Origin of the sequence: Candidatus Pseudothioglobus sp. Uisw_050_01, from assembly GCF_048085775.1 — a bacterium.
In the GTDB taxonomy this organism is placed as follows: Bacteria; Pseudomonadota; Gammaproteobacteria; order PS1; family Pseudothioglobaceae; genus Pseudothioglobus.
In genome coordinates this window covers 1,151,361-1,382,046 of the sequence record NZ_CP159804.1, presented here as the reverse complement: position 1 = coordinate 1,382,046, position 230,686 = coordinate 1,151,361, and the positions used below count along the sequence as shown (strand labels likewise).

Genomic DNA, 230,686 nt, shown 5'->3' with positions numbered 1-230,686 from the left:
TTGGGACTCCAGAAGAGGTGTCCAAGAATCCAAGATCATATACTGGGCAGTTCCTTAAGAAACATCTCTAGATTTAAGTTTCAAAGCCTATAAGTACCATTGTAAATGCAGTTTTTCCATTAATTTTGTGAATTTTAATTGGCTGAAAATTTTTATTAATAGATAAATTGAGTGTTAACTGGAGGTCTTCACAAACTACCTTGATAGTTTCAAATTCAATATCATTAATAGAAATATTTTCAGCACCAAGCGATTTGAACTTTAAATACTTAACGCCAGTCTGATCAACAACTTGGTAAATAAACTCTTCTTCATTAGGCTTATTATTCATATCATTAGATAGCGCTAGATAAACACTTAAAGGATCAACAAGAAGGCCAGGTTTAATTTCAAATTCTTCACCACTACTAGATACGGCATAATTTTTATCAGTTGCAATAGATATTTCATAGTCTTTTTTAACTTCACCTTTATTTTTTTCAATGACGCTAAAGTAAGTATTAATGATCTGTCCATCAACTTCATTGCCTAAACTTTTTTCCTCTCTTGTGAAGTCATAAAGCGCCTTCCATACGGCCTCAGTTTGAGCGTTAGTCGTATATATAAACTGATTATTATTGACCTCTAAATTTAATATTGCAGTTCCAACTTTTAAGTTACCCATTACTGTCTGTGCATAAAGATCATAGCTACCCTTGTAGGGGTTTAGTGCAAGAGATTGGACTGAAAATAGAAGTGCAATAAATAAGAATACTATTTTTTTCATATCATTTTTCCATCAAGTGTTGCGGTAAAATTATCAATAAGTTTTAATCTTCCTTGAGTATACCAATGAATCACTTTAGGGTAGATGACATGTTCTTTTTTTAAAACTTTCATTGAGAGTGTTTCCTCAGTATCTAAATTGTCAATGATAACTGACTCTTGATTAATTATAGGGCCACCATCCAATTCCTCAGTAACAAAGTGAACACTCACTCCATGAGCTGTCTCAGAGGCATCAATAGCTCTCTGATGTGTGTTGAGTCCTGGAAATTTTGGAAGTAAAGAGGGATGAATATTAAGAATTTTCCCAAAATAATGTGACACAAATAATGGAGTAAGAACTCTCATATAACCAGCTAACACAATTAATTCTACCCCTTGCTGTTGAATAATTGAAATGAGTTCTCTATCAAAAGCATCATTAGAATTATAGAATCCAGGATCAATAACGGCAGTCTGAAGTTTTGCAGATTCCGCTCGTTTCAAGCCAAAAGCATTTTTGTTATTACTAATGACGCAGCTAATTTGCAAGTCAATTTTATCTGCATTATCAATTATTGATTGTAAATTAGAGCCATTACCTGAAATTAAAATAACAGCTTTCATAGTATCAAATTATTACTTGCTCACCTTTAGAGTCAACAACTTCTCCAATTAACCAGGCTTTTTCACCTTCAGAATTTAATAGCTTAATAGCATCATTTGAGGATTCTTTTGGAACAATAACGACCATGCCAACGCCGCAGTTAAGAACTCTATGCATTTCACTTGTATCTATATTTCCTTCAGCCTGCAGCCACTGAAATATTTCTGGAAGCTCCCAAGAGTTTGCATCCAATTTTGCAGCTAAATGCTCTGGCATTACTCTGGGAATATTTTCAAGAAGACCACCACCCGTAATATGCGATATTGCATGTACGGGTAAATTTTGAACTAATGACAAAATTGATTTAACATAGATTTTAGTTGGCTCAATAAGTTCCTTGAGCTGGCTTGATGTTGGCTTTGTTTTTTCCAAAACTTTTCTGATGAGTGAGTATCCATTTGAGTGAGGACCGGATGAACCAAGCGCTATTATGTGATTACCTGATGAAACTTTAGAGCCATCTATAATATTATCTTTTTCAACAATGCCTACGCAAAACCCAGCAAGATCATACTCTTCACCTTTATACATTCCGGGCATTTCAGCAGTTTCCCCTCCAATTAGCGAGCATCCAGATTGACGACAGCCTTCACCAATTCCAGAAATAACAGAAATCGCAACATCTGGATTAAGAGAGCCCGTTGCGTAATAATCTAAAAAAAATAAAGGCTCAGCGCCCTGAACTATAAGATCATTGACGCACATTGCAACTAAATCAATACCAATAGTATCATGCTTATTAAGCATCTCAGCAACCATCAATTTTGTTCCAACACCATCAGTTCCTGAAATTAAAACTGGTTTTTTATACTTATCTAAAGGAATTTCAAACATTGCACCAAAGCCGCCAAGACCAGCAAGAACACCAGGTCTTAACGTTGATTTGGCAATTGGTTTAATTTCTTCAATAAGCTGATTACCTTTAGTAATATCAACTCCAGAGTCCTTATAAGTCAATGATGACATCTTGTTTTCCGTATAATTAAGGTCTAAAAAATGAATTTAATTAAGCAAAATAATGAGCTACTCAATGCTACCCAATGCGCTTTCAATAATACGCATTATTTTAACAGTTCCAATAGTTATAGCGCTACTAAAAGAGCAGTATCTTTTGACGCTTCTATTATTTCTATTGGCTGGAATTACCGACGCATTAGATGGTTGGATAGCTAAACAGTTTTCATTACAGTCCCGTCTTGGTTCTATTCTTGATCCAATGGCAGACAAGATATTATTGACCTGCTCTTTTATTGCTTTATATTGGGTTGGGATTATGCCCTTATGGCTACTCATGATAATTTTTGTTCGTGATGTTATTATTGTAGCGGGCGCATTAGGATATTTTCTAGGTGAAATATCTAGGGATAGTGATTTGCTAGAGCCTTCTTTAATTAGTAAATTTAATACAGTATTACAAATTGCCTTGGTTTTATTTTTGCTGTTAATTCAAATATATACTGAATTAAATAGCCTTAGAGATATGGTCTTCATAGTGGTTGCCACTTCGACCGGTTTAAGTGGTGCGGACTATGTGTTACTTTGGGTTAAAAAGTTTATCTTGCAAGAGACTAAAAAATGAATCAACTAGGCCTTCCAATCTCACTGAACTCCAAAATGCTTTTAGATAACTTTATTGCTAATAGTGAGCTTGTTAATTTAATTCACCAACTTTTTCAGAAAAAAAAAGCTTCTGAAATTTACGTATATGGATTAACAGGCCAAGGCAAAACGCATGTCCTTCAAGGGGTAGTATTAAAGGCCCTAGAAATGGATAAGAACGCAATTTATATCGATTGTATTGATTCTTTTCCAGAGCATTTATTTGACTTTATAGACCAATTAAATTTTATTAGCTTTGATAATGTTGATCTTATTAGTAGTGATAACCAAGAGACATTTTTCGATTTATATAATCGAGTAAGACAGGCTGGAGTTGTTGTTTTAGTCAGTGGTTCTAGTTTGCCAGCTGATTTAACCGTTATGAAGGATCTTAAGACGCGCCTAAGTTTAGCTGCTGTTTATAAATTAGAAGAACTTAATGATGAGTTAACAATGGACGTACTTAATAAACAAATGAGTGATAGAAATTTAACTATCGACTCAAAAATTTACGAATATTTATTTAAGAATTATTCTCGAGATTTAAATACTTTAGTATCTGCGATGAATGAGCTAGATAAAGCATCACTCCAATCAAAAAAAGCAATTTCAATTCCTTTTGTTAAAATAGTACTTCAACTTTAGTAGCTACTAAATATCAATTTACTAGGAAATATAAAATATTTTTCTAAATTTTTGTTTTTTTAAGAAAAATTCATATCTTTGAACTCAATAATAATAAAAATATAGAATTTTTTACTATACTTCGTAAAATATTTTAAACAATGCTCTAAACTAAAAGCTTAATATATTTTTATGGATCATCTTCCTATTTTTATAAATTTAAGACAAAAGCCAGCCCTAGTTGTTGGAGGTGGAGATATCGGATTAAGAAAAATAAACTTATTATTAAAAGCTCAGGCTAAGGTTACATGCGTTTCTCCCCATTTTTGTGAAGGCATAAAAACCTTATCTTTAGATAGCAATGTAACTTTAGTTAATAAGCGCTTTGAGGCATCTGATATTTCAAATTATTCAGTAATTATTTCTGCTACAGATGACTCAAAAGTAAATGAATCTGTCTCTAAGATAGCTCAAGAAAGTCGTATACCGGTAAATGTGGTTGACTCGCCTGAGCTATCAAGCTTTATCATGCCCTCAATAGTTGATAGGTCTCCGGTGGTAATTGCTATCTCTTCATCCGGTAAGGCACCAGTTCTAGCTCGTTTAATTCGTGCAAAGCTTGAAACAGTTATTCCAAGCTCTTATGGCATACTTGCTGAAATTGCTGGTGAGTATAGGCAGAAAGTTAAAGACAGGTTTTCAAAAATTAAAGATAGAAGAGCATTTTGGGAGGCTACTTTTTCTGGCGTTATAGCTGAAAAAGTTTTTTCAGGACGTATTCAAGAAGCTAAGGCTGATATTGAAATGCAGCTGATTGACGCAGTTGAGATGAACTTGGGAGAGGTTTATTTAGTTGGAGCTGGTCCTGGCGATCCTGACCTATTAACGTTTAAAGCCTTAAGGCTTGTCCAGCAAGCTGATGTTGTGCTTTATGATAGGTTGGTATCTAAAGGTGTTATGGAGCTTGTTAGGAGAGACTCAGAACTCATATATGTCGGTAAAAAAGGTGGCAGTGATAAATCTACTAGGCAAATAGATATTAATACTCTTTTGGTTGATCTGGCAAAATCAGGCAAGAGAGTATGCAGGTTAAAGGGCGGTGATCCTTTTATTTTTGGCCGAGGGGGTGAAGAAATCGAATCTCTTTCTGAGCATGGCATCCCTTTTCAGGTTGTCCCTGGAATAACTGCTGCATCAGGGTGCTCTTCTTATGCAGGCATTCCGTTAACCCATAGAGACTTTTCTCAATCCTGCCGTTTTGTGACTGCCCATTTAAAAGATGGCACGACTAACCTTCCATGGGAAGAGTTTATTGTTGAGCAGCAGACGATTGTTTTTTATATGGCATTGAGTGGGGCAAGTTACATTTGTGAACAGTTAATTGCTCACGGCATGAGAGAGGAGATGCCAATTGCGATTATTGAAAAAGGCACAATGCCTGAGCAAAAAGTTTATATTACCTCTCTAAAAGACTTGCCTGATTTGTTAATTAAAGAAGATATTAATGCACCTACTTTGATGATTGTAGGAGAGGTCGTCAGTCTAAATGAAAAGTTAAGCTGGTACGGCAATTAAATAAGAAAATCTATTTCTTAAATAAGAAATGTTTGATTTAATTCGGTATAATTTCAAAATCTTCGCGGGGGTGGTGGAATTGGTAGACACGCTGGATTTAGGTTCCAGTGTCGCAAGACGTGAGAGTTCGAGTCTCTCTCTCCGCACCATATATTTTTAAAAAAGAGCTCTTAGGAGCTCTTTTTCATAATATCCCAGATTACATTCAGTTCACTCTCACTTGGCTTGGAAAGATTTCTTAATTTTAAGTTTTTAATAATCGTTTCAGTTGCTGACCAACTTATTTGAAAGAGTAGGTCAAAATCAATATCTCTAAAATAACCTTCTTTAAAAAATAGTTTCATATCAGTCATTGATTTTTCAAAATTTTTGAAGCCTATTGCCCTTGCTTCTTCAGATACCATAGGATCGATATCAACTAAACCTAAAAAGATAAATTCATTGTAGTTAGTTAAAAAATACTCAATAATTTTTCGGGAAGCTTCTTTGAACTGAAGTTCAACACTTGAATTATCAGGCATATTTTCATTCAAGTCAGAAAAAGCATTTTTTTTAATGCTTATGTATATTGTGTCAATAAGCTCTTGCTTTGATTTAAAGTGTACAAAAAGCGTTCCAGAGGCAACCCCTGCTTTTTTGCTAATTTGAGCAGTTGAAGTTGACTGAATACCCTGACTGGCAAATAGCTCTAGAGCGCTTTGATAGATTTTATCTTTAGTTGAGAGCATTATTTTTAGTCAATGGAGTAACTCACTCCAGTTAGTTCTTCAGATAGCTTCCAAAGTTTTTTTGCATTATCTACATTATACGATAAATCATTTGATTTAACTAATGCAGGGTGACCTTTCATACCGCCCATTGATGGAGAGCCAAAATAATTATCTGACTGGGCAGTTGGATCAGTAGCCGCTCTAAGACCTCCAAGAGCACCTACCTTAACTTTCTGTCCAAGAAAAATATTCATAAAATTTGCCATACTAGAATGCTTCTGAAGATCTGTAGCAGTCCACCCTGGATGTGAAGCTAATACCATTGGACTTCCTTTATCCTGACCAAGTTTACGAGATAATTCATAGGTGAAATATAAATTTGCTAGCTTAGTGTCACTGTAGGCGCTCCAAGTTTTATATTTTCTTTTTTCCCAATTAAGATCATCAAAATCAATATTTCCAGAGGTGTGAGCAATACTAGCTACATTTACAACTCTTGAATTTGGCGTCTTTTTGAGTAGAGATATTAGTTGACCTGTTAAAGCAAAATGACCTAAATGATTCGTGCCCATCTGTATCTCAAAGCCATCTTTTGTTTTTGAATAAGGGCAGGCCATTATGCCAGCGTTATTGATAAGGCAGTCTAGTGCTTTGTATTTTTTGTTTATAGATGTTGAGAAATTATTGACTGATTCGAGGCTTGATAAATCTAACTCTTGAATATCTATCTTCGCACTGTTATTTTCAGCAAGAATTTCTTTTTTTACAGAATCAGCTTTTTTAATATTTCTAGCAGCCATAATAACGGTTGCGTTTTTTCGAACAAGAACTTTAACCGATTCTTTACCAAGACCACTCGTTGGTCCAGTTACTATAAAAATTTTCCCTGATTGATCAGGGATATTTGATTCGTTCCAATTTTCTTTTTTCATTTTTTTCCTTAAATAATATTAGTTTAATTTCTAAGCTTTTCCCACCAAGGATTTTTTGGTAAGTTGGTTAGCTCAAATACTTCACCAATCATTGGGGTTGCAATGTTGACATTCCTTTTTGCAGCTTCCTTAGTAATTCGAATGATTGGCTCATCCCATGGATGAATCGATAAATCAAACTTAGACCAATGAATCGGGAATAGCACTTCTGCTTTTAAGTCGATACTGGCTTGAACAGATTCATCAGGAAACATATGAACATTTGACCAGTCTATGTTGTAAGCACCATTCTCGATAAAGGCAATGTCAAAAGGACCATATTCATTACCTAATTTTTTAAATGTCTCTGAGTATCCTCCATCACCACTAAAATAGGCGCTTAATGATTTTGATTTAACAATCCAAGAGCCCCATAATGTCGAGTTACCATTGGTTATGCCTCTTCCACTAAAGTGAAGAGCTGGCGCAAAGATAAACTCAACATCTTTATAGCTCTTGCTTTCATACCAGTCAAGCTCAGTAATTTTATTTTTATCTACTCCCCATCTTTCTAAATGTGCTCCAACCCCTAAAGGCACAATAAAATGATCTACTAGATTTGATAAGTCTTTAATTGCTTTAGAGTCAAGGTGATCATAGTGATCATGTGAAATGATAACAACGTTGACCTTTGGAAGATCCTCTATCAATATTGGGTTTTCAAATACAAATGGTTTCCCATTAAAAAAACTACTTTTACTTTTTGAGCTGAACGACGGTAATGGTGATGCTCTATTAAAGACTGGATCAGTCATAACAACCAAATCTTCAGTTTTCATAAGAAGCGTGGAGTGACCAAACCAAACAAATTTACCCTCTGTTAAATCTTGACCTTGAAATTTTATTGTTGGAAGAGGGCCCAAAGGGTTTTTATCTTTTGGCGGAAAGAACCATTCCTTTAGGGTCGACTTTCTTTCTAAAGTTCGAAAGTTTGTGTATGTTGTTTTAATGTTGCGAAATTTACCCTCAAAAAAGTTTTCTGAATTAACAATTATTTCCTTGGTATTTTTGTCAGGAGAGGCGCCAAAGACAGGGGAGACATTAAGAAAAATAAAAATAACAAAAGCAATGATAAGTAGCGCATAGATTAAATATTTGATTACATTTAATATATTAAAAAGAATTTCCATAATTAAGTGCCTGTATTTTTCTAAAAAATAAATTATATGCTACTTAATGAGTGACCAGTCAGTCATTATGTAATCTTATTTCTTAGTTACTTTAATTTAAGTGATGTCTATTAAGAATAAACATAAGAAATACTGTAAAATATTAGCTCTTAAAAACATAATAAAAACTTGGACTTATGTTGATTGAAATTGGACACTTTTCCCTCGTTCTTGCATTGATATTTTCTGTGCTATTGATGGTATTGCCATCAATAGGTCTTTATCAGAATAAATCTAGTCTTGCTCAACTTGCAAAGCCATTAGTTTGGGCGCAAGGTTTTTGGATTGTTATAGCTTTTATTATTCTAATGAGTGCATTCCTGACGAATGACTTTTCAGTGAAGTATGTAGCTGATAATTCAAATACTCAGCTACCATTATTGTTTAAGGCATCTGCAGTCTGGGGAGCTCATGAAGGCTCATTACTTTTATGGGTCTTTGTGCTTTCAATATGGACTATCTCGGTTAGTATTTTTTCTAAGCGTATTCCGTCGGATTTATTAAATCAAATTCTCGTAATACTGGGTGCTATAAGTTTTGGATTTTTGCTTTTTCTACTTTTTACATCGAATCCATTTGAGCGTTTACTGATTCCTCCATTAGAAGGGAGAGAGCTAAACCCACTCCTCCAAGATTTTGGTTTGGCAGTTCATCCACCTATGCTTTATATGGGGTATGTTGGATTAGCAGTTCCGTTTGCCTTTGTATTGGCTGCATTAATCAGAGGCCAGTTAGATAGCACTTGGCTAAGATGGACAAGGCCATGGGCGTTAATTTCTTGGGCTTTTTTAACGGTTGGAATAACTCTTGGAAGTTGGTGGGCTTATTACGAACTTGGCTGGGGAGGATGGTGGTTCTGGGATCCTGTAGAGAATGCATCATTTATGCCTTGGCTTGTTGCGACAGCGCTTATCCATTCATTAAGCGTTAGTGAAAAGAGAGGCGCATTTAGGCAGTGGACTGTGCTGCTAGCCATTGGCGGTTTCTCATTAAGTTTGTTAGGAACCTTTTTAGTTCGCTCTGGAGTTTTAACTTCTGTCCATGCTTTTGCAACAGACCCAACAAGAGGGTTATTTATTCTGCTATTTTTATTTATTGTTATTGGTGGCTCTTTGGTTCTATTCACATGGCGCTCTCACTTATTGCAAAAAAGTAATCAATTTGCTTTATTGTCAAGAGAAACTGGACTATTAATAAATAATATATTGCTTATTACGGCAATGTTTACAGTCCTTTTGGGGACACTTTATCCATTAATTCTTGATACATTAAATCTTGGGAAAATATCAGTAGGTGCGCCTTATTTCAATGCAGTTTTTGTGCCAATTATGCTCCCAGGAGTCTTAGCATTAGCTATCTTCCCTTTTGTACGCTGGAAGAAAGATAGCGTATCTAGATTAACTTTATTACTGCGCTTTAACTGGATTGGTATTGCTTTATTACTCTTGCTTGCAAGAGTTGTAATTACCAACAATATTTATGTACTAATTGCAATTGGCCTTTTTATTTGGGTTACCTTTCATGTCATTATTTTATTAACGAAAAGAATAAGGACAAAATCAAAATTTTCATTTGCCTTTATAGGAATGATAATTGCCCATCTTGGAATTGCAGTATTTGTTCTTGGGGCTACAGTAACAACTCAACTTGGAATTGAAAAAGATATAAAAATGAATGTTGGAGAGTCTCAAAATATTGCAGGATATGACTTTGTCTTTAATGGAGTAAGTCCCCACATGAAAGATAATTATTCAGGCTTTATTGGTGACATTAGTGTATTTAAAGAAGGAGAAAAAATTGCACAGCTTGCTCCTGAGAAAAGATATTACCAAAGTGGCATGCCGATGACTGAAGCATCAATTGATCCATCAATAACTAGAGATCTTTATGTAGCTTTAGGTGAAGGTTTGGAGGGTGGCGCGTGGAGCGTAAGAATTTATTATAAGCCACTGGTGAGATGGATATGGTTAGGCGGATTAATGATTGCCCTTGGAGCTCTTTTTGCAGCAACTGACCGGCGTTATTTTGTGAGAGCTAAATCATGATCCTAAGCTGGCAATTTATTGTGATGATTGTTTTATCTAGCTTATTTTTAGCATGGTTTCTGTATAGACCAGTGAAGTCAAACCTTAGTGATGATGATTCAAATATAGCAATTAATAAACAGAGGCAGGCTGAGCTTGAAATAGATTTTAACCAAGGATACATTGAGAGCGCTCAATATCAAGAAGCTGAGTCAGAAATTATTAGCACTTTAGCTTCAGAGCTAAAAAGCAGTCCAGCAAAAAATGTAACTATTGAGCCATTAAAATGGATAACTCTAGTAGCTTTATCTATTGGAATTTTATCTTTACTAGTTTATTCTCAGCTGGCTCCAAAAATAATTCCAAATACTGATACTACTTTAACCGAGCCTATGACTATGAGTGAAAGTATTGAAAAATTACAGGATTATTTAATTGAAGATCCAAATGATTTTCAAGCATTAAAAATGCTAGGTCTGGCGCAAGTTGGTGTTGGAAATGTTGATGATGCAATTGGGACTTTTGAGATTGCGTATGAATTAAATTCAAATGATATTGACTTACTTCTTCAGTTTGCAAGCGCTATAGCTGCGAATCAAGATGGCATGTTTTATGGTAAGTCTAAAACTTTAATTGAAAAGGCTCTAAGTCTTGATGCTCAATCAATTCAGGTGTTGTATTTTGCTGGCATAGTTTCAGCTCATCAATCTGACCTAGATGGGGCAATAGGTTACTGGCAAAAAGCTTTATATCTTATGCCAGACACTCACCCTGACAGAAATATTATCGAAGAGGCTCTTAATACGGTATTAAATTTACAAGTAAAATAGCCATCATGAGTCAAACATTAGAATTAGCAAAATCACTTATAAGTAGGCCTTCTGTAACTCCTTTTGATAAGGGCTGTCAAGCCATCATGATTGATCGTCTTGAAAAAATTGGATTTAAGATTCACCCTCTTAAATTTGGAGATGTTGATAATTTTTGGGCTACTCATGGAAATGCTAGTCCAATCTTTTCTTTTGCGGGCCATACTGATGTCGTTCCTGCTGGAGATGATGAAGCATGGAAAACACCTCCTTTCGAGCCAACAGTAAAAGATGGACTCTTATTTGGTAGGGGTGCAGCTGATATGAAAGGGGGTTTGGCTTCGATGCTTGTGGCAACAGAAAACTTTATTGAAAAAAACCCTAATCACAAAGGGACTCTTGCATTTTTAATTACCTCTGATGAGGAGGGAATTGCACTTAATGGAACGGTTAAAGTGATGGATTATCTTAAAAGCCTTGATCAGAAGATAGATTATTGTTTGCTTGGTGAGCCATCATCCACTTCAGTGCTTGGAGATGTTATAAAGAATGGAAGAAGGGGCTCACTAAATGGCATTTTAACTATAAAAGGAAAGCAAGGGCATATTGCATATCCACATCTTGCAGAGAATCCTAATCATCTTATGACTTCAGCGCTGAATGATTTATGTCAGCAGCAATGGGACAATGGTAATGATTACTTCCCAGCCACTTCATTTCAAATTTCAAATATCCATTCTGGCTCGAGAGTTACAAATGTAATACCTGGTGAAGTAGAAATAATGTTTAACTTTAGGTATTCAACAGAAACTACAAAAGAAGAGCTTCAGAAAAAAGTAAATGATATTTTAGATAGTCATAAACTTAATTATTCTATTGATTGGTCTCATTCAGGCTATCCATTTTTAACTCCACAAGGAATCTTAGTCTCTGCATGTATTGATGCAATTGAAAAAATAAAATCAATTAAGCCTGAACTTTCGACTTCTGGAGGTACTTCTGATGGTCGATTTATTGCACAAAAAGGAACCCAGGTGGTTGAACTTGGTCCTATTAACGCAACAATTCATCAGATTAATGAATCAGTTTTGGTTCAAGACTTAGAAGATCTGACCAAAATTTACTCACAAATTTTAACTAATCTATTGGTCTAGCCTTGTTATTAATACTGCTGCAGGTTAATAAATGAAATTTGATATTATTACTATTTTTCCTGAAATGTTTTCTGCAATTAAAGAAGAAGGCGTTATTGCAAGAGCAATTAAGAAGTCGATTATCTCAATTAGCGAATGGCAACTTAGGGATTTCAGCGCCAATAAATACAAAAATATTGATGATAAGCCTTATGGTGGTGGTGGTGGAATGGTGATGCAAGTTAAGCCAATTAGAGCTTGTATTGCCAAGATTAAAAAACAAAATCCAGAAACCAAAGTCATTTACTTGTCACCTCAAGGTCAAAAATTAAACCAAAGTTTAGTTGAAAAATTGTCATCCTTTGATTCACTTACTCTTCTTTGTGGGCGATATGAGGGAGTGGATGAGAGAATTATAGAAAATGATATTGACTATGAAGTTTCAATTGGAGACTACGTTATTAGTGGTGGTGAACTAGCAGCTATGGTATTAATTGATTCTGTAAGTCGTCGTTTGCCTAATGTTTTAGGAAATGAGGATTCATTAAAGGACTCATTTACTGATAATTTTCTTGATTATCCTCACTATACAAGGCCAGAAACTATTGATGGCCAAACTGTTCCAGGTGTTTTATTAAGTGGAAACCAAGCTAAAATAGATGTATGGCGCAATGAACAGTCAAATGAAAAAACTAAGACAAAAAGACCGGATCTTTTAAAAAAGTAAATCTATTGTTTTAAAGTCTTCAGTAGAATTGTTATTACAAGGTCAATCGTATATAATTTCAGCTATATTTTGAATCATCTTTTTTATGAACAATAATCACTCTTTTTTAGGCTCAAATGTAGCATTAATTACTCCAATGTTCGCTGATGGCGCTGTTGATTATGAGGCTCTTAATCATTTAATTGATTTTCATATTGATTCAGGAACAAGTTCAATTGTTTCAGTTGGAACTACTGGTGAGTCTGCAACAGTGGGCGTAAAGGAGCACCTAAAGATAATTGATCATACAGTTAAATATGCTGCCAAAAGAATTCCAATTATTGCAGGAACCGGAGCTAATTCAACATCAGAGGCTATTGAGCTTACTCAAGAAGCACTAAATTTAGGCGCCGATGCTTGTTTGTTGGTGACGCCATATTATAATAAGCCAACACAAGAGGGGTTATTTCAGCACTTTAAACTAATAGCAGAAAGGGTTAATATTGATCAAATTCTTTACAATGTTCCTGGAAGAACTGCAGTTGATATGTCTGTTGATATAACCACAAGACTTGCTGAAATTCCTAATATTATTGGAATTAAAGATGCAACTGGTGACCTTTCAGTCATTGAGCAATTAGTTGCCAAGTGCCCAGAGAATTTTTTATTATTAACTGGAGATGATGCTTCAGCAGTTGATTTTCTTATTGCAGGTGGACATGGCGGAATTTCAGTAACTGCTAATGTTGTTCCAAAAGAGTTACAGAAGGTTTATTTATCAGCTATTGCTGGAAATATTGAACTTGCTAAAAATTTAAACTCTAAGTTAGAAAGCTTTCATAAAAACTTATTTTTAGAAGCTAACCCAATCCCAGTTAAGTGGGCACTTCATAAGATGGGAAAATGTGAAAAAGGTATTAGATTGCCTTTATTAGAGCTTTCAAATGAATTCAAATCAATTATTGAGAACAATTTAAAGGAAATTAATTTACTATGAAAATTATCAATTACTTAGCTATTATTTTAGTAAGCTTGCTGGCTATAAGTTGTTCAAAAATTACTGATCCAGTAAATAAAATAGGTTTAGGAAAGCGAGCTATAAACTATCAGGCTGATGAGAAGGTTGGTTCATTAGTAATACCTCCAGATTTAACTGCACCAAGTTCTGATGGTGAATTCACTGCAGTTATTGGAGTTAGTGATGATGAAACTGGTATTAAAAACATCCAAAATGTTGAAGTTATGCGCGATAATTATCGTCGTTGGCTTTTAGTAGACTTGCCTCCAAATGAAGTATGGAATCTTTCTAAGGAGTTTTTTAGATCTTATAACTTTAAAATAGAAAAAGAAAATCAAAAAATTGGTATTTTAGAAACTAATTATCTTGAGATTGAGACAAGAGTTCCTGACAAATCACTTGGTGCGATTCGTGCTGGTTTAGCAAAAGTTTTACAAACCCAATATGGACTCCCAATTGCTGATAGATATCGAGTTCGAATAGAGTCAATTGAGGGTCAAAATCAATCTGAAGTTTACTTGACACTGTCATCAATTGGTGAGGTTATAAATGGAACATCAAGGGTTTGGCAGCCCAGAAAAAAAGATGTAGAGCTTGAAACTGAAATGTTGTTAAAGCTTATGGTTTTTCTAGGAAGTGATAGAGATGAAGCGATTAACAAGATTCAATCTAATATGGCCTCGAGCCAAACAACTGTTTCGGTTATTACTTCTGAAGCTGGTTATGCAACCCTGGTTTTTCCTTATGATAAAAAACAATCCTGGCGCTATCTTGGCTGGGCACTTGATGAATTAGACGTTGATGTCCAAGATAGAGATTCTCTTGAAGGAAGTTACTTGATTAAAGCTAATCCCAGTAAAGGTTTCTTTTCTAAAATATTAGGCTCAATAGATAAACAAGATAATTATCAATTAATTATTAAAGAAATTGGAGAGCTTCAAACTCGCGTGATTTTTGTTGACTTAACTGAAGAGAATGATCAAGATATTGTTAACTATAGTGTTGAACTTTTCAATTCAATTGCCTCAAAATTTTAATTTTTTAACTCTAGCTAGATTTTAATAAATCATGCTTTCAAATCAAACAATCGAAAATATCACCAATCAAAGCCTTTTGATTGGTGATTTGTCAGATGATGAGTTAATTGAATTTTGCATTATTGCAAATCAAAGTTATCGTAATGGTATCCCCATTATTAGTGATGAAAATTATGACTTTATTTTTATAAGGGAGTTAACTAAAAGGCTTCCAAATCATCCATTTTTAAAAAAAGTGGAAAATGAGGCTGAAGGCTTTTCTGAAGAAAAAGTTAAACTTCCTGAAAAAATGTTGTCAACTGATAAGGCTTATAGCTGGAAAGAAGTAAATAAATGGCTTGAAAGAATTACTAAATATTCAAGTGAAATTAATTATTTGCTCGAAGATATTCAAATAAAAGGAACAGCTAAGTTGGATGGTTTTGCAGGCTATGATGATGGTAATAAGCTTTATACAAGGGGAGATGGCAATAAAGGAAGTGATATAAGTAGAGTTTTTGAAAGAGGGCTTGGAGTTTTTAATAATAGTGAAAGAGGACAAGGGCCTGGAGAAATAGTTGTTAAGCGTAGCTATTTTGAAAAATACCTTAGTAATCATTTTGAATACCCAAGAAATTTTCAGGCTAGCTTGATTAAAGAAAAAGAGTTAGAAAAACTTGCCATAGATGCAATTAGTGCGAAAGCTGCATTATTTGTTCCATTTAATCAATTACCTCATTGGCTAGGAGGTATTGATGAATTCAGGAAGCAATTTCTTGATGTTGTGAACCAGCTTGAAGGCGGAGTGGATTTTGATATAGATGGAGTAGTATTTGAAATAGTAAACCCAGATCTTAAAAAGCATATGGGTTCAAACCGTAAATTTCACCGCTGGCAAATTGCCTTTAAAGAAAATAAAGAAAAAGCCCAGGTTAAGGTTCTATCAATAACTGCTCAAGTTGGGAGAACGGGTAAGATAACGCCTGTTGCTGAATTAGAGCCTACTCAACTAAGTGGGGCAACAATTTATCGAGCTACTGGCCATCACTATGGCCTTGTTAAAGAGCAAGGTTTGGGTGCTGGAAGTATCATTGAATTGACTCGAAGTGGATTGGTAATTCCTAAAATTAATAAAGTTTTGAAAACTGCTGAAGTTGATATTCCAATTAATTGTCCTAGTTGTGGAGATTTATTAAGCTGGGACTCTGATTTTTTAATGTGCTTTAATCATGTTTCATGCCCAGAACAAATTATGGGAAAAATCATATATTTTTTTCGAATTCTTGCAAACAATGATGGATTTGGGCAAGCTACAATTCAAAAACTATACGCTGAAGGCATTCGTCAAGTAAGCGATATTTATCTTCTAAATGAAGATAAATTAATATCTATGGGATTTGGTGAAAAAACCTCTCATAATCTAATTAATCAGCTCATTAGATCAAGAAAAGAAAGTATTGAAGACTGGAGGTTTTTGGCCTCTTTTGGAGTCCAAAGACTTGGAATGGGAAACTGTGAAAATTTACTAAAAAATTATTCATTCGACCAAATTTTTGATTTGTCCATAAAGGATATTTCAAATATTGATGGCTTTGCTGAAATAACTGCAGAGTTAATTTTTGATGGCTTAGCCTTAATTAAGCCTCAATATGAGGTTTTGATTTCAGGCGGTTTTAAATTAGAGCAAACACTTCTAAAGACTGAAATTAATCAAAGTATTAGTCCTTTTAATAGTAAAAAAATTGTTTTTACTGGAACAATGAGTGAATCTAGGGCTGAGCTTCAAAAACAAGCTAAAGCTTTTGGTGTAAATGTTGGGAAGAGTGTTAGTTCAAAAACTGATTTTTTAATTATTGGGAAAAATGTTGGCCAATCAAAAATTAAAGATGCCAAAACTCATCAGGTTGAAATTCTTACGGAAGCAGAATATTTAAAACTACTAAACTCTAATTAAATATGAAAGACGTGTTCAATGAGGTATATTACCAGCCATTCAAAATAAATTTAAAATTTTAATGAAACAAACAGCGTTAAAAATTATATTAGTTGATGAGAATATGGGGCGATCTGCGATTCTTAGACGCGCACTTCAAGACAAAGGTCATGAAGTGATCTCTCGTTTAGAGGGGAGTGTTAATCTTGCAACGAGTAATGAAATTACCCATGCTGATGTTGTCATTGTCAATGCAGATATTCCAGATGAGGCTGTTTTTGCTAACTTGAGGGATGTTAATAAGACTAAACCTAAGCCTATTGTAATGTTTACAGAAAGCTCAGAGGATCATATGGCTGGTACTGCTATTAAGGCAGGAGTTAATGCATATATTGTTGATGGTCTTGAGGAAAAACGAGTGCAGCCAATTATTGATGTTGCAATTGCGCGTTTTAGAGAGTTTCAAGCACTCAAAGATGAGTTAGATGCTACTAGAAATCAGTTAGCTGAGAGAAAGGCAGTTGAAAAAGCTAAAGGCTTACTGATGAAGCATAAAAAAATAACTGAAGATGAAGCCTATCAATCTATTCGGAAGATGGCTATGGATAAAAATAAAAGAATTACTGATGTAGCTGATGGAATTATAAGTGCTTTTGAGTTAATACAATAATCTATTTATTTCTAGAAGCCTTTTCTTGATGACCAGATATGCCAAAACGAGAGGCTAATTCTAATTCAACCTCTTCAAGCGAAATATTTTCATGACGCAGTAAAACTAACAAGTGAAACCAAAGGTCTGCTACCTCATGAATAACTTCTTCTCTTCCTTCTTCTTTGGTAGCTTTAATAACTTCATCTGATTCTTCGCTAATCTTTTCCAGGATTTTATTTGTTCCTTGACGATATAAAGAGCAAACGTAAGATTTATCTTCTGAGGATGATTTTCGTTCTTCAAGTATTTTTTCTAAAGCTAAAAGCATGTTATCCATAGATTTCCTTTGGATCTTTGATGACCTCTGAGATACTTTGCCATTCATTATTTTCAAATTTATTAAAAAAACAATTAGCACGGCCTGTATGACAAGCAATACCACCTTGTTGACTTACCTTAAGCAAAATAACATCTTGATCACAGTCTGTATAAATCTCAACTATATCTTGACTATGCCCAGACTCTTCGCCTTTAAACCAAAGTTTTTTTCTAGACCTTGAAAAATAGACTGCTTTTTTCGTTTTTACGGTTAAAGATAGCGCTTCTTTATTCATCCACGCCATCATTAAAATTTCAGAAGACGAAAAGTCCTGAGTAATTACGGGAACTAGTCCGTTTTCATTAAACTGAATTTGATCTAGAGCTTTCATTGTTTAGCATTAATTTTTAAATAACAATTTTACCAATGCAATGTAAATCGATGAAGGTTTATTTTTATAGGCCTGCTTTTAGGCTTGCTACTATAAATTGATCTAAATTACCATCAAGTACATCCTGAGTATTACTACTTTCAACGCCTGTTCTTAAATCTTTAATACGTGACTGGTCAAGTACGTATGAGCGTATTTGATGTCCCCAGCCAATATCTGATTTTAAGTCTTCAACATCCTGCTTGTCACTATTTCTTTTTTGCATTTCAAGCTCGTATAGTTTAGATTTTAATTGTTTCATTGCCTGATCTTTATTAGCATGTTGAGATCTCCCATCTTGACATTGAACAACTGTTGAAGTTGGTAAATGTGTAATTCTAACGGCAGATTCAGTTTTATTAACATGCTGACCGCCCGCACCAGAGGCACGGTAAGTATCAATTCGAAGGTCAGAGGGGTTTATATCTATTTCAATATTGTCATCAATTTCTGGTGACACAAAAACTGAAGAAAATGAGGTATGCCTTTTTCCATTTGCATTATATGGAGATTTTCTAACTAGCCTATGAATGCCTATTTCACTTCTTAGCCAGCCAAATGCATAGTCACCATCAAAGTGAATAGTTGCAGATTTAATTCCAGCAACTTCTCCAGCTGAAACCTCCATTAACTTAACTTTAAAATTATGTTTATCACCCCATCTTAAATACATTCTTAAAATCATTTCAGCCCAGTCTTGGGCCTCTGTCCCTCCAGATCCAGATTGAATATCTAGGTATGCAGAATTTCGATCCATATTGCCACTAAACATTCTTCTAAATTCATATGATGCTATTGATTCTTCTATTTCATTTAAATCTGAAACGATTCCATTAACTGTTTTTGAATCATTTTCAGCTTCAGCCATCTCAAGGAGTTCTTTAGCATCATTTAAAATACTTGATGAGTGAGAAAAAACTTCACAAAGGTTTTCAAGATCGACTTTTTCTTTGCCCAGTGCTTGTGCCTTTTCAGGTTCTGACCATATTTCAGGATTTTCTAGCTCTAGCTTAACCTCTTCAAGGCGATCATTTTTTTCATCAATAGCCAAATGTTCTGCTAGAACACTTGAGCGTTCAATCAGTTCAGATATTTTTTGATAATTTGCAGAAAGTTCCATAACGTTATTTTACTGCTACAAATAATAAAAAAGCCCCAAAATAGGGGCTTGAATTTATTACACGTTAATATTTATTTTCTAAGACCTAGTCGCGAAATTAAATTTGAATACGTAGCAACATCATTAGTTCTAGCATAAGCGAGTAGTTTTTTACGCTGAGAAACTAAGCGCAAAAGCCCTCTTCTTGAGTGGTGATCTTTTGCATGTGTTTTAAAATGTTCAGTTAAGTGCCTTATTCTTGCGGTTAGAAGGGCAACTTGAACATTAACAGACCCTGTATCAGTTGAGTCGTTTTGGTATTCTTTAATAATAGCTTGTGTATCGATTGACATAATTAACGTTGTATGTGACAAAATTTAAGAACGGAATTATACTCTATTTTTTTTAATTGTTGTATTTCTAATGAAATATTATTAATTACTTTTATAGAAGTTTTTTGCACCCTCTGGCCTTGTTTTAAATCGGCGATGAATCCATAAGTATTGCTCAGGTGTTTTTTTTATTTGTTTTTCAAGAATCATATTTGTAGTTGTCGCATCATCAACTGGATTATTAGATGGAAAGTTTTGTAGCGGCTCTTCAAATGACATTTCATATCCCTTTTTGGTTCTTATAAAACTGTATGGGATGACCCTAGTATTATTATTTTTAGCCAGCCTAGCCGTTGCAGAAGCAGTTGCAGTTTGAATACCAAAAAAAGGAGCAAATACACTATTTTTTTCGCCAAGATCTTGATCAGGCGCATACCAAATTGGAAGACTATTATTTATGGCTTTTACGACTGACCTTGTATCCGTACTTTTAATCATTACAGCGCCATGGTTTTTATATCCTTTGACCATAGCCTGATCAAACAGTTTATTGTTTTGAGGCCTATAAATATTGGCAATTGTGTGATTAATAAGAAGGGCACGGCTGCCTAACATAAGGGGCATAAAATGAGCACAAAGTAGGATAATCCCCCCTTCTTGTTTAAGTGCATCTTTAAAAAAGTGCTCATTTTTAGTTGTTAATAGTTTAATAATTTTTTTATCACTAGCATAATATGCATTTGCAGTTTCAAATAGACTTATGCCTATTGCTTCAAAGTGGCTTTTAACTAAAGCATTAACTTGTGATTGTTTTTTTTCAGGAAAGCAATGAGATATGTTGGAATAAGCTGTTGAGCGTAATTTTGACATAAATGGGTACATTACTTTACCAATTGTACTGCCAATAATTACTTGGGTGCTAAAAGGAATAAACACTCCAACTCGCATTAGCAAAATTAAAATCCAAGTTGGAAAAAATTTAGGGTGAATAAATTTGATGTTTAACATTAAAATAAAAATAAAATGAAACTAAAGATTAACATATAAATTATGCCTTTTATTGACAGAGATTTTATCAATGATTTGCCCAATAGGGTAGATATTGTCGGCCTAATTAATAAGAGAGTCGCTTTAAAAAAGGCTGGAAAGGATTTTAAAGCTTGCTGCCCCTTCCATGAAGAAAAAACTCCATCATTCACGGTCGTTCCTAATAAGCAAATATACCACTGTTTTGGCTGTGGAGAAAGTGGTGGTGTAATTGATTTTATAATGAAATACGATCATTTAGCCTTTGTTGAGGCCATTGAAACGGTTGCAGGAGAGTCAGGAGTTTCAGTTGTATATGACCAGACTGCTAAACCTGTTGATAAGAGGTTTGAACGATACAATAAATTGATGTCAGAGCTTAGCGAATTTTATCAAAATCAATTAAAACAATCTGCAGCGAAAAAGAAGGTAGTCGATTATGCAAAAAATAGAGGTATTAGTGGGACTATAGCCAAAAGATTTGAACTTGGCTTTGCACCTCCTGGCTGGACTAATCTTTATGATGCGTTTAAAGATAATGATGAAGCAATTCAGGATCTCCTGACAATGGGGGTGTTAGTTCCAAAAAAAGATAAGAAAGACGACTTCTATGATCGGTTTCGCGATCGATTAATGTTTCCAATACATAACACCAAAGGCAATGTTATAGGTTTTGGAGGAAGAGTCCTATCAAGCAAGGATAACCCAAAGTATCTTAATTCACCTGAAACGCCTTTATTCTCAAAATCAAAAGAACTCTATGGCCTCTATCACTGCAGAAAGTATAGTAGGCGTATTGATTATATTATAGTTGTAGAGGGTTACATGGATGTGATTGCTCTTCATCAGCAAGGCATAACGAACGTTGTTGCTACTCTTGGAACTGCTACTACTCCAGCTCATTTGCAAGTTTTATCTCGCTCAGCGGAGACAATTATTTTTTGTTTTGATGGCGATAAAGCTGGAAGAGATGCAGCTTGGAAAGCATTAAAAACCTCTTTGCCAGTAATAACCTCAGGACTCCTCATTAAGTTCTTATTGTTGCCTGATGGAGAGGACCCAGATACACTAATAAAAAGTGAGTCAGTAAAATCTTTTACCAAAAGGGTAGAGGAATCTCAGACTTTATCTAGTTTTTTATTTGACCATATAAAATCAGAAGTTCCCTTTAATACAATTGAAGGCAAAACCTTGTTTTTAGAAAAATCTGCAGCTTTAATTAACTTAGTTACTTATCCAATATACCGCCAACAATTAATTGAAGGTGTTGCCCAAACCATTGGGCAGAATATTGTTCAGGTTGAAAAGGCTATAGAGCAAAGTGTTGTTGATGAGATGCCATCGTTTAATGCAGATGATTATGGTGAAATTGAACCACCATATAGGCCAATACAAAAAAATATAGTTGCTACACGCTCTTCGAGCATGAAAAGTCTTATGTCAAGAATGATTTCATGCGTCATTAATTATCCAACAATTGTAAATGACCCTGAATCCTCAAGTGTTATTGAAGAAAGGGCAAGAAATCTTCCTAAGTCAGAAGTATTGGTTGAATTGATAAGATATGCTCAGGTTGAGTCTGACCTTTCAAAGGACGGTTTATTGGCGCCCTTTAAGTCTAAAGAAAGAGTGTATTCTCGCCTTCAAGAGCTAAGTGTAATGGAGCCATTTTTAAGTGAATATGAAGCCAAGGAAGAATTTGGCTACACTTTGACGGCAGCAGAAAAATACTACGAAAGAAAATCAACAAAAGCCTCTATTTTGTCAGCTAAAACTCATGACGATGAAAAGCTTGTTATGGAAAATATTATGAAAGGTAAGACTAACCCAGTATCTAAAAAGTAAACTTAGCCTTCAAACTTTGATTTAATATCTGGATCATTAATCAGTATTCTTTTCATTGCTTTTTGAAATGCCATAGAAGCTGAATTAGAGCCCTCACATCGATTTCTCATCGTTGGATCCCAAGATACAAAGCATTTTTTAGGGTAATCAAGCCTAACTGCCATAATATATTTTGGATTTTCAGCAGGAGAAAACCCAATGAAATAAGTTCTTTTAGCACCATCTTTACTATACTCTCCATCAATAACCATTTCTGCTGTGCCTGTTTTTCCGGCAACTGAGTAACCATCAATTACCGCTCGATAACCTGATCCATTATCTGAAGCAACAGAGTCGAGTATTTCAGCTATTCTTTTAGTCGATTCTGGAGAAAAGACTTGCTCTAAATTATCAGGAGTACTGTTGTCTTTAAAAAGTTTTAATGAAGGTATTGCGCCTTCATTGGCAAACACAAGATAAGCTCTTGCTAATTGTGCAAGATTTGTATTCATAGGGCCATGTCCAAATGAAAGGGAGCGTTTGTCAGCTGAGCCCCAATTACTATAATGTCTTAAAACTCCAGGATTTTCAGTTCCAGGCATTAATCCAAGTGAACTTCCAAAACCTAGCATTTTCCATGTGTTGTAGAACTCTTCATTTTCAATATTTTCTGCAACCATTACTGTGCCTAAATTATGTGATTTTTCAAGAATTCTTTGAATCGTCATCTCTGTATATTTTTTGTCAGGCAGTATGTTTCCAACACGAGTTGTGACATCAATTAATTCATCTTCTGTTGCAGTTATTACACCTTTATCTAAAGCAAGAAGCATTGTAAAGGGCTTCATGGTAGATCCTGGCTCAGTTTTATCAGAGAAAACGCGATTACGATAATCATCAGCACTATAGTTTTGATGATTGTTTGGATCTGTTGATGGGTAGTTTGTAAGGGCTAATATTTCACCATTAGGTGATAACACAATCGCAGCAGCAGAGTCTGCCTCATGGAATTCAGCCTGTTCTTTGATTGCATTGTAGACGTGAAATTGGATATCTGAGTCAATAGTTAAATTTAAATCAGCACCTTCTTTAAATTTTTTAATTAACTCTGGGTCATAGTAGATATTAGAACCATTTTTATTATCTGCTAATCGCTTATTACCATCAAATCCAGCTAAGTATTGATCATATTCTGATTCAATACCAAATACACCAATATTATTAATATTAGTTTTTCCAATTAATGCCGCTACAGAGTCTTTTTTAGGATAGTAGCGAAAACCACTAGATTCGATTGCTACCCCAGCTATTGATTGCCTAGTGCAATTTTCATCTTCTATTTTTTCTTTTGCTTCTAGCTTTAAGCCAACAAGTAATTTAACTTTATCCGCCAAGTTATTGGATGGTAATTTAAATTCTTTCAAGCAAATGTCAACGCGTTTACTTTTGAGTTCGGCAATATTGCTGAGAATAGGGTCATTTACTCTTAATTTTTCTTTCACAATATAGTACTTTCTTTTATTTTCTCTCTTTTGCCTTATTTTTTCCCTAAATTCATCCGTTGGAATATTTAAGGCTTCAGCCAAAAGATCAATATATTCGTCTTGAAGAATCATTGGGTCAAGATTAATTTTTTTATGTATGAGGTTTATAGCAAGAAGATTATTATTCCTGTCCAGAATATTGCCCCTTATAGATTTTTCAATAATTGTAAACTCAGAATTATTTGAGGCTTTAAGTTTTAATGACAAGTCATTTGCAATAATATCGGTAATACTAAAAGCCCTATAAATAAAAAAGAACACAATGATAATGAAACTAATTTTAATTAATGCTTGTCTATTCCTGTAACCCTGTACCCTTGCTATCTTCATATAGAGATCTCTTCAGTTTCAACTGGGACAAACATCAATAATTCTTCTTTTGATTTTTGATATATCGTTATGCCGCTTTCAAGCTCTGAATATTCCATCATTAGCTGTCTATTTAAAGCATTTATGCGTTCATAATTAGACTTAACAATCATTTCGTTTTTATGTAGCAAATACATTTGATGATGCCAATGAATGCTTAATATTGAAATTGAAACAATTGAAATTATTAATAAAATATTAATAATGAATTTTTTTTTAATTATCGCTAGCATTTTTCAACCAAACGAAGGATTGCACTTCGTGATCTTCTATTCACTTTTATTTCTTCATCAGAAGGCTTAATTTTTCCTAAATCTTTCAGTAAGCATTCAGACTCATCATTGGCAATGACTGGTAATCCTTTTGGGAGTTGCTTAGGTCGAGAATGTTTACGAATGAATTGTTTAACTATTCTGTCTTCAATTGAGTGAAAAGTAATAATTACAAGTCTTCCTTTGGGAGATAATGCGTCAATAGTCTGCTCAAGAGCTTCTGAAAGTTTTTTTAATTCATCATTAATTGCAATTCTAATGGCTTGAAATGAGCGGGTCGCTGGATGTTTTTTTTTGCCAGGTCTTACAACACTAGAGATAATATTTGCAAGCTCAAGCGTTGAGTTCAGATCGTTATTTTTTTGATATTCTTTAATGCTTGAGGCAATAATTCTACTTCTTTTTTCTTCGCCATACTGAAAAAGAGCATTAGCAATTTCAGTTTCGCTACTATCCCTTAACCAGCTTGCTGCAGTAATAGTTTGGGTTTGATCCATCCTCATATCAAGAGCGCCATCTTTCATAAAGCTAAACCCCCTTTCAGCGTTATCAATTTGAGGTGAAGAGATGCCAAGATCCATTAATATTCCGTCTACTTTTCCTAATAAATTTAATTGGCTAAGAATATCTTGAAGGTTTGAAAAATTACAATGGATTGGTGTTAGGCGTGAATCTGGAAAATTTACTTGTGCATAGTTGATTGCGTCCATATCTTGATCAAGGCCAATAACCTTTCCAGAATTTCCAAGATTATTTAGTATTCCCTTGGTATGTCCACATCTGCCGAGAGTGGCATCAACATAGACACCATTAGGCTTAATATTAAGGCCTTTAATAGACTCATTAAAAAGGACTGATTCATGATGATTTGATTCTATCATTGAGTTATTACACTTAATTGATTCATCACTTTAAAGTGAAAGTTTTGAAATCTCTTCAGGAACATCATCTTGAGAACTCAATCTTTCAAGCTTTTCAATTTGCTTATGCCATGCCTTTTCATCCCAAATTTCAAAACTTGTGCCTTGGCCACTTAGAATCGCTTTATCTGTTAAATTTGCATAACTCTTGTGAGAGCTTGGTAATAAAATTCTGCCAATTTTATCCAAATCACAATCACAAGCATGACCTATAAGTTTTCTGGATATTTTCTTAGAATGAACATTCAGAGAAGGGAGTTCAGCAATCTTCCGTTCAAGTTGTTGCCAATTAGGAAGTGGATATAAAACTAAACAAGGATCATCAGGATGAATACTAAGGACCATTTCCCCAGAGCAGATTTTGGCAACTTGATCTTGATGGCGAACAGGTATCTTTACCCTTCCTTTCGAATCAATTGATAATAGGTGAATTCCACGAAACATAAAACCATTTTATACCATTAAATACCATTTATTACCACAAATATTTAAGATTAAATTGATATTTATGTGTGTAACATAATGAATAATATTTAAAATTTTTTTTACAAAAAATTAACTAATTTAGGCAAAAATAATGAATAAAAAAGTAGCAATTATTGGTGCTGGTCCATCTGGTCTGGCCCAGCTTAGAGCCTTTAAATCAGCGGAAGAAAATGGTGAAATCGTCCCGGAGATTGTTTGTTTCGAGAAGCAAGATAACTGGGGAGGACTATGGAATTACAGCTGGAGGACAGGACTTGATCAATATGGCGAAATTGCACACAGCAGTATGTACCGTTATCTTTGGTCAAATGGTCCTAAAGAGTGCTTAGAATTTGCAGACTATTACTTTGAAGAGCACTTTGGTCATCCTATAGCCTCCTTTCCGCCAAGAGAAGTTTTATTTGATTATATTCAAGGCAGGGTTAAAAAAGCTAATGTTCGAGATAAGATAAGATTTAATACCGCCATAAGAAATGTTGAATATAGTGAGCAAAGTGGGCTATTTACTTTATCTATAAGTAACCTAGTTGATGATGAGACGTATTCTGAAGAATTTGATTACGTTATTGTTGCTTCTGGACATTTTTCCACCCCTAATGTCCCTAGTTATGAAGGATTTAGTCATTTTAATGGCAGAATTCTTCATGCCCATGACTTTAGAGATGCTTTAGAGTTTGAAGGCCAAGATATCTTAATAATTGGAAGTAGTTACTCTGCTGAAGATATTGGCTCTCAATGCTACAAATATGGAGCCAAGTCAATTATAAGTAGTTATCGAACGGCTCCAATGGGATATGGCTGGCCTGATAATTGGGAAGAGAAGCCTGCATTAATTAAAGTCTCAGGAAATACTGCTCATTTTACCGATGGCAGCTCTAAAGATGTTGATTCAATTATTCTATGTACAGGCTATATTCACCATTTCCCATTCTTGCCAGACTCACTTCGCTTAAAAACGAATAATATTCTTTATCCATTAGGTTTATTTAAAGGCGTTGTCTGGGAAAAAAATCCAAAGCTGATGTATTTAGGTATGCAAGATCAATGGTATACCTTTAATATGTTTGATGCCCAAGCTTGGTATGCAAGAGACGTTATTCTTGAAAAAATAAAGCTGCCTTTATTTGATGATATGCAGTCGCATACACTTGAATGGCATAAGCGAGAAACAGCACAAGAGGATGTTGCTTATGCAATTGACTTTCAAGGTGCCTACACTCAAATGTTAATTGATGAAACTGATTATCCCAATTTTGATATCAAAGGAGTGAATAAGACATTTATGGATTGGAAGCATGATAAAAAAGATGGAATTATGACTTTTAGAGATAAATCTCATGCATCTTTGATGACAGGAACCCAGTCACCACCTCACCATACGCCATGGCTGAAGGCGTTAGATGATTCTCTAGAGACTTATTTAGACATTTGATTTAAATGAGCTAGTAAATATTACTTTTGTATAATGACAAGTAGTTAACTAAAAAAATCGAATTAACCATATAAAAAACACCTTTATACAGATTAATTAAGACTAAAATTCCATCTTTTTTAAAATATAATAAATAGCTGTTGATTAGCTAAATTGCTGTTAAATGAATTCTACTAAAAATAACACTGTACGACAGAAAAAATTGATGGCATTAGCTGGATTATTCTGGTTTTTTTTCCTAATATTTTATCTTTTAGGAGCTTTGACTTTTCATGCGGGTGAGCAAGCCTTTACAGCACTTTATGTTTGGTTCAATAGCTCAATCTTCTCTCCAATATTAATCACCTTATTGAGCATAACAATTGTCTTTCATGTTGTGACTGCAGTTACTAGGCAATTATCAAATAATGTTAGTTATGGTGATAGATATAAGAAGCCTTATCCTAAGGCTATACCACGATTAGTTGCATGGTCTGGTGCATCTATTATTCTTATTTTTATAGTTACCCATAGTGTTCAAATGTTTTCAATCGACTCTACTGATTTATATTCAGAAATCCAGTTAATTTTTCAAAGACCAATGATGTGGGCTATTTATGGTCTTGGAATGATTGCAATATCAACACACTTGTATCATGGGTTGATAAACGTACTTCAAACATTCGGTATTTCCAGTAAACAACCCAAGGGTTTAGCATTTGGGATTGTCTTTGTAATCATGGCAGGCTATGCTTCAATTCCACTAGGTATTTTATATGCAAAAATTTAATCCAAACGTGCCGACTGGGCCCTTAGAAGGTAGATGGGAGAAACATAAATTTGATTTAGCTCTTATCGCGCCGCAAAATAGAAAAAAATATAATATTATTGTTATTGGAACTGGTCTTGCAGGCGCATCTTTATGCGCAACACTAGGAGAGGCGGGCTACAATGTCCAGTCTTTTTGTTACAACGACAGTCCAAGAAGAGCGCATTCAATTGCTGCTCAGGGTGGCGTCAATGCTAGTAAAAATTATCAAAATGATGGTGATAGTACCTGGAGGCTCTTCTATGACACAATCAAGGGTGGTGATTTCCGTGCAAGGGAGTCCAATATATATCGCTTAGCTCAGTTGAGTTGCAATATTATTGATCAGGCAGTTTCCCAAGGTGTTCCTTTTGCAAGAGAATATAGTGGTTATTTGGCAAATAGGTCATTTGGTGGAACTCAAGTCTCTCGAACTTTTTATGCTCGTGGACAAACTGGTCAGCAACTCTTGTTAGGGGCATATAGCTCAATGAGTAAAGAAATAGCATCTGGAAAAGTAAAACATACCTCTAGATCTGAAATGCTAGAAATAATAATAATTGATGGAAAAGCCCGAGGAGTTGTAGTGCGAGATTTAATCACGGGCGAAATTTCTTCACACGTTTCTGACTGTGTTGTAATGTGTACTGGTGGTTATAGTAATGCCTACTTTCTGTCAACCAATGCTAAGGGTTGCAATACTTCTGCAACATGGAGAGCACATAAAAATGGTGCTTATTTTGCAAATCCAAGTTTCACTCAGATTCACCCAACTTGTGTTCCACCAACTGGTGATAGTCAGTCCAAATTAACACTAATGAGTGAATCTTTAAGAAATGATGGTCGAATCTGGGCGCCAAAAAATATTGAAGATTGTGATAAAAATCCAAATGAGATTCTAGATGAAAATAGAGATTATTTTCTGGAGCGAATGTACCCTGCATTTGCAAACTTAGTGCCAAGAGATATTGCATCAAGAGCCCTTAAAGGTATATGTGATGAAGGGCGAGGTATTGGTTCAATCATTAATGATCAAAGACTTGGCGTTTACCTTGATTTTTCTTCGGTCATTGAAAAAATGGGCATTGATAAAGTTAAAGAGAAATACGGCAACTTGTTTGATATGTATAAAAGTATTACAGGTGAAAATCCTTATGAAGTGCCAATGAAGATTTATCCTGCGCCGCATTACACAATGGGTGGCTTATGGGTTGATTACAACCTAATGACTACGATTGATGGGTTGTTTGCTTGTGGTGAAGCTAATTTTTCTGATCATGGGGCAAATCGATTAGGCGCCTCTGCATTGATGCAAGGATTAGCTGATGGCTATTTCATTGCGCCACAAACTGTTGCTAATTATCTAGCGCGCGGAACATTTGAAAAGGTAAGTAATGATCACCCTGAGGTCATAGCCTCTATCGATGTAGTTAAAAGCCGAATAGATAAGCTAATGAATGCGCCTATGCCAGAACATTCTCCCGACTATTTTCATAGAAAAGTAGGTGGTATTTTATGGGCTGCATGCGGAATGGCAAGAGATAAGAAAGCGCTTGAAGAAGCTGTGAAATCAATTGAAAAACTAAAGTCTGATTTCTGGAAAAGTATTAAAGTAACTGGCTCAGATACTGACTTTAATCAAACCCTAGAAAAGGCTGGTAGGGTTGCAGATTTTATTGAGCTTGGCCATCTAATGTGTGTTGATGCCCTTGATCGTGAAGAGTCTTGTGGCGCACATGCGCGCCTTGAGTATCTTGCTGAAAGTGGTGATGCTATGAGAGATGATGAGAACTATGGTTATGTAGCCGCATGGGAGTTTAACGAAAATGGCCCTAAACTTCATAAAGAAGAACTTAATTATGAATTTATTAAGCCAACATATAGGGACTATAAATGAATTTCACGCTGCATATTTGGCGACAAAAAAATACGAGTAGTGTTGGAAGCTTTGTAACTTACTATGTTGAAAATATTGATAGTGACACCTCATTTTTAGAGATGCTTGATCACTTAAATGAGAAACTTATTGACAAAGGAGAAGATTGCGTAGTATTCGATTATGATTGTAGAGAAGGCATTTGCGGTACCTGCTCACTAGTAATTAATGGCCACCCTCATGGCGAAAAGAAAGCAACGACCACTTGCCAGCTTTATATGAGAGATTATGCTAATCAGAGAGAGCTCTGGATCGAGCCATGGCGTGCTCAGAGTTTCCCAATTATGAAAGATTTGGCTGTTAAGCGAGAAGCATTTGACCGAATTATCCAGTCTGGAGGGTTTATCTCTGTTTCTGTTGGTTCTGCCCCTGAAGCTAACTCTCAGCTGATTAATAAAGATGATGCAGATTGTGCATTTGATTCAGCAACGTGTATTGGATGCGGCGCATGTGTTGCAGTCTGTCCAAATGCTTCAGCAAGTCTATTTGTGGCTGCAAAGATTAATCATTTTGAGCAGCTACCCCAGGGCAAAATTGAAAGTAAGAAGCGTGCAGAGAGAATGATAAATCAAATGGAAGAAGAAGGGTTTGGAAGTTGTTCAAATCATCGGCATTGTGAAACTGTTTGTCCAAAAGAAATTTCAGTTAGCAACATTGCTACAATGAATAATTTGCTATTAACATAATTGTATAGGTATTTTTTATATTTTTAGGGAGATGTTATGAAAGTTGTTGTTTTAGGAGCTGCTGGTGGAATTGGCCAGGCTTTAGGATTATTATTGAAAACACAGTTACCAAATGGAACTGAATTATCATTGTATGACATTGCACCTGTGACACCAGGTGTTGCGGCAGATTTAAGTCATATACCAACAGCAGTTAAAGTTTCTGGTTTTGCAGGCGAAGATCCTTCACCTGCTCTAGTAAATGCAGATATTGTATTAATTTCAGCTGGCGTTGCTCGAAAGCCAGGAATGGATCGATCCGATCTTTTTAATATTAATGCAGGTATAGTTAAAAATCTCGTTTCAGTATGTGCAGATACTTGTCCAAAGGCTTTAATTGGAATTATTACAAATCCTGTAAACACAACGGTTGCAATTGCAGCAGATGTTTTAAAGAAAAAAGGAGTTTATGATCCAGCTCGCCTATTTGGCATAACAACTTTAGATATTATCCGATCTAGTACATTTGTCGCTGAAGTTAATGGCGTAAATCCTGAAGATGTCAGTGTTCCTGTCATTGGTGGTCACTCAGGAATTACTATCCTTCCAATACTTTCTCAATCAGGCTTTGACTTTGACGAAGCTAGTGCATCTGAAATGACTTCACGTATTCAGAATGCAGGTACTGAGGTTGTTGAGGCAAAAGCTGGTGGTGGCTCAGCTACTTTATCAATGGGTCAGGCAGCAGCAAAATTTGGTTTATCTCTAGTTCGTGCTCTCAATGGTGAAGAAGGCGTAATAGAGTGTACTTACGTTGAAGGCTCAGGAGACATGGCTCGCTTTTTTGCACAACCAGTCCTGTTAGGTAAAAATGGTGTTGAGAAAATATTAGGTTTTGGTGATCTCTCTGCATTTGAAGAAAAAACACTTAATGCATCACTTGAGACTCTCAGATCTGATATTAAAATTGGTGAAGAGTTTGTTGCTCAAAATTAAAAAATAAATAAATAAGGCAAAAATGTCACAAACTTTTCATGATAAGGCTTTAGCCTATCACCAGGAAGGAAGGCCTGGAAAGATTAATGTTACTTCTCATAAAAAATTAGATAATGATCAAGATCTTAGTTTGGCATATAGTCCGGGCGTTGCAGCCCCTGTAAGAGAAATTGTAAAAGATCCTGATGCGGTTAATAAATATACTATAAAAGGGAATTTGGTGGCAGTAATTACTGATGGTTCAGCTGTCCTAGGTTTAGGAAATGTTGGGCCTTTGGCGGCAAAACCAGTTATGGAAGGTAAGGCTGTATTATTCAAGCGTTTTGCAGGTATCGATGTTTTTAATATAGAGCTTGATACTCAAGATGTTGAAGAAATTATCAGTACGATTAAAAACATTGCGCCAACATTTGGTGGGATTAATTTAGAAGATATCTCTGCGCCACGCTGCTTTGAGATTGAAAAGAGATTAATTGATGAGTTAGACATACCTGTTTTTCATGATGACCAACATGGAACTGCAATTATTGTCGCAGCAGGACTTTTAAATGCACTCGAAATCCAAGAAAAAAACTTTAAGGAAGCCAAAATTGTATGCGCAGGTGCTGGATCTGCTGGAATTGCAACATTAAATTTATTACTTGAACTTGGTTTTAGTAAAGACAATATTTTGCTGGTTGATCGAAATGGAGTAGTTTCAACAAAAAGTGAGAACTTAAGTAAGGAAAAACTAGCTTTTGCAGTAGATACTGATAAAAAAACTTTAAGTGATGCTATTGATGGCTCTGACGTTTTTATAGGTGTTGCTAGAGGAAATCTTGTAACTCAAGAGATGGTGAAATCGATGGCTAAAAGACCAATAATTTTTGCATTATCTAATCCTGATCCAGAAATCTTACCAGTAGATGTTTATGCCTGCAGAGATGATGTGTTAATGGCTACAGGAAGAAGTGATTACCCAAATCAGGTAAATAATGTTCTTGGCTTTCCTTATATTTTTAGAGGAGCACTTGATGCTAACTCTAAAATTATTAATACTGAAATGAAGGTTGCAGCAGTTCATGCACTTAAAGAATTGGTTAAGCTTCCGGCTCCTAAAGAATTATTAGAGATTTATAAAGATACTAGTTTGACTTTTGGAAAAGACTATTTTATTCCTAAACCATTTGATCCTAGGCTAATCGAAGTTGTTCCAAAAGCAATATTTGAAGCAGCAGTTGCTAGTGGCGCTTCAAGGCAAAAATAATCAACGAATAACCCTTTAATTACTCCATTTAAACCTTGCTAAGCTAAATTAGTTATGGGATAATGTCGGATTGTTTTTTTGGAGGGGTGGCCGAGTGGTTAAAGGCGACGGACTGTAAATCCGTTCTCTCTGAGTACGTTGGTTCGAATCCAACTCCCTCCACCAGAAGAACATGAGAATAAGAAATTGCGGGTGTCGTATATTGGTATTACCTTAGCCTTCCAAGCTAATGAGGTGGGTTCGATTCCCATCACCCGCTCCATGTGGTTAGGGCTGTGCTCACCTAGCTCAGTTGGTAGAGCACTTCCTTGGTAAGGAAGAGGTCGCCGGTTCAAATCCGGTGGTGAGCTCCATGTAAATTAAATACTTAATAGGGGATTAGAAATGGCAAAAGAGAAATTTGAAAGAACCAAACCACACGTAAATGTGGGAACAATTGGTCACGTTGACCATGGAAAAACTACCTTAACTGCAGCCCTTACTAAGGTTATGGCTGAAATGAATGGTGGTGAATTTAAGGATTATGCAAATATTGATAATGCTCCTGAAGAAAGAGAGCGTGGTATCACGATTTCAACAGCGCACGTAGAGTATGAGTCAGCGGCTCGTCACTACGCTCACGTTGATTGTCCGGGACACGCCGACTACGTTAAGAACATGATTACAGGTGCTGCTCAAATGGACGGCGCAATTATTGTAATCGCTGCAACTGATGGACCAATGGCTCAAACGCGTGAGCACATTCTATTGTCTCGTCAAGTTGGTGTTCCTTACATCGTTGTTTACATGAACAAAGCCGATATGGTTGATGATGAAGAATTAGTAGAGCTTGTTGAAATGGAAATCCGTGAACTGTTGACAGAATACGAATTCCCAGGTGATGACACTCCAGTAATCTTTGGTTCGGCTTTGAAAGCATTAGAAGGTGACACATCAGATATTGGTGTCCCTTCAATTATGAAATTAGTTGAAGCATTAGATACATACATCCCAACTCCAGAGCGTGATACAGATAAGACATTCCTAATGCCAATTGAGGACGTGTTCTCAATCTCAGGTCGTGGAACAGTTGTAACTGGTCGTATCGAGCGTGGTGTTGTTAATGTTGGTGATGAAATTGAAATCGTTGGTATTAAAGACACGCAGTTGACTACTTGTACGGGTGTTGAAATGTTTAGAAAATTGCTTGATTCAGGTGAAGCAGGTGATAACGTTGGTGTTCTTCTTCGCGGAACGAAGCGTGAAGACGTTGAGCGTGGCCAAGTACTTGCTAAAAAAGGTACGATTAACCCGCACACTAAGTTTGAAGCAGAGATTTATGTTTTAAGTAAAGAAGAAGGTGGACGTCATACTCCATTCTTTAACAATTATCGTCCACAGTTCTACTTCAGAACAACAGACGTTACTGGTGCATGCGAACTGCCAAAAGGCGTTGAAATGGTTATGCCAGGTGACAATGTGAAGATGTCAATTGAGTTACTAGCTCCGATTGCAATGGAAGAAGGATTAAGATTTGCAATTAGAGAAGGTGGACGCACAGTAGGTGCTGGAGTCGTCTCGAAAATTACGAGTTAAAAGATAGATTAGTAAGTGGTTGCTTTTTATGAGTAGCCACTTTTATAGGGTTTGATATTTAGGCAAGTGGCTCAATTGGTAGAGTAGTGGTCTCCAAAACCATTGGTTGGGGGTTCGAGTCCCTCCTTGCCTGCCAAATTAAAGGATATGTGTGGCAAAACAAATAGAAAATTTAAAGAGTGGTTCTGATCAGTGGAAAACTATCTTAGCAATTTTAATTGTAGTTGCTGGACTTGCTTTATATTATGTGAACCCTTTAGGATTTAATGCGCTTACAAAAGTTTTAGTAACGCTTGTAGTTTTTGCTATAGCGGTAACTGTTTTTGTGAAATCTAGTCAAGGTGAACGATTTGTTCATTTTTTGAAAGAGACTCGAATTGAATTACGAAAGGTTGTTTGGCCAACTCGTGAAGAAACAATAAAAACAACTGGAATTATTATGGTTGCAGTAGTTATAGTTGCAATTTTTCTATGGATTATTGATGCATTCTTTACTTGGGGTGTTCAATCAATTTCGTTAATTAACATTTTTTAAGTAAAGGATTATCATGTCTAAGAATTGGTTTGTAATCCATGCTAGAAGCGGCTATGAAGCGAAAGTTAAAATAGCTATTGAAGAAGCTGTGACTAGAGAAGGAATTGAAGATTTAGTAGAAGAGATTCTTATTCCAACTGAGCAAGTAGTTGAGCTAAAAGGTGGTAAGAAAAAAGAAACTGAGCGTAAATTCTTTCCAGGCTATATGTTGATAAAGATGGAGCTTACTGAACCTAGTTGGTTGTTAGTTAAAAATACTAATAACGTTATTGGTTTTATAGGTGGTTCATCTGGGAAGCCCTCTCCAATTACTCAAAGAGAAGTAGATAGAATTTTTACACGCGTTCAAGAAGGTGCTGATAAACCTAAACCTAAGGTTGCATTTCAACCAGGTGAAGAAGTTTTGGTCGTTGACGGCCCGTTTAATGAGTTTAATGGAACTGTTGAAAGTGTTAATTATGAAAAGAGTTTGCTGACAGTGGAGGTCTTAATTTTTGGCCGAACAACTGCAGTTGAATTAGAGTTTTCTCAAGTAGAGAAGACATAAATCAGTCGCTAGCGACTAAGTTTGTTAACGGGGAGCTTAAAAGCGTTTGAACCCATAGGAGATAAAAATGGCAAAAAAAATTGAGTCATATATTAAGTTGCAGGTTCCTGCAGCAGAGGCAAATCCCTCGCCGCCAGTTGGACCAGCACTTGGTCAGCATGGTGTAAACATAATGGATTTTTGTAAGGCATTTAATGCTCAAACACAGGAGCTTGATAAAGGTATGCCGGTTCCAGTAATTATTACTGTCTACAGTGACCGTAGTTTTACATTTATAACTAAAACACCGCCAGCGGCAGTTTTACTTCTAAAAGTAACAGGTATCGAAAAAGGAAGTGGTGAGCCACATCTTAATAAGGTTGGTAAGGTTACTCGCGCTCAATTAGAAGAAGTTGCTAATATAAAAATGAAAGACTTAAATGCAAATGATTTAGATGCAGCAGTTCAAATTGTTGCGGGTACTGCTCGCTCAATGGGTATTGTGGTGGAGGGTTAAAGATGGCTAATTTATCAAAAAATCAAAAAGCAAGCGCTTTAAAAATTAAAGAGGGTTCTAAATACCTAATTACTGAGGCTTTAGCATTAGTTAAAGATTGTGCGTCAGCTAAGTTTGATGAGTCAGTAGATGTAAGTATTAATCTAGGTATTGATACAAAAAAATCAGATCAAAATGTTCGTGGAGCAGTTGTCCTTCCGAATGGAACTGGAAAAGTTGTTCGTGTTGCGGTTTTTACTCAAGGTGATAATGTCCAAAAAGCAACTGATGCAGGTGCAGATATTGTTGGTATGGATGATCTAATGAAAAGTATGCAAGATGGAGATTTGAATTATGATGTTGTTATTGCATCTCCAGATGCAATGGGTGTTGTTGGAAGATTAGGCCAAGTTCTTGGGCCTCGTGGTTTGATGCCAAACCCTAAAGTTGGAACTGTAACACCTGATGTTGCTACTGCAGTAAAAAATGCAAAAGCGGGCCAAGTTCGTTACCGTGCTGATAAAGCTGGAATTGTTCATGCAGGTATTGGAAAGACTTCTTTTGACGTAAAAGCATTAGAAGAAAATATTATTGCGCTCATTGATGCAATTAAAAAAGCTAAACCAAGTTCAACAAAAGGTATTTATATCAAAAAAGTAAGTGTTTCATCAACCATGGGCCCAGGCCTTAGTATTGATGGTGCAAGTGTAGATATTTAAATAGATTTAAAAGCTGTTAATTTAATAATTATCAGTTAAGGAATTCTTTGGGCGACAAGGCGACTTGTTCTGCCTCAAAGACCATAGGTGCGATAGATTGATTATAATTTGTTGCTTAATAAATTGATCCTTCAATTTGCCTATGTAGAGGGTATGGAAAATACCTTGTGGCGAAAGTTATAATTTTATAGCTTTTATTTTTTAATTGTTCAGGAGAGATTATGGCTCTAAATCTTGAAGCAAAAAAAGCAGTTGTCGAACAGGTAAATGCAGTAGCTAATGGTGCTGTGTCTGTTGGTGTTGCTGAGTATCGTGGATTGAATGTTGGACAAATGACTAATTTGCGGAATGCTGCTATGGACGCAGATGTTTCTTTGCGTGTTGTAAAAAATACGCTTGCAAAGAGAGCATTAGCTGAGACAGGATGTGAATGTATTACTCCAGTCTTAAGTGGACCGGTTATCTTGGGTTTCTCCCAAGAAGATCCGGGAGCTGTAGCTCGTGTTTTTCGTGACTTCATTAAAGATAATGAAGCATTAGTTGTTAAAGGTTTGGGAGTTTCCGGTGAATTTATTGATGCAGATCAACTAAAAAGAATCGCGAGCTTACCAACTAAAGATCAGGCAATCAGTATGTTGATGGCGTTGATGCTTGCACCAACTGAGAAGTTAGTTAGAACTTTAAACGAAGTTCCAACTAAGTTGACTCGTGTTGTAGCAGCTATTCGTGATCAAAAACAATAATAATTATATAGAGGAGTAAATATCATGGCGAAATTAAGCAATGAAGATATTTTAGGTTCAATTGCAGATATGTCTGTAATGGATGTTGTTGAACTAGTATCAGCAATGGAAGAGAAGTTTGGGGTTTCTGCAGCAGCAGTTGCAGCGGCACCAGTAGCAGTAGCAGCGGATGCTGGCGCAGCAGCCGAAGAAAAGACTGAGTTTAATGTAATGTTAACAAGCTTTGGCGATAAGAAAGTTGCAGTTATTAAGGCTGTTCGTACTATTACAGGATTAGGTCTGAAAGAGGCTAAAGATCTTGTTGAAAGTGCGCCTGCAGCAGTTAAAGAAGGCGCATCAAAAGCGGAAGCTGATGACATTCAAAAACAGCTTGAAGAAGCTGGCGCTAGCGTAGAACTTAAGTAATTTGTTCAAAGCTATAAACCAAAATCCCCAAAAGGGGGTTTTGGTGTTTCTTTAGAAGTAATTTTGAAAACTATTTATCGATTATTACGGGGCATCCATGACTTATTCATTTACAGAAAAAAAACGTATCAGAAATAATTTTGGAACAAGAGAGTCTATTCTTAAAGAACCAGATTTATTATCCATTCAGATTAATTCATTTAATAGCTTTATTCAAAAAGGGGCTATTGAAAAGGAAAATATTGGGCTTCACTCTGTTTTTCAATCAGTATTTCCAATTACAGCCCTTAATGGTTATGCCGAAATTGAATATTTAGATTATGAGCTTCAAGAACCTAAATATAATGTTAAAGAATGTAAGCTACGTGGAGTAACATACGCTGCAACATTGCAAGTTAAACTTAACTTGGTTCTTTTTGACAAAAATGGTTCTAATTTAAAAAAGAAGCGTCGTGTTAAGCAAATTATCGAAGAAAGTGTCTATTTAGGTCAGCTTCCATTGATGACTGATACTGGAACCTTTGTAATTAATGGAACTGAGCGTGTTGTGGTTTCTCAGCTTCATCGTTCTCCAGGAGTTATTTTTGAGCATGATAAGGGCAAAACGCACTCTTCTGGAAAAATATTATTTTCATCACGTATTATTCCTTATCGTGGTTCATGGTTAGACTTTGAGTTTGATCATCACGAACACTTGTTTGTTCGAATAGATAGAAGAAGAAAGTTACCTGTGACTACATTGCTTCGAGCTATGGGACAATCAACAAATGATATTATTGATACTTTCTTTGATCATATTGTTGTTAAATTAAAATCAAAATCGTGTGATCTAGTCATCAAGCCTGAGCGCTTGAAGGGAATTATTGCAGAGTTTGACATTAAGGTTGGAAAGGACGTTATTGTTGAGCAAGGGCGTCGTATTACTGCTAAGCACGCAAAAATGCTTCAAGATGCAAAAGTAGAGTCAATTAATGCTCCACTTGCGTACCTTATTGAAAAAGTCATTTCTGCAGATATAGTTGATACTGATACTGGTGAAATTTTATTAGCTGCAAATTCCTTAATAACTGAAGAATCTATTGAAATATTAATTGCGACTAAGATTAAGAAGGTTAATATTATCTATCTAAATGATGCTGAAAATGGTATCTATATTTCTGACACGCTTCGTCTTGATGAGCTGCAAACAGAGATTGAAGCTCGCATGTCAATCTATCATGTAATGAGACCGGGTGAACCTGCAACTGAAGATGCTGTTAATACACTTTTTTCTAATCTATTTTTTAATAATGATCGTTATGATCTTTCTCGTGTTGGTCGAATGAAGTTGAATAGAAGGCTCGGTGTTGCTAGTGAAACTGGGGAGCATGTTCTAACTCATGATGATATTATTAATGTAATAAAACAGTTAATTGATATTAAAAATGGACATGATGTTGTAGATGATGTCGATACTTTAGCTAATAGAAGAGTAAGAGCTATTGGTGAAATGATTGAAAACCAATTTAGAATAGGCCTTATTCGTGTTGAAAAAGCAGTCAAAGAAGGTTTGAATCTTGCTGAAACAGATGAATTAACTCCACAAGATCTTATTAATTCTAAGCCAGTTTCAGCAGCCGTTAGAGAGTTTTTTGGATCCTCACAATTGTCTCAATTTATGGATCAAGTGAACCCATTATCAGGTGTAACACATAAACGCCGAATATCAGCCTTAGGGCCTGGTGGGCTAACAAGAGAGCGTGCTGGTTTTGAAGTTCGTGATGTTCATCCGTCTCATTATGGCCGATTGTGTCCAATTGAAACGCCAGAAGGCCCAAATATTGGTTTAATTAACACTTTGGCAGTATATGCAAGAACAAATGACTATGGTTTTTTAGAAACGCCATATCAAGTAGTTAAGAAGGGCCTTGTTACTAAAGAAATTGTTTATATTTCTGCAATTGATGAAATTGATCACACCATCGCCCAAGCCAACTCTAAGGTAGATGGTAAAGGTTATTTGGTAGACGATCTAGTTTCAGGTAGGCATAAAAATGAGTTTGTATTGGTAGATAAGTCTGAAGTAACACTTATTGATATTGATTCAAAACAAATATCATCTGTAGCAGCTTCACTCATACCATTTTTAGAGCATGACGATGCTAACCGTGCACTAATGGGTTCAAATATGCAGCGACAAGCAGTCCCTGTTCTTCGAGCTGAAAAACCGCTGGTTGGAACAGGTATCGAGCGTGTTGTTGCGACTGATTCACGAGTTTGTGTGGTTGCGAATCATGATGGTATTGTTGAAACAGTAGATGCATCAAGAATTGTAATTCGAGTTGATTCTAAGCAAGCAAAGGCTGGAGAGCTTGGTGTTGATATTTATAGTTTAGTTAAATATTCTCGTTCTAATCAAAATACTTGTATTAATCAAAAGCCACTTGTTCAGCCAGGTGATAAGATTGTTGCAGGAGATGTTTTGGCAGATGGACCATCTACCGATTTAGGTGAGCTTGCACTAGGGCAAAATATGATGATTGCCTTTATGCCTTGGAATGGATATAACTTTGAAGATTCAATACTAATATCTGAAAAAGTAGTTCAGGAAGATCGTTATACTTCAATTCATATTGAAGAGCTTACTGCATATGCAAGAGATACAAAGCTTGGTACTGAAGAAGTTACTGCAGACATACCCAATGTGAGTGAATCTGCACTATCAAAACTTGATGATGTTGGGATTGTATATGTTGGTGCTAGAGTTAAAGGTGGTGATATTCTTGTAGGAAAGGTGACCCCTAAAAGTGAAACAGTTCTTTCTCCTGAAGAGAAATTATTGCGTGCTATTTTTGGAGAAAAAGCTAATAATGTGAAGGATACTTCTCTAAGAATGGGTGCATCAAAGTCTGGTGTTGTAATTGATGTTCAGATATTTACTAAAGATCGAGTTGCAAAAGATTCGCGTGCATTGGTTATTGATGAAGAGCGATTAGAGGGTATTAAAAAAGATATTGATGATGAGTTCGGTATTATTGATGGAGATATCTTTCGCCGTATTCGTTTAAAACTCTCTGGGAATGTTTCTACTACTAATATGGGTAATATTAAAAGTGGTGACAAACTTACTTCTAAAGATTTAAAGCCACTAGAAAATAGTGAATTAGCAAAATTGAAAGTTAATGATGCAGCTATAAATAAAGAAGTTGCTTTATTAGTTAAGCAGTCAAAAGCAAAACAAACAGAGTTTGAACTTTTTTATGAGCAAGAGAGTGCAAAAATTAAAGAAGGTGCTGAATTACCACCAGGAGTACAAAAAATGGTGAAGGTTTATGTGGCTACACGTAAAACACTCCAGGTTGGTGACAAGATGGCTGGACGACATGGTAATAAAGGTGTTATTTCTCGTGTATCTCCAGTTGAAGATATGCCACACCTTGCAGATGGTACGCCAGTAGATGTTGTACTTAATCCGCTTGGTGTTCCTTCTCGTATGAATGTTGGGCAGGTACTTGAAGTTCACTTAGGGTGGGCTGCTAAAGGTTTGGGATATAAGATTGGTAACTTACTAGATCAGCATCGTAAAGATACAATTAAACAAATCCGATCAATGCTTGATTCTATTTACAATAGCTACGGAAAAGCAGAAGATTTAAAATCATTTAGTGATGATGAAATACTTGAGTTAGCTAATAATCTTCGCTCTGGTGTTCCAATGGCAACGCCAGTTTTTGATGGAATTAAAGAAGAAGATATTAAATCGCTACTTAAGTTGGCAGGTTTGCCAGAAAGTGGCCAAATTCAACTTTTTGATGGCAGAACTGGTGATTCATTTGATCGTGATATAACTGTTGGTTATATGCACATGTTGAAGCTTAATCATTTAGTAGATGATAAGATGCATGCTCGTTCGACAGGTCCATACTCATTAGTAACCCAGCAGCCACTTAGTGGTAAGGCTCAATTTGGTGGTCAAAGGTTTGGTGAAATGGAAGTTTGGGCGCTAGAGGCATATGGTGCAGCTTACACGCTTCGAGAAATGTTAACGGTTAAGTCTGATGATGTTACTGGAAGAGCAAAAATGTATAAAAATATAGTTGATGGTGAGAATCGCACTGAGTCAGTAATGCCAGAGTCATTCAATGTACTAGTGAAAGAGATTCGATCTCTAGGTATTGATACTGAACTCGAACAACATTAAATTAGGAGAATCCCTTGAAAGATTTATTACAAATTTTAAAACAGCAAAATAAAGAACAAGATTTTGATGCAATAAGAGTTGGTTTAGCTTCTCCTGAAAAGATTCGATCGTGGTCGTTTGGTGAAGTAAAAAAACCTGAAACCATTAACTACAGAACTTTCAAACCTGAAAGAGAAGGGTTGTTCTGTGCCAAAATTTTTGGTCCAATGAAAGACTTTGAGTGCTTATGTGGGAAATACAAACGCATGAAGTTTAGAAATGTAGTGTGTGAAAAATGTGGTGTTGAAGTTACTCTTTCTAAAGTAAGACGTGAAAGGATGGGGCATATAGAGCTTGCAGCACCAGTAGCACATATTTGGTATTTGAAGTCACTACCTTCTAGATTAGGGTTGCTCATGGATATGACTTTAAAAGATATTGAAAGGGTTCTTTATTTTGAAGCTTTTTTGGTAACTGATCCAGGCAGCACTCCGTTGATTAAAAAACAACTTCTTACAGAAGAGATGTATTTTGATGCTTTAGATCAATTTGGTGATGATGAGTTTGTTGCAAAAATGGGTGCAGAAGCTATGCAAGATGTTCTTTCAGAAATGCAGCTTGAAAAAGAAGCGGCAAATTTACGAGAAGATGCTCTTAGTACTAAATCACAAACTAAACTGAAGAAAATTAATAAACGTCTTAAGTTAGTTGACTCATTAATAAAGTCTGGAAATAAGCCTGAATGGATGGTTTTAAATGTGCTTCCTATTCTTCCACCAGATCTAAGGCCTTTGGTTCCTTTAGATGGAGGCCGTTTTGCAACATCTGATTTAAATGACTTATACCGCCGAGTAATTAACAGAAACAACCGTCTTGGTAGATTATTAGAGCTTGATGCGCCAGAAATTATTGTTAGAAATGAAAAACGTATGCTTCAAGAAGCTGTAGATTCGTTAATCGATAATGGTCGACGTGGTCGTGCTGTAATGGGAAATAATAGACGTCCTCTTAAGTCAATTGCTGATATGATTAAAGGTAAGCAAGGGCGTTTCCGTCAAAATTTACTTGGGAAAAGGGTTGATTATTCTGGCCGTTCTGTCATTGTTTGTGGTCCATATTTAAAGCTTCACCAGTGTGGATTGCCTAAGAAGATGGCTTTAGAGCTTTTTAAGCCTTTCATTTATAATCGTCTTCAGGCAAATGGATTGGCATCAACTATTAAAGCAGCAAAAAAAATGGTTGAAAGCGAAATTCCTGAGGTTTGGGATATTCTTGAAAGAGTTGTGCATCAACACCCAGTTCTATTAAATCGTGCACCAACACTTCATAGACTTGGTATTCAAGCATTTGAACCTCTTCTAATTGAAGGTAAAGCAATCCAGCTTCATCCTCTTGTATGTACTGCATTTAATGCAGACTTTGATGGTGATCAGATGGCTGTTCACGTCCCACTTTCTGAGGAAGCTCAATTAGAGGCAAGAACTCTAATGTTGGCATCAAATAATATTCTTCATTTGGCTAGTGGTGACCCAATTATTATTCCATCTCAGGATGTAATCTTAGGTCTTTACTACATGACAAGAGAAATGGTTAACCAGCAGGGTGAGGGCATGATTTTTGCCAATACTAATGAAGCACTTGCAGCTTATGATGCTAAATTAGTTAGCCTTCATGCAAAGATTAAATTAAGAGTTCAAGATTATATAAAAGTAGAGTCTAACTTCATTGCTTCAAGCAAACGTATAGTTGATACAACAATTGGCAGAGCAATATTTTCTAGAATTTTGCCAAAAGGATTGTCATTTGATTTAATTAATGAGGCTTTAACTAAAAAAGTAGTTTCAAATCTAATCCACGTATGCTATAGATCTCAGGAGCTTAAGGAAACTGTAATTTTTGCTGATCAGATGATGTATATGGGCTTTGAGTACTCTACTAAATCAGGCATATCATTTTGTTCAAATGACATGATTATTCCAAGTGAGAAAGCTGAAATGATAGACAAAGCTTCTGCTCAGGTTAAAGATGTCCAACAACAATTTGCTTCTGGTGTTGTTACAAATGGAGAGCGTTATAATAAAGTTATTGATATTTGGTCAAGAACCTCAGAAGAAGTTGCTAAAGCAATGATGGATAAAGTAGGTTATGAAGATATTACTGATGCTGAAGGAAATACAGAAAAGAAGCCATCTTTCAATTCAATCTATATGATGGCAGATTCAGGTGCTCGAGGTTCTCCTGCACAGATACGTCAGTTAGCAGGAATGCGTGGCTTAATGGCAAAGCCAGATGGATCAATTATTGAAACTCCAATTACAAGTAATTTCCGAGAAGGTCTTAATAACATGCAGTACTTTATTTCAACGCATGGAGCTCGAAAAGGATTGGCTGATACAGCATTAAAAACTGCTAACTCAGGTTATTTAACTCGAAGACTTGTTGATGTAGGCCAAGATTTAGTTGTAACTGAGGAAGATTGTGGGACTAAAAATGGTTTGATAATGAAATCAGTTATTGATGGAGGAAATGTTGTTCAAACATTAGGAACTGCAGTCCTCGGACGGGTTGTTTCTGAAGATATATTAGTGCCAAATACAAAGGATGTATTTTTAGAAAAAGATCATTTAATTACTTTGGATGATTCAGATAAGATTAATGAGTTAGGTATTGAGTTTATTAAAGTTCGTTCGGCAATTACATGTGAATTATCATATGGTGTTTGTGCATCTTGTTATGGAAATGATATGGCAAGAGGGCATAAGATTGGAGTGGGCGAAGCTGTTGGTGTAATTGCTGCTCAATCAATTGGTGAACCAGGAACTCAGCTAACTATGCGTACTTTCCATATTGGTGGAGCTGCAAGCTCGTCTACTGCTGTTAATAGTATTAATATTAATACTGATGGTATTGTTCATTTTGAAAATATGAAGTCTATTAAAAACGCTAGTGGTGATTTTGTTGTTGTATCAAGATCATCTGAAGCCTCAATTAGAAATGAATTAGGCCAGGTAAAAGAGCGCTATAAGTTGCCTTATGGAGCTATAGTTCATTTTAAAGATGGTGGTAAGGTAAAAGCTAAAGATAAGATTGCTGATTGGGATCCGCATACACATCCAATCATAGCTGAAAATTCTGGAAGAGTTTCATTTATCGATTTTAAAGAAGGCTTAACGGTTACAAAAAATTCAGATCCATTGACTGGCTTAATCTTCTTTGAAATAATTGAAGAGGCAGAAAGAACTTCGGCAGCAAAAGATATGAAGCCTATGCTTCAATTGATTGATAAAAAGGATAAAAAATCTATATTATCTACACATTATTTGCCATCAGGAGTTAAAATAAATTTAGAGGATGGTCAGCTTATTACGGCAGGTGATATTCTCGCTAAGATTCCTAAAGCTGTCTCAAAGACTAGTGATATTACAGGTGGTCTGCCAAGAGTTGCTGATTTATTTGAAGCTCGTAAAGCTAAAGATCATGCTATTCTAGCTGAAACTATGGGTGTAATAAGTTTTGGAAGCCCCACAAAATCAAAAGTTCGAATGCTTATTACGAATCCTGAAGGTGACATAACTGAAATGATGATTCATCATTGGAGGTCAATAAATGTGTTCGATGGAGAAACTGTTGAAAAAGGTGATGTAATATCAGATGGACCTTATAACCCTCATGATATTCTTCGCTTGTTAGGTGTTGAAGCTTTGGCTAACTACATGGTGAGAGAAGTTCAAAACGTTTATAGGCTTCAAGGAGTTAAGATTTCAGATAAGCATATTGAAGTTGTTGTTAAGCAAATGCTTAGAAAAGTTGAAATTATTGACAATGGAGACTCTCATTATGTAAATGGAGAGACTGCCGAGTATGTTCACGTTGTAGAGAAAAATAAGCAGTTAAAGGCACAAAAGAAAGATGAAATTGTATTCCAAAGGTTGTTAATGGGTATTACAAAGGCATCATTGTCAACAGAGTCATTTATCTCTGCTGCCTCTTTTCAAGAGACTACAAGAGTTCTTACTGAAGCTTCAATAACAGGAAGAGTAGATGATCTTAGAGGTCTTAAAGAGAACGTAATTGTGGGAAGACTTATTCCTGCTGGCACTGGCTTTAAACACCATCAGGAAAAGAGAAGAAAACGCATAGATGCCTCATTTATGCAAACGAATGAAGCTGAGCAAGAGCTGTCTGCTCAGTTGAGTGAAGTTGAGGTTGAAGTGGAAGAATAATAAGGTTTAATTTTAAATTAAAGGCATTTCAATTTAGTTCCTAAATTGGAGTGCCTTTTTTGTATACTGAAGTTGAATCTCAATTTAATCATTTAAAAAAGCCTTTCACTGAGTATTTAATCTAAAGATTTCGTAATCTGGGTAATGCTAAAATATACCCATGCAAAAGTCAAAATTCAACAGCCTTATTAATGAAGGCTTTAACCATATCCCTCTTTCTAAAGAGATTGTTATTGATACGGAAACGCCTCTGGCTTTATATCTTAAGCTTGCTAATAATCCTTATAGTTACTTTTTAGAATCTGTTCAAGGTGGTGAAAAATGGGGGCGATATTCATTTATTGGATTAGCTGCTGAAACAGTAATTAAAGTTTATAACTATGAAGTTCAAGTTGAAAAAAATGGAAAATTAATTCACGAGAATTTAGTAGAGGATCCGCTTGAGTGGATTGAAAAATACCAGAATCAATTTAAAGTTCCACAGTTAGATAGTCTGCCAGATTTTAATGGTGGATTAGTTGGATACTTTGGATATGAAATAGTTCGATATATAGAGCCAAAACTATCACATATAAATAAAACTGATGAGCTGAATGTTCCAGATATTTTATTAATGGTTTCAAATGATCTTTTGGTAGTTGATAATTTAACTAGTAAAGTGCACATAATTACGCATGTTAATACTAGTGAAGAGTCATTTGAAGAGGGCCTTGAAAAGCTTAGTTTAATTGAAGCTAACATTAAGAAATCATTTGAATATTCTTCTACTCCTTCTGAAAATATAAAGTCAGAAGATTTTGTATCAAGCTTTGGAAGAAAAAATTATATAAGTGCAGTTGAAAAAGTTCAAAAATACATTAAAGCTGGGGATGTTATGCAGGTTGTTCCATCTCAACGATTAAGCTGTGCTTTTAAGTCAAATCCTGTTGAGCTTTACCGGCAATTAAGAATACTTAATCCTTCTCCATATATGTATTTTCTTAATTTAAATGACTTTGCAATAGTTGGCTCCTCTCCTGAAATATTAACACGTGTGGATAACAATAATATCGCAACTATAAGGCCTATAGCGGGAACTCGTTCAAGAGGAAAAACACTTGAAGAAGACCTAAAGTTAGAAAAAGATCTTTTATCAGATGAAAAAGAAATTGCTGAACATTTAATGTTAATTGATCTTGGCAGAAATGATTTAGGCAGAATTGCTAAAACTGGAAGTGTTACTCTTACAGATAAAATGTTCATAGAGCGATACTCGCATGTTATGCATATTGTTTCAAATGTGGAATGTGAGTTAAAAGAAAATATGAGTTCTATTGATGTTCTTAGAGCTACCTTTCCAGCAGGTACATTAAGCGGTGCACCAAAAGTAAGGGCAATGGAAATTATTGATGAAGTTGAAGATTTAAAGCGTAATATTTATTCTGGAGCTATTGGTAATTTATCGTGGCATGGTGGAATGGATCTTGCAATAGCTATTAGAACCGCTATTATTAAAGATCAGAGGCTATATGTCCAAGCTGGAGCAGGAATTGTTTATGATTCTTTGCCTGAAATGGAGTGGCAAGAAACTATGGATAAAGCTCAAGCATTGATTAAGGCTGCGCAAAATATCTAACCAATTCATTGGTTTATTTTTTATAGTTGAATTTCAGATATATAATTGTTAAAAGCTAAAAGTCAGTATTGAAATTGTTTGTAAAATAGGGCAGTAAATTTCATATTTTTTTTCGGATAAATGAGTTCTGTGGATTTTGTTCATCTTCAATGTCAAAGTGAGTATTCTGTAAAGAATAGCTTAGTTCGTGTTTCAAAACTTATAGATAGCGTTAAAGAAGCAGGTATGAAAAGCGTTGCTCTAACTGATGATATGAGCCTTTTTTCTGCGATTAAATTTTATCAAAAAGCAACTAATGCTGGCATTAAACCTATTATTGGCGCAAAAATATCCGTAGATTTTGATTTAGGTCATTATCAAGTGCTCTTACTTTGTCAAAACCACGAGGGCTATTTAAATCTTTCAGAGCTTATTTCCAAGGCCTACCTAAATGAGCAAGGAATTTCAATTGTTAGTGTTACAGAAGAACAATTAATTTCCCACCAAAAGGGCTTATTTATGATTGCAACTCCAATCAGCTCAGACATATCTCAATTACTTTTGACAAATGAGTTAGAACTTGCTCATACTAAAGCTAAACACTGGCAATCTATTTTTAAAGATCGATATTATATTTCGGTACAAAGAACTAATAGACATTCAGATGAAAATCTTCTTAACCTTACTATTGAATTAGGATTGAAGTTAGATATCCCGGTTGTTGCTACTAATGATGTGCAGTTTCTAAGTAAAAGTGATTTTGATGCTCATGAAGCTAGGATCTGCATAGCTGAGGGAGAGCTTTTAGATGATTCCAGGCGTTTAAAATTTTTTAGCAATAGCCAATATCTAAAGACTGCCGATGAAATGTCTGAACTATTTAAAGACTATCCTCAGCTGATAGTAAATGCTTCTGAAGTAGCCAAAAGATGTAACTTACACTTTAAATTATTCGAGAAGAATTATCTTCCAGCCTTTCCAATACCAAAAGGAAAGTCTATAGCTGAATTTTTTAGTGAGGAGTCAATTAAAGGCCTTCAAGTTAGACTTAAAGACCTTAATGTAAATGAAAAGAGTTATTTTGAAAGACTTAATTTTGAATTATCCGTAATCCTTGAAATGGATTTCCCAGGTTACTTTTTAATTGTTTCTGATTTTATAAGATGGGCTAAAGAAAATGGAATTCCAGTTGGTCCAGGTAGGGGCTCAGGAGCTGGCTCTCTTGTGGCATGGGCACTTTCTATAACTAATGTAGATCCTATTCAGCATGATCTTTTATTTGAGCGTTTTTTAAATCCAGAGCGAATCTCAATGCCTGATTTTGATATTGATTTTTGCACAGATCGTCGAGATGAAGTTATTGCTTATGTTTCGAATAAATATGGCTCAGAAAAAGTATCACAGATTATTACTTATGGAACCATGGCAGCTAAAGGCGTAGTGAGAGATGTAGGAAGGGTATTAGGACATCCTTATGGTTTTAGCGACCAGATATCTAAGATGATACCAAATGAACTAAAAATGACTTTAGGTAAGGCACTAGAAGACTCCAATGAATTGAAAGCAAGATATGATTCAGAGGAAAGTGTTTCAACACTGATTGATTTATCTCAAGATTTAGAAGGCCTCATTAGGAACGTTGGCACCCACGCTGGCGGCGTTGTTATTGCACCAAGTAAAATTAGTGATTTTTGCCCAATTTACAAAGGATCCGATGAGTCAGATGTTGTTGTTTCTCAATTCGATAAAGATGATGTTGAAGCTGTAGGGCTTGTAAAATTTGACTTTTTGGGATTATCAAACTTAACTGTAATAGATAAAGCGGTAAAAATTATAGCTAAAAAAAGCTTAAGTGAGAGTGAGGGTTTGATTGATATTGATAAACTTAAGCTTGATGATCCAAAGGTATTTAAGTTACTCCAAGATTGTAATACTACTGGAGTTTTTCAGCTTGAATCAGATGGAATGCGAGGCTATTTAAAGAAACTTAAACCGGACTCTTTTGAAGATATTGTTGCTATGCTGGCGCTTTATAGACCAGGCCCACTAGACGCCGGCATGGTAGATGATTACATACAAGTAAAACATGGAGCACAAGTAAGGTATCCACATAAGATGTTAGAGGAAATTTTAAAGCCCACAAATGGGGTATTTCTATATCAAGAGCAAGTAATGAAATCTGCTCAAGTTATGGCTGGTTACTCTTTAGGTGGTGCAGATATTTTACGCCGCGCGATGGGCAAGAAAAAAGTTGAAGAAATGGCAGAGCAGCGTGAAGTATTTGTAAAAGGAGCGGCTGAAAAAAATATTGAAGAGAGTAAGGCAAATGAAATTTTTGATCTTATTGATAAGTTTTCAGGTTATGGGTTTAACAAATCTCACTCAGTTGCTTACGCCTATATTTCATATCAAACAGCATGGCTTAAAGCTCATTTTCCGGCTCCATTTATGGCTGCTGTTCTATCAGGAGTTATGGATGATACTGACCGTATAGCATTTACAGTTGGAGAGACTAAGAAAAATGGTGTTGTAGTTATTGCGCCAGATATAAATCAATCTGAGTATGAGTTTAGCATTACTGATAATAAAACAATAGTATATGGACTAGGGGCTATTAAAGGTGTTGGAGAAGCACTTGTCAAAGAGATAGTTTTAGAGAGAGAAAAAAATGGAAAATATTCTGATATTTTTGATTTGTGTTTTCGAATAGAAAAAAAATTTTTAAATCGTAGGGCTATCGAAGCTTTAATATATAGTGGAGCATTTGATTTATTTGATATTAAGAGGGCAACATTAATTGCGACGTATCCAAGAGCAGTTAGACAGGCAGAACAAAGACAAAACGATTTATCAAGAGGCCAAGATAGCCTTTTCGGAGAAGTGGATAGTCATACTGAGTATGAAAAAAATTATATAAAAGGAGAGTTTCTCTCATTTAAAAATGTAATGAAGTTTGAAAAAAATGTAATGGGTTACTATCTAGAACGCCACCCTACAGATTGGTATAAATCAGATTTAAAATCAATAGTTTGCGCGTTACCAAAAGATTTGATATTTAGAAATAATCGTGAAGTGAGGGTTCTTTCGCTCATATCTGACATTGTCTATAGAAATACAAGACGAGGCCAAATGGCAAGCCTAACTATTGAAGATGGAGAGAAAAGAATTAATGCTGCAGTCTTTTCACAAAAACTTGCAGAAAATAGCGAACATATATTATTAGATGAAGTGGTTGTAGTTTCTGGAAAGGTAAATAAAGATTTCAGAGAGCAATGGCAGATTGTCGTCGACCGAATAGATCCAGTTGACAGAGTTCAAATAAAATATGCTAAATATCTCAAAATTAAACTAACAGAAGAGAACAAAAATAAGTTCGTAAAGCTGTGTGCACTATTGAAAGAATATCCAGGAAAGTGTCCAGTAATTATTGAGTATCAGTCGCCTAATTCATCTGGAAAGATCCCTCTTTCTAAAGAATTTGATATTTCATTAAATCGAGAGTTTTTAGATTCAATTGAGAGAAAATTTGGTCATGGAAAATATCAAATCCAATATTAGATAAATCACAAATTTGCCTTTAATTAGTCGCTTAAAGAGCTATATTAAGGCCTTTAACTGTGTTCAATTTATTGGAAGTTTAATAGGTATTAATTAGTTTAATTTAACTCAAAAATAAAGCTTTTATTATTGAATATGAATGGAGATTTAAATTCACTAATTTAGCCTCTGAAGCCCAGTCTATAAGGGCAAAACTTAAAAAGTTATCCGCGAATTGTTAATTAAGTAGATTGACGTCTAAAGTAGAAATAAATTTATAAATTTTTAAAAATATAAGTCATTGATTTATAACAAAAAAATTCATATGATTATTTATTAACCAAAACCATAGAAATTGTTAGTCTGAAGCTTAATTTGTATCTTAATTTTCAGATATCAACAGAGTTATCCACAGTATTGTGGGTAAGTCGACTAACCCTTGATTTATAAGCATTTACAGCATTTAGAAAAAATATTTTGTAACTTTTGTTATTATCTTTTCTGCAATAATTTGTTTACTACTTTTATCTATTTTCTCAGTTTTTTCTTGTGATATAAAGTGAACTTCATTCTCATCTGAGTTTAGCCCAATATCACTTCTTGAAATGTCATTTAAAATAATTGCATCACACTTCTTAATCTTTAATTTTGCTGTTGCATTGGCAAGAAAATTTTCAGTTTCAGCTGAAAATCCAATGCAGATAGGTTTGTTTTTAAGTTTACAAACACTTTCTAAAATATCTTTATTTTTTATAAGCTCAATTGGAGCTAAATTCCCATTTTTTTTAATTTTATTTGGATTTATTTTCTTTGGCCTAAAATCTGCAACTGCAGCACAGCTAATAAATAAATCTTGATTTTTTATTTGTTTCATTACTTCGTCGTACATTTCATTAGCACTAGTGATGTAAGTTACTTTTGCTCTTTTTTCTACTTCTACTGATATTGATCCAATTATTAATGTTGTTTCTGCTCCAGCTTGAATACAGCTATGCGCAAGAGCCATTCCCATTTTCCCACTACTATGATTTGATATATACCTAACTGGATCAATTGCTTCAATAGTTCCCCCTATTGTTATTAGAACTTTTTTTCCACTAAGAGCGTTATTTGAAAATAGAGTTGCTACTTGTTTTGCAATTTCTACTGGTTCAGCTAACCTACCTTCACCTACATCGCCGCAAGCTTGCTCACCAAATCCTGGATTTATTGTTACTACTCCTCTATTATTAAGTATCTTTAGATTTTCCTTAATTGCTTTAGATGCAAACATTTGTTGATTCATTGATGGTGCAATTAATATAGAGGCATTTGTTGCAAGAATTACAGTTGATAGAAGATCATCTGCCTTGCCATGACAAAGTCTGGCTATGGTATTTGCTGATGCTGGAGCTATGATTACTGCATCAGCCCATTTTGCGAGTTCAATGTGCCCCATTGCTAGCTCTGCTTCTTTATCCCAGAGGTTGTAATAAACTTTATTTTTTGAAACCGTTTGAAGTGATAGTTCACTAACAAACTCTCTGCCTCCACTAGTAATAATGACTTTAACTTCTGCACCTAAATCTTGCAACCTTCTAACAATGTCAGGTGATTTATAGGCAGCAATAGAACCGCTAACTCCTAATAGAATTCTTTTATTTGTTAAGTTATTCATTTGATAGTCGCTCTAATTTTAATATCACAATCTATTTGACTAACTTCAATAATATGAAGTTTAATTTTTTCAGACATTTTTTTTAAAGGTATTTCTATCATTGGATTAGCATCACTTCCAAGTATTAATGGAGCAGTGTAGATAATAAACTCATCAATTAGCCCAGCCTCAGTCATTGCACCATTAAGGCCGCTACCAGCTTCTAAAAGTAAATTATTAATACCCATTTCTCCTAGTTTTATAAGCGCAGATTTTAGATTTAATTTTCCATTAGCAAGAAGTTCTGAATTATCGTTATTTAAAATGAGGGTTTGAGCATCAGATGAAAAAATGTTAAGAGATTTATCAGTAATATTATTTTTACTATCTATTACAACACGAAGTGGGTTTAAATCTGCATTTTCGTTTCTAACAGTCATCTTCGGATTATCGCTTTTGATTGTTCCTGAGCCTGTCAAGATAGCCTGATTTAAGCTTCGCAGAATTTGTACATCCTCTCGAGAAGCTTCAGAGGTAATCCATTTACTCTCCCCATTCCTCATTGCCGTTCTTCCGTCAAGGCTCATTGCAATTTTTGATGTTACAAAGGGGAGGCCACTGGTCATTCTTTTAATAAAACCACGATTAATTTTATTAGCTTCCTCTTCAAGCAACCCAACTTTAACTTCAATGCCACTATCTTGAAGTGCCCTCACTCCTCTTCCAGAAACTAGTGGATTAGGATCAAGCATTGCAATAAAAACTTTTTTAACTCTAGCTCTAATAAGTGCCTCAGCACATGGCGGCGTCTTGCCAAAATGAGAGCATGGCTCAAGTGTAATATATACTTTAGTATTCTCACCTTTGTAATTAATTTTATCCAAGGCATTTGCCTCTGCATGGGACTCTCCATAATGACGATGGTAGTCTTGGGCAATAATTTTATCATTACGAGAAATCACACATCCTACCATTGGATTTGCGCCAACAGCTTTACGACCAAACTGAGAAAGTTTGAGTGCAAGAGCCATACATTCTGTATCTTGATGAGTGAAAGCCATTATAATAATTGCATATAAATTTATTATCATTTTACGCGGGAGAACGGAGTGGATGAAAAGAAAAAACAAGCACTACAAGTAGCACTTGGACAAATTGAAAAGCAGTATGGAAAAGGGTCTGTTATGTTTTTGGGTGATGAAGAGGCGAGAAGTGATATTGAAGCTGTTTCAACGGGCAGTTTAAGCCTTGATATAGCTTTAGGAATTGGTGGCTTACCTCGAGGTAGAGTTGTTGAAATTTATGGTCCTGAGTCTTCAGGAAAAACAACTATGACTCTTCATGTTATTGCCGAAATGCAAAAATTGGGTGGTACAGCGGCATTTATTGATGCAGAACATGCTCTAGACCCTTCTTACGCAAGAAAACTAGGCGTAAATACAGATGATCTTCTAATTTCTCAGCCTGATACTGGTGAGCAAGCTCTAGAAATTACAGATATGCTAGTTCGCTCTGGAGGTGTTGATATTGTTGTCATTGACTCAGTTGCCGCGTTAACTCCTAAAGCTGAAATTGAAGGCGAAATGGGCGCCTCTCATATGGGCTTACAAGCCAGGTTGATGTCTCAAGCGCTAAGAAAGCTTACATCCAATATTAAGCGAACTAATACTATGGTAATTTTTATTAATCAACTTAGAATGAAGATTGGTGTGATGTTTGGTAATCCTGAAACTACAACTGGTGGAAATGCACTTAAATTTTATGCATCCGTAAGACTTGATATTCGAAGAATTGGTGCTATTAAAAAAGGCGATGAAATTCTTGGAAACGAAACTCGCGTTAAGGTTCTCAAGAACAAGGTTGCTCCACCATTTAAAAAAGCTGAGTTTCAAATTTTATATAATCAAGGTATCTCTAGGGAGAGTGAGATAATTGATTTAGGAGTTGAGCATGGTTTTGTTGAAAAGGCAGGAGCTTGGTATAGTGTTGAAGGGGAAAGAATTGGCCAAGGTAAGGATAATTCTCGTGACTTCTTAAAAGAGAATACTAAAATGAGCAAAATGCTTGAGGCAAAAATTCGTGAGAAATTAATGAGTAAAGATATTGACGAAATACAGCCTGTAAAGAGTGATAATGACGAAACAGAGTCAGCAGAGTAAATGCTATGCAGCCGCATTAAAGATGTTAATGAGGCGAGAGCACTCCAAATTAGAATTAAGGCAAAAATTAAATCTTAAAGATTTTGACGATGCTGTCATTAATGGCAGCATCTCTTTATTAGTTGAACAAAAATACCAGAGTGATGAAAGGTTTTCTGAGGCTTTTATACTTATGCGCTTCAACCAAGGCAAAGGGCCTATAAAAATCTCTATGGAGCTTAAATCAAGAGGTGTTAGTAAGTTTGATTTAACTTTATTTAATTGGTTTGAGCTTGCAAAAGACGTTAAGAGTAAAAAATTTGGAGACAGCAAGTTTTTAGACTATAAAGAAAAGTCTAAACAAAAACGTTTTTTAGAATCAAGAGGCTTTGGGTTTGATGAAATAAATCAAGCATTCCAATAAAGCTAAAAAAACAGATATTTTTTATAACCTTATTATGAAATTTGAACTTAAAAATACAGATAAAAAAGCTCGATTAGGTAAGCTTACTTTTGAGCGTGGTGAAGTTAATACCCCAGCTTTTATGCCCGTAGGAACTTACGGAACAGTTAAGGCAATGACTGTTGATGAGGTGAGAGATTTAGGCGCTGAAATTATCCTAGGAAATACATTTCACTTATCAATAACGCCAACTACGGAAGTGATTGAGGCTCATGGCGACCTCCATGACTTTATGAATTGGCCGGGCCCAATTCTAACTGATTCTGGTGGGTTCCAAGTCTTTAGCTTGGGCAAGATGCGGAAAATAACTGAGCAGGGTGTTAAATTCAGATCACCAAAGGATGGGTCAGCAATTTTTATGGGCCCTGAGGAGTCTATGCAAATTCAGTATAAACTGGGCTCAGATATTGTTATGATATTTGATGATTGCACGGCTTATCCTGCTGAAAAAAATGTTGTTGATCAATCTATGCAGCTTTCACTTCGATGGGCAAAAAGATCTTTAGAGGAGCACAAAAGGCTCAACAATAAAAATGCTCTTTTTGGAATTATTCAGGGCGGAATGCATAAAGAGTTTCGCCTTCATTCAGCTGAGTCATTAGTTGAGATGAATTTTGATGGTTATGCTATTGGTGGTTTGTCGGTTGGAGAGCCAAAAGAAGAAATGATGAATGTTCTCAGTTACTTACCTGATCTTATGCCTTTAAATAAGCCAAGGTATCTAATGGGTGTCGGAACTCCTGCAGACTTAGTTGAGGGTGTTGCAGCTGGGGTTGATATGTTCGACTGTGTAATGCCATCTCGTAACGCAAGAAATGGGTACTTATTTACTTCAGAGGGCGTTGTAAAAATTCGAAATGCAAAATATAAGAAAGATACTAGCCCTCTAGATCCTAATTGTAATTGCTCAACTTGTCAAAATTATTCAAGGGCATATCTTCACCATTTACAAAAATCAAATGAAATTCTAGGGTCCCGCCTAAACACCCTTCATAATCTTTTCTATTATCAGTATTTGATGAAGTCAATTAGAGAGGCAATAAAGAGTAATACATTTTCTGACTTTAGAAAAAAATTCTATGCTGAAAAGCTATAAAGAGATTTAATCTAATTAAGTGTATTTAGCTCAACTGGATTTTTAATAAAGTATTCGTCTAATAGTTCTCTTGCCAAAGGTGCCGCTTTTGAGCTACCACTGCCTGCATTTTCAACAATAATAGCAATTGCCACTTGGGGGTCTTCAATAGGTGCAAACCCAGTAAATAGAGCATGATCCCTTAATTTCTCTTCAATATTTTCAGCAATGTACTCTTCTTCTGGGTCAAGACCAAAAACCTGTGCGGTTCCAGTTTTACCCGCTAGGCTATATTTAAGCTTATTGTTAAGTCTTTTGGCTGTCCCAAATTTGCCATATACCGTTTGCTTCATTGCTTCAATAATTAGCTCCCAATTATTGATATCCTTTATAGGTATTTGATTTGATTTTAGGTTTTGTTCTTCAAATAAATCGCCATTTTTTGATTGAGAATGCATCATTACTTGGGGCATTAATAGCTGGCCTTTATTTGCTATAGCTGCTGTTGCTAAAGCAAGTTGAAGAGGGCTTGCAGTCATAAAACCTTGGCCAATTCCTGTTATAAGAGTTTCTCCTCTATACCAAGGCTCGTCCTTATTAATCTTTTTCCACTCTCTAGAGGGAAGGATGCCGCCAAGCTCTCCTGGCAAGTCAATTCCAGTTTTTTTGCCAAATTGAAAATATGAAAGGCTATCATGAATTTGATCAATGCCCATATTGAAAGCTAAATCATAGAAAAATACATCACATGATTGAGCAATAGCCTCAATCACATCTACTTTCCCATGACCAGTTCGTTTCCAGTCATTAAACTTTCTAGAGTAATTATTTAACTTGTAGTATCCAGGACAAAAGGTGCTATCTTTAATAGTTATATTATTTAGCTCTAAACCAGCAAGAGCAACCATTGGCTTAATAGTCGATCCAGGAGGGTAGAGTCCTTTAATGCTTCTATCAAAAAGTGGCAAATCTTCATTAGAACTGAGCTCATTATATCTTTCGACTGTAATTCCATTAACAAACCAATTGGGGTTATATGAAGGGGTACTGACTAGACTGAGTATTGACCCATCTTTAACATTTATAAGTGCTATAACGCCTCTATTATCTCCAAGAAGTGATTCAGCTTTAAGTTGCAAGTCTATATCAATATTTAAGTAGATATCTTGCCCAGCAATAGAGGGCGTTATAATTTTGGTATCAACAATTCGCCCAGCTACATTTCGCTCAATTTGTTTTATACCAGATTGCCCATGAAGTAGCTTTTCATATTGTTTTTCGATACCTGTTTTGCCAACAAAATTTGTGCCGTTGTAATTTTTTTTATCATAAATACTTTTATCTGTTTTACTCATTGAAGAGACGTATCCAATGAGATGCGCGCTTGATTCTCCATAAGGATAAACACGATGAAAATACGGCTCAACCTCAACGCCAGGGAGTTGGTTTTCTAATAGAAATGAAGCAACTGATGACTCAGAAAGATTAAATTTTAGGGGTATGTTATGAAATTTTTTAAAGCGACTTAATTTTTTATTAAATTTTTTTATATCTTCATAAGTAATTAAATCACTTATTTCTAATCCTATCAATGTTTCGTTTAAATTGGTTACTTTTTCTGGAGTGATCGTCAATATGTATGAAAATTCATTAGTTGCTAAAATTTTCCCATTTCGATCTAGAATATTCCCCCTAATTGGTGTTATAGGAAGATTTTGCATTTGATTGCCAAGAGCTTCTTCTACATAGTAATCATGCTTAGTTACTTGAAGATTAAAGAGCCTTAGTATTAAGATCAGAGTTATCGAAAGCATTATGATTATGGAAATAATTACTCTTGATTTGAATACTAATTTTTCGCGCTTAATGTTTCCAATTTTTTCCATACTGGTAAGTTATCTAATGCTTAAATTTAGCTAATAAAAATCGAATAAAAGGCCAAAAAATTGCAGCAGTAATTGGAGAAAGTAATATCAACCACTCAAAATTTAGGCCATGAGAAAATTGATGGACCAATAAAAATACAATCAAATAAATTAAAGATCCTAAAAATATATATACCTGTTGAGTCGTCAAATTTGAAACAAAAAAAGATTTTTTTACATTTAAAATAAAAGCAGAGCTTAGGACTAAGGCAAGAGAATTTTGACCTAGAATCCCTCCCTGAAAGATATCAAGTAATATTCCAAGAATAAATGCAGCACTATAGATATTCTTACTGTTTGAATAAATAAGCCAATAGCAAAAAAAAGACAATAGCCAAAAAGGAGAGGCTAACTCTAGAAAATATGGCAGCGAAATTGCACTAATTATAAATGCAATAATAGATATTTTAAATAGAAGAAAAAAGTGATTTGAATTAGTCATTTTTTCCTTTAATAATTAGGACCATTTCTAATTTATTCATATTTTGAGATGGCTGAAGTGTAATTGATAAGAATGAGGCATCTAATGAATCATCAATTGAGGTTACTCTTCCCACAAGATAGCCAGACGGGTATGAATTACCAATTCCACTAGTAAGGAATAAATCTCCAACTTTAATATCTGAATCTAATGGTACATACTCAACAATCATGCCTGTTTCATTTGATGCCAATCCCTTGGTAATACCTCTAATTCCATTTCTTGAGTTTTTAACTGGCATAAATTGGGTGGGGTCAGTTAGAAGACGAACCGTTGAGAACATAGGAGTAACTTGCATAACTTGACCTACAGCACCATCTGAGCCAATTATAAGTTGAGATAGGGTTACTTTATCATTTGAACCCTTGTCAATGACTATTATTTTGGATAGTCTAGACTGCGAGATTGACTTAACACTTGCAAGCAAAACATCATGGTTTGGTATTTCATAGCTTGAATTTAAAAGCCCTGAAATTTTTTGATTTTCTAAAGCTAGATTATTGTAGGTTTGAAGCCTTACTTTAAGTTCAATTAATTGGCCGTTTAGATAATCATTTTCACTAATTAGAACTTCATTAACAGCACCCTTTTCATTAACCCAGTCAATAACTTGACTGGGCAAATCAACAACTACATAAATTGGACTGAGAAGAGTTAAGGTCAATTTCTTAAAACTATCTAAGTAAGAAAAACGAGTATCTAATACAATTAAAATAATTGAAAGAAATACTGGTACGCAAAGTTTTAAAAGTCGCATTATTAATGCCTCGACTTATTTTTATTCACTCAGCTGCTAAAAACCCCATATCATGCTGATTAATCATTTCTAAGGCAATTCCTCCACCTCTTGCAACACAGGTAAGTGGATCATCTGCAATAGTGACAGGTAAGTTTGTTTGATTATGAATTAGCTTATCAAGCCCCTCTAAAAGAGCACCACCACCAGTAATAACTAGGCCATTTTGTGCAATATCTGATGATAATTCAGGAGGCGTTTGCTCAAGGGCAGTTCTTAGTGCGCTGATAATCATTCCAAGAGGCTCGCTCAATGCTTCTAATATTTCTGAGTTAGTGACTTCAAAAGCAACTGGAAGGCCAGTAGAAACTGCGCGTCCTCTAAATTCGTTCTTACGAACGATTTTTGATTCAAAAGCACTTCCAACTTCTTCTTTAATTTGCTCAGCTGTGGCTTCACCAATAATAATGCCATGGACCCTTCTTACAAATTTAACAATAGTATCATCAAAAACATCTCCTCCAACTCTCAAAGAGTCAGAATAAACGATTCCATTTAAAGATAGTATTGCGATTTCAGAAGTTCCACCACCAATATCAAGAACCATTGCTCCTGAAGCTTCTTCAATTGCCATGCCAGCACCAAGTGCCGCCGCCATAGGCTCTTCAATGAGATAAACATCTCTTGCTCCAGCGCCTACAGCACTTTCTTTAATCGCGCGTCTTTCAACTTGAGTGGCACCACATGGGACACAAATTAATACTTTAGGGCTTGGTGAGAAAAAGCCAGCTTTTAAAACTTTTTTCATAAAGTATTGAAGCATTTTTTCAGTAACCTTAAAGTCAGCAATTACACCATCTTTCATTGGTCTAATGGCTTCAATTGAGCCAGGAGTTCTTCCAAGCATATTCTTTGCTTCTTGACCTACGGCTATGACTGTTGACTCTAAAGCGCCCTTTTCATGCCTTAATGCAACAACTGAAGGTTCATTTAGGACTACTTTACCGTCCATATAAATAAGTGTATTAGCTGTTCCAAGATCGATTGATAGATTTTGGCCATTGAATAAATTGAACATAAGGGAATCCTAGCAAAAAAATGATTAAAATGAAATGAGATTATAATATATCTTGCTTTAATATACTAGACAATAGGTGAATCCAAATAAATATGATAATTAAACAAGGCCATTTAGTACAGAGTATCCATTCTGCATTGCAGTATATTTCTTATTATCATTCACCAGATTTTATTAGCGCAATGGTTTTGGCTTATGAAAGAGAGACTAATCAGAGCGCAAAAAATGCGATATCTCAGATTTTAATTAACTCTAAGATGTGCGCTCTGGGTAAGAGGCCAATTTGTCAAGACACTGGGATTGTTAATGTTTTTGTTGAAGTTGGAATGGACATTCAGTGGGAGTCTGAGCTTACCCTCGAAGAGATGATCAATGAAGGAGTAAGGAGGGCCTACAATGAGCCTGATAACCTCTTAAGGGCTTCAATCGTTAGTGATCCATTGTTTAGTCGAAAAAATACTCAAGACAATACTCCTGCAGTTATCCATACCAAATTAGTTAAAGGAAATAAATTAGATATTACGGTTGCTGCAAAAGGAGGCGGCTCTGAAAACAAATCAAAGTTTACAGTTTTAAATCCTGATGATAATCTGACGGATTGGGTTCTGAAAACAATTCCAACGATGGGTGCGGGTTGGTGCCCTCCAGGAATGATAGGTATTGGAGTTGGCGGAACTGCTGAAAAAGCCATGCTAATGGCCAAATCAGCGCTCATGGACCCAATCGATATTAATCAAATTAAAGATAAAAGTGATCCCACTGAAATAGAATCCCTAAGAATTAATTTATTTAATAAGATCAACGCGCTTGGAATTGGCGCTCAAGGTCTGGGCGGTTTAACAACAGTTCTTGACGTTAAGATTCAAGATTATCCAACGCATGCAGCTTCACTGCCAGTTGCAATGATTCCAAACTGCGCTGCTACGAGGCATGTCCACTTTACGTTAGATGGCTCTGGAGTTGCTGAATTGCCAGAGGTTGATTTAAGTCTCTATCCAGACTTGGAGATGGACGTTTCTAAGTACACAAAGGTAGATTTAAATAACCTAACTCAATCTCAAATGGAGCATTGGAATATTGGAGACACACTGCTACTATCAGGAACAATTATTACTGGAAGGGACGCTGCCCATAAGCGCCTTAAGTCAATGATTGATGATGGAGAGGGGCTTCCTAAAGGCGTTAATTTTGATAACAAATTTATATATTATGTCGGGCCAGTAGATGCTGTGGGTAATGAAGTAATCGGTCCAGCAGGCCCAACAACCGCGAGTAGGATGGATAAATTTACTGACATGATGCTAGAAAACACAGGAATTTTGGGCATGATTGGTAAGGCTGAGCGCGGCGACTCAACTATTAAAAGTATTAAAAAGCACAAGGCAAGTTATTTGATTGCAGTTGGCGGTGCTGCTTACTTAATTTCTAAGTCCATTAAGAAGGCAAAAGTTGTTGCCTTTGAGGAGATGGGAATGGAGGCGATCTATGAACTTGAAGTTAAAGATATGCCGGTAACTGTCGCAGTTGATACTGATGGTGAAAATATCCATCAAGTGCTGGATAATATTCCTATAACATTTCAGAATTAGATAAAGTCTTTATTCGATCTTAGTGCACTGTTTAAACGGTGAATTCCTAGCGTATAATTTTCCATTGAAGTTGGCCGGATGGTCGCCGAGTGCAATTGCGCTAGGAGGAAAGTCCGGGCTCCAAAGAGCAAAGTGCTAGTTAACCGCTAGGCGCAGTGATGCGACGGAAAGTGCAGCAGAAAATAAACCGCCTGTTTCGATAGGTAAGGGTGAAATGGTGAGGTAAGAGCTCACCGCGGACTTAGTGATAAGTGTGGCATGGTAAACCCCACTTGGAGCAAGCTCAAATAGGAAGGCATTGGCGCTGCTCGCGTTGTCTTCGGGTAGAGTGCTAAAGATGCTTGGTGACAAGTATCGTAGATGAATGACTATCATGACTTTGGTCATACAGAACCCGGCTTATAGGCCAACTTCAATTATTTTTTATAGTTCTTGTAAAGTTTATTTCTTAAGGTTATACTGTGATTTTTACAGTCAATTTAATCTTTATGACTTACGTTTACTTAGCGCTTGCTATTGTAGCTGAAGTAGCTGGAACAACGCTTTTAAAGGCTACAGAAGAGTTTACTAGACTCGTGCCAACCACATTTTTGGTTATCTTCTACCTTATTTCTTTTTGGCTAATGACTCTTGCTTTAAGAGAATTGCCGTTAGGCGTGGTGTATGCTGTTTGGTCTGGTTTAGGTATTGTTTTGGTTGCATGTTCTGGGGCAATTATTTATAAGGAGATGCCAGATCTTGCCTCATTTATTGGTATGGCGTTAATTATTTCAGGTGTGGTTGTGATGCACCTATTCTCAACATCAATTAAACATTAATTTTTATGACTATAGAATCAAAAAAATATCAAATATCTGACGCTTTGAGCGAGAGAAGGGATAGGCCATCAGTAGGACTGATAGTTTTAAATACAGATTTCACCTTTGAGCGTGACTTTGTAAGAATGTACACAGAGCAAAAACCAGACTATGACTTTTATTTCAACCGAATTCATTTTGCAAACCCAATGACCCCAGAGTCTTTAGCGGCAATTGGCGATGATTTGACTGAAGCTGCAGCACTAATACTTCCTAATTATGATCTCGACCTAGTTGTATTTAATTGCACCTCTTCATCATCCATAGTTGGCGATGAGGCAATAGAGTCTGCAATTCATGAAAGTAAGCCAACTGCAAAAGTTCTTTCTACCTCTCAAGCGGTTGTTGCAAATTTTAAGGCGCGAGGCTTTAAAAAAATCAGCATTTTAACGCCTTATAGTGAAGAAGTTTCCTCTCTTTTGAGGGGTTATTTAGAGCGCAATGGTGTTGAAATGGTGTCTTCAATGCATATGGATATGGATGATGACAGAGATGTTGCTATGCTCCCTGCCGATGAAATCATTGCAGCAGCAAAAACAGCAGTTCATGAGGATGCAGATGCGATTTTTATATCGTGTACAGCAATGAGATCAGCAGAAATAATTCCTGAAATTGAAGTGGCTATAGGTAAGCCAGTTTTTACTTCAAACCAGGCTACTTTTGATCAAATTTCTCAAATTATAGGCAGTCTTAATTAGCCAGACTAAAGCATCTCTAAGGGCTGTAAAGTACTGATTAATATCATAAATTCACACAGAAGTGAATTTTTTTGGTAAATTAAATACCATTTAGAGTCATAATAGTTCCATGCATAAGCTTGATGAAAGAGACATTCAAATACTGGTTATTCTTCAGAAAGAAGGAAGAATAACTAAAACTGCTCTTGCGGAAAAACTTAATTTATCACTTACCCCTTCCTGGGATAGACTCCAAAGATTAGAGGAGGCTGGGATTATTAAAAGCTACGGCGCAAGACTGTCATCTTCATTTTTAGATAATTTTCACCTAGTGATTACTGAGGTTGAGCTTGAGAGTCATAAGCAAGGTCAGTTTGCACGATTTGAAGAAGCTATACTGGGCTTTGATGAAGTGCTCTCATGCTGGTCTGTGGGTGGAGGTTTAGACTACATATTAAAAGTCCTTGTTAAAGACGTTACTGGTTACCAAGAATTCATTAAGAGAGTCTTAAAGGCAGATATTGGCATGAGGCGTTATTTCAGTTATGCAGTCTTGAATAAAATCAAAGATACTGATGTTATTCCTGAAGGCTTAATCAAAAAGTCAGACTTAGTGAAGAGAAACCTTACTTAACTAATAGTTTCCTGGGAACATTAGATAGGCATTCACCGCCATTACTTCCAACGCGAATACTCTCAGTCATTTCAAAGCCCCAGTCATCAAACCAGATCGCGGGCATAAAATGAAATGTCATGTTTTCTTCTAAAACTGTCTGATCAGTTCCTCGAAGACTCATTGTGCGCTCGCCCCAGTCAGGGGGGTAACTGCAACCAATAGGGTAGCCACATCGGTTATTTTTTTCATAGCCATATTTTTTCAGAGTTGCTGTAAAGTTGTCTGAAATCTGAGCGCAGGTATTGCCCGGCTTGAACATCTCGATAGCATTTACAATGCACTCATTAATAACCTTTTCAATATCTAAGTACTGCTGAGGGGGCGTTCCTAAAAATAAAGTTCTTGAGCAGGGGCAGTGATATCTTGCGTACGCTCCTCCAAGCTCTAAAAACATACCTTCATTATTTTTTAGTGGCTCATCATTCCATGTCATATGACAGGCCGCCGCTTCTTCTCCTGCACCAATAAGAGGAACGAATGAGGCATAGTCTCCATAATGGCCTTGGTGTCCTTGAATGCCTGCGTGATATATTTCAGCAACCAAGTCATTTTTCTTCATTCCAGGTTCTGCCACCTGCATAACCCTTTCATAAACTCCTTCAATAACCTTACCTGCACGCTTCATATAAGTAATTTCAGTTTCAGATTTAATGGCTCTTTGCCAGTTAACCAAGCCTGTCTGATCACTAAAAGTTGCTGCAGGAAGTAAGCTATATAATGACTCTGCGGCTCTAGCAGAGAAGTAATAGTTATCTTTTTCTAGGCCAATTCTTTTATTATGCAGACCTTTCTCTTTTAGGATATTGGCAAGGAACTCCATTGGATGTCTCTCAGGGCTCATCACATAATCATCTGGATATGAGAGGATATTATTTAACTCAAGGTCTGTAGTAAGTTCTGCCCCTTTTGCATCGATCCCTCTGCCATACCAAAAAAGACCACCATCTGTTGTAATTACAACGCATTGATGAACATAAAATGACCAGCCATCATAACCCGTTAACCAGAACATATTAGCAGGGTCATAAACAATTAAAACTTCTACGTTTAAAGCATTCATAGACTTGCGAGTCTTTAATTGTCTATCAAGGTACTCCTCTTGAGAAAATCTTCTTCTTTCTTGTTTCATTGTATTCTCCTAAAATTCTTAAGAAATTTCTTTAAATGCCTGCTCTAAATCAGTAATCAAATCCTCTACATCCTCAATTCCAGTAGAGTATCTGACTAAGCCTTCAGGTATTCCAGCAGCCTTTCGCTCTTCTGCGCTACACTCAACATGACTTGTCGTTAATGGAGGACCAACTACCGTTTCAACGCATCCCAAATTAGCAGCCATATGAGCATATTTAAGTTTTGGTAAAAATTTCTTAATTGAATCTAGACCACCTTTAACAGAAAAACTTAACATTCCGCCGTATCCACCATTCATTTGCTCTTTAGCTATCTCATGAGCTGGATGAGACTCTAAGCCAGGGTAGTTAACCTGATCAACCAAAGGATGATTTTGTAAGAACGTTGCAATTAACATAGCGCTTTCATTTTGTCTTTCAACTCGAAGCTTTAATGTTTTCATTCCTCTTAGGAGGCTATAGGCGTCCATTGGGGCTAGAGTAGCACCGTTTATTTCACGGTAATGATAAACTTGCCTAACTAAGTCTTGATTTCCACAAATTACCCCTCCAAGAGCATCTGCGTGACCCCCTAGATATTTAGAGGCGGAATGCAGCGTAATGTCAGCACCAAGCATAAGCGGTCTTTGATTGATTGGCGTTGCAAACGTGTTATCAACAACGACAAGGGCACCTACTTTTTTAGCTGCCGCGCTTAAACGTTTGATGTCAGTAATTTTAATGGTTGGATTGGTTGGCGTTTCTAAATATAACACCTTGCAGCCTTTAGCAATTTCACTTTCTATTTGCTCATAATTACCTGTTTCACAAAGGCTAACATCAATATTAAGTGGCGGTAAAAATTCATTAAAAATGACATTTGTACCCCCATAACTATCCTTGATTGAAACAAGGCGGTCACCAGGCTTTAAAAAGGTGGCTAAGGTATTACTAATTGCTGCCATTCCTGAGGAAAAGCTAGTCGCCGCTTCAGCGCCTTCAAGTTCTTTTACTTTGTCCTCAAAAGCGCGGACTGTTGGGTTTGTATTTCGAGAGTATATATGGCCTTCAGCTTCACCTAGGGCAACTTTATGCCAAGTATCAATATCTTTGTAGGCAAATGAAACGCTATGAACGACTGGTACTTGAGTTGAGCGCTCATATAGTTCGTACTCTTGCTCTCCACCCCAAATACTTTGAGTGGATTGACCGATGTGTTTTTTTTCAAGCATAAGTAACCTTTTATAATTGCGTTGAGTATAAAAAAAATGATAATAAATCACTGAAATCCTATTTTCAAGGCAGCGCTTAATAAGCCTTTATCTTGATAAAAATTATTATACATCCACTTCGGTGCTTCTGACAATCTTGAATTTTCATGCTGATCGAGATTTCAATAAATTTAGAGCGGCAAATAAATATTGCTAAATTAATAGTTTCTGATATATTGCGAGTCTGCAATACACCACATTTAGCTCTTTAAAACTATGAGTATATCTACCTCAAAAGAGTCAACTGACAACAAAACAACAATTGTTAAGTCTAACTTTCTTTGTGTGTTTTCCATACTTCTTTTTGCAACGGGTTTTCCTGCTGCTGAATATTTATTAAAAGACTGGGATGTTGTTAGCGTAATCACTGCTCGAAATGTTTTTTCCTTTATTTTAATTTTTATAATTTGGTTATTTATTGAAGGAATACAAAAAGTCAAATCTGCTAAATGGTTAAAGGGGTTTTTAATAGGCTTATCAGGATTTGGAATTGGGGCTTTTTTAATCCTTATGCTTCAATCATTAACAACACCAGTAATCGCAGCACTGGCGGTAGCCACAATGCCAGTTTTTGCTGTAAGTTTGGAGATGCTTCTTGATGGACGTAAGATGACATTATGGTTTTTCTTTGGTGTAGTTCTAGTATTACTTGGTGGCTATATTGCTTCAGGCGCCTCACTAAGAGAGGATAATGTTGGCATAGCTGCTCTCATAGGAATTATTGGAGTTGCATTATTTGCATGGGCCTCCAGAGCAACAGTCAAAAGCCTTCCTGGCATGTCTAACCTAGGTCAAACAGCAGTCACATCTTTTGGTATGGCGGGGCTATCAATATTCTTATATTTTGTCTGTAGTGTATTTTTTGATTTAACTAATGCTACGTCAATTATTACTATTGAGCATTTAGGCTTAGTGCTTATCTACGCTTGGCTTGGGTTGGGAATTTCTCAAATTTTCTGGATAAAGGCTGTTAGTCAACTCGGAATTGGTTTGGCGTCATTTCATTTAAATGCTGTTCCATTCTACGTCATGTTTATGCTGTTTCTTCTTGGTGATAGCTGGATATGGCACCAAGCATTTGGAGCTTTAATCGTTATTTCTGGGGTTATATTAGCTCAACAAAAGTCTTCAAAGAAAAAGGCAGAATTTTTTGAGTTACCTTAGTTCTGCAAGGATTGCCCTGTCGAGCTTATTGAGATCTTTAAATGTTTTGATATTTGTAAAAGACTCTTCTAATAACTTAATAATTCTATCCTTTTGGTCATATCCGTGCTCAAGCAGTAAATATCCACCGATGTTAAGAAATTCTGTTGATTTGGTGATGATTTCTCTGATGTCATTTAGCCCATCATTGCCTGAGACTAAGGCCTCAATAGGTTCATATTTTAAATCTTCTAAGTGTGGGTCATGCTCATTAATATAAGGCGGGTTACTGACAATTAAATCAAATCTTGAAAGAGGTAATGGGTTAAACCAGCTGCCACAATAAAAATCAATATCTTTAATTGAATTGAGTTTGGCAATATTCAGTGCATCCATCGACTGATCAGTGGCTGAAATCTTCCATTTTGGACGCTTTTCAGAAAGAGTTATGGCTATTATGCCGCTTCCAGTTCCTAGGTCTAGTAGGCTTATTTTTTTATTTGTATCAAACGTATCAAGTGCAATGTCGATTAATAGTTCTGTTTCGGGTCTTGGAATTAAAGTTGCAGGTGAGACTATAAAATCACGATCATAAAATCCTTGAGTGCCTTTGAGGTAGGCAAAAGGCTTACCATTACTTCTTTGCTTAATTAAACTATCGAGTGTTTTAAGTTCTGCATTATTTAGCTCATAATCCGTATTGGAAAACAACTGCTCTTTAGTTTGATCAAGTGCTAAACATAAGAGTTTTAATATATCTTTGACCTCCATCTTAAGATAGTCTTTAGTCGATTTTCTTATAGACATGGATTAAATTTAGGTTGCTTGAGATTGTAAAAAACTTCTAATTTCTATGTAATTTTTCATTTTAATATTATATCAATAAGCGAGTTTTGGTAATTGGTTTATGTTCTATGGGATGATAATGTTATTTGTGAAAAGTAGCTGTATGTTAAATTTAGTTTTATACCAACCCGAGATACCCAGTAACACAGGAAGTCTAATACGTTTGTCAGCAAATATGGGTGCAAATCTTCACCTTATAAAGCCTTATGGATTCGAGATTAATGATAAGCGTTTAAGGCGAGCTGGGCTTGACTATAAAGAGTTAGCTCAGGTTTATGAATATGAAAATTTTGATGACTACTTAGACAAAGCTAACCCGGCTAAACTCTATTTTGTAAGTACAAAAGTGATTAGAAGCTATGCTGACGTTAAATACCATAGTGATGATTCATTTCTATTTGGCTCTGAAACTAAGGGTCTTCCAAAGGAGATAATGGATGAATATGATGGTATAACTCTACCTATGCAAAGAGGCTCGAGAAGCCTAAACCTTTCAAACTGTGTTTCAATCGTAGCTTATGAGGCTTGGAGACAGGTTGGATTTTCTAACTAAGAATATATTTTTAGTTTAGCTCAAGTAATTGGTAAGCATTATTAAAGTCTTTAATTGACACTTCATTTTTTCCAGCAAGCTGGACTCTCTTGAGGCTTAAGACGCCATTTCCAGTCGCAATATAACAATTATTTTTGCTTTGTTCGATGACTGTTCCTGGGATTTTTGAAGATTCATGTTGAACTTCTTCAGCCTCAATAATTCTAATAACCTTGCTTTCGAACTGTTTAGCTTTTGCGTTAGTTTGAGCTATAGGTCGGGGATTAAAGGCTCTAATCATCAGGCTTATATTTTTTGCACTTTGATGCCAGTCTATTTGAGCTTCCCCTTTCACAATCTTTTTTGCATAAATCACGTCTTTATCATTTTGGGGTGTAGCCTTTAATTCATTTAATTGATTTAAAGCATTAAAGATTAATTCAGCCCCCATGATTGATAAAGAGTCCGTCAGTGATTGAGAAGTGTCATTGCTGGCAATTAAATACTTTTGTGTAAGTAAAACATCTCCAGTGTCCAGCCCCTCATTCATTTGCATTATTGAAATTCCAGTTTCTTTATCTCCTGAAAGGATCGCTCTTTCGATAGGGGCAGCTCCCCTCCATCTTGGGAGAAGGGATGCATGAATGTTAAGACATCCATGCCTTGGTGCTTTAAGTGTATTACTTGGAAGTATCTGTCCATACGCTGCAACTACAATGATATCTGGGTTTAGAGAGGAAAGTATTTTTTGGTTTTGCTCACTACTAAAATCTTCAGGCTGAAAAACTCTCAAATTATTTTCTTCTGCGTATAGCTTGACTGGGCAGGCTGTTAAAACCTTTCCTCTTCCTTTTGGCCTATCAGGCTGGCAATATACCCCAATTACTTCGTGATCAGATTTATGAAGAATGGCTAGAGATTCGACGGCAAATTTAGGGGTTCCTGCAAAAACTATGCGCATTACTTAATGGATTTTCGCCCTGCTTTAATGGCAATTGAAATTTGAGTTGGGGAGGTTCCACCTAGATGATTTCGAGAGTTAATAGAGCCTTCTAGAGAGATTACATCAAAAATATCTTCTTCAATTAATGAATTAAAATTTTTAAGCTCATCAATTGAAAGTTCACTCAAGTCTTTACCTTCTTTGATTCCATAAGAGACAGCCTTGCCAACAATATCATGCGCGTCTCTAAAAGCTAAACCCTTCTTTACAAGATAATCCGCTAAATCTGTTGCAGTTGTATAACCTTTAAGAGTAGATTGATACATGTTTTCTTTGTTAGTTTTGATGGTTGGAATCATATCAGCAAAAACACGAAGACAAGAATAAATAGTTTCAACACTATCAAATAGCGGCTCCTTATCTTCCTGGTTATCCTTGTTGTATGCTAATGGCTGACCTTTCATTATTGTTAATAGGGAAATTAAATTACCAGTTACTCGGCCAGTCTTACCTCGCACTAATTCTGGAACATCTGGATTTTTCTTTTGAGGCATAATTGACGAGCCCGTGCAAAAGCTATCAGGAAGAGATATGAACTCAAATTGTGCGCTTGACCATAGAATTAGCTCTTCAGAAAACCTTGAAAGATGCATCATAATTAGACTCGCATTTGAAGCAAACTCAATCGCAAAATCACGGTCACTGACAGCATCAATCGAGTTTAAGCTTATTCGCTCAAATCCTAAAAGTTCAGCAGTACGTTCGCGATTAATTGGATAACTAGTTCCCGCAAGAGCAGCGCTCCCTAATGGCATTGTATTAATTCTTTTAAAGCTCTCTTGAAGTCTTTCACGATCTCGCTTGAGCATCTCAAAATAGGCCAGTAAATGATGGCCAAAACTAATTGGCTGAGCAGCTTGAAGGTGGGTAAACCCAGGCATAATCGTTTCTTTTTCTTGGTCTGCAAGATCAAGAAGAGAATTTAAAAGTCTTTCTATCTCTTTTGTAATTAGCCGTACTTGATCTCTAAGGTAGAGCCTAATATCAGTAGCAACTTGATCATTTCGAGAGCGACCAGTGTGAAGTTTTTTCCCTGAATCTCCGCAAATTTCAGTTAACCTTGATTCAATATTCATGTGAACATCTTCCAGTTCAACTGACCAGTTAAATTGATCATTAACTATTTCATCTTTGATTTTATCAAGACCTTCAAGAATTTTTTTTAGCTCAGTGCTTTTAAGGACATTAACTTCACAGAGCATTGTTGCATGAGCAATAGAGCCCTCAATGTCATAAAGTGCAAGAACTTTATCAAAAGTAACAGATGCGCCAAAAATTTTGACAAATTCATCGGTTGGCTGATTAAAGCGCCCACCCCATAAATGATTTTTTTTAAACTCCATAGTTCACTTTACTCTGTCATTAATACGAATTTCAATAACTGCACATTATTCCACTATCTAGGCGATAAGTTACTGAAAATAATATAAAAACCTTTTTTAGGAGAGTATTGATTGCTAAAAATATATTTTTTATCACCATAATATAATTGGCAAAAGCCAACATTATTACTAAACACCCGATAAAATATTGTTGGTAGTAAATTGAATTGGAGACATTATCACAGTGCTTAAAATTGCAACACGTAAAAGCCCTCTGGCCCTTTGGCAGGCAGAGTTTGTAAAGTCAAGACTGCAATTTTTTAATCCTAATATAGAGGTTGAGTTGGTAAAAATGACTACTCAGGGCGATAAGATATTAAATTCACCACTTTCAAAAATTGGCGGCAAAAGCCTATTCATTAAAGAGCTCGAAATAGGTATTCTGGAAGGAAGGGCTGATATTGCTGTTCATTCTATGAAAGATGTTCCTTATGAGCTTCCAAAGGAATTCGAGGTTGGAGCAATTTTGGAGCGAGAAAATCCTTTTGATGCATTTGTTTCAAATGATTTTGATAGCATAAGTGAACTTCCACATGGAGCTAGAGTTGGTTCTTGTAGTTTAAGGCGTATAGTTCAATTAAAAGCATTAAGACCTGATTTGGCCATTTTAGATTTAAGAGGAAATGTTAATACTCGATTAAAAAAGCTAGATGAAGGTCAGTATGATGCTATTATTTTGGCATGCTCAGGCCTTATAAGGCTGGGTTTTGAAGGTAGAATTAAGCAGCATCTGAGCGCTGAAAAATCCCTACCAGCAGTTGGTCAGGGTGCTTTAGGTATAGAGATTAGAAAAGGTGATATGGACATAATTAGACTTATTGAGCCGCTTGTAAATAAAAAAACCATGAATGAGGTTTGTGCTGAAAGGGCAATGAATTCTACTCTTGAGGGTGGATGTTCAGTTGCAATTGGTGGCTACGCAACTAGTAATAACACTGAGATGAGACTTAAGGGTATGGTCGGTAATATTGATTCTGGAGTTATTTTGAGGGTAGAAGAAAGTGGCGATATATCAAAGCCAAAGGTATTAGGTGAGCTTGTTGCTAATAAGCTATTATCTATGGGAGCAAAAGAGCTCTTAAACGAGGTTTAATTTGATTTTAACTAATAAACAATTAAATGTATATTTAGAAGAGCATAATGACTGGAGTATCGTTAATGAAAAGCTTTCTAAGACGTTTAAGTTTTCTAACTTTATCCAAGCTTTTGGTTTTATGACTGAAGTTGCAATTACCTCAGAAGCTATGGATCATCACCCAGAATGGTCAAATGTTTATAATAGAGTTGAGATTAATTTGATTACTCATAGTGAGGGCGGAATAACAAAGCTTGATACTGAGCTTGCTAAGAAGATTGACACTATCAGTAGCTCTATAAAATCATAAATAAGTTAACTAATCAAATAAAGCATCAACAAAATCTTTTGCATTAAAAGGTTTTAAATCGTCGATTGCTTCCCCCACCCCAATAAAACGAATAGGCAGTTTAAGAGAGTCTGAAATTGCAAATAAAACTCCACCTTTAGCTGTTCCATCAAGTTTAGTGACAGCAAGTCCTGATAGGTTAATGGATTTATGAAATTCATTTGCTTGTTGAATCGCATTTTGACCTGACCCACCATCGATAACTAAGAGAGTTTCATGTGGAGCATCTTCATTATGCTTTTTAAGTACTCTCTTAATTTTTTCAAGTTCTTGCATTAAATTATCTTGTGTATGAAGTCTTCCTGCAGTATCTGCAATTAAGATATCAATATCTTTAGCAATCGCTGACTGGTAAGCATCATATACAACCGAGGCTGCGTCTGCTCCTGTTTTTTGAGCGATGACTGGAATATCATTCCTCTCTCCCCAAACTTGAAGCTGCTCAACAGCAGCAGCACGAAAAGTGTCTCCAGCTGCAAGCATTATAGATTTTCCCTCACTTTGAAATAGCTTAGCAAGCTTACCAATCGTGGTAGTTTTTCCAGCACCATTAATCCCAACAACAAGAATAACAAAAGTTTTATCAACATTTGTTTGTAGTAAATTTTCTTTAATTAAGAATGATTCTAGTTCAATTTTTATAAGTTCATAAAGACCATCACTGTCCTTAAGTTCTTTTCTAGATGCTTTTTTTCTCACAGACTCAATAACCTTGTCAGTTGTTTGAATACCTATATCTGCTCCAATTAAAAGCATTTCTAAATCTTCAAGAAGTGCTTCATCTATTTTCTTTTTACCCATAAGAAGGGATGAAAGACCATCTCCAAGTTTAGTTTTGGATTTAAATAGCCGATCTTTTAGTGAAGGTTTTTTTGTCTCACCTTCAGACTCAGGGCTTTGATTTTTTTTAAAAAAGTTTAGCATTAAAGTTCAATTATAAAGACTAGGCAAATTTTACTATGTCAATCAACATAATAACTGTTAATCAATTGATAGTGTTTCATATAACTTCTTTAATTAATCCTATAAATTCATTGTATTCTGACGGTATTATGTAACTATTTTGGAGTTCAAATGCTTTGGATTAAGGCTTTTCACATTTTGACGGTAATAACTTGGTTTGCAGCACTGTTTTATTTGCCGCGACTTTTTGTTTACCATGCTATGTCAACTGATGAGATTAGTATAGAGCGCTTCAAAGTAATGGAGCGAAAACTATATAGAGGCATTATGATGCCAAGCTTCATTATCACAACGCTTATGGGCGTCTGGATGCTTTATGGCTATGCTTGGGAAGTCTATGCTGATCAATATTGGCTTCAGCTTAAACTAGCTCTAGTTGCAGTTCTAATTGCGTATCATTTTTATTGTGGCTATTTGGTGAGAGTATTTGCTGAAGATAAAAATACACGTAGTCATACTTTTTATCGATGGTTTAATGAGTTTCCAGTTTTACTTCTTGTTGGCATTATCATTCTTGTTGTTGTTAAGCCTTTTTAAAAATTTAGTTATATAATTTAAATCTTTATTTCAAAAAAAATAAACTGATGAGCATCTCGCAAGACACAAAAGAGTTAAATTCATATATCAATAAAAAAGTTGATATTGAGTCAGTTGCTTCTTTTAAAGGCAATGAGCACATTATCAAATTAAATCTTAAGTTTGATATTAATCAAATGCGCGAAGCGCTTGATGAAGTTAAAGCTATGTCAGAGTTTAAAACTGCTGCGTCAGGGTTTCATGCTCTTGCGATGACTCGCAGAAAGAATAGCTCTGTTGAGTCTGATAATAATCTTGTGGGTCGCTACTATACTCGCTTAGATGATAGCTATGAAGAGATAGCTAAGGATGAATTAGTTGATGAAGGTTCATTTACTGAGCTTGTTGAAGTGTTTAAGGGTACTTATTTTGAAACCATTCACAAGGAGCTGTCAGCTCGTTACCCTGTTGGAAGAGTTCGCATATTAGAAAAAGATAGCTTTAATTGCAATTCATGGCATAGAGATCCTGAGCCAAGGATTCATATTCCAATTTATACAAATCCCGGTGCTTTATTTATAGTAAACCATCACTGCACCCACCTTCCTGCTGATGGCTCCGTATATTTTACAGATACGAGGGGTTACCACACCGCTCTTAATGGAGGAGATGAGTCTAGAACCCATCTTGTAGCCACTTTAGCCTATCCAGAATATAAGCCTTAAGAGTAAATTAGTTATGAGTCAATATAAGAAAAATATTAGTAACAAAGAGAAATTAGAGAGTCCAATAGATTTTCGAAGTGATACAGTTACTTTGCCATCCCATGAAATGCTTGCAAGTATAGATAATACAAAGCTTGGAGATGATGTTTATGAAGAGGATATTGAAGTAATCGAGCTACAAGAATATGCAGCGAATCTCTTAGGAAAAGAAGCAAGCTTATTTTTTCCTAGTGGCACTCAAAGTAATTTAACTGCTATGCTCGCCCATTGTCAAAGAGGTGATGAAGTTTTGATTGGAAGACACTATCATACTAATGTTTATGAGGCTCGAGGAGTTTCAGTTTTAGGTGGTGTGGGGATTTGTCCTATTGATACTTCAGCATCTGGATCTATGAAAGTAAGCGATATGCTAAGTCAAATTAAAGATAATGATCCTCACTATGCTGTAACAAAACTTCTTTGTTTAGAGAACACTTTTTCTGGAAAAGTTCAGCCTCAACAGGAGCTTGATGCATTAGCAAAAGCTGCGCATAGTAAAGGCTTAAAAGTACATTTGGATGGTGCTCGCTTATTTAATGCCCATATACATTCAGGCCTAACAATGAAGGCTTTGACAGAAAGTTTTGATAGTATATCAATATGTTTATCAAAAGGCTTAGGCGCTCCAATTGGGTCTCTTTTAGTAAGTGATCAAGCTACCATTAATAGAGCCTTACGATTACGAAAGATGCTTGGCGGCGGCATGAGGCAAGTTGGCGTTATCGCTGCTTATGGAATGTATGCTTTAAAGAATAATGTAAAGAGGCTTCAAGAGGATCATGATAATGCAAAATATCTTGCTAGTGGCTTGTCATCATTGTCAGAATTAACTATAGACTATGGTGAAAATCAAACAAATATGGTTTTTGTAGATTGTCCAGAACAGCACAGAGAAAGCTTAGGAAAGCACCTTTTTGATAGAAATATTTTAATTTCTAATCTTGATCGAGGAAGGTTAGTATGCCACTTAGGAATTAGTAAAGAAGATATTTTGGCGGTTATTGATGCTTTTAAAGATTATTTTAAAAATATTTAAATTATTAGATAAGAATTTGGTCTAAAAAAGTTTTAGTGCGATCACTTTTTGGGTTATTAAAGAATTCATCTGGAGTATTTTGCTCCACAATCTCCCCGTCTGCCATAAATATTATTCTGTCTGCAACTTGTCTGGCAAAGCCCATTTCATGAGTAACACAAATCATTGTCATGCCGCTATTTGCAAGTTCGACCATGGTATCCAAAACTTCTGAAACCATTTCGGGGTCTAGCGCTGAAGTTGGCTCATCAAATAACATGACTTTAGGCTCCATACATAAGCTCCTAGCAATAGCAACTCGCTGTTGCTGACCACCAGATAGTTGATCTGGATATTTGTCTGCCTGCTCTGGAATCTTGACTTGTTCAAGCATGGCCACTGCTCTTTTTTCTGCTTCTTTTTTATCAATTCCTCTGACCCAGTTTGGCCCAGCCATGCAGTTTTCAAGGACAGTTAAGTGTGGAAATAAATTAAAATTTTGGAATACCATTCCAATGTCTCGTCGAACAATATCAACATCTTTCATGGTTTCATGAAGCTCAACTCCGCTAACATGAATTTTACCTTCTTGATGAGCCTCAAGTCGATTGAGACATCGAATTAGAGTCGATTTTCCTGATCCAGATGGGCCACAGATGACAATTTTTTCTTTAAGATTTATTTCAAGATTTATATCTTTAAGCGCCTGAAAATCTCCATACCATTTGCTGACACCATCCAGTGATATAACAGGGTTTTCATTTTTAGCTTTAGTATTCACAATCAAGCCTTTTGTTGGTATTTTCTTTCAATGCGAGCTTGAATCATTTCAAGAATGATTGTAAGGGCCCAATAAATCATTGCAGCTGTAAGTAGCATTTCTAAATTATTGAAATCTTTCGAGCCAATTTTTTTGGCCATGAACATTAACTCCCAAATCCCAAGAACAGAAACTAAAGAACTGTCCTTAAGCATCGCAATAAATTGGTTGCCGGTTGGGGGAACTATAATTGGTATTGACTGAGGTAATATAATTTTTCGAAGTATTAGTCCAAATTTAAAACCTAATGCTCTTGAGGCTTCCCATTGCCCTTTTGGTATGCTTTGAATACCTGCACGAAAAATCTCTGTCATGTAGGCACCATAACAAAGTGACAGGGCTGCAATACCAGAAGGAATAGCATCAATCATGAATCCGAGTTGAGGAAGGCCCATATAAATTAGATAAATTTGTAGAAGAAGAGGGAGCCCTCTAAATAAAGACGTATAAAAACTTGCTATCGCATAAGCAAAGCCATTATTTGAAAGTTTAGCAATAGCTCCAACGATTGCTATAGCAGTAGCAATTGCAATTGAAACTGCTGAAATATAAATCGTAGTAAATAGACCCTTAGAAATCATAAGCCAAATTTTGCTTGGCTCACCGATAAATATATACGCTAACTCAAGATCAAAAGAGTAGGCAAAAGCAAGAAAAAGAAAAAATAATTCAATCCAAACAATGAATATTTGAATTTTCAACCTAGCAAAGCTAATTAATAATAAATTTAGAACAAATATTATTGAAAGTACAAACGAAACAACCAGTCGACCAAAAAACCCACTTTCTTGCGGATTTCCAATAACTGGACTGAGGAATTCACCAAATATGGTGTTGGTAAAATTAAAAGCAAAGAAAAACACCAATACCGTTATTGATAATCCTAAAAGGAACGCTGGTTTGTGCAGCGACTTATCTTCAATAACGGTATCGACGAACATACCTTTCTCTAAAACTAATTAAAACTTATATAACTAAATGCTCTAATTAAAACGCAATAGTGTAGTCATTTGAACTACCATCTGCGTTTTTAAACCATTTCATTGACAACGTTGTCAATGTGTAGTCAGCTTTCATTTCAGCAATAATTCTAACAATTTCTGCATCTAACTCAGGGTCATCATTGCCTTTGTCAGTTGCTACTGAAAGAGGCTCAAAGAAAGCAGGGTCACCTAAGAAACGAATTGGATATCCATCTTCTATAGCACCTTGAATCATCGGAATAGAATCAATAATACCGTCATTACGAACACCAGCACCTAGGCGAGTGTCATCAAGACATGTATGACCGTCAGCAAGTGAAGTAATTGTTCCTGGCGTAACTTTATATGTAAATGCTGGAGCATCAATCATATCTAGACTTCCTTCAAGATACATTTCCCAAGTTGAGGCTGCTGTAGTACAAACATTTTTCCCATTTAAACCTGCCAATGTTGTTATAGGTGAATCTGTATGAACAGCAAAACCAGCTGGGGTGTAATAATAAACTGCAGGGAAGTTGAGCACTTCGGAGCGAGTTTCTGTTGGCGTCATAGAACCAACTGATACGTCCCAACGCATATTCCAGTTACCTGAAGTAATAATATCCCATGAAGGAGTGATGAAGCGAGCTTCTACGCCCATACGCTTAGCAATTTCTCTACCAACATCCACGTCAAAACCTTCCATTTCACCGGCATCATTAATGTAAGAATATGGTGCCCAGTTTGCATCAGTTGCAATCATTAATTCATTGTTTGATTTAATATAATCATAAACTGCACCTGCTTGAACTGTCATGTTTAATGATAATAGCGCGACTGCAAATGCAATCGACGACTTTGTAAAGCCTAGCTTAATACTCATTTGTCTCTCCTATTTATATTTTAAGAATTTACGAATTTACAATTGTACACATATTTTTGAAGAAAATTAGCCTTCAAAACAGATAGAAACATATATAAATCTTGATTTTAGGCTTTGAAGACCCCTGTAGAAAGATAGCGATCACCGCGATCACAAATAATTGTAACAATAACGGCATTATTAACCTGCTTAGAAAGTTCAATTGCTGAAGCTACTGCGCCTCCAGCTGATACACCAGAGAAAATGCCTTCACGAGTTGCAAGATCTCTTGTTGTTTGCTCTGCACTTGATTGCGAGATATCCATAATTTTATCGACTCTGGTTGAGTCAAAAATAGTGGGGAGATACTCTTTAGGCCACCTCCTAATTCCTGGAATGTGCGAGTCATCATCAGGCTGAATTCCTACAATTTGTATTGCTGGATTTTTTTCTTTGAGATACCTTGAAACGCCCATAATGGTACCAGTAGTGCCCATAGAGCTTACGAAATGTGTAATTTCTCCATTTGTATCATTCCAAATCTCTCTGGCAGTTGAGGCATAGTGAGCGCTTGGATTATCTTGATTAGAAAATTGGTTAAGCTGAAGGCCTTTATTTTCTGAGCTCATTTGATTTGCAAGGTCACGCGCTCCTTCCATCCCAAGTTCTTTGGTCACTAAAATCAATTCTGCGCCATATGCAGTCATCGCGTCTCTCCTCTCTTGCGATAGGTTTTCTTGCATAATTAAAATCATCTTATAGCCCTTAATAGCTGAAACCATAGCTAGGGCAATGCCTGTGTTCCCACTGGTTGCTTCAATAAGAGTGTCTCCAGGATGAATATCACCCCTCTTTTCTGCCTCAGTAATCATATTAAGGGCGGCGCGATCTTTAACAGAACCAGCTGGATTGTTGCCTTCGAGCTTACCAAGAATTATATTAGTCGGATTTGGATTTAATCTTTGCAGCCTCACTAAAGGAGTTTTTCCTATGCATTGATCGATTGTTTTATAGTTTTGATTGCTCATATTTTGATAGTTATTATCATAAATTTAAAGCCTGAAGAACTACATATTTTTTAGGATGGCTTTTTTTACTTCCTTAAGTGTTGGTTTAACGTTGATCATTGCACTTGGATCGCATTGAGCAATTGCTGTATCTGGATCTTTAAGTCCATGACCTGTAAGCGTACATACAACGCTAGAGCCATCAGGTATTTTTCCTGATTTTATATCTCTTAGGGCTCCTGCAACTGATATTGCAGATGCTGGCTCACAAAAAATTCCTTCTTTTTCAGTAAGCATTTTTTGTGTTGCTAAAATTTCTTCATCTGAAAATGCATCAAACCATCCGTTTGATTCTTTACTAAGTTTTAAAGCTTGATCCCAACTTTGAGGGTTTCCAATTCTTATTGCAGTAGCAATAGTTTCTGGATTATGAACTCTCGAACCGTGAATAAATGGAGCAGCACCTTCAGCTTGATAGCCAAGCATGGCTGGCGTTGAGTCTGCTTTTCCGTTCTCGTGATATTCTGTATAGCCCATCCAGTGCGCAGTAATATTTCCTGCATTACCAACAGGGAGGCAGTGGAAATCTGGAGCATGACCGAGCTCTTCAATAATTTCAAATGCTGCAGTTTTTTGACCTTGAAGTCTAAAAGGGTTGATTGAGTTGACTATTGAAACGGGTGCAAATTCAGCAACATCTTTAACGAGCTGCATGCCGTCATCAAAGTTACCCTTAATTTGAATAATGGTAGAGCCATGAATCATTGCTTGCGCCAATTTACCTAGTGCAATTTTTCCTTCTGGAATGAGAACAAATGCTTTAATTCCTGCTCTTGCAGCATAGGCAGCAGCTGCAGCCGAAGTGTTTCCAGTTGACGCACAAATAATTGCTTTTGAGCCACTTTCCACAGCCTTTGTAACTGCCATAGTCATTCCGCGATCTTTAAATGATCCTGTAGGATTTAATCCTTCATACTTTATATATAGTTCAACTTGCGTTCCCATTTCACATGGGATATTTTCAAGTCTAATTAAGGGTGTATTACCTTCACCAAGACTTATGATGCGAGTGTTGTCGCTGACAGGCAGAGTGTCTCTATATTTGTCAATTAATCCTGTATATCTCATAGTTCTCTCAATTAGTTTAGTCTAATAATTCAATATGTATAATTTGAACTTCCGCTTGATTAAAGTCACTAGCTTCAATCGATTTTTTGATACTCATGATTGTTTTAGTGCTAACTTTATCAGTTGTTATTGCAATATGAGCGTTATTATTTTCATCGGCTTGCTTTTGAATTAGCGCATCTATACTAACATTATGGTCATTAAATATCCCTGTAACTTTAGCAAGAACTCCTTTAATATCACTCACTAATAACCTTAAAAAGAATTCACTTTGAATATCATCACTTTTAATTACAGGGAGTTTTTGTTGAGATTTCCAGCCTAAGATATGATTACTTGTTTGGTTGTTAATTATGTCATTTAGATCAGCAATAACTGCAGAAGCGGTAGCCTCATCACCAGCTCCAGCGCCATAATATAAGCTAGTTCCTAAAGCATCACTTTTAACCATAACTGCATTCATCACGCCATCGACTTGTGCAATTAATTGTTTATTTGGAACTAGAGTAGGGTGCACTCGAAGTTCGATTCCCTCACCAGCTCTTTTTGCTATTCCAAGATGTTTAATTGTATAACCGAGCTCTGAAGCATGAATGATATCTTCAGTCGTTATATCACTGATACCTTTGGTAGAAACTTTATCAAATTGTAGTTCAGTACCAAATGCAATTGCAGCTAGAATAGATAGCTTATGAGCAGCATCAATACCCTCAACATCAAAAGTTGGGTCTTCTTCTGCGTAACCTAATGCTTGCGCCTCTTTAAGAACGTCGTCAAAATCCCTTCCCTTTTCCTTCATATCAGTAAGAATAAAGTTACCCGTCCCGTTAATGATTCCAGCAAGCGATTCAATATTATTTGCACTCAGGCCCTGTTCAAGAGATTTTATAATTGGAATACCTCCAGCCACTGAGGCTTCAAATAAAAGCCGTACTTGTTTTTTATTGGCTAATTTAATTAATTCATTGCCATGATTCGCAATCAACGCCTTATTGGCAGTAATGACATGTTTTCCATTGTTTATGGCTGTTTCAACTAGCTCTTTTGTAAGTCCAATTCCGCCAATTAGCTCAAGAACTACATCAACATCAGGGTGATTGACAACCTCAAAAGGATCTATAGTTAATTTGATGTTTGAGGTATCGCAGATACGTTTTTGTTTGACATCTCTAACGCCTGCTAAAACAACTTCTATTTTAACGCCAGTGCGCCTTTCAATAGATTCGCTATTTTTTTGCAATACATTTACAACGCCACCACCAACTGTACCAAGACCAAGAATTCCAACTTTCATTATTGTATTTTATAAATTCAAATGCGCCATTATACCAACCAGTGAAAAGGCGCACTGGAAATCATGTTTAAAAATGTTAGTAGAGTTATTGAGCTAGATTAAAGTTATAGGTTTAAAAAAAATATTACTTTAGCCCGCCCATACAAATGTACTTTAGTTCGAGAAAGTCATCTATTCCATAGTGCGAGCCTTCTCTGCCTAATCCTGACTCTTTGATTCCGCCAAATGGAGCAACTTCATTAGAAATGACGCCTTCATTAACGCCAACCATTCCGTATTCTAAGGCTTCAGATACACGCCATATTCTATTAATATCATTTGTATAAAAATAAGAGGCTAGTCCAAATTCTGTATCATTAGCCATATCTATCGCTTCTTTCTCAGTTGAAAATTTGAATACCGGTGCAAGCGGCCCAAAAGTTTCTTCTGAAGCCATTTTCATAGAGCTATCTACATTGCTTATTACAGTTGGCTCAAACATAGTGCCGCCATTTTGATGAGGTTTTCCACCTGCAACAATTACAGCGCCTCGATCAACAGCATCTGACAAGTGGTCTTTAACCTTATCAAGTGCTTTAAGGCTTATTAATGGACCTTGATTAACTCCTTCATCCATTCCATTTCCAACGTTTAGAGTTTTAACCGCTTCAGCAAGTCTAGTTACAAACTCGTCATAAATTCCCTCTTGAACCAAAAAGCGATTAGTACAAACGCAGGTTTGTCCAGTATTTCTAAATTTTGATATTAGTGCGCCTGAAACTGCAGAATCTATATCAGCATCATCAAAGACTATAAATGGAGCATTGCCTCCAAGCTCCATAGATACTTTTTTCATTGTATCGGCACAATTCCGAGTTAAAAGTTTTCCAACAGCAGTTGAGCCAGTAAAAGAGAGTTTGCGGACAACTGGATTATCTGTTAACGCCTTGCCAATTTCACTAGAATTAGTTCCAACAACTACATTTATTATTCCTTTGGGTATTCCAGCTTGCTCAGCAAGTTCTGCAATTGCTAGCGCTGACAATGGAGTTTCTGCAGCAGGCTTAATAACAACTGGACAGCCTGCAGCAATAGCAGGAGCACATTTTCTTGTAATCATTGCGATTGGGAAATTCCAAGGCGTGATTGAAGCTACAACACCGATTGGCTGTTTAATTACAAGTATTCTTCTGTCATTTGCGGGCGTTGGAATTATGTCCCCATAGGTCCTTTTTCCTTCTTCTGCAAACCATTCTATGAAGGATGCGCCATAACCAACCTCACCTCTAGCTTCTGCTAATGGCTTTCCTTGTTCTGCTGTCATTAATATGGCTAAATCCTCTTGATTAGACATAATTAAATCAAACCATTTTTTTAAGATAATTGCTCTTTCTTTAGCAGTTCGGCTGCGCCAATCTGGCCATGCGGTATTTGCTGCATCGATGGCCTCATCGGTTTCTTTTTTACCCATGTCAGGCAAAGTACTAATTACTTCATTTGTATAAGCATTAGTCACATCAAAACGCGATTGAGCATCATCACCAACCCACTTTCCATTAATGTATCCGTGAGCTTTTAAAAGGTTAGTATTTTTAAGCATAATTTATCCTTGTAACTGTATTGAAATTTAAAGGTGCTAATTATAATGCTCTATTGAGCTGAAATGTCCTTCACGTATCTTGCGTTTTTAAAATTTGTTGTTTCTGTCGTCTTCCAATTAATGAGGCGGATATGACGCCTAGAGTGACAACTCCTACTAAGATTGTTGAAACTGCATTTATTTCAGGAGTGACTCCTAGCCTTACCATCGAATATATTTTCATTGGAAGGGTTGTAGAGCCTGGACCAGAGGTAAAGCTCGCAATTACTAGATCATCAAGTGACAGAGTGAAAGATAAAAGCCAGCCAGAGATAACTGCTGGGAGAATTATTGGAAGTGTTATTAGGGTAAACGTTCTAAATGGAGTGCACCCTAAGTCAAGCGCTGCTTCTGTAAGGCTGTCATCATAGCTCGACATTCTTGACTGCACAACAACTGCAACATAGCACATTGAAAATGTTATATGAGCCAGAGTCACAGTAAAAATACCTCGATCAATTGCAAGCGCTACAAACATAAGTAAAGTTGATAGTCCAATGATCACTTCTGGCATAACCATTGGCGCATAAATCATCCCTGAAAAAAGAGTTCTACCTTTGAAATTACCAAAACGCGTCATTACCAGGCCAGCAATAGTTCCTAAAATTGTTGCAATAGTTGAAGAAACAAAGGCAACCTTTATTGTTACCCAAGCAGCATCTTTTATGCCCTGGTTTTGCAATAGCTCACCATACCATTTAGTTGAGAAACCACCCCAAACTGTAACTAATCTTGATTCATTAAAGCTAAATAAAATTAATAATATTATTGGTATATATAAAAATGAGAATCCAACAATCAGTGAGAAAATATTGAAGCTACCAAACTTTTTCATGAGATTGCCTTCTCTTGTGACCTTTGGTAAAGCATTATTGGGACAACGAGAATTGCAAGTAGAAGGATTGCGACTGCTGAGGCCACTGGCCAGTCTCGGTTATAGAAAAACTCTGTCCAAAGAACCTTTCCAATCATTAGCGTTTCAGAGCCGCCAAGTAAATCTGGGATTACAAACTCACCCATAACTGGTATAAAAACCAAAAAGCAGCCAGCGATAATTCCAGATAGAGAAAGTGGAACAGTTACTGTCCAGAAGGTTTTAAAGGGTCTGCACCCAAGATCTGCTGCAGCTTCTAATAAACTCATATCCATTTTTTCAAGATTTGCATACAAAGGGAGAATCATAAAAGGCAGATAAGAGTAAACAATGCCGATATAGACTGCAAGATCAGTGTTCATTATCATGAGTGGCTTTTCAATAATTCCAATGGACATTAAAGCTAGGTTTAGTAAGCCCTCAGTCTTTAGAATTCCAATCCACGCATAAACTCTTATTAAGAAAGAAGTCCAAAAAGGAAGAATAACAAGCATTAGCAATATTCCCCTCCATCGGGTGGGAGCTCTTGCGACGCTGTAAGCTATTGAGTATCCTATTATTAGAGTTAGTATTGTTGAGATAAAGGCAATTTTTAAGCTTGAAAGATAGGCTTTAATATACAAAGAGTCACTAAAAAGAAATAAATAGTTATCAAAGCTTGCTTTAATTGAAGGTAGCCATGAATCTCCCCAAATTAGAAGGGAGGAGTATGGCGGTCTTGCATAAATTGTTTCTGCAAAACTTATTTTTAAAACATAGATAAAAGGCAGTAAAAAAAGCAAAAGCAGCCAAATATATGGAATTGCAATTACGGCATTTCTTCCATTAAAGATACTTTTAAAAAAGTTTGGATTTGTTTGCATAAGCTTCACAGGAAGCTAAGAAAGAAGAACCACAGCAGAGTGTGGAGCCCATTGAAGGTAAACTTCATCATCCCATGTTAAATGGTGCTCTTTAGTTCTTTCACGATTTGCACGTATTGCTTTTAAGATTCTTCCATTATCTAGTTTGACATGGTAAGTGGAAAAGCTTCCTCCATAGGCAATATCTTCAATCGTTCCTTTTAATATATTGTGATCATGGGATGGCGCAACTTTAGATATTTCAAGTTTTTCTGGTCTGATTGCAAACCACATTTCATCTTCAACTGAGGCGCCAACTTCTTGTGTTGCAAAAACAATTGAATTTGAGTCTTCAGAAAACAACTGAGTGCCAACTTCATTTTGTCCTTTGTAGATTCCCTTTAAAATATTAACGTCACCAATAAAGTCAGCAACATCCCTGTTGATTGGTGCCTCATAGATTTCTGCGGGTGATGCAACTTGAACTAAATTTCCAGAATCCATAACACCAATCCTACTTGAAACAGTCATAGCCTCTTCCTGGTCGTGAGTAACAATAACAAAAGTGACCTCTAGTTTTTCCTGAATATCCATTAGTTCAAACTGAGTTTGTTCTCTCAATCTTTTATCGAGTGCCCCTAAAGGCTCATCAAGAAGTAATAATTTTGGACGCTTGGCTAAGCTTCTCGCAAGAGCGACTCTTTGACTTTGGCCTCCAGAGAGCTGATTAGGTTTGCGATTAGCAAAGTCAGTAAGCTCAACAAGCTCAAGCATTTCTTCTACTCTTTGATTAATCTCGTTAGTAGGCAGATTATCTTGCTTTAATCCAAAGGCAATATTTTTTTCAACATTCATATGAGGAAAAAGCGCGTAGGACTGGAACATCATGTTAATTGGTCTTAGGTGAGGAGGTATTTCAGATATATCTTCTCCATCCACAAGAATCTTGCCATCAGTTATTTTTTCAAAGCCTGCAAGCATTCGAAGGAGCGTTGTTTTTCCGCAACCAGAAGGACCCAGTAAGGAGAAAAATTCATTTTTGTAGATATCTAGAGTTAAATTATCGATTGCTGTAAATTCGCCAAACCGCTTAGTGACATTTTGAATTTGGATATACGGCTTCTGACTTGAATCGAGCCAAGGGCTGAATTTAATATTTTCGGACATAGAATTATGCTAATTAAAAACCCTTCATGATGCATAGCATCATGAAGGCAATAGTAGTTTAAAGTTACTGACCTGTTGTGACTTTAGTCCAGGTACGTGTTACTACTCTTTGAGATTTAGAATCGTATGTTGGGCTAATGTATAAACCTTCCATAACCTCAGGTGTTGGATAAACCGCTGGATCATTTAGAAGGTCTTCCTCTAGTAGCGGTTGAGAGGCTAGATTGCCATTCGCATACCAAACATAGTTTGTTGCTGTTGCAATTTGCTCAGGATCCATTATCCAGTTAATATACTTATGCGCATTATTAGCATTAGGAGCGTCATCTGGAATTGCCAATTGATCAAACCACATTAGAGCGCCTTCATCAGGAATCGAATAAACGATTTCTACGCCATTCTCCGCATCCCAGGCTGCATATTGAGCCATAAATATATCACCTGACCAGCCAACAACTAGACATATATCTCCATTTGCAAGAGCATCAATGTACTGAGAAGAGTGAAATTTTTGAATATACGGACGAACCTTGGTCAAGACAGCTTCTGCTTTAGCTATAACATCCGCATCAGTACTTCTTGGATCTTCACCAAGATAAGCAAGTGCTGCAGGAATTATTTCAGTTGGCGCATTTAGAAGATGAACGCCACAATCAGCGAATTTTGAAACAACATCTGGATCAAAGACCATAGCAAGAGAGGTTGTAGGTGCATTCTCCATCCTGTCATTAATTAAACCTTCGTTGTAGCCAATACCTGTTGTTCCCCACATGTAGTTAACTGAGTAGTCATTGAGTGGGCCAAATTGTGCTACCTGCTCTTCAATGTCGCTCCACATATTTCCAATATTTGATAATTTTGATTTATCCAATTTTTGGAAAACACCCGCTTCAATTTGACGCGCTAAGAAACTACTTGAAGGAACGACAACGTCATATCCAGAGCTTCCTGCAAGAAGCTTAGCTTCAAGGACTTCATTAGAATCGAACACATCATAGACAACCTTAATGCCTGTTGCAGCTGTAAAGTCTGTATTAACCTGCTCATCAATATAATCAGACCAGTTTAGAACATTAACTACTTCTTCTGCAATTACAGCTTGAGCGGTAAATGTTAACGCTCCAGCAATAAGTAGATTATTTAATTTATTTTTCATTATTACTCTCCTTTTATTTTATTTTTACTAACTGGATTATATTAAAGTTTATTCTTTAATAGGCACCTTTTTTTTGAAATTACAATTCAATCATATATTAAAGATGCCTTAAATATGAGTTATATTCAAAGTCAGTAATTGTACTTTCAAATCTTTTTATCTCAGATTCTTTGACGCATTGATAGGATTTTTGAAACTTTTCACCAAAAAATTCTTTAACTACTGGGGATTCACTTGTTTTATCAACGGCCTCTCGCCAGGTTATTCCTAATGCAGCTTCATGCTGCGCATGAGCATTTCCAATGGTTTCTTTATCAAGTGGGTATTTATTTGTTATTCCTGACAAAACACTTGAAAGAATGGATGCAAATACTAAGTAAGGATTCGAGTCTGCACTTGGAAGTCTAAACTCTAAACGCGTTGCTTTTGAGGATGCCTCTGGTAATCTTACTAGGGCAGTCCTATTTTCATTACCCCAGCTTAATGTTGTTGGAGCGTGATCTGCATTATGAACTAAACGTCGATATGAATTTGAGTGGGACGCATAAAAAGAAAGAAAATCAGGGGCATTCTTTAAAAGGCCCGCAATAGAGTTCGCAAAGATACCTTGAGGCTGTTTATCTTTGTCGACTATAAAAACATTGTTACCATCTTTATCAATAATGCTAAGGTGCGCATGCATACCGTTGCCAGCTTGATCTGAAAAAGGTTTGGCCATAAAGGTGGCATTCATATTAAATTGTCGAGCGCAGTTTTTAATTAAGCGTTTCATTAAAAAGGCCTGATCAGCCATCAAGAGGGCGTCATCATGATGTAGTAAATTAATTTCAAATTGTCCAGGTGCACACTCCTTGATGGCAGTCTCAGCAGGAATTCCTAAAGAGTGAGCACTTTTTTCCACTAGGGCAAAGAAACTTTCAAAGTCATCCATCTCATTCAAGTTGAGAAGCTGAACATCTTCATATCTTCTGTTAGTGCCTGGAATGATTGGCATTTGTGGATGGCCATTTTTTTGCAATTGTTTATCAACAAGATAAAATTCCATTTCAGGTGCGATAACTGGCTTTAAATTAAGCTTTTGAAAACGCTCAAGAACTGAAGATAGGATTTGTCTTGGGTCTGCATAAATTGCCTTTCCATCACCATTTTCCATGCTAACAAGGCACTGGGCTGTCTTGCGAGTGCTCCATGGCGTGACTGCTAGTGAGCTTATAACGGGCCTACATATTGCATCACCGTCACCTGACATCACCAGTCCAGTTCCCTCAGGGTTATCACCCCAAACATCAAGTACATAGCTTGATATAGGCATTTTAAGGCCACCATCAAAAGCTTTAACTAAGGTTTTTGGTGCGGCATATTTGCCTCTTGGGATGCCATTAAAGTCAACATAGATAAACTCAATTTTTTCTAAATCTGGGTTATTCTTTAAAAATTCTTCAGCGATATTAGTCATGTATTTAAAAGTTTGCTATTTAATTATTTTTGTTACTTTTGAACAATCGTAAATTATTTTTTACTCATGATTCAAAAAAGTATTACACTATAACATTTAAAATTGTGTTGCAAGATAATTTCAATTTCTTGCGATTTTAAGTTGATAATTTAATTGAGGAATTCCCATGACTATAAGCACATCAGCTCTCCAACAAAAAAATGCCAAGCATTTAATTCAATCCTTTAGTGATTTAAGTTACATCAATAAGCCTGAGGAAACTCATATCATCAGCCGAGCAGATGGAGTTTATATCTATGACAATGATGGTAAGAAGATTTTAGATAGTATGTCTGGCCTATGGTGCGTTAATATGGGCTATGGTCAACAATCAATTATTAAGGCTGTGAATGAGCAAATGAAAGAACTTGTTTACTATAATAATTTCTTTGGGTCTAGTCATCCTTCTGCAATTAAGTTATCTGAAATGATTGCGGATAAAACTCCAGAAGGGATGAATAAAGTTTATTTTTGTGGTTCTGGATCTGAAGCAAATGATACTGTTGTGAGATTAACAAGACACTATTGGAATGCAAAAGGCAAGCCCTCTAAGTCTGTCATTATTAGTCGCAAAAATGCTTACCATGGCTCTACTATGGCAGGTGCCAGTTTAGGCGGAATGAGCGCCATGCATGCTCAAGGTGGCTTACCAATTGCTGATATTGAACATGTAGAACAACCCTACTATTATGATGCTTGTGTTGAGGCAGGTGGAAAAATTGATGAGGATGAATTTGGAATTAAGATGGCCCAAAGCCTTGCTAAAAAGATAGACGAGCTTGGTGAAGATCGCGTTGCTGCATTTATTGCCGAACCGATTCAGGGTGCAGGTGGAGTTATTATTCCTCCAAAAACTTATTGGCCAGAGATTAGTAGAATTTGTAAAGAGAGAAATATCCTTTTAGTTGCAGATGAAGTAATATGTGGCTTTGGAAGGACTGGGGAATGGTTTGGTTCTGGACATTTTAACTTTAAGCCAGATTTAATGGCATTTGCAAAGGGAGTAACTTCGGGTTATCTGCCAGTTGGAGGTGTTATTGTTCATGATGATATTGTCGATGTATTAGCTTCAGCTAAGGAAGAGTTTAATCATGGATATACTTATTCAGGACATCCAGCCTGTATGGCAGCAGCTATAGCTAACCTTGAATTAATGGAGAGCACTAATATAATTCACCAAGTCAAAAATAATACCGCCCCATACTTGGGAAGTAAGTGGAAGGATTTAGAGAATCATTCTTTGGTGGGTGAAGCTAGACAACTTGGAATGCTTGCAGCAATAGAAATTGTTGAAGATAAAGAAAATTGCAAGCGATTTGATAATAGTGGAGAGATTGTTGGAAAATGTCGGGATTTTTGTTATGAGAATGGCATAGTAATGAGGGCAATTAAAAATAAGATGGTTATTTCTCCTCCTTTAATTTGTACTAATGAGCATATTGACGAGATAATTGAAAAGGTTTGGAAGTGTCTTGATTTGACTGCCAAATCAATTAAGTAAATACTATCTTTGCGTGCAATCTTATTACCTAGCATCTCGAAATATTGAGATTGATCAACCTAAGCTTACTGGCGACGTGCATGCTGATGTTTGCATAATTGGTGGAGGCTACACGGGTCTATCGACCGCTCTTTATTTGGTAAAAGAAGGAGTAAATGTTCTCCTGCTTGAATCCAACAAGCTGGCATCAGGAGCCTCTGGTGCTAATGGAGGCCAAGTGTCTGGTGGCATGCGAAGAGACCAGTTCTATCTAGAAAAAACGTTAGGAGTTGATTATGCTAAAGTTTTATGGGAGATTGGCGAGAAATCAAAATATCACGCTAAACATCTAATTGATCAATATCAAATTCAGTGTGATTATAAAAAAGGTATTGCCCACCCCAATCATAAGCAAAAATATTGCGAAGAGTCAAAACAATATGTAGATCATATGAATGAAAACTATGATTATCATGACATTGAGTATTTGGATGATAATGAAATGAGAGATGTGACTGGCTCAAATACATATTATGGGGGTAGTTATGATGAAGGCGAGGCTCACTGTCATCCACTTAATTATGCTCTTGGGATTGCAAAAGCTGCTATCTCTGCAGGTGCAAAGATCTTTGAAAATACTCCTGCATTAAGTTATAAAGTTAATGATGACCATGTTAAGGTAATCATTAAAGATGGCTCAATCAAAGCAGATCGAGTTGTTCTGGCTTGTAATGGTTACCTTGGTAATTTTGAAAAAAGCTTAACATCAAAAATACTGCCAATGAATAACTATATTGTTGCAACTAAGCCGCTTGACGATGAAACGGTTCAAAAGATAAACCCAAAAGACATTGCCTTTGCTGACTCAAGATTTGTAATCAACTATTTTAGAATGAGTGCTGATAAGCGCTTACTTTTTGGCGGTGGCGAGAATTATTCTCAAGAGCTTTCAAATAATATTATTCCCATAGTTACTAAGCCTTTAGAAAAGATTTATCCATTTTTAAAGGACGTAAAAATCGATTACGCTTGGGGAGGAAAGCTTGCGATAACAATGAATCGCCTACCATTCTTTACAACTCTTCATAATGAAAAAGTTATATCTGCTCAAGGCTATTCTGGCCAAGGTGTTGCTCTTGCTAGCTACTCTGGAAAATTAGTTTCTGAGAAAATTACTGGAAATGGGGAGACTTTTGATATTATGGCAAAGATTCCAAGGCAAAGTTTTCCTGGTGGAAGGTTTCTTAGAAATCCAAGTATGAAACTCGGCATGCTATATTATTCGCTAATGGACCGATTATAATATGAAGCTAGTTTTTCAACATATAGGAAAAATTAATGAGTACTGATGACTTTGAAGAAATAAAGACTGATCAAGCTTTCACTAAAAAGACTCTCTATGGCAGAGACAATGAAATGACCTATGGCGGCGCTCTTAGTTTTTTAAGGCGCAAGTATACAAAGAATCTAAAGGGCGTTGATATTGCTGTGAGCGGGATTCCATTTGACGCTGCAACGAGCTTTCGACCTGGTGCAAGATTTGGCCCTAAAGCAATAAGAGAAGCCTCAGTTCAGCTTGCAGAATTATTAGCATTTCCAGATGGAATAGACCCCTTCAAAACATTAGCGGTAACGGATTATGGAGACTGCGAATTGGATTATGGTTTTCATGGAAATGTGGTTGCTCAAATCGAAGCCCATGCTAAAACTATATTAGACTCTGGGGCAGAGATGCTCACTTTTGGGGGTGATCATTTTGTAACCTATCCACTTTTAAGGGCACACGCTGCAAAGCATGGACCAATTGCGCTTGTTCATTTTGATGCGCATACAGATTCTTGGCCCGATGAAGATGGAAGGCTTGACCATGGCACGATGTTTTCAAGAGCCATCAAAGAGAATTTAATTGATACCGAGCACTCCATACAAGTTGGAATAAGAACTCATAATAGCAATACCAAGGGGGTGACTATTCTTGATGCGCCGTGGGTTCATGAGAATGGCGTAAATAAAGTAATTAAAAAAATAATTGAAGTCGTTAAAGATCGCCCTGCATACCTTACGTTTGATATTGATGGTCTTGACCCAGCCTATGCACCTGGAACTGGAACACCAGTCTCAGGAGGTTTAACTTCTGCCCAGGCCTTAGGAATTATTAGGGGCTTAGATGGCTTAAATTTTATTGGCGCAGATGTTGTTGAAGTGGCTCCAGTTTATGATCATGCTGAAATTACGGCAATTATTGCAGCGACTATTGCGCATGATTATCTAGTTATTAGGGCAAAACAAAAAATGAAAAAATTAAAAATTTAATTTTTTAAGAATATGATGAAAATTGGAATATTATTAGTTGGAAGGGCTTCAGAAGACTTGGTTGACGAATATGGTACTTATGCAGAAATGCTTATTGCGCTTATTAATTCTGAAGAGAAGGTGTTTGAGTTTAAAACATTTAATATTCTTGATTCAGTATTTCCAAAAGATCACCTTGAGTGTGATGGATGGATTGTTACCGGCTCTCCGCACGGCGTTTATGAGGAGCACTCTTGGATACCAGTAGTCAGTGATCTGATTAAAAATATCTATAAGGACAGCCTTCCAATCTTTGGAGTATGTTTTGGGCACCAGCTAATTGCCCAGGCGCTTGGAGGTCATGTTGAAAAGTCAATAAAAGGATGGGGTTTGGGGCTTCATACTTACCAAATTAACAATAAAACAGGTTACATGAGCAACTTGTTGGAAGAGGTGACCTTAAATATTTGTCATCAAGACCAAGTCCTTCAAGCACCAGTCGGCGCTACTGTTTATGCAAAATCTGATTTTTGTGAAAATGCTGGTTTTTATATCAAAGATAAAGTTCTTACAATGCAAGCGCATCCCGAATTTTTGGTTGATTTCACAAAGGACCTTCTAGCTGCTCGAAGAGATATAACAATCCCAAAAGAATTTGTAGACCCTGCTTTAATTAAGCTTAAAGCGAAGCCTGAAAGCGTTCAATCAGCGCAGTTTGCTGAGACTATAAGGCAGTTTTTTAAATTAAGTTAGTTTGTTATAAGCCTCAGTCGCTTTATCCGTAATATATTTTCCAATTGGTATAGCTGAAGTTGCTGCAGGAGATGGTGCATTACATACATGGATTGATCGCCTGCTCTCAGCAAATAAAAAGTCATGCACAAGTGTGCCATCATCCAAAACTGCTTGTGCTCTAATTCCTGCAGGGTATGGCTGGAGATCGTTAAGTTTTACTGAGGGGCTATATTTTTGCACCTCCTTTAAATAACCTCTCTTAAAGATTGAATTTTTCATTTCATATAAGCCCGATTTAAAGTTTCTCATAAGTACTTTATGAAACCCTTTGAATGATAATAACTGAAGGGTGTCCTTTAGGCTGAAATTAAACTGACTATAACCCTCACGCTTAAATCCAAGAACCGCATTTGGCCCAACTGTTATGCTTCCATCAATCATTTTGGTTAAGTGAACTCCTAGGAAGGGGAGAGTTGGATCAGGTATTGGGTAGATCAAATGCTTAACGAGATTGTTATGTTTTTCAGGAAGCTTGAAGTATTCTCCTCTAAATGGAACAATTTGAAAGTTAATTTTAATTTTAAGTAGTTTTGCTATTCGATCAGCCATTAGCCCAGCGCAGCAAACAAGATATCTTGAGCTGAATGTTTCATTCGAAGTTATTATTTGAATTTTATCTTCGTCTTCTTTAAGATTAATTATTTTAGTGTTAAGAAGAAACATGCCACCTAATGACTCAAATTGCTCTAACATTTTCTTTGTAATTAATTTATAGTTAACGATTCCAGTTGACTTGACTAAAAGCGCACCAATACCAGAGATGTTTGGTTCAATTTCATTTAATGTTTTTTCGTTTAAAATTTCAACTTCAATATCATTCGATTTGCACCGCTCATAAAGCTCTTTCATCCGCTTCAATTCTGTGTCATTAGTTGCTACTAATAGCTTACCACATTGCTGATATGGGATTTTATGAAGCAAGCAGAATTTGATTGTTTCTGTTAATCCTTCTCTGCAAAATTTTGCCTTTAAGCTGCCAGGTTCATAGTAAACACCAGCATGAATGACGCCACTATTGTGACCCGTTTGGTGTTGAGCGAAAGATTCCTCTTTTTCAACAAGCAAGATGCGTTTATCAGGATGTTTTGTAATAAGCGAAAGTGCCGTCGATACGCCAACAATACCTCCTCCTAAAACTACATAGTCGAACATTAGATCTGTCTTCATTTTTACAAGTGTATATGGAATAAATTATTTATCATTATCGCCAGTATTTTCAGCAAAAACACCTCTTTGACGAAGAAGTTCTCTATGAAGGTTCTTTTTGGCTATAAACTTGTCTCTTCCATGAAGCCAGCAATAATTATTAATAATAAGCATACTGCCTTCGGGTAATTTTATATTTGAAGTATTCGTCTCTTTTTCAAGTGACTCTCCCATTTCATACAAATAAAGCCCTTGCTCAATATTCAAAGGTTCAACGAATTGATCAATAAAAGACATAATTGGCTTTCCATCACGCATCTCCTCTAAAAAAATTGGATGAGACGTTTTATAAGTAATATTTTTACTAGAGGGCGACCCCCATTGAAGATTTTCTTTTGCTAATGGATGATGATAAAATTTGTCCAAATCCTTCCAGTCATCAACATGAAGTAGAAGTGAATCACCACCTTCGACATCAACTTCAAGTATTTTTTGCATGATTACCCAGTCAGTAGTCTCTTCAACATAAGTCCCATCATTGTGGAGTTCCATTCTGCGATGAGCTTGACGGAGATAGCTGTCACTATTATCTTCATTTTTAACACTAAATCTGGCATAAAACTTGCCAGACATTGAATCAAGATTTGGAATGCCGATAAGATGAGAAATTGCCGTAGAAAGTAGAACATTGAAATCTATAAACTCTATTCCATTAATCGTTGAGTTATTTAATAGCTCACATTCCAGTAATATTGCTCCTGTTGATCGATTCTTAAGAGTTTTTAATAGAAATTTACCTAAAGTATCATCAGTTAGCTTGTTTAGACAATCAGCAAGATAAAACCTTAAAAACGGTTTATATTCAATTGATTGAACATTATGATCAACTATTTTCTTAGAAAAATTTTCTACAGTATTTTTTGACAGCTTAAGGACCTGAACTCTTGAGTTATTTTTGTGTTGGCTCAATTCAAAACCAACATTTAAAGTATTTTTTGAGTTCATAGTAATATATTAAGTATTTTTCAATAATGTCGACATTATTAAATTATAACTACATTTTTAAATAATTCAAGCTATACTGTGGTTAAATTGTAAATTATCTAACTTTAAATTACATAAAAAATAGTGAATGGATACTTCTAAGCAAAATACAGCTTCTAAAATTCTTGATGCATTAACTAGTGATATTATTCAGGGCGTATTCCCACCTGGGGAAAAATTACAAATTAAAACTTTAAAAGATCGCTATAAAGTTGGAACAAGTCCAATAAGAGAAGCACTATCACAACTAATTGCCAAGGATTTAGTTGTGTCTGAAAACCAAAAAGGCTTTTATGTTAGTAATATATCTATTGATGATTTAACTGACATTTATCAGGCAAGATCAAAAATAGAGGGCTTATGTCTTGATATGGCTATAAAAAAAGGTGGCGATTTTTGGGAGTCAAAAATAATTGCAGCTTCTCATTTATTAGCTAAATATAGTAAATCTGAAAATATTGATATGGATGAATGGCAAAATCGACATTTTTCATTTCATGAAGCATTAGTTTCTGGTTGTAATTCCCCAAGACTTTTTCAGATAAGGCAATCACTTTATGAAAAATCTACCCGATACCGAAATCTTTGGCTTCAAGAAAATGTTACTAACTATGACAGACTGCAAGCAAATCAGAACGAGCATGTTGCGCTAATGGTATTGGTGCTCGAAAGAGATTCCATACCTGCTCAAAAGCTTATAGAGGCCCACATAATGACACCGGTCGAGATTATAAAGAAAAACCTTAATAAAGCTTGATGGCAGTAAACTGCAGAGGCCGAGAAAGTTTTATTGGAATGCTGTGTTCATTTTCAAAAAGGATTGGCGCAAGTGCTTTTAACATATCTTCATAGACCGCTCTTTTAAAGTCAATCACTTCATCAACTGGTTTCCAGTAGTCAACCCACTTCCAGTCATCAAACTCAATATCATGGTGTGAATCAAGAGTGATATTGTCATCACCAGACTTAAGCTTTAATAGGAACCAAACCTGTTTCTGACCAATGCAGATTGGTTTTTGGCGACGCCTTATGTGCTCTACAGGCAGATCATAACGAAGCCATTTAGGAGTTTTAGCTAAAAGAGTTACATGGTCTGGATTAAGACCAACCTCTTCTTCAAGCTCTCTATAGAGAGCATCTAGCTCAGTTTCATCGGTATCAATTCCACCCTGAGGAAGTTGCCATGCATCTTGTTTAAAGCGCTTTGCTAGAAGTATTTGCCTTTTTTCATTAGTAATTACAATGCCAACATTTGCGCGATATCCATCGCTATCTATCACTAATCATCGCCAGAAAACACACCTAATAGGTGAAGAAGGCTTAAGAATAGATTATAAATAGAAATGTATAGAGTAACCGTTGCCATGATGTAATTGGTTTCTCCGCCATGAATTATATTACTTGTTTCATACAAAATAAGACCACTCATTAGTAAAATGAATGCAGATGAAACTGCAAGAGATAAAGCAGGCATTTGGAAAAAGTAGGCCGCTATACCCGCTAGAAATGCAACTACTATTCCAGCAGTCAGGAAGCCGGACATAAAGCTAAAGTCTTTTTGAGATGTAATGGCATAGAAAGAAAGCGATAAAAAGATAACCGCAGTTCCTGTCATTGCCATTCCAACAAGCTCTGCCCCATTTGAGAAAGCAGTTGTGTAGGCTCCAACAATTGGCCCAAGGGTTAAACCCATGAAGCCAGTTAATGCAAATACCGCTAGGATTCCAAAAGCCGAATTTCTAAGCTTTGCTACCAAAAATAAGAGACCAAAATAGCCACCAAGCGTTATTAAAAGTCCGAAGTAAGGCAGTCTAAGGTACATTGATAAGTAAGCCATTAAACCGCTAAAAAGAAGCGTAGCAGACAAAAGCTGATACGTGTTTCTTAACGTACGATTTATTACAATCGCGCTTGAAGTTGTTTGAACATTTGTAGGCATAATAAAATAGTGAAGTAAAAGTGTAAAATATAGTCAATTTTGGTCGAAAACACAAGGTTTTAATGAAACTTATTTTAGGGTTAGGTATTACAGGACTTTCTGTAGCCCGTTTTTTCTTTAAAAAAGATATCTCATTTCGCATTGCAGATTCTCGTCAAGAGCCACCTATGCTTGACATAGCAGAGAAGGAGAGTGTTCTTTCAGATAGCCACTTTGGTGAATGGAGTAAGTCACTTTTAGAAGGCGTTACAGAAATAATAATTAGTCCTGGAATCGCAGAAGCTGAGTCAATTGTTGACTGGTCTCGGCAACAAAGTGTTCCTATTATTAGTGATATTGAGTTATTTGGACGTTATGCAAAGGCACCAATTATTGGTATTACGGGCTCAAATGGAAAATCAACCGTAACTCAATTATTAGGTGAGATGGCAATTGCTGATGGGAAAAATGCTGTTATTTGTGGCAATATTGGCAAGCCTGTAATGGACAGTTTAAGTGATGAAGCTGAACTCTATGTTGTTGAGCTTTCAAGTTATCAATTAGATTATACAAATAAGCTTTCTTTATTAACTGGCGTGATTACGAATATAACTCCTGATCACCTTGATAGGTACTCTAGCTTTAGTGATTATATTTCCTCTAAGCTTTCTATATACAAGTATTGCCAATTCTCTACTGTAAATCTAGATGTAGATTTGGCTAATGGCGTAGATGGAGATAACTACTATGGAATTGAATCAAGTAACTTAAGATGTGACTTTATCGCTAAGCAAAATGGTAACACCTATGAAGTTTTTCATAAAGGCAATCGTCTAATTACAAGTGATGACTTGAAGGTTGTTGGAAGACATAATATAGAAAACCTATTGGCGGCCTTAACGTTGGGCTATCGTTTTGGATTATCCTTAAAAGTAATGACTCAGGCTGCAATTGACTTTAAAGGATTGGAGCATAGATTGGAATTTGTTTCAACAATAAACAATATAGATTACTACAACGATTCAAAATCAACCAACGCAATTTCTACCATAACTGCTATTAATGCTCTTTTTGAAAAATATAATAACTTGACCTTAATTGCTGGTGGAATATCAAAAAAAGAGGATTATTCAGAGCTTTTTAAATTAATAAATGAAAAAGTTAATGCAGTTGTTTTAATTGGTGAGTGCAGTAGTGATTTTTCAAAGCAAATTACTGCCCCTCATGTGGAAGTTGTTAAATCAATGAAAAAGGCGGCATCAATGGCAACTTCAATGGCAGAAGGTGGCGCAGTATTACTTTCACCGGGGTGTGCAAGCTTTGATATGTTTAACAATTTTAATGAGCGTGGAGAGACTTTTAAGCGCTTCGTTCTTGAAGAAAATAAGAGTTTATTTTGAGTAGAGAGTTCAATCCCCCCCCAATCTCCACCAATTATCATATCTTCTAAACTCTTAAAACAACCGTTTCTTGTTTATTGAAAAGTATTATGTTGTATTAAAGTAGTTCGTATACGAACATATCTTAAATCTGACTTAACAAGTGATGAATTTGAAACTTCAATAGACAGTTTAAGAACAATGCTTCACACAATGGAAGAGCTTAATAAAAACGACAAGACTCGATAAATATTTGTTATTATTTTTTCTTAATTAAAATTTCAACTTATTTAAGAAATTTAAGTACTTTTTCAATTTCTATTTGATTTAATGTTAGGGCCTTATCTTCGTCTCTTAGCCATGTGCATTGACGTTTACATAATTGCCTAGTCGCGATGATTGCTTTTTCAATCATTTCTTGTTTGCTGTAATTTCCTTCAAAATAATTCCATGCTTGCCTATAACCAACGGATCTCATAGAGGCTAGATCTAGGTTGAGTTTTTTATTTTTTCTAAGATTTTCAACTTCATTAAGAAATCCATCTTTAATCATTTTTATAAAGCGCTGCTCAATTCTTTGATGAAGCATAGCTCTATCAGGCATGAGTACAATTTTTTTAATACTAAGATCGAGCTTATTCTGATTTTTTTTGCCTTGAAGCCTGCTTAGTGTTTCTCCAGAGAGATGAAAAACCTCAAGTGCTCTGGTTACTCTTTGCGAGTCATTTGAATGGATGCGCGCTGCAGACTTAGGATCAATTTCTGCTAATTTTGAATGAAGTTTTGCAGTGCCTTCACTTTTTAAAAGTTCATTAAAATGCTTTCGAGACTCATCAGTTGATGAAGGAAGTTTTGATAAACCATGCTCTAAAGCGTTAAAGTAGAAAGAAGTGCCACCAACCAGAATAGGTAATTTACCTTCTGCTAGAGCCGATTTAATATGTTCTTTTGCCAGTGATATAAATTCAGTGACAGAAAAGCTATCTTCAGGCTCACAAATATCAACTAATTCATGTGGATGGGCTGCAAGAATTTCCTTGCTAGGCTTTGCTGTGCCAATATCCATACCCCGGTAGATCAAGGCAGAGTCGACACTTATTAATTTTGAGTAAATGTGCTTACTAATTTCTATTGCTAACTCAGTCTTTCCAGAGGCTGTTGGTCCCATCAAAAAAACTACAAAATTTATTGGCTCAATTGCCATAATAATAGTAAGTTCATAACTATAAGACCTACATTATAATGGCACCTTTATATTTTTTATCTCCAAAAACTATGTTTACAGTTTTAAATCAAGTTAGTGGTAAATCATTCAAGTGTGGAGATGAAGAATCTGTTCTAGATGGAGCGCTTTCAAACGGCTTTAATTTTCCATATGGCTGTCAAAATGGTTTTTGTGGTCAGTGTAAAGCGGTTATCCTTAATGGAGAGATTGATTATGATGGTGAGGTCCCATCAGTTCTAAGCGCTGATGACATTGATTCAAATATGGCATTGCTTTGTCAGTGTAAAGCAAAGAGTGATTTATATATTGCAGTTGATGAGCTTGACTCTCTGGCAGCTATTGAAGTTCGAAGTATGCCGTGCCGAGTAGAGCAAATTAATCATTTGAATCATGACGTAATCCAGCTAATATTAAAGATACCTGGTGCTCAATCTTTGCAGTATTTAGCAGGGCAATACCTCGACTTAGAGCATTCAGATTTTGACTCAAGATATTACTCTATCGCCAACGCGCCAACTAACTCAAATCTGATTGAGCTCCATATTCGTTTGGTTGATAATGGAAAGCTCACTAACTTCATTTTTAATTCGTTAGTCCCTAAATCAATTTTAAGAATTGAAGGTCCCAAAGGAAGTTTTTTTCTAAGAGAAGAAAGCGAATGCCCAATCATTTTTATTGCTGGAGGAACTGGTTTTGGCCCAGTTAAGGCAATAATAGAGCACCTTATTAATATAAGGTCCCAAAGGAAGGTTTATTTATACTGGGGGGTAAGAAGTGAAGTTGATTTGTACTCGAACCTTCCATCTGAATGGAGTGAAAAATACCCCAACATCTCTTTTATTCCAGTATTATCAGAAGCAAATGAGACTTGGGATGGAAATAAAGGCTATGTTCATGACTCAGTTATTAAAGATTTTGAAGACTTAACAGGATTTGAGGTTTATGCTTGTGGCCCACCTGTAATGGTTAATGCAGCAGCTAAAAGCTGTCTTGAACATCAACTAGTTAAAGAGAACTTCTTTTCTGATTCTTTTGAATACGCAAATGTGAGTAATGACAATGCCTAGTATGGAAAATCATTTAAAAAATCAACTTGATTTAGCTTTGAGTCCAGAGTATTGCGAAGTTAGTAATGAGTCTAGTCAGCATTCAGGACCAGCTACTGAGTCGCACTTTAAAATTGTAGTCGTAAGTCCAACCTTTGATGAAATGAAGCTTATTGATCGTCACCGTTTCATTAATAAGCTTTTTGCCGAAGAGTTAAAGCATATTCATGCTTTGGCAATGCATACCTACAGCCCTCAAGAGTGGAAAAAACGTCAGATTGCACCTAATTCACCCGAATGCTCAAGTAAGAAGTAGATGTGAGATCTGCTCTTTTATTAATCTTTTTGATTCTTTCTGGCTGTCAATCGGTCATTGATAAAAATCAAACTTTAGCCAGCCCCAAGGGTAAGTCAGTCAATACTATTCAATACTCTCAAGAGGATGATTTATGGCAAGTTATTGCCAATCGTCAGGGTATTGAAAGTGTTTCTAATTCAAGAGTTCAAAGTCGTATTGATTGGATAAGTAATCATCCAGAGTATCTATCTTTAATTTCAAAAAGAGCAGAGCCTTTTTTATATCTTGTTGTCTCTGAACTAGAAAAGCAGAACGTTCCAATTGAAATTGCTTTGCTACCTATTGTTGAATCTGATTACTATCCATTTTCATATTCTCATGGAACGGCAGCAGGGTTGTGGCAATTTATACCTTCTACTGGGAGAATGTATGGCCTAGAAGAAGACTGGTGGCATGCAGATAGAAGGGATGTGCTTGCCTCAACTAAAGCCGCTGCTAATTATTTAAATGATCTAAATAAAATGTTTAAAGGAGATTGGCTTCTATCTATTGCTGCTTATAATGCAGGCCCTGGAAGAATTCAAAGAGCAATTGATACAAATATTAAGCTTGGAAAAAAGACAGATTTTTGGAGCCTAGATCTACCTCAGGAGACTGAGAAGTATGTTCCTAAGCTCCTAGCCCTTAGTCAGGTAATTAAAAATCCTTCTCGCTATAATCAAAAACTGTTTGAGATCGATAATAAGCCCTTCTTAAATGAAGTCGAACTAGATTCACAGTTTGATTTAGCGCTTATTTCTCAGTGGACTGGCTTAAGTATTGACCAGATTTATAACTATAATCCTGGATTGAAACGCTGGGCAACTCCTGAATCCCTGCCATACATAATGCTGCTTCCAGAAGAAGTTATTTATAGTTTTAATGACAATTTATCTAAACAAGGTCAAAGACCAAAAATTAGTTGGACTCGCTATAAGATTAAGCAAGGCGATAGTCTTAGTCTTATTGCACAAAATTACAATACAACAATTGGTCAAATAATGAGCGTTAATGAGCTTGATAATGATGCCATAAGGGCTGATAAGTATTTAATTGTCCCTTTAGCTCAAAAATCAGAGAACTACTACTCTTTGTCAGATAATCAACGGGAAAAAAGTAGATTAAATATTCAAAAAAATTCAGAAAAAATTATCTATACAGCTGTTGCTGGAGATAGTCTATGGAAAATTTCTATTAAGTTTGATACCACAATTAATAATCTTGTAAGGTGGAATCAAATTAGTCCCTCGGACTCTTTGTCTATTGGAAAAGAATTAGTTATCTTAAGGGATAACAAAAACAAGACAGAGTTGGCTAAAATAACGAATACTGGAATTGATATTAATAGAGATATTTTTTACACGGTAAAGGAGGGCGATAACCTATCAAGGATTGCCCAAAAGTATAATGTTAAAATTGCAGAAATTAGATCTTGGAATGATTTGAATGAAGAATATATATTACAACCAGGCGATAAATTAACTATTACTATTAACGTGGTTAACTCAAACTTATCATGACAAATATCCCGATACAAAAAACTATTTTAGCAACCTTAGCATTTGCTTTTTCTAATTGGAAGAAGTTACTTGAGGCCAGTATTTTCCCAATACTTTTAGCTCTTCCATTCTTGCCTGAGCTGGTGCATTTATTATCTATGCTAAAGCCTGGAAGTGACGTCCCAGAAAATATTAGTTTTCACATATCTTATTTCCTAATGTTTATTTATGCCTCAATGGCAATATTAATAAATATATATAGACTTGTAATTCTAGGGAATAATTCTATAAATCGATTTGGTTTTGTTTTGCCTAGCTTAAGGTTTGGCCGCTTCTTTCTTTTGGCGATTCTTTTAGGTATTGGCCAAGCAGTAACACTTGCTTCAATTTATTTGCTACCGTTTTATCTTTTACTTATCCCATTAACACTTAATTTGGTATCAATAGCAAACGATGTGCCCTATAAGAGAATAGAAGTGACATGGCAGGCTCGCTTAAACATTTTTTTAATCAATTTTATAGGCCCATTTATTTTAATTTCATTGATAGGCCTAATTGAAAATAGCTATCTAGATTCTCTCTTTAGTTTTATCTCAATCTACTGGACTTCAATTAGCATAGCATTGTGCTACAAAGTCATAATGGCGAATAGCTCAACGCAAAGCCATTAGGGTATCTCATATCAAAAATTCCTCTTGTTCTAATTTTTTTATACTTCTTTAGTTTTGCAAAAGATTTGATAAATAACTCTAGGCGTTCATTTTGTTTTTGATATCCTAAAATAACCTTTATATTGTTATCTAGCGTTAATTCATCAATGGAAGTCCTTTCAAAAAGAGAAATTTTAACTGGCTCAAGGATTGATTGGTACATAGTAAAGTCAAAATAAAATTGTTTAACCTCTGATTCAGATACTATTCCAATTGGTTTTTCAGAGTTAATTGTTAAGTTTGGTTTAAATAATATGCCTCGAGAGGATATATAGCCTTCAGTTCCAAATCGCATAGCAATATCATGTTTTTCTAATGATATTCGAATCCTATTCCAAAATATTCTTTCAACTTCTACATTTGAAACCCACGGACTCTGTTCTAGTTTATTTTTAATTTGAGAGAGATTAAGTAAATATTTATTGACAAGAAGAGGTTTAATTAATTCATCATATTCATAAGCTTGGGCTTGCAATTCTCCCTTTATTTCCCATGAGATATTTGGTTTAAGTAGGGTTGATTTTTCAACAAGATATATCAAGAAGGCAATTAAAAGCGCAAAAAGTATATAGAAGACTAATTTAAATATTTTGTTTAAAAAATACTTAAAAGGTTTTTTTTGTTTCTTTACGTAATTTTTTCTTTCTCTAGCCATTAAGGATTTTGATTACTAATTCTTCAAAACTTATATTGGAGGCTTTAGCTGCAATTGGAACAAGTGAGTGAGATGTCATACCCGGCACTGTATTTATTTCTAATAAATATGGCTTCATATTTTTATCAAGAATAAAGTCAACCCTACCCCAGCCAGATGCTCCAGTTAAATTAAAAGCCTTTAATGCTATCATTTGAATATTTTTTTCTTGCGCTATAGTTAAACCTGACGGACAAAGATATTCGGTTTTATTACTAAAGTATTTTGAGTGATAGTCGTAAATATCATGGTCAGAAATAATTTTTATACTTGGGAGCGTTTTGTTATCTAATATTGCAACAGTATATTCGTCACCTTCAACCCATTGTTCTATTAATGCCTCATCATTATAATGCCATGCTGCTTTAAGTGCGTCATCAAGTTCATTCTGATTTTTAACCTTTGTAATACCAATACTAGAGCCTTCCAAAGTTGGCTTTACGGCCCATGGAAGAGGAAAATTTATTGAATCTAAATTCTGCCCTTTTATAGCGATGATTGATGGAGATAGGGGAAGGTTATGATTACTCCATAAGTCTTTAGTAGTAGCTTTATTCATGCATAGATTTGATGCAATAGCATTAGATCCTGTAAACGGGATACCTTTTTTTATAAGTTGGGATTGAATAAAGCCATCTTCACCGCCCCTGCCATGTAAAACAATAAACGCTTTATCAAATTCTTTTTCCCAAAGACTTTCAAGATTTTCATGGGTGAGATCAAATGAGAAACAATCCACATTACTTTTAAGTAGGGCTTCATAAACAGCATTGCCACTGAGTAGTGATATTTCTCTCTCAGCTGAGTAGCCTCCCATTAATACAGCAATCATATGATTATTATTTCAGTTTCAAGTTCTATATTATGTTTATTCTTTATTACACTTTGAATATGAGTAATTAAATTTTCAATATCTGAAGCGCTTGCGTTATTCTGATTAATAATATAGTTTGCGTGCATTTCTGAAACGCAAGCTCCTCCAATACAAAAGCCTTTGAGGCCAGTTGATTCAATTAATTTAGCTGCATAATGATCTTTGGGATTCTTAAAAACACTCCCACAGCTTGCTAAACCGATTGGTTGTGTCGAGTTTCTTTTATGAAGCAGGTCCCGAACATTGTCATTGGGCTGTTTTAAATTAAAGTCAAAAATAGCACTAATAAAAACTTCGTCACTAAATTTATGAAGAGTAGATCGATAAGAAATTTTATAGTCTTTGGGGAATCTTTCTTGAATCTCTCCAGATAAATTAATGGTTTTGACTGAATGGACATATTGCCATATCTCAGAGCCAAATGCACCTGCATTCATCGCTAATGCGCCGCCTACACTTCCAGGAATAGCACTAAGGAATTCAGCTCCAAATTTTAAATTTGCTTGAGAAAATCTTGATAATTTCGCGAGAGAGGTTCCTGCTCCTGACTCGATTAATCCATTTGAAATAGAAATATCTTTGAGATTTTTTGTATTAATTGTTACGCCATTAAATCCTCTATCACGGATCAATAGGTTACTTCCAAGCCCAACCATTAGAACAGGCTTTGTATTAATTTTTAAAAAATTAGAGAGCTCATTTACATCTTCAGGCTTAAGAAATTCACTAGATATTCCTCCTGATCTTAAAGAACAGTGTTTTGACATTGGTTCATTAAACTTGAGCATTATCTTTTATTCATGAAAATGATCTTTAAGCTGGTGTGGGATTTTATTGACATCACCAGCTCCAAGAGTAAGAATTACATCATTTTCAGTAACTATATTTGGAATTATTTCAATTATTTCATCAATATCTTTAACTATGATTGGATCGATTGAACTTCTTCTTCTTATCGAGTCGGCAAGGGTTGATGAGCTAATTGTATTAATTGGGGGCTCATTGGCTGAATATATATTAAGTAAAACTAATACATCTACTTTAGATAGGCAGCTCACAAAATCATTGAATAGGTCTCTAGTTCGTGAATATCTATGAGGCTGAAAAATAACTACAAGCCTTTTATCTGGATAGGTATTTCTTAAAGTACTTACAACCGCATTGATTTCATTGGGATGATGACCATAATCATCAAAGAGTGGAATAAGATAAGTGTTTACAGTTAAATGCTGGTGGTAATCAAGCCTTCTTGATACACCACTAAAATGAGACAATGCTTTCTGTATTACCTCAAGCTCTATTTCTAGTTCAATTGCAACACTAATTGCAGCAAGAGAATTTAAGATATTATGCCTTCCTATTAAATTAAGTAAGACAGGAAATTTTTTTTGATATTTTTTACAGTTAACATCAAATGACATTTTCATTTCATTCTGTTTAACGTTTGATGCCTGGACATCTGCATCATCACTGAAGCCATAACTCAAAACTGACCTATGAATTTTTTTAAGGATGTCCTTAACTCCGTCATCATCAATACAAGCAACACAAACTCCATAGAAAGGAAGATTTGATGTAAAGCTTATAAAGGCATCAGTTAGGTTGTCATAGCTATGATTATAAGTACTCATGTGGTCTTCATCAATGTTAGTAATAACACTCAACATGGGCTGAAGGTGAAGAAACGATGCATCGCTTTCATCTGCTTCGGCAATTAAATAATCACTTTTTCCTAGTTTGGCGTTCATACCAGTTGCATTTATAATGCCCCCAATAATGTAAGTTGGGTCAAGCTTTGCTTCAGTCATTATGTGAACAATTAGGCTGGTTGTAGTTGTTTTGCCATGAGTTCCTGAAATTGCTATTCCAAAGCGAAAGCGCATAAGCTCTCCCAACATTTCAGCTCTTGGAACAATTAATAGTTTTTGCTGCCTAGCCTCTTGGAGTTCAGGGTTATTTTTATTGATTGCAGAAGACACAACTACTGCCTGTTTGCCTTTAACATTTTCAGCTTTTTGCGTATAGCTAATATTACAGCCTATTTCTTCAAGTTTTTTTGTTGCTTGATTGGACTGAATGTCTGATCCAGATATTTCGTAACCTAAGTTAGCAAGAACTTCTGCAATACCACTCATTCCAGAGCCACCTATTCCTATGAAGTGTATTTTTTTAATTTTTGAGCGTGTGGGGTTATCAATGAGAGTCATGATTTGCTAACGGTTATGATGGTTATTGCTTGAATTCCTTCGCCTCTTCCAAAGGCGGTCAATCCTTCACCTGAAGTTGCAGTTATACCTACATCAGCAATTTTTATTTTGCAGATAGTAGAAATTTTTTGTTTCATAAGATCAATTTTTGGTGATATTTTTGGGTTTAAGCATTCTACTGATATTGCTATATGATTTATTTTCCATTCATGCAAATCATCAAGTGCACGTTGAAGGTATTTACTACTGTCCTTTTCTCCTTGTTGCACAAGTTTGTCCGCTACTGTCCCTAAAATATTGATACCAGTAATGCTTGATATAGCATTAGTGATTGAATGAAAGACAACATCTGCATCACTATTGCCTTTTAAGCCAAAAGAGTGATTGAATTTGATGCCTGATAGTATTAAAGGCTTTCCAGGTTTTTTTTCGAATGCATGAGAGTCTTGTCCTATGCCTGTTTTTATAGTCATAATTTACTGAAGGTAGTGGTTCGCTTGCTCAAGGTCATCTATTTGAGTAATTTTAATATTACTGGAAGAGCCAACAACAATTTTAATTGAATAACCTAGGTTTTCAATTGCTTCAGACTCATCTGTAATATTATGATTAAGTTTTACTGCATTTTCCAATGCAACTTTTAAGACTCCATACCTGAACATTTGAGGAGTTTGAGCCTTAAAAAGTTTGCTTCGATCAATTGTAGACACTTTTCCATCAATGGCAACTTGTTTAATTGTATCAACAACACCGGTAGCTAAAATACCACCAGTTTGATGATTTGATACCTCATTAATCAACATTTCAATGTCTATTTTTTTAACACAAGGGCGAACTGAATCATGCACTAAAATCCAGTCATTAGGTTTTGCAATCTTTGCTAGTGAATTTAATGCATTTAGAACAGAATGAAATCTTTCTTTCCCTCCTTTGGTACTTGCTAACATTTTTGAGTGATTAAAATAGATTGAAGATTTAAATAAAGTGTCTTTTTCAGAAAGAGCAATGACAAAGCCTGAAATTATGTCAATCTTTAGTAGTGTTTTAAGGCATTGATCTATTATAGTTAGGCCATTACTAAGCTTGAGGTATTGTTTTGGGGTTTCAGATTTCATCCTCTTCCCCATGCCACTAGCTGGCATTACCAAGTAATAATTATCATTATTCATGTCAGCAAAATGCTTCATTATAAGATTGAGATAATGCCACTAATTATAAAGAAGAATCAATAGTTTCTTCTAAATTATCAGTTACGATAATCTTATTAATTTTAAAAAAATATTCCCCTTCCTTAATTAGGCCATATTTAAATCTAGCTTTAGACTCAACCAATCTTGAGTCTTCTTCAGTAAAGCTGTTTATTTGACCTTCAATCAGAGTATTTTGATCTATTAAATTATTGTTAGTTTTCTGAATATCATTGATTATTTTTTGTTTATTTAAAACAATATATGGAAAATTATTAGTAAAAATATTCTGCTTTATTAGAGAAAATAAAATAATAATAAGAACTAGAGTAAGTTTATTTCTATTAATAAACCCAATTAGTCCTGTGGCAGATCTATTACTCATTTATTTATGAATTTCACTAAGGTAAGTTTTCGAATAGTAATCATGCAATGGAAGCTTATATTTATTAAAAAACTGAAATATAAAGCCAATTCCTGCTAATGAAGTTATCGCTAATATTAACCTTATAAGAGATTGCTTATAAGTGATATTTTCACCATCTTGCTGGGTAATTTCAAACTTCCATGCTCTCATGCCCAAAGTCTGTTTACCTTTAACCCATGATATGGAGAAGTATGAGAAGATTACTGGAAGCGTTAAAAGATAAAAGAAAAGACTATTAGTTATAGGCTCTTTTTGGTTGATAAGAATGACTATTCCAGCAATAAAAAATACAAATGAGAATACAAGCAATAGATCGTAAGTAATTGAGCCTAATCGACGTAAAAATGAAACATTAGATTGCATAATTAAATTTACTAGAGTGTTGATGTACTCTAATTATCCTCTTTCTTTGTAACTTTTGAAATGACTTTACCGTCATGAAATTTAGTGACAATAAGGTCTCCAGAATTAATTTTTTTAAATGAAACTATAACTTTTTCTTTTTCATTATGCGTTATTGTGTAACCCCTTGAAAGAGTATTAAGAGGTGATAGAAGATTAAGAAGACTGGCTTTATTGCTTAATTGATTTTTTTGGTGCTTAATGAAGTAATCTGAGTAGTTTTTTAATCGAGTTATTTGTTGATTAAGATTTGTCTTATTTTTATCAATTAGGCTATTTGTAATTCTAAATAAGCGCATCTCATAGTCATCAAGTTTTTGAGCATTTTGAAGTAATTGTTGACTTGGATCAATAATTTTGAGCTGAAGCATATTTAGGTATGCATGCTTTTGACCCAAAGACTGAACCATTAAGTCTTGCAAATTTTTTCTCAATTTAGATGCTTTATAGATTAAAACGTTTCGGTCAGGCGTTGCAGAAACAGCAGCAGCGGATGGGGTTGGTGCTCTTATATCAGCAACAAAGTCAGCAATTGTTGTATCAGTTTCATGACCTATAGAGCTAATTATGGGAGTTGAGCATTTAAATATTTCTCGAGCAAGCTCTTCTTCATTGAAAGCCCATAAGTCTTCTAATGATCCACCACCTCTTGCCAGAATGAGAACATCACAATTTTTTTGACTGTCAGCAGCTTGAAGCGCTTTAACTATTTTTTTATGCGCATTTTCACCTTGAACAACTGTGTCATAAAGCAGAATTTCGGCAAAAGGGTAGCGTGAATTTAAAACTTTAATTATGTCCTTTATAACTGAACCAGTGGATGAAGAGATGACGCCAATTTTTTTAGGATATAAGGGCAGATCTTTTTTATTCTCCAATTCAAATAATCCCTCAATCCTTAACTTATTCTTTAGCTGGTCAAATGCAAGCTGAAGGTTTCCAATTCCTGCGGGCTCCATTTGTTGAACTATTAGCTGAAAATCTCCTCTTTGTTCATAAAGTGTTGGTGCCCCTCTAATAATTACAGACATTCCATTTTCAGGATTAAATTGAACTTTTCGCTGATTTAACCTAAAAAATGCACATCTGATTTGACCACTTGAGTCTTTTAATGAAAAATACCAATGCCCAGAGGATGGTTTAGATAAGTTTGAAATTTCACCTTGTATGAAGCAATGCGGCACATTTTTTTCAATTGAGTTTCGACACAACCTCAAGAAGTTAGATACTGTATAAATTTCATCTATATTAAACATTTGCTTTGAGGTGAACAAAAACAGCGCCAGTTCCCCCCATTTCCTGGGTACAGGAGCAGAATGCCAGTACTTCTGGGTGTTGCTTTAGATAATGAACTACTTGAGACTTCATAATTGAGAGACCACTATCTGAGTGATAACCTTTTCCATGAATAACATGAATAAAGCGTTCGTTTGAATGAAAATAAATAAACTTAGAGAGTGATTGGCATGCCTCTTCTATCTTATGGCCATGCAAATCAATTGATGGAGTGGAGCCTATGTTGCCTTGTTTCATTTTTTTAAGAACTTTTGGTGATAATCCAGATTTATAATGCACTACAGCTTCGGAGCCAGATATATTGGGTTCATATAAAAAACTATATTTTTGAAACAGTTTATTTGACCCATTTTTAGAGGTAGCAGTTTTTTTAACACCATCTTTATCAATAGGTTTCTGTTGATCTACAGTAGATCGAAATAATGATTTGTCGCTTTCATCAATCATATTAGTAAAAAATTTGAATATAAAAAAACCCTCAATAGAGGGCTTTAATTATAGCAATGATTTTGCTATCGGTATATTAACCTGCAGTAAGCAAATTTTATAGCGCCTTAATTTGAGCAATAATACGAGATTTCTTTCTGGCCGCTTGATTTTTATGCATTAAACCCTTGCTTACAGCCTGATCAACATTTTTTTGCATTTCAGTAAAACCACTAGTTGCTTCTTTTTTATCTCCAGCATCAATAGCATAGGAAACCTTCTTAATAAAGGTGCGAACTTTTGCTCTAATTTGAGAGTTATGTTTATTGCGCTTTACTGCTTGTCTTGCGCGTTTTTTTGAACCTGCTGAATTGGCCATATTTTTTATTTAAAGCTTAAATTACGAAAACACGAATTATAGAGTCTCGCCTTCATTTATGCAAGCATTTGTTTGCATTAGGTTAATTTGCTAAAGATTTAATACATTCAAGTGTTTTCTTCTTATTAAGCAATAACTGCCAGGTATTACCACCTTGAGTTTTCCATAAAGACACAGCTCTTATTCCTGCAAGTAACAATGCCCTTATATGATTTGCAGTATGACGGTTTGAAAGATAAATTTGCTCACCTCGGACCATGATTGTTGGATTGAGGCTTCCAATTGTATTTTTATAAAGCTCTGCAAGTCGAGCAATTGAATTGCTATGTTGAATGTCAAAAAATTCCTGTTTATTAATAACACTAATTTCATTTGAAATTTGATTTAATAAATCTGGTTTTTTCATTAATTTTTTTTCTAAATTTATTAGGGCCGTTGCATAGAGCATAACATTGTGCATATCAATGGTTTTCTTCTCAAGAATTAATTTTAAAGAATCAAAGCCTAACTTTAGGTCCTCGGGAGAGGTAAATATTTCATCAATAGTGTCACTTTCACTAACAATACTGCTAAGGCTTGCTTTATTAGTATGGCCATCACATTTACCTGTTAGAGCGAGTTGATGCACTAAAGCTGTTGATTGAAATATACTTGCTAGTGCAAGAGTTTTTTGTGCTGTCTTATTCATTAGATTTTGATTTGATAACGCTACCACCTAGGCAAATATCTCCATCATAAAACACAACAGATTGCCCTGGTGTAATCGCTCTTTGTGATTCATTAAAGTCAACTTTAATAGTTTGGTCATCATTTAGGCTTACATCACACTTCTGTGAGTCTTGTCGATACCTGATTTTCGCGCTGCATTTGAAAGATGACTTGGGAGGACTATCAACCCAGTGGATATCATCTGCAATTAGAGAGTTATGATAAAGCAAAGGGTGGTCACCCTGTACTACAATAATTTTATTGGACTCTAGAATTTTATCTGCAACGAACCATGGCTCGGGAGAAATGCTAAAGCCCCCTCCAATTTCAAGTCCTTTACGTTGACCTATTGTATAGAAAGGCAGCCCATCATGATGTTTTATAAAGGCGCCATTTTGATCAACAATATCACCCTTCTCTTTTGGCAAGAAAGTGGTTAAAAACTCTGAAAATGGCCTCTCACCTATAAAACAAATACCTGTTGAGTCTTTCTTATCAGCATTAAGAAAGTTATTATTTTTTGCAATTTTACGAACCTCTTGCTTGTCAATTTCACCCAATGGGAAAAGACTTTGAGATAGTTGTTCTTGGTTAAGTAAATGCAAAAAATAGCTTTGGTCTTTATTTCCATCTAGTCCTGACTTTAATAGGAACTTGCCATTTTCTTCTGAAATCCTTGCGTAGTGACCGGTTGCAATTTTTTTTGCACCGAGATCTTTTGCGTAATCCAAAAAGGCTTTAAATTTAATCCTTTGATTGCAAAGAACATCTGGATTAGGGGTCCTTCCTTTTTTATGTTCAGATAAGAAGTGCTCAAATACATCTTCCCAATACTCATGAGAGAAATTGACTGTATGGAGTTTGATCCCAAGCAGGTCTGCTACTTGCTGAGCATCAGCAAGATCTTGAGATGCGCTGCAATATTCATCGTCATCATCTTCATCCCAATTTTTCATGAATAATGCTTCTACTTCATAACCTTTTTCAAGCAGAAGAAAAGCTGCAACGGATGAATCAACTCCCCCTGAAAGGCCAACAATGATTTTGTTGTCAGTTGCCATCATTACGCATTATCGTAAGCTCTTACAATATTTTTAACCAGTTGATGCCTGACAACATCTTGGGCATTGAAGTTACAAAAAGCAATTTGTTCAATATCTTTGAGAATTTTGATTGCATCTGTTAGTCCTGATTGTTTTGGATTTGGCAGGTCAATTTGAGTAACATCGCCTGTAATTACCATCTTTGAACCAAATCCCATCCGAGTCAAAAACATTTTCATCTGAGGTATTGTTGTATTCTGGGCTTCATCAAGGATGATGTAAGATTCATTTAAGGTTCTTCCTCTCATGAATGCTAATGGGGCAACTTCAATAACTCTCTGTTCTATTAGTTTATTGACTTTTTCAAAGCCTATAAATTCATAAAGTGCGTCATAGATTGGACGAAGGTAGGGGTCAACTTTTTCACTAAGGTCACCAGGAAGAAATCCTAGTTTTTCACCCGCTTCAACTGCTGGTCGAACCAAAACTATTCTCTTTACATCTGAACTTTCAAGAGCCTCAACTGCTCTTGCAACGGCTAAATATGTTTTACCTGTTCCTGCTGGACCAACTGCAAAAACAGCATCATTTTCTATAATTGCATTGACATAATTTTGCTGATTAGTGCTTCTAATATGAATATGTTTTCGACTGGTTTTAATTGTGACAGATTTTACTTCTCCATTAGGGCTGTTAAGTGATTTAATGCAAAGATCTATGTCACCAAAGTCGATTGCTTTAGTTTCAGATACAATAAGAAGGTCCTGCAAAACTGAAACAGCTAAAGCAGAATTCTCCCCTTTTATATTAAAGTCAGACCCTTTATTGGAGATATTAACGCCAAGGTTAGCGGCAATATTCTCAATATTTTTGTCAAGTCCACCACAAATATTTGCTAGTTGCTCAGAGCTTTGAATGTTTAGTGTAAATTTCATGGGTTTTATTTTACTGAATTACTTTGAAAACAAATGTTAAGTTGCATGATTTGGTTCACTATTTAATTTATCATTTATCTTATGAAAATATTAAATTTGTTTTTAAAGTTATTTATTTTAATAAGCTTTTTGCTGCCTCTAAATTCCTACGCAAGTGAAAGTGGTTGTGTGATTCTTGTTTATCATCGTTTTTCAGATGAAGAGCCAAAGTCTACAAGCACTCCACCAGATCTTTTTAATCAGCATTTAGAATATTTAAAGAAAAATGATTACCAGGTGCTGCCTTTAAAAACAGTTATTGAAAGCCTTCAAACTAAAGAAAATTTACCAGAGAAATGCGTTAGTTTGACCGCTGATGATGGTTTTTTGTCATTCTATACTGAGGCCTTTCCGTTACTAGTTGATTATCAATTTCCAATGTCTGTCTTTGTTTCAACGGAGTCTATTGATAAAAAATATGACTTAATGATGTCTTGGAACCAGCTTCGTGAAATGGCGCCTTTAATAGATGTTTATAACCACAGTAATAAACATCTCCATTTAGTTAATCAAGATACTTCGACACTAGAAAATGAAATCTCTTATGCCCAAGACAGGATTGAAAAGGAGTTGGGTGTTAATGACAAATTTTTTGCTTACCCATATGGTGAGTATGACGATAAGACTTATTCATATCTAGATGAACTTGGCTACACTGCATTTGGACAACAGTCTGGAGTTGCAAGTCAGGCCAGTGATTTTTTAAATTTTCCTAGATTCTCAATGTCAGGGCCTTATGCAAAAATGGACAGCTTTTCACTGAAAGTTCAAACTGTGGACATGCCAATTAAGAGCTATAGTCCTAAGTCTTTAATAATTTCAAATGATTACAAGCCCTTATTAGATTTAGTTTTTTCAAGGCCACTGACTACTTATGAAAAAAATAATTTCTCTTGTTTTGTTTCTGGACAAGATGTAGCGGATCTTGAATGGAGCGGCCTTCAGGGGGTAAGTGTTCAATCAAAAGCACCTCTTTTGACTGGAAGGAGTCGCTATAACTGTACTATGCCCTATAAAGAAAAAGGTCGATATTATTGGTATTCTAAACTCTGGCTAAGGTTGTAGTTTTTAAATTAACTCTGCTTGAAGTGAGTTTCCTATGCCATCCGTAATTTTAACTGATACGATTTGCCCAATTAATTGCTCATTGCCAATGAAGTGAGCTGTTCTCATGTTTTCAGTCCTACCTGACAACGTTGCTCCTTTTTTTGAGCTACCTTCTACAAGGACTTTTTGTATACTTCCAATCATTGATTTAGAGATTTCTTCGGTATTTTTTTTAAGTTTGTCTTGAATTACCACTAATCTTTGTTTTTTAGTTTCAGCGCTCACATCATCGTCAAAGCTTGCAGCAATTGTCCCAGGCCTTTTTGAGTAAATAAAACTAAATGATTTATCAAAGCCAATCTCTTCAATTAAATTAACTGTGTCATTAAAGTCCTTTTCAGTTTCACCAGGAAAGCCAATAATGAAATCTGAAGATATAGAAATACCAGGCCTAATTTTCTTTAAATTTCGAATCTTAGATTTATATTCAATAGCGGTATGTCCACGTTTCATAAGCCCTAAAACTCTATCAGAGCCACTCTGAACTGGCAGGTGAAGATGCGATACTAACTCCGGTACTTCAGCATACGCTTGAATAAGCCTGTCGCTAAACTCTACTGGATGAGAAGTGGTGTAGCGAATTCGCTCAATGCCTGAAACCTGGGCAACAATGGCTATTAAAAGTGCTAAATCAGCAACTTCGCCATCATCCATTACGCCCATAAAGGAGTTTACATTTTGACCAAGCAGATTAATTTCTTTAACGCCCTGATTGGCTAAAATTTCCACTTCACGAATTACATCATTAAATGGCCTAGAGATTTCCTCACCTCTTGTATATGGAACAACACAAAAAGTACAGTATTTACTGCATCCCTCCATTATCGAAACAAATGCTGTTGCACCATCACTATGAGGCTCAGGTAAGTGATCAAATTTTTCAATTTCTGGGAAAGAGATATCAATGCTTATTTGATTTTCATTAAGGGCTTCATTTAGCATATTTGGAAGTCTATGAAGTGTTTGTGGGCCAAAAATCATATCAACATAGGGCGCTCTTTTAAGAATCAGATCGCCTTCTTGAGAGGCGACACAGCCACCAACACCAATTACTAAGTTTGGCTTCTTTTCTTTTAATTTTCTCCAGCGACCCAATTGATGAAATAATTTCTCCTCGGCCTTCTCTCGAATTGAGCAAGTATTTACCAATAGAACGTCAGCTTCAGTAATGTCTTCAGTTAATTCGAGGCCGTGAGACTCTTTAAGGACGTCACCCATTTTATTTGAGTCGTATTCGTTCATTTGACACCCAAAAGTGCGAACGTATAATTTAGAGATGCTCATTTATGTCTTTTGAATATGCAAAGTCTGAGTTGGATAAGCGATCTCAGCATTATGATCTGCAATTATTTGAGCAATATCAAGGAGAAGCTTGCCTTTCATTTTCTTAAATTCTCCTACCTCAGTATCGGAACTAAAGGCCCAAATTACGAAATCAAGTGAAGACGCGTTGAATACATCAAAGTATACTCGGCAGGGCTGATCATTCGCAATATGGTCGTTGTTTGCTAACAAGGCTTGAACCTTTTCAATAATACTTTCCATTTGCGCAATATCATCGTACCTTATTCCAATAACCTCATAAATCTGACGGTTAGTCATTCGAGAAGGGGTTTCAATAGGAATGGTTGCAAAAATTCCGTTTGGAACATAAACTGGATTTTTACTAAAGGTTCTAATTCGCGTCATTCTCCAGCCAATTTTTTCAACAACGCCTTCGATACTTCTATCTGAAGTGCGAATCCAATCTCCAGTAGAAAAAGGTTTGTCCATTTGAATCATAAGACCGCCAAAAACGTTGGCAAGCATGTCTTTAGCAGCAAAACCTACGACAATACCACCGACACCACCTAGGGTTAGTATTGAAGAGATAGCGTAGCCATAAAATTGAGCAACTCCAAGAATAATGGCAAAAACAAAAAGGATTTTCATTAATCGAGCAAATAACCTTACAGAATCTTTATCAAAGCTTCCTTCAGATTCAAGCATAAAGTTTTCAACGCTTGAAATTAATCTTAAGATTCCCCATGTCAAAATAAATACAGGTGTGATGCTGATGTAGCTAACAATTTGACCAAGTGACTGAATTTCTGATGTTAGTTCACGCAATGACAAGTATAACCATCCATACCAAATTAGGACCTTAAGAGGGGCGGAGATTGCACGAATTAAGTGGTCATCTATTTGCGTTTTAGTACTGCCAGAATGTTTTGTGATTTGCTTAAGAACAAAGCTTAAAGCAATGTGAACAATAACAGCAAGTACTAGCAGAGCAGCAACCATCTGAAATGGACTAATGTTTTGGATAAATTCATTCATCAGAGGTATTTTAATGGATTAATAGGTTCTTCGTATTTTTTCATTTCGAAATAAAATGGTTTGTCGCTGGTAAGAGCAATTAGCCCACCTTTTTGTATAATATCACCCTCACTTACAAGTAGCTCTTGATTTTGATTGTAAATACTATAGAAGCCATAAGCATGCTTGATAATAATCATTTTTCCATAGCTTGTCATTTTATCACCGCTATATACTACTTCGCCTTTTCTTATTGCCCTTACTTCTTGACCGGCAGAATTGTTGTAAGTTAATCCAAAGTGACTGTCTTTTTCAGAGTAGGTTTTAAGTATTGACGCGTCAATAGGCAAAGACCAGTCATTGTTAACATTTGAATTACTGGTTTTTGTTTTAGTGTTTTGTTGTAAAGCCTCTACTTTGTTAAATGACTTTTCAACAACAGTAACTTGACCGGCATCATTGGTAAAGCAGCCCGCAAGAAAAATAAGTAAAAAAAGAGTCAAAAATTTAGTATTCATACCACACAAATAAAATAATAATAAAAATAAGTAAGTAGCCTAGCCAATCTATGTACTTATTTAACCATTGATCTGCCATTTTTCCTAATTTTCTTACTAGAAACGAAACTAAAAAATATCTAGCACCCCTTGCAATTAAAGAAAAGGCCACAAAGGGAATAAGTGACATGGACATCATTCCAGCGGAAATAGTAAATAGCTTGTATGGAACTGGACTAAAGCCAGCGATAAGAATAATCACAATTCCATAAGTATTAAAATAAATTTGCGCACTCTCTAGCTTTGATTCGTAACCTAGGTTAGCAAGTAAAGGCCCAATTTGATCCATAGCAAAGACTCCAATATAATAGCCAGCTACTCCACCAAGTACAGAAGCTAGAGTACAAATCGTTGCAAAATAGTATGCCTTCGATCTATTTTTTAGCGACATAGAGGCCAACAATAAGTCCTGAATTGGCAATGGTAGAATCGAGGACTCTAAGAAGCTTATCAGAGATAGCCATAAGATTGCAAATCGACTGGCTGACCAATCTAAAATTTTGCTATATACGAAGTGAAAGGGCCTCATTGACTTATGAGGACTTATTTTTTTAACATTGGAAAGCCAAGTCTTTCCCTAGAATCAAGATAAGCTTGAGCTACTTTTTGGCTCATTGACCTTACCTTTCGAATAAATCTTGCTCTGTCTGTGATGCTTATTGCTCGCCTCGCATCAAGAAGGTTAAAAAGATGCGACGCTTTCATAGCTTGCTCATAAGCAGGAAAAGGAAGGCTCTCTTCAATGAGTTTTAAGTTCATTGCTTCAGCTTCATCAAACTGCCTAAAAAGAACTTCAATATCTGCAAGTTCAAAGTTGTATTTCGATTGCTCAACTTCATTTTGATGGAAAATATCCCCATAAGTTAAACCTTCTGTCCAAACAAGATCATAAACGCTATCAACTCCTTGAAGGTACATTGCTAACCTTTCTAAACCATAGGTTAATTCTCCAGAAACAGGTTTACATGGTAGGCCACCAACTTGCTGAAAATATGTAAATTGACTCACCTCCATGCCATTAAGCCAGACCTCCCAACCTAGGCCCCATGCACCTAATGTTGGTGATTCCCAGTTATCCTCAACAAACCTAACATCATGCATCTGAAGGTCAATGCCAATAAAAGATAACGAATCAAGATAAAGGTCTTGAATATCACTTGGAGAAGGCTTTAATAAAACCTGAAATTGATAATAGTGCTGAAGGCGGTTTGGGTTCTCTCCATAGCGACCATCACTTGGTCTTCTTGAAGACTGAACATATGCTGCTTTCCATGGCTCAGGCCCTATTGATCTTAAAAAGGTTGCTGGATGAAAGGTTCCTGCACCAACTTCCATATCAAAAGGTTGCGTAATAGCGCATCCTTTTTTAGCCCAATAATTTTGTAATTTGAGGATTAAATTTTGAAATGATTTAGTTGTATCGAGTTCTGAAGCTGACATTAATTTGAACTAAAAATAACAATAACAAAAATTTTACCTCACCAACAACTTTTGAGGGTTAGCATTTATATTTTTGTATTAAATACTATTATAAAAAATGCGGGAAGATTTCCCGCATTTTTTATTTAACTAAGAGAAAGCTTAATATTTATAAGTCTCTGACTTAAACGGACCTTCTTTAGGAGTATTAATGTATTTTGCTTGAGTGTCAGTCAAAATAGTCATTACGCCTCCAAAACCTCCAACCATTCCAGCAGCTACTTCTTCATCAAGTTTCTTTGGAAGAATCTCGACTGTGACATTCGCAGCTTTTTGATTATTAGGAAGGTCAGCAAATTTTTTCTCAAAAAGGTGCATTTGAGCTAAAACCTGGTTTGCAAAAGAGCCATCCATAATTCTAGACGGGTGACCAGTTGCATTTCCTAGATTAACTAAACGACCTTCAGACAACAAAATTAAGTAGTCGTTTTTATTTTCAGAGCGATATATACGGTGGACTTGAGGTTTTACTTCATCCCATTTCCAGTTATCACGCATATATAAAGTATCAATTTCATTATCAAAGTGACCAATATTACAAACTAAAGAGCCTGCTTTTAGGCATCTTAGCATCGCCGAATCACAAACATTTGTATTACCAGTTGAAGTAACAATTAAATCAGTAGTGCTTAGTAATTCTTTATTAATGCAATCCATTGAGCCTGTGTTAATACCATCGATATATGGTGAAACAACCTCAAAACCATCCATACAAGCCTGAAATGCACAAATAGGATCAACTTCAGTAATCTTTACAATCATTCCTTCTTGACGAAGTGACATAGCAGAGCCTTTGCCAACATCACCATAACCTATTAGAAGCGCCTTCTTTCCTGACATTAGCATATCTGTACCGCGCTTTATAGCATCATTTAATGAGTGACGACATCCATATTTATTATCATTTTTTGCTTTAGTAACAGCATCATTAACATTAATCGCTGGAACTTTAAGCTCACCACTTTCAATCATCTCTAGAAGACGGTGAACACCTGTTGTAGTTTCTTCACTAATACCGTGGATTTTATCAAGCATTTCAGGATATTTTTCATGAACCATGCCAGTCAAATCACCGCCATCATCTAAAATCATGTTGGCATCCCATGGCTTACCATTGTGAAGAATAGTTTGCTCAATGCACCATAAAAATTCTTCTTCAGTTTCACCTTTCCAAGCAAAAACTGGAATATTTTTTGCAGCCATCGCAGATGCAGCATGATCTTGAGTTGAAAAAATATTGCAAGATGACCAGCGGATTTCAGCGCCTAAATCTATTAGCGTTTCCATAAGGACAGCAGTTTGAATTGTCATATGAATGCAGCCCATAATTCTTGCTCCATTCAAGGGCTGCTCTTTTCTGTATTTTGATCTAAGAGCCATTAAAGCAGGCATTTCAGCTTCTGCTAACTCGATCTCTTTACGCCCAAATTCTGCCAAATTAATATCAGCAACTTTGTAGTCAAGGTTAAGATCAGCAACTTTAAAGCCAGTATTATCTATTGTTGATTCGCTCATTTTATTTCCTATTAAATTGAAAAAAAATGAGCGTCGTTTTGGTTACCAAGCCTGATTGAGAAGTATCCCAATGCAACGCTCCTTGGTAAGTTTGATATTATACAAAAAAATAATTAAAAAAGAAACTATTTTAGCAAATCTGCTTTATCAGTTTTCTCCCAGCTAATTGAGTCTTCAGTTCTGCCAAAATGACCATAGCTAGCAGTTTGTTGATAGATAGGACGCTTTAAATCCAACATTGCGATTAAGCCTTTAGGTCTTAGATCAAAGTGCTTTCTAATCAATGCCACTATTTCATGGTGAGGAATTTTTCCAGTTCCAAAAGTATCAACACTAATACTCGTTGGCTCTGCAACGCCAATTGCATAAGAAACTTGAATTTCACATCTTTCAGCAAGTCCAGCTGCCACAATATTTTTTGCAACATATCGAGTTGCATAAGCTGCACTTCTATCAACTTTTGATGGATCTTTTCCAGAAAAAGCACCGCCACCATGTCTAGCCATACCGCCGTAAGTATCTACAATAATTTTTCTTCCAGTAAGGCCAGCATCTCCAACAGGACCCCCAATTACGAAGTTACCAGTTGGATTAATATGGTACTGAGTATCATTTGTCAGCCATTTTTCTGGCAAGATCGGCTTAATAATGTCTTCAAGTATGGTTTCTCTAAGCTTTTCTAATGAGATGTCACCGTCATGCTGCGTTGAAAGAACTACCGCATCAATTCCTACAATTTGATTGCCTTCATAAATACAAGAAACTTGGGATTTTGCATCAGGGCGAAGCCAAGGTATGGATCCGTTTAACATTAGCTCTGCTTGTTGTTTAACCAGTTGATGAGAGAGCATAATAGGTGCTGGCATTAATTCATCTGTTGAATTTTCAGCATAACCAAACATAAGCCCTTGATCACCAGCACCTTGTTCGTGATTTTCACTTTCTGTAACACCCATAGAAATGTCTTGTGACTGTCTGCCTAAGAGGTTAGTTACTGAACAAGTGTTCCCATTAAAGCCATATTCTTCTTTGTCATAACCAATACCAAGAATCGTTTTTCGAACCACTTCCTCATAATCAATTTGGGCGTTAGTAGTTATTTCTCCTGCCAAGACAACTTGATTATCTTTAACTAAAGTTTCAACAGCAACTCTTGAATTGATGTCTTGTTTAAGTGCGGCGTCGAGAATAGCGTCAGAGATTTGATCACAAACTTTATCAGGGTGACCAGCAGAAACAGATTCAGAGGTAAATATCATAGTGCATTCCTATAAAAAATAAAAAAACCATTAAAGTGGGTTTCTCCGGAAAACACCAACTTTAGCTTATTTTAGTCATCTTAGTGACAACGCTAGCAATCGAAACAAATCAGCGTGTAAGGATTATATAATCTTTTATGATCGAATGCAAAGGTTATTCCAAGCTAACCCTTAAAGCGACTGCACTTATAAATGGAGCAGTTATAAGACTAATAATAAGAATTGAGCCTAAAAAATAGAGCTGACCATTAATTGAAAGGTTGAATTGTGATTGAGAGACTGCGCTTGTTGCAAAAATTAAAATAGGTATGTAAAGAGGAAGTATTAATAAAGATAATAACATTCCAGAGTTTTTTATACTAACAACTAATGAAGCCCCTATAGAGCCTATTAGGCTCAAACAAGGGGTGGCTAAACACAGCGTTAACATTAAAATATAGATGCTATTAGAGTCTAAAAATAGGGCTACTCCAAGTAACGGCGAAAGTAATATGATTGGAAGCCCACTAAGTATCCAATGCGCAGTAGTTTTAGCAAGGAGAATTAAGGGAAGTGGGTGATGTGAAATAACTATTTGCTCAAGAACACCATTATCATAGTCGGAGTGAAACAAGGAGTTAAGTGATAAAAGTACTGCAAGCATTGTAATAACCCAAATAATACCAGGCGCTATATTCATTAATGTTTCAGCATCTGGGCTTATAGCAATTGGAAATAATGAAATAGAAATAACAAAAAACATTAGAGGATTAAGAAAGCTAGATGGATTTCTAAATGCCATTTTTAAATCTCTTGTTAGAGTTGTTAAAAAGATATTCAAAGAGAAATCTCCTTAAGGCTTTTAATATTGCAATCTTGATGGGTTGTTAATATACATAGGCCACCATTTGCACAATGCTTTTCAATTTGATTTTCAATTATCTTGATTCCATCTGAGTCTAGTGCGGTGAAAGGCTCATCAAGAAGCCAAACTTTTGACTGACTAATAAAAAGAAGTGATAATGCTACCCTCCTTTTCTGGCCTGCAGAAAGGTTTCCAGCAGACTCATGTTCATAATTTTCTAATCCAACTTCTTTTAAAGCGTCATGAAAATTTGGCGATATAATTTCTGTATTTAGATTGGTTAAATATTCTAGATTTTCGATGCAGCTAAGCTCTGAGCTCAAAGCAGCATAATGGCCAAGATATAGAGTCTCTATTTGATACTTTTCACTATTTGATTTATTTTGGTCGAATTCTATGGAGCCCAGCTCTGGAGTATTAAGTCCAGCAATTATCTTTAGAAGCGAGGTTTTTCCTGATCCATTCTGACCAGAGATTCTAAGCACTTCACCAGAATTTAATTCAAAAGATAAGTTTTCAAAGAGAAGGTTGTAGCCTCTTTGACAGCTTAAGTTATTGACCGATAGCTTTGACATATCATTATTTTAGTTGATAAGCTCAATAAAGGCGATACATTCGAAGGAGCTTATGACTTAATTTAAAGACACATTGTTTTATTAATTAGAGTTTAATAATTCCTCTAAGCCACTCTTGTCAATTTCAGACAAAAGATCATCTGAAAATATAAGTCTTAAGCGGTATCTAATTTCTATCTGACCTTCAATTGTTGAGTGATTAATGTAATCCCATTGATATTGATGAAATGGGTCAATAATGCTTGGAGAGCCAATCAGTTTCATAACACTTTCTTTGGACATTCCTAATTGAAGCTGATTAACCTCTTGAAGGTTTAATATAGAGCCTTGCATAATAGTTGGTTTATAGATATCAATTGAGGGAAGTCTTGGCTTAGCCCAGCTTGGTAATGAAAGCTTAGGCATTTTTGGTAAATCTAGCATAGAAAACTTTTGCAGTTTAGGAGCGTCAGAGGTCTTAGTAAGAGAGTTAGTACACCCAATCAATATAAGACAACCAAGTAGAATAAAAGTTAAACTCTTCATCATTAGTTAAAACATATAAAATATATGTAAGATTTTACCTTAAGGATTTTTAAATGGATGCAGAAGATTTAAAAAGTGCTGGTCTTAAAGTTACACTTCCAAGGCTAAAGATTTTAGAAGTTTTGGAGAAATCACCAAACCATCATTTGAGTGCTGAGGACATCTATAGAGTTTTGATTGAGCAAAACGAAGAGGTTGGTGTTGCAACAATTTACCGCGTTTTATCTCAATTTGAAGAATCTGGAATTGTTCAGAAATTGAATTTTGAAAATAACCAGGCTGTCTATGAGTTATGCGGCTTAGAGCATCACGACCATCTAGTGTGTGTCAAGTGCAGTAAGATTATCGAATTTCAAGATGATGTTATTGAACAACATCAGCTTCAAATTGCAAAAAAACATGGCTTTGAGTTGACTGATCATTCACTATACCTTTATGGCTTATGCAAGGACTGTCATTAAGTTTTTTTAGGGTTTTATAAATTATGGATGATTTTATTTATAGGGCGCTAATTGCGGCAATTGGCGTATCAATAATCGCAGGCTCTCTAGGTTGTTTTGTTATTTGGAAGCGCCTTTCATATTTTTCGGACTCTATTTCACATAGTGCACTTTTAGGTGTTGCTCTTGGACTTGCAACTGGACTGGGTATTAATTTTGGTTTGGTTATTGTTGGAGGGCTATTTGCGACTCTGATTGTTTTTTTGCAGCAAAAAGACTTCTGGTCGAGTGATGCTGTGCTAGGTATCTTCTCTCATATTTCTCTGTCGCTAGGTATTGTCGTTCTAGGCTTTATTGGGGATCAAAATATAGATTATTTTTCTTATCTTTTTGGAGATATATTATCCATAACCTCTAAAGATATCTATTGGATATTTTCTGTTATGGTTGTTGTTATTTTTCTATTATTTATTAATTGGAAAAAACTGTTATTACTCACACTTAATGAAGAATTAGCCAAAGCTGAAGGCGTTAATAAAACCTTTTATGAGCTGCTTTTTATGTTTTTAATAGCACTGGCTGTGTCTGTTTCAGTCCAAATTGTAGGCGTTTTGTTGATTACCTCTTTACTAATTATTCCGCCTGCAATAGCTCGAGTTTTTTCAAACTCACCTATAGCAATGATTTTTAGCTCAATGATCATATCAATTGTTTCTGTTTTATTAGGGCTTTACACTTCAATTACATTTGATTTAGCAACTGGTCCTGCCATAGTTATTACTTTAGGAGTTTTATTTTTTATTGCCCAATTCCTTCCAAATAGAGGCAGTTAAAGGGATTCATTAAGTGCGGTCAATTGGTTAGTTTGTTGCTCAATTACTAGTGGGTCTATAATTGCCTCTAATTCACCCTCCATGACTTCGCTTAATTTGTAGAGCGTTAAATTAATCCGATGGTCAGTAACCCTTCCTTGGGGGTAATTGTAAGTTCTGATTCTTTGAGAGCGGTCACCACTTCCAACAAGTTCTTTTCTTTGAGAGGCCTGCTCCTTCTGTTGTTCTTGTTGTTGAGCATCCAAAATTCTGGATGCTAGAACTGATAAAGCTTGAGCTTTATTTTTATGCTGAGAGCGGCCATCTTGGCATTCAACAACTGTTCCAGTAGAAATATGAGTTACGCGAACTGCAGAGTCAGTTTTGTTGACATGCTGACCTCCAGCTCCAGAAGCTCTAAAGGTATCAACTCTTACATCATTCATATTGATATTAACTTCTTCAATGCTAGAAACTTCTGGCATTACAGCAACCGTACAAGCAGATGTATGAACTCTTCCTTGAGACTCAGTTTCAGGAACCCTTTGAACGCGATGAGCGCCGGATTCAAATTTAAGTTTTGAGTAGACGTTGGTGCCACTTATTCGAGCAATAATTTCTTTAAAGCCACCATGCTCACCTAAATTAGAACTTAATATTTCAAGCTGCCATTTAGATTTTTCTACATATCGAGTGTACATTCTATAAAGATCACCTGAAAAAATACTAGCCTCATCGCCCCCTGTTCCTGCTCTAATTTCAATAATAATATTACGTGAGTCGTTTGGATCTTTTGGAAGAAGTGATTTCTTAAGATCAAATTCTAGTTGCTCTAAAATTTTTCGACCTGAAACAATTTCTTCCTCAGCCATTTCTTTAATATCTTGGTCATCTTCATGGAGAAGCACTTCTGCAGCATCAATATCAGCAACGACTGATAAATATTCAATGTACTTGTCATTTATTGGGCTTAATTGAGAGTGCTCTATGGAAAGCTCTCTAAATTTATTTTGATCAGATGCAATAGACTGATCTGAGAGCATCGCGTTGATTTCTTCAAGGCGCATGGATAATTGCTCTAATTTAGTGAGGATTGATTGATTCATTAGTTGTCGATCTTAGAGGGATTTGTTTTATCTTTTTCGACTATTTCATGAGAGTCAGTTTTAAGATTGCTAGGATTTTTTACGTTCTCTAAAGTTTTGTGTAGTAATTTATTAGTAAGTTTGTCAGCTAGCTCCTCTACCACTAGATCAGGATTTGAGCCTGATTTAAGTTTTCTTAAGGCAGTTTGTAATAGCTCATCCTTAAGTAAATTTGCTTGCCTTCTATGATTTTTAATTATCTCTTCATTAGGAATATTGTTTGCCCATTCAATAAAATCAACACTTTTTGCATTAATTATCTTCTTAGCAATAACTTTTTCTTTTAGTCTTTCTTCTAAATTGCTATTAGCAATTTGCTGTAAATCATCCACACTATATAGAAATACATCTTCTAATTGATTCGCTTCTGGTTCAATGTCTCTAGGAATAGCTAAATCAATAAGTAGCATTGGCTTATGTTTTCTTTGATGAAGAACTGTTTCAATTAAGCCTTTTCCAATAATTGGAATAGGCGCTGCTGTTGAGGAGATAACTATATCCGCCCTATGAAGATTTTCAGAAAGGCTTTTTAATGAAATCGCCTCTGCATCATGCTTAATTGCAATTGGCTGGGCATTTTCTATAGTTCTATTTGCAAAAATCATTTTCCTTACCCCTCTTTTACTAAGGTGCTGAGCACTAAGCTCAATCATCTCTCCAGCACCAACAAGCAAAACAGTTTGACTTGATAGGTTTGTAAATATTTTTTCACTTAGCTTAACAGCGCAATAAGCAACTGAGACTGGTGAAGAACCTATATTTGTATCAGTACGAACTTTTTTTGCGATTTTAAAGACATGTTGAAATAATTTTTCTAAAATTTTATCTAAAGCGCTTTCATTTTTTGAGAGCTGATAAGCATCTTTTAGTTGTCCAAAAATTTGAGGCTCACCTAGAACTAAAGATTCTAGCCCACAAGCAACATTACATATATGTTGGACGGCTTCATTTTCTTCATAATAAGAAACATACTCAATTAAAGAGTGATGATCTATACCGTGACTGAATGCTAAAAACTTTATTAAAACATCATGAATATTCTTTGAGTCATGGGAGACGTAAATTTCTGACCTGTTACAGGTAGAAAAGATAACGCAGCCTTTAATTTCTTTGAGTGAGAGTAGAGAAGAAATAGCAGGCGCAAGCTCACCATGAGCAAAGGCTACTTTTTCCCTAATTGCTACTGGGGCTATCTGATGATTTATACTCAGTATTGCAATATTCGACATTTAAAAAAACGAAAATAATTTAATCCGTTAATTATACATTGTCTATTCAATTTCATCAAAAGATAAAGCAGTTTAAGATAAAGGGATAGTTTTGTATAATTAATAAATATAACTACCTATTGGTCTAAAATAAAGACCATAAATTTAAAATAAAATGATTAAAGATGATTGAAGAGGACAGTCTAGTTGGCGGAGAAGATCAAAATAATGAGGATCTAAAGGTTACCTCAGTTAGGCCAAATTCATTTGCAGATTATATTGGCCAAGAAGATGTCAAATCACAAATGTCTTTATTTATTCAGGCAGCAAAGTCACGTTCAGATGTTCTTGATCATTGCCTAATTTATGGGCCTCCAGGATTAGGTAAGACGACTCTTGCCAATGTTATTGCCAATCAAATGGGTGCAGGAATTAAACAAACGTCTGGCCCTGTTCTGGAGCGCTCTGGTGATTTGGCTGCAATACTTACTAAACTTGAACCATTCGACATTCTTTTTATAGATGAAATTCACAGGCTCAACCCAGTTGTTGAAGAAATTCTTTATCCCGCATTAGAGGATTTTAAACTCGATATTTTAGTAGGAGAAGGCGTTGCTGCTCACTCAGTCCAGCTAGAACTGCCTCCATTTACTCTAATTGGTGCAACTACCAGGGCAGGAATGCTTACTTCACCTCTGAGAGATAGGTTTGGAATAGTGCATCGTTTGACTTTTTATAATGTTAAAGAGCTGCAAGAGATAGTAGAAAGGTCCGCTTCAATTTTAAATATTGAAATCGAAGGCCAGGGCTCATTAGAAATTGCTAAGCGCTCAAGAGGGACCCCTAGAATAGCTAATCGCCTTTTAAGAAGAGTTCGTGATTTTGCAGATGTTAAAACAAATGGTGTAATAAATATACAAATTGCAAAAGAAGCTCTTGAAACGTTAAAAGTTGATGAGGCAGGCCTTGAACAGCTCGATCGAGATTACCTTAGCTTGATTATTACTAAGTTTTCAGCGGGACCGGTAGGACTTGATACTTTAGCTACTGCGCTTGGTGAAGAGCGATCAACCTTAGAGGATATGATAGAGCCTTACCTTCTTCAGCAGGGATTTATAATGAGAACACCGCGCGGTAGAATTGCCACAGACCTTGCTTTCTCTCATATAGGAGAAGTTCGCCTTAGCCATACTCAAGACTTGTATGGTAAATGAGTAGTTTAACTTTAAGAGTATATTATGAAGACACAGATGCTGGCGGCGTTGTTTATTATGCTAATTATCTAAAGTATATTGAAAGGGGTAGGACTGAGCATCTTCGTGAACTTGGTTTTGAGCTAGCTATTATTGCAGAAGAAATTGGGCTAGTCTTTGTTGTGAAGTCTGTGAAGGCAGATTATCTATTACCCGCTTTTCTTGATGACACTATTGAGGTTCAAACTAGTATTGAATTAGTTAACCATGCGAGCTTAATTTTTGCTCAGAAAATAACGAATATAGAAAAAAATACGGTATTATTTGAGGCTGAAGTAAAGGTAGTTTCTGTATTAAAAAATAATTTAAAGCCTTGCGCTTTTCCGCAAGAAATCATGGAGAAACTAAATGGAAGAAAATAGCTTATCAATTGTTGGTCTAATATTTAGCGCTGGACTTGTTGTTCAGTTAGTTATGATTATATTAGTCTTGATGTCAATTTACTCTTGGACTGTAATTATGTCTAAGAAAAAGATTTTGATGGATGCATCCAATGATGTTAAAAATTTTCACCAAGAATTTGAAAGAGAAAGTGAGCTATCTGTTCTGTATAAAAATTTGCCACCTCTGGCCTCTGATTGGACTGCAATGGAAGATATTTTTGGCTCTGGCTACAAAGAGTTTACTCATAGCAAGTCCACGTCTAGTCAATTACGCATTATGAATTCTGAAAGAGCTTATAGGTCAATGAATACTTCTGCGAGTAATGAGATTGATCGACTTGATTCTAGCCTTTCTATTCTTGCGATGATTGCATCATCAAGCCCTTATATTGGTCTTTTTGGCACAGTTTGGGGGATCATGCATTCATTTATTGGCCTTGCATCAGTTAAGCAGGCAACGATAGCAATTGTTGCTCCTGGTATTGCGGAAGCTCTTATTGCAACTGCTTTTGGACTTTTTGCGGCAATACCCGCAACTATTGCCTACAACAGATTAGTTTCGCATGTTGAGGAAATTGGTAATAAGTACACCGCATTTGTGGAAGAGATTTTTGTAATCCTACAGAGACAAAAATGATAGAACTGCCTAGGCGCTCAAGGCCTGATATCCATGCAGATATCAATATCGTTCCGTATATTGATGTAATGCTAGTTCTTTTAGTTATCTTTATGATGACTACCCCAATTATTGAGCAAGGTGTTGAGGTTGACTTGCCAAGCGCCCCTGCTGGAGTTGTTGATTACCAAGACCAGCAGCCTTCAATTATTTCAGTTGATGTAGATGGAAACTACTTTATAAATCCAATGACCAGTCCTGGAATGGATGCGATTGAAGATCTTGAGCCAGTTTCGTTAAATGTGGCTATAAATCAAGTGCTTGCTCGAAAAGAGATTTATCCAGATATGCAAGTTTTTGTTAGGGGTGATAAAAAAGTAGCTTACGAAAAAGTTATTGAAATTATTGCTGTTTTAAAACAGTATGGCAAGATTGATAAGGTTGGTTTTATGACCGAAAATCCAAATTAGTTGAATTCTAATTATGAATTTTTTTAAAAAAATTACTCAGTTTTTTATTAGCTTAATACCTAAAAAAGCAGAAGTAGCCTCAGAAGAAAAAGATAAAGGGGAGTCTTTAGATGTGCAAGAAGCTAGAACCTCTGGACTTAAAAATTTCATTATTAAGGTTTCAAGTGTTCTTTACAAGTACCTAAAAAAATTCGCCTTATTTATATTAGGCCTCATCAATACAATGATGCAGCCAATGGTTAAGATATCTAAAAAACATCCAATCGCTTTTTGGGCCGCAGTAATCCTACATGCATCTCTTCTATTTGGTTTACTGTATGCAAATGTTGAGCGCTGGAGTCCTCCAGAGCAAAGCTCAAGTATCTTGCCTTCTGCGCCAGTTCAAGCAGTTATGATTGATATGGAGATAATTGAAGCAGAGCAAGAGCGGTTAAAAGACGTAGAGAAACAAAAGCAACAAAAGATTAAAAGCGAAGAAAAGAGATCAGAAACTGCCCAAAAAGATCAGAAAGTTGCAGAGCAGGAGGCTTTAAAGGCAAAAGCTAAAAAAATTATGGCAGAACTTCAGCGTAAATCGGAAGAGGCCAAGACTAAAGAGGCTGAGATTCAAGCGAGCAAAGCTAATGAAATAATTGCTGATGCTGAAACAAAGACAAAAATTGAAGAAGCTAAGGCTAATGAAATAATTGCTGATGCTGAAACAAAGACAAAAATTGAACAGGACAAGGCGAAAAAAGCTGAAGTGAAACGTATAGCTGAAGAAGCAAAGACTAAAGAGGCTGAGATTCTTGTTGAGGCTGCGGCTAAAAAGATTGAGCTTGCTGAAGCAAAACGAAAGCAAGAGGAAGTTAAAACAAAACTTGCAGAAATAAAACGAAAAGCTGAAGAGGTTAAAACCCAAGAGGCAGAAATATTAGCAAAAGAGGCAACTGCATTAGTAAAAGAAGCTGAAGCAAAAACTAAAGCTGAAGAGCTTAAAGCAAAAGAGGCTGTATTATTAGCCCAAGAAACAGCTAGGGACGCTGAAATACTTGCAAAAGAAGTTGATAAGCAAGTTAAGAAGGCAGAAGCAAAACGTATAGCTGAAGAGCTGAAATTAAAATTAGCAGAAGCAAAGCGCGTCGCATTAGAAATTAAAATTAAAGCAGCTGAGGTTAAGCAAAGCACTATTGAAGCCAAAACTAAAGATGCTGAATTACTCGTCAAAGAGGCTTCCAAAAAATTAGAAGAAGATCAGCAGAATAAGGATTTATTGGAATTAGAAATAGCAGCCCTTAAAGAGGCTGAAGCTGAAATTCAATATAGACAGCTCCTTGCTAAAGAAGTTCAAGATGAGCAAGATACAGCAAGATCATTAATCATTGAGGATCAACTTAATACCCTTCAGAATGCCTATATAAATAATATAGCGGCCAGAGTTAAAACCTTTTGGAGGTACCAGTCAGCTGAAGATGATTGGACAGCTGAAGTTTATGTTGTTCAAGATAGAGATGGAAATGTTAAGGCGGTAGATGTTAAAAATGCTAATGTTGGTAATAGTTCTCTTGGAAAGTCATTCAAGGACTCAATTGAAAGAGCTGTAAATAAAGCCTCGCCACTTCCTGGGGCTCCTGATGAGGCTGTCTTTGATAAAGAGCTTTACTTTATATTTAGTGTAAATTAACCTAAATATTACCTATGAAAACACATGATTTTTTATTGGAATTAGGAACTGAAGAACTGCCTCCAAAGCTTTTATTGAAGCTTTCAGAGTCCCTTAAGAACAATATTGCTGATGAACTTAAAAAGATTAATATTTCTTCATCTAGTATCGTGTCTTTCGCTACCCCAAGGCGTTTAGCTGTATCTATTACAGAGCTACAAAGCAAACAAAAAGACCAAGTTATAGAAAAAAAAGGCCCTTCAACAGAATCTCCAGAAATGGCGATTAATGGCTTTGCAAAATCTTGTGGAGTTGATTTAAGTCAGCTTGAAAAAAAGCAATTAGGCGGCAAAGAATACTACTTTTACTCAAAAGAAGAGGCTGGTCAAATTATTAGTAGTCTCTTACCAAGAATCATAGAAAGCTCAATTAAAAATATTCCAATTACAAGAGCAATGAAATGGGGTAGTGCAGACCATTCTTTTGTTAGGCCCGTCCACTGGCTTGTTGTAATGCTTGATAAAGAGATTGTTCCAGCACAAATAATGGGACTTGAAAGTGGAAGAGTTACAAGGGGCTTAAGATTTCAAAAAGATCTTACTATTGAACTTTCACACGCGAGTGAATATGAGTCGGTAATGTCAAAAAGTGCTCAAATCATTGTTGATTTTAAAAAGCGCAAAGAGGTTATCCGTGAGCAGGTTTTATTAGTAGCAAAGCAAAATAATGCTGAAGTAGTTATAGATGAATCTTTGCTGGATGAAGTTTGTGCGCTAGTTGAGTACCCTAGAGCTTTTGCTGGAAAGTTTGATGAAAAATTCCTATCTGTTCCTCATGAAGCTCTGATATCGGCAATGAAGTCACACCAAAAATACTTTCATTTAGTAGACAGTAAGGGGAGTTTGTTACCATTATTTATTTCTGTCGCAAACATTGAATCGAGTAATTTAAAAGTAGTTATTGAGGGTAATGAGAGGGTTATTCATCCTAGACTATCAGATTCTGAGTTTTTTTGGAATCAAGATAAGGATGTCAGGCTTGATCAGAGAATAGATGGGCTGGATAATGTTTTGTTTATGAAGTCTCTTGGCTCCATGGCTCAAAAAGCGAAGCGAATAGAGCGCCTAAGTTCTTATATTGCTGAGTTGGTTGGATTTGATACTAAAGAATCTTCTCGTGCTGGTCTTTTATGCAAATCTGATCTTTTAAGTGAAATGGTTGGTGAATTTGCTGATTTACAAGGAATTATGGGTGGCTATTATGCCCTTAATGATGGAGAGTCAAAAGCTGTTTCAATAGCTATTAGGGAGCACTATCTACCTCGATTTTCAGGAGATACATTGCCCTCTACAAGTGAAGGTCTTGTAGTTGCAATCGCGGATAAGCTAGATACTATTACTGGTATTTATGGAATTGGACATGCTCCAACAGGCTCTAAAGACCCCTATGCACTTAGAAGGCTAGCTCTTGGATTGCTACGAATACTGCTTGAGGCCAAAATAGAATTAAACCTTAAGTCATTAATTAAATTCTCTCTAGATTTACACTTAAAGGGAGTAGATAGAGGCGCCTCTGACTCAATCTATAAATTTATGATGGAGCGGCTAAAAGCCTACTACAAAGATGCTAATATTGATAGCAACGTTTATGAAGCTGTTTTGGCAGTTAGTCCAGACTCGCCGTTTGATTTTCATTTGAGAGTTGAAGCGCTTAATGAGTTTACTCAAAGTGCTGATTCCAAGAGCTTGATTGAGTCAAATAAAAGAATTGCAAATATTCTTAAAGATTCAACTGAACATCATAATGACCTTAATTCTGAGGCGTTAATTGAAGACTCAGAAAAAAATCTTTATAAAGCTACAGAGTTACTATCTAAACAATTATCAGATAAGAAAGATTACAAGACGACCATGCGCTCGTTGCTCGAATTAAAAGAGGTGATAGATACATTCTTTGATAATGTTATGGTTAATACAGAGGATTTAAAAGTACGTGAGGCTCGACTTGCTCTGATTAGTCGAGTTAGAGCTCTGTTTTTATCTGTTGCTGATATTTCTCACCTCTCATCATAACTAAATGAAAGCTTTGCTTCAAAGAGTAAGCTCATCAAAGGTTGAAGTTGAAGGAAAAGTAGTGGGTCAAATTAGTAAAGGTCTGCTGGTTTTTATTGGTATTGAGAAGCAAGATGATATAATGTCCTCAGATAAGATGTTAAAAAAAATACTCTCATATCGAGTTTTTCCAGATTCAGATGAGAAGATGAATTTAAGTATTCGTGATATAAATGGAGAGCTTTTAATCGTATCTCAATTTACTCTTGCAGCAGACACCAAGAACGGAACAAGGGCAGGTTTTTCAACAGCAATGCTTCCAATTGAAGCAGAAAAACTATACAATTATTTTCTTGAAAAAACTCAATCTATGGGCACTATTACTGAAAGCGGTATTTTTGGAGCGGATATGCAGGTTTCACTTGTTAATGATGGGCCAGTAACCTTTCTTTTAGAAACTTAAGTAATTTATGCTTTTATCTGTCTTCAATATATTTTCCAATATTTATTATGAGTAGCAATAATAAAATTTATGGTATCAAGAACTGTGACACCGTCAAAAAAGCTCTTAAGTATTTATCTAGTAATGATATAGCTCATGAATTTATAGACTTTAGAGTCGATCCAATTTCAAAAAATGAACTTCAAAAAATGATTGAAAAAGTTGGATTGGAGGTTCTTATAAATAAGCGCTCAACCACCTATCGAACATTAACTGAAAGTGAAAAAGATAATATTGATTATGAGTTAATTTTGAAATACCCAACTTTAATTAAGAGGCCAGTTATGATAAGGGATGACAAAATAATGGTGGGCTTTAGTGAGCAGAAATATTTAGATTTTTTTAGCTAGGTTTGCTTTTGATCTTCAAGCTCTTTTCTTACTTCATCCATGTCAATTGATTTAGCTTTTTCTAATAAGTCTTCTAAGTCTTTCCCAGACATAGACCCTGGCTGTGAAAAAATTCCAATTCCATCTCTAAAAATCATTAAAGTTGGGATTGATCTAATTTGAAATTGAGCGCCAAGTTCTTGTTCATCTTCAGTGTTGACTTTAGCAAAGGTCACCCCATCAACCTTTTCAGAGATTTCTTTAAAGGTTGGAGCAAACTGAATACATGGACCACACCAAGGAGCCCAGAAATCAATAATAACAATTTCGTTATTGTTAATAGTCTCATCTAAATTTGCTTGTGAAAGCTCAATTACTGACATAAATTTTCCTTTTAAAAATTTTTAAAAAGCATTATAACTTTTTTACTAAAATACTGGTTAGTTTTTACGTAGCTGATAAAATATCCCAATGAAAATACTTGGTATAGATCCTGGCTCTAGAATTACTGGTTTTGGTTTAATTGAGGCAAATAAACTAAAATTTACTTATCTTAGTAGTGGTTGTATCAGAACTCAGGGTGATTTAAATGAGCGAATTATTACGATATATGAGGGCGTTAAAGAGGTTATCGCTAAGCATGAAATTGATATAGTCGTCATTGAAAGGGTATTCATGAGGCCTGATAGGCCAAATCCTGATGCTGCAATTAAACTTGGACATGCTCGCGGTGCTATCATTTCTGCTACTGGAGGCCAAGGTATTCCAATTGTAGATTACACAGCCAATCAAATTAAAAAGGCAGTTGTTGGAAGAGGTCACGCATCGAAAGAGCAGGTTTCTTTTATGGTGCAGCAGCTCCTCAAATTAAATAAAGCACCACAAGAAGATGCTGGAGACGCACTAGCAGGAGCCATTTGTCATGCTTACCATGCGCTGTAAAAATTAACTAAAGTAAACTTTTACTTCGCCAAATCCTGGAAGTTTTTTTATAATTTCGCTGAGATCAAAATTGATTGTACTAATTTCATTATTATCTAAATAATCAACCGAAAGATAAAAGTCCACTAGTATTTCACCCTCTAGATAGTGCAGTTGAGTTCTTTCAATTGTATAAGAGCAATTCTCAAGTTTGAGCGACTGACTAATGATCTTTAATGCTTGGGCTCTCTCTGGAAGGTCCTTATAAGGCGCATCTTCTTTTTCTTCATCATTTTCAGGATCAATGTGAACAGTAACGTCATCAAGCTCCTCTATACACTCTTTCGCAACTCTCTCAACGCTAACACTTATTATATGACCCTCACTAACGGATAAAAATGGATTGACCTGGACATGAACGTCAGCCGATTTTTTATGACCAACTTTTCTGGTTCTTAATGTATGAACGCTATTTACACCTTTAATATCAGCAAGTGCTTTATGAAGATTTTTTATGTCTTCTGGATCAATTGAAGTATCTACTAATTCTTTAGTCGCTTCAAATCCAAGTTGCCAGCCAATATAAATAATCATTAAGCCAACTATAATTGCAGCAACGCTATCTAGGAAAAAGTATCCATTGGCAGCACCTATTATTCCAATAACAACAACTATAGAGGAAAATGCATCAGTTCTATGATGCCAAGCATTTGCTTTAAGTAAGTCAGACTTAATATTTTTAGCAACTTTAACTGTATACCAATACAAAGCTTCTTTACTAAGAATTGATAATGCAGCAGCAGCAATTAACCAGTTTTCGTGCTTTAGAGCATTGGAATTGCTGAAACGACCAAATCCATCAAAAATAATAATAGTACCAACTATTGCTAAAAAGATACTTAATCCTAAAGTCGCAACCGTTTCAAATCTTTCATGTCCGTAAGGATGATCCGCATCGGGCGCTTCTCCAGAAAGTTTTGCGGCATACCATGTAACCCAGTCCGTGAGGAGATCTGAGAAAGAATGAATTCCATCTGCAATAAGGGCTCCTGATTGACCTATGATTCCAAGAGAAACTTTTATAACAGAAAGTAAAAAATCAATAATTGCTCCTATAACGGTAGCTTTTTGACTTTCTTTAGTGCGATTTATAGAGTGCATTGATAACTTAATAGTTCAAGTACTTAACGACCTATTTTAAGTTAAATGCCTTTATTTTTTCATTGAAATCATTTAATTTAAATATTTTTTTAAATATAGCTTGCAATTGTTAATGAGAATGAGTATCATTATCATTTAATAAATAATTAATTAAAGGTTCGAAATTGATTACTAATAAATTCAGCTTCCTAATGCAATCTCCTAAGATCGTATGCTGCTCTATATTGGTAATTGTTTCAACAGCTTCAAAATAGCCCTCCGAACTATGATGAAGCAAATATCAAAGGAGTTTTAACTAAGTGATAAATTGATTACATTCATATTTTTTTTACTTCCTTTAAATGGGTATGTCTGTGATTAATTGGCCCTATGTCTTCCTCCTTGCATAGGGCTTTTTTAATAGAATATAAAAATAGAAATGAAATTTTGGTATAGATACAAACTCTTTATTTTAAAAAAAACTAATCGACTAGATTTCATATCGATGAGGAGATTAGGTATTCCAAAAAAAATTATTGGAAAAGTGATTTTAGAAGAGGTTAAAAATGACCTCAGACTTAAGGGAGATATCTCCAAATATCACTACAAATATAACTAATTAAAAGTAATAAATTATATTTGCATTAACTACAGAATTAAAAAAACATTAATCATTACTATAAGGACAAAACTATGAGCGTTTTAGTTACACAGCAAGCACCAGACTTTATATCCACAGCAGTTCTTGCAGATGGGCAAATTGTAGAGGATTTTCAACTATCAAGTTTTAAAGGTAAAAAAATTGTATTGTTCTTCTGCCCCTTAGATTTTACGTTTGTATGCCCGATAGAGATTCTTGCACATCACCATAGAGTTGCTGCTTTTGATAAGCTCGATACTCAGTTAATTGGAGTTTCTATTGACTCAAGACATACTCATAATGCTTGGCGAAATACTAAAATAAATGATGGTGGTATTGGATTTATTGATTTTCCATTAGTTTCTGATATGGATCATAAAATTATGGAAAAGTATGGCATTGTCCACCCAGAGGGAACAGCTTTAAGGGCATCTTTTGTAATTGATGAGAATTTTGTTGTTCGTCATCAAGTTGTTAATGATCATCTTCTAGGTAGAAATGTGGATGAAATGCTAAGAATGGTTGATGCACTTGATTTTCATACTGAAAATGGAGAGGTATGCCCTGCAGGTTGGAATAAGGGTGATGAAGGAATGAAAGAATCAGCTAAAAGCGTGGAAGAGTATTTATCAAAAAATTCTGCCAACCTTTAATTTGATAAAAATAAAATATTTATAATTAGTTCTTTTCTATAATAATATTAAAATTTGGAAGTGCTTTAATAAGATGTTTTCCATAAAACTTTGTTACTAGCCTATTATCAAAAATAGTAATTTTACCGGTATCTGTCTCAGTTCTTATGAGCCTCCCACAAGCTTGTATTAATCTTAATGAAGCGTCTGGTAGAGAAATTTCCATAAATGAATTTCGGTTTAACGACTCAAGATATGATTGAGTGGTTTTTTCAATTGGCGATGTTGGGACGCTAAATCTTAACTTAGCAATAATTACGTGATTTAAATTATCACCTTTAAGGTCAACACCTTCAGCAAAGCTATCAAGACCAAAAATTATGCTGCCCTTACCATTTTTTCTATTTTCAACATGTCTTTCTAGGATATTTTTTTTGCTATATTCACCTTGAATGTATAGATCACAATCTAATGATTTTTCTATTAAGTCGGCCACACTCTGCATTTGATTGTTTGATGCAAAAAGCACGAGTGTCGCTGCTGATGTATCAATACGTTTTTTTAACTCTAGCGCAATTTCTTGAGTGTGATCAAAAGACTGTGTTGGGCTTGCATTAATTTTGGCGATTATAAAGTCAACTGACTCATGATTGAACGGAGATGCCAGGCGAAGATACTGATTTTCTAATAACTTTAATCCAAGTTGTTGATTTAATCTATCAAAGCTTCCTAGAGCAGTCAATGTAGCCGATGTAAAAACAACTCCTGCTGCTTTAGACCATATTAATTTGTCTAAATAGCTAGAGACATCAATTTTTGCAGTGTTTAGTTGATAGTTATTTTTTTTATTAGCAAGCTTTGATTGACTTATCCAGTTACTTGTTGGAGCTTGTTCATTATTTAGGTTCTGATTAAATGTATTTAAAAGTGATAAGATTGAAGATAGATTTTGATTATTTTGACCAATTATATTATTTAAGTTATCAGTTATAGCCTGGTCAATATTATTACTTTTATAGTGCTCTTCCCAAATATCTTTATGCTCTGAAAAATCTTTATACGCTGAATTAAATAAGACTAATATTTGTTTGGTTAAATTCAGTATTTCACTAGGCACACCAGTTATTGGAAATAGATGAATATCATCTTGGTATTCAAGATTTGAGATGACTTCAGTTAGATCACTTATAGCTTCGTCTGTCTTTTCAATATAACTAGGAGGGGATGTAATTTTAATAATTTTTATAATTTGATCTATGGCGCTCTGATATTGACGGATAGATGTTTTCATGAACTCAGTACTGCCACCCAGTGAAAAATGAGAAAGTGCTTTTTGAGATAGATGATGAGCCTCATCAAAAACAAAAATACAATCTTCAACTTCAGGAAGAACATTGTTACCATTTATAATATCAGCCAAAACTAGATCATGATTTGCAATAATTACGTCAGCATGCGAGGCTTTTTTTCTAGCTTTAAAGAAAGCACAATCATTATAAAATTCACAATTTTTAGAGTTGCATGTAAATCGATTGCAGGCAATTTTTTGCCATAATTTATTTTCAGGTGGATTCTCAAGATCGTCAATTTCCCCACTCCACCTTGTGGCAGAGTAGCTTTCAGTCATTTCACTTAAAACATCTAAGTCATTTTTACTTGGCTTTTCATCCCAAAGAAGAGCATCATCTAAAACAGAAGGAGAGCTTGAATTGTCTTCAGTCAGGTTAATTAAGTTTCGAATACAAACATATCTCGACCTTCCTTTAGCTAAAGCATATTCAAAATCAACTGAAGAATATTTCTCTGCCTCAACAATATCTTTATTTAGAATTTGTTCTTGAAGTGCTACATTTGCAGAAGCAATAACTAGCTTCTTTTTTGACTCTTTTGCAATTGGTAAGCAGCTCACTAGGTAAGCCATAGTTTTCCCAGTTCCAGTTGGAGCTTCAACACATATGATTGGGTTTGAATTGGCATACTCACCTGTCAATGTTTTTGAAATCTCAGCAATCATTTTATTTTGAGATGAGCGGTTACTAAAATTTGGTAATTGTTTTTTCGCATCTTCAAAGGAAGAGCGTATTTGCTGTTTAAGTTTTGTTGTAAGCATTAAGTGGTTTAAGAGTTTCTATTTATTGAAAGCTCACATAATAGTTGAAGTGCAGAGCGGTATTCGGAGTTAGGAATAACTTCCAGAAACTTCAGTGCTTTAGTGGATTCATTTTTTGCTACTTTGCGGCAATATTCAAATGCATTAACACTAAGAAGAATATTTACAATATTATCTATGTTTGAAGAGTCAGCATTAGTTATGGCATTGGAAAGAGTTGCTTTTTCAGCCCCTTTCGTATTTTCAAGGGCATAAATCATTGGAAGTGTAACTTTTCCTTCAGACAAATCATCGCCAACTTCTTTTCCAATAACAGAAGAATTTGATTCATAATCAAGGGTGTCATCTATAATCTGAAAGGCATTACCTAAATGCTTTCCAAAGCTACCAAGCCCATTAATTACGTTTTTATTGGATTCAGCTAATATTCCAGCTATTTGGCATGCAGCCTTAAAGAGACACGCTGTTTTTCTTTCAATTACTTCAAAATATTCTGTCTGAGAAACGTTAGCATTTTTAATGCTTAATAATTGAAGCACCTCTCCTTCTGAAATTTGATTGGTTGCTTTAGATAGGATTTTCATTATTTCCATCGAGTTGGGTTCAACCATAATTTCAAATGCCCTTGAGTATAAAAAGTCACCAACTAGAACACTTGGGGCATTACCCCATAATTCGTTTGCAGTTTCATGGCCTCGACGGATGGATGAGTTATCTACAACATCATCATGCAGAAGAGTTGCAGTATGAATGAGTTCAATTACAACTGCCATTGAGTGATGATTATCACTTTTATAGTTAGTTGCTCTGGCGCATAATAATAGAAGAAGTGGCCTAATTCGCTTTCCACCTGAGTTAATAATGTACTGGCTCATTTGACTAATGAGGTCAACATTTGAATCTAGTCGATTAACTAGAATTTCATCCATCATCACTAGGTCACTCTTCATAAGAGCATGAATTTCACTAAAATTTTGCATAAGGATTTATTTTAACTGACTTGCTAATAAATAAACTTCTTTAGATCTTGGACGAGATGCTTTTGGCTTGATGACAGAAACTTTTTTAAAAATATTTCTAGCATTTTTAACATAAACATCAAAACCATCACCCTGAAAGACTTTGACAATAAAGTTGCCATTTTTTGACAAGGTTTTAACGGCCATATCTAGTGCTAGTTCAGCTAAATACATCGACTTAGGCTGATCAACAGATAGTTGGCCGCTCATGTTTGGTGCCATATCAGACAAAACAGTATCAACCTTTTTGCCATTAGTCATTAATATCAAATCATCATATACGGACTGCTCTGTAAAGTCTCCTTGAAGAAAACTAACTCCGATTATTTCTTCAATTGGCAAAATATCGCTCGCAATTACCTGCCCAGATTTACCAGTAAACTTTACTGCAACTTGTGACCACCCTCCAGGTGCAGCGCCTAAATCTAAAACTTTATCGCCACTTTTAATAAGTTGACCCTTTTCAATAATTTCAAGTAGCTTATAGACTGCTCTGCATCGATAGCCTTCTTTTTGTGCTTTTTTTACGTATTCATCGCTTAAATGTTCCTGCATCCAGCGACGAGAGCTTCCTTTTTTTGCCACAGCTTCAAAAATAAATAGAATATTAGATGCATTTTATAAGAGAAGAGTATCCAGCAATATTAAATTGATTTTTGATTTAGCTTGGGCATTGTTAGGTTTTTACGGGATAATACGACATCGATTTTTTATGAGTACATTATTAAATGGCAAACAATTTAAGAAATATAGCAATTATCGCTCACGTTGACCACGGAAAGACTACGTTAGTAGATAAATTACTTTCTCAATCGCAAACATTTGATGATCGTTTTAAGGCGACTGACAGGATGATGGATTCTAACGATCTTGAAAAAGAAAGAGGAATCACGATTAGCTCAAAAAATACAGCTATTAAATGGGGTGATTATAGAATTAATATTGTTGATACCCCAGGCCACGCTGACTTTGGTGGTGAGGTTGAAAGAGTGCTTTCTATGGTCGATAGTGTATTGCTTTTAGTTGATGCTAGTGATGGCCCAATGCCTCAAACTCGTTTTGTTACAAAGAAAGCTTTTGAGCAGGGCCTTAATCCAATTGTAGTGATTAACAAGATTGATCGTGATAGCTCTAGACCTGACTGGGTAATTGATCAGGTTTTTGAGCTATTTGATCAGTTAGGCGCTACTGAAGAGCAGTTAGATTTTCCAGTTATATATGCCTCAGCACTCGGTGGCTATGCATCTGAAGATGATACTGCTAGAGAGGGTAATATGACCCCAATGTTTGAATTAATTGTTGAAAAAGCACCCGCTCCTAAGGTGGATATTGATGGTCCATTTCAAATGCAGATAACATCATTAGACTACTCTTCATTTGTAGGGGCAATTGGAATTGGAAGAATTGAAAGAGGTGTTGCTAAGAAAAATTCGCAGAACGTCTTAATTTCACCTGATGGAACTGAGCGTAAAGTTAAAATTGTTCAGCTCTTAGGTTTTAATGGTCTAGAGAGGCATGATGTTAGCTCAGCTAATGCTGGCGATATAGTTGGGGTAGTTGGTATTGAAAATATATCAATTTCAGATACGATTTGTGATGTAACTAAAGTTGAGGCATTACCTCCTTTAAGTGTTGATGAGCCTACAGTTAGTATGGCATTCAGAGTTAACGATTCTCCATTTGCAGGACTAGATGGAAAATATATTACATCCAGAAATATAAGAGAAAGGCTTGATAAAGAGCTTATTTATAATGTAGCTTTAAGAGTTGAAAATACTACAGATTCTTCTGAGTTTGTGGTTTCAGGTAGGGGTGAGTTACACCTTTCAATTTTGATTGAAACCATGCGAAGAGAGGGCTTTGAACTATCGGTAGGAAGGCCTCAAGTTATTCTTAGAGAAATTGACGGCGTTACCTGTGAACCTTTTGAAGATTTAACGGTGGATGTTGAATCTGTTCATCAGGGTTCGGTGATGGAAAAATTAGGCGAAAGAAAGGCGGAGCTATCAAATATGACTCCAGATGGAAAAGGGCGAGTAAAGCTTGATTTTATAATTCCAGCTAGAGGTTTAATTGGATTTCGAACTGAGTTTTTAACGGCAACAACTGGAACTGGGCTTATGTACTCAACATTTGACTCTTATAAGCCTCAAAAGGATGGAAAGATTGGCCAAAGAACGAATGGATCTTTAATTTCAATGAATCAAGGTAAATCTGTTGCTTATGCGATATTTAATTTGCAGAAAAGTGGTAAGTTTTTTGTGGGCCATGGAGAGGATATTTATGAAGGAATGGTCGTAGGAATTAATACAAGGGATAAAGATCTTGTAATTAATGTTATGAAAGGGAAGCAGTTAACTAACGTAAGAGCATCAGGTACTGATGAGGCAGTTGCATTAACGCCAAAAATTACTTTAGATTTAGAGCAAGCACTGGAGTTTATCGATGACGACGAGTTAGTGGAAGTTACTCCTCATAACATCAGAATTCGTAAAAGACTGCTTACTGAAAACCTGAGAAAAAGGTCAAAGAGTTCATAAACTCTTCACTGTTTCTTCATTGTTCGCCTATATAATCATTCGATTTGAGCTATATTAAAAGTAAATTATGGATTCTTTTTTAAATTTTTTAGTTAGGCAAAAAAAGTTTGCCTTAGTTTTTTCCCTTGCCTTTATAGCGATTGGTACGCTAGCTGTTGTTGGAATGCAAAGAGATCAGTTTCCTGCAGTTGATTTTGAAATTCTTAGTGTTACGACCGCTTATCCTGGAGCGTCTCCTGAAGACGTTGAAAAAGCAGTTACAAATGTAATCGAAAAAGAATTATCAAGCGTTGGCGGTATTAAAGAAATATCCTCAACCTCTCGTGAAGGGCTCTCATCTATTATTGTTACCTTAGAGGCAGACTTAAAGGATGTTCAGACAGTAAAAAATGATGTTCGAAATGCTGTAAATCAAGTCAAAAGTTTTCCTGAAGAGGTAACAGATCTGCCTCAGGTGGTTGATTTTAATGTTTCTGAATTCCCAATTATTACTATCAACATTGACGGCTCCTTGATAGGTTATGACCAATCAAGACAAATTACAGATGATTTAGAAACAGCTCTTCTTAAAGTCAAAGGTGTCTCTGCGATCGACAAAAGTGGCTATCTAGATAGTGAAATCCAAATTAAAGTTAACCCAGACAAGCTTGATAAATATAACATGTCAATTAATGAAGTTATCTCTGCAATTTCTTCTAGAAATGCTCGTTTTACGGTTGGAGATAATAATCAACAAGACTTAGAAAAAAATATTGTCATATTGTCTGAATTTGAAAGTGTTGATGACATTAAAAACGTTGTTATTAAATCTAGCTTTGATGGACCTGTTATAAGGCTTATTGATATTGCTGAAGTATTTAGAGGTGAAGAAGAAGAAAAATCTATAACTCGAGTAAATGGAACTAAGGGCTTTATTCTTGAGATTAAAAAAACTAGTCAAGCAGATATTATTAGAACTGCAAAAAGAGTTAAAGAGCGAGTATCAGAGCTGCAAGAATATTATCCAGATGAGATTAACATTTTTTTTACTGATGACTCTTCATTGGCAGTTGCAAACAGAATTGATATAATTCTTAAAAATGGCTATATTGGTCTAGCACTAGTTCTTGTTGTGTTAGGCGTCTTCCTTTCCATAAAAACTGCCTTTTGGGTTGCTGTTAGTATTCCAGTAACTTTGTTAGGAACTGTCGCCTTTATGGGACTAACAGGTAATACAATAAACTTAATATCTCTTTCTGGTTTCATCATTGTGCTGGGAATTGTGGTGGATGATAGTATTGTTATTGCTGAAAGTATTCATCACTATAAGGCAAAGGGTGGAGATCTCTATAAAAATGTTGTTACTGGTCTAAAGCGGGTTATTCTGCCTGTTATAACGACCATAATATCGACCATGCTTGTGATGTCATCATTCTTTTTAATGTCTGGAACTTTAGGAAAGTTTATTTATGTGCTTCCAGTAGTTGTAATATTTGCCTTAGGAATTTCTTTTTTAGAGATTACCTTTGCGCTTCCAGCTCACCTTGCAACTCAAAAAGTGGAAAAACAAAAGACTTGGTTTATCCCATTTGAGAACCTCTACAACAGGATGATGCACCATGCTTTAAGATGGCGTTATTTAATTGTTCCACTATTTATTGCTTTACTAATATATTCGGCAATTTTTGCTGTCAAAAATATTCCATTTAATTTATTTCCTTCAAGAGGTGCAACGGTAATCTTTTCAAACATTGAAACTCCTAATGGAAGCTCTGCTGCCTATACTGAAAATATTGTTATACAGGTTGAAAATATAATTGCTAATGAGATAGGAGACGACCTTGACTCTTTCACAAGCAAGATTGGAAGTTATTTTACAAATATCGCAAACATTAAAATTACTCTTACTCCAACAAGTGATAGAGAAAGAACTGCAGAAGATATGGCAGATAAGCTTGAAGCACTAGTGGCAGATATTGAGGGTGCTGACAAAATTGATATAACCTTAATAGCCCCTGGACCTCCAAGAGGCTCTGATATTGAGGTTACGCTTGTTTCTGAAAATGATGCTCAGAGAAGTTTAGCTGCCAATAGATTCGAAGAAATTCTCAGCTCTATTGAAGGCGTTGATGATATAGATCGTAATGATGAGATTGGTAAACCTAGAATCGAAACAGTACTTGATTTTGATGAGATGGCTCGTCTAGGTGTTGATTATCAGTCAGTTTATAGGCACCTTAGAACAGCATTTTCAGGCTCTTATGTGACTGATATTACTATTGCTGGAAACGAGGAGGATGTAAGAGTCTATATAGGAGAAAATGATTACACTGAGAATTTCATTAAGAATACTTCTGTCAAAAATCGTCAAGGTAAGTTAATACCAATGAGTCAATTCTCAACACTTCGTGAGATTGAGGGAGAGCCTGATTACAATCATTTTGATGGTGATAGATCCATTAAGCTTTCAGCAAGTATTGATGAGCGGGTAACAAATAAAACCAAAACTTTGAAAACCTCATTAGAGGAATTAAATCTTGCGATTGATTTTCCTCAAGTATCGATCATTACGGGTGGTGGAGCGCAAGAGCAAATTGACTCATTACGAGATTTTCTTTACGCTTTTGTTGTAGCAATTGTTGGTATTTTTCTTATCCTTGCTATACTATTTAACTCATACTCTCAACCCCTTCTTGTTCTAGCAAGCTTTCCATTTGCGCTAATTGGGGTTGTTTGGGCATTTCATTTCCATGGTTATTCCCTAAGTTTCTTCGCTCTAACAGGCGCTCTAGGTTTGATGGGAGTTATTGTTAACGACTCCTTAGTTATGGTTAGCCACTTAAATTATATTAAGCATAAAAGCGCCAAACTAGAAGACAAAATTGTTTGGATTGCAAAAGGCTCAAGGGATCGTTTAAGAGCGGTAGTTTTGACTACTCTAACAACAATGGCAGGAGTATTGCCACTTGCGTATGGGGTTGGCGGCAAAGACGAGTTTTTACAACCAATGGTTCTCGCACTCGGCTATGGACTAATGTTTGGAACACTTCTAACTTTAGTTCTTCTACCTTGCATGTATCTGATGAACTACGATTTTATTAATATGCTTGGTAGAGTTAAAACAAAGTTTTCTAGAAAGAAAGTAGTCGTCTAATTACTTGTTTTGAAGTGCTAAGCGAATAAGCTGCTCAGTAGAAAGGTTTTGGTCAGAAATTTTTGAAACCATTTTATTGGCTTCCTTCGTTTTAAAACCTAGAGATTGAAGCGCCTCAATGGCTTGAATACTATTCGGATTTCCACTCTGTTTAAATTCATGGGCGCTGCCACCAGGACTTCCAACTAGTTCAAGCTTACTCAGCCTATCTTGAAGTTCTACAATTAGTTTAAGGGCAGTTTTCTTTCCAATCCCTGGAGTTTTTGCTAAAAGCTCTGCGTCCTCATTTGAAATACATTCAATAAGAGCATTTACAGAAAGGTGTGACAAAATTGCAAGAGCAACTTTAGGGCCAACACCATTAACCCTTATTAACTCTCTAAAAATACTTTTTTCATCCTTAGTAATAAATCCAAATAACGTGTGCGCATCTTCTTTAATGCTTAAATGAGTGAATAATAATGTATCTTCTGAGGTTTTATCAAGCTGATAAAACGTGGACATAGGGCACAGTATTTCATAGCCAATACCACCAACTTCTAGAAGTACTTCGGGTGGATTCTTGCTAATAATTTTACCTTTTAGATGACCAATCATAACCAGGGGTGCTTTTTAAAGTGTTCTGTTTCAAATAAACGTATTTGATCTTCATATTGCAATGTTAAACCAATATCATCAAGCCCATTGATGAGTCTGCGTTTTCTTTCGGGGTCAACATTAAATTCAAAAGAATGAGTATCTGTCGTTACACTTTGGTCATGAAGATCGATGACTATGTTTCCGGTATATTCAAACAGACCATCCACAATTTCGCTACTTAAAACAACTGGAAGAATGCCATTTTTAAAGCAGTTGTTATAGAAAATATCAGCAAAGCTAGGTGCAATAATTGCTCTAAATCCAAAGTCTTCTAATGCCCATGGAGCATGCTCTCTAGAGGAGCCACAACCAAAATTTCTTCTGGTCAGTAGAATTTGAGCTTTTGAATATTTAGGATTATTTAATACAAAGTTAGGATTGATTGGTCGTTTTGAATTATCCATCCCAGGCTCACCATGATCTAAATAACGCCATTCATCAAATAAGTTAGGGCCAAATCCACTTTTTTTAATAGACTTTAAAAACTGTTTTGGAATGATTGCGTCAGTATCAATATTTGCCCGATCTAAAGGCGTAGCAATAGAGCTTAAAGAGGTGAATTTTTTCATGTCTCTACCCCTGAAAAATGTCCTGCAATAGCACTCGCTGCAGCAATTGCTGGGCTTACAAGATGAGTAAAAGATCCCTGCCCTTGTCTGCCTTCAAAGTTTCTATTTGATGTGCTCGCACACCTCTCTCCAACTTCTAATTTATCTGCATTCATTGCAAGGCACATTGAGCATCCTGGCTCTCTCCACTCAAAACCTGCATCTTTAAAAATTTTATCAAGTCCTTCATCTTCAGCTTGCTTTTTCACAAGTCCAGAGCCTGGAACTACAAGAGCAAGCTTTATGTTATGAGCAATTTTTTTACCCTTTGCAACAGAAGCTGCTATTCTTAAATCTTCAATTCTTGAGTTAGTGCAAGAGCCAATAAATACTTTATCTATTGCTACCGAACTCATTGAGGTATTAGGTTTTAAATGAATGTACTTTAAAGCATTGCGAATACTTTCAGCTTTAACTTCATCTTTCTCTAATTTTGGATCAGGTGTTGAGCCATTAATATCAACGACCATCTCTGGAGATGTCCCCCAAGTGACTTGAGGCTTAATAAGACTTGCATCAATTAAGATTGATTCATCAAAGTTCGAATCAGCATCACTATGAAGGGTCTTCCAATATTTTACGGCTGCGTCCCAATTCTCACCTACCGGTGAAAAAGGCCTACCTTTAACATAGTTAATAGTTTTATCATCAACTGCTACAATACCAACCTTTGCCCCCGCCTCTATCGACATATTACAAAGCGTCATTCGACCTTCTATGCTCATATCTCGAATTGTTGAGCCACAAAATTCAATTGCAAATCCAGTTCCACCTGCCGTACCAATTTTTCCAATCACATACAATGCGACATCTTTAGCACTTACATCATTTGCTAATTGGCCTTTAACTTCAATCTTCATGTTTTTAGCTTTGTTCTGCCATAAGCAGCCAGTTGCAAGTACATGCTCAACTTCAGAAGTTCCAATTCCAAAGGCCAGTGCTCCAAGAGCGCCATGAGTTGTTGTATGTGAATCGCCACAAACGATACTCATTCCAGGAAGTGTTGCTCCCTGTTCAGGCCCAATAACGTGAACAATCCCTTGTCGGATATCATTCATTTGAATTTCATTTATTTCAAATGTTTCACAGTTCTTGTCTAGCGTTTCAACCTGAAGCCTTGAGATTGGATCGGTTATGCTACTAACCCCACTTGATCTTTCTGTAGTTGGAACGTTATGATCAGGAACCGCAAGGTTAGATTTGTTGCGCCAAATCTTTCTACCAGCTAAAGTAAGTCCTTCAAATGCTTGTGGAGAAGTGACTTCATGAATAAGCTGACGATCTATATAAATAAGCGACGCTCCATCCTGGTCATGGACCATATGAGTGCTCATTAATTTATCGTAAAGAGTTTGAGACATTATTAGTTCGTAATACTTGATAAAATGACTATTTTACATTTCTAAGTTAGCCTCAATTATAGAAATATATAACAAGTGATTATATTTCTAGGTGACTCTGAGGTGTTAATTTTAAAGTTTAAAGGTTAAATTTATGTGCGGTATTTGTGGCCAATTACGATTTGATGGGGAGATTGTTTCTACAAAATCTCTAGATGATATGATGAGTAAACTTGCCAAAAGAGGGCCTGATTCAAAAGGAAAGTGGTTTGAAGGAAAGGTTGGGTTTGGCCATCAGCGCTTAAGTATTATTGACTTGTCGAATTTAGGGTCTCAACCAATGGTAGATGATCTTCTTAAATTAACATTAGTATTTAACGGAACGATATACAACTATAAGGCACTTCGAGCTCTATTAATAGGCAAAGGGTATGATTTTTTCTCAAACTCTGATACAGAAGTAATAATAAAGGCATATCATTTTTGGGGCGAAGATTGCGTGAAACATCTTGATGGAATGTTTGCTTTTGCTATTTGGGATCAATCTTCTCAGCAACTTTTTGTTGCAAGAGATAGGATGGGCATTAAACCTCTATACTTTAATATCACTCCTAAAGCATTTACTTTTGCATCAAATTCACAGGCTTTACTTACTCAAGAACTTGATAAAAGTATTAATCCTGTTGCTTTACATCAACAGTTATCTCTTCATGGCGTTGTGCCAGCTCCAAATACAATTATTAATGGAATTCAGAAATTAAAGCCAGGTACTTTTTTTACGTTAAGTCCTAATGGTAAATTACGCGAAAAAACATATTGGCATCCAAGCGCAAAAAGGCTTGAGGAAAATATTTCAGATCAGGACTATATTGAAAGAACGCATGAGCTATTAACTGCAGCAGTTATGAAGAGGATGTCTGCATCTGACGTGCCAATAGGAGTTTTACTTTCGGGAGGATTAGACTCATCGCTTATTGTTGCTCTTTTAAAGGAAGCAGGCCATGAAGATATTCGCACTTTTTCAATAGGATTTGAAGACATCGATGATGAAGTTGGAAGTGAGTTTGAGTATTCAGATCAAATTGTCTCAAAATTTGAAACTCAGCATAAAAAATATCAAGTGAGTAATAAAGAAGTACTTCCACGATTATCAGAAGCAGTTATGAATATGTCTGAGCCAATGGTTGGCCAAGATGCCGTAGCTTTTTATTTGCTCTCTGAGCAAGTTTCAGAGCATACTAAAGTTGTCTTATCTGGACAAGGGGCTGATGAAGCGTTCGCTGGGTATTTTTGGTATCCAAGAATGGCGAATGAACAAGGTAATGAAGTAGAACGTTTCTCAAAGCATTATGTTGATAGGCCGCATGATGAGTTTTTACAAACAGTATCATCGATATATCAAGGTGAGAATCATACTCATAATTGGTTAAACAAGGAGTTTTTAAAGCCAGGCGCTGATTCTTTTATTGATAAAGTATTTCGCACTGATATGACAAGATTAATTGTTGATGACCCAGTTAAACGAGTCGACAATATGACTATGGCATGGGGCCTTGAGGCTAGAGTGCCATTTATGGATACTGACCTAGTTGAATGGGCGCTAAGCATACCACCTTCATTAAAAATGAGGGATGAGGGAAAGTACCCTCTTAAAGAGATTTCAAGAGGACTCCTGCCAAATTCTGTAATAGATCGGAAAAAAGGTTATTTTCCAATGCCAGCTCTAAAGTATATTCAGGGTGATTTTTTGGAATTTATGTCTGATATACTTTTGTCCAGTGCTTGTCGTAATAGAGGTATTTTTAATCAACAATATATTGATAAAGTGATTAATTCTCCTAAAGACTATATGACAGCTTTGAATGGATCAAGACTGTGGCACTTAGCTTTGCTTGAGTATTGGCTTCAACTTAATGTAGATAACTAGTCCATGGAAAAAATTGTAATTTATACAGATGGTGGTTGCCGAGGAAATCCTGGAATTGGTGGATGGGGCGCATGGTTGAGATACAAAGATCATGACAAGAAATTAAAAGGCTCAGAGTTAAATACTACAAACAATAAGATGGAGCTAACAGCATCAATTAAAGCACTACAAGCGCTTAAATCAAGTGATATTACTGTTGATTTATATACAGATTCCAAGTACGTTATACAGGGCATAAATGATTGGATTGAAGGCTGGAAGGCAAAAGGATGGAAGACTGCTAATAAGAAGCCGGTTAAAAATGTAGAGCTCTGGAAGCAATTAGACGTCCTAAATAAGGAATTTTCTGTAAATTGGCACTGGGTTAAAGGCCATAGTGACGATCCAGGTAATGACATGGCGGATCTGTTGGCAAATCAAGCCATGGATGAAATTAGTTAGTTTCTAGTAATTCAGGGTGCTCGAGATAATCTAATTCATTTCGACTAAAATTTGATAAAAGCCTTGCTTCAATATTAAATGGCCCACGCAAGTTAGACCCAATGTGTTTTTTTATTAACAAATCAAAAGTCTTAATTGGGTCAAGATCTCTTTTATGGCAAAGGTATTGATACCAATAGTTCCCAATTTTTACGTGCCCAATTTCATCTTTAAAAATAATATCTAAAATTTCAACCATCTTATGAAGGTTTGCATCTTTAAATTTTTTTCTAATCCTTGGGGTAACGTCTAAACCTCTCGCTTCTAAAACTCTAGGAACCAAAGCCATCCTCGATAAAACATCATAATCTGTGTCAACTGTCATTTGCCACAAACCATTGTGAGCATCAAAATCACCATAACTATATCCAATAGACCCAAGGTAATTTTTGAGAAGTGAGAAGTGCGTTGTCTCCTCGCTGGCCACTTGAATCCAGTCTACATAATACTTATGGGGCATTTCTTGAAATCTGTAGATTGCATCTAAGGCTAAATTTATTGAATTAAATTCAATATGACAAATCGCATGGATATTTTTTATCATGCCTAAATCTGAGCGATCTCTTTTTGGGGTTCCTTTGAAGTCAACTAAGCTTGGTTTCAAAGGCCTCCCTGGGGAAGGAATTTTAATGACCTTGACTTTTAATTCATTGATATCAAGTGGAATATGGTATTTTTTTAAATCATTAATTAGTAAAATTTTTCTCTCTACATCGTTGCAAATTAGGGCTTCATAAGCAAGTTTAAAGAGTGACATAAGATCCTGAGGGTATATCCTTTAAGTCCCACTTATCAATTCTTGTTCTAATTAGCCTGAGCGTTGGAAATCCTACGCTTGCAGTCATTCTGCGTACTTGACGATTTCTTCCTTCGCTAATTGAAATTTCAATCCAAGAAGTTGGAATATTTTTCCTTACTCTTATTGGAGGTGTTCTTGCCCAAAGCCAGTTAGGTTCTTCAATTATTTTGACGGCTGCAGGCTTAGTGTTTCCATCCTTAAGTTTAATACCTTTCTCTAGGGCAGAAGCTGCAGTAGAACTTAGCTCTCCTTCTACTTGCACGACATAGGTTTTGGTTTTATTATATTTTGGGTTGGATATTAAGTTTTGTAACTTGCCATCATCTGTAAGAATCACCAGTCCCTCTGAGTCTTTATCAAGCCTACCAGCTGGATAGACATTCGGTATGTCGACGAAGTCTGATAATGTATTATTATCACCACTGAACTGGCAGATAACTCCAAACGGTTTATTTAAAGCAATAAGTTTAGCCATAAATATATTTTGCTCTTGCAACAAATGAATCTAATTGAGAATTGGCTATATTTTTAAAAACAGGCGACAAAGCCATATCAATTAGCATTGATTTAAATTTAAATTGAAGATCTAAATGAATTTTTGCGGCATTTTCACCAAGTGGCTCAAAGCGCCATTCACCTGAAAGCTCATCAAATGGACCATCAACTAGCTCCATCGCAATTGATTGATAGGGTGTCAAAGTGTTTAGTGTCGAAAACGTTTGTTTAATGCCGCCTTTATTAATCTCGACTGACGCAGTGATTTGGTCGTCAGATTGATTTAAAATAGAGGAGGAATCACACCAGTTTAAAAATTGAGAGTAGTCATCAATATTGTTAACTAACTCAAACATTTGTTGGGGTGTATATGGAACAATTGCGCTTTTTGAAATACGATGCATGGCAAAAAATAAAAAAGATAATTCAAATACTATTGCTTTAAATAAAAAAGCAAGGCATGACTATTTTATCGAACAAAGCCTTGAAGCAGGTTTAAGTTTGCTTGGCTGGGAAGTTAAAAGCCTTAGAGATAGCAAAGTTCAAATTACTGAAAGCTATGTGATTTACAAAAATAATGAGCTGTTCCTTTTTGGTGCTCATATATCTCCACTAAATTCAGCTTCCAGTCATGTTGAATGTGATCCAACAAGAACTCGAAAATTACTATTAAACAGACTTGAAATTAATAGACTTCGAGAAAAAATTACTCAAAAAGGAGCTACAGTTGTTCCATTAAAACTCTATTGGGCAAGAGGTAGGGTCAAGTTAGAAATTGGTGTAGCTAAAGGAAAAAAAGGCCATGATAAGCGTCAGGATATTAAAGAAAGAGACTGGAAAATGGATAAAGCAAGAGCGCTTAAAGAAGGGAATCGCTAGAATAAAATATTTTTTTTACATTATTTTTCAAATAACTTTATTTTGATAGTACAATAACTTCTAGATACAGCGTTGGAGGCAGATGGTTTCTTTTGATTCTTTCCTCCTGAAATAGGTTTAAAGTTACCTCTTTCGCTTTGTCTTTTTTTATAACAAACTTTTATTGGAGAGAATTAAAATGAATAAATCAGAATTAATTGATGCAATTGCTTCAGGTGCTAATTTATCTAAAGCTGATGCTGCAAGAGCCCTAAACGCAACAACTGGTGCTATTACTTCAGCAATGGCAAGTGGTGATGGAGTTCAGCTTACTGGCTTTGGTAGCTTTGTAGTTAGAGCCCGTGCTGCTCGCAGTGGTCGTAATCCTCAAACAGGCGCTACGATTCAAATTAAAGCTTCAAATGTAGCTGCATTCAAAGCTGGTAAGGCATTGAAAGACGCATGTAACTAGTAATTAAATTAGTTATCTAAAAAAGGCGCCCTTGGGCGCCTTTTTTTATTTAAAAAAACATTATGCAAAAATTGTATTTTAAAGTTGGATATACACTTACTGGACTGATTTTATTTATCGCTCTAGTTTATATGGGTATTGGATACTTTATATATTCAACACTTGCCAAAGCTGATCCTGGGTGTTCTGTGGATTGTGAAAATACGCCTGGTAGCTATCAAGATAATTCAAAAGAAAGTGATTTTCCTTTTGAAAAATATATCGTTGATTATTGGGAGTCTCATCAATATTCTGCTGGTGATGAAGATATCCAAATCGACGCATGGTGGATTCCTATAGATAGGAATGGGCCAGGTGAAGCTCCTGTTGTTATCCTAGTGCATGGCTTAAGGTCAAGTAAGTATGACTCTGATATATTATTAGTTGCAGCTATATTAAATCAAGCTGGCTTCAATACACTTTTGTTTGATCAGCGAGATCATGGCATGTCTACTATTGAGGATGGAAAAATTAGCATTGGAACTAAAGAATACCGTGATGTTATTGCAAGTGTAGATTGGCTAGTAAATACTCAATCTATTAACCCTAAAAGTATTGGAATCTATGGATTATCGATGGGTGCAGGAACTGCTGCAATTGCTTTTGGATTAGATAATAGGATTCAAGCTGCTATTTTAGATTCTGGATTCTCTGATCTTTACACTATAGTTGAAGAGGAGCTTCAAAGAGAAGGGTATCCACCATGGCTTGCTAAGGGGGCAATTTGGTCAGCATTTATATTTGGTAATGAAACATTACTTGAGCCTTCGCCAAAGCTTGCTTTTAAAAATCATGACGACCGTCCAATATTTGCAATACATGGAACTTCTGATACAAGAGTTTTGCCTCATAATACGTCTGATATGGAAAGTCTGGCTACAAAATATGGGGCAAACTTAACAATCTGGTTGGCTGAAAATGCTATACATTCTGGAGTTAAATTTATGTACTTGGGAGACTTTTCTAATAGAGTAGTAGAATTTTTTGGAAGTAGTCTTGAGGGCATACTCAAAGATAATAAAGAGTAATTTTTAATATTATAAATCCAATAATTTAGACTCGTAATATGTATTTTTGAATCCAATTGGTTGATATACTATTTTAAAGACTTTTAATTAGTACCCTGAAATGACTAAATATACTCCCTTCTGGTGGGACGGCCAGCCACAATTCAAAAATACTGAAGCACTTCCATTGAATGCAGATATTGTCATTATTGGCGCTGGTTATACAGGATTAAGTGCAGCTTTAACATTGTCAAAATTTGGCAAAAATGTTATTGTTCTAGATTCAGAGATGATTGGATTTGGAGCAAGTACTAGGAATGGTGGAATGCTAGGTTCTGGTCATAAGGTTTCAACAGACCAGGCAAAGAAAAAATATGGCGAAGTTATTGCAGCAGAAATTCATAAAGAAGCTAATGCTTCACTAGCATTTACATCTAACTTGATTGAAGAAAATAATATTGATTGTGAGTTTAATGTTTGTGGAAGATTAAGAACTTCATGGCTTCCTATAGATCAAGTTAGTATGGCAGATAACTTACAAAAATTAAAAGCTATTGATGACTTTAATTCTAAAATGATTGGTCCTGATATGATGTCTAAGTCAATAAAAACAGAGTTATATTTTGGAGGTCAGTTTTATCAAGATCATGGCTCAGTTCAGCCGCGTAAATTTCATTATGGCTTATTAAAGCTTGCATTAGAAGCAGGGGCAATGGTCTTTGGCAATAGGCATGTAGTTAAAGTTAATAAATTAAAAAAAAATGGATTTGATGTTTTAACTTCAAATTCAAAAATTCACTGTAAGCAAGTTCTTATGGCCACTAATGGATATACAAGGCCAAGTCTTTCTAAGTATTTAGCAAGGCGCGTATTACCGGTACCAAGTTTTGTAATAACAACAGTGGATATTGGTAAAGATAAAGTTCAGACTCTTTTGCCTGGCGGTCATTGCATGGTTGAAACCCGTAAGCGCTATTGTTACTATAGGCCAACTCCTTGCGGAACAAGAATAATGCTAGGAACGCGTGCAGCTATGCATTCGATTTCTGCTGAAGAGGCATTACCAACTCTGCGTAAAATGCTTATAGAAATTTTTCCTTCTTTAGAAGGTGTTGAAATTAGTCATTGTTGGACTGGATTTACAGGCTTTACTTTCAGTCAATTACCAAATCTTAGTGTTAATAAAGGGGTTTATTCTGCGCTAGGTTACTGTGGAAATGGAGTTGCAATGGCGCCATACTTGGGTCATATGGCTGCATTGAAAATGTTAAATCCTGATCAAAAAGTAACTGTTTTTGAAGAAACACCTCTGCAAACTAGACCTTACTATTATGGAAAGCCGTGGTTTCTTCCAATTGCGAGCGCTTATTTTAGGGCTTTTGATTTATTAGATTACTATCGTCGAACAAAATTAATTAAGAAGATTTAACCTAATAAAGAAGTTTTTTAATTGATAAGCATATCTTCTTTTTTTATCTCTGAGCATAAGAAATATACAACTGCATGGTAAAATACCGGCTTTTTAATTAACTGGGAATTGTTCATGGAACAAACTTTATCAATAATTAAGCCAGATGCTGTGGCTAAAAACGTAATTGGTCAAATTTACTCTCGTTTTGAAGATGCTGGTTTTAAAATTGTTGCATCAAAAATGATTCACTTAGATGAAGCAATGGCAGGTGGATTTTATGCTGTTCATCAAGAGAGACCTTTTTATAAAGATCTTGTAAGCTTTATGACATCTGGGCCAGTTATGGTTCAAGTTCTTGAAGGCGAAAATGCAGTTGCAAAGCATCGTGAAATTATGGGTGCGACTAATCCAAAAGAAGCAGATACTGGGACTATTAGAGCAGATTTTGCAGAGTCTCTAGACGAAAATGCTGTCCACGGTTCAGACTCTCAAGAAAACGCTGCAATAGAAATTGCATATTTTTTTGGTGATGATGGTGTTTGTCCAAGAACTAGATAAATAACTTAAAAAGAGACTTAGTAATGTTAGAAAAACAAAACTTGTTAGGACTTACTCAAGTTAAGCTTAAGAAGTTTTTTTCTGATTTAAACGAAAAACCATTTCGTACAAAACAAATTATGCAGTGGATCTACCACCAAGGTGCTTTAGACTTTGGTGATATGCATAACTTCTCAAAAGACTTAAGACAAAAACTTCAGGCAATTGCTTCTATTGAATTGCCTGAAGTAACCTCCATCAATAACTCAAAAGATGGGGTTATTAAGTGGGTAATCAAGTTGGGTGAAGAAAATCATATTGAAACAGTTTATATACCTCAAAAAGATAGAGGAACGCTTTGTATATCTTCTCAAGTTGGCTGTTCATTGGCTTGTACTTTTTGCTCGACAGGCTATCAAGGATTTAATCGTAACCTTCAAAACCATGAAATTATTGCACAGGTATTAATTGCTCAAAACCATTTAAAGGACAAAAATAAGAGAATTTCTAATGTAGTTTTTATGGGAATGGGCGAGCCATTACTTAATGAATCCCCTGTTTATGATGCATGTGACATCCTTTTGGATGACTGGGCATTTGGACTTTCTAGGAGACGGGTTACTGTTTCTTCATCAGGGATTGTTCCGGCACTAAAGAGAATGTCAGACACAGTTCCAGTAAGTTTGGCCATCTCCTTGCACGCTCCTAATGATGAATTAAGAGATATACTTGTCCCAATTAATAAAAAATATCCTATTAAAGAGCTAATGAAGGCTTGTCATTACTACTTGAATGCAGGAACTCAAGAGCGACATGTAATGTTCGAGTACGTTATGCTTAAGGGTGTTAATGATTCTATTGAGCAAGCTCAGGAGCTCTCAAAACTAATAAATTTTTGGTTTCAGGGTGAGTCAGCTAAGGTCAACCTAATACCTTTCAACCCTTTCCCTGAAACGAAATATACAACTTCAAATGACATTGCTATTGATAAATTTCAAGATATCTTGTATCGCTCAGGAATTCGAACTACTACGAGAAGAACGCGAGGTGATGATGTTGATGCAGCATGTGGCCAACTAGCTGGAAAAGTTGTAGATAAGAGTAGAAGAAGTGCTGGACGGGATTAATTATTATCCTAAAAAGAAAAAACCTTTAAAGAGGAGGCTGCTTTGGCTTTCTTTGTTTTTTTTAATTTTTGGTGCTATATGGTATTATTTTCAGGGAGAAGATAGAACTGAAAGTAAATCAAATTCAATCATAATTAGTCAGCCAAGTCTTGATGATGTGAGTGAGAATATAGTTGTTGAAAATAGTAATAATTTAAGTTCTCCAAAAGAAATTAAGGAAGTAACTGAAAATCTTGATGAAGTAATAAGCACTTATGAAGCAAGCACACAAAATTAAAAGAAGGGTTTCTAAGAAAATTTTTGTCGGCAATGTTGCCATTGGCGGAGATGCTCCAATTACTGTTCAGAGTATGACTAATACTGATACATGTGATGTCGACTCAACAGTTTCACAAATCTTATCTCTTGAAAAAGCTGGAGCTGATCTTGTTAGAGTTTCAATTCCGACTATGGACGCAGCTGAAGCGTTTAAAAAAATAAAGACACGTGTTAATATCCCTCTAATTACTGATATTCATTTTGATTATAAAATTGCTTTAAAAGTTGCAGGATATGGTGCGGACTGTTTACGAATTAATCCTGGGAATATTGGTAAAGAGGATCGAATAAAGGAGGTTGTTGCAGCTGCAAAAGATAATGGGATTCCAATTCGTATTGGTGTTAATGCTGGATCCCTTGAAAAAGATTTACAAAAAAAATACACTGAGCCGACTCCAGAGGCGATGGTTGAATCTGCATTTAGACATATTGATATTTTAGATAGACTAAACTTTGATAACTTTAAGGTTTCACTTAAAGCTTCTGAGGTTTTTATGACTATATTTGCTTATCGTCAATTAGCTTCTCAAATTGATAATCCGCTGCACCTAGGTATTACAGAAGCTGGATCTTTTCGCTCTGGAACTGTTAAATCTTCAATTGGAATGGGCTTGCTTTTAAGCGAAGGTATTGGTGATACTATTAGAGTCTCTCTTGCATCAGATCCTGTGGATGAGATAAAAGTTGGTTTTGATATTTTAAAGTCACTTCATTTAAGAAAGAAGGGCGTTAATTTGATTGCATGCCCATCATGCTCAAGACAAAAATTTGACGTAATCTCGGTTGTTAATGAACTTGAAGCTCGATTAGAAGATATCACTGAGCCAATTGATGTTGCTGTAATTGGTTGCGTTGTTAATGGACCAGGTGAGGCGAAGGAGGTCAGTGTTGGCCTTACTGGTGGCTCTCCAAATCTACTGTATATAGACGGAAAAACTCACAGCAAGGTTGAGAATGAATCACTAGTTGACACTTTAGAAGCCAGCATTAGAAGGCGCATTCCTATTTCAAACGTTTAACTCTTTTCAGTGCTTTGTACCTGTATATTGAAATAATTGAAAAATACCCTAATGTTGATGCCACAATTGAGGTAATCATGCCTCCAACCCATAGAGCTAGTGTCGCCGACCAAAAGTTATCCATCAAATAGCCAAATGAAAATTCAAACTCAGGATCGATTTCAACTCCAATAATGGAGGCACCTAATTTATAAGTAAAGTAGAAAATTGGCACAATAGTAAGTGGGTTATTTACCCAAACAACAAGTAATGAAAGCAAAATATTCGCAGAAAAAGCAACCGCAAGGATTCCAGCTAGTAGCATATGAACTGGTATTGGAAGAAATGCGCAAAAAAGACCAACAGCAAATCCTTTAGCGATAGATCTCTTATTCCATTTCCATAGCTCCGGATCAGTTAGGTATTTATTAAGCCATCCTAAATTAACATTTTCACGTTTTGGACTATATTTTTTTAGCGTTGCCTTCATTAATTTTTTGCCACATTAATGATGTTTTCTTCATGCAATCCATAAAGCAAATAAAGCTCGTCTTGAGATCCATGTTCGGTTACTAAGTCAGGCACGCCAAGGATATGGAGCGGCGTTTTAATGTTTTTCGATTGAAGTAATTCATTAATGGCACTTCCAGCGCCACCGCTTGCAGTATTGTCTTCAATTGAGATTAGTTTTTTATAACTGTTGGCAGTATCGATAATTAAATTTTCATCTAGAGGTTTAACAAAACGCATGTCAATAACTGTTGCATTAATCTTTTCAGATGCGCTAAGAGCTGGTTCAAGCATATTACCAAATGCAAAAATAGCAATATCTTTACCAGTCCTGACGATTTTTCCTTTTCCAATTTCTAGTGATTGATCTGTTACAAACTCTTCAATAGCTGACTTACCTCTTGGAAACCTTACACATACTGGCCCATCAAACTCAAGAGAAAAATTAAGGGCCTTGTACATTTCAATTGAGGAGCTTGGCGCCATAATAACAATATTTGGAATACACCTCAAAAAGCTTAAGTCAAAAATACCGGCATGCGTTGCGCCATCGGCCCCAACAAGTCCAGCACGATCAATAGCAAAAATAACATTTAAATTTTGTAACGCGATATCATGAATAAATTGGTCATAACCACGCTGTAAGAATGTTGAATAGATTGCCACAACTGGCTTTAATCCTTTAGTTGCCATTCCTCCAGCTAGCGTGACAGCATGTTGCTCTGCAATTGCGACATCAATAAAGCGTTCAGGAAAGTTTTTTTCAAAATTCACCATACCAGATCCTTCAGACATTGCCGGAGTTATTCCAATTACTCTTTCATCATTCTTGGCTCTATTACATAGCCACTCGCCAAAAACTTTACTGTAGCTTGGAAAGTTGTTTGATGAACTTGATGGTGGAGAAATTCCATGAAACTTTAATGGATTTTGCTCTGCAGCCTCTAGTCCATGACCTTTTTTAGTAATGATATGGAGAATTCGAGGGTTTTCGATATTTTTTAAATTTTGTAAAGCTTTAATTAATACGGGAATATCATGGCCATCAATTGGTCCAAAATACTCTATCCCAAGCTCTTCAAATAACGTTCCTGGAAGAAACATTCCTTTTAGATGCTCCTCAGAGCGTTTAGCAAATTTTTGGACACGTGGTAATCTTTCTAAGAACTCAAGAGACTTTGACTTCATAGTTGAGTATATTTTTCCAGAAATAAGTCTAGTTAGATATTTACTCAAAGCCCCAACGTTCTGAGAAATCGACATGTCATTGTCATTAAGAATGATTAGCAGATTGGCATCAGTATCACCTGCATGATTCATGGCCTCAAATGACATGCCCCCACTTAATGCTCCATCTCCAATAACTGCTATTGAAGTGTCAGATTTTTGTTGTAATTTGTTAGCAATTGCAATACCAAGGGCTGCACTTATTGAGGTCGATGAATGACCAGCGCCAAAAGCATCATGTTCACTTTCACTTCTTTTTGTAAAGCCAGATAAGCCATCTTTTTGACGCAGAGTTGACATTAAATCTCTTCTACCAGTTAGGATCTTGTGAGTATATGCTTGATGACCAACGTCCCAAACAAAGGTATCGTTTGGAGTGTCAAACACATAATGCATTGCAAGGGTTAATTCAATAGTTCCAAGATTTGAGCTTAGATGCCCGCCAGTTTGTTCAATACTCTCTATTAAGAATAATTTAATCTCCAAAGCAAGATTATTTAATTCTTCAATGTTTAGTTTTTTTATGTCACTTGGCTTATGAATATTATTTAGCATTATTGAGTTAAACTGATTTATCGATGCTCATCGAGCAAAAGAAAAATATTATACACTTGTCAGTATTAAGAATAGTGGAGCCCTAATGTAGTTTTAATCTTTATTTAAAAGGTTAAATAGTAAAAAAATAATACAACTGGCTAGTAAAATTAACACACTACTTTTTCATTTGTGAAATATGCTCACTATTTGCGCTTTATATAAGTTTACTCGTCTAGATGATTTTGAAGAAATTCAAGGCCCTCTTAAAATATTTTTAGAATCACTCAATATTAGAGGTACTTTATTATTAGCTAAAGAGGGAGTCAATGGAACGATTGCTGGTGATAATGACAGCATTATGAAATTCCTTGATTACCTTCAAAAAGATGAGAGACTAGTTGGCCTTGAGTATAAATTTTCTTATAGCGAGAAACCTCCATTTAAAAGACTTAAGGTTAAGTTAAAAAAAGAAATAGTGACGCTAGGGGTGTCAGATATTGATCCTATATTTTCTTCTGGTACTTATGTTAAGCCAGCTGATTGGAATGAGCTTGTTAATGACCCTGACGTTGTTTTAATTGATACTCGAAATAATTATGAATTTGAAATAGGAAGTTTCAAGGGCTCTATTAATCCGAATACTGAGACTTTTCGAGAGTTCCCAGCCTATACTAAAAATAATTTAGAAAAATATCGAGACAAAAAAATTGCCATGTTTTGTACTGGTGGTATACGCTGTGAGAAATCTACCGCGTATTTAAAGTCTAAAGGCTTTGAAAATGTTTTTCATCTTCAGGGTGGAATTTTAAAATATCTTGAAGAAGTTAAAGAAGGTGAAAGTTTATGGGAAGGTGAGTGCTTTGTTTTTGATGATAGAGTTGCTGTTAAACATAATCTTGAGCTTGGAAAATATGATCAGTGCCATGCCTGTAGATTTCCGATTACTGATGAAGATAAAGAGCATCCTCATTATGAAAAAGGAGCCTCCTGTCCAAGGTGTTATGGAACAAAAAACTCGTCACAAGTTAGTCGTTATCGTGAAAGAGAAAAACAGGTGCAGCTTGCAAAAAGTCGTGGAGAGTCACACATAGGTGATGATGCTAACAAAGTAATTGCAACAAACAAAAAATACAATTAAATTAATGCTGTTACTAGCATTACATCGATTTTTTATAGTTCTATATAATTACCACTTCTAATTAGGATTGATAAATGTTTGAGCGTAAAGACATTGCTGAATTAAAAAAAGATATAGTTCTTGATGTAGAACTATTTGATTCAAATCTAAAACTGCATACTCGATGGGGTACTTTTAGCCCTCGAGCCCTTGATGATGGAACTAAGCTTTTGATGAAGTACTTTAGTGCTAATATTGATGATGTTTGTTTAGATTTAGGGTGTGGTTATGGCCCTATTGGCCTAGCCCTGGCAAAACACTGTACTAGGGGTGAAGTTCATATGGTTGATAAAGACTTTGTTGCAGTGGATCTTGCAAACTACAATGCAAAACTTAATAACATTGTTAATGCAAAAGCATACCTCTCAGATGCTTTTTTGCAAGTCCCTAGTGATATCAAATTTAATCAAATCGTTTCAAATATCCCTGCTAAAGTTGGACGTGAGCAACTCTCAATAATTCTTTATGATGCTCTGGACGCTCTAAAACCTGGTGGCGTAATTACTGTCGTTACAATCAATGGGCTTAAGGATTTTATAAAAAATAACTTTAAATCGGTTTTTGGTAATTATAAAAAAATTAAGCAAGGACAAAAGTATGTAATCTCACAGGCAATTAAGCAATAATTGTTTTTACAAATCTTTGTAGCCTTGTAAATACTATACTAAAATAGTAAAAAACATTGGGAGTATTAAATTGGACGTATTAGAAAAAATTCAAAAACAAGTTGATAGTGCAGCGATAGTTATTTACATGAAAGGAACGCCTCAGTTTCCTCAGTGTGGTTTCTCAGCTCGCGCATCTCAAACGTTAGCCTCAACGGGCGTTGAGTTTGCATTTGTTAACATCTTTGAAGACCAAGAAGTTTTTCAAAGCCTGCCTGACTTTGCTGACTGGCCAACATTTCCTCAAATCTATTTCAATTCTGAATTAGTTGGTGGTGGTGATATTATTCTTGAAATGGCCGAGCAAGATACATTGAAAGAGGCTATGGAAGAGGCTGTAGAAAAGTATAACGGCTAAAAAAATAATTAGCTATAAGGCCCTTAACCTGTAACCATTTTCTTTAAGCCAATGCTTAGCTTCTTTATAGTTAGGCATAATTTCTTCAACTGCGCTCCAAAAATTTGCTGAATGGTTTTTATGAATGGTGTGGACTAATTCATGAATAATGACATAGTCAATTACTTTTAATGGCGCCATAATGAGAAGAAAATTTAGGTTGATATTGTTTCTGGAAGAGCAAGATCCCCAGAGCGTTCTCTGCTCTTTAATCCTCACTTGATTGACCTGTAAATTATGTTTTTCGGCAAAATAAAATAGTCGTGGAACTGCAACTTCTTTAAACTTATTTTTGTACCAAGTTTTTAAAGATTTATTAGTTTTTTCCTTATTTTTCAGATCAGCTAAAAATTCCTTACCATTAAAGGAAATCTTTTTAGCATTATTATTAGTTTTTAATGGAAAAAGTGTTCCAAGATATAGAAGCATATTTTTATCTTTTCCTGCTTCTTCAACACGGGCCTTTATTGCTGACTGATTTCTTGTAATCCAATTCTCTTTTTCATTAATAAAATTTTGAATTTTTTGATCAGATATTCGATTTGGTGCACGCACTATTAATTCAGCACTTTCATTAATAGAAATGCTTAAAGTTTTTCTATTGCTTCTAATAACTTTGTCAGGCAGCATAGAGGTAATTATTATTCATATCTATCAATCAACCCACTTTCTGGCATTTTCAAACATCCTCATCCATGGCGACCTTTCTTGCCAATCATCAGGGTGCCATGAGTTTTGAATTGATCTAAAAACTCTTTCAGGGTGGGGCATCATAATTGTAATTCTTCCTGAGTCATCACACATACTTGCAATACCGTCTTCTGATCCATTTGGGTTATGTGGATAAGTTTGGGTTTTATTGCCTGAGTAATCGACGTATTGCATAGCAATATTACTTTTACTTTGCTGAGAGGTAAATTTTGCCCTTCCTTCTCCATGGGCAATTGCTATTGGCATAATAGAGCCCTGCATTCCATTAAAAAGTATGGAGTTAGTTTTTTCAATTTTAACACTTGTAAAGCGAGCTTCAAATTGCTCTGAAGTGTTTTTTTCAAATGAAGGCCAATTCTGTGAGCCAGGAATAATTTCTTTTAAATTGGAAACCATTTGGCAGCCATTACAAACACCAAGAGTAAAGCTATCAGTTCTGGAAAAATATTCTGAAAATTCATCTTTTGCCTTACTATTTAGAAGGATAGAGTTTGCCCAGCCTCTACCTGCACCTAGAACATCGCCGTATGAAAAACCGCCACATGCTGCTAGACCTTGGAAATGTTTCAATGATTTATTTCCAGAAAGAATTTCACTCATGTGGACATCATAAGCATCAAAGCCAGCTTGTGAAAAAGCAGCAGCCATCTCAACATGGCCATTGATACCTTGCTCCCTTAAAATAGCAATTTTTGGCTTTATTCCAGTGCTTAAATAAGGCGCACTTATAGATTCATTAATATCATAAGTCGTTTTAACTTTTAAACCATCAGAAGTTTCTAGTATCTCCTTATTTTCTGACTCTGAGCATATTGGATTATCTCGAAGCTTAGAAATTTCAAAAGAGGTTGATGACCACTCTTTATGAAGATTCTTTCTCTGTTCGCGAAATACTAACCTCTTTTCTTGGTAGATTAAAATTTCATCAGTATTATTTACTTTAGCAATCGGCCTCGTGAATTTTTTAAGGCCAATGTCTTCAAGCTCTTTGAGAACTATAGATTTATTTATAACTGGGATTTGAATAATACAGCCCAACTCTTCATTAAAGAGTTCATTTATAGTATTAGTACCAATGATCTCCATACCACAATGAGATGCAAATGCCATTTCAATTAAAGTTGAAATAACGCCTCCATCGGAGCGATCATGATAAGCGCTAATTAACTTTTCTTTATTGAGCTTATTTATTAATGAAAAGAACTTAGCAAATAAAATTGGATCATCAAGATCTGGAGAAGTTTTTCCAACTTGGTTGTAAACTTGTGCTAAACAAGACCCTCCCATTCTATTTCTTCCTAGTCCTAGGTCAATTAAAAAAAGCTCTGAATCAATTTTGGTATCAAGTAAGGGTGTGATTTGTAGTCTTGCATCAGGTATTTTTGAGAATGCACTAATTATTAAGGATAGGGGCGCTGTAACTGATTTTTCATCTCCATTTTCATTCCATGTGCTTTTCATAGACATTGAATCTTTGCCAACGGGTATTGTTAGTCCTAATTTTGGACAAAGCTCGATACCAATTGCTTTAACAGCCTCATAAAGCTTTGCATCTTCCCCTGGAAATCCACTTGCGCACATCCAGTTAGCTGAGAGATTGATGTGAGTTATGTCTTCAATATAGGCGCTGAGTAGGTTAGTCAATGCTTCTCCAATACTCATTCTTGCCGCTGCCGCTGCATTAATAAGGGACAGAGGCGTTTTTTCACCAATTGACATGGCTTCACCTTGGTATCCAGAATAGTCTGCTAATGAAATAGCACAATCTGCTACAGGCACTTGCCATGGTCCAATCATTTGATCTCTGGCAATGAGTCCAGTAACTGAGCGATCAGCAATAGTTATTAGGAAATTTTTGCTTGCAACTGTAGGAAGTTTTAAAAGGCGACTAATAGCTTCATTAAGCTTTATTGTGCTGTTATTAAATTCCTTCTCATTATTTGGAAGTGATGAGACATCTTTGAGAGTTTTTGGAGTTGATCCAAAGAGTAAAGACATTTCAAGGTCAATTGGTTTATTCTTAAAATGAGAGTCTTCAAGAGTTAAATGCTGATTATCGGTTGCATTTCCTAAGACAGCAAAAGGTGCTCTTTCTTTGATACATATTTGACGAAATAAATCAACGCTCTCTTCTTTAATCGCAAGAACATATCTTTCTTGAGACTCATTGCACCATATCTCAAGTGGAGACATTTTTGTTTCGTCATTTGGTATTGATCTTAGTTGAAGATTAGCACCTTTTTGAGAGTCATTGACTAGTTCAGGGATTCCATTTGAAAGCCCACCTGCACCAATGTCATGGATTGAAACAATTGGATTTTTATTACCTAAATGAATGCAAGAATTAATAACTTCTTGGGCACGTCTTTGCATCTCTGGGTTTGCTCTTTGAACTGAAGCAAAGTCAAGCTCTTGACTCTGATCTCCACTACCCACACTTGATGCAGCGCCACCACCTAAGCCAATTAACATAGCAGGACCACCAAGAACTATGAGAACATCTCCATCAGAAATTGAGCCTTTTTCGACATGGTCTTCTCTTATATTTCCAAGGCCACCAGCGAGCATAATTGGTTTGTGATAGCCTCTAATTTCATTATTTTCAGTTTTTTGCTCATATGTCCTAAAATATCCACAAGTATTTGGCCTGCCAAATTCATTATTAAATGAAGCAGCACCAAGAGGCCCATCAATCATAATTTCAAGAGCAGATGCAATTTGACTTGGCTTACCATAATCTTTTTCCCAGGGGTTGATTGAATTTGGTATTTTTAAGTTTGAAACTGAAAATCCACTAAGACCTACTTTTGGTTTTGATCCTCTTCCCGTTGCGCCTTCATCCCTAATTTCTCCTCCCGATCCGGTTGCAGCTCCAGGCTGAGGAGCAATTGCCGTAGGGTGATTGTGAGTTTCTACTTTAATTAACACCGCTTTTTCTGCAATTGATGTTGTATAAACACCTTCATGGTTGGGCTCAAAAAAACTTGATTTATAGCCACTCATAACAGCTGAATTATCACTATAGACTGATAGAAGTCCTTTTGGACTTTTATGATAAGTATTCTTAATCATGTCAAATAGGGAGATTGCTTGTTTTTCTGAATCGATGGTCCAGTCTGCATTAAAAATTTTATGTCTACAATGTTCTGAATTAGCTTGAGCAAACATCATTAACTCAATGTCCCTGGGATTTCTTCTTAATTTATAAAAGTTATCGTACAAATAATTCATTTCACCATCGCTAAGGGCAAGGCCTAATTCAACATTTGCACTAATGATTGCAGATTTTCCATCTTTAAGGATGTCTATACTTTTGTATGAATTTGGCTTTAATTCGTCAAATAATAAGCTTGAATCATCAATATTTTTAAGATGAGATTCAGTCATCCTATCCATTATAAAGTTAAGAATATCCTCAAATTCTTCAGATTTAATTTTTTGGTTAAAATGATAAATAATTCCTCGTTCAATCCTTTTGATTTCATTCAGGCTACAAAGCTGACAAATATCAGTTGCCTTTGACGACCATGGTGATATGGTTCCAATCCTAGGAGTTATTATAATTTTTTGAAGTGAGTTCGAAGCGTCTAACTGAGGAGAATAATTTAATAGTTTATCAAGAATTAATTGGCTTTTATTCCTAAGCTTAGAGCCTGTTTCAATAAAATGAATGTATTCCGAAGATAATAGTTTTATATGTGGAAAAGCGGAATTTATTTTTTCATTGAGATCCCTGACTTTAAAATTTCGAAGTGCTTGAATTCCCGAATGAAATGAAATCATAGTTCAGACATTAATTCGTCTGAAATTTCAGCATTATGATAGACCTCCTGGGTGTCATCAAGGTCTTCAAGCCAGTCTATAAGTTTAATAAATTTCTCAGCATCCTCCATATTAAGCTCAATACGGCTTGCTGGCTCCATAGTAATTTGAGAGTGATCAGGAGTTAAGTTACTCGCAATGAGTGCATCATTAACAGGAAAAAAACTATCTGGACTAGTTACTACGTCAATAGAGCCATCATCATTGACAATAATATCTTCAGCTCCAGATTCTAAAGCAACCTCCATGATTTCATCCTCATCTCCTGAGGCAAAGCTTATAAAACCTTGTTTTGTGAACATGTATGCGACTGATCCATCTGTTCCTAAATTACCTCCATGCTTTGAAAAAGCATGCCTAACATCTGAGACAGTGCGATTTTTATTATCAGTGAGGCAATCGACCATGATGGCAGTTCCTCCTAATCCATAGCCCTCATAACGTATTTCTTCATAATTATCACCCTCTAAATCACCTGAGCCTCTCTTTACAGCATTTTCTATCGTGTCACGTTTCATATTTGCTGCTAGAGACTTATCAATAATAGCGCGCAGAGAAGGATTATTTTCTAGAACACCACCACCTTTTTTTGCCGCAATAACAATCTCTTTAATGAGCTTAGTAAACACTTTTCCACGCTTAGCATCCTGCGCTCCTTTCCTGTGCTGAATGTTGTGCCATTTACTATGTCCTGCCATATCTGTTTAATTCCTCCAAAAAATTACTTAGTAAATTCTAGTAAGCGATGAATTGAGTGTTGTGCTTTTTCTATGATTTGAGTACTAATTCTAATTTCATTTTTACCTGTACTTAGAGTATCAAGGCATTTTTCAAGTGTATTCATTGCCATCCAATTACAATGAGCACATGATTCGCAGTCTGCTCCTTCTCCCATAGTTGGGGCTTCAATAAATTTTTTATTTGGTGCTATTTCCTTCATTTTATGAAAAATACCATTATCAGTAGCAACGATAAACATATTTTCAGGCCTTGAAGCTACAGCATTAATTAGTTGAGTTGTAGAACCAACAACATCTGCAAGTGCGATAACATCCTTTGGCGATTCAGGATGAACCAGAACTCCAGCCTCTGGGTGGAGCTGCATTAACCTTTTAAGGCCTTCAGCTTTAAACTCTTCATGGACAATACATGCCCCATCCCACATGAGCATTTCAATTCCAGTTTTGGACTGCACATAATGTCCTAGGTGTTTATCTGGAGCCCAAAGAACTTTTTTTCCTTCACTATGAAGTTTCTCAACAACTTTAAGTGCACTTCCCGAAGTTACAACCCAGTCAGCTCGTGCTTTAACCTCAGCTGAAGTGTTTGCATAAACAACAACAATATGATCAGGGTTCTGGTCACAAAATTCTGAAAATTCATTAATTGGACAGGATAAGTCAAGAGAGCATGTGGCTTGGTCATCTAGAACAAGCACTCTTTTTTCGGGAGATAATATTTTGGCAGTTTCACCCATAAATTTAACACCAGCTACGATAATTGTCTCAGCATCACTATTTTGTCCAAACCTAGCCATTTCTAGAGAGTCTGAAACAATACCGCCCGATTCTTCAGCTAATATTTGTAAGTCTGAGCTGACATAATAATGCGCAACAAGAGTTGCATTATTTTGCTTTAAGGCTTCCTTAATTAAATTTTCTATCGATCGATCAATTACTATATCTTGCATTTTTAAGATTTAGCTTGAAGGCTAACTTTAATATTTAATTCTTTAAGTTGAGATTTAGAAACACTTGATGGGGCATCAGTTAAAAGACATGCTGCAGTTTGAGTTTTAGGAAAAGCTATCACGTCTCTTATAGAGTCTGTCTTACTAAGAATCATAACTAATCTGTCAAGACCAAAAGCAATTCCGCCATGAGGTGGGCAGCCATAATCAAGTGCATCGAGTAGGAATCCAAACTTTTCTCTTGCTTCTTCATCTTGTATTCCAAGAAGTTTTAAGACAGTTTTTTGCATCTCACTTTTATGAATTCGAATTGAGCCACCTCCTACTTCAGAGCCGTTAATTACTAAATCATATGCACGTGAAAGTGACTTTTCAGGGCTCTCTAAAAGTGTTTTGGTGTCTACACTAGGAGCTGTAAATGGATGGTGAATTGCATTAAGTGATCCATCATCTGATACATCAAACATTGGAAAGTCAATCACCCAGATTGGAGCCCACTCTTTATCAAAAAGATTTAAATCCTTTGCTAGCTTTTCTCTAAGGCTTCCAAGGGCTTCATTTACAATTTTGGATTTATCTGCCCCAAAGAAGATAATATCACCTTTCTTTGCCTCTGTTAAATCAATAACTTGTTGCGTTACATCATCACCAAGAAATTTAATAATTGGAGAGGAGGGCCCATCATCATTTATCTTTATGTAAGCTAAACCTTTTGCGCCATAAATGCTGACAAATTTTGTATAGTCGTCAATTTGTTTACGACTAATTGTTGCTCCCCCTGGAACTTTGAGGGCAGCTACTCTTCCCTTTTCACTATTAGCTGGACCAGAAAAGACTTTAAATTCAACATCTTTCATTATCTCATTGACATCAACTATCTTTAAGGGGACTCTTAAATCAGGTCTATCAACACCATAAAGACTAATAGCATCGTCATAAGTAATAGTCGGAAATTTTTTAGGTAAATCAATACTCCCTACTTCTTTAAATAGGCCTCTTACCATTTCTTCCATTAGTGAAGTTATTTCCTCTTCATTCATAAAAGAAGTTTCAACATCCAGCTGCGTAAATTCTGGCTGACGGTCGGCTCTTAAGTCTTCATCTCTGAAGCATTTAACTATTTGATAGTACCTTTCAAAGCCTGACATCATTAGAAGCTGTTTAAAGAGTTGAGGAGATTGAGGTAATGCAAAAAAACTACCTTCATGAGTTCTTGATGGTACAAGATAATCCCTAGCACCTTCTGGAGTTGCTTTTGTTAAAAAAGGGGTTTCAATGTCTAAGAAATCATTCTTATCCATGAAATCTCGCATGAAATGTGTAACCTTAGATCTTAATCGTAACCTTTGCTGCATTTCATCTCTTCGAAGATCCAGATAGCGATATTTAAGTCTAACTTCTTCAGAAGTTTCCATCGAGTCAAGCTGAAATGGAATGGGCTTAGATGCATTTAAAATTTCAATTTTATCTGCAAGCACCTCAATTTCACCAGTTGAAATCTTTTTATTGATCATTTCGCTGTCTCTTGCTAGAACCTTTCCAGTAACTTTAATAACAAATTCATTACGAATTGTTTCAGCTAGCTTAAATGTATCTGAAGTTTCAGGATTGATTACAATTTGTGCAAGTCCCTTCTTATCTCTTAAGTCTAAAAAAATAACGCCACCATGATCACGCCTTCTATTGACCCAGCCGCAGAGAATAACTTCTTCATTGAGATTGTCTTTATTTAGTTCACCGCAGAAATTTGATCTCATTTATTTTCCTTAATTTTTATAGTGTCTGGTGTAACTACACCAGCAGATATAACTAGTTTAAAAGCCTCTTCAACAGACATTTTTAATTCTATTGCGTCTTTTTTTGGGATTATTACAAAAAATCCTGAAGTCGGATTAGGCGTTGTTGGCACAAATAAATTAATAACATTCTCACCAATAATTTCCTCAATCTCTCCTTTGTAATCTCCAGATTGAAATGCGACAACCCAGATGCCCTTACTGGGATATTGAATTAAAAACGCCTTTCTAAAGCTTTCACTTGATGTGTTTAGTACAGTTGAAGATATTTTTTTAAGTGCATTATAAATATTCCTAAAACCTGGAATTTTGTTAAGAGCCCTTTCCCATAAGTCTAAAAGCTTCCGCCCTAAAATATTTGTTAGCAATGCTCCAGTTATAAGAAGAATTAGGATAACGAAAACAAAGCCTGAACCAGGAATAGAGGTATTTAAGTTAAGAAGAGCCTCTGGTAAGAATCTTGCAGGAACGAGGTTATTAACAACTTCTAAAAAGAACTTGATAACTAAAACAGTTAATGCTAGCGGTATCCAAAATAAAAGTCCGGATATTAGATAGTTTGTTAAGCGCTTCACAGGCCCAATAAGTAAGTCTAAAAAAAAAGGATATTTTAACACAAGCTTAATTAGCAGTTTGAGCCTAGAAGTCTTAATCTAGTTAAGTTATGAATTTTCTTCTTCTTCTCGGAGCGTTAAAATCTCATGCCCATTTTCAGTAACTAATATCGTATGCTCCCATTGAGCCGAGAGAGAGCGATCTTTGGTTGTCACCGTCCATCCATCGAGTCTTGATGTAATAACTTCATAGCCACCGAGATTAATCATAGGTTCAATAGTAAAAGTCATCCCAGGCTCCAATATAGGGCTTCGATCAATTTTTCCATCATTGTAGTGAATAACCTGAGGAAGTTCGTGAAATACCTCACCAATACCATGGCCACAGTAATCCTTAACAACAGAGCAGTTTTTACTGAGCGCATAAGCCCCAATAACTCTTCCAATTTCGCCTAAATGAATTCCAGGCTTAACTTGTTTAATTCCAAGCATCATGCAATCTTGAGCTACTTGGCAAATCTTTTTTGCTTTTATGCTAGGCTTGCCAACAAAAAACATTTTAGAGGTGTCACCATGAAATCCATCCCTAATGACTGTAACGTCAATGTTGATTATGTCACCTTTTTTTAGTTTCTTATTGCCTGGTATCCCGTGACAAACAACACTGTTCACAGACGTACAAATAGATTTAGGAAAGCCGTTATAGTTAAGTGGCGCTGGGATACAGTCTAGGTCATTGACTATGAAGTTATGACAAATTTGATCAAGCTCTTCAGTAGTTACGCCAGCCTTTACATGCTCACCAATCATTTCTAATACACTGGACGCAAGTTTCCCAGCAACACGCATTTTATGAATTTGCTCAGGGCTTTTTATAGATATTGACATTTAAACCTTAATAAGATGTTCTAGCTCTTTTTTCTAACGCTTTTATTCTATCTTCCAGAGGGGGGTGAGAAGACCAAAGCTCGCGCCATCCAGTTTTAGGTTTTTCACCAATACCGAAGGCAGCCAGCTGCTCAGGAAGTGCTTCAGGTTCTTTTTGACCAAGACGCTTCAAGGCATTTATCATATTTTGATGGCCCGCAAGATCAGCACCTCCCGTATCAGCAACATACTCTCTTTTTCTAGAAAAATACATAACAATTACACTTGCTAAAATAGAGAGTACTATTTGCGCAAAAATTGTAGTAACAAAGTAACCAATACCATGACCTCGTTGGTTTTTTAGAATAACTCTGTCTACAACATGACCAATGACCCTTGAGAAGAAAATAACAAACGTATTAACTACCCCTTGGATCAGCGTGAGGGTTACCATATCACCATTAGCAACATGACTCATTTCATGACCAACAACAGCCTCAATTTCGCCTTGAGTCATATTATCAAGTAGTCCTTGAGATACTGCAACTAGGGCTTTATTTTTACTTGCTCCTGTTGCAAATGCATTCATTTGAGGAGAAGGGAAGATGGCAACTTCAGGCATCTTAATACCAACAGTTTTGGACTGTTTTTTTACTGTATCTAGAAGCCACTTTTCTAGATTGTTAGAAGGGCTATCAATGACAATTGCTCCAGTCATTCTTTTGGCCATCCATTTGGAAATTGCCAATGAAATAAAGGCCCCTCCAAATCCAAAAATTCCAGAAAAAATAACTAAAGCATTTAAATTAAGATCACTTCCATTTTGAGCTAGAAGGCTTTCTACTCCTAGAACTCTGAGAGTAACGCTTAAGATTACCATGATGGCAATATTAGTTAACAGAAAGAGAAATATTCTTTGCATTTTGTATTCCATAACTTATTAGAGTTATATTATAGAAAGAATAGCTTAAGACTATTAAGATATTCTATGATTTAATTTTGAGCTTGAAATTGTAAACTATATTTGATTCAGAGAGAATTATTTCCCAGGCCACAACATTCGAGTTTCTGTCATGGAGCAGCTAGTTTCGCCTTGAGTAGTTAAAAGTATCTGATAGGTATTATCTATAGGAGTCATAATAGTAAAATCTCCTTCAGCATAACTGGAAACTTGTAAATCTGGATTTGTATCAAGTTTAAGTTGAGATATTTCACTACAAGTTTGATTGTTCACAGATGTAACTAAAACTGTTGAAAGATAGCAATAATCGTTATCAGGGGTCAGAGTTGCTGAAAAAGTTGATGATCCATTATTATATTTTTGAGACGATATGTGAAGAGAAGGGAGTACAGCAGGATTTTCAGTATGTGCAAATGTGATATTTAAACCATTTAAGTTGTAAGACTGTTCAATTTGACTTAAGTACGATGAACAAGTTTCGCTGATTCCCCGCTTGATTGCATCATCAGATAGGTTTAACGCATAAACATTAATTGATAGTATTAGAAATACTGTTGATATAATTCTTTTAATTTAATGCTCCCTAAAATTATTATTCATAGCTATCTTAATAATATACCTAGTTAAAGATTGTAAGAACTTATTTATAAATTTGAAAAAAATTCTAGAATTTGATTGAATAACCAATTTAAAGTACTTTATAATAAAATTTCAATTAATTTGGGAGTTCTAAAAATGAAGTTAAGATTCTTATTTGTTGCTATTATGGCATTACTAGTAAGTGGTTGTATGGACACTATGATGGCCGTTCCAACAGCTGCAGTTAATGGTGTAGGTTCGGTAGTAGGTGGAATATGGGGTGCTATAACAAGCATTTTTTAAAAACCCTTTACTAAACTAAAATTTCCCACAAGTTAGCATGCGCTGATATTGTGGGACTTTTTTTAATTGAAACTTAATCTTCCTGTAGTAAATTAAACTCCAGTTTTTAGTATCAAGCCATTGATTTCATTGAACCTAATTCCTAGGTTTTAGAACTAGTTACAAATATTAGAGCCTCTTTTTTGTTATCAGCCTCAATTGAACAATCAAAAATATAACCTTTTTTCTGTAAATTTAATGCAGTCCAATTGTTTCCTTTGAAGCCAGGATAAACAAATATAGTTATTTGAATAATTAAAAAAATTAATTGGAAATCATCAGCATTTGCAATATCGATATATCCCTCAAAGCCATAGAATATATAGTCTATTGAAGTAATGATCAAAATAACAAAAATATATGAAATGAATAACATCCATAAACCTCTAAATAAAGGCCAAAAAGGATTAAAAGGAGCAAACCAAGCAAAGCCAGATTTAACAGCTTCAAAGCCTTTTTCAGGATGCTTAAATACTTTGTAGGAACTCATAGCCAAATACTAATTTATATTATTCATAACTCAGTATACCCATTTGAAAAGTTAGATTAATGCCAGATGTTAAAATTGCACTAGAAAATATACACAGATATCAGTCATTAAAATTTCGGCTCCTGAGCTTCATGATTTAGCTTAAGTGAGTTTGTTGCTTTTGCCTCTCGACGGCTTATATATATTGTTGATATGAATATTATAGAACCACCAATCCAAGTCCAAGTGCCAGGAATTTCTGAAAAAATCATCCATCCTAAGAGAGCCATAATTGGGAGTTTTATAAATTCAATTGATTCCAAGCTGGTAATTTCAACCATTGTGTAGGACTTAGTCCATGAAAAATGCGCGAGCGTGCCTACAATTGCAATTCCCCATAGATATAGCCAAGTTTCAAAACTTGGCCACTGCCAAACTGGAATAGCTGGTATAAAAGTAATTGGAATAAGGATTATTACCATCCATGTTACAATTGCTTGAGGGGTGTCAGTAAGAGTAAGTTTTTTTACAATTAATGCATTAAGTGAGTGAGCTAATGCTGCAATAATCGCAAGCATTATTCCAAATGAAAGACTATTGACACCAGGTTGAACAATTATTAGCATTCCAATAATGCCAATAATAATTGCAGCAATTCTTCGGGCCTTAATTATTTCACCTAAAAAAATAGTGGCGCCGATTGTTATAAATATTGGTTTTGAGAAGCTAATTGCTGTCGCTTGAGCAAGTGGTATTAGGGTTAAGCAGGTAAATCCAGCGAGCATTCCAATAGCACCAAAAAAACCTCTCATAAAAAATAGCTTAGTATTATTCATTTTTATTGCAGCTAGGCCAGTAGATTTTAATAAAGGCAACATTACAATAAAAGCTAATAGATTTCGGAAAAAAACAACTTCAAGAATATGCAAATTTTGAGAGGCTTTTCTAATAAAAATAACCATTATTGAAAAAAAAACTATAGACAAAATGTTTAAAACTATTGCCTGAGTTTGAAAGCTTTGCAATTTAAAAAATCGAATTATCCAGAGATCATTAAGTAGTTTTTTTATCAATTTAATGAGACTCCTTATTTATTAGGAAGTGGGGCGAGAAACGGGGCTCGAACCCGCGACAACCGGAATCACAATCCGGGGCTCTACCAACTGAGCTATTCCCGCCATAATATCTAAAAAGTGGTGCGCCCAATACGATTCGAACGTATGACCTACGGCTTAGAAGGCCGTTGCTCTATCCAGCTGAGCTATGGGCGCAATAACTTTGCTTTAATAAAGTCTAGGCATGCACTTTAATTATAAATTTTGGTCGGAGTGAGAGGATTCGAACCTCTGACCACCTGGTCCCAAACCAGATACGCTACCAGACTGCGCCACACTCCGAAGGTGAGTAATTATACTGTGATAGGAATGTTAGTCAATGCCTATTTTGAGCCATATTTCATCTATTGTATTTGCGCTATTTACTTGCTATTTAAAGTAGTTATCGTGAAGGGCAGTTTCCTTTTTATTTGCATAGATAACTTTAATATTATCTTTATTAGCAATATTATTTTTGATAACTGCTGGATCACTAATCTGGGATTCAATGTCTGAGCTTTCTTGAAACAATATTGATTGTCCTCCTGTCATTGCAAGATAGACTTGAGCGAGAATCTGAGCATCAAGTAAAGCTCCATGCCTTGTTCTAGCGCTTGTGTCAACTCCAAACCGTCTACATAATGCATCTAGATTATGCATAGTGCCCGGACGTTGCAGTTTAGATAGCTCGAGAGTATCTATAATTTGACACATATCTTCTATCTTTTGATTAATACCATTTATTTTTAATTCATTATTCAAAAATCCTAGATCAAATGGCGCATTATGAATAATTAAAGTTGCCCCTTTAATAAAAGATAGTAAGTCATTAGAAATTTTATCAAATTGCGGTTTATTTATTAAGAATTTATCTGTAATGCCATGGATATTGACAGAGTCTCCAACTGGTCTGTTGGGTTGAACATATTTATGATATTCAGTATTTGTTATTTCTCTATTTAATATTTGTACTGCCCCAACTTCAATGATGCGATGTCCCTCTTCTGGCCGAATCCCAGTTGTCTCAGTATCAAGTACAATAAGTCTTTCCATGTTAGGCATATTAAAGTAAAATTACTTATTTTATCATCTGATCAAAATAGGTTAACTAAGATTATGGCAAGAGTAACAGTAGAGGAATGTTTAGATAAGGTAGAGAATAGATTTGAATTAGTTTTAGTTGCTGCAAAGCGAGCGCACCAGTTAAATTCTGGTGGGTTCAGATCAACTTTAGACGTTGGTAAAGATAAGCCTACAGTAGTAGCTCTTAGAGAAATTGAAGCTGGCTTGATTGATGCTTCAATTTTGACTGAAGAGTATGCAATGGAAGAAGAGCTTAATGCTCATGATAGACTTGCTCAAGAAGCTAAGGCAACCGAAGTTGCAGCTGAGCTTTCAGATGTGAAGCTTGATTCAGAAGCAGAATCTGATGATTTAGCAGTTAAAGAAGCTGATGAATAAATAAGACTTTAAAGAGTTAATAGAAAATGACGCAATGCGTCATTTTTTTTTGCCCAATTCACTATATTTAACTATTTTTATAATCATTGACTTTGGTAACATGGTTTTTTAACAAATTGAACATTGGGGAAATTAAATGCAATATCCTATTATGCAAAGCAATAGAAAGCCATTAATTAATGCTGAGAGTTATCAGTCTATGTATGATTATTCTATTTCAAACCCAGATGAGTTTTGGGCTGAACAGGCTGAAAAATTTATTGACTGGGAAAAGAAATGGGAAAAAGTTTCAGATGTTGATTTTTCTAAAGGCAAGATTGCTTGGTTTGAGGGCGCAACTTTGAATGTTTCATATAACTGTTTAGATCGTCATCTGCCTGAACGTGCTGATCAGGTTGCAATTATTTGGGAGGGAGATGATCCTAATTCAAGTGAATCAATAACCTATAAAGAGCTTCATGAAAAAGTGTGTAAATTTGCCAATGGAATGAAGGATTTAGGTGTTGTAAAAGGGGATCGTATTTGTTTGTATATGCCTATGATCGTTGAAGCCACGGTTGCCATGCTTGCATGTGCAAGGCTTGGCGCGATTCATTCAGTAGTTTTTGGAGGATTTTCACCAGATGCTTTGAGAGATCGAATTCTTGATAGTGAGTGCAAGCTAGTAATTACTTCTGATGAGGGAGTTCGTGGAGGCAAATCAATTCCTTTAAAAGCAAATGTGGATATTGCAACGAAAGAGTGTAACTGTGTTGAACATATTGTTGTTGTAAAGAGGACAGATGGAGAAGTTACTTGGGGTGATAGAGACGTTTGGTATCACGAGCTAGTCGAAAATGCTTCACCAGAATTTCCTTGCGAGATGTTTGACGCTGAAACCCCTTTATTCATTCTTTATACTTCTGGCTCAACTGGAAAACCAAAGGGCGTTCTTCATACTTCAGGAGGATATTTGTTATATGCTGCAATGACTCATAAATATACTTTTGATTATCAAGAGGGAGATATTTACTGGTGTACTGCTGATGTTGGGTGGGTAACTGGCCACTCATATATAGTCTATGGCCCACTCGCTAATGGAGCAACTTCTTTGATGTTTGAGGGCGTTCCTAATTACCCAGATGCCTCAAGATTTTGGCAGGTGATTGATAAACATAAAGTAAATATTTTCTACACAGCACCAACTGCTATTAGGGCTCTGATGGGTGCTGGAAATGAGCATGTTCAAAAAACCTCTAGGGCTAGTTTAAAAATTTTAGGAACTGTTGGGGAGCCAATTAATCCTGAAGCTTGGGAATGGTATTACAGTATTGTTGGCGAGGAGAGATGTCCAGTTGTAGATACTTGGTGGCAAACAGAAACTGGTGGTCATATGATTACACCTATGCCGTTTGCAACAGCTCTAAAACCAGGCTCTGCAACTATGCCATTTTTTGGCGTAGAGCCACAAGTTCTTAGTGAGAGTGGAGAGCTTTTAGAGGGTGAGGCTTCAGGTGTACTTGTTATAGCAAGATCTTGGCCAGGTCAAATGAGGACTTTATATAACAACCATGAGCGATTTATGGAGGCTTACTTTACGACTTACCCGGGTAAATATTTTGCAGGAGATGGAGTAAAGCGAGACGCTGATGGTTATTATTGGATTACTGGAAGAGTCGATGATGTTTTAAATATATCTGGGCACCGACTAGGTACAGCTGAAATTGAATCTGCCTTAGTTCTTCATAGCGATGTAAGTGAGTCTGCAGTTGTTGGTATGCCCCATGATATAAAAGGCCAAGGCATTTATGCTTATGTTTCTTTAATGACTGGTGTTATAGGTACTGAGGAGCTTAAAAAAGATCTAGTAACTTTAGTTAGAAAAGAAATAGGCCCAATCGCAACGGTAGATAAAATTCAATTTGCACAGGGTCTTCCAAAAACAAGATCAGGAAAAATTATGAGACGTATCCTGAGGAAAATTGCAGAAGATGACTATGCAGAACTTGGAGATACATCAACATTATCTGAACCTGGCGTTGTGGATGACTTGATTAAAAATAGAGTTTAATAGAAATTTTCTGCCAATTTATTAATCAATAAATAATGAATGCATTCCTGTACATTATTGTTCTCCTTGCATGGGGCTCATCTTGGTTTGGTATAAGTTTTCAGTTGGACTATGATGTGGCTCCTCAAGCTTCAATAGTGTGGCGTTTTCTTCTCGCATCGTTAATGCTTTTTATCTGGTGCTTTGCTCGAGGGCTTAAACTTTCTTTTCCATGGAGGGAACACATAAACTGGCTTTTGCTAGGGTTTTTTCTATTTTGTATTAATTATATATGCGCCTACTTTGGCACTATTTATTTGGTATCAGGGCTGGTTTGCCTTATCTTCTCAACACTTACTTTATTTACCGTGCTTAATGGTTTTGTTTTTTTTAAAAAGCCCGTTAGATTGCCCATATTATTTGGAGCAATAGTTGGTATTGCAGGGTTATCAATTATATTTTCAAATGAGATAAGTAGCGCTGAGTGGTCTTTAGATTCAGGAATTATAAAGGGCTTTCTTTGGATGCTGCTGGCAACTTTTTTTGCATCAATAGGTATGCTTCTTTCTGGGCAAATGCAAGCTAGAAAAATCCCCGTAATTCAAAGTAATGCTTTCAGTATGTTATATGGATCGCTTATCCTTGTTACTTATATATCTTTTAGTGATCTTAGTTTTAGTTTTGATACCAGCTATAACTATGTTGTTTCTCTAATATATCTATCACTAGTAGCTTCAGTTATTGGATTTGGTGTCTATCTTAAACTTGTAGGAAATATTGGCGCTGATAAAGCTTCATACGTCAATATTTTTACTCCAACGATTGCTTTGCTTCTATCAACTTTATTTGAAGATTATGTTTGGAGCTGGACGGGATTAATTGGAGTTATATTAATAATATTTGGAAATATAATAGTTCTTTATGCAAAGCCTAGAAGTATTTAGGGTAAATTTATTTAAATTTTTGGATTTGATAATCATATCTCACATAATGGAATGAATGATGGATGTAAAAACCGCTTTAGCTGAAAGAAAATCAACAAGAGCATTTTTAGATAAAGATGTTTCTATTAATGTTATTAATGAAATTATTAATCAAGCAAAAACAGCTCCTTCTGGAGTAAATACCCAGCCATGGCAGGTCGCTGTTGTATCTGGAGAAAGTAAGGATGGCTTATGTAGTAAGCTTGAAAAAGCCTTTCGAAATGGTAAGAAAGGGGTTATGGATTATAAGTACTATCCTGTTGAATGGTTGGGTGAGTTTAAGCAAAGAAGAAAAGAGTGCGGTTTATTAATGTATTCAACATTAGATATCAAGAGAGGAGATAAGCAAAGACAGCTTGATCAATGGGCATTAAATTACCAGGCATTCAACGCGCCTGTTATCCTACTTTTTTTTATTGATAAGTCGATGGAGAAGGGTTCTTATATGGATTATGGTATGTTTATCCAATCTATTATGTTATCTGCTGTAGAACACGGTTTAGCAACCTGTCCGCAAGCTGCTCTTGGCGAGTATCCTCAGATTGTTAGAGAGGAGTTACCATACTACAAAGATAAAATTGTTCTTTGCGGAATGGCGATTGGCTACGAAGATAAAACTAAAATAATTAATAGTTACAGAACTCCACGTGAAGATTTATCTCAAATAGTTCAGTATTATTCTTAAAAATATAGATTAATTTTTTTAGTCAGCTCGAAGATTGGCTTCAGCAATCTCAAGATCAAATTTAATTAGTTCAATATCCAGTTCAGCATCTGACAATGCTTTTTTAAACTCTTTTAAAGTTTTCTCATTGTCTAAAAGCTTAGCGTTACTCTTTTTGAGTGATGAGTCATTTAGGTTGAATGCATTTTGAATTGAGCTTAACTCTTTTTTAAGAACCTGAATTTTACTGGCAGAAAGGTTGAGTTTTTGAGAGGTGGATTTGAGTTCGTCAAGTGCAAGTATAAGTTGATTATTAAGTTCTTCTAGTTGCTGCTGAAGGTTTAAATTATCTAATTTATATTCTTCAATCTCGTCATTATTATTGATAGTAATAATTTCAGGCTTTAATGGCTCTATATTAAACTGTGAGTAGTTATAACCAATAAAAAATATTGCAATGATCGAAAGCAAGTAGAAGGCTATTTTTTGGTTCATTTGTATCTTCTATTTCATTAAGCTTGAGAATCTATAAAATTTTTATAATAAATATTGATTACTAATCCTGCATCCATTTAGCCACATCTTTGGCATAGTAGGTTAGAACAGCATCTGCTCCAGCTCTTTTAAAGCACAAAAGCGTTTCAAGTACTGTTGATTTCTCGTCAATCCATTTATTTTGACTAGCCGCTTTAAGCATTGCATACTCGCCACTAACATGATAAGCGAAAGTTGGTACACCAAAGGTCTGTTTTACTTTAGAAACTATATCAAGATAAGGCAAGCCTGGCTTAATCATAACCATGTCAGCGCCTTCTGAAATATCAAGCTCTACCTCACGAATTGCTTCATCAGAATTTCCAGGATCCATCTGGAAAGTTTTTTTATCAGACTTACCTAGGTTTTTTGATGAGCCTACAGCATCCCTAAATGGACCATAAAAAGAAGAGGCATATTTGGCAGAGTAGGCAAGTATATTTGTGTGAATATAACCTTGCTCTTCTAATGCATAACGAATTGCTCCAATTCTCCCATCCATCATGTCAGAAGGGGCAACAATATCTGCTCCAGCTTGAGCATGGGACAACGCTTGTTTAACTAAAATATTCACAGTTTCATCATTAAGAACGTATCCGTTACTATCAATAACGCCATCTAAGCCATGACTCGTAAAAGGATCTAGCGCCACATCTGTAATAACTGCAAGATCTGGAAAGTTTCTTTTAAGTGCCCTAACTGACTTTTGAATAAGTCCATCAGCGTTATAAGATTCTTCAGCTTCGAGCGTCTTTTTATCAGGAGAAATTACTGGAAACAAAGCAATCGCTTGAATTTTTAAATCAACAATTTCCTTGACCTCAATTAATAATTGATCAATACTAAGTCGTTCAATTCCAGGCATTGAATCAATTTTTTCTTTTTTATTTTCACCCTCAATAATGAATAAAGGATATATAAGATCGCTTACACTTAGGGAGTTCTCACGAATTAATGAACGATTAAATTCGTGTTTCCTCATTCTTCTTGGTCGATGAGTTAAAATGGACATTTCCTTTTCTCAAGTTACATTAACCAAATTATACAATAATGAAGCAATCATCCGAAACACTTACTAGTCTATCAAGTATTAACGAGGCATTTATTAAGCCTTTTCCTAACTCAACCAAGGTTTATGTCAAGGGTTCACGTGACGATATTAGAGTCCCAATGAGGCAAATCAAACTCACCGATACCATAGGTGATCTTGCAGAAAAAAATGATCCAGTTCACGTTTATGATACTTCTGGACCTTATACAGACCCTAGTAAAACGATCAGTTATCGAGAGGGGCTTGAGTCACTCCGTTCGAAATGGATAGAAGAGCGTGATGACACCGAGATTCTTGATGGTGTTAGCTCGAAATTTGCAAACGAGAGACTTGGTAATAAAAAACTTGATGAGCTTCGATTTGAACATTTAAAAGCTCCAAGAAAGGCCAAGAAAGGAAAAAATGTTACTCAGATGCATTATGCTAGGAAAGGCATTATTACCCCAGAAATGGAATATATTGCTATTCGAGAAAATTGTCTTTGGCAGGAGTATAAAGATCAAGTTGGGCAACACAAAGGCGAAAGCTTTGGGGCTGCAACTCCTAAAATTATTACCCCTGAATTTGTAAGAGATGAGGTTGCTAGGGGCCGTGCAATTATTCCTAATAATATTAATCATCCAGAAACGGAGCCCATGATTGTTGGTAGAAACTTTCTAGTTAAGATCAATGGAAACATTGGTAATTCAGCCTTAGGTTCTTCAATTGATGAAGAGGTAGGAAAGATGGTTTGGGGAGTACGATGGGGCTCTGACACTATTATGGATCTTTCTACTGGAAAAAATATTCATGAAACTCGCGAGTGGATTATCCGCAATTCGCCTGTTCCTGTTGGAACTGTTCCTATCTATCAGGCTCTTGAAAAAGTTAAAGGAGTAGCTGAAGATTTAACTTGGGAAGTTTTTAGAGATACCCTAATTGAGCAAGCAGAGCAAGGGGTTGACTACTTTACTATTCATGCTGGTGTGCGTCTTAAGTATGTCCCTCTAACTATGAATAGAGTTACAGGGATTGTATCAAGAGGCGGATCAATTATGGCTAAGTGGTGTCTTGCTCACCATACTGAGAGTTTTCTTTATACGCATTTTGAAGATATCTGTGAAATCATGAAGGCATATGATGTGACCTTTTCTTTAGGCGATGGCCTAAGACCTGGCTCGATTGCAGATGCTAATGACGCTGCCCAGTTTGGTGAACTCGAGACCTTAGGTGAACTAACAAAAATAGCTTGGAAACATGATGTTCAAACCTTTATTGAGGGTCCTGGTCATGTGCCAATGCATATGATTAAAGACAATATGGAAAAGCAGCTGGAAGAGTGTGGAGAGGCGCCTTTCTACACACTTGGCCCACTCACTACTGATATAGCTCCTGGTTATGATCATATTACTTCAGCGATTGGAGCTGCTCAAATTGGCTGGTATGGCTGTGCAATGCTTTGTTATGTCACTCCTAAAGAGCACTTAGGGCTTCCAAATCAAGATGATGTGAAAACAGGAATTATTACTTATAAAATTGCAGCGCATGCTGCTGATTTAGCCAAGGGACATCCTGGGGCTCAAATCAGAGATAATGCTCTTTCAAAAGCTCGTTTTGAATTTAGGTGGGAAGATCAATTTAATCTTGGTTTAGATCCTGATACTGCTCGAAGTTTTCATGATGAAACCCTTCCAAAACAAGCTGCAAAAACTGCGCACTTTTGTTCTATGTGTGGACCTAAGTTTTGTTCTATGAAGATTTCTCAAGACATTAAAGGTTTAGATGCCAAAGAAGTTAAAAAAATTCAGGAAATTCAAATCGAAATGGATAAAAAGTCTGAAGAATTCTTAGATAATGATAGTGAAATCTACTTGAAAGAGGGTGCTTAAGAGTCTTCTTTAAGTATTTTTAATATACGGTGCGATTGCTTTAAATATTTTAGTCGTTGCGCCGCGATTATTTTCAAAAGTAGTTTTAGCACTTTCTCCAATTAGTTTTCTCTTTTCATCATCTAAAAGCAGTTCAGAAATAGTTTTCATTAACTCTTCAGCGTTCCTTACTTGTATAGCAGAGCCATCATCTAAAAGACTCTTCGAGATTTCTTCAAAGTTAAATACGCTTGGACCAAAAATAATAGGTTTTGAAAGTGATGCAGCTTCAAGCATATTTTGACCACCATTATTTGTCAGGCTTCCGCCAATAAATGCTATATCACTTATGTTTAAATAAGACATCATTTCACCCATACTATCTCCAATTAGTATGTCTGTATCTTGCTCACAATGACCAGCTAACGATCTTCTTTTAACATTAAGACCGGTTTCATTAACCATATTAAAAACTTCATTAAATCTTTCTGGGTGCCTTGGTACCATTAAAAGAAGTGCATTGAATTTGCTTTTAAGGGCGAGATAGCTTTTGATTATTTGTAACTCTTCACCTTTTCTTGTGCTGGCAAAAACAATAATTCTTCGATCTCCAGTTATATTTTTTAATGTTTGAATAGTTTTTGAATTACTAGGTTCGTTGGAATCAAACTTTAAGCTTCCGGTAGTAATAATATTATTACTATTAGCACCAAGTGAGATGAAGCGTCTTGATGAGCTTTCATTCTGAGAACATATTATGCTCAAGCTATTTAGAGTCGAACTAACCAACTTAGGGGAGAATTTGTTATATTTTTTAAAAGACTCTTTTGATAATCTTGCATTAACAAGCATTACTGGAATATTTTTATGTTTAAGTTTAGTAATTAAATTTGGCCATATTTCTGTTTCTAAAAGAATACAAGCAACAGGCTTGATTTTTTTTAGGAATGAACTAACTATAAAAGGGATATCAAAAGGAAAAAAACAATGAATGACTTGGCTCTTATAGTGCTTTTCAACAGCCTCAGATCCCGTAATGGTTGTGGTTGAGATAACAATTTTATGAAGAGGAAATTTAATAAATATCTTGTCGATTAGAGGTTTGGCTGCATTAAACTCTCCAACAGATACGCAATGTAACCATATAACCTTGCCTGAAATTTTAGGCACAAAACCTAATTGATTTTTTAGTTTATGGATCCAATTAGAGTTATTAGTATCTCTTAATAGGATCCTTAAAAGAGCAAATGGCAAACTTAGAATAATTAAAACTGTATATATAAATCTATTCATTTGACTATTTCATTATATTTTTTTAATTGAGCTTTTATTTTCATAAATAACACTAAGCCAAAGTCTATGATTAAATAATTCAAATGGAATACTTTTGCTTATCTTGAATAGGGCTTTAGATAAGAAAAAAGGTATAATAATTGACTGATATTATAGCTTTATCACTTAACTTCTATTGCATCTATTTTGTTTTAGATTGATTCATATTTCGGTGCAAGCTATTAATTAAATTATTAATCGTATAAATTATGAGATTTGTTGACTCTGCAAGTGTGATGGTTGAAGCTGGTAAAGGTGGCAGAGGTTGCCTCAGCTTTCGCCGTGAAAAATATATTCCAGATGGTGGTCCAGATGGCGGTGATGGTGGAGATGGTGGTAGTATTTTTTTTCGTGGTCAAGAGGGACTTAATACATTAAGTGAGTTTCGTTATAACCGTTTATATAGAGCTAAAAATGGCCTACCTGGAGAGGGAAGTGACCGAAGAGGGAAGTCAGCTATTGATATGTATGTAGAAGTCCCACTTGGAACGAAAATAATTGACCTCTCAACTGATGAAGTAATCGGCGAAATTACACTTCATAAGCAAGATCTTTTGGTTGCAAAAGGAGGCTTTCATGGTCTAGGTAATGCTCGTTTTAAATCTTCAATTAATCGTGCGCCAAGGCAAACTTCACCAGGAACGCCCGGAGAGGTTAGAGAGATTGGATTAGAACTTAATGTAATGGCAGATGTTGGACTTTTGGGTATGCCAAATGCTGGAAAATCGAGCTTAATCAGGCAAATTTCTGGGGCACGACCAAAAGTAGCTGATTATCCTTTTACAACCCTCCACCCAAATCTTGGAGTTGTAAAGGCTGGCAATAATCACTTTGTTATGGCTGATATACCTGGTTTACTTGAAAAAGCAAGCGAAGGCGTTGGTCTTGGGTTTGAATTTCTTAAACATCTTTCAAGAGCAAAAGCGCTTCTTCACGTGATTGATATCTTGCCAGCGGATGGCTCGGATCCTGCCAGTAACTACTTAACTATTGAGGATGAGTTAAAAAAATTCGATGACGAGCTTTTTGAAAAACCGAGATTATTAGCTATTAATAAAATTGATCTTATTCAAGAAGATAAAAGAGATAAGATAATTAAAGATTTTCTTAAAAAAGTCAAATATAAAGGTAATGCGTTTAACATATCTGCTTTAAATGGTATGGGCTGCAAGTCCTTAGTTTTTGGTTTGTATGACCTTATTGAAGAGAAAGATGAAGAATAATAATAAATGCTGGGTCGTAAAGATTGGATCTGCCCTCTTAACTAATAATGGAAAAGGGATTGATAAAGACTTAATCTCTGAATGGGTTGAGCAAATTGTCGAACTGCAATCTCATAACATTGATGTTGTTTTGGTTTCTAGTGGCTCAATTGTTGAGGGCATGAAAAGACTTGGCTGGAAAGACAAGCCAACTGATATTCATAAGCTTCAGGCAGCTGCGGCTGTTGGTCAAATGGGGTTAGTCCAGGCTTATGAATATCTGTTTGCAAAACATAAAGTCCAGACAGCTCAGGTGCTCTTGACTCAAGATAACCTAATTAATACCAAACATTTCGAAAATATCTCTGCAACTCTAGAGAATTTGCTTGAATTTGGTGCAGTGCCAGTAATCAATGAAAACGATACAGTCGCAACCGAAGAAATAAAATTTGGCGATAATGATACGTTGGCGGCCCTTGTAGCAAATCTTTTGAATGCCGAAAGATTAATTATATTGACAGATCAGCATGGTGTTTTCGATGACGATCCTCGAGTAAATAAGAATGCCAGTCTAATAAAAGAAATTCATTTTGATGATGAAAAATTAGAGCGAGTTGCTGGAAAAACTGGGGGTATTCTAGGTTCCGGAGGAATGTATTCAAAAGTTATGGCTGCAAAGCAAGCTGCAAAATCTAAAACATTTTCTAATATAGCTTGGGGAAGAGAAGAGAGCGTTTTAACAAGAATATACCAAGGAGAAAATATAGGGACACTAGTTCATTGTTAGCTTATATAGGCTTAGGTTCAAATTTAAAGGATCCAAAAGCTCAAATAAAAAGAGCCCTTGATTCTCTGAATGATAATAATGAGACTGAACTTATTAATGCATCAAGCTTTTATGAGTCCAAGCCTCTTTTAGATATTCCTGGTCCAAACTATATCAATGCAGTATGTAAGATTGAAACTAAACTGAGTGCCATTAACTTATTAAATCTTTGCCAAGAAATTGAAGATAATCAGCAAAGAGTAAGAGAGTTAAAATGGGGATCAAGAACGATTGATTTAGATATACTTCTTTATGGAGAGCAGGTTATTTCAAACAAAAGGTTGTCTATACCCCATCCAGAAGCAATACATAGGGCCTTTGTTTTAGTGCCTTTATTTGAAATAGAGCCTAAAATAAAAGTTCCTTTATTAGGGCCAATAATAAGTCTCCTCGATAGAATTAATAAGTTGGATGTGAAAAAACTATGAAACATTCTGAGTTAAGTGTATTCAAAGACAATGGTCAAAAAATTACATGTCTAACAGCATACGATGCTTCCATGGCTAAGCTTATTGATAATGCAGGCGTTGATATTATTTTAATTGGTGACTCTCTAGGAATGGTTATTCAGGGCTCTGAAAATACGCGCTCAGTTTCTATGAATGACATGCTTTACCATTCTGCAATTGTTGCAAAAGCTTGTAATCAATCTTTAGTCATCGCAGATATGCCTTTTCATAGTTATGATAATCCGAAAACTGCCTTAGTCAACGCAAAAGAATTGATTGATAATGGCGCACATATGGTCAAGTTAGAGGGTGGAGTTGAAAATACAGATGTCATTAATGCCTTAGTTTCCAATAATATTAGAGTCTGTGGCCATCTCGGCCTACAGCCACAATTAGTTGTTGACTCAAGTGGGTATAAAGTTCAAGGTCGAGACGAGGCTGATGCTAAATCAATTCTTGATAATGCAAAGTTACTCGAATCTATAGGCGTAAGTATTTTAGTGCTTGAGTGCATTCCAAGTAATTTAGCAAAGTTGATAACTAAAAAGCTAAAAATACCTACAATTGGTATTGGAGCTGGAAAGGATTGCGATGGCCAGGTCTTGGTTAGTTATGATATGTTAGGCATAACTCTTGGTAGGCAGCCAAGATTTGTTCGTAATTTTTTAAGCTCAGAAAGCAGTATCTCTTCAGCGATTAAAGCCTTTGTTTCGGAGGTAAAAGAAGGAAGTTTTCCTAATAAAAGTGAGAGTTATTAATGAAAATTTTTGAAAGGTCAGGTGATCTTCAGGTTTTTTTAGATACCCACAGAAGTAGTAATAAAAAAGTTGCCCTAGTCCCAACCATGGGAGGCCTTCATGATGGACACTTGAGGCTAGTAGAAAAAGCCCAATCTTTGGCAGATGTTGTTGTTGTAAGTGTTTTTGTCAATCCTACTCAGTTTGCTAAAGATGAAGATTTTGACTCATATCCCAAGACTTTTTCTGATGACAAGCTTCTTTTAGAGAGTCAGAGTGTAGATGCCTTATTTATTCCCTCAAAAAATGAAATATATCCAAATGGAACCTTGTCAAATTATGATGTGGGTGAAATTGGAGGATTGCTCTGTGGCGCTTCTAGACCATTACATTTCAATGGAGTGGCGCAAGTTGTCAATCGATTATTTGATATTATAAATCCTAATTATTCGGTTTTTGGCGAAAAAGATTATCAACAGCTCTTAATTATTAAATCTCTTGTTGAAAATAATAATTTAAATGTGTTGATAGAGTCAGTTTCTACTCAAAGAGAGATTGATGGCCTGGCAATGAGCACAAGAAATAAATATCTAGGTAACAGGGACCGACAGAAGGCGCCCTTTTTTTATCAGCAACTTAGTAATGCAAAAATGGCTATAGAGCAGGGAGATTCTATTGAATTTGTTATGGAAAAAACTCTATCTGAGTTAAGAGTTAACTTTGAAGTAGAATATCTTGAAATTCTAAATGCGAATAACCTTACACAAATCGCGACTAACACATCAGAAATTATTATAATATCCGCTATAAGGTTGGGTGAAACTCGACTAATTGATAATATTGTCTTTAGGAGGCCAAATGTTTAGTATTACTGAAGAAGCAGAAATTTATGTTGCAGACCTTTTTGAGCAACAAGATGAAAAAGATCTTGGCTTAAAAGTTGACGTTGAAAAAGCCGGCACTCCAGTTGCAACGGTAACATTTAACTTCTGTATCAAGAGCGATCTCCCTGATACTTATAATGAATTTCCTTTTGTGGGTTTTAGTGCTTTTATTGATGAATCTAATAATCAATTTTTAAGTGACTCCCATGTTGCATTGAAGTTAGATGGTACTAATAAAAAACTTACTATCACTGCTCCTAATGCCAAAGGTGAAGCCCCTAAAGATGATGCTCCTCTTGAGGAAAAGGTTCTGTTTACTATCGTGACTGAAGTAAATCCAAGCTTAGCATCACATGGAGGCTTTGTTGACCTTGTTGAAATCACTGAGAAAAAAGAAGTGATTTTGAATTTTGGAGGCGGTTGTCAAGGATGTAGTTCAGTAAACATGACTCTTAAAGATGGGGTTGAAAAACAACTTAAGGGCTTATATCCAGAAATATCTGCTGTTCTTGATGCAACGGATCACTCTCATAAAGAAAATGCATATATGTAATTCTTGAATGGAAGATATAACTGTTTTCTCGCATTTAGACTGTATAGCAAAAAATAATGGTGAAAATCATCCTGAGAGAAAAGAACGCTTAGAAGTAATACTTGATTCAATTAAAGGTATTAGTCAACTTAATATATCTTTTAAAGACTCGCCATTGGCAGACTTTAAAACTATAAATCTTGTTCATCCCCAATCTTATATTGACGACCTATTTTCAATGATTCCAATCTCTGGGCTTGTTGGTGTAGAAAAAGAGCCTTATGCTGACACTATTCTTTGTCCTCAAAGTAAAGAGGCAATATTAAGAGCTTGTGGAGCAGGCATTGAGTCAGCTAATGAATTGATGAGTGGATTAACAAAAAGACTCTTTTGTGCAGTTCGACCGCCTGGTCATCACGCAGAAACATCAAGAGCAAACGGATTCTGCTTTATAAACAACGCCGCTGTTACTGCTAGGTATTTAAAGAGTAAATTTAATATCAATAAAATAGCGATTATTGATTTTGATGTGCACCATGGCAACGGCACACAGGAAATTTTTTATAACGATAAAAGTGTTTTTTATGGCTCAATTCATCAGCATCCTTTGTTTCCTGGAACAGGGGTAGAGGCTGAGACTGGAGTAGGTAATATATTTAATGCGCCAATATCTTCAGATACTACTAGAGATAAGTTTATGGAAATATTTGAAACGAAAATTTTAAAAAATGTTGACTTATTTGAGCCAGAAGTAATACTCATTTCTGCTGGCTTTGATGCCCACACAAGAGATCCTTTAGCGAGTATCAACCTAGAGTCTGAAGATTATTACACTTTGACGCAAAATATTGTAGAAATTGCCAAACGACATAGTAATGGAAGAGTCATTTCTTTTCTTGAGGGTGGTTATGATCTTCAGGCGCTTTCAGAATGCATTGAAGCCCACTTAGAGGCGCTAAGTAATTAAAGATATGAATGAGTTTGAATTAATCCAAAATTACTTTAATTGGCACTTATCTGACCCTACTATTGAATTAGGGATTGGTGATGATGCTGCTGTTTTTGATCTGGATTCAGGCTATCAATTAGTTACCACAACAGATACACTTTCAGAAGGGGTACACTTTTTTAAAGACACCTCTCCTGAAGACATAGCTTATAAATCGTTAGCAGTTAATTTAAGTGATATTGCAGCAATGGGCGCGACAGCAAAATACTTCACACTTGCAATAACTCTTCCTAAATTAGATGAGACTTGGTTGGAGCATTTTTCTAGGTCTTTGAAAGAAGCATCTAAGAAATATAATGTAAGCTTAATTGGAGGTGATACGACTAGAGGAGCTCTTAATATAACTATTACTATGATGGGAGTTGTTGAAAAATCAAAATCAATTAAAAGATCGGGTGCTAAGAGTGGTGAAAATATATATGTTTCAGGTGAGATTGGTGATGCTGCGCTCTGTCTGAAAAAAATTAATGAGGGTCAAAAACCTCATAAAGCAGAAATGATAAGGCTTAATAAGCCAATTCCAAGACTTGAACTTGGTATCGCTTTAAAGGGAATAGCAAGCTCATGTGTCGATATATCTGATGGCCTTGAGCAAGATTTATTTCATATCATAAAAGCCTCAAAAGTTGGGGCCATGATTGATGTTCAAAAGCTCCCATTAAGCCACTCAATGTCAAAGTATATTGCTGATAACGATGATTGGTCATTAGCAGTTTGCGGAGGCGATGACTATGAATTATGCTTTACAGCATCTGAAAGTTTAAACTCAGAAATAATAAAAATAGCTGAAATTTGTAATATAAGAGTTACAAAGATAGGGGTTATTAATGACTCAAAGAAACTAAAAATTGAAGGCTATAATGGCCAGGGCAAATCATATCAGCACTTTTAAAGATTTACTAAATTTCTTTTCTTTCTTCTACTGTTTTACAGTCAATACATTGATCAGCAGTTGGGCGAGCCTCTAGACGATTCAGAGCAATTTCGATACCACAAGTTTTGCAGTATCCATAATCACCAGTCCCAATCAAATGAAGTGTCTTATCAATTTTATTGATAAGTTTTCTTTCTCGGTCTCTTGTTCTTAACTCAAGCGCAAACTCTTCTTCAATAGTAGCTCTATCATTATCATCAGAAACAGGCGCTGAGTCTTCTTGAATATGATTAATAGTCGTTTCTGCTTCAAAAACTAATTGTGCTCTCCAAACATTAAGCTTATGGATAAAGTGCTCAAGCTGACCAGTTGACATAAAGTCTTCTTTCTTTTTTGGGATGTAAGCCGGAATTTCATCAAAGTTTGGTTCTGAAGTCATTTGAGTTAGTTGTGTAAAAAAAGGTAGTTTTTACCAAAAATTGCTTAAAATAGCAATGATTTTTTTTCAAATTGGCCTATTTAATTATATTTATTATGACACTTAAAGCAATAATATTTGATATGGATGGAACTATTGCTAATACAGAGCATGATGGTCACCTTAAAGCGTTTAATGAGGCTTTTGATTTTTATGAGCTAGATTGGTATTGGGATAGCGCTTTATACGGGGCACTGTTATCAGTAAGTGGAGGTAAAGAAAGATTGTCTTTCTATATTAATAACTATAATCCAAAACTAAAATGGCCGTTAAACGAGAGTGATATCGTTAATATCCATAATAAAAAAACTGAGATTTTTATTAACAAAATATCTGCAGGTTTTATTTCACTGCGTATTGGCGTTGAAAGACTTATTAACGATGCTCTTAAACATAACTTGAAGTTAGCAATAGCAACTTCAACCTCATTTAATAATGTTAAGGCGATTCTTGAGTCAACTCTTGGAAACGGTGCGTTAGAAAATTTTGAAGTTGTAGCAGCTGGCAATATTGTTGATAAAAAAAAGCCAGCTTCTGATATTTATGATTATGTTCTTGATAAAATGAATTTAGAATGCAGCGAGTGTGTTGTTATTGAGGATTCAGAAATTGGTTTTCAGTCAGCAACTTCTGCAGGTCTAAAGACAGTAATTACTCTTAGCGAGTATACTAATACGAAAAACTTTAAGGGTGCTTTAGTTGTTCTTGACCATTTAGGTGAAGACGATCAACCTTTTCAGATAGTAAATGGAACGCCAACCACTCATAAATTGGTAAGCGTAGATTATATAAAGGAGCTCTATGAGTGCAATCGTTAAGTTGGCTGACAACAGTTCTGTATATGAAGTTGCCAAAGTGTCGCCTCTATCAATTGCAACGCAATTGAGTAAAAAATTTGCTAACCAAGTTTACTTAAAACGCGAAGATGACCAGATTATTCACTCATTTAAACTTCGTGGCGCTTATCAAAAAATGAGCTCAATGAGCGATGAGCAGAAAGCCAAAGGCGTAATCGCCTCATCTGCTGGAAATCATGCGCAAGGGGTTGCTCTTGGTGCGAGCAAATTAAGCATAAAGGCAACAATCGTTATGCCTACTAGCACACCACAGATTAAAGTTCGAGCAGTTCAAGAATTAGGAGCAGAAGTTATTCTTTTTGGAGATGTCTATGATGATGCATTTGTCCATGCTAAAAAGCTAGTATCTGAGAAAGATTTATGTTTTATAAGTCCTTATGATGATTTTGAGGTTATTGCAGGACAGGCAACTGTTGCAAAAGAAATCTTAGCTCAGCTTGATCAAATAGACTATGTCTTCTCTCCTATTGGTGGTGGTGGACTTATCTCGGGAATGGCAAGCTATATTAAGCATTATGCTCCACACATTAAAGTAATCGGAGTTGAGCCAATTGACTCACCAACGCTTTTTAAAGCATTAGAGGCTAATGAAAGAGTTGTGCTTGACGATGTTGGGCGTTTTGCTGATGGCGTTGCTGTTAAGCAAATTGGTGAACTTCCATTTGAGATTGCAAAAGAATGCGTTGATGATGTCATTTTGGTTAGCAACGATGAAATGTGCGCCGCTATTAAAGATATCTATGAGGACGTTCGTTCAATCTCAGAGCCCGCAGGAGCTCTTGCAACAGCAGGCGTTAAAAAATATATCCTAGAGCATGGCCTTAAAAATAAAAATATTGTTTCAATTGTATCTGGCTCTAATGTCAACTTTGATAGACTTAGGTATATTGCCGAAAGAGCTGACTTAGGTGAAGTTAATGAGGCTATAGTTGCTGTTACTATTCCCGAAGAACCAGGTAGTTTTTTAAGGTTTTGTGAGTTATTAGATAACAATGCAGTTACTGAGTTTAATTATCGATATTCTGCAAAGAAAGATGCGCATATTTTTGTAGGCGTCAAGCTAACTAAAGGTGAATCTGAAAAACAAGCACTTATTGCAAGACTAAGTAACTCTTTTGAAGTATTTGATATGAGTGATAACTCAATGGCAATAACTCACATTAGATACATGGTTGGTGGTCATGCTAATGCAGAAAATGAGGTTATCTACAGATTTGAATTTCCAGAGCGACCAGGTGCACTTTTAAGTTTTCTTAAAAAAGTTAAGACAGAATGGAATATCTCTCTTTTTCATTATCGCAATCATGGCGCGGACTATGGAAGGGTTTTAATTGGACTTCAGGTTGAGGATATCAAAGAGCTAGAGTCAAAGTTTGATGAGCTTGGGTATTACTATAAAAACGAAACCGATAATAAAGCCTATCAGTATTTCCTTTAACAGACTTAGTCGTGATGATATCGACTCTATCGTATTAATAGAGCAACAAAATTCTCATAATCCTTGGTCTAAAAATCAGCTTATTGAGAGTATTCTAAATCCAGTTAATTTATGCTACTCAATTAGTATTAAAAATCAAATTATTGGTTTTTTGATGGCTATGCCCGCACTCGATACTGCTGATATCTTAAATATTAGTATCAATAAAGCTTGTCAAGGAAAAGGCTATGGTAATAAACTACTTCATTATCTTATTAAAGAGCTTAAAGATAGAATGATTAGTCAGATTATGTTAGAGGTAAGAGTGAGTAATCAGGCCGCCATCGCTTTTTACTTGAAACATGGATTTGAGGAGATTTCACTAAGAAAAAATTACTATATGAATAACTCAAAACACCCAAATCAGAAAGAAGACGGTATAATAATGCGTCTTAAATTCTAAACAAAAAAATCTTAATGACCTATAAAAATATCACAGTTCCAACTACTGGAGAGGCAATCTCAATAAAGGATAACGTGCTCGTTGTTCCTAATAAACCAATCGTTACCTATATAGAGGGTGATGGAATTGGTGTTGATATTACTCCTGTAATGCTCGATGTTGTTAATGCTGTTGTCAAAAAAGCATATAACGGCGAAAGAGAGATTCAGTGGATGGAGATTTTTGCAGGTGAAAAAGCAGACAGCATCTATGGTGAGTACTTGCCAGAGGAGACAGTGGATGCAATCAAAGAATTTGTAGTTAATATAAAAGGGCCATTAACGACACCAGTTGGTGGTGGCATGAGGTCACTTAATGTTGCGATAAGGCAGATTTTAGATCTCTATATTTGTCTTCGCCCTGTCCAGTATTTTGATGGAACTCCATCACCAGTTAAGACGCCTGAAAAGATTGATATGGTGATCTTTAGAGAGAACTCTGAGGATATCTATGCGGGCATTGAATTTCCGCAAGGTTCAAAGGAAGTAAAGAAAGTCATTGAGTTTCTTCAAAAAGAGATGGGTGCAACTAAAATTCGTTTTCCTGAAACATCTGGTATCGGTATTAAGCCTGTATCAATAGAGGGAACTTCAAGGCTCGTAAGAGCTGCTATTCAGTACGCGATTGATAATGACAAGCCATCTGTGACAATTGTCCATAAAGGCAATATTATGAAGTTTACAGAGGGGTTATTTAGAGATTGTGCTTATCAGCTTGCTAAAGATGAGTTTGGTGCAAAAGAAATTGATGGTGGCCCTTGGTGTAGCTTTACTAATCCAAATACGGGTAAAGAAATCATTATTAAAGACTCAATTGCTGATGCGTTTCTACAGCAAATACTTTTAAGGCCTGATGAGTATTCAGTTATCGCAACTTTAAATCTTAATGGTGACTATATATCTGATGCTCTAGCAGCCCAAGTAGGTGGTATTGGTATTGCTCCTGGAGCGAACCTTTCTGATGATATTTCAGTGTTTGAGGCTACTCATGGTACTGCTCCTAAATACGCGGGTCAAAACAAGGTAAATCCTGGGTCTATGATTTTATCTGCAGAGATGATGCTTAGACATATGGGGTGGACAGAGGCTGCTGATTTGATACTTCATGCAATGGCTACAACAATTCAAAAAAGAACGGTTACATATGACTTAGAGAGGCTTATAGATGGAGCTACTTTACTATCTTGTTCTGAGTTTGGAGAGGCTCTAAAGGATTCAATAAAATAAGTTCAAAAATAAATCGCCAAGTTGAGGCTATAAAAGCAAAGATTTGATTGACTCAAAATTCATAGCTCGTTATAATCTCACGCTATTCCCTGATAGCTCAGTTGGTAGAGCAACGGACTGTTAATCCGTGTGTCCCTGGTTCGAGCCCAGGTCGGGGAGCCAATTTATATAACTAAGGCATCTTCGGATGTCTTTTTGTTTTTATAACTTAATAGAATGATTACGTATAAAAAAATCGCAGAACTAGCCGCAAGATTTATTAGTAAGCCAAAAGTATTGAAACTTGGGTTTAATTTATCTCCAATGTATAGAAGAACCTCTGCAAAGGTTATATATATTTCTGAAGACTTTCTTAAAATACAAATCAAACTTCCTTTTAGCTATAAAAATGCAAACTATGTAAATACTATTTTTGGTGGGAGCATGTTTTCCGCTGTTGATCCATTTCCAATGACTCAGTTAATGAATCTTATTGGAGATGATTATGTGGTTTGGGATAAGGCTGCTGAAATTTTCTTTAGAAGGCCTGCAAAAGAGGATCTTTATGCTGACTTTATTTATAGCTTAGAGGAACTTGAAGAAATTAAGAAAAAAGCGAAAGAGCTAAATGAATTTGAAATAGTTAAAATAACAAAATTAACAAACAAGGATAAGTCCATTGTTTACTGTGAAGTTCATAAAAAGGTGTACATTGCAAATAAAGCCTTTTTTAAAGAAAAACAGAAGGCAAGAATAAATAAAAAAGCAAAGTAGTTAATTTTTATTAAGCTTTATAATTATTAGAAGTTTTTTTAGGAAAGGTAATTAATATGAATCATGAAATTGTTATCGTTGCAGCTACAAGAACTGCTCTAGGATCATTTGGCGGCTCTCTTTCTTCAATTCCAGCACATAAGTTAGGCGCTGAAGTGATAGCTTCAATATTAAAAAAAACTGGTGTAAACAAAGATCAAATTGATGAAGTTATTTTGGGACAAGTTCTGACAGCTGGAAGTGGCCAAAATCCAGCCAGACAGGCTGCAATAGAGGCAGGACTTCCTTATCAAACTCCCTCTATGACAATTAACAAAGTTTGTGGTAGTGGATTAAAAGCAGTACAGTTAGCATTTCAAGCAATTGCTTGCGGTGATGCTGAAATAGTTATTGCTGGCGGTCAAGAAAGTATGAGTCTTTCAAGTCATGTTCTTCCAAAATCAAGAGAAGGTAAAAAAATGGGCCCGTGGGCGATGGTTGACACTATGGTTGTAGACGGTTTATGGTGTGCATTTAATGATTGCCATATGGGCGTTACTGCAGAAAATATTGCAACCAAGTTTGACTATTCAAGACAATCTCAAGATGAGTTTGCTCTAGAGTCACAACAAAAAACAGAAGCTGCTCAAAAATCTGACTTGTTTCGAGATGAGATAACCCCAATATCTATTCCACAGAGAAGAGGTGACGACATTATTTTTGATAGTGATGAATTTCCAAGGCATACTACAAGTATGGATTCTTTAGCTAATCTCCGTCCAGCATTTGCAAAAGATGGGACTGTAACAGCTGGGAATGCATCAGGTATTAATGATGGTGCAGCAGCAGTTATGGTCATGAGTGCATCTAAGGCGCAAGAGCTGAAACTTAAGCCTATGGCAAGAATTGTTTCATACTCTAGTGCTGGAGTTGACCCATCTATCATGGGAACGGGTCCAATTCCGGCAAGCACTAAATGTCTTGAAAAAGCTGGATGGAAGGCTTCTGAGCTTGATCGAATTGAGGCTAATGAGGCATTTGCATCACAAGCAATGTCTGTAAATGACTCACTAGGTTGGGACAAGTCTAAAGTGAATGTAACGGGTGGGTCAATTTCTTTAGGCCATCCAATTGGTGCATCTGGCGCTAGAATTTTGGTGACTTTACTTCATGGCATGGAGCGTGATAACGTAAATAAAGGCCTTGCTACTATGTGCATTGGTGGTGGTATGGGTGTTGCAATAGCAGTTGAAAGGGTACATTAGTATTATTAATTTCTTGAACTAGGAGTATTAATGAAAAAATTTCTAGTTATCTTAACGCTTGTATTTGGGAATTTTTTAATTGTAGGCACAAGTTATTCATACTCAGCAGTTGGCTATATGAAGTGCGAAACTGTAAATAAGCTGGTAGAAGAAGAAAATGCTGACGTTAAAAACATGATTATGTTTTGGTTTAGTGGCTACTATACTGGAAGAAATTATGAAACGTCGAGCTATCCTGGGATACCTGACCCTCAGCTAATATATTTAGCAACCATAAACTACTGCACTAAAAATCCACTAAAAGATACTGTTGATTTGGCTGATTACCTCTACTCTAGTTTGCTTTAGATTTTAGTTATGCTAACTTTTTAATAGTATTTATTAGCTCTAAATTGACTGCTCTTGGGCCAATATTTTTTCTATTTTCATGTCTTCTCAATCCAGGCAAGCGAGTCCCATCGATATCATTATATTTTTTTAAAAACTCCTCAGTCTGTGCTGAAGTATCTTTGCCAGATATAATTTCTGGTGACATAGCAAGAATAAACTGACCTCCTTGGGCTGGACCTCCATCCCCATTATCACGCTCCTTGGTTTCATAAGAGAAGGTTTCTCCAACTAATGGACCAGATAAGAGTTCAACCATAAGGGCAATGACCGAACCTTTATGACCGCCAAATGGAAGTAAAACACCTTTATCAATTTCTGAAGCATCAGTTGTTAATTCTCCTGATGAAGACAGGCCAGTACCAAGGGGCACAGAGTGACCGTCCCTTGCAGCAATTTGAATTTCTCCTTTTGCCATAGATGCAGTTGCCATATCAAAAACAATTGGATTTTTACCAGGGCGCGGCCATGAAAATGCAATTGGGTTAGTGCCAAATAATGCTGTAGCTCCTCCAGAAGGAGCAACACCTGGCATATATGAAACAGACGTCAATCCAACAAGTCCGTGCTCACTGATTGCCTCAACTTCGGGCCAAAGGGCTGCAAAGTGATGGCAGCGTTGAATTGACAATCCCGCAATTCCAAATTTTTGAGCAGCTTCGATCAGTTTTTTAATGCCATATTGATGCGCCAATGGAGCAAATCCATTCTTTGCATCACACTTTAAAATTACTGGCGTAACTTCAGTTATTTCTGGCTTCGCAGAGCCATCTACTTTTTTACTTTGAAGGGCCTTGATATACCCAGGAATACGAAATAGACCATGAGAAATTGAACCATCACGCTCAGCATTAGTTACTGTATTTGCAACTGCATCTGCATTTTCTTCGTTAGCTCCATGATTAATAAGTGCCGCCTTAGCTAAACTAAAAATTTCATCAAGGCCTATATCGATTGTTTTAGAAGTCATAGAATTTTATCCTTAAATTTGTAAGAATTGGATTGCCTTTTCAGTTCAACGAGCTCAAAAGTAAATCAAAAAAAAATGATAACATATTAGTAACTTAATATTTCTTAACCTAATGAAAAGTTGTAAATTCATTCATATAGCTTCTCTTTCTATAAAAATCAATAGGTTAAAGGTTAATATTTCAATTTGAACTTAGCTCAAGTTCAAACTTGTTTAATAGAGCTTTGAAGTTAATTTTAAGTTAGTCTGTTTATTAATAGTTGACAACTATATAAAAATTATATAGCCTGTCTATTCAGTCAAGAAGTATTTAGTTATTTTATTAATTAAATTAGTATGAAGTTAATGAATAAATAAATTGAAGTGTGCTTTAAACCAAATAAGGAGTAGAGGTTTTGTCCAATTTTAGGTTTGATCTCAATAGCTCCAATGGTATTTGGGAGGTAGACCTGAGAACTGGAAAAAATTTCATTCTAAGCATCTAATTGAACTAAACATCCAAATTTTCCAATGCAAGCTTAACTAGAAAAAGCCTTGGAAGCAAGAAATTATTGAGTCCTTGATTCATATTATTTGGCTCAATAAGTGGAGTAATGCTATGACATTGAGTGGCGATTAAAATCAATGTAGGCGTTACATTTTATAAAAAATATAGGAGTAATTTATGAAAATAGGAAGATTTAGTAATCTATTGATTATTACATTATGTAGCTTTCTTTTGTCTGGACAAGTACTGGCAGCTAAAATAAAAGTAGCGGGAATATATACTCAACCACTACAACAAAAATGGGATGCCAGATTGCATTTAGCTTTGCAAGCCCAAGCGGATGCAGGTGAAATTGATTATGTGTATTCTGAAAAAGTTTCTAATACAGATTATGTTCGAGTTTTACGTGAATATTCTGAAAGTGGAGTGCATCTTATTGTAGGTGAGGCTTTTGGTATTAGTGCTGAGGCTAGAAAAGTATCAGATGATTATCCAGAAATAGCATATCTAATGGGTGATCCTGGAAGTGGGTATGGCGGCGAATATGGCAATAATTTTTCAGTTTTTGATAATTATATTCATGAGCCTTGCTATTTGATGGGTGTTATTGCTGGTGGTATGACTAAGTCTAATAAGATTGGTATGGTTGGTGGTTACCCAATTGGTGAAGTAAACCGTTTGTTCCATGCCTTTATGGCTGGCGCAAGGTCAGTTAACCCTGATGTTGAGTTTAAAGTTAGTTTTCTTGGCTCATGGTATGATCCTCCGAAGGCAAAAGAAGCAGCATTTGCTCAAATTGAAGCAGGTGTAGATGTCTTATATGCAGAGCGTGCTGGTGTAGTGGATGCTGCAAGAGAAAGAAATATTATTGCATTTGGTAATGTTAATGATATGAATAAAGAGGAAAACGGCACAGGTGTTGTAGTCACATCTGCTTTATGGCATATGGAGAATGCAATTAATCATGCAATCTCTGGTGTTAAAGCTGGTACATACGTAGCAGAGGATTATAAAGAATGGACTATGATGCAAAAAGGTGGAGCTTCTTTAGCACCTTATTATGAGTTTGATGATCAGATTGCAGCTGATGTTAAAGCTAAAGTTGCAGCAATTTCTTCGGATATCATGAGTGGTAACTTTACAGTTGTAGTTAATGACGATGAGCCAAAATCAACTTACTAAGATTATCAGATGAAGAAACTACAATTTTCCAAAATTTGTAAAAATTTTGGTGCTGTTGTAGCTAACGACAATATTTCACTCTCACTAGGTGAGGGTGAAATATTATCTTTGTTAGGTGAAAATGGTGCAGGAAAGACAACATTAATGAATATACTTTTTGGGCACTATATTAGTGACAAAGGGTTTATTGAAGTTGAGGGTAAGAGATTAACACCAGGCTCAACAAAGGCTGCATTAGATGCTGGAATTGGAATGGTTCATCAGCATTTTACTTTAGCGGAAAATCTTACAGTATTAGAAAATATTATTCTTGGTACAGAGCCTTTAAGTAGACTTTGGAGTAAAAAAAAACTAGCGTATAAAAAACTTGAAGCATTATCAAAGCGCTTCGGCTTATTAATTAATCCAGATGCTAAAGTGGCCGATTTAACGGTTGGAGAAAAACAGCGAGTTGAAATAATAAAAGCACTTTACCGTGATGCAAGTATTTTAATATTAGATGAGCCAACTGCAGTTCTTACTCCACAAGAAACTATTCAGCTTTTCAAAGTACTTAAGGAAATGGTAAATGCAGGTTTATCAATAATGTTTATATCGCATAAATTAAATGAAATTTTAGAAATTAGTGATCGTATTGTGGTTCTTCGTCATGGCAAATTAGTGGGAGAGGTAGCAACTAAAAAGGCAAATAAGGAGTTGCTTGCAGAAATGATGGTTGGCCACAAAGTTACTCGACCGGCTTATGAGAAATTGGAAATTGGTAAAGTAGTTGTAGAGCTAAATAATGTCTGTCTTAATGCGAGTGATGGCACGGTTGGACTTAGCAATATAAATCTCAAGATACATGAAAAAGAAATTATTGGTCTGGCAGGAGTTTCAGGTAATGGTCAATTTGGAGTAGCTTCAATTCTTCAGGGATTAACTCATCCAAGCTCAGGCGAATTTAAGCTATTTGGACAGAGTTTAATTAAATATGATCCTCGTTATCTTACAAAATCTGGCGTAGCACGGATTCCAGAGGACCGCTCAAAAGAGGGTGTTATTGGGGAAATGGCGCTATGGGAAAATTTCCTTGGAGAGGAGTTACGCTCTAAAGCTAAATCAGGTTTTATTATTGACAAAAAGAAGGCAGTTAATAATGCTGAAAAATTAATACAAGAATATGATATTCGTTGCGAAGGAGCTTTTGCATCTACAAGATTATTATCTGGTGGTAATATTCAGAAGTTAATCCTTGCAAGAAGTTTATCGAACAACCCTCGTTTTATAATAGCAAATAAACCAGCAAGAGGCTTAGATGAAGGTGCTATTAGTTTTGTTCAACATCAAATAATAAATGCTAAAACAAAAGGTGCTGGAGTATTGCTGATTAGTGAAGATTTAGATGAAATTTTTGAACTATCTGACCGTATTGCAGTTATATTTGATGGGAAATTACAAGGACCTTTTGATGTTAGTTCACTGACTATAAATCAAGTCGGCCTTATGATGAGTGGCGAAATGAAAGAGGGTAGTTTTAATGAGGCTTAAAACAAGAAGAAATACACCTGTATGGTTAATTGCAGTATTACCTATTCTTTCTATTTTAGTTGCTTTTATTTTTGGCGCTTTTTTTATAATTTGGGCGGGCGAATCTCCAATCACTGCCTATATTGCTTTAATTAATGGAGCTTTAGGTTCAAGTTTTGCAATTACTGAATCCCTAACAAGGGCAATCCCATTAATTTTTACAGGTCTAGCTGCAGCTGTTGCATTTCGAGCAAAATTTTGGAATATTGGTGCAGAGGGGCAATTATATTGTGGTGCTATGGCGGCAACATTAGTTGGGACAGGAATGATTGATCTACCTTCTATAATAATGATTCCAGTGTTGTTTATTGCAGGTGCTTTAGCAGGCTGTTTAATTTTGTTGTTACCAGTCTTTCTTAAAACCCATATGAAGGTGGATGAAGTAGTAACAACCCTGTTGCTGAATTTTATAATTTTACTTTTTGTGAATATGTTGCTTGAAGGGCCTTGGAAAGACCCTATGGCTATGGGATGGCCTCAGGCTGCAAGAATTATCGATAATGGAGTTCTGCCTACTATAGTTGCTAAGAGTAGATTGCATTTTGGAATAATTATTGCACTAGTGATGTCAATTATAATGTGGGCTATACTTCGTTTTACAGTTTGGGGATATGAAATACGAGCGGTTGGGTACAACCAGCAAGCCTCAACTTTTTATGGAATATCGATCAATAAATCAGTGCTAATGGTTGCTCTTTTTAGTGGTGGATTAGCAGGTATGGCTGGAGTTAGTGAGGTTACTGGTCTGAAAGGCTACTTAACTTTAACTTTATCACCTGGCTTTGGTTATACGGGAATAGCAGTTGCAATGCTTGCACAGCTTCATCCTATTGGGGTAATTGTTTCAGCTATATTTCTAGCGTCAATTTATGTGGGTGCTGATGCGATGAGTCGAACAGTAGATATACCTAATTATATTGCAGATATTTTAGTTGCTATATCTTTATTGTCGGTTTTAGTTGGATCAATGCTGGCACGATTCCGAATTGTTTGGGGTAAATAATTATGTTGGAATTACTTGAATTAATATTAACAACGAGTTTATGGGCAGCTGTAGTAAGAATTGCAACCCCATTAATTTTTGCTACATTGGGTGAATTAATTTGTGAGCGAGCAGGAGTATTAAATCTTGGAATTGAAGGCATAATGACAATTGGCGCAATGGCAGGTTGGTTATGGGTTTATCAAGGTGGAGACCTCTGGGGTGGAGTAGTATTTGCTGCTATAGTGGGCATGCTATTTGGTTTTCTGCATAGCATATTGGTTGTTTATCTTGGTTTGTCACAACATGTTAGTGGAATTGGAATCACTATGCTTGCCTCATCTATTAGTTATTATGCATACACAATGATAATACCATTTAGCACTACTCCACCCAAAATTGTAGCATTCAGTGCATTTGAAGTGCCATTACTATCATCAATTCCAATTATTGGAGGAGCTTTTTTTAACCAAACTGCATTAACATATTTAGCATATATATTAGTAATAGTGACTTTCTACGTACTTTATAAAATGCCACTTGGTTTAACAATTAGAATGGCAGGAGAAAATCCAGTTGCTAATGAGGCCCAAGGTATTAATGTATTATTAATTCGTACTGGGGCAGTAATGGTAGGAAGTGCTTTGATGGCAATTGGAGGCGCATTTTTAACTATGTCTGCATTTGATGCATTTTATTTTGGTATGATTAATGGTAGAGGGTGGATCTGTGTTGCGCTGGTTATTTTTGCCTCTTGGAAGCCGGGCAAAGCTTTTTTAGGGGCAATTTTATTTGCATTATTTGAAGCATTACAGGTTAGGGCACAATTAATAGGTGCAGATGTTATTCCATATCAAATTTTTTCTATGATGCCATACTTTCTCAGCATAGTTGCGATGATGCTTGTTGCACGAAGAGCAGCCTATCCTAAGGCATTATTAGTACCATTTAGACAAGGAGATCGTATCTAATGTTCGACATACTTATTAAACACGCTAATCTTCCAGATGACCGTAATAATTTTGATATTGCTATTCAAAACAAAAAAATAGTAGCTATTGATAGAAATATTATTGGCGAAGCAGTTAATACTATTGATGCGACTGATAAATTAGTTTCTCCAAGCCACGTCGATAGCCATTTTCACTTAGATGCTACTTTAACTCTTGGTCAGCCACGCTTTAATGAGAGTGGTACTTTACTTGAAGGTATTCAGCTATGGGATGAGCTAAAACCCCATTTAACTATTGAGCTTATAAAAAAACGTGCTCGAAAATTATGTCATTGGGCAATAGCAAATGGATGTTTGGCAATTCGGAGCCATGTAGATATAAGTGATGATCGATTGCTGGCAGTTGAGGCGTTATTAGAGTTGCGAAAAGAAATGCGGGATTGGATCGACATCCAGCTAGTTGCATTTCCGCAAAATGGATATTTACGCTATAAAAACTCTATTAAAAATCTTGATAGAGCATTAAAAAAAGGTGTGGATGTTATAGGCGGTATTCCGCACTTTGAACGCACTATGAATGAAGGCTCTTTATCTATTAAATTGTTATGTGAACTAGCCGCAGAAAAAGATTTACTAGTAGATATGCATTGCGATGAATCGGATGATCCAATGTCTAGACACGTTGAAACACTTGCTTTTGAAGCTCATCGTTTGGGTCTTGAGGGAAGAGTAACGGGTTCTCACTTAACATCAATGCATTCAATGGATAATTATTACGTAAGTAAATTAATACCATTGTTACAAGAGGCTGAATTACAAGTAGTTGCTAATCCATTAATAAATATTACCCTTCAAGGTCGCCATGATCTCTATCCTAAACGCAGAGGAATGACGCGTGTTAAAGAGCTGTTAAATAGTAATATTAACGTTGCTTTTGGCCATGACTGTGTAATGGATCCATGGTATAGCCTAGGCAAACATGATATGTTAGAAGTTGCTAATATGGGATTACATGTTGGACAAATGACAGGTGTTAAAGAAATGCATCAAATATTTCAAGCTATTACAAATAATGGAGCCAGAGTAATGCAACTAGATAATTATGGCATTGAGGTTGGTTGCAATGCTAATTTGGTGATCCATCAGGCTAATAATCCAATTGAAGCGATACGCTTATGCAATGCACGTTTATTTGTAATTCGTAATGGCCAGATTATTGCAAAGGCTAATCCAACAGAAAGCCAACTATTATTAAATGGAGAGAAAGATAAGAGAGTTATAGATTGGACCCTCTAAGAATAATAATAAAAAGAAATGCTGCTTAAGGTAAAAAGATAATTATTTTTAAGGGTTAAGTCAAATACCTTAGATGATAGGAGAATAAAAAATGTTAAAAAATAATCCTAAATATTATGATGCTCACTGGATGCCTTATAGTGGGAATAGAGAGTTTAAAGCAAATCCACGTATAATGGTTTCTGCTAAAGACAGTTATTACATAGACGATAAAGGCAGGAAAATATTTGATGGCCTTTCAGGTCTTTGGACTTGTGGAGCAGGTCACTCTCGCCCTGAAATTATTGAAGCAGTCAGTAAACAAATTGAGACTTTGGATTATTCTCCTGCATTTCAATTTGGACACGAAAAATCGTTTGAGTTGGCAAATAGAATTATTGAATTTACTCCAAAAGATCTGGATCGTGTCTTTTTTACTTGTTCTGGTTCAGAGGCAGTAGATAGTTCCCTAAAAATTGCTCGAGCTTATTGGAGACTTAAGGGAAAGGTCGGTAAGACTCGTTTGATTGGAAGGATAAAAGGCTATCATGGAGTTAATTTTGGAGGGATTAGTGTTGGTGGTATTGGTCCTAATAGAGAAATGTTTGGACAAGGAATTGAAGCAGATCATTTATCGTCTACCCTTCTCCCAGAAAATATATTTAGCAAAGGGCAGCCCCAGGTTGGAGATCATTTAGCAGATGACTTATTAAATAAAATATTATTGCATGGCGCCTCTAATATTGCAGCAGTAATTGTAGAGCCAATGGCGGGTTCCGCTGGCGTATTTCCACCCCCCATAGGATATCTAAAAAGGCTACGTAAAATCTGTGACTCTAATGATATTTTATTAATCTTTGATGAAGTGATAACCGCTTTTGGCCGTATGGGCGCGAAAACAGGTGGCGAAGCTTTTGGCGTTACTCCAGATATAATGACTTTTGCAAAACAGGTTAGTAATGGCAGCCAACCACTGGGTGGTGTAGTAGTTAAAAAAAATATTTATGAAACTTTTATGGATACAAAAGCACCAAATTATTTAGTTGAATTATTCCATGGTTATACATATTCAGCTCATCCTGTGGGATGCGCTGCATCACTTGCAAGTTTAGATATATTACAGAATGATAATTTGATAGAGCGAGTTAAAAAAATGAGCCCAATATTTGAAAAAGAACTTCATAGTCTTAAGGGTTTGCAATATGTTTCAGATATTCGTAATTATGGACTGGCTGGTGGAATTACTATTGAGTCTGCTAAAAATGAACCTGCATTAAGACCCTATCAAATTGCAATGAAGTGCTGGGATAAAGGCTTTTATGTTCGATATGGTGGTGATACTATTCAATTAGGTTTGCCATTTATCGTATCTGAACAAGAAATAAAGGATGTCGTTGGAGCAATATCTGACTCAATTAAAGAATTACAATAAAGGAGAAAGAAGAAATGAAATTAGTAGAACACCTTATTAATGGTGAGCTTGTATCAATGGGTGACCCTACTCAAGATGTATTTAATCCATCGACAGGAGAGGTTGGGAAGCAAGTAGAAATTGCTTCAAAAAATACTGTTGAAAAAGCTATAAATGCGGCTCACGAAGCTTTTCCAGCATGGCGAGCAACGCCACCACTTAAACGAGCTAGAATTATGTTTCGTTTTAAAGAATTATTAGAAAAAAATATTAATAAAATAGCGCAATTAATTGGAGAGGAGCATGGAAAAATCGCACATGATGCGCTTGGTGAAATTACTCGAGGTATAGAGAATGTTGAATATGCTTGCTATGCACCTCAACTTCTAAAAGGAGAGCATAGTAAAAATATTTCAACCAATATTGATTCATGGAGTGAGTTTCAACCCTTAGGAGTTGTTACAGGAATCACCCCTTTTAATTTTCCTGCTATGGTTCCATTATGGATGTATCCCATGGCAATAGTTTGTGGTAATTGTTTTGTATTAAAGCCCTCAGAAAGAGACCCTTCGTCAGCATTATTTATTGCTCAATTATTAAATGAAGCAGGCTTACCAAAAGGGGTTTTAAATGTAGTTAATGGAGGTAAGGAGGCAGTAGATACTTTGCTCAAAGATGAAAGAGTGCAAGCTGTAAGTTTTGTTGGATCAACTCCTATTGCAAAATATATTTATAGAACTGCTTCTGAAAATGATAAGAGGTGCCAAGCTCTTGGAGGCGCTAAAAACCATGCTATTGTTATGCAAGATGCAGAAATGGAGAATACAGTGAATGCTCTTATAGGTGCTGCATTTGGCTCTAGTGGTGAAAGGTGTATGGCAATTTCCGTAGCAGTAGCAGTCGGCTCAGTCACAGCAGATAATTTAATAGCTGGCTTGAAATCTAAGATGCATGACCTTAAGGTGGGTAATTTTGATAATAGTAAAAATGATTTTGGACCACTTATAACTAAAGATCATATGGAAAAAGTTAAAGAATATATCACCAGTGCAGAAGATCAAGGCGCCGACATTGTTGTTGATGGACGGAGTGTTGAGGTGAAAGGTTGTGCAAATGGCTTTTATGTTGGCGGAACCCTTATTGATAGCGTGCAATCTTCAATGAAGTCTTATAAGGAAGAAATATTTGGACCAGTATTGCAGGTAGTGAGAGTAGAAACTATGCAACAAGCAATTGACTTAATAGATGAGCATGAATATGGAAATGGCACGTGTATTTTCACCCGAGATGGTGAAGCAGCAAGATATTTTAGTGATCAAATAAAAGTTGGTATGGTTGGTATCAATGTACCATTGCCCGTCCCTGCTGCTCAGCATAGTTTTGGTGGTTGGAAGCAATCAATGTTTGGTGATTTGGCTGCATATGGGCCAGATAGCGTAAGATTTTATACACGTAGAAAAACCATAACTCAGCGCTGGCCATCATCCAGTGTAAGGGAAGGCGTAAACTTTTCTTTCCCTTCATAACTGGTTTTTATGTTTTTTTAAGTGACCTCCTTTAGGAGGTCATTTTTTTTGTCCCCTAGATTATATTTAATGCCACTTTGAGAACTATTTAAAGTCAACCAATTAATTATAGTTGACAAGTATAAAAAAAATATGTAGCCTGTCTATTTAGTCAAGAAGTGTAAAGTTTTTTTATTTACCAAATCGGAAAAGGAGGAATTGAATGAGTAAATTAAAGTGTGGTCTGATCCAAATGGGATTGAAAGGCGATGGCACGATGTCGCCAGAAAAAATACGTGATTTAATGATTGAGGCTCATATCCCTATGATAGAGGATGCTGCAAAACAAGGGGTAAAAGTGCTTTGTTTTCAAGAAGTATTTACTCAGCCATACTTTTGTCCAAGTCAGGATAAAAAATGGTATGCCGCAGCTGAATCAATTCCTGATGGACCAACAGTTAAGCTAATGCAAGAATATGCTAAAAAATACCAAATGGTAATTGTTGTTCCTATCTATGAAGAAGAAATGCCAGGTATTTATTACAATACTGCAGCAGTAATTGACGCTGATGGAAGCTTTCTAGGGAAATATCGTAAAACTCATATTCCTCAAGTTGCCCCTGGTTTTTATGAAAAATTTTTCTTTAAACCCGGTAATCTTGGTTATCCAGTATTTGAAACTGCATATGTTAAGTTGGGAGTATATATTTGTTACGACAGACACTTCCCTGAGGGTTGGCGTGCATTAGCCTTAAATGGAGCTGAATATATTGTTAATCCTTCAGCTACAGTGGCAGGATTAAGTAAATATTTATGGGAATTAGAGCAACCTGCTTCGGCTGCTGCAAATGGAGTTTTTATTGGTGCGATAAATCGAGTTGGAAGAGAGGAGCCATGGGCAGAGCAAATGGGAGAATTCTATGGATCAAGTTATATTGTAAATCCTCGTGGTCAAATTGAAGCACAAGCAAGTTATGGTGATGATGAGTTGCTGGTTCATGAAATTGATTTAGATATGGTTCGAGAAGTGCGAGATACTTGGCAATTTTTTAGAGACAGGCGCAGTGACCTTTATGGAGGGCTAACTGAAAAATAGCATCATGAATGAGTCTTCATCTATAAAGTCTGCTGAGTCTTCAATCATAGATATTAGTAATTTGTGTCTTACCTTTGAAACACAGACAGAGCCAGTGCATGCACTTTCTGATATTAATATGAAAGTTAATTCAGGTGATTTTGTTTCACTAATTGGTCCAAGTGGGTGTGGTAAAACTACTTTATTGAGGGTAATAGCTGATCTAGAAAAACCAACAAGTGGCACAATCAATGTAGAAGGTAAATCGCCAAATCAAGCACGCTTAGATCGTGCTTATGGGTATGTTTTTCAAACTCCAGCTCTTTTGCCTTGGCGCAATATAGAAGCAAATATCCACTTACCATTAGAGATATCAGGTTATTCAAAAGATGAGCAAAAAAGTCTTTCAAATCAATATTTGTCTTTAGTAGGCTTGTCAGGATTTGAAAAAAAATATCCATGGCAATTGTCCGGTGGTATGCAGCAGCGTGTCTCGATTGCGAGAGCCTTGAGTTTTGATCCTGATATGTTACTGATGGATGAGCCGTTTGGAGCGCTAGATGAAATTACTCGAGATCGTTTAAATGAGGAGTTATTGCGTTTATGGGAAAAAACTCAGAAAACAGTTGTATTTGTTACCCACTCAATACCTGAGGCAGTATTCTTATCTAATAAGATTGTTGTAATGTCAGCTCGTCCAGGAAAAATTATTGATGTAATTGATACCAATTTTCCAAAAGATAGAAATCTTGATATTCGTGAATCAAAAGAGTTCTTAAAGGTTTCGCAACTTGTGAGAGAGGGGCTTAAAGAGGGGCATAGTGATGGAAGCTAATAGGCTTTTCAGTATGATTATAGGAGGAAGTATTGGTCCTGTCGTGATTCTGGTAACGGCTATTATTATGATATGGTATGCGGGAGCAGTTTATTTAAATAGCGCCTTTTTAATTGACAGATATGAAAAAAATAATATTGAGTGGTCTTTTTCACAACTAGCCTCAGACTCTTGGTCTATGGAGCGACCTGTTTTGCCATCTCCCCATCAAATTGCAAAGGAGTTAAAGAAAACAATTTGGGATCAGAAGATAACTTCACCACGGAGTTTGGTTTTCCACTCTAGAGTGACTTTATCTTCTGCAATGGTTGGCTTTATAATGGGCACCTTTCTTGGTATTGTCTTGTCAGTGGGTATTGTTTATGTGCCAGCACTGGATCGAACCTTAATGCCTTGGATAATTACATCTCAAACTATTCCAATTCTGGCAATTGCTCCGATGATTGTCGTTGTGTTAGGTTCAATGGGTATTATTGGCTTAGTTCCAAAAGCAATGATCTCAACCTATCTTTGTTTTTTTCCTGTTGTTGTTGGGATGGTTAAAGGTTTAAGGTCACCAAGTATTCTCTTGGTAGACCTAATGAATAGTTATTCAGCATCAAAGGTTGAGGTTTTTTGGAAATTACGTCTTCCAGCGTCTCTTCCTTATTTATTTGCCAGTTTAAAAGTAGCCATTGCTCTGAGCGTAGTTGGGGCAATTGTAGCAGAGCTTCCTGCTGGTGCTCAAGGTGGCCTTGGTGCACGCCTATTATCTGGCTCATATTACGGACAAACCAGTCTTATTTGGGCTGCCCTGATAACTGCTTCAGTGATTTCTGCAACCCTAGTTACCATAGTTGGAAGAATGGAGCGCGCAGTTAATAATCGTATGGGGCTGCAAATATGAATTTCCTGGCAATAATAAGGTCGTATCCCTTAAGAGGATTGCTATGTCTTATTTTTTCAATCGCCTCTTTTATTTCGTTACAGCTTAACGTAATTAATGATTATGCACTTAATCCTTTTATTGTGATCATTATTGCCGTTGTCAGTTTGATATTTTTTGTTATTCGTCAACAGGGATTATTTCTTTTATCTATTTGTTTTGTAGCTTTATTCTCTGGAGCTTGGTCTGTATTAAATTTAATACATTCATTCGATAAAGGGGTGGTTATGGGTTTAGATGCCTGGTTCTTGGTAAGTGCATTGTGGTTTCTAACATGGAATAACTTAGTTCAACTATCAGCTTTGAAAACAAAGAATAAATTAATAGAATTATCTCTAACTATAATCATTCCAGTTTTATTTGGTGCGTGGATATTTTTTCTATGGGAGGTTATTACTATAGGTATGTCCGTTCCGCAGGTTTTGTTACCTGCACCAAGTCTTATTTGGCAAGTATTTGATGGGTTTGGTGCTACTTTATTTGCAGATTTCTATCAAACTTTTGTCCGATCAGCAATTCCTGGCTTTATTATGGGAAGTGGTACAGGATTTCTCGTTGCAATTGCAGCTGATAAAATACCATTTTTAAGGCGTGGATTAATTCCAATTGGAAACTTCTTTAGCGCAATACCAATTATTGGTATGGCGCCAATTATGATAATGTGGTTTGGATTTGATTGGCAGTCCAAAGCAGCTGTTGTTGCCATAATGACTTTTTTTCCAATGATGGTAAATACCTTAAGTGGTCTTAATGAGACTGATAGGATTGATCGGGATTTATTACACACTTATGCTTCAAGTTACTGGCGAGAACTTTTTAGTTTGCGTCTACCAAATGCAATGCCATTTATTCTTAATGCATTGAAAATTAACTCAACTTTTGCTATGATTGGAGCTATAGTTGCAGAATTTTTTGGAACACCCATTGTTGGAATGGGATTTAGAATTTCGGCTGAGGTTGGCCGAATGAATATCGATATTGTATGGGCAACAATTGCGGTTGCTGCTGTTACAGGTTCGATGTTTTATGGAGTATTTGCTCTTTTAGAAAGAAAATTAACTTTCTGGCATCCATCGATGCGAAAAAGCTAGTTCTGGGTAAGTACTATTTTTTTAAAATAAAGGGAGAAATGATGAAAATATTTAAAAGTAAAACGATATTAGCTGCAATTTGCTCTACTATGCTTATAGCTTTGAGCTTTAATACTCAAGCAGGTGATAAATTTACCCTTCAGACGAAGTGGGTAACTCAGGCTCAATTTGCAGGCTATTATGTTGCACTAGAAAATGGTTACTACGATGATGAGGGTTTAGATGTAACAATTAAGTCAGGTGGTCCAGATATTGCACCTCCACAAGTTATGGCAGGCGGTGGTGCTGATATTCTAATTGAGTGGATGCCAGCAGCATTAGCATCTAGAGAAAAAGGGCTTAACCTTGTCAACATAGCACAGCCATTTAAAAGCACTGGAATGATGCTTACATGCCGTAAAGATTCGGGCATAAGTTCGCCTTCTGACTTTGCAGATAAGACTCTAGGAGTTTGGTTCTACGGTAACGAGTATCCATTCCTGAGCTGGATGAGTAAGCTTGATATGGCAACTGATGGAAGTGCTGGTGGAGTGACAGTATTGAAGCAAGGCTGGGGGATAGAGCCTATTCTTCAAAAGCAAGCAGATTGCGTGTCAACGATGACTTACAATGAATACTGGCAAGTTATTGATGGTGGACTTTCAGCCGATGAGCTAGTAGTTTTTCCATATGATGAGCAAGGTGTTTCAACACTTGAAGATGGATTGTATGTCTTGGAAGAAAACCTAAGTGATCCTGCTTTTGTTGATAAAGCTGCGCGTTTCCTTCGTGCTAGCATGAAAGGTTGGGAGTGGGCTTCAAATAATTCCGATGCTGCTGCCGATATCGTGCTTGAAAATGACATGAGTGGTGCTCAAACTGAAAAGCATCAGCGTCGTATGATGGGTGAGGTTAATAAACTTACTGCAAATGGTGGTAAATTAAATGTTGACGATTACCAGCGTACTGTCGATACTTTACTTGGTAGTGATTCTGATCCAGTAATTAATGCCGAGCCAGTCGGTGCTTGGACTCATAAAGTCTGGGATGCTGCATTTGGATCATAATATAAAATCTAATTTCTTGTAGGAGAATACTATGTCTGTACTAATTAAAAATGGAACAATTGTTAATGCTGATCAATCTTTTCAAGCCGATGTGCTATGTGCAGATGGCAAAATACAGGAAATTGGCAGTAATATCTCAGCGCCGAGTGGCGCTGAGGTAATAGATGCTGCCGGGCAATATGTTATGCCCGGTGGTATCGACCCTCATACCCATATGCAATTACCATTTATGGGAACTGTTGCTAGTGAAGATTTCTATACTGGGACAGCTGCTGGACTTGCGGGTGGAACAACAATGATTATTGATTTTGTTATTCCTTCTCCTGGAACGAGTATTCTTGAGGCTTATCATCAATGGCGAGAGTGGGCGGAGAAATCAGTAGCTGACTATAGCTTTCATGTTGCCATTACTTGGTGGGATGAAACTGTCCATGCTGATATGAAAACACTAGTTGAAAAACATGGTGTTAACAGCTTTAAGCACTTTATGGCTTATAAGGGCGCAATAATGGCCACTGATGAAATACTTGTCAATAGCTTCAATAGGTCATTAGAATTAGGTGCAATGCCAACAGTTCATGCTGAAAATGGTGAAATGGTTGCACAATTACAAAGTAAGATTTTTGATATGGGCATAACTGGACCAGAGGGTCACCCATTATCTCGTCCACCTGAGGTTGAGGGTGAGGCTGCTAGTCGAGCTATTAGTATTGCTAATGTATATGGAGTCCCTTTGTATATCGTTCATGTTTCTACTAAGCAGTCTTTAGAGGCAATAACTAGAGCACGAAATGCTGGGCAAAAAGTATTTGGTGAAGTTTTAGCTGGACATTTGCTTGTAGATGAGTCAGTTTACTTAAATAAAGATTTTGAGACTGCTGCTGCTCATGTAATGAGTCCTCCTTTTAGAGCAAAAGAACATCAAGATGCATTATGGAAAGGAGTTATATCTGGTAATTTGCAAACTACCGCTACTGATCACTGTTGTTTTTGTGCTGATCAAAAAGCAGCTGGTAAGGATGATTTTCGTATAACGCCAAATGGAACTGCAGGCGTGGAAAATAGAATGGAAGTGCTATGGCATCATGGCGTAAATACTGGACTTTTTAGTATGAATGAGTTTGTTAAATTAACTTCTACAAATGCTGCACAAATATTTAATATTTATCCTCGAAAAGGGAGTATTTCAGTTGGTGCAGATGCAGATATTGTTGTCTGGGATCCAGAAGCAACTAAGACAATTTCTGCTAAAACACACCACCAAAATATTGATTTCAATATTTTTGAGGGTATGGAAGTCAAAGGCTGTGCTTCACATACTATAAGTGCTGCAAAAGTTGTATATGCTAATGGAGAGTTGAAAGTTGAAAGGGGAGCTGGAAGATATATTGATCGCCCTGCATACTCTTCATTCTATCAAGGGCTAGATGTCCAAGCTGAGAAAAAGATACCAAAAGCTGTGAAACGTTAAAAAGGAAATTTATTTTGTATTGAGGTTCTGTTAATATAACCTGACCAAATGGTCAAATATTTTTTTTCGGAGGAAAATATGAGTGACAATAATTTAACAAATAAGGTAATGAACATTAAGTCACATCGCCTTAGTAAAAAAGAGATTGATGATAATTTTTCAGACCTCCATGCACCATTGTCTGCAATAGAGGCATTAATTGAGGCTGATCGATGTTATTTTTGTTATGACGCTCCTTGCACAAAGGCCTGTCCATCAGATATTGATGTCCCAGGCTTTATTCAAAGTATTAGGAGTGATAATTTAACAGGTGCTGCAGAGAAAATTTTAAGTGAAAATATTTTTGGAGGTATGTGTGCCCGTGACTGCCCAACTGAAGAGTTGTGCCAACTGGCATGTGTTCGAAATGATCATGAACAAAAACCTGTCGAAATTGGATTACTACAACGTTATGCAACTGACTCAGTATTAAACAATGGAGTGCAATTATTTTCTAGGCAAGAAAATACAGGAAAGTCTATTGCAGTAGTTGGGGCTGGGCCAGCTGGAATATCATGCGCTCACCGTTTAGCGGTTTTGGGGCACAAAATAACAGTTTATGATGCCAAAGATAAGCTAGGAGGTTTAAATGAGTATGGCATTGCAGCTTATAAAACTCCTAATGATTTTGCACAGCAAGAACTTGATTACATTCTAGATATTGGTGGCATTACTATCGAAACAGGAATGCAGCTTGGTAAACAAATTAATCTTGAAGGTCTTCAGGAGAAATATGACGCAGTATTTTTAGGGTGTGGTCTTGGTTCAGTAAATAAACTTAATCTTGATAATGAAGACATTTCTGGTGTTATTGATGCAGTTGAATATATTGCAAATTTACGTCAAACCAATAATAAAGATGAACTAATGGTTGGAAAAAATATTGTTGTGATTGGTGGTGGTATGACAGCAATAGATATTGCTGTTCAAAGCAAATTGTTAGGTGCAGAGCAAGTAACGATTGCTTACAGACGTAGTAAAAAAATAATGGCTGCTAGTGAATATGAGCAGGCTCTGGCAAAAAAGCATGACGTACAAATTCAATATAACATGTCACCAAAACGTCTGATTGCTGATGATAGTCATGTCACTGCAATTGAGTTTGATGTTATGAAGTCACAAAACGATGGAAACCTCAAGGCAAGTGGAGAAAATATTACATTAAAAGCTGATGTTGTTTTCAAAGCTATTGGGCAAAAATTAGTGACTGAAGGCTTGACAGATAATAACAGTTTGGAAATAGAAAAAGGAAGGATTGTTGTAGATGAACAACGTAAAACTTCATTGTCTAAAGTATGGGCAGGAGGAGACTGTGTTCTTGATGGCGACAATTTAACAGTGTCAGCAGTACAAGATGGCAAACTTGCTGCAATTTCAATAAACGAAACACTAACACAAGGAGCATAGTATGGCAGATTTAACTAGTAATTTTTTAGGAATTAAGTCACCTAATCCTTTTTGGTTAGCCTCGGCACCACCGACAGATAAGGCTTATAACGTAAATCGTGCCTTTGAAGCTGGCTGGGGTGGGGTTTCATGGAAAACTCTGGGTGAGGATCCTCATATTGTGAATGTTAATGGTCCAAGGTACACAACAATGATGAGTAATGACCGACGAGTTATTGGTTTTAATAATATCGAATTAATAACTGATCGTCCATTTCAAGTTAATCTTAAGGAAATGCGTCAAGTAAAGAGAGACTGGCCAGATAGGGCTGTGATTGCATCTGTAATGTTTCCAATGAGTGAGGCATCTTGGGCAAAGCATATCCCTATTATTGAAGATACAGGTATAGATGGTTTTGAGCTTAATTTTGGTTGTCCTCATGGTATGTCAGAGCGAGGAATGGGTGCTGCAGTTGGGCAAGTTCCAGAATATATAAAACAAGCAACTGAGTGGTGCAAAAAGTATGCCACAGTCCCTGTAATTGTCAAGCTTACGCCAAATATAACTGATGTAATTTATCCAGCTGAAGCAGTCCTTGAGGGTGGTGGTGATGCAGTGTCATTAATTAATACCATAAACTCAATTATGAGAGTTGATTATGACAGTTTGACTATGTTTCCAACTACGGGTGGTATGGGAACTCATGGGGGTTATTGTGGTGAGGCGGTAAAACCAATTGCTTTGAATATGGTGGCAGAGATAGCGCGTAATGAAAAAACTAGAAACTTACCAATTTCAGGTATTGGGGGAGTATCGACTTGGAAAGATGCAGTAGACTTTATTGCATTAGGTGCCAGTAATGTTCAGGTTTGTACAGCCGCAATGGTCTATGGTTTTAAAATTGTTGAAGACATGAAAACTGGATTGAGTAACTTTTTAGATGAAAAAGGTATGAATTCAGTAGATGAGCTAATTGGCAAAGCAGTTCCATCAGTTACTGATTGGAAGTTCTTGAACTTAAACCACGTTGATAAAGCTGTCATTGACCAAGATAAGTGTATAAAGTGTGGTCGTTGTCACATTGTATGTGAAGATACTTCACATCAAGCAATTGAATATTCAACTGATAGTGGTGATAGAGTATTTACAGTTAAGGATGATGAATGTGTTGGATGTAATCTTTGTGTAAGCGTTTGCCCTGTAATAGATTGTATCTCAATGGTCGCTATGACATCAGGAACTGACCCTAGAACTGGAAAGGCAATTTCACCACAAGCATCTGATTGGACAACTCACCCAAATAATCCATTAAAGGTTTCATGAAAAAATAATGGAGAATTGAATGGGTAATAAAAAAGTTCTAGTACAAGCCAGAGGTATTACACGTAGTAAAGAGAGAATTCGTGAAGAAAATGAACTTATTATTTTAATTGCTGCAGAAAAAGTATTTGCAAAGCATGGTCTTAAAGGCTCTACTACAAAACAAATTGCAGATATGGCTAAACTTCCAAAATCCAATATTCATTATTATTTTCATACTAAATTAAATTTGTATAGATGTGTCTTAGAAAGCATACTAGTTGATTGGATGAGGGCTGCTGATACATTTAATAAATTTGATGAACCTCGAGAAGCCTTGAAATATTATGTTGGCGCAAAAATGAATTTGTCACGCACTAGACCATTCGGCTCAAAAGTGTGGGCAAATGAAATTATTAGTGGTGCCCCTGAAATGGAAGAAGTATTATCATCGAGGTTAAAACAATGGGTTGATACTTGTGTTAGTTCGATAAATAGGTGGGTTGAACTAAAAAAAATTGTTAATGTGGGTGATGCTCATACCTTGTTATATATGATTTGGGCTACCACTCAACATTATGCTGATTTTGATTATCAAGTGATGATTTTAAATAATGGAAAGAAACTTACAGATAGTGAATTTGAAGAAAAAAAACAACAAGTTATTGATTTAGTTTTAAGAAGCGTTGGTTTAAATCCTTAGTCAATATGAGATTAAAAAAGTTTACAAAATAATTCTTAACATCAAGATAAATACCAGATGACATTTACCTAAAATAGAGAATTTATAGAAAATATATGCATAATAGTTTTTACTAAAGATAGTTATTATGTAGTTGATTTAGGTTAGACAAGGAGTATTCAAATTGGACAGCAGTGGAAAGAAATTTAGAAAGTTAGTTAATGAAAATAAGCCACTTCAAATTGTAGGCGCTGTTAACGCCTATAGCGCTCTTATGGCTGAGAAAGTTGGGCATCAATCAATCTACTTGTCAGGTGGTGGAGTTGCAGCTTCTTCTCTTGGAGTTCCTGATCTTGGTATTACTTCCCTAGCAGATGTTCTCGAAGATGCCAAAAGAATTACTCAAGTAACTTCCCTACCATTATTAGTAGATGCAGATACTGGCTGGGGTGGGGCACTTAACATTGCTCGTTGCGTTCGAGAAATGATAAATAGTGGCGTAGCTGCTATCCACATTGAAGATCAAGTTTCTCAAAAACGTTGCGGACATAGGCCAAATAAGGCCATAGTTAGTACAAATGAAATGGTTGACAGAATTAAAGCTGCAGTTGACGCCAAAACCGATCCTAACTTTGTAATTATGGCAAGAACAGACTCATTGGCTATAGAGGGTATGCATTCTGCTATTGATAAAGCGACAGCTTTTGTAGAAGCTGGTGCTGATATGATATTTCCTGAGGCACTCAATACCATTGAGCAATATAGAGAGTTTTCTGATTCAATTAATGTCCCTATTCTAGCAAATATAACTGAATTTGGTCAAACACCATTATTTACCAAAGAGGAGCTTTCTGATGCTGGTGTGGATATGATTCTTTATCCACTAAGTGCCTTTAGAGCAATGAGTAAAGCAGCTCTTAATGTCTATCAACATATCATACAAGATGGTCACCAAAATAATGTCATAGAAAGTATGCAAACAAGAGAAGAGTTATATGATTTTTTAAATTATCATCAATATGAAAAGCAATTAGATGATGAAATGAATAAGGAGAGTAAGTAGTGAGTGGAAAAAAAATAGGTGGAGCTGGTCTTAGAGGTCAGAGTGCAGGTGAGACATCAATATGTACAGTTGGAGTTAGCGGTTCTGGCCTCACATATCGTGGCTTTGATATCGTAGATTTAGCAGAAAATACAACTTTCGAAGAGGTTGCCTATCTTTTATTAAAGGGAAAACTACCTAACTCACAGGAATTAAAAGCATATATAGAAAAACTCAAAACATTAAGAGGACTTCAACCTGAACTAAGAAGTACTTTGGAGGGTATCCCTAAAACTGCTCATCCTATGGACGTTTTAAGGACAGGCTGTTCGGTTCTTGGTAATTTAGAGCAAGAGGAAGGCTTTATAAACCAAACTGACCATGCAGATCGTATGCTGAGTGCATTTCCATCGATACTTAGCTACTGGTATCAGTATTCCCACTATGGAAAAAGAATTGATACGGAGACAAGTGATGATACTATTGGTGGTCATTTTTTACATCTCTTGCATGGTAAAAAACCTAGCCAACTGCATGATCAAGTAATGAGTATTTCTTTGATTCTGTATGCTGAACATGAATTTAATGCCTCTACTTTTGCTGCAAGAGTTTGTGCCTCAACGCTTTCAGATATTCATTCTGCTGTTACAAGTGCTATTGGGACATTACGCGGACCATTACATGGAGGGGCAAATGAAGCCGCTAGTGCTATGCTATCCCAATGGAATGACCCTGATGTTGCAGAGGCTGAATTACTTAAAATGCTTGCACAAAAGCAACTTGTGATGGGTTTTGGACACGCAGTTTATACTCAATCTGACCCTCGTAATGAGGTTATCAAGCAATGGTCAAAAAAATTATCTATGGAGGTTAATGATAAGCATCTATATGATGTATCAGAAAGAGTTGAAATGGTTATGAGAAGAGAGAAAAATCTATTCGCAAATGCTGACTTTTATCACGCTTCTACCTATGAATTTATGGGAATACCAACTAAACTATTTACCCCAATATTTGTTCTTTCAAGAGTAACTGGATGGTGTGCTCACATTTTTGAACAGAGACAAAATAATCGAATCATTAGACCTAATGCAGATTATATAGGTCCAGGTCCACAAAAAGTCAGCCCCATAGAAACAAGGAGTTAGTATAGTGAAAGCAGATAGAATGTCAGCAGATCAAGCTCTGCAAGATATCGCTGATTATGTGATTGATTTTAAAGTAGAGTCTGAGGAGGCCTTAAATACTGCTAGAAATTGTTTAATAGATACTATCGGCTGTGGTCTTTTGGCTTTGAAATATCCAAATTGTACTAGACATTTAGGCCCATTGGTGCCTGGGACCACAGTAGAAAATGGTGCTAGGGTTTTTGGAAAGTCATTTGAGCTTGACCCAGTAAAAGCAGCTTGGGATATTGGTGCCTTAGTTCGATGGTTAGATTTTAATGACACTTGGTTAGCTGAAGAGTGGGGGCATCCTTCTGATAATTTAGGCGCAATTATGGCTCTTAGTGATTATATTTCAAGAGTAAATATTGCGAATCATAAATCACCATTAAGTATAAGAGATGTGCTCGAGTACATGATAAAAGCTCATGAAATACAAGGTATTCTTGCACTTGAAAATAGTTTTAATAAAGTAGGCCTAGACCATGTTTTACTCGTAAGAGTTGCAAGCACAGCTGTTGCTACGCATATGCTAGGAGGGACAAGAGAACAAATTATTGATGCTTTATCACAAGCTTGGGCTGATGGTTCTTCTCTTCGAGCCTATAGGCATGCACCTAACGCTGGCTCAAGAAAATCATGGGCTGCTGGCGATGCAACATCTCGCGCAGTTCGCCTGGCAATGATAACTATGGCTGGTGAGATGGGTATGCCTTCCATTTTGAGTTCACCAGAGTGGGGCTTTTATGATGTAAGTTTTAAGGGAAGAGAGTTTAGCTTCTCTAAGAGCTATGGAACTTATGTTATGGAGAATATTCTTTTTAAGATATCTTTCCCAGCTGAATTTCATGCTCAAACTGCAGTAGAATGCGCAGTATTGCTTTATCCAGAGATTAAAGAAAAGTTAAATAAAATTGAAAGGATTGAAGTTACAACTCATGAGTCAGCACTTAGAATTATTGATAAAACAGGCGCCCTAGATAATCCAGCTGATCGAGATCATTGTATGCAATATATGCTTGCAGTTGCAATGATTAAAGGTGATTTGGTGGCCGAGTTTTATGAAGATTCCTTTCATCAGCAAAACTCATTAATTGATAAGCTTCGAAATAAAATGATTTTAAAGGAAGATAAAAGATACTCAAAAGACTACCTAGCAGATGACAAGAGATCTATTGCCAATGCGTTACAGATTTTCTTTAAGGATGGGAGTCAAACTGATAAAGTGGAAGTTGAATATCCAATAGGACACCGTAATCGTCGTCAGGAAGGTATTCCATTACTTGAGAGAAAATTTTTTAATAGTCTCAAAAGTATTTATTCTAAAGAGCACAGTGACAGGATCTACTCATTGTGTCTTGATAAAGAGAAAACTGAACAAACACCTGTCAACGAGTTTATGGACATGTTTGTTCTTAAAGATTAAGGAGCTATTAAAGTTTTTTAGTTTTCATCTATTTAATTAGAAATAAAGAAGGAGTTGTAATGTCAAAAATTCATTGGTTAGGTGCTGGTTTGTCAGCAATACCAGGGCTAAAAATGCTTATTGAAAATGACCATTCAGTTATTGTTTATAATCGAACAGTCAAAAAAGCAAGTGATGCTTTATTAGGTGTTAAGGGTAATTATCAGATTGTAGAATTTTCTCTTGAGGCCATTGAGAAAAATGCTACAGCTGGAGACGTTATAGTTTCAATGCTTCCTGGTAATTTCCATGTTCCTGTTGCAGAACTGAGTCTATCACTTGGAGCTCATTTTGTCTCAAGCTCCTATATTTCAGATGAGATGAGGATGCTTCATGAAGAATCGCTAAAAAAGAATTTATGCCTTGTTAATGAGGTTGGTCTTGATCCAGGAATAGACCATAGTATGTCTCATGCACTCGTTGAAGATTATAAAAATTCAAAAGTTTTTTCTGCTGAAAATAATCATTCTTTTTTGAGTTACTGTGGTGGCTTAAGTGACGTTCCTAATGATTTTTGTTACAAATTTAGTTGGTCTCCACTGGGAGTTTTAAAGGCCTTAATGTCAACTTCAGTTAGCATTCGTGATAGCCAAGTTTATACAGTTCATAAGCCATGGGAGGCTGTTGAGCTTTACCCTCTTCCGATGCCTTGGGGAGAAGATGAGTTTGAGGTTTATCCTAATCGCGATTCCATTCCATTTATTGAGCAGTATCAAATGAACGAGGGATTGAAGATAGATCAGTTTGTTCGAGGAACTCTAAGGTATAGAGGCTGGAAGGATGCTTGGTCTGATATTTTTTCTGAGGTAGATACGCTTGACCCTGAAATTGCAGAGGATCGTCTAAAGGCTATCAGTGATGATTTATGGAATAAATACTCCTATAGAAATGAAGAAGTTGATCGTGTGATTTTAACTGTTGAATTAAAGGTTAAAAATGACTCAGAGGTTGTTTGGCATAAGCAGTTTTTACTTGATACGCTTGGAAATAACAAAGGAAGCGCAATGGCCCAATTAGTCTCTTGCTCAGTTGCTTTGGCTGTTGAAGCCGTTCTTAATAAAGAGATACCCTCAGGCGTAACAGTGGCTCCTCACCAAAGTAATTTAGTAAAAAGGTGGCTAAATCAAGCTTCTGAAATAAGTGATCACTTTATTTTAATTGATCATTTAAGTTAGTAGTAAAGTTAGATTATTTCTATGGCTCAAGCTAATCCTATTTTTGATAATGAAACAAAAGGTTGGGTAGATTTAGTTCCTGGTAGGCAATCTCAGCCTAAATTAATTTCTAACCTTGAAGCTAAATGGCTTGTCATAGGTGCCGGCTTTACAGGTCTTTCTTGTGCAAGAAGGCTAGCAGAGATTAACCCTAAAGATCAAATTATCTTGCTTGATGCAAGAGAGCTGGGCCAGAATGCTTCTGGTAGAAATTCTGGTTATGCTGTAGCACATAGCCATTTTTCAGGCCCCTATCAAGAATCACAACTTGAAAAATACCAAAGAGTAGATCGAATTAATCATGTAGGCCTTAATTCTCTTCGTACATTAGTAAAAGATAACAGCATCAATTGTGACTGGATAGAATCAGGTATTTATCATACTGCAGCAGATAACAACTCTGAAATTGAGTGTGATCATTTTATTAATTATCTTAAAAAACGTGACATTACACATACTCCTCTCTCTAAACAGGAAATTCATAATCATCTAGGAACGAGTTGGTATAAGAAGGGCGTTAAAGTTGAAAATGGTGCATTAATGCAGCCCGCTAAATTAGTTTTTGGATTGGCTAAAAATCTTCCAAGTAATATTGAGCTTTATGAAAATACACCAGTATTAAGGATGACATTGGGTAAGGCTGTTAAGGTCATTGTTCCAGATGCAATAATTTCCGCTGAACAAGTCATAATGGCTTGTAATTATGAAACCTTTGAGGGTGTAAAGCCTAAACAAAGGGCAGTTGGAGTAACGCTTTCTGGAAGTATTACTCGTGCCTTAACCAAGGATGAGATTAATACCCTGGGAAGTGAATCATCATGGGGAATACTGTCGCTTCATAGTGGCGGGGCTACTATCAGATTAACGGATGATGGCCGAATTGCAATAAGAAACACAGCTGAATATAACAATCACCACCTATTAACTGATAAGCAATTAATTAACCGACAACAGATTCATCGACAAGCATTTAATAATAGGTTTCCACATTTAAGTCATGTTCCATTTGAGTTCTTATATTCAGGCGTTGAAGGTGTGAGCGCTAATAAAACTAATATCTTTGAGAGATTTTCAGATAACCTCTATTATGCAGGCTGTTTCAATGGTTCTGGAATTACTAAAGGAACTGCATTTGGTATTGGAATAGCTGAGTATGCATGCGGAAAAAAATCTGCTATTGTTAATGATTGTCTTGCTCTTGAAAAAGCTAAATGGCTTCCACCAAAACCATTTTTAGATCTTGGCGCATGGTTTACAACTAAGCAGCGCTTTAAAGGGGTTGGAAGAGATAGATAGAAGATAATCTAAATGCTAATCAAAGTAAATGACTTGCAGTAGCGCCAAATTCAATAAAGCCTGCCTTGATTTTAGAAAAAGGTTCTTGATAATAATCCAAAGGATCAACTGGCAAAGAGGTTTCATCACCACTAATAAGGCATTCACTTACTGCCTTACCAAAATAAGTTCCAGGTCCAATTCCTCTACCTGAATAGCCAAAAACTGAGTAAGCATTACTACCTAGCCTTAGAATTTTAGGAATATGATCACCTGTCATGGCAATGCGTCCATGCCAGCAAAATTCAATATCAATATTTTTAAGATGTGGAAAGAGACTTTCAATTTTTCTCCTTGCCCAATTAGTGTGAATCTTGGAGGCGCTATGACCAAGGTTTCCGATCCCACCAATAATAAGTCTATTGTCAGCATCGAGTCGAAAAGAAGACATTACACTAGCAGTATCCCAGCAACCTTCACCATTGGGTAAAACTGACTTTACTAGATCTGAAGGTAGAGATTTAGTTGCGACTTGAAAATACTGTACAGAAGTGTATTTGGATGGATTTAGGCCTTCAATTGGTTTTTGATAGGCATTTGTAGCAATTAAAAGCATTTTTGCCTTAATGGTTCCCTCAGCTGTCTTGATTAGCCAATCATTATTGATTGAATGAATGTTAGTTGCTATAGTTGACTCATAGATATTTACGCCATAAGATTTAGCAGCTCTTGCCAGGCCAAGACAATAATCTAGAGGGTTAATAATTCCAGCTTTTTTATTAAATAGAGAGCCAAAAAACTTTGAAGAGCCTATTCTTTGCTGAGTTTGCTGTCTATCAAAAAGCTCTAACTCAGCACCACGTTCAGATAGCTGTTTAAATCTCAGTTGAATATCTTTTAATCCTTTTTTAGAGTGAGCACAGTGAAGCGTTCCTGAGCGATTAGCGTTGCAATTAATTTCATAGTTATCAATAAGACTAAATACTAAGTCAGGTGCTGTTGCTAAAGCCTTATTAAGCTTAACTCCTGCTTCTAATCCAAGGATACTTTCGACCTTTTCAGGAGGCATCCATAAGCCTGCATTAACTAAGCCAACATTCCTTCCCGAGCCACCATAGCCAATCTTTTGATCAATAAGGGTAACTGATAGCCCATTCTTTGCTGCAAATAGGGCTGCTGAACAGCCAGTAAAACCGCCACCAATAATCACTAAATCCGTTGTAATTGATTTTTTAAGATTACTGAAAGTAATTTTTTCTTTAGAATTGTCTTGCCAAAGATTTTTTTGATGCATTTTTAAAATAATTCTTAACTATTGAGCAACATATTAAACAAAAAAGACGCCCAAAGGCGCCTTTAATTTGAGATTAATGATGCTTATGGAAGAAGTGTTGCACCAGTTTCCATACGTATGACTTGACCATCCTTTATTTGCATAAAGGCTAGAACTGATTCTTTAGTTCCGTCAGGGAAGCTCATTACGCCATGGGTAACCATAGCCTCATCATTTTCATAAAGGCAGCGTGAGTCATGAGTTACAAAATCATCACTATTCATCATAAATGTAAACATTTCCATGGTTTTTTCTTTATCCATAGTTGAGTTGTCTAGGTGCATGATAAATTGAAAATCTTCATGCATAGTTGCTGCATAAGCCTCCATATCTTTTGCTTCTTGTGCAGCTTCTTGTGTTTTAAATATTGACATATTGCCTCCTAAATTTAAATTATTTCTTATTATAAATAATAATCATTATCATTATCATTATCGTATGTTACCTGCTTTATTTAATAAGCAACTATTTTTTATACCCAGAAGTAAATAATGATTACTATTAAAGGAATTAAAGGCCTAATAGCATTCTTAATATGATGATCAGCACCATCAAACGTTGGCCAAACTTTTAAA

General features: G+C 35.9%; 227 protein-coding genes, 9 tRNA genes, 1 other RNA gene and 1 riboswitch (2 of these 238 only partly in view). Of the genes, 131 read left to right on the top strand and 106 right to left on the bottom strand.

Going from position 1 to position 230,686, the window contains the following annotated elements:
* Positions 1 to 71, top strand: partial view of an excinuclease ABC subunit UvrA gene (uvrA, locus tag ABXT51_RS06980; protein WP_416694829.1) — the 3' portion only. 2,746 nt of this gene lie to the left of the window's left edge; the window shows 71 of its 2,817 coding nt (coding positions 2,747-2,817); its start codon lies beyond the left edge, outside the window; it ends in the stop codon at positions 69 to 71.
* A 2-nt stretch (positions 72 to 73) separates the two neighbouring features.
* Here the strand turns inward: uvrA and ABXT51_RS06975 are convergent, their stop codons facing one another.
* The 3 genes from ABXT51_RS06975 to purM are packed head-to-tail and all read right to left on the bottom strand — an operon-like array spanning position 74 to position 2,377.
* The gene (locus tag ABXT51_RS06975) at positions 74 to 766 is read right to left on the bottom strand and encodes a DUF3108 domain-containing protein (protein ID WP_416694826.1); all 693 of its coding nucleotides are present in this window, start codon (positions 764 to 766) and stop codon (positions 74 to 76) included.
* Positions 763 to 1,371 carry a phosphoribosylglycinamide formyltransferase gene (gene purN / locus ABXT51_RS06970; RefSeq protein WP_416694824.1) on the bottom strand — a complete coding sequence of 203 codons (609 nt, stop codon included), beginning with the start codon at positions 1,369 to 1,371 and terminating at the stop codon, positions 763 to 765. The genes ABXT51_RS06975 and purN overlap by 4 nt, the downstream gene beginning before the upstream one ends.
* Before the next feature lie 4 nt (positions 1,372 to 1,375).
* On the bottom strand, positions 1,376 to 2,377 hold the full coding sequence (gene purM / locus ABXT51_RS06965) for a phosphoribosylformylglycinamidine cyclo-ligase (protein WP_416694821.1): 1,002 nt from the start codon (positions 2,375 to 2,377) through the stop codon (positions 1,376 to 1,378).
* A 52-nt stretch (positions 2,378 to 2,429) separates the two neighbouring features.
* On the opposite strand from purM, the gene ABXT51_RS06960 reads away from it, so the two are divergent.
* The 4 genes from ABXT51_RS06960 to ABXT51_RS06945 all read left to right on the top strand — a co-directional run bounded on the left by ABXT51_RS06960 (position 2,430) and on the right by ABXT51_RS06945 (position 5,358).
* The gene (locus ABXT51_RS06960) at positions 2,430 to 2,990 is read left to right on the top strand and encodes a CDP-alcohol phosphatidyltransferase family protein (RefSeq protein ID WP_416686478.1); all 561 of its coding nucleotides are present in this window, start codon (positions 2,430 to 2,432) and stop codon (positions 2,988 to 2,990) included.
* Positions 2,987 to 3,655, top strand: coding sequence for a DnaA regulatory inactivator Hda (hda, locus tag ABXT51_RS06955; RefSeq protein ID WP_416694818.1), 669 nt, complete (start codon positions 2,987 to 2,989; stop codon positions 3,653 to 3,655). Before ABXT51_RS06960 ends, hda begins: the two co-directional genes overlap by 4 nt.
* A 171-nt stretch (positions 3,656 to 3,826) precedes the next feature.
* Positions 3,827 to 5,209 (top strand): siroheme synthase CysG, encoded by a 1,383-nt coding sequence (gene cysG / locus ABXT51_RS06950; RefSeq protein ID WP_416694815.1) that lies wholly within the window; start codon positions 3,827 to 3,829, stop codon positions 5,207 to 5,209.
* Between the two features lie 64 nt (positions 5,210 to 5,273).
* A tRNA-Leu gene (locus ABXT51_RS06945) sits at positions 5,274 to 5,358 on the top strand.
* Positions 5,359 to 5,379: 21 nt separating this feature from the next.
* Here ABXT51_RS06945 and ABXT51_RS06940 read toward each other — a convergent pair.
* Genes ABXT51_RS06940 through ABXT51_RS06930 form a run of 3 tightly spaced genes read right to left on the bottom strand, consistent with a single transcriptional unit; the run spans position 5,380 to position 8,020 of the window.
* Entirely contained in the window at positions 5,380 to 5,937 is a 558-nt protein-coding gene (locus ABXT51_RS06940; RefSeq protein ID WP_416686475.1) for a TetR/AcrR family transcriptional regulator, read from the bottom strand.
* A 5-nt stretch (positions 5,938 to 5,942) separates the two neighbouring features.
* Positions 5,943 to 6,851, bottom strand: coding sequence for an oxidoreductase (locus ABXT51_RS06935; RefSeq protein ID WP_416694813.1), 909 nt, complete (start codon positions 6,849 to 6,851; stop codon positions 5,943 to 5,945).
* A 23-nt stretch (positions 6,852 to 6,874) separates the two neighbouring features.
* Entirely contained in the window at positions 6,875 to 8,020 is a 1,146-nt protein-coding gene (locus ABXT51_RS06930; RefSeq protein WP_416686473.1) for an MBL fold metallo-hydrolase, read from the bottom strand.
* Positions 8,021 to 8,196: 176 nt separating this feature from the next.
* Between ABXT51_RS06930 and ABXT51_RS06925 the strand changes: the two genes are divergently transcribed.
* The 8 genes from ABXT51_RS06925 to ABXT51_RS06890 all read left to right on the top strand — a co-directional run bounded on the left by ABXT51_RS06925 (position 8,197) and on the right by ABXT51_RS06890 (position 17,368).
* Positions 8,197 to 10,104 (top strand): heme lyase CcmF/NrfE family subunit, encoded by a 1,908-nt coding sequence (locus ABXT51_RS06925; RefSeq protein ID WP_416694811.1) that lies wholly within the window; start codon positions 8,197 to 8,199, stop codon positions 10,102 to 10,104.
* Positions 10,101 to 10,913, top strand: a complete 813-nt coding sequence (gene ccmI, locus ABXT51_RS06920) for a c-type cytochrome biogenesis protein CcmI (protein ID WP_416694809.1) — start codon at positions 10,101 to 10,103, stop codon at positions 10,911 to 10,913. The genes ABXT51_RS06925 and ccmI overlap by 4 nt, the downstream gene beginning before the upstream one ends.
* 5 nt (positions 10,914 to 10,918) lie before the next feature.
* Complete coding sequence (gene dapE / locus ABXT51_RS06915) at positions 10,919 to 12,046, top strand: succinyl-diaminopimelate desuccinylase (protein ID WP_416694807.1); 1,128 nt, start codon at positions 10,919 to 10,921, stop codon at positions 12,044 to 12,046.
* Between the two features lie 31 nt (positions 12,047 to 12,077).
* Positions 12,078 to 12,752 carry a tRNA (guanosine(37)-N1)-methyltransferase TrmD gene (gene trmD / locus ABXT51_RS06910; RefSeq protein ID WP_416694805.1) on the top strand — a complete coding sequence of 225 codons (675 nt, stop codon included), beginning with the start codon at positions 12,078 to 12,080 and terminating at the stop codon, positions 12,750 to 12,752.
* 85 nt (positions 12,753 to 12,837) lie between these two features.
* The gene (gene dapA / locus ABXT51_RS06905) at positions 12,838 to 13,728 is read left to right on the top strand and encodes a 4-hydroxy-tetrahydrodipicolinate synthase (protein WP_416694802.1); all 891 of its coding nucleotides are present in this window, start codon (positions 12,838 to 12,840) and stop codon (positions 13,726 to 13,728) included.
* Complete coding sequence (gene bamC / locus ABXT51_RS06900; protein WP_416694799.1) at positions 13,725 to 14,786, top strand: outer membrane protein assembly factor BamC; 1,062 nt, start codon at positions 13,725 to 13,727, stop codon at positions 14,784 to 14,786. The genes dapA and bamC overlap by 4 nt, the downstream gene beginning before the upstream one ends.
* A 31-nt stretch (positions 14,787 to 14,817) precedes the next feature.
* A complete protein-coding gene (locus ABXT51_RS06895) occupies positions 14,818 to 16,719 on the top strand; it encodes a BRCT domain-containing protein (RefSeq protein ID WP_416694797.1) in 1,902 nt (633 codons plus the stop codon).
* A gap of 61 nt (positions 16,720 to 16,780) precedes the next feature.
* Positions 16,781 to 17,368, top strand: coding sequence for an ANTAR domain-containing response regulator (locus ABXT51_RS06890; RefSeq protein WP_416694795.1), 588 nt, complete (start codon positions 16,781 to 16,783; stop codon positions 17,366 to 17,368).
* Between the two features lies 1 nt (position 17,369).
* Here ABXT51_RS06890 and ABXT51_RS06885 read toward each other — a convergent pair whose 3' ends face one another.
* The 5 genes from ABXT51_RS06885 to ABXT51_RS06865 form a co-directional block, all read right to left on the bottom strand.
* Positions 17,370 to 17,687, bottom strand: a complete 318-nt coding sequence (locus tag ABXT51_RS06885) for a phosphoribosyl-ATP diphosphatase (protein ID WP_416651367.1) — start codon at positions 17,685 to 17,687, stop codon at positions 17,370 to 17,372.
* Complete coding sequence (hisI, locus tag ABXT51_RS06880) at positions 17,680 to 18,060, bottom strand: phosphoribosyl-AMP cyclohydrolase (protein WP_416694793.1); 381 nt, start codon at positions 18,058 to 18,060, stop codon at positions 17,680 to 17,682. Before hisI ends, ABXT51_RS06885 begins: the two co-directional genes overlap by 8 nt.
* A 64-nt stretch (positions 18,061 to 18,124) precedes the next feature.
* Positions 18,125 to 19,219 (bottom strand): peptide chain release factor 2, encoded by a 1,095-nt coding sequence (gene prfB, locus ABXT51_RS06875; RefSeq protein WP_416694791.1) that lies wholly within the window; start codon positions 19,217 to 19,219, stop codon positions 18,125 to 18,127.
* A 71-nt stretch (positions 19,220 to 19,290) separates the two neighbouring features.
* Complete coding sequence (gene rpsO / locus ABXT51_RS06870) at positions 19,291 to 19,551, bottom strand: 30S ribosomal protein S15 (RefSeq protein WP_416694789.1); 261 nt, start codon at positions 19,549 to 19,551, stop codon at positions 19,291 to 19,293.
* Positions 19,552 to 19,632: 81 nt separating this feature from the next.
* Positions 19,633 to 20,538 (bottom strand): lipid A biosynthesis acyltransferase, encoded by a 906-nt coding sequence (locus ABXT51_RS06865; RefSeq protein WP_416694787.1) that lies wholly within the window; start codon positions 20,536 to 20,538, stop codon positions 19,633 to 19,635.
* Between the two features lie 42 nt (positions 20,539 to 20,580).
* Here ABXT51_RS06865 and dnaG point away from each other — a divergent pair, with 42 nt between their 5' ends.
* On the top strand, positions 20,581 to 22,401 hold the full coding sequence (gene dnaG, locus ABXT51_RS06860) for a DNA primase (protein WP_416694785.1): 1,821 nt from the start codon (positions 20,581 to 20,583) through the stop codon (positions 22,399 to 22,401).
* A 2-nt stretch (positions 22,402 to 22,403) separates the two neighbouring features.
* On the opposite strand, the gene ABXT51_RS06855 is transcribed toward dnaG, so the two are convergent.
* From ABXT51_RS06855 to mraZ, 4 genes are read right to left on the bottom strand one after another with little or no spacing between them, the layout of a single operon-like run.
* Positions 22,404 to 24,254: a peptidoglycan D,D-transpeptidase FtsI family protein gene (locus ABXT51_RS06855; RefSeq protein ID WP_416694783.1), complete on the bottom strand. Its 1,851-nt coding sequence runs from the start codon at positions 24,252 to 24,254 to the stop codon at positions 22,404 to 22,406.
* Positions 24,251 to 24,526 (bottom strand): hypothetical protein, encoded by a 276-nt coding sequence (locus ABXT51_RS06850; protein ID WP_416694781.1) that lies wholly within the window; start codon positions 24,524 to 24,526, stop codon positions 24,251 to 24,253. The genes ABXT51_RS06855 and ABXT51_RS06850 overlap by 4 nt, the downstream gene beginning before the upstream one ends.
* On the bottom strand, positions 24,520 to 25,446 hold the full coding sequence (rsmH, locus tag ABXT51_RS06845; RefSeq protein WP_416694779.1) for a 16S rRNA (cytosine(1402)-N(4))-methyltransferase RsmH: 927 nt from the start codon (positions 25,444 to 25,446) through the stop codon (positions 24,520 to 24,522). Before rsmH ends, ABXT51_RS06850 begins: the two co-directional genes overlap by 7 nt.
* A 30-nt stretch (positions 25,447 to 25,476) precedes the next feature.
* Entirely contained in the window at positions 25,477 to 25,929 is a 453-nt protein-coding gene (gene mraZ, locus ABXT51_RS06840) for a division/cell wall cluster transcriptional repressor MraZ (RefSeq protein WP_416694777.1), read from the bottom strand.
* A gap of 133 nt (positions 25,930 to 26,062) precedes the next feature.
* Here mraZ and ABXT51_RS06835 point away from each other — a divergent pair, with 133 nt between their 5' ends.
* The 21 genes from ABXT51_RS06835 to dnaE all read left to right on the top strand — a co-directional run bounded on the left by ABXT51_RS06835 (position 26,063) and on the right by dnaE (position 51,566).
* Positions 26,063 to 27,403, top strand: a complete 1,341-nt coding sequence (locus tag ABXT51_RS06835; RefSeq protein ID WP_416694775.1) for an NAD(P)-binding domain-containing protein — start codon at positions 26,063 to 26,065, stop codon at positions 27,401 to 27,403.
* A 163-nt stretch (positions 27,404 to 27,566) separates the two neighbouring features.
* Entirely contained in the window at positions 27,567 to 28,172 is a 606-nt protein-coding gene (locus ABXT51_RS06830; RefSeq protein ID WP_416694773.1) for a hypothetical protein, read from the top strand.
* Entirely contained in the window at positions 28,159 to 30,087 is a 1,929-nt protein-coding gene (locus ABXT51_RS06825; RefSeq protein ID WP_416694770.1) for a fumarate reductase/succinate dehydrogenase flavoprotein subunit, read from the top strand. Before ABXT51_RS06830 ends, ABXT51_RS06825 begins: the two co-directional genes overlap by 14 nt.
* Complete coding sequence (locus ABXT51_RS06820; RefSeq protein ID WP_416694767.1) at positions 30,084 to 30,812, top strand: succinate dehydrogenase/fumarate reductase iron-sulfur subunit; 729 nt, start codon at positions 30,084 to 30,086, stop codon at positions 30,810 to 30,812. The genes ABXT51_RS06825 and ABXT51_RS06820 overlap by 4 nt, the downstream gene beginning before the upstream one ends.
* Positions 30,813 to 30,848: 36 nt before the next feature.
* The gene (gene mdh / locus ABXT51_RS06815) at positions 30,849 to 31,787 is read left to right on the top strand and encodes a malate dehydrogenase (RefSeq protein WP_416694765.1); all 939 of its coding nucleotides are present in this window, start codon (positions 30,849 to 30,851) and stop codon (positions 31,785 to 31,787) included.
* A 22-nt stretch (positions 31,788 to 31,809) separates the two neighbouring features.
* Positions 31,810 to 33,033: a malic enzyme-like NAD(P)-binding protein gene (locus tag ABXT51_RS06810; protein ID WP_416694762.1), complete on the top strand. Its 1,224-nt coding sequence runs from the start codon at positions 31,810 to 31,812 to the stop codon at positions 33,031 to 33,033.
* An 80-nt stretch (positions 33,034 to 33,113) separates the two neighbouring features.
* Positions 33,114 to 33,198: transfer RNA gene (locus ABXT51_RS06805), tRNA-Tyr, on the top strand.
* Between the two features lie 23 nt (positions 33,199 to 33,221).
* Positions 33,222 to 33,295 (top strand) — tRNA-Gly (locus tag ABXT51_RS06800).
* A 15-nt stretch (positions 33,296 to 33,310) separates the two neighbouring features.
* Positions 33,311 to 33,386: transfer RNA gene (locus ABXT51_RS06795), tRNA-Thr, on the top strand.
* 31 nt (positions 33,387 to 33,417) lie between these two features.
* Positions 33,418 to 34,608: an elongation factor Tu gene (gene tuf, locus ABXT51_RS06790; RefSeq protein WP_416677538.1), complete on the top strand. Its 1,191-nt coding sequence runs from the start codon at positions 33,418 to 33,420 to the stop codon at positions 34,606 to 34,608.
* A 60-nt stretch (positions 34,609 to 34,668) separates the two neighbouring features.
* A tRNA-Trp gene (locus tag ABXT51_RS06785) sits at positions 34,669 to 34,744 on the top strand.
* A 15-nt stretch (positions 34,745 to 34,759) separates the two neighbouring features.
* Complete coding sequence (gene secE, locus ABXT51_RS06780; RefSeq protein WP_416694760.1) at positions 34,760 to 35,143, top strand: preprotein translocase subunit SecE; 384 nt, start codon at positions 34,760 to 34,762, stop codon at positions 35,141 to 35,143.
* Positions 35,144 to 35,156: 13 nt separating this feature from the next.
* The gene (nusG, locus tag ABXT51_RS06775; RefSeq protein WP_416694758.1) at positions 35,157 to 35,690 is read left to right on the top strand and encodes a transcription termination/antitermination protein NusG; all 534 of its coding nucleotides are present in this window, start codon (positions 35,157 to 35,159) and stop codon (positions 35,688 to 35,690) included.
* A gap of 67 nt (positions 35,691 to 35,757) precedes the next feature.
* Positions 35,758 to 36,186, top strand: coding sequence for a 50S ribosomal protein L11 (rplK, locus tag ABXT51_RS06770; RefSeq protein ID WP_416651340.1), 429 nt, complete (start codon positions 35,758 to 35,760; stop codon positions 36,184 to 36,186).
* 2 nt (positions 36,187 to 36,188) lie between these two features.
* The gene (gene rplA / locus ABXT51_RS06765) at positions 36,189 to 36,884 is read left to right on the top strand and encodes a 50S ribosomal protein L1 (RefSeq protein WP_416694756.1); all 696 of its coding nucleotides are present in this window, start codon (positions 36,189 to 36,191) and stop codon (positions 36,882 to 36,884) included.
* 221 nt (positions 36,885 to 37,105) lie between these two features.
* Entirely contained in the window at positions 37,106 to 37,627 is a 522-nt protein-coding gene (gene rplJ, locus ABXT51_RS06760; RefSeq protein ID WP_416694753.1) for a 50S ribosomal protein L10, read from the top strand.
* A gap of 24 nt (positions 37,628 to 37,651) precedes the next feature.
* The gene (rplL, locus tag ABXT51_RS06755) at positions 37,652 to 38,032 is read left to right on the top strand and encodes a 50S ribosomal protein L7/L12 (RefSeq protein ID WP_416694751.1); all 381 of its coding nucleotides are present in this window, start codon (positions 37,652 to 37,654) and stop codon (positions 38,030 to 38,032) included.
* Positions 38,033 to 38,129: 97 nt separating this feature from the next.
* Positions 38,130 to 42,212, top strand: coding sequence for a DNA-directed RNA polymerase subunit beta (rpoB, locus tag ABXT51_RS06750; RefSeq protein ID WP_416694749.1), 4,083 nt, complete (start codon positions 38,130 to 38,132; stop codon positions 42,210 to 42,212).
* A gap of 14 nt (positions 42,213 to 42,226) precedes the next feature.
* Positions 42,227 to 46,414 carry a DNA-directed RNA polymerase subunit beta' gene (gene rpoC / locus ABXT51_RS06745; RefSeq protein ID WP_416694747.1) on the top strand — a complete coding sequence of 1,396 codons (4,188 nt, stop codon included), beginning with the start codon at positions 42,227 to 42,229 and terminating at the stop codon, positions 46,412 to 46,414.
* A 160-nt stretch (positions 46,415 to 46,574) separates the two neighbouring features.
* Entirely contained in the window at positions 46,575 to 48,029 is a 1,455-nt protein-coding gene (gene trpE, locus ABXT51_RS06740) for an anthranilate synthase component I (protein ID WP_416694745.1), read from the top strand.
* A gap of 120 nt (positions 48,030 to 48,149) precedes the next feature.
* On the top strand, positions 48,150 to 51,566 hold the full coding sequence (dnaE, locus tag ABXT51_RS06735; RefSeq protein WP_416694742.1) for a DNA polymerase III subunit alpha: 3,417 nt from the start codon (positions 48,150 to 48,152) through the stop codon (positions 51,564 to 51,566).
* A gap of 442 nt (positions 51,567 to 52,008) precedes the next feature.
* On the opposite strand, the gene coaBC is transcribed toward dnaE, so the two are convergent.
* Positions 52,009 to 53,202: a bifunctional phosphopantothenoylcysteine decarboxylase/phosphopantothenate--cysteine ligase CoaBC gene (coaBC, locus tag ABXT51_RS06730; protein WP_416694740.1), complete on the bottom strand. Its 1,194-nt coding sequence runs from the start codon at positions 53,200 to 53,202 to the stop codon at positions 52,009 to 52,011.
* Entirely contained in the window at positions 53,199 to 54,242 is a 1,044-nt protein-coding gene (gene ribD, locus ABXT51_RS06725; protein WP_416696309.1) for a bifunctional diaminohydroxyphosphoribosylaminopyrimidine deaminase/5-amino-6-(5-phosphoribosylamino)uracil reductase RibD, read from the bottom strand. Before ribD ends, coaBC begins: the two co-directional genes overlap by 4 nt.
* 48 nt (positions 54,243 to 54,290) lie before the next feature.
* Here ribD and recA point away from each other — a divergent pair, with 48 nt between their 5' ends.
* From recA to tgt, 3 genes are read left to right on the top strand one after another with little or no spacing between them, the layout of a single operon-like run.
* The gene (recA, locus tag ABXT51_RS06720; protein ID WP_416694738.1) at positions 54,291 to 55,340 is read left to right on the top strand and encodes a recombinase RecA; all 1,050 of its coding nucleotides are present in this window, start codon (positions 54,291 to 54,293) and stop codon (positions 55,338 to 55,340) included.
* Positions 55,315 to 55,743, top strand: a complete 429-nt coding sequence (locus ABXT51_RS06715; RefSeq protein WP_416694736.1) for a regulatory protein RecX — start codon at positions 55,315 to 55,317, stop codon at positions 55,741 to 55,743. Before recA ends, ABXT51_RS06715 begins: the two co-directional genes overlap by 26 nt.
* Before the next feature lie 34 nt (positions 55,744 to 55,777).
* Positions 55,778 to 56,878, top strand: coding sequence for a tRNA guanosine(34) transglycosylase Tgt (tgt, locus tag ABXT51_RS06710; RefSeq protein WP_416694734.1), 1,101 nt, complete (start codon positions 55,778 to 55,780; stop codon positions 56,876 to 56,878).
* Positions 56,879 to 56,889: 11 nt separating this feature from the next.
* Here tgt and mrdA read toward each other — a convergent pair whose 3' ends face one another.
* The 4 genes from mrdA to ABXT51_RS06690 are packed head-to-tail and all read right to left on the bottom strand — an operon-like array spanning position 56,890 to position 61,077.
* Positions 56,890 to 58,743 (bottom strand): penicillin-binding protein 2, encoded by a 1,854-nt coding sequence (mrdA, locus tag ABXT51_RS06705; RefSeq protein WP_416694732.1) that lies wholly within the window; start codon positions 58,741 to 58,743, stop codon positions 56,890 to 56,892.
* Between the two features lie 13 nt (positions 58,744 to 58,756).
* Complete coding sequence (gene mreD, locus ABXT51_RS06700; protein WP_416694729.1) at positions 58,757 to 59,224, bottom strand: rod shape-determining protein MreD; 468 nt, start codon at positions 59,222 to 59,224, stop codon at positions 58,757 to 58,759.
* Positions 59,217 to 60,020: a rod shape-determining protein MreC gene (mreC, locus tag ABXT51_RS06695; RefSeq protein ID WP_416694726.1), complete on the bottom strand. Its 804-nt coding sequence runs from the start codon at positions 60,018 to 60,020 to the stop codon at positions 59,217 to 59,219. The genes mreD and mreC overlap by 8 nt, the downstream gene beginning before the upstream one ends.
* Positions 60,021 to 60,045: 25 nt before the next feature.
* Complete coding sequence (locus ABXT51_RS06690; RefSeq protein ID WP_416694723.1) at positions 60,046 to 61,077, bottom strand: rod shape-determining protein; 1,032 nt, start codon at positions 61,075 to 61,077, stop codon at positions 60,046 to 60,048.
* 92 nt (positions 61,078 to 61,169) lie between these two features.
* On the opposite strand from ABXT51_RS06690, the gene ABXT51_RS06685 reads away from it, so the two are divergent.
* The 5 genes from ABXT51_RS06685 (at position 61,170) to ABXT51_RS06665 (ending at position 64,834) form a co-directional block, all read left to right on the top strand.
* Positions 61,170 to 62,666 (top strand): fumarate hydratase, encoded by a 1,497-nt coding sequence (locus ABXT51_RS06685; protein WP_416694721.1) that lies wholly within the window; start codon positions 61,170 to 61,172, stop codon positions 62,664 to 62,666.
* 66 nt (positions 62,667 to 62,732) lie between these two features.
* An RNA gene (gene rnpB / locus ABXT51_RS06680) (RNase P RNA component class A) lies at positions 62,733 to 63,084 on the top strand.
* 70 nt (positions 63,085 to 63,154) lie between these two features.
* Positions 63,155 to 63,484 (top strand): DMT family transporter, encoded by a 330-nt coding sequence (locus ABXT51_RS06675; RefSeq protein ID WP_416694719.1) that lies wholly within the window; start codon positions 63,155 to 63,157, stop codon positions 63,482 to 63,484.
* 5 nt (positions 63,485 to 63,489) lie between these two features.
* Positions 63,490 to 64,221: an aspartate/glutamate racemase family protein gene (locus ABXT51_RS06670; protein WP_416694717.1), complete on the top strand. Its 732-nt coding sequence runs from the start codon at positions 63,490 to 63,492 to the stop codon at positions 64,219 to 64,221.
* A gap of 109 nt (positions 64,222 to 64,330) precedes the next feature.
* Entirely contained in the window at positions 64,331 to 64,834 is a 504-nt protein-coding gene (locus ABXT51_RS06665; protein ID WP_416694714.1) for an Lrp/AsnC family transcriptional regulator, read from the top strand.
* On the opposite strand, the gene ABXT51_RS06660 is transcribed toward ABXT51_RS06665, so the two are convergent.
* Entirely contained in the window at positions 64,827 to 66,005 is a 1,179-nt protein-coding gene (locus ABXT51_RS06660) for a M24 family metallopeptidase (RefSeq protein WP_416694713.1), read from the bottom strand. The genes ABXT51_RS06665 and ABXT51_RS06660 overlap by 8 nt on opposite strands.
* A gap of 18 nt (positions 66,006 to 66,023) precedes the next feature.
* Entirely contained in the window at positions 66,024 to 67,217 is a 1,194-nt protein-coding gene (locus ABXT51_RS06655) for a cystathionine gamma-synthase family protein (RefSeq protein WP_416694711.1), read from the bottom strand.
* Positions 67,218 to 67,472: 255 nt separating this feature from the next.
* Between ABXT51_RS06655 and ABXT51_RS06650 the strand changes: the two genes are divergently transcribed.
* Positions 67,473 to 68,420 (top strand): DMT family transporter, encoded by a 948-nt coding sequence (locus tag ABXT51_RS06650; protein ID WP_416694708.1) that lies wholly within the window; start codon positions 67,473 to 67,475, stop codon positions 68,418 to 68,420.
* On the opposite strand, the gene prmC is transcribed toward ABXT51_RS06650, so the two are convergent.
* The gene (gene prmC / locus ABXT51_RS06645; protein ID WP_416694706.1) at positions 68,412 to 69,206 is read right to left on the bottom strand and encodes a peptide chain release factor N(5)-glutamine methyltransferase; all 795 of its coding nucleotides are present in this window, start codon (positions 69,204 to 69,206) and stop codon (positions 68,412 to 68,414) included. The genes ABXT51_RS06650 and prmC overlap by 9 nt on opposite strands.
* Before the next feature lie 142 nt (positions 69,207 to 69,348).
* Between prmC and ABXT51_RS06640 the strand changes: the two genes are divergently transcribed.
* Positions 69,349 to 69,798 carry a tRNA (cytidine(34)-2'-O)-methyltransferase gene (locus ABXT51_RS06640; RefSeq protein ID WP_416694703.1) on the top strand — a complete coding sequence of 150 codons (450 nt, stop codon included), beginning with the start codon at positions 69,349 to 69,351 and terminating at the stop codon, positions 69,796 to 69,798.
* Positions 69,799 to 69,808: 10 nt separating this feature from the next.
* Here ABXT51_RS06640 and fmt read toward each other — a convergent pair whose 3' ends face one another.
* Entirely contained in the window at positions 69,809 to 70,738 is a 930-nt protein-coding gene (gene fmt / locus ABXT51_RS06635) for a methionyl-tRNA formyltransferase (protein WP_416694701.1), read from the bottom strand.
* Positions 70,738 to 72,123 (bottom strand): argininosuccinate lyase, encoded by a 1,386-nt coding sequence (argH, locus tag ABXT51_RS06630; RefSeq protein ID WP_416694699.1) that lies wholly within the window; start codon positions 72,121 to 72,123, stop codon positions 70,738 to 70,740. Before argH ends, fmt begins: the two co-directional genes overlap by 1 nt.
* Before the next feature lie 214 nt (positions 72,124 to 72,337).
* Here argH and hemC point away from each other — a divergent pair, with 214 nt between their 5' ends.
* Together hemC and ABXT51_RS06620 are read left to right on the top strand one after the other, a co-directional pair.
* Positions 72,338 to 73,255, top strand: a complete 918-nt coding sequence (gene hemC, locus ABXT51_RS06625) for a hydroxymethylbilane synthase (protein ID WP_416696308.1) — start codon at positions 72,338 to 72,340, stop codon at positions 73,253 to 73,255.
* Between the two features lies 1 nt (position 73,256).
* Entirely contained in the window at positions 73,257 to 73,547 is a 291-nt protein-coding gene (locus ABXT51_RS06620) for a 4a-hydroxytetrahydrobiopterin dehydratase (RefSeq protein WP_416686418.1), read from the top strand.
* A 9-nt stretch (positions 73,548 to 73,556) separates the two neighbouring features.
* Here ABXT51_RS06620 and ftsY read toward each other — a convergent pair whose 3' ends face one another.
* On the bottom strand, positions 73,557 to 74,510 hold the full coding sequence (ftsY, locus tag ABXT51_RS06615; protein WP_416694697.1) for a signal recognition particle-docking protein FtsY: 954 nt from the start codon (positions 74,508 to 74,510) through the stop codon (positions 73,557 to 73,559).
* 150 nt (positions 74,511 to 74,660) lie between these two features.
* Here ftsY and hemJ point away from each other — a divergent pair, with 150 nt between their 5' ends.
* Genes hemJ through ltaE form a run of 3 tightly spaced genes read left to right on the top strand, consistent with a single transcriptional unit; the run spans position 74,661 to position 76,865 of the window.
* Positions 74,661 to 75,086 carry a protoporphyrinogen oxidase HemJ gene (gene hemJ / locus ABXT51_RS06610; RefSeq protein WP_416651297.1) on the top strand — a complete coding sequence of 142 codons (426 nt, stop codon included), beginning with the start codon at positions 74,661 to 74,663 and terminating at the stop codon, positions 75,084 to 75,086.
* Between the two features lie 47 nt (positions 75,087 to 75,133).
* Complete coding sequence (locus tag ABXT51_RS06605; protein ID WP_416694695.1) at positions 75,134 to 75,790, top strand: hypothetical protein; 657 nt, start codon at positions 75,134 to 75,136, stop codon at positions 75,788 to 75,790.
* A gap of 13 nt (positions 75,791 to 75,803) precedes the next feature.
* Entirely contained in the window at positions 75,804 to 76,865 is a 1,062-nt protein-coding gene (gene ltaE, locus ABXT51_RS06600) for a low-specificity L-threonine aldolase (RefSeq protein ID WP_416694693.1), read from the top strand.
* A 4-nt stretch (positions 76,866 to 76,869) separates the two neighbouring features.
* Here ltaE and ABXT51_RS06595 read toward each other — a convergent pair whose 3' ends face one another.
* The 12 genes from ABXT51_RS06595 to ABXT51_RS06540 form a co-directional block, all read right to left on the bottom strand.
* Entirely contained in the window at positions 76,870 to 77,625 is a 756-nt protein-coding gene (locus ABXT51_RS06595) for an amino acid ABC transporter ATP-binding protein (protein WP_271541071.1), read from the bottom strand.
* 2 nt (positions 77,626 to 77,627) lie between these two features.
* Complete coding sequence (locus ABXT51_RS06590) at positions 77,628 to 78,605, bottom strand: amino acid ABC transporter permease (RefSeq protein ID WP_271541069.1); 978 nt, start codon at positions 78,603 to 78,605, stop codon at positions 77,628 to 77,630.
* Between the two features lie 46 nt (positions 78,606 to 78,651).
* On the bottom strand, positions 78,652 to 79,509 hold the full coding sequence (locus ABXT51_RS06585) for a transporter substrate-binding domain-containing protein (protein WP_416677474.1): 858 nt from the start codon (positions 79,507 to 79,509) through the stop codon (positions 78,652 to 78,654).
* A 107-nt stretch (positions 79,510 to 79,616) separates the two neighbouring features.
* Positions 79,617 to 80,516, bottom strand: coding sequence for a cysteine synthase CysM (cysM, locus tag ABXT51_RS06580; protein ID WP_416694691.1), 900 nt, complete (start codon positions 80,514 to 80,516; stop codon positions 79,617 to 79,619).
* Positions 80,517 to 80,555: 39 nt separating this feature from the next.
* Positions 80,556 to 81,623, bottom strand: coding sequence for a threonine synthase (gene thrC, locus ABXT51_RS06575; protein WP_416694689.1), 1,068 nt, complete (start codon positions 81,621 to 81,623; stop codon positions 80,556 to 80,558).
* Between the two features lie 16 nt (positions 81,624 to 81,639).
* Positions 81,640 to 82,917, bottom strand: a complete 1,278-nt coding sequence (locus ABXT51_RS06570; RefSeq protein ID WP_271541061.1) for a homoserine dehydrogenase — start codon at positions 82,915 to 82,917, stop codon at positions 81,640 to 81,642.
* A 124-nt stretch (positions 82,918 to 83,041) separates the two neighbouring features.
* Positions 83,042 to 84,496, bottom strand: coding sequence for an NAD-dependent succinate-semialdehyde dehydrogenase (locus ABXT51_RS06565; protein WP_416694687.1), 1,455 nt, complete (start codon positions 84,494 to 84,496; stop codon positions 83,042 to 83,044).
* Between the two features lie 70 nt (positions 84,497 to 84,566).
* A complete protein-coding gene (locus ABXT51_RS06560; protein ID WP_416694685.1) occupies positions 84,567 to 85,370 on the bottom strand; it encodes an ABC transporter permease in 804 nt (267 codons plus the stop codon).
* Positions 85,367 to 86,272, bottom strand: coding sequence for an ABC transporter permease subunit (locus ABXT51_RS06555; RefSeq protein WP_416694683.1), 906 nt, complete (start codon positions 86,270 to 86,272; stop codon positions 85,367 to 85,369). The genes ABXT51_RS06560 and ABXT51_RS06555 overlap by 4 nt, the downstream gene beginning before the upstream one ends.
* A gap of 15 nt (positions 86,273 to 86,287) precedes the next feature.
* The gene (locus ABXT51_RS06550; RefSeq protein ID WP_416694681.1) at positions 86,288 to 87,418 is read right to left on the bottom strand and encodes an ABC transporter ATP-binding protein; all 1,131 of its coding nucleotides are present in this window, start codon (positions 87,416 to 87,418) and stop codon (positions 86,288 to 86,290) included.
* Between the two features lie 64 nt (positions 87,419 to 87,482).
* A complete protein-coding gene (locus tag ABXT51_RS06545) occupies positions 87,483 to 88,574 on the bottom strand; it encodes a polyamine ABC transporter substrate-binding protein (protein ID WP_416694679.1) in 1,092 nt (363 codons plus the stop codon).
* Between the two features lie 97 nt (positions 88,575 to 88,671).
* Complete coding sequence (locus ABXT51_RS06540) at positions 88,672 to 90,030, bottom strand: glutamine synthetase family protein (protein WP_416694676.1); 1,359 nt, start codon at positions 90,028 to 90,030, stop codon at positions 88,672 to 88,674.
* A gap of 166 nt (positions 90,031 to 90,196) precedes the next feature.
* Here ABXT51_RS06540 and ABXT51_RS06535 point away from each other — a divergent pair, with 166 nt between their 5' ends.
* From ABXT51_RS06535 to ABXT51_RS06520, 4 genes are read left to right on the top strand one after another with little or no spacing between them, the layout of a single operon-like run.
* Positions 90,197 to 91,570: an aminotransferase gene (locus ABXT51_RS06535; RefSeq protein ID WP_416677459.1), complete on the top strand. Its 1,374-nt coding sequence runs from the start codon at positions 90,197 to 90,199 to the stop codon at positions 91,568 to 91,570.
* Positions 91,571 to 91,583: 13 nt separating this feature from the next.
* Positions 91,584 to 92,852: an NAD(P)/FAD-dependent oxidoreductase gene (locus ABXT51_RS06530; RefSeq protein ID WP_416694674.1), complete on the top strand. Its 1,269-nt coding sequence runs from the start codon at positions 91,584 to 91,586 to the stop codon at positions 92,850 to 92,852.
* Positions 92,853 to 92,887: 35 nt separating this feature from the next.
* Positions 92,888 to 93,862, top strand: a complete 975-nt coding sequence (speB, locus tag ABXT51_RS06525; protein ID WP_416677456.1) for an agmatinase — start codon at positions 92,888 to 92,890, stop codon at positions 93,860 to 93,862.
* Between the two features lie 15 nt (positions 93,863 to 93,877).
* Positions 93,878 to 94,594, top strand: coding sequence for a glutamine amidotransferase-related protein (locus ABXT51_RS06520; RefSeq protein WP_416694671.1), 717 nt, complete (start codon positions 93,878 to 93,880; stop codon positions 94,592 to 94,594).
* On the opposite strand, the gene lhgO is transcribed toward ABXT51_RS06520, so the two are convergent.
* The gene (gene lhgO, locus ABXT51_RS06515; RefSeq protein WP_416694669.1) at positions 94,586 to 95,803 is read right to left on the bottom strand and encodes an L-2-hydroxyglutarate oxidase; all 1,218 of its coding nucleotides are present in this window, start codon (positions 95,801 to 95,803) and stop codon (positions 94,586 to 94,588) included. The genes ABXT51_RS06520 and lhgO overlap by 9 nt on opposite strands.
* Positions 95,804 to 95,827: 24 nt before the next feature.
* Entirely contained in the window at positions 95,828 to 96,787 is a 960-nt protein-coding gene (gene glaH / locus ABXT51_RS06510) for a glutarate dioxygenase GlaH (RefSeq protein WP_416694667.1), read from the bottom strand.
* A 127-nt stretch (positions 96,788 to 96,914) separates the two neighbouring features.
* On the opposite strand from glaH, the gene csiR reads away from it, so the two are divergent.
* Positions 96,915 to 97,583, top strand: coding sequence for a DNA-binding transcriptional regulator CsiR (gene csiR, locus ABXT51_RS06505; protein WP_416694664.1), 669 nt, complete (start codon positions 96,915 to 96,917; stop codon positions 97,581 to 97,583).
* Here csiR and ABXT51_RS06500 read toward each other — a convergent pair.
* Complete coding sequence (locus ABXT51_RS06500; protein ID WP_416694662.1) at positions 97,570 to 98,106, bottom strand: RNA pyrophosphohydrolase; 537 nt, start codon at positions 98,104 to 98,106, stop codon at positions 97,570 to 97,572. The genes csiR and ABXT51_RS06500 overlap by 14 nt on opposite strands.
* A complete protein-coding gene (locus tag ABXT51_RS06495; protein ID WP_416677448.1) occupies positions 98,106 to 98,765 on the bottom strand; it encodes a Bax inhibitor-1/YccA family protein in 660 nt (219 codons plus the stop codon). Before ABXT51_RS06495 ends, ABXT51_RS06500 begins: the two co-directional genes overlap by 1 nt.
* Positions 98,766 to 98,827: 62 nt before the next feature.
* On the opposite strand from ABXT51_RS06495, the gene murD reads away from it, so the two are divergent.
* Positions 98,828 to 100,144 carry a UDP-N-acetylmuramoyl-L-alanine--D-glutamate ligase gene (gene murD / locus ABXT51_RS06490; RefSeq protein ID WP_416694659.1) on the top strand — a complete coding sequence of 439 codons (1,317 nt, stop codon included), beginning with the start codon at positions 98,828 to 98,830 and terminating at the stop codon, positions 100,142 to 100,144.
* A 265-nt stretch (positions 100,145 to 100,409) separates the two neighbouring features.
* On the opposite strand, the gene miaA is transcribed toward murD, so the two are convergent.
* Entirely contained in the window at positions 100,410 to 101,327 is a 918-nt protein-coding gene (miaA, locus tag ABXT51_RS06485) for a tRNA (adenosine(37)-N6)-dimethylallyltransferase MiaA (RefSeq protein WP_416694657.1), read from the bottom strand.
* Positions 101,328 to 101,365: 38 nt separating this feature from the next.
* Between miaA and ABXT51_RS06480 the strand changes: the two genes are divergently transcribed.
* From ABXT51_RS06480 to ABXT51_RS06465, 4 genes are read left to right on the top strand one after another with little or no spacing between them, the layout of a single operon-like run.
* Positions 101,366 to 102,415, top strand: a complete 1,050-nt coding sequence (locus ABXT51_RS06480) for an FAD-binding oxidoreductase (RefSeq protein ID WP_416694655.1) — start codon at positions 101,366 to 101,368, stop codon at positions 102,413 to 102,415.
* A complete protein-coding gene (locus ABXT51_RS06475; RefSeq protein ID WP_416688455.1) occupies positions 102,408 to 102,710 on the top strand; it encodes a BolA family protein in 303 nt (100 codons plus the stop codon). The genes ABXT51_RS06480 and ABXT51_RS06475 overlap by 8 nt, the downstream gene beginning before the upstream one ends.
* 2 nt (positions 102,711 to 102,712) lie before the next feature.
* Entirely contained in the window at positions 102,713 to 104,251 is a 1,539-nt protein-coding gene (locus ABXT51_RS06470) for a LysM peptidoglycan-binding domain-containing protein (RefSeq protein ID WP_416694653.1), read from the top strand.
* Positions 104,248 to 104,901 (top strand): hypothetical protein, encoded by a 654-nt coding sequence (locus ABXT51_RS06465; RefSeq protein WP_416694650.1) that lies wholly within the window; start codon positions 104,248 to 104,250, stop codon positions 104,899 to 104,901. Before ABXT51_RS06470 ends, ABXT51_RS06465 begins: the two co-directional genes overlap by 4 nt.
* On the opposite strand, the gene ABXT51_RS06460 is transcribed toward ABXT51_RS06465, so the two are convergent.
* From ABXT51_RS06460 to ABXT51_RS06395, 14 genes are all read right to left on the bottom strand, one after another.
* Positions 104,867 to 105,595, bottom strand: a complete 729-nt coding sequence (locus tag ABXT51_RS06460) for a cell division protein FtsQ/DivIB (protein WP_416694648.1) — start codon at positions 105,593 to 105,595, stop codon at positions 104,867 to 104,869. The genes ABXT51_RS06465 and ABXT51_RS06460 overlap by 35 nt on opposite strands.
* Positions 105,588 to 106,466, bottom strand: coding sequence for a D-alanine--D-alanine ligase (locus ABXT51_RS06455; RefSeq protein WP_416694646.1), 879 nt, complete (start codon positions 106,464 to 106,466; stop codon positions 105,588 to 105,590). The genes ABXT51_RS06460 and ABXT51_RS06455 overlap by 8 nt, the downstream gene beginning before the upstream one ends.
* The gene (murB, locus tag ABXT51_RS06450) at positions 106,463 to 107,275 is read right to left on the bottom strand and encodes a UDP-N-acetylmuramate dehydrogenase (RefSeq protein ID WP_416686389.1); all 813 of its coding nucleotides are present in this window, start codon (positions 107,273 to 107,275) and stop codon (positions 106,463 to 106,465) included. Before murB ends, ABXT51_RS06455 begins: the two co-directional genes overlap by 4 nt.
* A gap of 27 nt (positions 107,276 to 107,302) precedes the next feature.
* Complete coding sequence (murC, locus tag ABXT51_RS06445; protein ID WP_416694643.1) at positions 107,303 to 108,715, bottom strand: UDP-N-acetylmuramate--L-alanine ligase; 1,413 nt, start codon at positions 108,713 to 108,715, stop codon at positions 107,303 to 107,305.
* A complete protein-coding gene (ispF, locus tag ABXT51_RS06440) occupies positions 108,712 to 109,188 on the bottom strand; it encodes a 2-C-methyl-D-erythritol 2,4-cyclodiphosphate synthase (RefSeq protein ID WP_416694641.1) in 477 nt (158 codons plus the stop codon). The genes murC and ispF overlap by 4 nt, the downstream gene beginning before the upstream one ends.
* A 3-nt stretch (positions 109,189 to 109,191) precedes the next feature.
* On the bottom strand, positions 109,192 to 109,902 hold the full coding sequence (gene ispD / locus ABXT51_RS06435; protein ID WP_416694639.1) for a 2-C-methyl-D-erythritol 4-phosphate cytidylyltransferase: 711 nt from the start codon (positions 109,900 to 109,902) through the stop codon (positions 109,192 to 109,194).
* Positions 109,903 to 109,927: 25 nt separating this feature from the next.
* On the bottom strand, positions 109,928 to 110,287 hold the full coding sequence (locus ABXT51_RS06430) for an FtsB family cell division protein (RefSeq protein WP_416694637.1): 360 nt from the start codon (positions 110,285 to 110,287) through the stop codon (positions 109,928 to 109,930).
* Positions 110,288 to 110,692 (bottom strand): RDD family protein, encoded by a 405-nt coding sequence (locus ABXT51_RS06425; RefSeq protein WP_416694634.1) that lies wholly within the window; start codon positions 110,690 to 110,692, stop codon positions 110,288 to 110,290.
* Positions 110,693 to 110,721: 29 nt separating this feature from the next.
* Positions 110,722 to 111,987, bottom strand: coding sequence for an exodeoxyribonuclease VII large subunit (gene xseA / locus ABXT51_RS06420; protein ID WP_416694632.1), 1,266 nt, complete (start codon positions 111,985 to 111,987; stop codon positions 110,722 to 110,724).
* Positions 111,980 to 112,474: a Smr/MutS family protein gene (locus tag ABXT51_RS06415; protein WP_416694630.1), complete on the bottom strand. Its 495-nt coding sequence runs from the start codon at positions 112,472 to 112,474 to the stop codon at positions 111,980 to 111,982. The genes xseA and ABXT51_RS06415 overlap by 8 nt, the downstream gene beginning before the upstream one ends.
* A 97-nt stretch (positions 112,475 to 112,571) precedes the next feature.
* Complete coding sequence (rpsT, locus tag ABXT51_RS06410) at positions 112,572 to 112,832, bottom strand: 30S ribosomal protein S20 (protein WP_416651240.1); 261 nt, start codon at positions 112,830 to 112,832, stop codon at positions 112,572 to 112,574.
* Positions 112,833 to 112,914: 82 nt separating this feature from the next.
* Positions 112,915 to 113,520 (bottom strand): high frequency lysogenization protein HflD, encoded by a 606-nt coding sequence (gene hflD / locus ABXT51_RS06405; RefSeq protein WP_416694628.1) that lies wholly within the window; start codon positions 113,518 to 113,520, stop codon positions 112,915 to 112,917.
* Positions 113,513 to 114,601, bottom strand: coding sequence for a tRNA 2-thiouridine(34) synthase MnmA (gene mnmA / locus ABXT51_RS06400; RefSeq protein ID WP_416694626.1), 1,089 nt, complete (start codon positions 114,599 to 114,601; stop codon positions 113,513 to 113,515). Before mnmA ends, hflD begins: the two co-directional genes overlap by 8 nt.
* Positions 114,602 to 114,603: 2 nt before the next feature.
* The gene (locus ABXT51_RS06395; protein WP_416694624.1) at positions 114,604 to 115,518 is read right to left on the bottom strand and encodes a PhoH family protein; all 915 of its coding nucleotides are present in this window, start codon (positions 115,516 to 115,518) and stop codon (positions 114,604 to 114,606) included.
* An 81-nt stretch (positions 115,519 to 115,599) separates the two neighbouring features.
* Between ABXT51_RS06395 and ABXT51_RS06390 the strand changes: the two genes are divergently transcribed.
* Positions 115,600 to 116,622 (top strand): polysaccharide deacetylase family protein, encoded by a 1,023-nt coding sequence (locus ABXT51_RS06390; RefSeq protein WP_416694622.1) that lies wholly within the window; start codon positions 115,600 to 115,602, stop codon positions 116,620 to 116,622.
* Between the two features lie 3 nt (positions 116,623 to 116,625).
* Here the strand turns inward: ABXT51_RS06390 and miaB are convergent, their stop codons facing one another.
* The 10 genes from miaB to ABXT51_RS06340 form a co-directional block, all read right to left on the bottom strand.
* Positions 116,626 to 117,948, bottom strand: a complete 1,323-nt coding sequence (gene miaB, locus ABXT51_RS06385; RefSeq protein WP_416694620.1) for a tRNA (N6-isopentenyl adenosine(37)-C2)-methylthiotransferase MiaB — start codon at positions 117,946 to 117,948, stop codon at positions 116,626 to 116,628.
* Positions 117,949 to 118,983, bottom strand: coding sequence for a mechanosensitive ion channel family protein (locus ABXT51_RS06380; protein ID WP_416694617.1), 1,035 nt, complete (start codon positions 118,981 to 118,983; stop codon positions 117,949 to 117,951). It lies immediately after the preceding gene.
* Positions 118,983 to 119,480: a murein hydrolase activator EnvC family protein gene (locus tag ABXT51_RS06375; RefSeq protein WP_416694614.1), complete on the bottom strand. Its 498-nt coding sequence runs from the start codon at positions 119,478 to 119,480 to the stop codon at positions 118,983 to 118,985. The genes ABXT51_RS06380 and ABXT51_RS06375 overlap by 1 nt, the downstream gene beginning before the upstream one ends.
* Positions 119,470 to 120,048 (bottom strand): YqaA family protein, encoded by a 579-nt coding sequence (locus ABXT51_RS06370; protein WP_416651226.1) that lies wholly within the window; start codon positions 120,046 to 120,048, stop codon positions 119,470 to 119,472. The genes ABXT51_RS06375 and ABXT51_RS06370 overlap by 11 nt, the downstream gene beginning before the upstream one ends.
* Positions 120,049 to 120,062: 14 nt before the next feature.
* Positions 120,063 to 120,959 carry a glycine--tRNA ligase subunit alpha gene (gene glyQ / locus ABXT51_RS06365; protein ID WP_416694612.1) on the bottom strand — a complete coding sequence of 299 codons (897 nt, stop codon included), beginning with the start codon at positions 120,957 to 120,959 and terminating at the stop codon, positions 120,063 to 120,065.
* Positions 120,960 to 121,100: 141 nt separating this feature from the next.
* Positions 121,101 to 122,513 carry an adenosylhomocysteinase gene (ahcY, locus tag ABXT51_RS06360; protein WP_416694609.1) on the bottom strand — a complete coding sequence of 471 codons (1,413 nt, stop codon included), beginning with the start codon at positions 122,511 to 122,513 and terminating at the stop codon, positions 121,101 to 121,103.
* Positions 122,514 to 122,534: 21 nt separating this feature from the next.
* Positions 122,535 to 122,603: riboswitch (S-adenosyl-L-homocysteine riboswitch) on the bottom strand.
* A 35-nt stretch (positions 122,604 to 122,638) separates the two neighbouring features.
* Positions 122,639 to 123,772, bottom strand: coding sequence for a methionine adenosyltransferase (gene metK / locus ABXT51_RS06355; protein WP_416694606.1), 1,134 nt, complete (start codon positions 123,770 to 123,772; stop codon positions 122,639 to 122,641).
* Between the two features lie 154 nt (positions 123,773 to 123,926).
* The gene (gene ccmB / locus ABXT51_RS06350; protein WP_416677412.1) at positions 123,927 to 124,592 is read right to left on the bottom strand and encodes a heme exporter protein CcmB; all 666 of its coding nucleotides are present in this window, start codon (positions 124,590 to 124,592) and stop codon (positions 123,927 to 123,929) included.
* Positions 124,589 to 125,191, bottom strand: a complete 603-nt coding sequence (gene ccmA / locus ABXT51_RS06345) for a cytochrome c biogenesis heme-transporting ATPase CcmA (RefSeq protein WP_416694603.1) — start codon at positions 125,189 to 125,191, stop codon at positions 124,589 to 124,591. The genes ccmB and ccmA overlap by 4 nt, the downstream gene beginning before the upstream one ends.
* A gap of 81 nt (positions 125,192 to 125,272) precedes the next feature.
* Positions 125,273 to 125,719 (bottom strand): outer membrane protein assembly factor BamE, encoded by a 447-nt coding sequence (locus ABXT51_RS06340; RefSeq protein WP_416694599.1) that lies wholly within the window; start codon positions 125,717 to 125,719, stop codon positions 125,273 to 125,275.
* A gap of 50 nt (positions 125,720 to 125,769) precedes the next feature.
* Between ABXT51_RS06340 and fur the strand changes: the two genes are divergently transcribed.
* Positions 125,770 to 126,177: a ferric iron uptake transcriptional regulator gene (gene fur, locus ABXT51_RS06335; protein ID WP_416677406.1), complete on the top strand. Its 408-nt coding sequence runs from the start codon at positions 125,770 to 125,772 to the stop codon at positions 126,175 to 126,177.
* A 23-nt stretch (positions 126,178 to 126,200) separates the two neighbouring features.
* Positions 126,201 to 126,989 (top strand): metal ABC transporter permease, encoded by a 789-nt coding sequence (locus ABXT51_RS06330; protein WP_416694596.1) that lies wholly within the window; start codon positions 126,201 to 126,203, stop codon positions 126,987 to 126,989.
* Here ABXT51_RS06330 and prfA read toward each other — a convergent pair.
* Both prfA and hemA read right to left on the bottom strand, forming a co-directional pair.
* Positions 126,986 to 128,074, bottom strand: a complete 1,089-nt coding sequence (prfA, locus tag ABXT51_RS06325) for a peptide chain release factor 1 (RefSeq protein ID WP_416694593.1) — start codon at positions 128,072 to 128,074, stop codon at positions 126,986 to 126,988. The genes ABXT51_RS06330 and prfA overlap by 4 nt on opposite strands.
* A complete protein-coding gene (hemA, locus tag ABXT51_RS06320; protein WP_416694589.1) occupies positions 128,074 to 129,342 on the bottom strand; it encodes a glutamyl-tRNA reductase in 1,269 nt (422 codons plus the stop codon). The genes prfA and hemA overlap by 1 nt, the downstream gene beginning before the upstream one ends.
* A gap of 164 nt (positions 129,343 to 129,506) precedes the next feature.
* On the opposite strand from hemA, the gene ruvB reads away from it, so the two are divergent.
* Genes ruvB through ABXT51_RS06280 form a run of 8 tightly spaced genes read left to right on the top strand, consistent with a single transcriptional unit; the run spans position 129,507 to position 136,588 of the window.
* Positions 129,507 to 130,535, top strand: a complete 1,029-nt coding sequence (ruvB, locus tag ABXT51_RS06315; RefSeq protein ID WP_416694586.1) for a Holliday junction branch migration DNA helicase RuvB — start codon at positions 129,507 to 129,509, stop codon at positions 130,533 to 130,535.
* Positions 130,532 to 130,936, top strand: coding sequence for a tol-pal system-associated acyl-CoA thioesterase (gene ybgC / locus ABXT51_RS06310; protein WP_416694584.1), 405 nt, complete (start codon positions 130,532 to 130,534; stop codon positions 130,934 to 130,936). The genes ruvB and ybgC overlap by 4 nt, the downstream gene beginning before the upstream one ends.
* Entirely contained in the window at positions 130,923 to 131,594 is a 672-nt protein-coding gene (gene tolQ / locus ABXT51_RS06305) for a protein TolQ (RefSeq protein WP_416694581.1), read from the top strand. The genes ybgC and tolQ overlap by 14 nt, the downstream gene beginning before the upstream one ends.
* The gene (locus ABXT51_RS06300; RefSeq protein WP_416651209.1) at positions 131,591 to 132,043 is read left to right on the top strand and encodes an ExbD/TolR family protein; all 453 of its coding nucleotides are present in this window, start codon (positions 131,591 to 131,593) and stop codon (positions 132,041 to 132,043) included. The genes tolQ and ABXT51_RS06300 overlap by 4 nt, the downstream gene beginning before the upstream one ends.
* Before the next feature lie 13 nt (positions 132,044 to 132,056).
* A complete protein-coding gene (locus ABXT51_RS06295; RefSeq protein WP_416694578.1) occupies positions 132,057 to 133,706 on the top strand; it encodes a TonB C-terminal domain-containing protein in 1,650 nt (549 codons plus the stop codon).
* 14 nt (positions 133,707 to 133,720) lie between these two features.
* Positions 133,721 to 135,757, top strand: coding sequence for a glycine--tRNA ligase subunit beta (gene glyS / locus ABXT51_RS06290; protein WP_416694575.1), 2,037 nt, complete (start codon positions 133,721 to 133,723; stop codon positions 135,755 to 135,757).
* Positions 135,758 to 135,761: 4 nt separating this feature from the next.
* The gene (gene dtd / locus ABXT51_RS06285; RefSeq protein ID WP_416694572.1) at positions 135,762 to 136,199 is read left to right on the top strand and encodes a D-aminoacyl-tRNA deacylase; all 438 of its coding nucleotides are present in this window, start codon (positions 135,762 to 135,764) and stop codon (positions 136,197 to 136,199) included.
* Positions 136,200 to 136,246: 47 nt separating this feature from the next.
* Complete coding sequence (locus ABXT51_RS06280) at positions 136,247 to 136,588, top strand: Spx/MgsR family RNA polymerase-binding regulatory protein (protein WP_416677391.1); 342 nt, start codon at positions 136,247 to 136,249, stop codon at positions 136,586 to 136,588.
* Here ABXT51_RS06280 and trxA read toward each other — a convergent pair.
* Positions 136,585 to 136,950 carry a thioredoxin gene (gene trxA / locus ABXT51_RS06275; RefSeq protein WP_416694569.1) on the bottom strand — a complete coding sequence of 122 codons (366 nt, stop codon included), beginning with the start codon at positions 136,948 to 136,950 and terminating at the stop codon, positions 136,585 to 136,587. The two genes, ABXT51_RS06280 and trxA, sit on opposite strands and share 4 nt — an antisense overlap.
* Before the next feature lie 88 nt (positions 136,951 to 137,038).
* On the opposite strand from trxA, the gene ruvC reads away from it, so the two are divergent.
* On the top strand, positions 137,039 to 137,509 hold the full coding sequence (gene ruvC / locus ABXT51_RS06270; RefSeq protein WP_271537692.1) for a crossover junction endodeoxyribonuclease RuvC: 471 nt from the start codon (positions 137,039 to 137,041) through the stop codon (positions 137,507 to 137,509).
* Between the two features lie 3 nt (positions 137,510 to 137,512).
* Here the strand turns inward: ruvC and ABXT51_RS06265 are convergent, their stop codons facing one another.
* Positions 137,513 to 138,649, bottom strand: a complete 1,137-nt coding sequence (locus ABXT51_RS06265; RefSeq protein ID WP_416694566.1) for a cation diffusion facilitator family transporter — start codon at positions 138,647 to 138,649, stop codon at positions 137,513 to 137,515.
* Between the two features lie 672 nt (positions 138,650 to 139,321).
* Here ABXT51_RS06265 and ABXT51_RS06260 point away from each other — a divergent pair.
* A complete protein-coding gene (locus ABXT51_RS06260; RefSeq protein ID WP_416694563.1) occupies positions 139,322 to 139,921 on the top strand; it encodes a peroxiredoxin in 600 nt (199 codons plus the stop codon).
* 25 nt (positions 139,922 to 139,946) lie between these two features.
* Here the strand turns inward: ABXT51_RS06260 and dinG are convergent, their stop codons facing one another.
* Genes dinG through rlmE form a run of 3 tightly spaced genes read right to left on the bottom strand, consistent with a single transcriptional unit; the run spans position 139,947 to position 143,614 of the window.
* Complete coding sequence (dinG, locus tag ABXT51_RS06255; RefSeq protein ID WP_416694561.1) at positions 139,947 to 142,010, bottom strand: ATP-dependent DNA helicase DinG; 2,064 nt, start codon at positions 142,008 to 142,010, stop codon at positions 139,947 to 139,949.
* An 8-nt stretch (positions 142,011 to 142,018) separates the two neighbouring features.
* Complete coding sequence (locus ABXT51_RS06250) at positions 142,019 to 142,990, bottom strand: polyprenyl synthetase family protein (protein ID WP_416694558.1); 972 nt, start codon at positions 142,988 to 142,990, stop codon at positions 142,019 to 142,021.
* Positions 142,991 to 142,996: 6 nt separating this feature from the next.
* Complete coding sequence (gene rlmE, locus ABXT51_RS06245) at positions 142,997 to 143,614, bottom strand: 23S rRNA (uridine(2552)-2'-O)-methyltransferase RlmE (RefSeq protein WP_416686356.1); 618 nt, start codon at positions 143,612 to 143,614, stop codon at positions 142,997 to 142,999.
* A gap of 143 nt (positions 143,615 to 143,757) precedes the next feature.
* On the opposite strand from rlmE, the gene typA reads away from it, so the two are divergent.
* The gene (typA, locus tag ABXT51_RS06240; protein ID WP_416686355.1) at positions 143,758 to 145,569 is read left to right on the top strand and encodes a translational GTPase TypA; all 1,812 of its coding nucleotides are present in this window, start codon (positions 143,758 to 143,760) and stop codon (positions 145,567 to 145,569) included.
* A 67-nt stretch (positions 145,570 to 145,636) separates the two neighbouring features.
* The gene (locus ABXT51_RS06235) at positions 145,637 to 148,702 is read left to right on the top strand and encodes an efflux RND transporter permease subunit (RefSeq protein ID WP_416694556.1); all 3,066 of its coding nucleotides are present in this window, start codon (positions 145,637 to 145,639) and stop codon (positions 148,700 to 148,702) included.
* On the opposite strand, the gene ruvA is transcribed toward ABXT51_RS06235, so the two are convergent.
* The 3 genes from ruvA to leuC are packed head-to-tail and all read right to left on the bottom strand — an operon-like array spanning position 148,703 to position 151,310.
* Positions 148,703 to 149,299: a Holliday junction branch migration protein RuvA gene (ruvA, locus tag ABXT51_RS06230; RefSeq protein WP_416686353.1), complete on the bottom strand. Its 597-nt coding sequence runs from the start codon at positions 149,297 to 149,299 to the stop codon at positions 148,703 to 148,705.
* Positions 149,296 to 149,910, bottom strand: a complete 615-nt coding sequence (gene leuD, locus ABXT51_RS06225; protein ID WP_416694554.1) for a 3-isopropylmalate dehydratase small subunit — start codon at positions 149,908 to 149,910, stop codon at positions 149,296 to 149,298. Before leuD ends, ruvA begins: the two co-directional genes overlap by 4 nt.
* Positions 149,907 to 151,310, bottom strand: coding sequence for a 3-isopropylmalate dehydratase large subunit (gene leuC, locus ABXT51_RS06220; protein WP_416686352.1), 1,404 nt, complete (start codon positions 151,308 to 151,310; stop codon positions 149,907 to 149,909). The genes leuD and leuC overlap by 4 nt, the downstream gene beginning before the upstream one ends.
* Positions 151,311 to 151,443: 133 nt before the next feature.
* Here leuC and ABXT51_RS06215 point away from each other — a divergent pair, with 133 nt between their 5' ends.
* Complete coding sequence (locus ABXT51_RS06215; protein ID WP_416694552.1) at positions 151,444 to 153,216, top strand: N-acetylglutaminylglutamine amidotransferase; 1,773 nt, start codon at positions 151,444 to 151,446, stop codon at positions 153,214 to 153,216.
* A 3-nt stretch (positions 153,217 to 153,219) separates the two neighbouring features.
* Positions 153,220 to 153,657: a ribonuclease HI gene (gene rnhA, locus ABXT51_RS06210; RefSeq protein WP_416677369.1), complete on the top strand. Its 438-nt coding sequence runs from the start codon at positions 153,220 to 153,222 to the stop codon at positions 153,655 to 153,657.
* Here the strand turns inward: rnhA and ABXT51_RS06205 are convergent.
* The 3 genes from ABXT51_RS06205 to ABXT51_RS06195 are packed head-to-tail and all read right to left on the bottom strand — an operon-like array spanning position 153,650 to position 155,394.
* Complete coding sequence (locus tag ABXT51_RS06205) at positions 153,650 to 154,453, bottom strand: ferritin-like domain-containing protein (protein WP_416694549.1); 804 nt, start codon at positions 154,451 to 154,453, stop codon at positions 153,650 to 153,652. The genes rnhA and ABXT51_RS06205 overlap by 8 nt on opposite strands.
* On the bottom strand, positions 154,440 to 154,970 hold the full coding sequence (locus tag ABXT51_RS06200) for a pseudouridine synthase (protein WP_416677366.1): 531 nt from the start codon (positions 154,968 to 154,970) through the stop codon (positions 154,440 to 154,442). The genes ABXT51_RS06205 and ABXT51_RS06200 overlap by 14 nt, the downstream gene beginning before the upstream one ends.
* Positions 154,963 to 155,394: a type II toxin-antitoxin system RatA family toxin gene (locus ABXT51_RS06195; protein ID WP_416651188.1), complete on the bottom strand. Its 432-nt coding sequence runs from the start codon at positions 155,392 to 155,394 to the stop codon at positions 154,963 to 154,965. The genes ABXT51_RS06200 and ABXT51_RS06195 overlap by 8 nt, the downstream gene beginning before the upstream one ends.
* Here ABXT51_RS06195 and smpB point away from each other — a divergent pair.
* From smpB to ispG, 8 genes are all read left to right on the top strand, one after another.
* Positions 155,393 to 155,869 (top strand): SsrA-binding protein SmpB, encoded by a 477-nt coding sequence (gene smpB / locus ABXT51_RS06190; RefSeq protein ID WP_271540940.1) that lies wholly within the window; start codon positions 155,393 to 155,395, stop codon positions 155,867 to 155,869. The two genes, ABXT51_RS06195 and smpB, sit on opposite strands and share 2 nt — an antisense overlap.
* 178 nt (positions 155,870 to 156,047) lie before the next feature.
* Positions 156,048 to 156,320 carry an HU family DNA-binding protein gene (locus ABXT51_RS06185; protein ID WP_271540941.1) on the top strand — a complete coding sequence of 91 codons (273 nt, stop codon included), beginning with the start codon at positions 156,048 to 156,050 and terminating at the stop codon, positions 156,318 to 156,320.
* Between the two features lie 62 nt (positions 156,321 to 156,382).
* Positions 156,383 to 157,387 (top strand): alpha/beta hydrolase, encoded by a 1,005-nt coding sequence (locus ABXT51_RS06180; protein ID WP_416694546.1) that lies wholly within the window; start codon positions 156,383 to 156,385, stop codon positions 157,385 to 157,387.
* Between the two features lie 100 nt (positions 157,388 to 157,487).
* Positions 157,488 to 158,795, top strand: coding sequence for an NAD(P)/FAD-dependent oxidoreductase (locus ABXT51_RS06175; protein WP_416694544.1), 1,308 nt, complete (start codon positions 157,488 to 157,490; stop codon positions 158,793 to 158,795).
* Between the two features lie 114 nt (positions 158,796 to 158,909).
* Positions 158,910 to 159,335 (top strand): nucleoside-diphosphate kinase, encoded by a 426-nt coding sequence (gene ndk, locus ABXT51_RS06170; protein WP_416694542.1) that lies wholly within the window; start codon positions 158,910 to 158,912, stop codon positions 159,333 to 159,335.
* Positions 159,336 to 159,358: 23 nt separating this feature from the next.
* Complete coding sequence (gene rlmN / locus ABXT51_RS06165; protein WP_416694540.1) at positions 159,359 to 160,441, top strand: 23S rRNA (adenine(2503)-C(2))-methyltransferase RlmN; 1,083 nt, start codon at positions 159,359 to 159,361, stop codon at positions 160,439 to 160,441.
* Between the two features lie 52 nt (positions 160,442 to 160,493).
* Positions 160,494 to 160,718 (top strand): hypothetical protein, encoded by a 225-nt coding sequence (locus ABXT51_RS06160; protein ID WP_416694537.1) that lies wholly within the window; start codon positions 160,494 to 160,496, stop codon positions 160,716 to 160,718.
* Positions 160,696 to 161,778 carry a flavodoxin-dependent (E)-4-hydroxy-3-methylbut-2-enyl-diphosphate synthase gene (ispG, locus tag ABXT51_RS06155; protein ID WP_416694535.1) on the top strand — a complete coding sequence of 361 codons (1,083 nt, stop codon included), beginning with the start codon at positions 160,696 to 160,698 and terminating at the stop codon, positions 161,776 to 161,778. Before ABXT51_RS06160 ends, ispG begins: the two co-directional genes overlap by 23 nt.
* Here ispG and ABXT51_RS06150 read toward each other — a convergent pair.
* Complete coding sequence (locus ABXT51_RS06150; protein ID WP_416694532.1) at positions 161,762 to 162,247, bottom strand: DUF2062 domain-containing protein; 486 nt, start codon at positions 162,245 to 162,247, stop codon at positions 161,762 to 161,764. The genes ispG and ABXT51_RS06150 overlap by 17 nt on opposite strands.
* Complete coding sequence (gene dxs, locus ABXT51_RS06145; RefSeq protein ID WP_416694530.1) at positions 162,247 to 164,049, bottom strand: 1-deoxy-D-xylulose-5-phosphate synthase; 1,803 nt, start codon at positions 164,047 to 164,049, stop codon at positions 162,247 to 162,249. Before dxs ends, ABXT51_RS06150 begins: the two co-directional genes overlap by 1 nt.
* A gap of 178 nt (positions 164,050 to 164,227) precedes the next feature.
* Between dxs and ABXT51_RS06140 the strand changes: the two genes are divergently transcribed.
* The 3 genes from ABXT51_RS06140 (at position 164,228) to grxD (ending at position 166,231) form a co-directional block, all read left to right on the top strand.
* A complete protein-coding gene (locus ABXT51_RS06140) occupies positions 164,228 to 165,169 on the top strand; it encodes a rhodanese-related sulfurtransferase (protein ID WP_416694527.1) in 942 nt (313 codons plus the stop codon).
* A 74-nt stretch (positions 165,170 to 165,243) separates the two neighbouring features.
* Positions 165,244 to 165,834, top strand: coding sequence for a class I SAM-dependent methyltransferase (locus ABXT51_RS06135; RefSeq protein WP_416694525.1), 591 nt, complete (start codon positions 165,244 to 165,246; stop codon positions 165,832 to 165,834).
* A 70-nt stretch (positions 165,835 to 165,904) separates the two neighbouring features.
* On the top strand, positions 165,905 to 166,231 hold the full coding sequence (gene grxD, locus ABXT51_RS06130; RefSeq protein ID WP_271540954.1) for a Grx4 family monothiol glutaredoxin: 327 nt from the start codon (positions 165,905 to 165,907) through the stop codon (positions 166,229 to 166,231).
* Positions 166,232 to 166,243: 12 nt separating this feature from the next.
* Here the strand turns inward: grxD and ABXT51_RS06125 are convergent, their stop codons facing one another.
* The 9 genes from ABXT51_RS06125 to ABXT51_RS06085 all read right to left on the bottom strand — a co-directional run bounded on the left by ABXT51_RS06125 (position 166,244) and on the right by ABXT51_RS06085 (position 176,944).
* Positions 166,244 to 166,900, bottom strand: a complete 657-nt coding sequence (locus ABXT51_RS06125; protein ID WP_416694523.1) for a M48 family metallopeptidase — start codon at positions 166,898 to 166,900, stop codon at positions 166,244 to 166,246.
* 24 nt (positions 166,901 to 166,924) lie between these two features.
* Positions 166,925 to 170,764 (bottom strand): phosphoribosylformylglycinamidine synthase, encoded by a 3,840-nt coding sequence (purL, locus tag ABXT51_RS06120; RefSeq protein ID WP_416694521.1) that lies wholly within the window; start codon positions 170,762 to 170,764, stop codon positions 166,925 to 166,927.
* The gene (locus ABXT51_RS06115) at positions 170,761 to 171,501 is read right to left on the bottom strand and encodes a YebC/PmpR family DNA-binding transcriptional regulator (RefSeq protein WP_416694519.1); all 741 of its coding nucleotides are present in this window, start codon (positions 171,499 to 171,501) and stop codon (positions 170,761 to 170,763) included. The genes purL and ABXT51_RS06115 overlap by 4 nt, the downstream gene beginning before the upstream one ends.
* Positions 171,502 to 171,524: 23 nt before the next feature.
* The gene (gene nadA, locus ABXT51_RS06110; RefSeq protein ID WP_416694516.1) at positions 171,525 to 172,493 is read right to left on the bottom strand and encodes a quinolinate synthase NadA; all 969 of its coding nucleotides are present in this window, start codon (positions 172,491 to 172,493) and stop codon (positions 171,525 to 171,527) included.
* A gap of 2 nt (positions 172,494 to 172,495) precedes the next feature.
* Positions 172,496 to 174,250, bottom strand: a complete 1,755-nt coding sequence (gene aspS, locus ABXT51_RS06105) for an aspartate--tRNA ligase (protein ID WP_416694514.1) — start codon at positions 174,248 to 174,250, stop codon at positions 172,496 to 172,498.
* The gene (locus ABXT51_RS06100) at positions 174,247 to 174,906 is read right to left on the bottom strand and encodes a DUF502 domain-containing protein (protein WP_416694510.1); all 660 of its coding nucleotides are present in this window, start codon (positions 174,904 to 174,906) and stop codon (positions 174,247 to 174,249) included. The genes aspS and ABXT51_RS06100 overlap by 4 nt, the downstream gene beginning before the upstream one ends.
* A gap of 45 nt (positions 174,907 to 174,951) precedes the next feature.
* Complete coding sequence (map, locus tag ABXT51_RS06095) at positions 174,952 to 175,731, bottom strand: type I methionyl aminopeptidase (RefSeq protein ID WP_416694507.1); 780 nt, start codon at positions 175,729 to 175,731, stop codon at positions 174,952 to 174,954.
* A gap of 7 nt (positions 175,732 to 175,738) precedes the next feature.
* Positions 175,739 to 176,632 carry a protease HtpX gene (gene htpX / locus ABXT51_RS06090; RefSeq protein WP_416694505.1) on the bottom strand — a complete coding sequence of 298 codons (894 nt, stop codon included), beginning with the start codon at positions 176,630 to 176,632 and terminating at the stop codon, positions 175,739 to 175,741.
* A 117-nt stretch (positions 176,633 to 176,749) separates the two neighbouring features.
* Positions 176,750 to 176,944 carry a hypothetical protein gene (locus tag ABXT51_RS06085; protein WP_416694503.1) on the bottom strand — a complete coding sequence of 65 codons (195 nt, stop codon included), beginning with the start codon at positions 176,942 to 176,944 and terminating at the stop codon, positions 176,750 to 176,752.
* A 462-nt stretch (positions 176,945 to 177,406) separates the two neighbouring features.
* Between ABXT51_RS06085 and ABXT51_RS06080 the strand changes: the two genes are divergently transcribed.
* A complete protein-coding gene (locus tag ABXT51_RS06080; protein ID WP_416694501.1) occupies positions 177,407 to 177,553 on the top strand; it encodes a hypothetical protein in 147 nt (48 codons plus the stop codon).
* Between the two features lie 142 nt (positions 177,554 to 177,695).
* On the opposite strand, the gene ABXT51_RS06075 is transcribed toward ABXT51_RS06080, so the two are convergent.
* The 6 genes from ABXT51_RS06075 to dnaQ form a co-directional block, all read right to left on the bottom strand.
* A complete protein-coding gene (locus ABXT51_RS06075) occupies positions 177,696 to 178,082 on the bottom strand; it encodes a hypothetical protein (RefSeq protein WP_416694498.1) in 387 nt (128 codons plus the stop codon).
* Positions 178,083 to 178,189: 107 nt separating this feature from the next.
* On the bottom strand, positions 178,190 to 179,134 hold the full coding sequence (locus tag ABXT51_RS06070) for a DMT family transporter (RefSeq protein WP_416694495.1): 945 nt from the start codon (positions 179,132 to 179,134) through the stop codon (positions 178,190 to 178,192).
* Positions 179,135 to 179,163: 29 nt separating this feature from the next.
* A tRNA-His gene (locus tag ABXT51_RS06065) sits at positions 179,164 to 179,239 on the bottom strand.
* Between the two features lie 16 nt (positions 179,240 to 179,255).
* Positions 179,256 to 179,332 (bottom strand) — tRNA-Arg (locus ABXT51_RS06060).
* A 49-nt stretch (positions 179,333 to 179,381) separates the two neighbouring features.
* Positions 179,382 to 179,458 (bottom strand) — tRNA-Pro (locus ABXT51_RS06055).
* Between the two features lie 87 nt (positions 179,459 to 179,545).
* Entirely contained in the window at positions 179,546 to 180,217 is a 672-nt protein-coding gene (gene dnaQ / locus ABXT51_RS06050; protein ID WP_416694492.1) for a DNA polymerase III subunit epsilon, read from the bottom strand.
* Between the two features lie 54 nt (positions 180,218 to 180,271).
* On the opposite strand from dnaQ, the gene rpoZ reads away from it, so the two are divergent.
* From rpoZ to ABXT51_RS06030, 4 genes are all read left to right on the top strand, one after another.
* On the top strand, positions 180,272 to 180,616 hold the full coding sequence (gene rpoZ, locus ABXT51_RS06045) for a DNA-directed RNA polymerase subunit omega (RefSeq protein ID WP_416694490.1): 345 nt from the start codon (positions 180,272 to 180,274) through the stop codon (positions 180,614 to 180,616).
* Positions 180,617 to 180,752: 136 nt separating this feature from the next.
* A complete protein-coding gene (acs, locus tag ABXT51_RS06040) occupies positions 180,753 to 182,666 on the top strand; it encodes an acetate--CoA ligase (protein ID WP_416694488.1) in 1,914 nt (637 codons plus the stop codon).
* Between the two features lie 35 nt (positions 182,667 to 182,701).
* Positions 182,702 to 183,589, top strand: coding sequence for a DMT family transporter (locus ABXT51_RS06035; RefSeq protein WP_416694486.1), 888 nt, complete (start codon positions 182,702 to 182,704; stop codon positions 183,587 to 183,589).
* A gap of 58 nt (positions 183,590 to 183,647) precedes the next feature.
* Positions 183,648 to 184,313, top strand: a complete 666-nt coding sequence (locus ABXT51_RS06030; protein WP_416694483.1) for a nitroreductase — start codon at positions 183,648 to 183,650, stop codon at positions 184,311 to 184,313.
* An 18-nt stretch (positions 184,314 to 184,331) separates the two neighbouring features.
* Here ABXT51_RS06030 and ABXT51_RS06025 read toward each other — a convergent pair whose 3' ends face one another.
* Positions 184,332 to 184,787: a hypothetical protein gene (locus ABXT51_RS06025; RefSeq protein WP_416694481.1), complete on the bottom strand. Its 456-nt coding sequence runs from the start codon at positions 184,785 to 184,787 to the stop codon at positions 184,332 to 184,334.
* Between the two features lie 61 nt (positions 184,788 to 184,848).
* Entirely contained in the window at positions 184,849 to 185,838 is a 990-nt protein-coding gene (gene hemB, locus ABXT51_RS06020; RefSeq protein ID WP_416694478.1) for a porphobilinogen synthase, read from the bottom strand.
* Positions 185,839 to 185,876: 38 nt separating this feature from the next.
* Here hemB and thiC point away from each other — a divergent pair, with 38 nt between their 5' ends.
* Positions 185,877 to 187,745 (top strand): phosphomethylpyrimidine synthase ThiC, encoded by a 1,869-nt coding sequence (thiC, locus tag ABXT51_RS06015; protein WP_271540988.1) that lies wholly within the window; start codon positions 185,877 to 185,879, stop codon positions 187,743 to 187,745.
* A 9-nt stretch (positions 187,746 to 187,754) separates the two neighbouring features.
* Here the strand turns inward: thiC and ABXT51_RS06010 are convergent, their stop codons facing one another.
* Positions 187,755 to 189,017 carry a 3-deoxy-D-manno-octulosonic acid transferase gene (locus tag ABXT51_RS06010; protein WP_416694476.1) on the bottom strand — a complete coding sequence of 421 codons (1,263 nt, stop codon included), beginning with the start codon at positions 189,015 to 189,017 and terminating at the stop codon, positions 187,755 to 187,757.
* A gap of 248 nt (positions 189,018 to 189,265) precedes the next feature.
* On the opposite strand from ABXT51_RS06010, the gene cgtA reads away from it, so the two are divergent.
* From cgtA to thiL, 8 genes are read left to right on the top strand one after another with little or no spacing between them, the layout of a single operon-like run.
* Positions 189,266 to 190,279 carry an Obg family GTPase CgtA gene (gene cgtA, locus ABXT51_RS06005; protein ID WP_416694474.1) on the top strand — a complete coding sequence of 338 codons (1,014 nt, stop codon included), beginning with the start codon at positions 189,266 to 189,268 and terminating at the stop codon, positions 190,277 to 190,279.
* Positions 190,269 to 191,045 (top strand): glutamate 5-kinase, encoded by a 777-nt coding sequence (gene proB / locus ABXT51_RS06000; RefSeq protein WP_416694472.1) that lies wholly within the window; start codon positions 190,269 to 190,271, stop codon positions 191,043 to 191,045. The genes cgtA and proB overlap by 11 nt, the downstream gene beginning before the upstream one ends.
* Entirely contained in the window at positions 191,039 to 191,512 is a 474-nt protein-coding gene (folK, locus tag ABXT51_RS05995) for a 2-amino-4-hydroxy-6-hydroxymethyldihydropteridine diphosphokinase (RefSeq protein ID WP_416694469.1), read from the top strand. The genes proB and folK overlap by 7 nt, the downstream gene beginning before the upstream one ends.
* Positions 191,509 to 192,291, top strand: coding sequence for a 3-methyl-2-oxobutanoate hydroxymethyltransferase (panB, locus tag ABXT51_RS05990; RefSeq protein WP_416694467.1), 783 nt, complete (start codon positions 191,509 to 191,511; stop codon positions 192,289 to 192,291). The genes folK and panB overlap by 4 nt, the downstream gene beginning before the upstream one ends.
* Positions 192,291 to 193,136 (top strand): pantoate--beta-alanine ligase, encoded by an 846-nt coding sequence (panC, locus tag ABXT51_RS05985; RefSeq protein WP_416694465.1) that lies wholly within the window; start codon positions 192,291 to 192,293, stop codon positions 193,134 to 193,136. Before panB ends, panC begins: the two co-directional genes overlap by 1 nt.
* On the top strand, positions 193,129 to 193,707 hold the full coding sequence (locus tag ABXT51_RS05980) for an NfuA family Fe-S biogenesis protein (RefSeq protein ID WP_271556658.1): 579 nt from the start codon (positions 193,129 to 193,131) through the stop codon (positions 193,705 to 193,707). The genes panC and ABXT51_RS05980 overlap by 8 nt, the downstream gene beginning before the upstream one ends.
* A gap of 7 nt (positions 193,708 to 193,714) precedes the next feature.
* Entirely contained in the window at positions 193,715 to 194,653 is a 939-nt protein-coding gene (locus ABXT51_RS05975) for a histone deacetylase family protein (RefSeq protein ID WP_416694462.1), read from the top strand.
* A 4-nt stretch (positions 194,654 to 194,657) separates the two neighbouring features.
* On the top strand, positions 194,658 to 195,587 hold the full coding sequence (gene thiL / locus ABXT51_RS05970; protein WP_416694459.1) for a thiamine-phosphate kinase: 930 nt from the start codon (positions 194,658 to 194,660) through the stop codon (positions 195,585 to 195,587).
* A 7-nt stretch (positions 195,588 to 195,594) separates the two neighbouring features.
* On the opposite strand, the gene dksA is transcribed toward thiL, so the two are convergent.
* Positions 195,595 to 196,008 (bottom strand): RNA polymerase-binding protein DksA, encoded by a 414-nt coding sequence (gene dksA / locus ABXT51_RS05965; RefSeq protein ID WP_416694457.1) that lies wholly within the window; start codon positions 196,006 to 196,008, stop codon positions 195,595 to 195,597.
* A gap of 95 nt (positions 196,009 to 196,103) precedes the next feature.
* Here dksA and ABXT51_RS05960 point away from each other — a divergent pair, with 95 nt between their 5' ends.
* From ABXT51_RS05960 to ABXT51_RS05925, 8 genes are all read left to right on the top strand, one after another.
* Entirely contained in the window at positions 196,104 to 196,865 is a 762-nt protein-coding gene (locus ABXT51_RS05960) for an HAD-IA family hydrolase (RefSeq protein ID WP_416694455.1), read from the top strand.
* Positions 196,849 to 198,342, top strand: coding sequence for a threonine ammonia-lyase, biosynthetic (gene ilvA / locus ABXT51_RS05955; protein WP_416694452.1), 1,494 nt, complete (start codon positions 196,849 to 196,851; stop codon positions 198,340 to 198,342). Before ABXT51_RS05960 ends, ilvA begins: the two co-directional genes overlap by 17 nt.
* The gene (gene rimI / locus ABXT51_RS05950; RefSeq protein WP_416694450.1) at positions 198,281 to 198,784 is read left to right on the top strand and encodes a ribosomal protein S18-alanine N-acetyltransferase; all 504 of its coding nucleotides are present in this window, start codon (positions 198,281 to 198,283) and stop codon (positions 198,782 to 198,784) included. Before ilvA ends, rimI begins: the two co-directional genes overlap by 62 nt.
* A gap of 14 nt (positions 198,785 to 198,798) precedes the next feature.
* Complete coding sequence (gene icd / locus ABXT51_RS05945) at positions 198,799 to 200,049, top strand: NADP-dependent isocitrate dehydrogenase (RefSeq protein WP_416694447.1); 1,251 nt, start codon at positions 198,799 to 198,801, stop codon at positions 200,047 to 200,049.
* 86 nt (positions 200,050 to 200,135) lie between these two features.
* Positions 200,136 to 200,211, top strand: a tRNA-Asn gene (locus ABXT51_RS05940).
* Between the two features lie 54 nt (positions 200,212 to 200,265).
* The gene (locus ABXT51_RS05935) at positions 200,266 to 200,802 is read left to right on the top strand and encodes a DUF4442 domain-containing protein (RefSeq protein ID WP_271558591.1); all 537 of its coding nucleotides are present in this window, start codon (positions 200,266 to 200,268) and stop codon (positions 200,800 to 200,802) included.
* A gap of 56 nt (positions 200,803 to 200,858) precedes the next feature.
* Positions 200,859 to 202,046 carry an acetyl-CoA C-acetyltransferase gene (locus ABXT51_RS05930; protein WP_416694444.1) on the top strand — a complete coding sequence of 396 codons (1,188 nt, stop codon included), beginning with the start codon at positions 200,859 to 200,861 and terminating at the stop codon, positions 202,044 to 202,046.
* 30 nt (positions 202,047 to 202,076) lie between these two features.
* Positions 202,077 to 202,394, top strand: coding sequence for a hypothetical protein (locus ABXT51_RS05925; protein ID WP_416694442.1), 318 nt, complete (start codon positions 202,077 to 202,079; stop codon positions 202,392 to 202,394).
* A gap of 7 nt (positions 202,395 to 202,401) precedes the next feature.
* Here the strand turns inward: ABXT51_RS05925 and ABXT51_RS05920 are convergent, their stop codons facing one another.
* Positions 202,402 to 203,403, bottom strand: coding sequence for an Ldh family oxidoreductase (locus ABXT51_RS05920; RefSeq protein WP_416694440.1), 1,002 nt, complete (start codon positions 203,401 to 203,403; stop codon positions 202,402 to 202,404).
* A gap of 664 nt (positions 203,404 to 204,067) precedes the next feature.
* Between ABXT51_RS05920 and ABXT51_RS05915 the strand changes: the two genes are divergently transcribed.
* The 21 genes from ABXT51_RS05915 to ABXT51_RS05815 all read left to right on the top strand — a co-directional run bounded on the left by ABXT51_RS05915 (position 204,068) and on the right by ABXT51_RS05815 (position 228,799).
* Positions 204,068 to 205,072 (top strand): BMP family protein, encoded by a 1,005-nt coding sequence (locus tag ABXT51_RS05915; protein WP_271558595.1) that lies wholly within the window; start codon positions 204,068 to 204,070, stop codon positions 205,070 to 205,072.
* A 9-nt stretch (positions 205,073 to 205,081) separates the two neighbouring features.
* On the top strand, positions 205,082 to 206,602 hold the full coding sequence (locus ABXT51_RS05910; protein WP_416694438.1) for an ABC transporter ATP-binding protein: 1,521 nt from the start codon (positions 205,082 to 205,084) through the stop codon (positions 206,600 to 206,602).
* Complete coding sequence (locus ABXT51_RS05905) at positions 206,592 to 207,644, top strand: ABC transporter permease (protein ID WP_416694436.1); 1,053 nt, start codon at positions 206,592 to 206,594, stop codon at positions 207,642 to 207,644. The genes ABXT51_RS05910 and ABXT51_RS05905 overlap by 11 nt, the downstream gene beginning before the upstream one ends.
* Positions 207,645 to 207,646: 2 nt before the next feature.
* Entirely contained in the window at positions 207,647 to 208,594 is a 948-nt protein-coding gene (locus ABXT51_RS05900; protein ID WP_271558598.1) for an ABC transporter permease, read from the top strand.
* A complete protein-coding gene (locus ABXT51_RS05895; protein ID WP_271558599.1) occupies positions 208,594 to 209,871 on the top strand; it encodes a cytosine deaminase in 1,278 nt (425 codons plus the stop codon). The genes ABXT51_RS05900 and ABXT51_RS05895 overlap by 1 nt, the downstream gene beginning before the upstream one ends.
* Before the next feature lie 91 nt (positions 209,872 to 209,962).
* Positions 209,963 to 211,282 (top strand): aspartate aminotransferase family protein, encoded by a 1,320-nt coding sequence (locus tag ABXT51_RS05890; protein WP_416694433.1) that lies wholly within the window; start codon positions 209,963 to 209,965, stop codon positions 211,280 to 211,282.
* A 14-nt stretch (positions 211,283 to 211,296) separates the two neighbouring features.
* Positions 211,297 to 212,787 carry a CoA-acylating methylmalonate-semialdehyde dehydrogenase gene (locus tag ABXT51_RS05885; protein WP_416694431.1) on the top strand — a complete coding sequence of 497 codons (1,491 nt, stop codon included), beginning with the start codon at positions 211,297 to 211,299 and terminating at the stop codon, positions 212,785 to 212,787.
* A gap of 202 nt (positions 212,788 to 212,989) precedes the next feature.
* Positions 212,990 to 213,862, top strand: coding sequence for a nitrilase-related carbon-nitrogen hydrolase (locus tag ABXT51_RS05880; protein ID WP_271558602.1), 873 nt, complete (start codon positions 212,990 to 212,992; stop codon positions 213,860 to 213,862).
* A 4-nt stretch (positions 213,863 to 213,866) separates the two neighbouring features.
* Positions 213,867 to 214,676, top strand: coding sequence for an ABC transporter ATP-binding protein (locus tag ABXT51_RS05875; protein ID WP_271558603.1), 810 nt, complete (start codon positions 213,867 to 213,869; stop codon positions 214,674 to 214,676).
* Entirely contained in the window at positions 214,666 to 215,562 is an 897-nt protein-coding gene (locus tag ABXT51_RS05870) for an ABC transporter permease (protein WP_416696307.1), read from the top strand. The genes ABXT51_RS05875 and ABXT51_RS05870 overlap by 11 nt, the downstream gene beginning before the upstream one ends.
* A complete protein-coding gene (locus tag ABXT51_RS05865) occupies positions 215,559 to 216,692 on the top strand; it encodes an ABC transporter permease (RefSeq protein WP_416694429.1) in 1,134 nt (377 codons plus the stop codon). Before ABXT51_RS05870 ends, ABXT51_RS05865 begins: the two co-directional genes overlap by 4 nt.
* 41 nt (positions 216,693 to 216,733) lie before the next feature.
* Complete coding sequence (locus ABXT51_RS05860; protein WP_416694427.1) at positions 216,734 to 217,738, top strand: ABC transporter substrate-binding protein; 1,005 nt, start codon at positions 216,734 to 216,736, stop codon at positions 217,736 to 217,738.
* 31 nt (positions 217,739 to 217,769) lie between these two features.
* Positions 217,770 to 219,209, top strand: coding sequence for a dihydropyrimidinase (hydA, locus tag ABXT51_RS05855; RefSeq protein ID WP_416694425.1), 1,440 nt, complete (start codon positions 217,770 to 217,772; stop codon positions 219,207 to 219,209).
* A gap of 78 nt (positions 219,210 to 219,287) precedes the next feature.
* Complete coding sequence (locus ABXT51_RS05850; RefSeq protein ID WP_416694423.1) at positions 219,288 to 220,655, top strand: NAD(P)-dependent oxidoreductase; 1,368 nt, start codon at positions 219,288 to 219,290, stop codon at positions 220,653 to 220,655.
* A gap of 1 nt (position 220,656) precedes the next feature.
* Complete coding sequence (gene preA / locus ABXT51_RS05845; RefSeq protein WP_416686289.1) at positions 220,657 to 221,958, top strand: NAD-dependent dihydropyrimidine dehydrogenase subunit PreA; 1,302 nt, start codon at positions 220,657 to 220,659, stop codon at positions 221,956 to 221,958.
* A 19-nt stretch (positions 221,959 to 221,977) separates the two neighbouring features.
* Positions 221,978 to 222,637 (top strand): TetR family transcriptional regulator C-terminal domain-containing protein, encoded by a 660-nt coding sequence (locus tag ABXT51_RS05840; RefSeq protein ID WP_416694421.1) that lies wholly within the window; start codon positions 221,978 to 221,980, stop codon positions 222,635 to 222,637.
* Between the two features lie 163 nt (positions 222,638 to 222,800).
* Entirely contained in the window at positions 222,801 to 223,679 is an 879-nt protein-coding gene (gene prpB / locus ABXT51_RS05835) for a methylisocitrate lyase (protein WP_416694419.1), read from the top strand.
* Complete coding sequence (gene prpC / locus ABXT51_RS05830; RefSeq protein ID WP_416694417.1) at positions 223,679 to 224,806, top strand: bifunctional 2-methylcitrate synthase/citrate synthase; 1,128 nt, start codon at positions 223,679 to 223,681, stop codon at positions 224,804 to 224,806. The genes prpB and prpC overlap by 1 nt, the downstream gene beginning before the upstream one ends.
* A 19-nt stretch (positions 224,807 to 224,825) precedes the next feature.
* The gene (locus tag ABXT51_RS05825) at positions 224,826 to 226,250 is read left to right on the top strand and encodes a bifunctional 2-methylcitrate dehydratase/aconitate hydratase (RefSeq protein WP_416696306.1); all 1,425 of its coding nucleotides are present in this window, start codon (positions 224,826 to 224,828) and stop codon (positions 226,248 to 226,250) included.
* A 59-nt stretch (positions 226,251 to 226,309) separates the two neighbouring features.
* Positions 226,310 to 227,464, top strand: coding sequence for a saccharopine dehydrogenase C-terminal domain-containing protein (locus ABXT51_RS05820; protein WP_416694415.1), 1,155 nt, complete (start codon positions 226,310 to 226,312; stop codon positions 227,462 to 227,464).
* A gap of 21 nt (positions 227,465 to 227,485) precedes the next feature.
* Positions 227,486 to 228,799 (top strand): NAD(P)/FAD-dependent oxidoreductase, encoded by a 1,314-nt coding sequence (locus tag ABXT51_RS05815; protein WP_416694413.1) that lies wholly within the window; start codon positions 227,486 to 227,488, stop codon positions 228,797 to 228,799.
* A 19-nt stretch (positions 228,800 to 228,818) separates the two neighbouring features.
* Here the strand turns inward: ABXT51_RS05815 and ABXT51_RS05810 are convergent, their stop codons facing one another.
* From ABXT51_RS05810 to ABXT51_RS05800, 3 genes are all read right to left on the bottom strand, one after another.
* Positions 228,819 to 230,072: an NAD(P)/FAD-dependent oxidoreductase gene (locus tag ABXT51_RS05810; RefSeq protein WP_416694411.1), complete on the bottom strand. Its 1,254-nt coding sequence runs from the start codon at positions 230,070 to 230,072 to the stop codon at positions 228,819 to 228,821.
* Positions 230,073 to 230,155: 83 nt separating this feature from the next.
* Positions 230,156 to 230,485, bottom strand: coding sequence for a nuclear transport factor 2 family protein (locus ABXT51_RS05805; RefSeq protein WP_416694409.1), 330 nt, complete (start codon positions 230,483 to 230,485; stop codon positions 230,156 to 230,158).
* 98 nt (positions 230,486 to 230,583) lie between these two features.
* A protein-coding gene (locus ABXT51_RS05800) for a hypothetical protein (RefSeq protein WP_416651091.1) crosses the window boundary here: on the bottom strand, positions 230,584 to 230,686 show its end. 284 nt of this gene lie beyond the right edge of the window; only the last 103 of its 387 coding nucleotides appear in the window; its start codon lies beyond the right edge, outside the window; the stop codon is at positions 230,584 to 230,586.

Coding starts and splice junctions, on each gene's coding strand:
- ABXT51_RS06975 (WP_416694826.1), bottom strand. CDS start 766: ATGAAAAAAATAGTATTCTTATTTATTGCACTTCTATTTTCAGTCCAA.
- purN (WP_416694824.1), bottom strand. CDS start 1,371: ATGAAAGCTGTTATTTTAATTTCAGGTAATGGCTCTAATTTACAATCA.
- purM (WP_416694821.1), bottom strand. CDS start 2,377: ATGTCATCATTGACTTATAAGGACTCTGGAGTTGATATTACTAAAGGT.
- ABXT51_RS06960 (WP_416686478.1), top strand. CDS start 2,430: ATGAGCTACTCAATGCTACCCAATGCGCTTTCAATAATACGCATTATT.
- hda (WP_416694818.1), top strand. CDS start 2,987: ATGAATCAACTAGGCCTTCCAATCTCACTGAACTCCAAAATGCTTTTA.
- cysG (WP_416694815.1), top strand. CDS start 3,827: ATGGATCATCTTCCTATTTTTATAAATTTAAGACAAAAGCCAGCCCTA.
- ABXT51_RS06940 (WP_416686475.1), bottom strand. CDS start 5,937: ATGCTCTCAACTAAAGATAAAATCTATCAAAGCGCTCTAGAGCTATTT.
- ABXT51_RS06935 (WP_416694813.1), bottom strand. CDS start 6,851: ATGAAAAAAGAAAATTGGAACGAATCAAATATCCCTGATCAATCAGGG.
- ABXT51_RS06930 (WP_416686473.1), bottom strand. CDS start 8,020: ATGGAAATTCTTTTTAATATATTAAATGTAATCAAATATTTAATCTAT.
- ABXT51_RS06925 (WP_416694811.1), top strand. CDS start 8,197: ATGTTGATTGAAATTGGACACTTTTCCCTCGTTCTTGCATTGATATTT.
- ccmI (WP_416694809.1), top strand. CDS start 10,101: ATGATCCTAAGCTGGCAATTTATTGTGATGATTGTTTTATCTAGCTTA.
- dapE (WP_416694807.1), top strand. CDS start 10,919: ATGAGTCAAACATTAGAATTAGCAAAATCACTTATAAGTAGGCCTTCT.
- trmD (WP_416694805.1), top strand. CDS start 12,078: ATGAAATTTGATATTATTACTATTTTTCCTGAAATGTTTTCTGCAATT.
- dapA (WP_416694802.1), top strand. CDS start 12,838: ATGAACAATAATCACTCTTTTTTAGGCTCAAATGTAGCATTAATTACT.
- bamC (WP_416694799.1), top strand. CDS start 13,725: ATGAAAATTATCAATTACTTAGCTATTATTTTAGTAAGCTTGCTGGCT.
- ABXT51_RS06895 (WP_416694797.1), top strand. CDS start 14,818: ATGCTTTCAAATCAAACAATCGAAAATATCACCAATCAAAGCCTTTTG.
- ABXT51_RS06890 (WP_416694795.1), top strand. CDS start 16,781: ATGAAACAAACAGCGTTAAAAATTATATTAGTTGATGAGAATATGGGG.
- ABXT51_RS06885 (WP_416651367.1), bottom strand. CDS start 17,687: ATGGATAACATGCTTTTAGCTTTAGAAAAAATACTTGAAGAACGAAAA.
- hisI (WP_416694793.1), bottom strand. CDS start 18,060: ATGAAAGCTCTAGATCAAATTCAGTTTAATGAAAACGGACTAGTTCCC.
- prfB (WP_416694791.1), bottom strand. CDS start 19,219: ATGGAACTTTCTGCAAATTATCAAAAAATATCTGAACTGATTGAACGC.
- rpsO (WP_416694789.1), bottom strand. CDS start 19,551: ATGTCAATCGATACACAAGCTATTATTAAAGAATACCAAAACGACTCA.
- ABXT51_RS06865 (WP_416694787.1), bottom strand. CDS start 20,538: ATGTTAAACATCAAATTTATTCACCCTAAATTTTTTCCAACTTGGATT.
- dnaG (WP_416694785.1), top strand. CDS start 20,581: ATGCCTTTTATTGACAGAGATTTTATCAATGATTTGCCCAATAGGGTA.
- ABXT51_RS06855 (WP_416694783.1), bottom strand. CDS start 24,254: ATGAAGATAGCAAGGGTACAGGGTTACAGGAATAGACAAGCATTAATT.
- ABXT51_RS06850 (WP_416694781.1), bottom strand. CDS start 24,526: ATGCTAGCGATAATTAAAAAAAAATTCATTATTAATATTTTATTAATA.
- rsmH (WP_416694779.1), bottom strand. CDS start 25,446: ATGATAGAATCAAATCATCATGAATCAGTCCTTTTTAATGAGTCTATT.
- mraZ (WP_416694777.1), bottom strand. CDS start 25,929: ATGTTTCGTGGAATTCACCTATTATCAATTGATTCGAAAGGAAGGGTA.
- ABXT51_RS06835 (WP_416694775.1), top strand. CDS start 26,063: ATGAATAAAAAAGTAGCAATTATTGGTGCTGGTCCATCTGGTCTGGCC.
- ABXT51_RS06830 (WP_416694773.1), top strand. CDS start 27,567: ATGAATTCTACTAAAAATAACACTGTACGACAGAAAAAATTGATGGCA.
- ABXT51_RS06825 (WP_416694770.1), top strand. CDS start 28,159: ATGCAAAAATTTAATCCAAACGTGCCGACTGGGCCCTTAGAAGGTAGA.
- ABXT51_RS06820 (WP_416694767.1), top strand. CDS start 30,084: ATGAATTTCACGCTGCATATTTGGCGACAAAAAAATACGAGTAGTGTT.
- mdh (WP_416694765.1), top strand. CDS start 30,849: ATGAAAGTTGTTGTTTTAGGAGCTGCTGGTGGAATTGGCCAGGCTTTA.
- ABXT51_RS06810 (WP_416694762.1), top strand. CDS start 31,810: ATGTCACAAACTTTTCATGATAAGGCTTTAGCCTATCACCAGGAAGGA.
- tuf (WP_416677538.1), top strand. CDS start 33,418: ATGGCAAAAGAGAAATTTGAAAGAACCAAACCACACGTAAATGTGGGA.
- nusG (WP_416694758.1), top strand. CDS start 35,157: ATGTCTAAGAATTGGTTTGTAATCCATGCTAGAAGCGGCTATGAAGCG.
- rplK (WP_416651340.1), top strand. CDS start 35,758: ATGGCAAAAAAAATTGAGTCATATATTAAGTTGCAGGTTCCTGCAGCA.
- rplA (WP_416694756.1), top strand. CDS start 36,189: ATGGCTAATTTATCAAAAAATCAAAAAGCAAGCGCTTTAAAAATTAAA.
- rplJ (WP_416694753.1), top strand. CDS start 37,106: ATGGCTCTAAATCTTGAAGCAAAAAAAGCAGTTGTCGAACAGGTAAAT.
- rplL (WP_416694751.1), top strand. CDS start 37,652: ATGGCGAAATTAAGCAATGAAGATATTTTAGGTTCAATTGCAGATATG.
- rpoB (WP_416694749.1), top strand. CDS start 38,130: ATGACTTATTCATTTACAGAAAAAAAACGTATCAGAAATAATTTTGGA.
- trpE (WP_416694745.1), top strand. CDS start 46,575: ATGCAAAAGTCAAAATTCAACAGCCTTATTAATGAAGGCTTTAACCAT.
- dnaE (WP_416694742.1), top strand. CDS start 48,150: ATGAGTTCTGTGGATTTTGTTCATCTTCAATGTCAAAGTGAGTATTCT.
- coaBC (WP_416694740.1), bottom strand. CDS start 53,202: ATGAATAACTTAACAAATAAAAGAATTCTATTAGGAGTTAGCGGTTCT.
- ribD (WP_416696309.1), bottom strand. CDS start 54,242: ATGGCTTTCACTCATCAAGATACAGAATGTATGGCTCTTGCACTCAAA.
- ABXT51_RS06715 (WP_416694736.1), top strand. CDS start 55,315: ATGACGAAACAGAGTCAGCAGAGTAAATGCTATGCAGCCGCATTAAAG.
- tgt (WP_416694734.1), top strand. CDS start 55,778: ATGAAATTTGAACTTAAAAATACAGATAAAAAAGCTCGATTAGGTAAG.
- mrdA (WP_416694732.1), bottom strand. CDS start 58,743: ATGGAAAAAATTGGAAACATTAAGCGCGAAAAATTAGTATTCAAATCA.
- mreD (WP_416694729.1), bottom strand. CDS start 59,224: ATGACTAATTCAAATCACTTTTTTCTTCTATTTAAAATATCTATTATT.
- mreC (WP_416694726.1), bottom strand. CDS start 60,020: ATGCGACTTTTAAAACTTTGCGTACCAGTATTTCTTTCAATTATTTTA.
- ABXT51_RS06690 (WP_416694723.1), bottom strand. CDS start 61,077: ATGTTCAATTTATTCAATGGCCAAAATCTATCAATCGATCTTGGAACA.
- ABXT51_RS06685 (WP_416694721.1), top strand. CDS start 61,170: ATGATAATTAAACAAGGCCATTTAGTACAGAGTATCCATTCTGCATTG.
- ABXT51_RS06675 (WP_416694719.1), top strand. CDS start 63,155: ATGACTTACGTTTACTTAGCGCTTGCTATTGTAGCTGAAGTAGCTGGA.
- ABXT51_RS06670 (WP_416694717.1), top strand. CDS start 63,490: ATGACTATAGAATCAAAAAAATATCAAATATCTGACGCTTTGAGCGAG.
- ABXT51_RS06665 (WP_416694714.1), top strand. CDS start 64,331: ATGCATAAGCTTGATGAAAGAGACATTCAAATACTGGTTATTCTTCAG.
- ABXT51_RS06660 (WP_416694713.1), bottom strand. CDS start 66,005: ATGAAACAAGAAAGAAGAAGATTTTCTCAAGAGGAGTACCTTGATAGA.
- ABXT51_RS06655 (WP_416694711.1), bottom strand. CDS start 67,217: ATGCTTGAAAAAAAACACATCGGTCAATCCACTCAAAGTATTTGGGGT.
- ABXT51_RS06650 (WP_416694708.1), top strand. CDS start 67,473: ATGAGTATATCTACCTCAAAAGAGTCAACTGACAACAAAACAACAATT.
- prmC (WP_416694706.1), bottom strand. CDS start 69,206: ATGTCTATAAGAAAATCGACTAAAGACTATCTTAAGATGGAGGTCAAA.
- ABXT51_RS06640 (WP_416694703.1), top strand. CDS start 69,349: ATGTTAAATTTAGTTTTATACCAACCCGAGATACCCAGTAACACAGGA.
- fmt (WP_416694701.1), bottom strand. CDS start 70,738: ATGCGCATAGTTTTTGCAGGAACCCCTAAATTTGCCGTCGAATCTCTA.
- argH (WP_416694699.1), bottom strand. CDS start 72,123: ATGGAGTTTAAAAAAAATCATTTATGGGGTGGGCGCTTTAATCAGCCA.
- ftsY (WP_416694697.1), bottom strand. CDS start 74,510: ATGCTAAACTTTTTTAAAAAAAATCAAAGCCCTGAGTCTGAAGGTGAG.
- hemJ (WP_416651297.1), top strand. CDS start 74,661: ATGCTTTGGATTAAGGCTTTTCACATTTTGACGGTAATAACTTGGTTT.
- ABXT51_RS06605 (WP_416694695.1), top strand. CDS start 75,134: ATGAGCATCTCGCAAGACACAAAAGAGTTAAATTCATATATCAATAAA.
- ltaE (WP_416694693.1), top strand. CDS start 75,804: ATGAGTCAATATAAGAAAAATATTAGTAACAAAGAGAAATTAGAGAGT.
- ABXT51_RS06590 (WP_271541069.1), bottom strand. CDS start 78,605: ATGTTCGTCGATACCGTTATTGAAGATAAGTCGCTGCACAAACCAGCG.
- ABXT51_RS06585 (WP_416677474.1), bottom strand. CDS start 79,509: ATGAGTATTAAGCTAGGCTTTACAAAGTCGTCGATTGCATTTGCAGTC.
- cysM (WP_416694691.1), bottom strand. CDS start 80,516: ATGAGCAATCAAAACTATAAAACAATCGATCAATGCATAGGAAAAACT.
- thrC (WP_416694689.1), bottom strand. CDS start 81,623: ATGAGATATACAGGATTAATTGACAAATATAGAGACACTCTGCCTGTC.
- ABXT51_RS06570 (WP_271541061.1), bottom strand. CDS start 82,917: ATGAAAGTTGGAATTCTTGGTCTTGGTACAGTTGGTGGTGGCGTTGTA.
- ABXT51_RS06565 (WP_416694687.1), bottom strand. CDS start 84,496: ATGCTTAAAAATACTAACCTTTTAAAAGCTCACGGATACATTAATGGA.
- ABXT51_RS06560 (WP_416694685.1), bottom strand. CDS start 85,370: ATGAAAAAGTTTGGTAGCTTCAATATTTTCTCACTGATTGTTGGATTC.
- ABXT51_RS06555 (WP_416694683.1), bottom strand. CDS start 86,272: ATGCAAACAAATCCAAACTTTTTTAAAAGTATCTTTAATGGAAGAAAT.
- ABXT51_RS06550 (WP_416694681.1), bottom strand. CDS start 87,418: ATGTCCGAAAATATTAAATTCAGCCCTTGGCTCGATTCAAGTCAGAAG.
- ABXT51_RS06545 (WP_416694679.1), bottom strand. CDS start 88,574: ATGAAAAATAAATTAAATAATCTACTTATTGCTGGAGCGTTAACATTT.
- ABXT51_RS06540 (WP_416694676.1), bottom strand. CDS start 90,030: ATGACTAATATCGCTGAAGAATTTTTAAAGAATAACCCAGATTTAGAA.
- ABXT51_RS06535 (WP_416677459.1), top strand. CDS start 90,197: ATGACTATAAGCACATCAGCTCTCCAACAAAAAAATGCCAAGCATTTA.
- speB (WP_416677456.1), top strand. CDS start 92,888: ATGAGTACTGATGACTTTGAAGAAATAAAGACTGATCAAGCTTTCACT.
- ABXT51_RS06520 (WP_416694671.1), top strand. CDS start 93,878: ATGAAAATTGGAATATTATTAGTTGGAAGGGCTTCAGAAGACTTGGTT.
- lhgO (WP_416694669.1), bottom strand. CDS start 95,803: ATGAAGACAGATCTAATGTTCGACTATGTAGTTTTAGGAGGAGGTATT.
- glaH (WP_416694667.1), bottom strand. CDS start 96,787: ATGAACTCAAAAAATACTTTAAATGTTGGTTTTGAATTGAGCCAACAC.
- csiR (WP_416694664.1), top strand. CDS start 96,915: ATGGATACTTCTAAGCAAAATACAGCTTCTAAAATTCTTGATGCATTA.
- ABXT51_RS06495 (WP_416677448.1), bottom strand. CDS start 98,765: ATGCCTACAAATGTTCAAACAACTTCAAGCGCGATTGTAATAAATCGT.
- murD (WP_416694659.1), top strand. CDS start 98,828: ATGAAACTTATTTTAGGGTTAGGTATTACAGGACTTTCTGTAGCCCGT.
- miaA (WP_416694657.1), bottom strand. CDS start 101,327: ATGGCAATTGAGCCAATAAATTTTGTAGTTTTTTTGATGGGACCAACA.
- ABXT51_RS06480 (WP_416694655.1), top strand. CDS start 101,366: ATGGCACCTTTATATTTTTTATCTCCAAAAACTATGTTTACAGTTTTA.
- ABXT51_RS06475 (WP_416688455.1), top strand. CDS start 102,408: ATGCCTAGTATGGAAAATCATTTAAAAAATCAACTTGATTTAGCTTTG.
- ABXT51_RS06465 (WP_416694650.1), top strand. CDS start 104,248: ATGACAAATATCCCGATACAAAAAACTATTTTAGCAACCTTAGCATTT.
- ABXT51_RS06460 (WP_416694648.1), bottom strand. CDS start 105,595: ATGGCTAGAGAAAGAAAAAATTACGTAAAGAAACAAAAAAAACCTTTT.
- ABXT51_RS06455 (WP_416694646.1), bottom strand. CDS start 106,466: ATGATTGCTGTATTAATGGGAGGCTACTCAGCTGAGAGAGAAATATCA.
- murB (WP_416686389.1), bottom strand. CDS start 107,275: ATGTCAAAACACTGTTCTTTAAGATCAGGAGGAATATCTAGTGAATTT.
- murC (WP_416694643.1), bottom strand. CDS start 108,715: ATGACTCTCATTGATAACCCCACACGCTCAAAAATTAAAAAAATACAC.
- ispF (WP_416694641.1), bottom strand. CDS start 109,188: ATGACTATAAAAACAGGCATAGGACAAGACTCTCATGCATTCGAAAAA.
- ispD (WP_416694639.1), bottom strand. CDS start 109,902: ATGAAGCATTTTGCTGACATGAATAATGATAATTATTACTTGGTAATG.
- ABXT51_RS06430 (WP_416694637.1), bottom strand. CDS start 110,287: ATGAGTAATAGATCTGCCACAGGACTAATTGGGTTTATTAATAGAAAT.
- ABXT51_RS06425 (WP_416694634.1), bottom strand. CDS start 110,692: ATGCAATCTAATGTTTCATTTTTACGTCGATTAGGCTCAATTACTTAC.
- xseA (WP_416694632.1), bottom strand. CDS start 111,987: ATGTTTAATATAGATGAAATTTATACAGTATCTAACTTCTTGAGGTTG.
- ABXT51_RS06415 (WP_416694630.1), bottom strand. CDS start 112,474: ATGATTGATGAAAGCGACAAATCATTATTTCGATCTACTGTAGATCAA.
- rpsT (WP_416651240.1), bottom strand. CDS start 112,832: ATGGCCAATTCAGCAGGTTCAAAAAAACGCGCAAGACAAGCAGTAAAG.
- hflD (WP_416694628.1), bottom strand. CDS start 113,520: ATGAATAAGACAGCACAAAAAACTCTTGCACTAGCAAGTATATTTCAA.
- mnmA (WP_416694626.1), bottom strand. CDS start 114,601: ATGGCAACTGACAACAAAATCATTGTTGGCCTTTCAGGGGGAGTTGAT.
- ABXT51_RS06395 (WP_416694624.1), bottom strand. CDS start 115,518: ATGAAATTTACACTAAACATTCAAAGCTCTGAGCAACTAGCAAATATT.
- ABXT51_RS06390 (WP_416694622.1), top strand. CDS start 115,600: ATGAAAATATTAAATTTGTTTTTAAAGTTATTTATTTTAATAAGCTTT.
- miaB (WP_416694620.1), bottom strand. CDS start 117,948: ATGAGCATCTCTAAATTATACGTTCGCACTTTTGGGTGTCAAATGAAC.
- ABXT51_RS06380 (WP_416694617.1), bottom strand. CDS start 118,983: ATGAATGAATTTATCCAAAACATTAGTCCATTTCAGATGGTTGCTGCT.
- ABXT51_RS06375 (WP_416694614.1), bottom strand. CDS start 119,480: ATGAATACTAAATTTTTGACTCTTTTTTTACTTATTTTTCTTGCGGGC.
- ABXT51_RS06370 (WP_416651226.1), bottom strand. CDS start 120,048: ATGAGGCCCTTTCACTTCGTATATAGCAAAATTTTAGATTGGTCAGCC.
- glyQ (WP_416694612.1), bottom strand. CDS start 120,959: ATGTCAGCTTCAGAACTCGATACAACTAAATCATTTCAAAATTTAATC.
- ahcY (WP_416694609.1), bottom strand. CDS start 122,513: ATGAGCGAATCAACAATAGATAATACTGGCTTTAAAGTTGCTGATCTT.
- metK (WP_416694606.1), bottom strand. CDS start 123,772: ATGATATTTACCTCTGAATCTGTTTCTGCTGGTCACCCTGATAAAGTT.
- ccmA (WP_416694603.1), bottom strand. CDS start 125,191: ATGTCAAAGCTATCGGTCAATAACTTAAGCTGTCAAAGAGGCTACAAC.
- ABXT51_RS06340 (WP_416694599.1), bottom strand. CDS start 125,719: ATGATGAAGAGTTTAACTTTTATTCTACTTGGTTGTCTTATATTGATT.
- fur (WP_416677406.1), top strand. CDS start 125,770: ATGGATGCAGAAGATTTAAAAAGTGCTGGTCTTAAAGTTACACTTCCA.
- ABXT51_RS06330 (WP_416694596.1), top strand. CDS start 126,201: ATGGATGATTTTATTTATAGGGCGCTAATTGCGGCAATTGGCGTATCA.
- prfA (WP_416694593.1), bottom strand. CDS start 128,074: ATGAATCAATCAATCCTCACTAAATTAGAGCAATTATCCATGCGCCTT.
- hemA (WP_416694589.1), bottom strand. CDS start 129,342: ATGTCGAATATTGCAATACTGAGTATAAATCATCAGATAGCCCCAGTA.
- ruvB (WP_416694586.1), top strand. CDS start 129,507: ATGATTGAAGAGGACAGTCTAGTTGGCGGAGAAGATCAAAATAATGAG.
- ybgC (WP_416694584.1), top strand. CDS start 130,532: ATGAGTAGTTTAACTTTAAGAGTATATTATGAAGACACAGATGCTGGC.
- tolQ (WP_416694581.1), top strand. CDS start 130,923: ATGGAAGAAAATAGCTTATCAATTGTTGGTCTAATATTTAGCGCTGGA.
- ABXT51_RS06300 (WP_416651209.1), top strand. CDS start 131,591: ATGATAGAACTGCCTAGGCGCTCAAGGCCTGATATCCATGCAGATATC.
- ABXT51_RS06295 (WP_416694578.1), top strand. CDS start 132,057: ATGAATTTTTTTAAAAAAATTACTCAGTTTTTTATTAGCTTAATACCT.
- glyS (WP_416694575.1), top strand. CDS start 133,721: ATGAAAACACATGATTTTTTATTGGAATTAGGAACTGAAGAACTGCCT.
- dtd (WP_416694572.1), top strand. CDS start 135,762: ATGAAAGCTTTGCTTCAAAGAGTAAGCTCATCAAAGGTTGAAGTTGAA.
- ABXT51_RS06280 (WP_416677391.1), top strand. CDS start 136,247: ATGAGTAGCAATAATAAAATTTATGGTATCAAGAACTGTGACACCGTC.
- trxA (WP_416694569.1), bottom strand. CDS start 136,950: ATGTCAGTAATTGAGCTTTCACAAGCAAATTTAGATGAGACTATTAAC.
- ruvC (WP_271537692.1), top strand. CDS start 137,039: ATGAAAATACTTGGTATAGATCCTGGCTCTAGAATTACTGGTTTTGGT.
- ABXT51_RS06265 (WP_416694566.1), bottom strand. CDS start 138,649: ATGCACTCTATAAATCGCACTAAAGAAAGTCAAAAAGCTACCGTTATA.
- ABXT51_RS06260 (WP_416694563.1), top strand. CDS start 139,322: ATGAGCGTTTTAGTTACACAGCAAGCACCAGACTTTATATCCACAGCA.
- dinG (WP_416694561.1), bottom strand. CDS start 142,010: ATGCTTACAACAAAACTTAAACAGCAAATACGCTCTTCCTTTGAAGAT.
- ABXT51_RS06250 (WP_416694558.1), bottom strand. CDS start 142,990: ATGCAAAATTTTAGTGAAATTCATGCTCTTATGAAGAGTGACCTAGTG.
- typA (WP_416686355.1), top strand. CDS start 143,758: ATGGCAAACAATTTAAGAAATATAGCAATTATCGCTCACGTTGACCAC.
- ABXT51_RS06235 (WP_416694556.1), top strand. CDS start 145,637: ATGGATTCTTTTTTAAATTTTTTAGTTAGGCAAAAAAAGTTTGCCTTA.
- ruvA (WP_416686353.1), bottom strand. CDS start 149,299: ATGATTGGTCATCTAAAAGGTAAAATTATTAGCAAGAATCCACCCGAA.
- leuD (WP_416694554.1), bottom strand. CDS start 149,910: ATGAAAAAATTCACCTCTTTAAGCTCTATTGCTACGCCTTTAGATCGG.
- leuC (WP_416686352.1), bottom strand. CDS start 151,310: ATGTCTCAAACTCTTTACGATAAATTAATGAGCACTCATATGGTCCAT.
- ABXT51_RS06215 (WP_416694552.1), top strand. CDS start 151,444: ATGTGCGGTATTTGTGGCCAATTACGATTTGATGGGGAGATTGTTTCT.
- rnhA (WP_416677369.1), top strand. CDS start 153,220: ATGGAAAAAATTGTAATTTATACAGATGGTGGTTGCCGAGGAAATCCT.
- ABXT51_RS06205 (WP_416694549.1), bottom strand. CDS start 154,453: ATGTCACTCTTTAAACTTGCTTATGAAGCCCTAATTTGCAACGATGTA.
- ABXT51_RS06200 (WP_416677366.1), bottom strand. CDS start 154,970: ATGGCTAAACTTATTGCTTTAAATAAACCGTTTGGAGTTATCTGCCAG.
- smpB (WP_271540940.1), top strand. CDS start 155,393: ATGGCAAAAAATAAAAAAGATAATTCAAATACTATTGCTTTAAATAAA.
- ABXT51_RS06195 (WP_416651188.1), bottom strand. CDS start 155,394: ATGCATCGTATTTCAAAAAGCGCAATTGTTCCATATACACCCCAACAA.
- ABXT51_RS06185 (WP_271540941.1), top strand. CDS start 156,048: ATGAATAAATCAGAATTAATTGATGCAATTGCTTCAGGTGCTAATTTA.
- ABXT51_RS06180 (WP_416694546.1), top strand. CDS start 156,383: ATGCAAAAATTGTATTTTAAAGTTGGATATACACTTACTGGACTGATT.
- ABXT51_RS06175 (WP_416694544.1), top strand. CDS start 157,488: ATGACTAAATATACTCCCTTCTGGTGGGACGGCCAGCCACAATTCAAA.
- ndk (WP_416694542.1), top strand. CDS start 158,910: ATGGAACAAACTTTATCAATAATTAAGCCAGATGCTGTGGCTAAAAAC.
- rlmN (WP_416694540.1), top strand. CDS start 159,359: ATGTTAGAAAAACAAAACTTGTTAGGACTTACTCAAGTTAAGCTTAAG.
- ispG (WP_416694535.1), top strand. CDS start 160,696: ATGAAGCAAGCACACAAAATTAAAAGAAGGGTTTCTAAGAAAATTTTT.
- ABXT51_RS06150 (WP_416694532.1), bottom strand. CDS start 162,247: ATGAAGGCAACGCTAAAAAAATATAGTCCAAAACGTGAAAATGTTAAT.
- dxs (WP_416694530.1), bottom strand. CDS start 164,049: ATGCTAAATAATATTCATAAGCCAAGTGACATAAAAAAACTAAACATT.
- ABXT51_RS06140 (WP_416694527.1), top strand. CDS start 164,228: ATGCTCACTATTTGCGCTTTATATAAGTTTACTCGTCTAGATGATTTT.
- ABXT51_RS06135 (WP_416694525.1), top strand. CDS start 165,244: ATGTTTGAGCGTAAAGACATTGCTGAATTAAAAAAAGATATAGTTCTT.
- ABXT51_RS06125 (WP_416694523.1), bottom strand. CDS start 166,900: ATGCTGCCTGACAAAGTTATTAGAAGCAATAGAAAAACTTTAAGCATT.
- purL (WP_416694521.1), bottom strand. CDS start 170,764: ATGATTTCATTTCATTCGGGAATTCAAGCACTTCGAAATTTTAAAGTC.
- ABXT51_RS06115 (WP_416694519.1), bottom strand. CDS start 171,501: ATGGCAGGACATAGTAAATGGCACAACATTCAGCACAGGAAAGGAGCG.
- nadA (WP_416694516.1), bottom strand. CDS start 172,493: ATGCAAGATATAGTAATTGATCGATCGATAGAAAATTTAATTAAGGAA.
- aspS (WP_416694514.1), bottom strand. CDS start 174,250: ATGAGATCAAATTTCTGCGGTGAACTAAATAAAGACAATCTCAATGAA.
- map (WP_416694507.1), bottom strand. CDS start 175,731: ATGTCAATATCTATAAAAAGCCCTGAGCAAATTCATAAAATGCGTGTT.
- htpX (WP_416694505.1), bottom strand. CDS start 176,632: ATGCAAAGAATATTTCTCTTTCTGTTAACTAATATTGCCATCATGGTA.
- ABXT51_RS06080 (WP_416694501.1), top strand. CDS start 177,407: ATGAAGTTAAGATTCTTATTTGTTGCTATTATGGCATTACTAGTAAGT.
- ABXT51_RS06075 (WP_416694498.1), bottom strand. CDS start 178,082: ATGAGTTCCTACAAAGTATTTAAGCATCCTGAAAAAGGCTTTGAAGCT.
- dnaQ (WP_416694492.1), bottom strand. CDS start 180,217: ATGCCTAACATGGAAAGACTTATTGTACTTGATACTGAGACAACTGGG.
- rpoZ (WP_416694490.1), top strand. CDS start 180,272: ATGGCAAGAGTAACAGTAGAGGAATGTTTAGATAAGGTAGAGAATAGA.
- acs (WP_416694488.1), top strand. CDS start 180,753: ATGCAATATCCTATTATGCAAAGCAATAGAAAGCCATTAATTAATGCT.
- ABXT51_RS06035 (WP_416694486.1), top strand. CDS start 182,702: ATGAATGCATTCCTGTACATTATTGTTCTCCTTGCATGGGGCTCATCT.
- ABXT51_RS06030 (WP_416694483.1), top strand. CDS start 183,648: ATGGATGTAAAAACCGCTTTAGCTGAAAGAAAATCAACAAGAGCATTT.
- ABXT51_RS06025 (WP_416694481.1), bottom strand. CDS start 184,787: ATGAACCAAAAAATAGCCTTCTACTTGCTTTCGATCATTGCAATATTT.
- hemB (WP_416694478.1), bottom strand. CDS start 185,838: ATGTCCATTTTAACTCATCGACCAAGAAGAATGAGGAAACACGAATTT.
- thiC (WP_271540988.1), top strand. CDS start 185,877: ATGAAGCAATCATCCGAAACACTTACTAGTCTATCAAGTATTAACGAG.
- ABXT51_RS06010 (WP_416694476.1), bottom strand. CDS start 189,017: ATGAATAGATTTATATATACAGTTTTAATTATTCTAAGTTTGCCATTT.
- cgtA (WP_416694474.1), top strand. CDS start 189,266: ATGAGATTTGTTGACTCTGCAAGTGTGATGGTTGAAGCTGGTAAAGGT.
- proB (WP_416694472.1), top strand. CDS start 190,269: ATGAAGAATAATAATAAATGCTGGGTCGTAAAGATTGGATCTGCCCTC.
- panB (WP_416694467.1), top strand. CDS start 191,509: ATGAAACATTCTGAGTTAAGTGTATTCAAAGACAATGGTCAAAAAATT.
- panC (WP_416694465.1), top strand. CDS start 192,291: ATGAAAATTTTTGAAAGGTCAGGTGATCTTCAGGTTTTTTTAGATACC.
- ABXT51_RS05980 (WP_271556658.1), top strand. CDS start 193,129: ATGTTTAGTATTACTGAAGAAGCAGAAATTTATGTTGCAGACCTTTTT.
- ABXT51_RS05975 (WP_416694462.1), top strand. CDS start 193,715: ATGGAAGATATAACTGTTTTCTCGCATTTAGACTGTATAGCAAAAAAT.
- thiL (WP_416694459.1), top strand. CDS start 194,658: ATGAATGAGTTTGAATTAATCCAAAATTACTTTAATTGGCACTTATCT.
- dksA (WP_416694457.1), bottom strand. CDS start 196,008: ATGACTTCAGAACCAAACTTTGATGAAATTCCGGCTTACATCCCAAAA.
- ABXT51_RS05960 (WP_416694455.1), top strand. CDS start 196,104: ATGACACTTAAAGCAATAATATTTGATATGGATGGAACTATTGCTAAT.
- ilvA (WP_416694452.1), top strand. CDS start 196,849: ATGAGTGCAATCGTTAAGTTGGCTGACAACAGTTCTGTATATGAAGTT.
- rimI (WP_416694450.1), top strand. CDS start 198,281: ATGAGCTTGGGTATTACTATAAAAACGAAACCGATAATAAAGCCTATC.
- icd (WP_416694447.1), top strand. CDS start 198,799: ATGACCTATAAAAATATCACAGTTCCAACTACTGGAGAGGCAATCTCA.
- ABXT51_RS05935 (WP_271558591.1), top strand. CDS start 200,266: ATGATTACGTATAAAAAAATCGCAGAACTAGCCGCAAGATTTATTAGT.
- ABXT51_RS05930 (WP_416694444.1), top strand. CDS start 200,859: ATGAATCATGAAATTGTTATCGTTGCAGCTACAAGAACTGCTCTAGGA.
- ABXT51_RS05925 (WP_416694442.1), top strand. CDS start 202,077: ATGAAAAAATTTCTAGTTATCTTAACGCTTGTATTTGGGAATTTTTTA.
- ABXT51_RS05920 (WP_416694440.1), bottom strand. CDS start 203,403: ATGACTTCTAAAACAATCGATATAGGCCTTGATGAAATTTTTAGTTTA.
- ABXT51_RS05915 (WP_271558595.1), top strand. CDS start 204,068: ATGAAAATAGGAAGATTTAGTAATCTATTGATTATTACATTATGTAGC.
- ABXT51_RS05910 (WP_416694438.1), top strand. CDS start 205,082: ATGAAGAAACTACAATTTTCCAAAATTTGTAAAAATTTTGGTGCTGTT.
- ABXT51_RS05905 (WP_416694436.1), top strand. CDS start 206,592: ATGAGGCTTAAAACAAGAAGAAATACACCTGTATGGTTAATTGCAGTA.
- ABXT51_RS05900 (WP_271558598.1), top strand. CDS start 207,647: ATGTTGGAATTACTTGAATTAATATTAACAACGAGTTTATGGGCAGCT.
- ABXT51_RS05895 (WP_271558599.1), top strand. CDS start 208,594: ATGTTCGACATACTTATTAAACACGCTAATCTTCCAGATGACCGTAAT.
- ABXT51_RS05890 (WP_416694433.1), top strand. CDS start 209,963: ATGTTAAAAAATAATCCTAAATATTATGATGCTCACTGGATGCCTTAT.
- ABXT51_RS05885 (WP_416694431.1), top strand. CDS start 211,297: ATGAAATTAGTAGAACACCTTATTAATGGTGAGCTTGTATCAATGGGT.
- ABXT51_RS05880 (WP_271558602.1), top strand. CDS start 212,990: ATGAGTAAATTAAAGTGTGGTCTGATCCAAATGGGATTGAAAGGCGAT.
- ABXT51_RS05875 (WP_271558603.1), top strand. CDS start 213,867: ATGAATGAGTCTTCATCTATAAAGTCTGCTGAGTCTTCAATCATAGAT.
- ABXT51_RS05870 (WP_416696307.1), top strand. CDS start 214,666: ATGGAAGCTAATAGGCTTTTCAGTATGATTATAGGAGGAAGTATTGGT.
- ABXT51_RS05865 (WP_416694429.1), top strand. CDS start 215,559: ATGAATTTCCTGGCAATAATAAGGTCGTATCCCTTAAGAGGATTGCTA.
- ABXT51_RS05860 (WP_416694427.1), top strand. CDS start 216,734: ATGAAAATATTTAAAAGTAAAACGATATTAGCTGCAATTTGCTCTACT.
- hydA (WP_416694425.1), top strand. CDS start 217,770: ATGTCTGTACTAATTAAAAATGGAACAATTGTTAATGCTGATCAATCT.
- ABXT51_RS05850 (WP_416694423.1), top strand. CDS start 219,288: ATGAGTGACAATAATTTAACAAATAAGGTAATGAACATTAAGTCACAT.
- preA (WP_416686289.1), top strand. CDS start 220,657: ATGGCAGATTTAACTAGTAATTTTTTAGGAATTAAGTCACCTAATCCT.
- ABXT51_RS05840 (WP_416694421.1), top strand. CDS start 221,978: ATGGGTAATAAAAAAGTTCTAGTACAAGCCAGAGGTATTACACGTAGT.
- ABXT51_RS05825 (WP_416696306.1), top strand. CDS start 224,826: ATGTCAGCAGATCAAGCTCTGCAAGATATCGCTGATTATGTGATTGAT.
- ABXT51_RS05820 (WP_416694415.1), top strand. CDS start 226,310: ATGTCAAAAATTCATTGGTTAGGTGCTGGTTTGTCAGCAATACCAGGG.
- ABXT51_RS05815 (WP_416694413.1), top strand. CDS start 227,486: ATGGCTCAAGCTAATCCTATTTTTGATAATGAAACAAAAGGTTGGGTA.
- ABXT51_RS05810 (WP_416694411.1), bottom strand. CDS start 230,072: ATGCATCAAAAAAATCTTTGGCAAGACAATTCTAAAGAAAAAATTACT.
- ABXT51_RS05805 (WP_416694409.1), bottom strand. CDS start 230,485: ATGTCAATATTTAAAACACAAGAAGCTGCACAAGAAGCAAAAGATATG.